This is a genomic window from Staphylococcus sp. HMSC057A08 (assembly GCF_001812925.1).
In the GTDB taxonomy this organism is placed as follows: Bacteria; Bacillota; Bacilli; order Staphylococcales; family Staphylococcaceae; genus Staphylococcus; species Staphylococcus hominis.
This window is the reverse complement of the sequence record NZ_KV810857.1, coordinates 57,672-288,038: the sequence shown is the minus strand read 5'-3', so window position 1 is coordinate 288,038 and position 230,367 is coordinate 57,672. Positions and strand designations below refer to the sequence as shown.

The following is a 230,367-nucleotide window of genomic DNA, read 5'->3' as shown; positions in this document are numbered from 1 at the left end:
ATCACTTATATCACATCTCTTATTTCAACCATTTTCTTATTGATTATGGTACCGTTCTTCTTGATTTATATGTTAAAAGATCATGAAAAATTTATTCCAGCAATTGGTAAATTTTTCAAAGGAGAACGTAAAGTTTTTGTTGTTGATTTACTTAAAGATTTAAATTATACCTTAAAATCGTATATTCAAGGTCAAGTTACTGTTAGTTTCATCTTAGGTATTATTCTTTATATTGGTTATAGCCTTATTGGGTTACCTTATACACCATTGCTTGTATTATTCGCTGGTGTAGCAAACTTAATCCCATTTTTAGGACCTTGGTTATCATTTGCGCCTGCTGCAATATTAGGGATTATCGATGGTCCATCAACATTTATTTGGGTCTGTGTTGTTACATTAATTGCACAACAACTTGAAGGTAATGTCATCACACCTAACGTCATGGGTAAATCACTAAGTATTCATCCACTTACAATCATTGTTGTTATCTTAGCAGCGGGTGATTTAGGAGGATTCACACTTATTTTAATTGCTGTTCCACTTTATGCAGTATTAAAAACAATAGCAAGAAATGTATTTAAGTATCGTCAACGTATCATTGATAAAGCAAATAGCGATGTTAAAGATTAAATTAATTATTAATGCTTTTTAATTACTTACTGCGGATAGAACATATTCTATTCGCAGTTTTTTTTATGTCATATCACATTGAATAATATAAAGCTAGAAGAGGGATAAAATTCATTTTTAAGTCGCCGTTCCACATCATCAATGCATCCCCAATTTGCGTTGAACGTAGATGTTCTTATTGAAAGTTTCTATGTTCTAGCCTTGGAACTGAAATTGAATAAAGCTTGATACAAATGCATTTTCAATTCAGTCATCAACTGTCGATTTATAAAAAAAGTCTAAGACAACTCATTGTCTCAGACTCTTGGATTTATCATATATCTTATAACTATTTTTCAATTTAATCTTATTTAATTGCGTGGAAACCACTATCTACGTGGATATTTTCTCCAGTTACACCACTTGAAAAATCACTTAATAAATAAGCAGCAGTTCTACCCACTTCTTCTTGATCTACATTACGTCTTAACGGTGCACGTTCTTCAACTTCTTTAAGAATTAAATTCAATCCACCTACACCTTTAGCACTTAATGTACGAATTGGTCCAGCAGAAATTGCATTGACTCGAATATTATCTGGGCCTAAGTCATATGCTAAATATTTAACATTTGCTTCGAGACTTGCTTTTGCTACACCCATCACATTATAGTTTTGAATTGCAAATTCTCCGCCTAAATAAGTTGTAGCTACAATACTACCACCATTCGGCATAATTTTTTTCGCTTCATGAGCTACAATGGTTAATGAATATGAACTAATATCTTGTGCAAGTAGGAATCCTTCACGAGATGTTTCAGAAAAACGACCACGTAAATCTTCCATATTAGCAAATGCAATTGAATGATAGACGCCATCAATACTTCCAACTTCTTCACCGATTTTCGCAAAGCCATTAATGACATCTTCATCTTTTTGAACATCTATTTGATAAAGATGATGCTCTTTTTGATTTAATTGATCTAATAATTTTTCTAATTCCTTTTTACTACGTTCTTTACGATATGTAAATACGAGATGCGCGCCTAATTCGTCTAATACTTTAGCTACGCCAAAACCAATACTACGTTTGTTAGCGATGCCCATAATGACAAAGGTTTTATTTTCTAAATTAATCATATAAATTATCTCCTTATATTACTTTATATTAATCCGTTCATTATAAACGTTTTTAACATACATATTTTACCATTGTTAATAATATTTAATAAAGTAATAATAAATTTTCAAATCATCTCAATAAAAAGAGAGGTACACAAAGTAATGTATCTTTTTATGTTATTTTTCAAAGATACTCTTTATTTTGTCCTCTCTTTTAAATGGATTAATAATAAAATTCTAATTCAGATTTGAGTTCATCTACATATTCTTTAGAACCTGTTACAATTAAACGGTCTTTATATCTAAGTTGCGTATCTCCATGTGGTACAATGGATTCATTATTTCTAACAATACGTACAAATATGATATCCCCACCAAATGGGAAATGACGTAATAGAATATTTTCATATTTATAATTCAACATTTCAATTTCATATAGTGACGTTTCAACGTTACTTAAAATATTTAGCATATTTGGTGTTTCAATTAAACTTTTTAAGAAAATTTTATTACTAATAAAGTTACTAAATACTTCAATACCATCTGTTTTTAATTCTTCATCATCACCACTATTTTCTAGTCGACAAATAACTCTGTTTACACCATGAGATTTAGCTAATTTTGCTATCCTTTTATTTAAACCATCATCATTAGCAGAACACACGACAATATCTTGATTAAACAAGCCAAGTCTCTCTAATAAACTTTCTTCATATTCACTAATTTCAATGACAGTCACGTTGTCAGGTAAATTTCGCTTATCACTTAAATCTTTACGGTAAAACAACGTTATATTATATAACTGTGAAGTCAGATTTTGAACAATTGGAATAGTCAATTGATTTTTACCAATTAACGCAATATCAATTTTTCGGTTCACTTCATCTGGAATTGGGAATAATTTTTTAAATACAACAGGTACAAATACACATGTAATAATTGCACTTAATATTAATATCCCTGACATTTCAGAAGTAATTGCTTTTAATTCTTCAGCAATTTTTGCTGCAGCAATAACAAGCGAAAGTGTAGATGTTAATAAAAATGCTGATGCAATGGTTGTTTTAGTATCAAACCATCTTCGAATAAATAAGACAGGAATCAACTTAGAAACGATAAAGGACAATATAAGTATCGGAATTATAATAAGTAAAGAAGGTTCCTTAATTAAAGATGGTATATCTAAATCTACACCGACCATAATAAAGAATATTGGTATAAAGAATCCGTATCCAAATGAATCTAAAGTATGAATCATTTCTTCATCAGGTTTTAACAGTGATACAACTACACCAGCTAAAAAAGCACCTAATATATATTCAGCACCAACACCCTCAGCAAGAGCAACGAGTAAAATGATTAATGCAAAAATGGCCCGTATGCCAATTTGTGTTGTACCACCCATTAAGCGTTGCATAAAATTTAACTGTTTAAATACAGAACCTAATAAATAAAATATTGCAGTAAACACGATTAAAATTGCAGACAGCCAAATTGACCCTCCGCCTTCACCATTGATTCCACCATAAATAGTTAATAAAACCATCGTAAATAAATCTGCTAATACTGCTACTAATAATATAAATTGTCCTATTGTTGTACGCATGATATTCATTTCTTTAAGTGTTGGCACGACTACACCCAATGAAATGGTTGAAATAATAATGACCATTAATAATACATCATCTACAAAGCCTAACCATTTAAATGCAAATGCTAAAATGATTGAAAGCACCATTATTAACGAAAAAACTGTAAGTGCTAATTGTAAATGACTTGGTAAATTCTTTTCATTTTTATTAATACCCTGTCTCTTTCTTGTGTCTTTTTTAAATGCGCTAAAATCAATTTCCAGTCCACTTAAAAACATTAAAAAGATAAAACCTAATGTTGAAAGAATGTTTAACATTTCATCTTTGTGGACAAGTCCTAAAAATGAGTTTCCTATAATAATTCCCATTAATATTTCAGCTACGACAACAGGTAAAAAAGTGACGTTTAATCGATTAACAATAATCGGTGTAAGAAATGCTGCGACGACGACTATGACCAAAGAAAAAAATCCCATTTCATCCCCCTATGTTAGATATGACATAAATGTTGTTGCAAGGCCAAAATAAATTAACATACTTACAATATCATTGATAGTTGTAATAAATGGTCCGCTTGCGACAGCAGGATCGATATGAATTTTATTCATTAAGATTGGAATCATTGAGCCTACTAACGTACCTACTGTCATGGCAATAGTTAAACTTGCACCTACAATCAGTGCCAAGAAGGGTTGACGATAAATAATGACAATAATTAAGAATAAAATCACTGCACACACAAAACCAGTGATTAACCCACTGCCTGCTTCTTTTAAAGCTATTTTAAGTTTACTTTTTTCTTTAATATCACCATTAGAAATATTACGAACAGACACTGCTAATGATTGCGTTCCTGAATTTCCTGACATCCCACTTATAATAGGGATAAATGCTGCTAATAATGCAACTTGCGACAATGTATCTTCAAAACCACCCAGAATCGTTGCTGTTATCATACCTAAAAATGTTAAAATAATCAGCCACGGTAATCTCTTCAATGCTTTCTTAAATACTGATTGATCAGTAGATTTAGTATCAGAAACCCCTGCTAAACGTGAATAATCTTCATCTGCTTCTTCATTTACGACATCTAAAATATCATCTATTGTGATAATCCCTACTAAATGATGTTGATAGTCGATAACAGGCATGGCAATAAAGTCATAATCTTTCATTTTTTGAGCAACACGTTCTTGATCCTCTTCTACATTTACACTTACAACACGTTGAATCATTACTTCTTCAACATGAGCTTCAATATTTGCTACAATTAAATCTTTCAAAGATAGAACACCTACGAGTTGACCGGCAGTATCAACGACATAAATCACATATATCGTTTCTGCGTCAGGTGCTTGATTTTTAACTAGCATGAGTGCCTCTTTTACAGATGTGCCAATATCCAATGAAATATATTCAGTAGTCATGATACCACCGGCAGTATCTTCTTCATAATGTAATAACTTTTTGATTTTATCTGTGACTCTGTTATCCATCAAAGCTAATAAACTGGCAACTTTTGAGTTAGATAATTCATTTAGAATATCAACTGCGTTATCTGTAGACATATTTTCTAATACTTCACTTGCATAATGTGCATGCATTGAATCAAATAATATTTCATATTCTTTCCCTTCAATATCTAATTGATTAAAAAATCTACTCACTTCTTGAGGCGATAAAAATTCGAATATTCTTTGTCTATTCTGATTCGTTGTATTTTCAAAATATTCACTTTGTTCATATTGATGTAAAGTTAGAAATTCTTTTCTGAATTGATCTATATCATTGCGGTTTAAACTGTCATCTAGTAGTTTTTGATTGTATACTTTATTATGTTGTATGTCAGTTGTTTCTGTATTTAATGACATCAAGTGTACCTCCTAATTTTAATTTACACTTTGATATATTTTTTCTAAGTTTTTATAGTCTAAAATAATCTCGATTTCTTTATTATATATTGGATGTATAAATTTTACTTTATAACATTGTAAAGATTGTGTTTGAATCCGAGGATGAAAACCATCATATAAGTCATCCCCAATAAGTGGATGACCAATATGCTTAAAATGAACTCTAATTTGGTGTGTTCGCCCAGTATGTAATTTAACTTCACATAAACTTGCACTGTGATGACTACTCAACGTTTTATATTCAGTTTTTGCATATTTACCAGATGGCGTAATACACCGAGTAATAATACTATCTTTGTTTCTACCAATAGGTGCCTCTATCATAGATTGTTCTTTAGTTTTACCGTAACACACACATATATATCGCTTATCTATTTCAAATGTCGACATAAGGTGATGAATATGACCATGTTTAGTAAAGATAACGATGCCCGTCGTATTACGATCTAATCTTGTAACAATATGAGGTACTACATATTGTACTTTATTCGTAGAATGATTTAAATAATACATCACGCGCTCAATTAAACTATCATGAGGATGTTCTCTTGAAGGTGCACAATTTAAATGTACCGGTTTTGAAACGATAATTAAATATGTATCTTCATATAATATTTCAATATGTTTGTTTGAAGGACGAAGATATGTACTCGGAACTTCTTCCGGCAGTTTAACAATAAGGTGATCATCTTTTTTCAACATATATCTAACTGTTACAGGTTGCCTATTAATAATTAAAGCGCCATCACGTTTAATGGCGCTAATTGTTTTCTTTGAATAATTATGACGTTGTAAAAATGTCTTAAGCATTTCTTCGCTATGAATATGGTATACAAATTTCATCAATCATCTTCACTTTCAATAAACGAATCATGAACTCTTTTCCAAAAAGGAAATGGTCTAAATCTAGCAAAACGAACTTTTTCATTTGCGACTCTAAATTGAATGTCGCTCACATTTTTATATTTTAGACTGACATGATCAATTGTTGTTCTAATTGTATTATGATTTACAGGTGTAATCAAACATGTATGATGCTTTGGTAATACTAATGGTGAACCTACCGTTCTAAATACTCTATTATTAATAGATGCAATTTCAGCAATTTGTATGGCTTCAAGAGAAGGATGAATCAGTGCACCACCTAGTGCTTTATTATAAGCTGTCGATCCAGAAGGCGTGGAAATACATAGACCATCTCCTCTAAATCGTTCAAAATGTTTACCTCTAATTGCAACATCTGCTACTAATGTTGATCCATTTTCAGTTTTCATAGTTGCTTCATTGAGTGCTAGATAGCGTGTTTCATTCTTAGTGTTGTTATATTTAACAATAATTTCAAGTAATGGATATTCAATCACTTGAAATTCAGAATGATGAATTTCATCAATCAATTTTTCAACTTCATGAGGTAACCAGTCTGCGTAAAAACCTAAATGACCAGTATGTACTCCAACAAATGCTACATTTGATAACATATGACTATACTGATGAAAAGCTTGCAAAAGTGTTCCATCTCCACCAACAGATATCACTATTTCTGGATTTTCTGCATCCTCTATCATATGAAAAGAATTCATTTGATTCATCATTTTATGTTTAAGCGTGTTTGATTTAGAGTCACCTTTAGATAAAATCGTATAACGCATGTATTGACACCTCATCAGTCATGTTTTTTTGCACGTTTTTGAGTATAATATTTTTGAGCTTCTTGTATTTCCTCTTTAATTTCAGACATCTCTTCATCTAATAAGTAAGCCGCTTCAGCCGCTCTTTCTAGACGATGTTGTATCTCAGCAGGATAATCTCCATCATATTTGTATCTTAATGTATGTTCGATTGTAGCCCAAAAATTCATTGCTAATGTGCGAATTTGAATTTCAGCTAATATCATTTTTTGACCACTTAATGTTTCAATTGGATACTCGATAATTACATGATATGAACGATAACCACTTTGTTTTGTATTGTTAATATAATCTCTTTCTTCGACAACTTTAAAATCTTGACGTTGTCTAAGCATATTAACAACTACATCAATATCATCAACGAATTGACACATCATCCTTAAACCAGCTATGTCGTACATTTCTTCACGTAATCGATCAAAAGGAATTCCCCTTTTATTCGCTTTGTCAATGATACTTGTAATAGGCTTTACACGACCAGTTACAAATTCAATGGGTGAGGCGTTTTCTCCAACTTCATATTGCTTACGTAAGCCTTTTAATTTCACCTTTAATTCATCGACTGCTTGTTTATATGGTGTTAAAAATTGCTCCCATTGATTCATATGGTTCCACTCCGTTTCACTTTAGTTCGAAAGTTTCTTCAACTGCTGAAACAAACTCCTTACCATAGTTATTATTTCCTTCAACATTTTCTAGGATATAACTTAACTCATCTTGAAAATGTTCTAATTCTAATTCATCGTTAATAATTACTTTTTTATCTCTATTATTATGTAACATTGACCACGTCTCTTGTACAAAAATCAAATATGAATACGACGAGCCATCATCTAATAAATAAGCAAAACTAAAATTATCACTATCTACAAGCATTTGTCCTACTTCATCTAATCCATCAGTTGGATCTTCTGAGTAGCAATAAATGCTATCATCTTTGATTTTAATTTCATTTACATATATACGCATGCTTGTTCCTCCTTATTATTCCTTATTAGTTTAACATAATTTAACTTTCAAACACACATTAGAGTACCATAGTTCAAGTATGCTCTAAACGATTAAATATTTAGCTCTATATATTTTATTTTTAGTATTGTTATTACTTTAATTTTTTACAAATGTCCGTCATAATGAACTACAATAATATACTAAAGATTTTCTAATGAGGTGTAATTATGAGTACTAATAATGAAATTGAATTTAAGCAATTAATTGATTTCAATACATATAACGCGATTAAAGCTTCTTATTTTAAACAACTCACACCATTCACTCAAATCAATTATTATATTGAAACACCTAGTTTTAAACTACGTGATCATCGTTCTGCTTTAAGAATACGTGTTAAACAAAACAGATTTGAAATCACACTAAAAGTACCAGCTAAAGTTGGCTTGATAGAATATAATCATCCAATCGATATGAAGCCTCATATTGGACAAACAATTGTCAAATCAACATTACCTAATGATATTCAAAACATTCTTACTGAATTTGATATTGGAGAAAACGAATTAAGTGTTTTAGGTGCATTGACAACTGAAAGACTAGAAGTTGAATTTCAAAATGAACTATTAGTATTAGATAAAAGTCAATACTTTGATAAAACAGACTATGAATTAGAATTTGAAGTCAATGATTATCAAATAGGCTTTGAAAAATTTCAAAATTTATTAAAACAATTTAACTTAGTTCACGAGCCACCTAAAAATAAAGTTCAACGATTTTTTGAATATCAAGCTCAATTATAATAGATGTGAGATAAACTTGTGAAAAGTCAAATTACTTTTAAATGTAAAAATTCATGTTATATTAGAAATACATTAATAGAAATGGGTGATACTATGACTACAACACCTTATGATGTAATAGGAGAAAAAGCTTTGTATGATATGATTGATTATTTTTACTTTCTTGTAGAGAATGATCAAAGAATCAACCATTTATTTCCTGGAGATTTTAAAGAAACAAGTAGAAAGCAAAAGCAATTCTTAACACAATTTCTAGGAGGTCCTGATTTATACACTCAAGAACATGGTCACCCAATGTTAAAAAAGAGACATATGGCATTTAGAATTACTACTTATGAAAGAGATGCATGGTTAGAAAATATGTATAAAGCAATCAATAAAGCTCAATTTCCAGCAGGAGTTGGCGAATACTTGTATGAAAGATTGTGTTTAACTGCTAACCATATGGTGAATTCCTAAATATAATTGAAGGTGAGTTAAACATGGCTGAAGAACTTAAAATTGTAGATAATGCGAGTCGTGAAAGCACTAATCTGTCACCTGTAAATAAAATAGAAATTTATTCATTCTTTGATCCCTTTAATAAAGATTGTTTTAAATTATCCGCAATTATTTCTAAATTAAGAATTGAGTATAATCAATATATTCGAATCAGACATATTTTGAATCCTTCATTAAAGGTTTTGACTAAATGTCAAGCTCAAAGTACTTCAGATTTTGATAATATTGCTTTAGCATATAAAGCTGCTGAATTACAAGGTAGATTAAGAGCGGAACGTTTTATTCATTTAATGCAGAACGAAATTATACCAAAAAAAGATATTATCACTGAAGAAATGATTTGTAATTGTATTAAAAATGCTGGTTTAGATTATGATGTTTTCAAAGAAGACTTACAAAAAAATAAACTTACCGAAAGTTTAAAAATAGATTTGCATATTGCAAGAGAAATGGAAATTGAACAAGCGCCTTCACTTGTATTTTTTAGTGAAGATGTGCATGAAGAAGGTTTGAAAGTCGAAGGTCTTTATCCTTACCATATTTATACTTATATTATTAATGAATTAATGGGATGCCCTATCGAAAAAGAATTACCTCCAAATCTCGAAACTTATATTCAATCCAAACAATTAGTAACGATGGAAGAACTGCTTACTATTTATGAGTGGCCGGAAAAGTTACTCGTAAAAGAATTAAAAAAATTAGCTTTACAACAAAAAGTTGAAAAACTAAATTATCCTGACGGCGAATTTTGGCAATCTAAAATGCCTAAGAAATAACAAAGAGCGATCACTTATATGAAGTGTATCGCTCTTTTTATATTAAATTGATTTAATAATTAAGCATAAAAAAACGCCGTGTCTGATTACACGACGCTAAACAAAGGGGATGGGAGAAATTTTTCACTTCAAACAAAGGGGTATGTTTGTTATGTGATTAATTTCATGTATATAATATAACACGCTCAAAACGCCGTTTCAATATTAAACTACATTTCCATCCAAAATGTCACAAATTAGACACATTGAAAACGAATACACTATTTTTAGTGCTTCATTAATTTTTCAAATGCTTCTAATTTTTGTTCAAAAACTTCACACGCTTGCTCTATAGGTTCTGGTGTAGTCATATCTACACCTGCATTCTTAAGAATCTCAATTGGGTAATTAGAACTACCTTTTTTCAAGAATTCATTTATATATCTTTCAACAGCAGGTTGTCCTTCTGTTAAAATTTGATGACTTAAACTTTGAGCTGCACTGTATCCAGTTGCATATTGGTACACATAATAATTCATATAGAAGTGTGGAATACGAGACCACTCTTTACTAATATGATCATCTGTTTCTACCACATCACCAAAGTATTGTCTATTTAATTTAGCGTACTCTTCATTCATACGAGTTGATGTTAATGGCTCTCCCGCTTCCTCAATTTGATGAATTTTATGTTCAAATTCAGCAAACATAGTTTGACGGAATAATGTTGCTCTGAAACGCTCAAGTTCTTGGTTTAGTAATAATAGACGTCGATCATCATCTAAATGTTTATCCATATAATCACTTAGTAGAGCTTCATTACATGTTGAAGCAACTTCAGCTACAAAGATAGAATAATCACTAGAGTTTGATGGTTGATTTTTACGACTAAAGTAACTATGTGCAGAATGTCCAAATTCATGCACAAGTGTATATAAATCAGAGATTGTATCAGACCAATTTAATAAAATAAATGGATTAGTTAAATGTGCGCCTGAAGAATAACCACCTGAGCGTTTTCCTTTATTCTCATAAACATCTACCCAACGATGATTTAAACCTTCTTTAACTACATCTAAATATTCTTTTCCCATTGGTTCTAGCGCTTTTAGCATCCATTCTTTAGCTTCGTCATATGGCATTTCAAATTTAACATCTTTAACTAATGGAGTATAAATGTCATACATTTTCAAATCATCAATACCTAAAAGTTCTTTTCTCAATTGAGTGTATTTATGCAACAATGGAAGATATTTATGAACTGTTGCAACTAAATTATCATATACTTCTTCAGGAATATGGTTATTACTTAAAGCGCGTTCACGTGCCGTTTTATAGTTATGCGCACGAGCATTGAAAATATTTTTCTTAACTTCACCAGCTAAAGTTGAGCCTAATGTATTGTTATATGCACCATACGCTTCATATAAGTTGTTATAAGCTGACTGACGTAATTCACGATCATCTGATTCTAAATATTTAATAAATGTACCTTGTGTTAAAGGATGTTTTTTTCCATCTTTATCTACTGCATCTTTAAATTCTAAATCAGCATTACTAAACATGCCATAGACATTTTCTGGAGTTGATAATGCATCTTGCGCTTGGGTTAATAATTTTTCTTTATCAGCATCTAAAATATGTGGACGTTTTTCATTAATTAATTTCAAGTCAAATGCATAACGTTTTAAATCATCGTTACTCTTAATAAAAGATTCTAATTTCTCTTCATCAATTTGCAAAATCTCTGGAACTAAGAAACTCCATGCTGAGCTAATTTTTATGATGAGTTGATGCGCACGAGATTCAAAACCAGTATATTTATCGTTAGATGTATCTTGGTCTTGTTTTAAATGTGCATAAACATACACCTTTTCTAATTGTGTTCCAATCTCATCTTCTAAAGCTAAAGCATTATATAAAGTTTTAGCACTATCTCCTAGATGTCCTTTAAATTGTTCTTCTTTACCTAGGTAACTTTCTACCTCTTTTAATGCTTTTTCAAAAGCTTCATCGCTTTCAAAAATAGTTGTTAAATCCCAAGTTTCATTTGGATATTTTCGTTCTTGCTCTTCTCTAGTAAGTTGTTGACTCATACATGTACCTCCTAAATGAATTAATGTTATAATTTTCTCATTATTTTATTTATTTTGCACGTTTAAACTCCCACTTACTTGTTGAATATAATCATCTATTAACTTTAAAGTAATTTCTTCTTTATTAATATCCTGTAGATAAAATTGTCTGAATTTCAAATACGACATTAAATAATGCTTGGGAAGGTTATGTTTTAACAACAACTTAAGCTTGAGTTGCCATTGTACTGGATGATTTTCAATAAAAATTTGATACGAAAAAATATAACCTGTATCTCTACATACCTCATCGTCAGTTATTTGTAATTGATACATAGCACTTAAAGACGGTTCTAACACCGAACGTTTTTTTCTACAATTAAAAATATAACGACTGATATGTCTATTTGACAATTTATAACAATATGACTCATTCTTTTTTTCATTGAATGATAATAATTCAGAAATTTGAATAATTCGTCTATGCGCAATAAATTTTCGGCCACCAATATGTTGTATATTGACATACTTTACTATCAGTTGTTTTTCATGCTCCCAACTATATAACGTTCTATCAATCGGATTAATGAAATAAGCTTGAAACGTGTTCAAGTATAAATAACCCTTACGATATTGTAATTGTTCGATAAGCCAAATAACTGCAACTCCAATTTGTTCAAATCCTCTTGATCGAGATTTAACCTCTTTTATACTTATTCTTGAAAATTGAACTTCTATAGCTACTTTAGCATCCACAAGAATATCAGGATACTGCATAATTTTAGAAAAATAAGGTTCTATTTCAACATTAAAGTGATATTGTTTTAAACGTTGAGCAATAAAAAATTTAACGTAGTAATGTTTTTCTGTTTCATTTTTCATGCATCTTTTTTTAATTTGAGAGACATGGGCAAAATGCGGAATCTTTTTTAACCCTTTTTTTAAAAGAAGTTTTTCTTTGCAATATGGACATCGGTATTCTTCAGTAATGATGGCTTGATGAGCATATACGGTTTCATTATTACGATTAATCGCTACTAACATGCATTCACCTCATACTATTAAACGTTTAAGATGATCCATTTACTTTTAAAAAAGAGAGTAGAAAAGAAATTTATTTTAAATTTCTTCTCTACTCTCGATTAATCGTTATATATTATTCTACTGAATCAGTAAAATAACGACGTACTTGTGAAGTAACATTATGACTCATAATAATTTTAGCGTAATCATTTAAATACACTTCTGTTTTATCACTAGGATAAGCGAATTCAAGTAATTGACTGTAGCTATCATTAATTGTCTCTTGGCTAACAGTACTATCGAAGTGAATTGCATAGTAGTAATGTGAATCACTCATATACAATAAATCTTCAAACTCATCTGTAGATAGATTATGATGATAAGCGTAATGAATGACTTCTTCTAAGTCTTCGAATTTCACAATAATTGTTCTTAAACTAGAACGTTGTTGTGATGGTTTACGTTTAGATTTATGTGCTTGTTTTTGTTGTGCACGTTGTTCAAATAAATCTTCAATACTTTCTTCTTGTTCTAATGTGTTAGCTAGCAATTCATTCACTTGTTCCTCAAATTGCTCATTTGCATGATCATCTGACATGTTCATTGCTTCTTCATTTTTAGATTTAGAGATTGTGACTTCCACACCTTTTTCAAATGCATGTACTTGAATCCAAAGAGGTCCTTCAACCACAAAATCTTCTTCCTCATTAATCTCGTCCATCATTGACCAAAAGAATTCTTCACCACGCTTACGATTTGTCCATAAATCTTCACGACTAAATCCTCTTGCTTCAATATCACCATAAGTGATAAATAATTTCACAGTTGTGTCGTCAACGCGTTCTATTCTCATATCATCTCACTCCTTACAGTCGATGAATAGTAACCATATTGTATTAGAACGTAAGTTAAATTACAATTTATTTGTTTGATTAAATTTCACTATTTTAAATAGGACACTATATCATATTATATTCCCTTTTTTTATTATAAAAAACAGCACTATAGCTAAGCCAGTGCTGTTAAATAATAGGTTCTTAAATTTTAAATATTAGTCGACTAAACGTTGCGCTTCTTGTAATTGGAAAGTACGAACCTTTCTAGGTAAGAAACGTCTGATTTCATCTTCGTTATATCCAACTTGCAAGCGTTTTTCGTCTAAAATAATTGGACGACGTAATAGTCCAGGATTATCTTGAATAATCGTATATAAATCTTGCAGTGGTAAAGAATCAATATCTACGTTTAATTTTTGATAAGTTTTAGAACGAGTTGAAATAATTTCATCTGTTCCATCTTCAGTCATTTTTAAAATTTGTTTAATTTCATCAATTGTTAAATGTTCAGAAAAAATGTTACGCTCCGTATACGGAATATCATGTTCTTGTAACCATGCTTTCGCTTTACGGCAAGATGTGCAACTTGGTGATGTAAATAATGTTACCATACATCTCACTCTCCTATTGAATAAATATTATTCATTATATTAATAATTATACTAATTTGTCTTAAGCTTATATTATAAGTATAATATGTTAACATTAAAATTAAATGAGAAAATCCTAATTTTTCTGAGAAATTTCAAATTTTCTAAAAATTCCTATACAAAATCTAATCTCTCATATATACCTCTATTATAACATAACTTACAATTTAAAAAAATACTGTTATAATCTAGTTAAAATGAATTATTTTTAAAGAAAGTAGGCATCTATATGGAGACATTATTTTCAGGAATACAGCCAAGTGGGATACCTACATTAGGTAACTATATTGGTGCATTAAAACAATTTGCAGAAGTACAAAACGATTACAACTGTTACTTTTGTATTGTAGACCAACATGCGATTACCGTCCCACAAGATAAAATCAAATTACGTAAACAAATTCGTCAGTTAGCAGCAATTTATTTAGCTTCAGGTATTGATCCAGATAAATCAACATTATTTATTCAATCAGAAGTTCCAGCACATGTTCAAGCCGGTTGGATGTTAACGACTATTTCAAGTGTTGGTGAGCTTGAACGTATGACGCAATATAAAGATAAAGCACAAAAACGTACGGATGGTATTCCAGCTGGTTTATTAACTTATCCACCTTTAATGGCAGCTGATATTGTTATTTATAATACAAATATTGTGCCCGTAGGTGAAGACCAAAAACAACATATGGAACTTACTAGAAATTTAGTAGAACGTTTTAATAGTCGTTATAACGATATATTAGTTAAACCAGAAATTCGTATGCCAAAAGTTGGTGGACGTGTAATGAGTTTACAGGACCCAACAAAGAAAATGAGTAAAAGTGATGATAATCAAAAAAACTTTATCTCATTACTAGACGAACCAAATGTTGCAGCGAAAAAAATTAAAAGTGCTGTAACTGATTCAGATGGTATTATCAAATTTGATAAAGACAATAAACCAGGAATTTCTAATTTATTGACTATTTATTCAAGTTTAACTGATAAATCAATTAAAGATCTTGAAACACAGTATGAGAATGAAGGATATGGAAAGTTCAAAACGGATTTATCAGAAGTTGTTAAAGACTTTTTAGTACATTTCCAAGAAAAATATAACGAATTTTATAATTCAGATAAATTAGATGACATCTTAGATCAAGGACGTGACAAAGCCCAAAAAGCTTCTTTTAAAACATTGAAAAAAATGGAACGTGCAATGGGCTTAGGACGTAAGAGATAAATTAAAAAGCGACTGATCAATATTGATCAGTCGCTTTTTTATCATTATCTTCTATCTTTTGGATTAAACGCATCTTTTAAACCTTCACCAACAAAATTAATACTTAATATAGTAAACATAATCATTAGTGCAGGAGGCATCCAAATCCATGGTTTAGAACTAATTACATCGCCTTCTTGAGCATCGCTTAACATATTTCCCCATGAAGGAATAGACTTACTAATACCAAATCCTAAAAAACTTAGTCCTGATTCAACTACAATCATACCAGCAAAGGTTAATGTCGCTTGAACAATAACAACACTAATAATATTAGGTAATAAGTGTTTTAAGATAATTTTATGTGTAGGAGTTCCTATGGATTTAGCTGCTAAGAAATACTCATTTTCTTTTTCTTGCATCACTTTACCTCTTATAAGTCTCGCTATCCCGCCCCAACTTAAAATGATAATAACCACTATTAAAATCAATGCAGAACCGTATGGATTTTTAATTTTATCTCCTAATGCTGCATTTAGAACAATTGCAAAAATTAAAAATGGAAATAACATCACAAATTCTGTAATTCTCATTAATATTGTGTCAGTTACACCTCCAAAATAACCTGATATTACTCCAATTGTAATTCCAATGATCAACATACCAATAGTCGAAGTTAGTCCAATAGTTAATGAAACTCTCCCTGCATATAATAATCTGCTAAAATTGTCTCTTCCTCCAGAATCAGTGCCTAAAATATTATGTGAAGACATATCACCTTTAATATTTAAAAGATCTTGTTGATTAATTGGTAGAGGAGCTAATAACGGTGCAATAATAGAAATAATAGCTAAGAAAAATAAAAATATTAAAGATACCATTGCAATTTTATTTTTTAAAAACTTTTTTAAAGCTAATTGTGTTGGAGAATAAATTTTTTTAGTAGAATTTTTTTTACTGCTTCGTTCTTTTTTCATAATACTCTTGCCTCTTTTATTTAATTACTGTGAATTCTTGGATCTATAAAATTATATGTAATATCAGAGATAAGATTGCCAAATAGACCTAAGAATGAAAAGAAAAGTGTTAAAGCCATCATTAATGGATAATCTTGGCCTGTTACTGATTCTAAAAATAATTTTCCTATACCATTAAATGAAAAAATAGTTTCAGTTATTACTGCGCCACCTAAAATACTTACAATATCTGCCCCTAAAAATGTAATTATAGGAATAAGTGAATTTCGTAAAATATGCTTATTATAAATTTTATTAGTTGATAAACCCTTAGCTTTCGCTGTTAGAACATAATCTTTATTTGAATTATCAATAATATCATTTCTAAGGTATTGAATATAACCAGCAGTAGATAACAAACCTAATGTTAAAGCAGGTAATAACGTATGATATATTTTACTTATATAGTAACTAAACGTTCCTTCTTCTAAATTAATATCAACAGAGCCTTGAAAAGGAAATATTGGAATTTGAAATGCGAATAAATATATTGCAAAAACACCTGCTATAAATGAAGGAATAGCTAGCATAATATAGTTGAATATTTGAATTGTATAATCACTTAGTGTATAGGCATATCTACCAGATATAATCCCTAATATAAAAGATAATATGTATGTAATGATTAACGAAACTGTCCCTAATAATATTGTATTAGGTATACGTTCACTTATTAATTCAAGTACTGGTCGTTTATATTTAATTGATTCTCCTAGATTACCATGAGTCACATTATTTACCCATCTAATATATTGTTTAGGAATTGAGTCATTAAGACCTAATTTTTCTTTTTGAGCTTCAATTGCCTCTTGTTTAACATGAGGATTATATTGTCCTGTAAATGGATCACCAGGTTGAATGATTGCTAAACTAAATACCACTATAGATATCAAAAACAGTAAAGGAATCATTAATAAAAATCTTTTTATTATAAGTCTTAGCACTTCACTCTCCTCCTTCGCTATAGAAACAAGCAACATAATGATTAGGCTTAATTTCTTTTAATTTAGGTCTTTTTTCTGAACATATTTTTTTTGCTATTGGACACCTAGTGTGAAACGGACATCCTTGTGGTGGATTACTTGGAGAAGGTAATTCTCCATTTAAAATAACTCTATTTGATTTTTGTTTATTAAATTGTGGGATTGAAGATATAAGTGCTTTAGTATATGGATGATAAGCATGAGTATATAGTTCATGGCTATCCGCTATTTCAACCAAATGACCTAGATACATTACGCCTATGACATCACTAATATGTTTCACAACGCTTAAGTCATGTGCTATAAAGAGATAACTGAGACTAAATTCTTTTTGTAAATTTTTCAATAGATTTAAAACTTGTGATTGTACTGATACATCTAATGCACTAACAGGTTCATCTGCAACAATTAACATAGGTCGTATTGCTAAAGCTCTAGCAATTCCAATTCTTTGACGCTGTCCTCCTGAAAATTGGTGAGTATATTTATAATATGCATCTTCGCTCATACCTACACATTTTAATAAGTATAGTACTTCATCTTTCAAATTCTTTTTATCTACAAGATGATAATTTAGTAAGGGTTCACCTACAATATCACCAACCATTTGCATAGGGTTTAAAGATGCATAAGGATCTTGAAAAATCATCTGAAAATCTTTGCGTGCATTTCTTAATTCTTTACCTTTAAGTTTAGTAATACTTCTACCGCATATTTTAATATCGCCAGATGTTATATTTTCTAAGCGTACAACAGACTTCCCAAGAGTAGATTTCCCACAACCTGATTCACCTACTAAACCAAATGTTTGTCCTTTTTTTATTTTTAATGTGATATTATCTACCGCTCTTACATATTGATTCTTTTTAAAAAGACCATTTTTAATAGAATAGTATGTTTTTAAATTCTGTATTTCTAAGATGTAATCCATATTTCTTTTCCTTTCTAATCATTGAATAAATGACAACGTACCTTACTATTATTTATATTTAGAAGCTTGGGTTCGCATTGACTACAGATATTCATTTTTTTAGGGCATCTATTAACAAAACGACATTGCTTATTATTAAATTCTGTTATATTTGGAACTAGTCCCTCTATAACTTCAAGATATTCAGTATCTTCATCTAATTTTGGAATTGTATTTAATAATTTTTTTGTATATGGATGTTTAGGATTCACCATTACGTCTTTCAAATTTCCATATTCAACAACTTGGCCAGCATACATGACCATGACTGAATCACAAAATTCAGATACAACACTTAAATCATGAGTTACTAAAATAATAGCCATTTTATTTTTTCGTTGTAATTTCTTTAGTAAATCTAGAATTTGTGCTTGAACCGTAACATCTAAGGCAGTTGTAGGTTCATCTGCAATTAATAATTTAGGATTACATGAAATGGCAATAGCAATCATCACTCTTTGACGCATTCCACCTGATAGTTGATGGGGATAACTATTTAATACTTCTTCTACTCTTGCTATACCAACGTCTTCTAATAACTGTTTTGCCAATTGATATGCTTCTTTTTTATTCTTTTTTAAATGTAAACTTATAGGTTCAATAATTTGTTCCTTAATTTTAAAAACTGGATTTAATGCAGTCATTGGTTCCTGAAAGATCATACCTATTTCTTTGCCACGAATATTTTGATATTCTTTTTCTGTTATTTTCGTTAAATCTTTACTATCAAATATGACTTTTCCATTTGTAATTTTTGAAAGTCTATCAGGCAATAATCTAATAACCGATTTATTAAGTATAGATTTTCCACAACCCGATTCTCCCACAACACCTAATATTTCATTTTTTTCTAAGTTTAAAGATATCTGATCAATTGTCGGATACCATTTATTTTCAATTTTAATCGAAGTTTCTAAATCTTTAATTTCTAATAAATATTTATCCATCGCTTACTCCAATCAATAAACCCCGACTAAAGTCGAGGTTTATCCTAATCATTCTTTGGTTAATTTATATAAATCCATATCTGATCCTATTTTAATGTCCACATTTTTCACTTTGTCATTAACGACAGTTAGAGTGTCTAATTGAACAATAGGTAATGCTGGTAGTGTATCATTAGTATGTTTTTGCCATTCTAGATATATTTTTTTACGTTTTTTATCATTATTTCCTACTTTTGAGAAATCCAATGCATCATCTAATAATTTATCAGAAGTTTTATCTGTAGTACGCATTTCATTTTGTGGTCTATCAGAATGATATAAATCAGAAGGATCTGGATCAGAACCACCTGTCCATGTTCTAAAGTAAACTTCCATATCTTTAGAAGCTTGAGCTAAGTCATCATTATATTTACCAAATTCCACCATTTTCACATTCGTTTTCAAGCCGACTTTTTCCCAGAAATCTTTAATTGCTGCAGTTCTAGGTTCAAATGTTGGATTTGATCCAGAATAGTGTTTTAAATTAATTTCAAATGGTTTACCATTAGGGTCTTCTCTGAACCCATCACCATTTCTATCTTTATATCCTAATTTATCTAATATTTTTTTAGCTTTTTCTGGATCATAGTTATAGTCATTTAAATCTTTTTGATTAGCTGCAATCCAATGAATTGATGGTACAAAGCTATTTAGTTCTTTACCATATCCTTGATAAAACGCTTTTATCCATTTTTTTCTATCAATTGCGTATAACATTGCTTGTCTAAGCTCTTTTTCTTTATATTTTGGACGTTCTGCTCCAGTTTTATTTTTATCTTTATCATAATCATGAGATACAAATCCTATTACTGCATAATCTGTGCCTGGAGTTGACAATACTTTAAGTTTTCCATCTCCTGATTTTTTAGCTTCTTGAGCAATACTACCAGTAGTACTATCAGTCATATCGATTTCACCATTTTTCATAGCTTTAACGATTTGTGTTTGATCAATTACTTTTAAATTTATTTTGTCTAACCCTGGTTTTCCTTGCCAGTAGTCATTAAATTTTTCCAATTGTACCGCTTCACCTTGGACTACCTTTTTAACTTTGTATGGTCCAATACCTATTGGATGTTTTCTAATCTTATCTGACTTAGCTAGGTCTTTTACAGGAACATCACTTAAATATTTCTTACTTAATAAAGGTCCAGCAAAGAAATTTTCTAGATAATTAACTTTTTTATCTTTGAAAGTCACTTCCATAGTGTATTTATCTACTTTTTTAATACCACTAATTGAATCTGCTTGGCCTTCATGTTTTTCTTTAGATCCCTCGATATTTTCAACTACTGGATAATAATTTCCATTATAGTCTTTATCTGCTAACACATTTAAAGAATAAATCCAATCGTCAATCGTTAATTCATTACCATCATGCCATTTAATTCCTTTTTTAATTGAAAATTTAATTTTTTTGCCTGGATCAATGTCTTTCCAAGATGCAATATATGGCTTAGGTTTTAAATTTTTATCAAGTTTAATAAGTACCTCATTAAAATAATTTTCTACTGATGAGTCCGAAGCGTCAGAACTTAATAAAGATGATAAAGTTCCTGAAGGTGCAGCATTTAGAGCTACATTTAATACTCCACCCTTATGATTAGATGTTTCAGTTTTAGATGTAGTAGCGTCTTTAGAATTTCCTCCGCCTTTTCCACATCCACTCAATACTAATATTGCTACTAATAAAAGAATTAAATACTTTCCAATTACTTTCATTAATATCAAGCCTCCTGTATATTCTATGATGTTTTTCTTATTTTACTTCTAAAATAAAATTTAACAAATATATTTTAAGAATTTTCTGATAATTATATTATTTAAATTTTTAAATAAAAATAACCCCAAGTATTATAACTTGAGATTACTTTTTTGAATATTTAATTAGTTATCTTTCTTTTTTCCTGTTTCACGATCAATTGATTTATCGATATATACATGTTTCAATGTAGTATCTGGACCGATTTTATGATACTGTAATCCTTTGACCTGTGGATTAGTTAAGTGTGCTTCACCTTTTTGATAAACAGGAGCTACTGGTGCATCATGAAGCAAGATACTTTCCGCACGTTGTAGCGCTTCATTTCTTTTTTCTGTTTCACGTAACAATGAACTATTTGATTCTTTTAAAAGCCTGTTATATTCTTTGTTATCCCAATCAGTATTATTTTGAGCATTATCCTTAGTCATTGTTTCTAAAAATGCTGTTGGATCAGGATAATCTGGACTCCAACCTGAATAAGTCGCTTCGTAATTATTAGCTAATTCTAAAGTGGTTTTTTGTTTAAATGGCATTTGTTTAATTTTTAATGTAACACCTGGTAAGTTTGATTCAACTTGAGATTTAATATACTCTGCAGCTATTTTAGAAGCTGGTGTATCTTGCGTATTCATTGTAAATGCAAACTCTTTTTTACCTAATTCTTTTTTTGCCTTTTCCCAATTTTGTTTTGCTACCTTAGGATTATATTTTAAAGGAGACTCAACTGTACTTGCAAAGTCTTTACCGTCAGGCGTCTTCGCTGTACCTATTCCCGTGAAATTATTTGAAGCAAGAGACCCATCATTTAAAACAGTTTTTACATACCCTTTTTTATTGATAGCTTGTGCAATAGCTAATCTCAAATTTTTATTTTTAAATTCAGGCACTGTTTTTTCATTCATTTTAATATAAAAAGTAGCAGCAGTTAACCGATAGTTTAATTCTTTACTGCCTTTATATTTATCAACTTGTTCAGAAGTGATGATTGTATCATCAATTGAATTAGTATCATATAAAGAAGCGCCAGCTTGTTGATCTTTTAAAACTTTATAATTTACTTTATCTAATTTAACGCTTTTCTTATCCCAATATTGATTATTTTTTACCAATTGTATTTTATCTTCTACCTGCCAATTAGTAACTTTGAATGGACCATTATAAACTGCTCTTTCAGCATTCGTTCCATATTTTTTACCATATTTTTTGGCAATTTTAGCATCTTGTGGATAAAAAGTACTTAAAGCAAGTAATTCATTTATGTACGGTACCGGTCTTTCTAAATCAATTTGAAGTTTATATTTATTTAACGCTTTGATTCCTAAAGAATTTAATGGTTTTTTTCCAGTATTAACTAAATCTGCATTTTTTATATCACTCATTATATATGCAAATTCAGAGGCGGTTTTTGGATCTACAACTTTTCTCCATGCATAAACAAAGTCATGCGCTGTTACAGGATCTCCGTTTGACCATTTTGCATCTTTTCTTAAATTGATAGTCAGAGTTTTACCACCATTACTTTTTTGTGGTGTTTCTTTTGCTACACCTAAAGTTACTTTATCATTTTTATCTATTGAATATAATCCTTCGAAAGTTTGACCAGCAACATCGCTAGAAACAGCATCTGTAATAAGAGCTGTATCTAAAGTAGTTATATCTTGAGTAATTATTTTTCTGAATACCTGTCCTTCATCAGAATATAAACTTTTTTTGTTACTACACGCTGATAGTATTAAAGTGACAATAACTAATAGCGTTAAATATTTATATTTTTTCTTCACATTCTTGTCCTCCCTTCCTCAGACTTAATTATGTTGAAGATGAGTTTGATCTTGTTCTTTTAAACGTACTGCTTCTTCATCTGTTACAAAAACGTAATGATTAGGTCTAATTTCTTGCAGTCTACGTTCTGCATTTTTAGATTCATCTTCTTCATACACAATTCGTTTTCTTGTTCTTTCACTATCAGGATCAGGTTGAGGAATCGCAGATAACAGTGATTTAGTATAATCATGTAAAGGATGATAATAAATTTCGTCAGACGTTCCTAATTCTACAATTTTTCCAAAATGCATTACTGCTATACGATCAGAAATATATTTAACCATTGATAAATCATGGGCAATAAATAGGAAAGTAATACCTCGTTCTTTTTGCAATTTCAGCATTAAATTCACTACTTGAGCTTGAATAGACACATCCAATGCAGAAATAGGCTCATCCGCAATAATAAACTCAGGTTCTACAGCTAACGCACGAGCAATTCCTATACGTTGACGTTGTCCACCAGAGAACTCGTGAGGATAACGATTCGCATGTTCCTTACTTAAACCTACTGTTTCTAGCAAATCATATACACGACGTTTACGATCTTTTTTATTACTTGCTAACTTATGAATATCAATACCTTCTGCTACAATATCCATGACCTTTAGACGTGGGTTTAAAGATGCATATGGATCTTGAAAAATCATTTGAATTTTCTTATTGAAATTTAATAACTCTTTTCTTTTAGTAATCTTCTGGATGTCCTGTCCTTCGTAAAGAATTTCACCATCTGTAATATCATTTAGTTTAATAATTGCTTTTCCAGTTGTAGATTTCCCACATCCAGATTCTCCTACTAACCCCAATGTTTCTCCCTTATAAATATTAAATGAAATATTTTCTATTGCTCTAACTTCATTACGTTTGCCTTCATTAAAATACTGCTTCACATTTTTTATTTCTAATAATACTTCTTTACTCTTCTCCATTGAACGACACCCTTTCTACTCGACGTGGTTTGTCGTAATTATTAGACATTTGACGTTGTCTCTTTTTCACCATTTCCGGCGGTTCAACTTTTGGGGCGCGTTCGTCTAACAACCATGATTTCACATAATGAGTAGGCGATACTTTAAACCATGGTGGTGCTTCCTTAAAGTCAATGTCTAGTGCATATTGACTACGTCTTGCAAATGCATCACCTTTTGGTGGATGTAATAAATCAGGCGGGGTACCTGGAATTGCAATTAACTCTGTCTCGTTACTTGTCGTTAAATCAGGCATTGAAGATAATAATCCCCATGTATATGGATGTTTTGGATCATAGAAGATTTCATCGACATGTCCAGTCTCAATCATTTGCCCACCATACATAACAGCCACTCTATCAGCCACATTTGCTACTACCCCTAAGTCATGTGTAATAAATATAATAGATGTTTCAATTTTTTGTTGTAATTCTTTCATTAAATCTAAAATCTGTGCTTGCATTGTTACATCAAGTGCTGTCGTTGGTTCATCTGCAATTAAAATTTTAGGTTCGCATGCCAAGGCAGTTGCAATAACAATTCTTTGACGTTGTCCCCCAGAAAATTGATGGGGATATGCTTTAAATCTTTTTTCTGCATTAGGCAGTCCTACTAAATTTAAAATCTCAAGTGCACGTTTCTTTGCTTCAGATTTACTATAATGACGATGTTTTATTAAAGGTTCCATGACTTGCTTACCAATTTGCATCGTAGGATTTAATGACGTCATAGGGTCTTGAAATATCATAGAAATATCTTTACCACGAAGTTTGTTTAATTCTTTTTCAGATTTAATTGCTAAATCTTCCCCTAAAAAATTAATTGTCCCTTTTTTAATTCTCCCTGTATCACCCTGGAATAATTTTGTAATTGCTTTTGTTGTTACAGATTTGCCAGAACCTGATTCTCCGACAATCGCTAATGTTTCCCCTTTATTTAAAAAGAAATCTACTCCTCTAACCGCTTGCACTTCCCCGGCAGTAATATCAAAGGAAACATGCAAGTTGTTCACTTCTAACACTCTTTCTGACATAGATTTTGCCTCCTTTGTTATTTACGCATTTTTGGATCAAATGCATCGCGTAATCCGTCACTAAATAAGTAAAAGAATAAGATTAATAAACTTAATACTGTAGCTGGAATAAATAATTCATGTGGGTGTATTAACAACATTGCTCGTCCATCATTTACGAGTGAACCAAGTGATGTTTTCGGTGCAGGTACCCCTATACCAATAAAGCTTAAAAATGCTTCGAAGAAAATTGCACTTGGTACAGTAAACATAGATGTTACTACAATGGCACCTAGTGTATTTGGTAAAATATGTTTAAAAATTAATTTAAATTTTGAAGCTCCCAATGTTCTTGAAGCCATTACAAATTCTTGACTTTTTAGTTTTAAAAATTCACCACGCACTACTCTACTCATACCTAACCATCCGGTGATAGACATAGCTAAAATAATCGTCCAAATAGATGGTTCAAATATCAATACAAATAAAATAACAATAATAAGATTAGGAATAGATGCTATAATTTCTAAAATACGTTGCATCACATTGTCAACACGTCCCCCAAAAAATCCTGAAATAGCGCCATAAACGACCCCTATAAAGATATCTAGTGCAGCAGCTACAATGCCAATAAATAATGAAATTTGAGCACCTTTCCATGTTCTAGTCCAAAGATCACGACCTAATTGATCTGTACCAAACCAAAAGTTTTCTTTCACGCCCGCTTCTTTATAAGCGCTCTTACCATCTGCTCCTGTTCCATCAAAAGGTAAAAAGTGTACTTGATCTAGTACTGGAATTTTAGCAGGTAAATTTCGTCTAGTAACATCTTGTTCGGCATAATCATGTTTACTAAATGCTGGTCCTACAAATGCAAGAATGACAATTAAAATGAGTCCAATCAAACCGACAATAGCTAGTTTATTTCTTTTCAACTGTGTCCAAGCATCTTGCCAGAAGTTTTTACTTTCACGTTGTATTTCTGGTTCTTTATTTAAATCGAGTTCTCTAATAACAAAATCCGTCCCAACCGCTCCCTCAGAGGTATGTGACATCGCTGCATTTGAATGGTCATCAAATGGTTTATTAAAATTTTCAGGCATTATTTTTTACCTCCTTGTACACGGATTCTTGGATCAATTACACCATAAAGAATATCTACGATAAAAATTGAAACGATAAATAATGTACTAAATAAAATTGTAGTAGCCATAATAACTGAGAAATCATTTGTTGTAATCGATCTAACGAATTGGTCCCCTAAACCGGGTACACCAAAGATATTTTCAATAGTCAAAGTCCCTGTTAAAATACCGGCTAACATTGGAACAATAATTGTAATAATAGGAATTAATGCATTTCTTAATGCATGCCCAAAAAGGACTCTTATCGGCGAGTTACCTTTAGCTCTTGCTAATAATATGTAATCAGAACTTAGTACCTCTATCATTTCAGCTCGAATGTAACGAGCTACTGTGGCCATTACACTTGCTGATAATGCTAAGGAAGGCAACACTGCAGTTGAAAATCCTTCCCATCCTGCCACTGGAAACCATCTTAAACGTACTGCAAAAACGTATTGTAATAGTACTGCTAAGACGAATGAAGGTACTGATACTGCTATAACTGAAATAACAGTAGTTGTATAGTCTACCCAAGTGTTTTGTTTCGTAGCAGCTGCTACGCCTAAAATTAAACCTAAAATCACTCCAATAATCATTGCAGTAATACCCATTTCCATAGAAGGAATCAATCTAGGTCTAATTAATGACCAAACTGGTTGATTATGATATTGGAACGAATAGCCAAAATCCCCAGTTACTACATTTTTTAAATAATGAAGATATTGCACTGCTACTGGATCGTTTAATCCATATTTTTCGTTTAAAATTGCTTTTTGCTCAGCGCTTAATTTAGCATCATTAAATGGTGATCCAGGCATCATTTTCATTAAGAAAAATGTAATTGTGATGATAATAAATAACGATAAAACCATATATCCCAAACGTTTTAATATATATCGCGTCATCATATAGTCCCCCTTTACTAAATATTCAAAATTAACATTCCCTTCAAAATTTTCAGAAATATTTATACATATTATATATACTTTTTACATAAAATTGCAATATAATTTTACATTTTCTTAATATAAGTGTAATTTTTATATATATTATTTAAAAGAATATATATTTTAGATTTTATTTATAGTAAGTTTACAGTAAATTAGACTATATAGATAAGAAGGTTGGAGATATACATGAACAATATTAAAACTTGGTTTATATGGCTCTTTTTGCCACTCATATCTACTTTTTTACTTTGGATGTTCGTAACTCAACATTCCTTTATCTCATTTGTTGATATCTTATTTTATATATCACTTGTATTATTTATATTGTTATTTTTACTTCTCCTTGTACAAGAAGGTATATTTGATGCTACAAGTTTTGGTTTTAGACGCATGCGTTATCAACTCGCTTCTCGCTCTAAGAAAAAAACTTTAGAGAACGATGACTTTTTCAATCCAAAACAAGTAAAAAAAGAGCATTATACCATTTCAACATGGTTACTACCTGCTCTAATACTATGTGCATTTTACTTCATTTTGACTATTCTTATTTCAATTTTTCTATAAACATAAAAAAACCATGCATATTATTGCATGGTTTTCTACTCTTAACTTAATTTTTAATCTTTAAACTTTTTAAATACTAATACTGCGTTATGTCCACCGAAACCTAGACTATTACTCATTGCATATTCAATTTCTAAATCTTGTGCTTCATTAGGAACAATATCTAAGTCACATTCTGGATCTGGTGAATCTGCATGAATCGTCGGTGCAACTTTAGAGTCACGAATAGATAATGCAGAGAAAATTGCTTCAATTCCCCCAGTAGCACCTAATAAATGTCCTGTCATCGATTTAGTTGAACTAATTTTTAAGTTTTTAGCTGCATCTCCAAATGTATTTTTAATCGCTTTAATTTCATACAAGTCACCTACTGGCGTACTTGTACCATGTGCATTTAAGTATTGAATATCTTTAGCTTCAATACCTGCATCATCTAAAGCCGCTTGCATTGCACGAGAACCACCTTCGCCTTCAGGTGCTGGTGCAGTAATGTGATAAGCATCTCCAGTTGAACCATATCCTACAATTTCAGCGTAAATTTGTGCGCCACGTGTTTGTGCTGATTCTAATGATTCAATGACTAAGATACCAGCGCCTTCACCCATGATAAATCCATCACGTCCTTCTTGGAAAGGACGACAAGCTGTTTCTTTATCATCGTTTGTTGATAATGCACGACTTGCACTGAATCCTGCAAGTGCCATATGCGTAATAGGTGCTTCAGTACCCCCAGTAATCATAGCATCAGCAGCACCTCTTTGAATGATTTTAAATGCTTCACCGATAGAATTTGTACCTGTGGCGCAAGCAGTAACAGTTGAACCATTAGGTCCTTTTGCACCTAAATCAATTGAAACTTGGCCAGTAGCCATGTCAGGAATAAGCATTGGAACAAAGAAAGGACTAACTCTTCTTGGTCCCTTATTCTTCAGTATTGTATGTGCAACTTCAAATGTTTCCATTCCACCAATACCTGAACCAATCCATACACCGATACGATTAGCATTATCGTCATTGATAGTTAAATTAGCATCTTCTACAGCTTGTCTTGCCGCTACTACTGCATATTGTGTAAAACGATCCATGCGACGCGCATCTTTTTTCGAAATATGATCTTCAATATTAAAGTCTTTTAATTCACCTGCTAAATGAACGTTATATTCTTCAGTATCAACGCGTGTAATTGTATCAATTCCATTGACACCTTTTAAGGCATTTTCCCAATTTGTTTGGGCATCGTTTCCAATAGGTGATAATGCACCCATGCCTGTAATTACCACTCTTTTGTTTTCAGTCATACATTAAATCCTCCTATTTACCCCATTTGATTACCATAGCGCCCCATGTTAGGCCGCCACCGAAACCTACGAGTACTAAAGTGTCATCATCTTTAATTCTTCCGTTTTCTAACTCTTGTTGAATACTTAAAGGAATCGAAGCAGCTGACGTGTTTCCAAAACGGTTAACTGAAACACTCATTTTTTCTCTTTCAATACCCAATCTTTCACGTGCTGATTCCATAATTCTGATATTTGCTTGATGTGGTATAAACATATCAATATCATCAGATTCTAAACCAGCTTTTTCAACTACACGTGTAGACGCTTCGCCCATAATTCTTACAGCGAATTTAAAAACTTCGCGTCCATTCATTACTAGTTTACCAGTCTCTTTATTTAAATATAAGTATTTTCCACCTGACCCATCTGAGCCCATTTCATAGCTAATAATACCTCGTCCTTCTGAGACTTCACCAATTACTACTGCACCTGCACCGTCTCCAAATAATACAGCAGTTGAACGATCAGTTAAGTCAGTGATTTTGGATAATTTATCCGCACCCACTACTAGAATATTTTTATAGTCTCCAGATTGAACATATTGTTTTGCAGTAATCATTGAATACATGAAACCTGAGCATGCAGCAAGTTGATCCATAGTAGGCACTTTACCAGTACCTAATTTTTCTTGTAGTATATTAGCTACAGATGGAAATGGCATATCTCCAGTTGCTGTAGCTACAATAATCATATCTATATCATTCGGTTTAATACCAGCATCTTCAATTGCTTTCTTACTTGCTTCATATGCTAAGTCTGACGTATCTTGATCGTCACGAGACCAACGTCTTTCTTTAATACCAGTCATTTTTGAAATCCATTCATCAGACGTATCTAAAAAACCTTCAAAATAGGCGTTATCGACTACTCTCTCAGGCGCATAAGCACCAAAACCTTTTATACCTACGTTCATGAACGTACACCTTCTCACTTCATTTTTTAATACCAGGTATTAATTTAACATACTTTTTAAATCTAACTCAAGTAGTTAAACTTTATTAAACGATTTTGTTAAACAGTCACGAGTCAATAACTCATATAAAAATTGGTACAAATTTTTATACATTCTCTACTAATACTATACAAATAATTCACTTTACTTTAAAATGATAATATATATAAATTGGAGGTCATATATATGAAATACCTCGTAACTTTTATTTGGGCGTTAATCTTAACACAAATGGTTAACTTTGTACTTAATAGTTTAAATGGTGGCGGCAGTCTAGATGTGATTAAACCAATTATTATTGCAATCATCATTACCATTGCTATTGCCATTTTAAGTGCTATGATTAAACCTAATGATTTCGCTCGTAAAGGGAATAGAGACGTCTAAATGGTATTGCATTACGTGTTTGGAGTAATATAACGCTCTTAACAAGTTTAATAATAAGAAAAGGCATTGGAAAGCTTTGCTTTCCAATGCCTTTTTATATACTATTCAGCTAAAGGTTTTTGTACATCAAATGTTAATTCTTGACTATCGTTAAGATCAACATTTACTTTTGTACCTTCTGGCATATTTTCTTTAATCATCATACGAGCGAGGGGTGTTTCAATTTGACGTTGTACAAAACGTTTAAGTGGTCTAGCACCAAATTGTGGTTCGTATGCTTCTTCACCTAACCATTTTTTAGCTTCGTCTGACACTTCAATTGAAATACGTTGATCCATTAATCGAATATTTAATTGAGTTAAAATTTTATCTACAATCATACTCATATCATTTATAGATAATGGTTTAAATAATACAATATCATCCATACGGTTTAAGATTTCTGGTTTAAAGAATGCATGTAAACTATCCATAACTGCTTTTTCAGTGCTTTCCGTAATTTCACCAGAATCTTTAACATTTTCTAATAATATTTGTGAACCGATATTACTTGTCATGATAATAATTGTATTTTTGAAATCTACGCTACGACCTTTAGAATCAGTTAAACGCCCTTCATCTAAAATTTGAAGTAACACGTTGAATACATCACTATGCGCTTTTTCAACTTCGTCGAGTAGAATAACTGAATATGGGTTACGTCTTACCGCTTCAGTTAATTGACCACCTTCATCATGGCCTACATAACCAGGAGGCGCACCAATTAATCTAGAAACAGAATGTTTTTCCATATATTCACTCATGTCAATACGAATCATATGTTTTTCAGAATCGAATAGTGATGAAGCGAGTGATTTAGCTAATTCTGTTTTACCTACACCAGTTGGACCTAAGAATAAGAAACTACCTATTGGACGATTAGGATCTTTTATACCTGCACGTGCTCTCACTACAGCATCTGACACAAGATCTACCGCTTTATCTTGCCCTACGACACGTTCATGTAAGATATCACTTAAGTTTAATAATTTTTCTCTTTCTGTTTCGACTAATTTAGAAACTGGAATACCTGTCCATTGGCTTACAATATCTCCAATTTCCTCATCAGAAACAACTTCGCGAATCATTCGTTCATTATCGCCTTGTTCATCATGGAAAGCTTCTTCGTATTCTTTTAATTCTTTTTCTAATTGTGGAATCGTACCATATTGTAATTCTGCCGCTTTTTCATAATTACTTTCTGTTTGCGCATCTTCTAAAGCTTGACGACTACGATCTAATTCAGCACGTTTTTCTTGAACTTTCGCGATTTTTTCTTTTTCTTGTTCTACACGAGATTGTAATGACGTTTGTTTTTCTTTTTCATTTGAAAGTTCTTCTTGTAATTCTTCTAATCGATGTTTACTTGCATTATCTGATTCATTTTTCAATGCACTTTCTTCAATTTCTAATTGCATAACACGGCGATTAACTTGGTCTAATTCAGTTGGATTTGATCCCATTTCTGTTCGGATAGTGGCACATGCTTGGTCGACTAAATCAATTGCTTTATCTGGTAAGAATCGATCAGTAATATAACGATCTGATAATTCTGCTGCTGCTACTAAAGCACGGTCTTGAATACGCACACCATGATAAACTTCATAGCGTTCTTTTAAACCACGTAATATTGAAATTGTATCTTCTACGTCAGGTTCACTTACACCTACTTTTTGGAATCGACGTTCTAAGGCTGAATCTTTTTCAATATATTCTCGATATTCATTCAATGTTGTAGCACCAATACAATGCAATTCACCACGAGCTAACATTGGTTTTAACATATTACCAGCATCCATTGCACCATCTGTTTTACCAGCACCAACTAACATGTGAATTTCATCAATAAATAGGATAATACGTCCATCTGATTCTTTCACTTCTTTAAGTACTGCTTTAAGACGTTCTTCAAATTCACCTCTAAATTTTGCACCTGCAACTAATGCACTTAAATCTAATTCGAAAATAGTTTTATCTAGCAATGATTCTGGCACATCTTTACGCACAATACGTTGTGCTAATCCTTCTACAATTGCAGTTTTACCTACACCAGGCTCTCCAATTAATACTGGGTTATTTTTAGTTTTACGGCTTAAAATTCGAATGGTATTACGGATTTCTTCATCTCTACCAATAACTGGATCCATTTTGCCTTGGCGAACTTCTTCTACTAAATCTCTACCATATTTCTCTAAAGCTTCATAATTTACTTCTGGATTTTGTGAAGTCACATGATTTCCCCCTCTAACTTTAGTAATAATTTCTTTGACTACTTCTTCTTTATTTCCTACAAATTGTTGTGTTGTTTCATCAATATCCATAGCAGCACGTAAAATATGTTCCATTGAGATATAATCATCTTCATATTCTTTCATATATGACTCAGCTTTATTTAATAATTCGTTTGCTTTTGAGCCAATATATCGTCCATATTGCACATTATCTCCTTGTACTGATGGATAGTGTTTCAATTTTTCACTATACGCTTGATTTAATTGATCAGTGTCTATATTTGCACGTTCTAAAATACTTTTAAACAAGCTTTCGTCTTCTTCTAAAGTTCCTTTTAGTATTGCTTCAATTTCAATATTTTGTAATTCATTTTCTTTACTTAATTCAATTGCTTTTTGCAAAGCTTCTTGTACTTTATAAGTCATTTGATTGATATCCAAATTTATTCACCCCTACTTTTTGTATAAGAGTATGGTCAAATACTTCTTTGTTTGACTTTGACTTTCTTTGACCTTAATTACATTATAGACCTTCTTTGCTAATTAATCAACACTTTTACTCATCTTTTTAACAATTCAATAAATCCTATCATATCAAGCATTTATTTACGTTTCACTCATTATTTATCATATCACCTTACTATTTAAACATTGTTACCTTAATTTTTTCATAAATGTTAAAAAAGGATTAACTTTGTGAGCATCCTCAACTAGTTAATCCTTTTTAATTATTTATTTTTTAGTCATATTTTTTAGTATTTCGTCCGACAATGCTTGTACCCCACTATGTTCTAAGTGCACACCATCAGATGCAAAATATTCAGTATGACCGGCAGAACGTTTATACCAGTCTACTAAAACAACATTTTTATGTCGTTTAGCTGCGTCTGAAAGTTGTTTATTTACATTATCTTGCCAGCTTCTCGGTACCCTTGTATTAACTAAATATATTTTGGCTTTACCAAATTTACTAATAAGTTGGTCAAGCTCATCTTGAGTAAAATCTCCATTTGTACCAAGTTCTAATACAACTTGATTTGATGGTTTATTATAATTAGTATAATTATTTGCAACTATCAAAGCTTCTTGTAAATGGCGACCTACTTTACCATCTATAGTTGCTTTAGGAACTTGAGACTTAAATTCTTCACCAATATCTACCATAACTGAATCGCCAATAAGTAATGGGCTGATATTGGTGTAAACTTTATCTTTATTCTCACTCTTACTTGTTTGTCCATTTAACTTAATATTTTCACCGGGCATCATTTTAACTAAATATTTATCAGCAGTACTTGTATTAAAACTGTTTGCTTTATTTGCAATTTCATCTTTTCCAAATCGATCAAATGCACCCATAAATATTAATAGCAATGGAATCACAGCTATGATAGTAACTATTGTTCTTATAAATTTAGGTCTACGTAATCGGTCAAAAGAAAATGCGCTTAACCCTTCACGTCTAAATGGTGTTTCAATATAACGATAAGATAATTCCGCAAACACCACAGTTAATAGTATATCTAAGATATATACATATATTGGTAATTGACCATCAACAAAATGTATATGTAGAAAACTAATGACGGCGAAATGCCATAAGTATAAACTATATGAACGTTTTCCGATATACACTAACAAAGGATGTCCTAGAAATTTAGCAATCATTGTAGATGGGTGAACGACACTTGCAATAACAAATAATGTCACTAAAGATATCAAATAAAACCCACCATTGTATATCCAATCACTATCGTCGTTAACAGTAAAGAATAAAATAATTAAGATAAGTAGGCTACCTATACCAATTCCATCTATTGCACGACGTAATCGTTGTGGTGGATTAGCTTTTAATTTAAATGGTGGCCAAACAAACGCCAATATGACGCCTAATAATAATGTTTGTAAACGAGTATCTGTACCAAAATAAACACGCGAATATCCCACATTTGGTTGTGATATAATGACCATTTCTAATAAAGAGGCCAATGATACTATCCAAAATATAAGTGTCACATTACGATATTTTTTAATCGTAAGTAATAATATCACTAAAATAAATGGGAAAAATAAATAAAATTGTTCTTCGATAGCAAGAGACCATAAATGTTTAAGAGGCATGAATGAAAATTGTTCAAAATAGTTAACGTCTTTAGCGATATACCACCAATTTGAAACATAAAATAGCGCTGCAATAATATCATGTTTAACTCTAATAATTTGTTGAGGTTCAAATAATAAGGTTGCAATACCTACTGTTATTAATAAAGCTATCACCGCTGGCAGTAGACGTTTTATGCGTCTAATCCAAAATTGTTTAAGATTAATAATTCCTTTTTCTTCATACTCTCTCAAAAGTAAACTTGTAATTAAATATCCTGAAATAACGAAGAAAGTATCTACACCAATAAAACCTCCAGTTAGCCACTTTCTATTCAAATGATATATAATGATGCCTAATACGGCAATTGCTCTTAGACCATCTAAACCAGGCATATAGCGCATTTTTGTTTTATCATGCACGCCCTTTTCTAAATTTTGTTTCATTGTTCACATTCTTTCCCTATTAAATAATAAATTTTCAATAAATTCATTAGATATAAAAGCACTAAAATCAGAATAACAATAAAGTTAATTATAGAAGTTTATATGTATGATTGGTCATTCTATAGTCTATGAATTTAATACACTGTATAATATGATTCTGTGTTTTATACTAAGTTGACTGAAAACTTGATATACAATTAAATAAAATATAAATTCATTTTCATTGATTAATTCTTAATTGTTGAAAATTATACTTTTCCTAAGATATAAGTCTTATGTATTGTAGTATAACCTAGAAGTAAATTCAATTTATATTACAATTGTGTCATTTCTTTTTTACTCATTTAAAAATAAAATTGTCACATTCTTATATATTAAAAAAGAGAGTAGAAGAAAAATTCATCCCCTACTCTCTATTAAATATTGTATCTAGCGCTTCATAATAAATAGCTTCATACATTAATGCTATCGAGCTCGCTTAAATTTATCCAACGCCTAATGCGATTTTTGCATATCTAGACATCATATCTTTATTCCATGGCGGATTCCAAACAATATTAACTTCTGTATCTTGAATCTCTGGAATTTCGGCTAATACTGTCTTAATTTGATCGATGATTTGTGGCCCAAGTGGACAGCCCATAGATGTAAGTGTCATTTCTACAGTACATAATCCTTCATCATCAACGTTTACTTTATATACTAAACCTAAATTAACAATGTCTATACCTAATTCAGGGTCAATTACCATTTCCAAAGCGCCAAGGATACTATCTTTTAATGCTTCTTCCATTAGTATCACCTCTCCATAATTATCTTTACACTAATATATCAAATATCCGACAAAACGCCAATAAAATGCTATGATACAAATAAACTAATATTTATGAACCGTAATGCAAGGAGATATTTATGAAACCTTATTTAATTTGTTTAGATTTAGATGGAACATTATTAAATGATAATAAAGAAATTAGTGATTATACAAAAAAAGTTTTAACTTCTTTACAAAAACAAGGTCATTACTTAATGATTGCAACTGGACGTCCTTATCGTGCAAGCCAAATATATTATCATGAACTTAATATGAATACACCTATTGTTAATTTTAATGGTGCCTACGTTCATCATCCAAAAGCAGATGACTTTGAAACCAAACATGAGGTATTAGATGTAGATATCGCTAGAAGTATTATAGAGGCTCTTCAAAAAGCTAATGTTACAAATATTATTGCTGAAGTTAGAGACAGTGTCTTTATCAATAATCATGATCCTCGATTATTTGAAGGTTTTTCAATGGGTAATCCTAAAATTCAAACAGGCAATTTATTAGAAAAACTTGATGAATCTCCAACTTCCATATTAGTGGAAGCTGAAGAAGTGAATATCACACGTATTAAACAAATGTTAACTCGTTTTTATGCTGAAAATATTGAACATCGTCGTTGGGGTGCACCCTTTCCTGTTATTGAAATCGTAAAACGAGGTATTAGTAAAGCTCGTGGCATTGACTATGTTAAATCATATTTAAATATAGATTCTTCTAATATTATTGCATTTGGAGATGAAGATAATGATTTAGAAATGATTAAATATGCTCAATACGGAATTGCTATGGACAATGGTTTAGATGATTTAAAACATATCGCTAATCATATCACTTATTCTAATAACGAAGATGGAATTGGGCGTTACCTAAATGAATTTTTCAAGCTAGAAATACCTTATCAATAATAAAAATGAGAGTACTTAAAGTAAGATTCTAAAGATTATAATTGTATCTTACTTGTTTACTTCTTAGTTATGGAGGATATGTATGACTAAAATTATTATAGTTGGTGCTGTTGCTGGGGGCGCAACATGTGCGAGTCAAATTCGTCGCTTAGATAAAGAAAGTGACATTATCATTTTTGAAAAAGATCGAGATATGAGTTTTGCTAATTGTGGTTTACCTTACTATATTGGACATCTCGTTTCTGATCGTCATCAAATATTGCCTATTACACCAGACGTTTTTAAAGAGAAGAAAAATATTGTAGTTAAAACACATCATGAAGTAATTGGAGTCAACGATCAACAACATGTTGTACGTGTATTGAATCATCAAACAGGCGAAACATTCGATGAAACTTATGACAAATTAATTTTAAGTCCTGGTGCTAGTGCGAATACTCTTGGATTTACCAATGACTTTACTTTCACTCTAAGAAATGCAGAAGATATGGACCAAATTGATCAATATATTACTCGTCATAAAGCTAAACGAGCATTAGTTGTCGGTGCTGGTTACATTTCATTAGAAGTATTAGAAAATCTTTATCAACGTGGTCTTGATGTGACATGGATTCATCGTTCAGATAAAGTCAATAAATTAATGGACCAAGATATGAATGCAGCCATTTTTAGCGAAATTGATCAAAGAAACATTTCATATAGATTAAATGAAGAAATTGAATCAATTCAAGCGCATACTGTTTATTTTAAATCTGGTATACGTGAAGATTTCGATATTATTATTGAAGGGATAGGAACTCATCCTAATTCATCATTTTTACGTTCATCAAATATTCATATAGATAAAAAAGGATTTATTCCTGTTGATGATTGCTTTAAAACAAATATACCTGATATTTATGCTCTAGGTGATGTCATCACCTCACATTATCGCCATGTAAATATGAATGCTCAAGTACCTTTAGCTTGGGGCGCTCATCGTGCAGCAAATATTATAGCAGAACAACTCTCAGGTAATAAAAATATTACATTTAAAGGTTTTCTTGGTTCAAATATTGTAAAATTTTTTGACTACACTTTTGCGAGCGTAGGAATAAAACCTGAAGAATTAAGTCTATTTAATTATGAGATGGTTGAGATTAAGTCTGGTGCACACGCAGAATATTACCCAGGTAATACACCCCTACACTTACGTGTCTATTTTAATAAAGACAATAGACGATTATTACGCGCCGCAGCAGTTGGAAAACAAGGCGCCGATAAACGCATTGATATTTTATCAATGGCTATGATGAATCAACTTACAGTAGATGAATTGGTTGAATTTGAAGTTGCCTATGCGCCTCCTTATAGTCATCCTAAAGATTTAATCAATATGATTGGTTACAAAGCACGCAATATATAAAAAGAATCGTTTGAGTAGACACTCAAACGATTCTTTTTACTTAACTTAAACCGAACATTTTAGATAATGGGCCCCATGGTAAGATAATTCCAAGAGCCATAGTAATAATAATTAAAATAATTGTTGCCCAAAATAAGCCATGACTAGGTGCATGTTTTTTTCTTTTAGCTAATGATACTTCCATTAAAGCAACAACACCTAAGCCACATAACATTTTTAAAGTAAGAAGCATGTGGTTGCCACCCTCACCATGACTCGCTGCCATAAACTCTTCAATTAATTCCCAGAATCCTGAGAATAATGTAAGGAGCATAAAGACTCTAAGCCCCATATGTAATGATTTAAAAGTTGGTGTTGGTCCTTGTGATTTTGAAATGTGTAAAAATGCAATAATGTATAACACAATGGTTAAAACCCAACTCACAATATGCATATGTAACAAGACTTGATTACCTCCAATATTTATAATCACTTTCTTTCAATTATCATAACACATTTTCACTTTTTAAGTATTAAAATTAAAAAAGAAGAGAAGCCTTAGCTTCTCTCGCTTTAAACATAACTAGCATTATTGTTTGGCAATATAAGTTGTCAAAGTACCAATGTTATCAATAGTGACTTTAACTTCATCACCTGGTTGTAAGAATTTTGGTGGTTGTAATCCAGCTCCTACACCCGCTGGGGTACCGGTTGCAATGATATCGCCTGGATGTAAAGCAACATATTTAGAAATTTCTTGAATTAAGTCATCAATTTTATTAATCATTTGACTAGTATTTCCATCTTGGCGAATTTCATTATTTACTTTAGTGACAATATTAACATTTTCTGGAGTAGGTAATTCATCTTTAGTAACAATATATGGTCCCATTGGGCAACCACCTGTTAAACTTTTAGATAAGAATGCTTGATCTTGTGCATTTTGAGCAGTGCGGTCTGTAATATCGTTAATAATGGTATAGCCATAAACATAATCTAGTGCTAAGCCTTTAGGAATCTTTTCGCCATATTTACCGATAACAATACCTAATTCACCTTCGTAATCTAACTGATCTGTAATATCTTTATGATTTGGAATTGTTGCGTTATCACCAGTTAAAGAAGAAGCTGCTTTAGTGAACACATATAAACGTTGCACTTCATGATTTAACTCAGAGGCATGATCTTTATAGTTACGACCAAAAGCAATAACATTGTTCGGTGGTGTTACAGGAGGTAAAAATTCAATATCATTAAATGAGAATTTATACTGATCTGCTTTTCCACTATTTTCAACAGCTACTACTGCTTTACGTACTTGTTCTTGGAAATCAAGTGTTTGATTTTGTTGTAAACCTTCAAGTAACGTTTGTGGATGGAAGTCTCCTTCACCAAATTCAGCAAAAATTTGTTTTAAATCCCATACAGCGTCTTCACGCTTTACTTTAACGCCATATGATTCAGCGTTATTGTATTTGAATGATAAAAATTTCATTCATTATCAACTCCTCATCTATATCTTATTTCATATTATAACTTTAATTATTAATAAATAACAAATAATATATGTCTGAAATTTTAGAAATTTGACGCATCTTTTCTAAATTAAAATAAGATTGATATTATAAACCATCTTCAATGCTCATTTCACCGAATTGGAAGAAATATAAATAGCCGTTCACTCTTTTATTTAGTATTGTTTCTAAGGTGTTTTTGTAATATTTCATTTGAATTTTATACTTATCACGTAATTGTATTCCAATTTCTTGATCCGTCAGCCCTCTTCTTCGATTAAAAGCGTCTGTTTTGTAATCTACAAAATAATATTGGTTATCTTTAATAAAAATCAAATCAATCATACCTTGGATAATGGAGACATCTTCATCTAAATCTGGTATTTCATCTACACGTGCTTGGTTAACTACAAACGGTAACTCTCTGTATACTTCATCAGCTTGTGCAATTTTCATATATAAGTCACTACGAATAAATTCCATAATTCTTTCAAATTGGATATCTTTTTTAGCGTCTTCTTCAATAATGTGTTGATCAATTAACATATGAATATAGTCATCTAACTCTGTTTCAGTTAATCGTTGTTCTCTAAATGGAAGATGCTGCATGACGGTATGCATCAATGTACCAATTTCATTAGCTTTACGTTTTCTTTCTTCTCTTAAGAATTTAGGACGTTCATAAGTATAAGCACCAATGCGATATTGTCTTACCCTATCGTAACTTGTTCCATCTTCTTTAGTTTCTAATTGACGTTTTAATTCAGATACAGATTGTTTTGATGGCTTTTGAGTATTTTTTATAAATGGATACTTAAACGTTAATTGATGAATCATTTGTTGTTCGTTTTCTTTATTATTCGGAGCTTCTTCTTCAATATCATTGATAGTTCGATGTAATGTCTCATTTGAATCACCTATTAAAGATAATTCATCGAAATGAATAATTTTCAAATCTACATATGGTTTCAAGCTGTCATCTAATTGATTGATAGATGTCTCAAATTGATAATCAGATGTGATAGATTGAGATAAGTGTTTCGCTAAAATACTATATACCAGATTAAAAGGTCGTTCTACTGATAATCTTTTATGAAGTGCAATGAGTTGATTTGAAATAGGCAAACGTTCATACTTTCTTAACTTTTCTTCTTTATCTACCGTTCCGATTAGAATGAGCTGTTCTTTTGCACGAGTTAATGCCACATACATTAAACGCATCTCTTCAGAAATCAATTCTTTTTCTGTTAATGATTTAACAACTACAGATGAAAGTGATGGATAAGAAATATTGTCTGTTAAATCATAGTACTCCATTCCTAAACCATATTTTTGATTTAATACTAAAGGTTTCCGAATATCTTCTTTATTAAAATTCTTAGAAAGACCAGAATAAATAACATATGGAAACTCTAAACCTTTACTACTATGAATTGTCATCATTCGAACTACATTATCATTAGGTCCTATCACATTTTCTTCACCAAAATCTTTTTTACGCTCTATCAATTCATCGATAAATCTTATAAATTGATAAAGTCCTCTAAACGTAGAATTTTCAAATTCTATTGCTTTATTAAACAATCCAAAAAGATTAGCGCGTCTGCCTTTACCACCAATCAGTCCACTAAAATATTGAATGACATAATGATCATTATAGAACTTATCAATTAACTGATACACAGGATGTGTTTGCCCATAATCTTGATATAAATGTATATCTTCAATAAAACGACGTAATTTATTAACTAATTGTGCGTTAGCTTGATCATATTTTATATAGTGTAAAATTGATTGATAAAAGTAATCATCGTTTGAACTGACTACTCGAATTTCAGCAAGTTCATCTTCAGTAAATTGATAAATAACAGAGCGCATTAACCCAACTAGATAAATATCTTGCAATGGGTTATCAATCGTTCTAAGAAACGATAGTACTAGTCGTACTTCCGTTTGTTCAAAATAACCTTCCTTACTATTAACATGGAACGGAATATTATTATCTTTAAATACTTTTTGCAAACGTCTAGCATTACTCATTCCACGTTCTAAAATAACAATATCTTTATAAGTTGCTTTACGATAGGCATTGTTTTTCGCATCATAAACGAGTTTATTGTCAAGGATATGCTTTACTTGTTCAACTACATAATATGCTTCTTGTTCTTGTCTATCTAAGTCTGTGTCCTCATTTTCAGATTTAATAAGCGCATGTAATTCGAGTGGCATTGCTTTTTCTGGATAATAATGAGCTCCGAAATATAAACGTGCATCGGCATCATAATTAATTTCTCCAACCGCTTCATCCATCATATGATCAAAAAGATAATTAGTCGTTGAAAGTACTTCCTTTCTTGAGCGGAAGTTATTAGATAAGTCAATTCGAAGTCCTGTTTGTTGCCCTTCTTTAGTGAATCGATGATATTTACTCATAAACAATGTAGGATCCGCTTGCCTAAACTTATAAATAGATTGCTTTACATCTCCCACCATAAATAAGTTGCCATCTAATTCATCACCACGTTTGATAGTAGATATAATTGCCTCTTGTACCTGATTGGTATCTTGATATTCATCAATAAGTATTTCTTCAAATTGATGACGATACTCTTTAGCGATAGTAGAAGGCGTCCCGTTTTCATCTGTTAATATTTGTAAGGCAAAATGTTCATAATCTGCAAAATCTAGTACATTTCTACTACGTTTTTTCTTAGCAAAATCATTAATGATATCTTTAATGATTTGAACTAAATATTTTATCCGAGGCGCTAACTGTTTCATATCGTCTTTAAGTTCATCTACTGAACGCATTAAATATTTATTTTTTACATTTTGAATGGTTTCATTATATTCTTTATAGAAAGATTTAATATCTTCAAGTGTCTCTAAATCTTCATTTTCTTTTTTTATTTTTGATGACATTTGTGGAAACTTTTCAGGTGTATGATTAAGAAGTGCATCTCTATTCAAAACACCATCTTCTAATATTCTTTGGCATATCATTTTCTCTCTTTGGACAACTTCTAAATGTTTTTCAACAGCATTACAATGGGATAAAAGATTTTCTGCTTCAAGAAGTGAGTCAAATGCTGCTTTCATATATATTTCTGCTAGTATTTTTAATTCTTTAAGGTAGTCTTGTTGCTTCTCATCATTCTCGTAAGGATCGACTAATGAATCTAACCATTTAAATGGTGAAGGATTAGCTATACTAAAATAATAAAATCGTTTTAAAATTTCTCTAAATCTATCGTCATTTCTATCATTTGATAGTTGTTCGACTAAAGTCAAAAATTCAATATCAGGATCTTCATAATGATGTTCTAGTACTTCATCAATTGATTGCTCTAATAAAAGTACATTTTCAACTTCACTAATCGTTCTAAAATTAGGGTCTAGTTGGATAACATCATAATGTTGTTGAATCACTTTTAAACAAAAACTATGCAGTGTAGAAATTTGAGCTTGATGTATTTTTATACGTTGACTTTTTAAGTGTTCATTCTTAGGATCCTCTAATGAAGCTTGTTGAATACGTTGTTCTACACGATGTTTCATCTCTCTAGCACTTAAGTTCGTAAATGTTACTACAAGTAATTTATCAACATCTACTTCGTCTCTTAAGATTTTTTGAATAATACGTTCAACTAGAACAGCTGTTTTTCCCGAGCCAGCAGCTGCTGCAACTAGTATATCTTGCCCTTTAGCATATATACTGTTCCACTGTGCATCCGTCCATTGTGCATCTTTAGGTTTTACTGGAATATTATTCATTGTCCTCACCGCTTTCTAATTCGACCTCTTGAATTGCTTGAATTGGATTAATCGATTCATCTACATGGCGATAATGTTTACTATCAATAAGACTATCTACGTGACATACTGACTGGAAACTACAAAATTCACATGGTAATTTGTCTTCAAATTTAAGTGGAGCTACTTCTGTGTGACCATCCATAATATTTGAAGCAGTCTCAATAAAATTATTTTTATTGTGTTGAATAAATTTATGAATCGTTGTTTCATCAGCAACTTGGCTTCCCCGTGCACTAATACCTCCATCTTTTTTTAATGTCACGGGTACAATATCTGATTTAGATATCTCGTTAAGTCTTATATCCATAGCATCTATAACTTCAGCATCACTATTGATTAATCCATTTAATTTATATTCTTTTAGAATAGCTTGATTAATATTTTCCTTATTCAATGCCTCTTCAGTTAAATCGCCCCATTTTTCAAATTTCAAACGTTCATCATGAATGTGGAAATATAACAATCCACCTGGTTTAACCTCTGAACTTAAACCAAGCCGCTCTGAATTTTGTAATACGATATCCATATACGTCATCATTTGCATCTGTTTACCATAATAAACTTTTTTCAAATTTAAATTGGCGCTATGATTAGATGATTTATAATCTATAATATTTACAAAACTTGTATTATTTTTTGTATAAGCATCGATACGATCAATTTGTCCACGAATATGAATCGGTATCCCTTGTGTCGTCATTAAGGGATGTGCAATCAACTCTTCTTCCGTTCTTGGTTTCTTTCTAAAAGCAGTTTCAAAACGTTTTGGTCTAAATTTTGTATTCTCATTTTGATAACGAAGTGCCTTTAACGTACTTTCAACAATGACACCTATACGTTTAGATACATAACGATAATATGCATTGGAATCCATTAAATTAAATTGCACTTGTGGTAAGACATGTTGTAGAGCTTCTTCAGTAAGTGCATGGATTTTCTGATTATCCAATTGACTAAATTCTCCATTTACTTTATCCGAAATATATTTTAAAGCATTATGAAAAATATTACCTAAATCAAAACTTTCAAGTTGATATTTGGTACGTTCATTTAGACGAAGGCCGTAAGTAGCATAATGTTGGAATGGGCAATCATTATAACCTTCAAATCGTGAAACACTAGCATTAATAGACGTTCCATATAATGCTTCTGACAATTGTGGTGTGAGTTGAATGGTTTCATTATCATATGTTAAAGCTGTTGATAAATAGTTTATACTGTCATTTAATTCTTCATTTTCACTTATAACTTTATAAGCATCAAGCCACGTATCTGCTACCGCTTCTTCTTCCAACCACGATTTCAATGCTTCAAATAAATGAATTTTAGTTTGATGTGGATGTTCCATTAATGTAAGAGGATAAGCATGATGAAGATAATGAATATTTTTGATATCCAAATTACTGAACAGTGCTTGAATCTGATTTAAAAATGGACTTTTCTCTTTTTCATCTCCTTGCATCCCCATAAGACTATATGAAAAAGTCATTTGTTCACATGCACGTGTCATAGCAATGTAGCATACAAATGCTTCATCCATTTGTAAGATATCAGAGGTTGGACTTAATTCAACACTTCCCCGTTCCTCTAACAAACGTTTTTCTTCATCAGTGATTAAGCTTGAAGATGACAAGGGCTGTGGCATCACTCCATCATTCATCCCAACCATATAAACGTGTTTTTTATTATCAACTTTTGCTAAATCCATAGTCCCTATGCTAACTTGATCCAATGTTTGAGGAATCATTACAAATTCAAGTTGCTCAAGTCCAATGTCAAATACTTCTAAGAATCGATTTAAACTCATTTCTTCTTCTTCAAATACTGTGACTAAATCATCTAATATTTGTATTAATCCATTCCATAATTGGTCAATTTCTTCTGCTTTCTCATGGTCTCCTTTTAAGTCTAGTTCATCACGGTGGGCCATTAAATATTTAGGCAAATCAAAAGCTTCCATTGTTTCATAAAATGCAGTTGCATAATCTCTAACATTTTTAGAGTGAAGCATGGCTTTCTCAAAACGAAGTATTTTATTTACAACATCATCCTTTAAGCGTACGACGTCTTCAAATGCTTCTTTTTCTTCTTCAGTTAATTGATGCGCTTTACGTCCCATTTTTGTAAAATTATCGATATTAAACAATTTATCATCTAACCATTTTTTACCGTAAATACCTCGTTCAATGACAAAGTTTTCTAATAGATCAATTAAGTAACTACTATTTTTAAATTGATTAGATAAAATATTGGTTTTAAATAGTCTCATCATTGGACTAAGTCCCATATTACTTTGGATAACTTCTAATAAAGAACGTATCATTTCCATTATAGGATGATGTGTCATCGATTTTTTAGTATCAATATTATAAGGAATATCATATTGTGGCAAAATAGATTCAAATAGATAGGCATATGTTTCATCTCTATATAAAATTGCAATATCTTGATATCTAAAGTGTTTATCACGTGTATCTTTAATAATACGTCGTGCTATTTCATTAACTTCTTCTCTCATATTCGATGACTCAAGTAAATCAATATAACCATGGGATTGAGTTGGATTAACTTGAAGTGCGTCAAATTGTTGTTCTAATTGTAATAAATCCTTATTTTTGAAACGATATGGTGTTGTAAAATAATGTTCATTTAAAGATATATGTAATTCATTTGCAATTTCTTTTAAGTGAATAAGTACGTCAGAAGGTTTTCTAAACATACTAAAGTGATCTTCATTACCATCTGTAGTTAATAATATAGTAACTTGTTTAGCATTTTGTACTAATGCTTTAATAATTTGATATTCAAGCGTTGAAAAGTTATAAAATCCATCTATATAAATATCAGCATGCTTAATCCACTCAGATTTGTGCATTATTTCAATAAAATAATTAAGACTGTCTTCAGCGGTAATAAATTCTCCATTTAATCGTTCTTCAAAATAATGATAAATAAGCGAAATATCTTCTAGTTTATGTCGGGTTCTTGTTTGTAATTCATTATCTTCTAAAAATAAGTCAAGTTGATGAGGTGTTACAGAATATTTCTTAAAATCTTGGATTTGTTCACTTAATTTTTCACTAAAACCATAATAATCTGCTTGAGATTGATATAATTTCATTTCTGATTTGTGTTGTTGAACGATATTGAATATCATCATTTCAATAGCTGCTTTAGTTAAACGTGTTTCAGTTAATCCTCCGAGTTCTTGAAAGATTCTATAGCTCAAACGCTCAAAATGTAAAACTTCCGTTCTTAAACTCCCATTTAACTCTCGATCATTTACGAAAGATTGCTCCAATTGAAACGTACTTTGGGTAGGTGCAATTAAAATGATAGGATCTCCAAGAGGATTTTCTTTCATTTGTTGTTTAATATTTTTAATCATATGATACGATTTACCGGTACCAGCTCTTCCAAGATATGTATTCAATTCCATTATCTACACGCTCCTTTAAACTCATTTTACCACGGAACATACGTTCTTAAAAAGTAAAGTAGATAAAATAAAAGTAGAATGCGAATTCACCTGAATTGACATTCTACTTTTATTTTAAATTGATATCCTACTTATCTGGATTAAAATTAAATTTAAAATTATTTAATGGCCAAAATCTAAATGATACTTTACCGACGATTTGTTGTTTATCTATTAATCCAAACGCTCTACTATCTTTACTAACTTCACGGTTATCTCCTAATACTAAGTATTTATTTTTAGGAATAACGTTAGAGTTAGGATGAGCATTAAGAAGATCCTTAGTTTCAAAAGATCCTGTAATGTACTCTCCTTGTTTATGTTTTTCATTATAGTCTAAGTAAGGCTCATTTACCTTTTTCCCATTAATATATAGCTGATCTTTTTTATATGTCACACTATCTCCTGGTACGCCTATTACTCTTTTAACATAGTCATCAGATTGATTAGCATGGAAGACAATAACATTTCCTTTTTTTATGTTTCCTACCTTATAACCTAAAATGTTAACCATCACATGTTGCCCATCTTTTAATGTTGGATCCATTGAGTCACCTTTTATTGTATAGGATTTGGCAACAAAAGTGACTACAAGCCATACGAGCAATAAACCTACAGCTATCGCAACAATCCATTCTGTTATTTCTTTTTTCAAATATAACACCTCATCTATTTATTAAACTCATAGTTGAATGATCTAAAAGGATAATATCTTAGACATACATTTCCTATAACATCACTTTTTTTAATTAATCCATATCTTCTCGAATCAGTTAATGTATTACTATGATCATTCAACACTAAAAATGAGTCAGGTGGAATAATATCCCCATCAGTATTTTCTAAATCTCGTAATGCGAAATCATTAATATCTCTATTTTTAGCATAATATTTATTCACTTGTCTATCATCTTTATATAATTTACCATGCCTTATTTCTATCGATTCGCCTGCTTTCCCAATAATACGGCTAAAATGAATTTGATTATGATGCCGATACATAATAATATCCCCTTCATTTAATAAATTAAATGTCACTTTCAATTTATTAATCATTATATAATCATTTTTATTTAGAGTGGGGGCCATTTCATTAGTATGAACAATTGCGCTTCTTAGTAAAAAAATTTGAATAAACATCACGAAAATAATTGCTAAAATAATGGATATACTTGTACTTATAATTCGACGCAAAATGTCACTCCTCATGTGTTCCCATAAAATGTTTTTCAACTCTTTTTCCAATAAACCATATGACTATAGTAACAATAATTAAAATAATTGCTCTTATAGGATGAGTTAAAAATGTAGTCACTTCTCTACCCATCACCGCTAAAAATGATATGGAAATAAGCTTTGAAAATAATAAAATAATAAAATAATTCTTCATTTTAATATGAGAAAAACTAGCTACAAAGTTCACTACTGTATTAGGTGTAAATGGAAAACACATTAATATAAAAATAGGAACAAGTCCTTGTTTATCTATAAAATGTGTGAGTTTTTTTACACCTTTTTTTGCTTTAACTCTTTGCATAAAAGATGTATCAACGAATTTCCTACAAAAATAAAATACAGTAAATGTTCCAGCGACGATCCCTAACCAACTAATAATAGTTCCTGTAATAAAACCATAAATATGAACATTTAAGATGACATAGAGAGTTAAAGGAAAAACAGGAATTATAGCTCTTAAATAGAGAATAATAAAACCTGCAAAGTATCCTAATTGTTGTAACACATTAAACCAATGTTCAATTTGATGAAACACTATATCATCAAATCCTTTCTTGAAATTTCATCATTCTCTATTGAGTATAAAATTATTTTACACTCTTTTCTTAAAAAAACTATTAATTCACTAAGAAATCAGTCACAAGTACTAGATAACAGATTTAACATTAGTCATATTAATCTTTTAAAAAAGAATGAGACTGAATTCACAACGAATTCAATCCTTTTCTCTTGACCCCATCTTACGTTAAACAAAAACTTCTTTTTATGAAAGTCTATATGCTAAAAAAGATTGATATAAGTATATATTCAATTGAGTCATTGACTGCCAATATATTAAAAATGCCTAAGACAGCTCATCGTGTCCTAGGCTTTAAATGATTATTTTATTTAAATTTATGTTGATATTATAAACGTTCTTCTAATTCTTTTTTCTTATCCTCATAACCTGGTTTACCAAGTAAAGCAAACATATTTTGTTTATAAGCTTCTACGCCAGGTTGGTTAAATGGATTAACACCTAATTGATAGCCACTCATCGCACAAGCTAATTCAAAGAAGTAAACGACATAACCGAATGTTTCTTCATCTAAACGTGGGATATTCACAACGATATTAGGAACGCCACCATCAGTATGAGCTAATAATGTACCTTCAAATGCTTTTGTATTAACTTCATCGATTGTTTTTCCAGCTAAATAATTTAAGCCATCTAAATCGTCATCATCTTTTTCAATTGTAATATCATGTTTAGGTTGATTTACTTTTACAACAGTTTCAAATAAGAAACGGCGTCCTTCTTGAACATACTGACCTAATGAATGTAAATCAGTAGTATAGTTTGCGCTTGAAGGATAAATACCTTTAAAGTCTTTACCTTCAGATTCACCGTATAACTGTTTCCACCATTCATTAAAGTACTGCATAGATGGTTCGTAGTTAATTAACATCTCAGTTGTATAACCTTTATTATAAAGAACATTTCGAATTGTTGCATATTGATATGCAATATTCTCTTCTAAATTTTCAGATGATAGTTCTTTACGAGCTTTATTTGCTCCATTCATAATTGCTTCAATATCAATACCTGCAGTTGCAATTGGTAATAATCCTACCGCAGTTAATACTGAATAACGACCACCTACATCATCAGGTACAACAAATGTTTCATAACTTTCATTATCTGCTAATTGTTTCAATGCACCTTTTGCTTTATCAGTTGTAGCAAAGATGCGTTTTTTTGCTTCGTCTTTACCATATTTTTCTTCAACTAATTGTTTAAACAATCTAAATGCTACAGCAGGCTCAGTCGTTGTTCCTGATTTAGAAATCACATTTACTGAAAAGTCTTTATCAGACAAGTAATTCACTAATTCTTGTGTATAACTTGAAGATAAGTGATTTCCTACAAATACAATTTCAGGATATTCTGTATTGTTACGGAAAGATGAAGTAAGCATTTCAATTGCAGCACGTGCACCTAAATATGAACCGCCAATTCCGATAACTACCAATACATCTGAATTCGATTGAATATGTTTCGCTGCTTTTTGAATTCTAGAAAACTCTTCTTTATCGTAATCTTCAGGTAAATTTACCCAACCTAAAAAGTCGCTTCCAGCACCCGTTCCTTCATGAATCGTTTTATGAATTGTTTTTACAATATCTTTTTGTTGATCAAGTTCATGTTGACCAAAAAATTCTAAGGTTTTGCCATAATCTAATTGAATATGAGTCATTTATAGATCCTCCAATGTTTATGAATTAGTTTCATTTTACTAACTTTAAGTTATCTATTCAATGAACAAGTTCAATTATTCAAAAAATAGTCTGTTTTTTTTTTTAGAATCATTGAATTACTTTACTTTGTAATGAATACACAATTGAAATAGCAATCAACTCTTTAGTTGTAGTAATATTCAATGAATATAGAAATAACAATAGATGATTAATACTATTCCAATTATCTTTATTTTGTATAAATATGTAAAAAAATGGTTTTATTTTCAAAAATAATCTGTTAGTATAGAATTATATTAATTTTCAGAAAAATTTTGAGGTGACAATATGAAAGATAAAATTGTTTTAGCTTATTCAGGTGGATTAGATACTAGTGTAGCTGTTAAATGGCTTATAGATAAAGGGTACGACGTAGTAGCAGTATGTTTAGATGTTGGCGAAGGTAAAGATTTAGATGTTGTTTATTCTAAAGCATTAGACATGGGCGCCGTCGAATGTCATATTATTGATGCAACTAAGGAATTTAGTGAAGATTACGTAAGTTATGCAATAAAAGGAAATTTAATCTATGAAAACAGTTATCCTTTAGTATCTGCGCTTTCAAGACCGTTAATAGCGAAGAAATTAGTAGAAATTGCTGAACAAACAAAGTCAATCGGTATTGCACATGGTTGTACTGGTAAAGGTAATGATCAAGTACGTTTTGAAGTAGCAATTAAAGCACTTAACCCTAATTTGAAAACATTTGCTCCTGTTAGAGAGTGGGGCTGGAGTCGTGAAGAAGAAATCGACTATGCAATCAAACATGGTATTCCTGTAAGTATTAATCATGATTCACCTTATTCAATCGATCAAAATTTATGGGGCCGTGCAAATGAATGTGGTATCTTAGAAGATCCCTATGCTGCTCCACCGAAAGATGCATATGATTTAACTGCTGAATTAGAGGATACACCAGATACACCAGATGAAATTATCTTATCATTTAAAAATGGTGTTCCTGTTCAACTTAACCATAAAGACTATGATTTAGATCAGCTAATTCTAACATTAAATGATTTAGCTGGTAAACATGGTATCGGACGTATCGATCACGTAGAGAATCGTTTAGTTGGTATAAAATCACGTGAAGTATATGAAACGCCAGGTGCTGAAGTTATATTAAAAGCTCATAAATCTTTAGAAACATTAACATTAACTAAAGATGTGGCGCATTTTAAACCAGTCATTGAAAAACAATTTGCTGAACAAACATATAATGGTTTATGGTTCTCACCTTTAACAGACAGTCTAAAGCAATTCATCGATAGCACTCAACACTATGTTGAAGGAGATGTTAGAGTTAAATTATTTAAAGGTAATGCTATTGTTAATGGTAGAAAATCGCCTTATACACTTTATGATGAAAAGTTAGCAACTTATACTAAAGAAGATGCTTTTGATCAATCAGCTGCAGTCGGCTTTATTGATATTTATGGACTACCAACACAAGTAAATGCTTATTTACATGGAGGTTATAGTAATGAGTAATAAAGCATGGGGAGGTCGTTTTCAACAACAACCTGAAGAGTGGGTAGATGCGTTTAATGCTTCTATTGACTTTGACCAAACGCTTTTAGATGAGGATATTCAAGGTAGTATTGCACATACAACAATGCTTGCACACCAAAACATTATTTCTGAAGAAGAAAAAAATGCCATCGTAAAAGGTTTGAAAGATATACAGACAGATTTTCATAACCATAATATTGAATTTAAACATGCTTTAGAAGATATACATTTAAATATCGAACACGAACTGATACAACGCATTGGAGATCCAGGTGGCAAGTTACACACAGGTCGTAGCAGAAATGATCAAGTAGCAACAGACTTACATCTCTATGTAAAAAAACAGGTCATTGAGATTCAAGCACTTATTCGTTCATTCCAAGAGTCTATTTTAACTCTAGCAAAATCTCACGTAGAAACGATTATGCCAGGTTATACGCACTTACAACGTGCTCAACCTATTTCTTTCGCTCATCACATCATGACATATTTTTGGATGTTGGAAAGAGACTATACACGTTTTGCAGATAGTTTAAAACGTATTGATATATCTCCTCTTGGCGCTGCAGCATTGAGTGGCACTACACATCCTATCGATAGACATGAAACTCAAGAATTACTTGGTTTTGAATATATTTATGAAAATAGTCTTGATGCAGTGAGTGATCGTGATTACATTATTGAAACATTGCATAATATATCATTAACAATGACTCACCTATCACGTTTTGCAGAAGAAATTATTTTTTGGTCTACGGATGAAGCGAAATTTATTACACTATCTGATGCATTTTCTACTGGTTCATCTATTATGCCTCAAAAGAAAAATCCAGATATGGCTGAACTCATTCGTGGTAAAGTTGGACGTACGACAGGACATTTAATGAGTATGCTTGTCACATTGAAAGGCTTGCCTCTTGCATATAATAAAGACTTACAAGAGGATAAAGAAGGTTTATTTGATTCTGTTCGTACAATTAAAGGTTCTTTACGTATTTTTGAGGGCATGCTTAATACGTTAACGGTTAATACAAATCGTTTAAATGAAACAGTGCATCAAGATTTCTCTAACGCAACAGAACTTGCAGATTATTTAGTAGATAAAAATGTACCGTTTAGAACAGCACATGAAATTGTAGGAAAAATTGTCTTTGAATGTATTCAACAAGGCATCTATTTATTAGATGTACCATTTGAACGTTATCAAGAATTAAATGATAAAATCGAAGAAGATGTATATGATTACTTAAAACCAGAAAATTGTTTAAATAGAAGAAAAAGTTATGGTTCTACAGGCCAAGATGCTGTGCGTCATCAATTGAACGTTGCAGAAAATATTTTAAAACAATAATGAATACTATTATTAAATGACTATGAAATCGAATAAATAAAGATTCTAATAAAGCATCTATTTGAGGATTAACTCTAAATCGCTTAATCGTTTTATAAGAAGGGGTTTGATTTTGTGAAGATCACATCATTTGTGAGAATAAGTACTGAAGTTTCCTTTCGTAGAGTCAGTTAAGTCATGTTAGAATTTTTATACATAAGGTACTTCGTTAATTTAGTTTAGTGTTGTTTATTAAATTATACGAAAGTGCCTTATTTTTTTAAATATTTCACTGTAAAATTACATATACATACAAAGTAATTGGGCGAGACTCATTTTTAATTTAATTTAATTATTTTAACTTTCTCTATATTTATTGTTAATAAATTAATAGTTTTGCTAAAATTTTGAAAAAATTATTCTAAAAACTTCTTCTCTTTGCTAAAGTTTTAATGTATTTTTAAATTGAATTGAGAGAATGAGTTTTTTTGAAGGTTTCTAAAAAAGCAATGATATCTAGTTTAGCAATAGCCACTATCGGTTTAGTAACATTATATAATCCAGTAGAAGCAAATAATAATCATAACAACCATAGCAATGCTTCTAATTCTGCTGCAGCACATCAACAGTTTAATCAATCACAAAATAAATATACGTCAGTAGCGATTAGTAAACATCGTAATCAAGATCATTCGAATTGGATGACCAACTTAACTGGCGAACGTTTTACGACTATCGCTCATAGAGGTGCAAGTGGCTATGTGCCGGAACATACGTTTCATGCATATGATAAAAGTCATAATGAGTTAGGGGCGTCGTATATTGAATTAGACTTACAACGTACGAAAGATGGACAACTTGTAGCAATGCATGACGAAACCGTTGATCGTACAACAAACGGTACAGGTCGTGTCGAAGACTATACACTCGCACAACTTAAACAACTAGATGCTGGGTCATGGTTTAACAATGCTCACCCTGAATATGCGAAACCAGAATATAAAAATGCTAAAGTCCCTACTCTAGATGAAATTTTATCTCGATACGGTACAAAGGCTAATTATTATATTGAAACTAAAAATCCTAATGTATATCCAGGTATGGAAGAACAACTACTTGAAACGTTAAAAAAACATCACATGTTAACTGGTAACTCTTTAAATCATGGACATATATTAATTCAATCTTTCTCAGAAGAAAGTTTACAAAAAATGCACCAATTAGATTCAAGCGTACCATTGATTCAATTACTTGATAAAAATGAATTGCAACAACAAAGTGAAGCGGATTTAAAACATATTCGCTCATATGCTATAGGTGTCGGCCCAGATTATACTAGTTTAAACGCTGAAAACACTAAGCATTTAAAAGATTTAGGTTTCCTAATTCATCCTTATACAGTAGATAAAACTACAGATATGCAACGTTTAAACCAATATGGTGTTGACGGTCTATTTACAAATTTTGCTGATAAATATAAAGCTACCATTCCAAACGAGTAATTTTATTAATTAAAAACCTCTCAATGACGAGTAATATATTTCTCATCATTGAGAGGTTCATTTTTAATAGTTATATTTACGCCCATCCACGATAACGTGCTGCTTCAGCGGTCCGTTTAATTCCTACGATATAAGCTGCCAATCTCATATCAATTTTTCTATTTTGTGCTAATTCATAAATAGTATCAAAAGCCTCGATTAATTTTTCCCGTAATTTTTCATTTACTTCATCTTCTGACCAGTAATAACCTTGGTTATTTTGTACCCATTCAAAATAAGATACTGTCACGCCACCTGCACTTGCTAATACATCTGGTACAAGTAAAATATCACGTTCAGTTAAAATACGTGTAGCTTCTGGAGTAGTTGGTCCATTTGCCGCTTCCACAACAATATCAGCTTTAATATCGTGTGCATTATCTTCTGTGATTTGATTTGAAATTGCAGCCGGTACTAAAATATCACAATCAAGTTCGAATAATTCTTTATTTGAAATTGTATCTTCAAATAAGTTAGTTACAGTACCAAAGCTATCACGACGATCTAGTAAGTAATCGATATCTAAGCCATTAGGATCATGTAATGCACCATACGCGTCTGAAATTCCAACTACTTTAGCGCCCATATCATTTAAAAATTTAGCTAAGAAACTTCCAGCGTTCCCAAAGCCTTGAATCACAATACGTGACCCTTTAATTTCTTTTCCTCTACGCTTAGCAGCTTGTTCAATAGCAATCACTACGCCAAGAGCAGTAGAACGATCACGTCCTTGTGAGCCACCTAAGACAATTGGCTTACCAGTAATAAAACCTGGAGAATTAAACTTATCTAAAGCACTATATTCATCCATCATCCAAGCCATAATTTGAGAATTTGTAAACACATCTGGAGCAGGAATATCTTTAGTTGGTCCTACAAATTGAGAAATCGCACGTACATATCCTCGTGATAAACGTTCTACTTCATGAATACTCATTTGACGTGGATCACATACAATACCACCTTTACCTCCACCATAAGGTAAGTTGACAATGCCACATTTTAAGGTCATCCACATTGATAAAGCTTTGACTTCTTCTTCATCTACATCAGGATGGAAACGAACGCCACCTTTAGTAGGTCCTACAGCGTCATTATGTTGTGCGCGATATCCAGTAAATGTTTTAACTGTACCATCGTCCATACGTACTGGAATACGTACTTGCAAGAATCTTAATGGTTCTTTAATTAAATCATACATACCATCATCAAATCCCAATTTATGCAATGCTTCTTTAATGATGTTTTGTGTAGAAGTCACTAAATTATTATTCTCAGTCATAATCACTTTCGCCTCTTTTTTTCACAAATGTTTTCGCTTTCATAAGTATTGTAACACGCCTATACTTTTTAAAGAAATTAAATCATGCCCTATTACGTCTATTTACTCAAATACACTTCTAATTCGATTTAATGCTTCATCTATTTCTTCTTTAGTAATAATCAAAGGTGGTGCAAAACGAATTACTGTATCATGGGTTTCTTTACATATTAAACCTTTTTCTTTCAACGCTTCACAAAATGGTCTTGCACTTTCGTGTAATTCCATACCAATGAATAACCCGCGTCCACGAACTTCTTTAATTGCAGGGTGATTAATCTTTTGTAATTCTGTTTTAAAATATTCACCTAGTTCATTTGAATGTTCTGGTAAATTTTCATCAATAATGACATCTAAAGCCGCAATTGACACTGCACAAGCAAGCGGATTGCCACCAAAAGTAGAACCATGAGAACCAGGTGTAAATACATCAAGCACCTCATTATCTGCTAATACAACTGAAATTGGTAAGACGCCTCCACCAAGTGCTTTCCCCAAAATATATACATCTGGCTTAACATTATCCCAATCACATGCAAATAATTTTCCAGTTCGTCCTAATCCAGCTTGAATTTCATCAGCGATAAACAAAATATTATGTTCATCACATAAATCTCTAATGGTTTTCAAATAACCTTCTGGAGGAATATTAATACCTGCTTCGCCTTGAATAGGTTCAACTAAAACAGCTGCTGTATTTTCATTAATTGCTTCTTTTAATTGTGCTTCATTACCAAAGTCAACTTTACGAAAACCCTCTAGTAAAGGACCATATCCACGTTGATACTCAGCTTCGGATGATAAAGACACAGGGGCCATTGTACGACCATGGAAGTTCCCATTAAATGCAATAATCTCAGCTTGATTTGGTTCAATACCTTTAACGTCATAGGCCCAACGACGCGCAGCTTTTAATGCTGTTTCAACTGCTTCAGCACCTGTATTCATTGGTAGTGCTTTATCTTTACCAGCTAATTTACAAATTTTTTCGTACCATTCCCCTAAGTTATCACTATGAAAAGCACGAGAGACAAGTGTCACTCTATCAGCTTGATGTTTTAATGCTTGAATAATTTTTGGATGACGATGACCTTGGTTAACTGCTGAATATGCCGATAACATATCTATATATTTATTACCTTCTGGATCAGTAACCCAAATTCCCTCTGCTTCTGAAACAACAATTGGTAGCGGCACATAGTTATGAGCACCGTAATGGTTTGTTAGTTCAATAATTTTTTCAGATTTAGTCATAATATCTCCCCTTTGCTTATTGTTATATTAAAACTAATCACTATATTTACTGGCTTTCGAAACTCTATTTTAAAATATTAAATTCTCTCTAACTCCATAAATGAAAGCCCTTACAAACATAATGACATATCCCCTTGACATTTTACAAGTAAATTATTTCTATTATCTAAAATTTTGATATAAACTTTTTTCTCTTAATAAAAAAAGGTAGTAGACAAAATTCATAATGAATTCTGTCTCACTACCAAACTATTTCATATTTTATTAATTATTTATCTTTACGAGGTAACGGATAAAATCCTTTATTAAATTGTTCCCATAAATTTGGTGGTAACGCATGTTTATCTTCACGATTTGGATCAAAGTATGAGATGATTTCCTCTTCTTTACCCTCTTCAATTTTATTGACAAAGTTATAATCTAGAAGAATGCCACGACCTAATGCTACGAGTTCAATACCTGTCGATTCTACTGCATCTAAAGCATCATCAGCACTAAATACAGAACCTATACCAATAACTGGTATACGTCCATCTACCCATTGATGGATAAGTTTTAGACGTTCTTCTCCTTCATATTTACCCTCACGTGTTTGTGAATGAATATCCATAATTGAAATATGAACATAATCAATCGCTTTTTTCGTAATTGTTTTAATTAATTTTTCTGTGTGTTCCATTGAAATACCAGGCGATTCTGCTTCTTCTGGTGATAATCTATAACCTACAATAAAATCTTTATTTGCATAAGTTTCCTTAACTTTTAATACTTCATCAATCACTGCAAGTGGGAATTTTAAATGGTCTCCCCATTCATCTTCACGACGATTATAGTATGGAGAGAAGAATTGATGAATTAAGTAATGGTTCGCTCCATGTATTTCTACGCCGTCAAACCCAGCTTCAATAGCACGGCGTGTAGCTTCACCGAAATCTTTAATTGTTTGTTCGATTTCTTCAGTAGTGATTTCTCTCGCATGATGTTCCTGTTGTTGACCAAAACTTTTCATTGAAACGGGACTTGGTGCCACAACATCTCCATTAGGAGTCAATTCAGGTAAAGCTTGTGCACCACCATGATGAATTTGGACTAATGCTTTTGCGCCATTTTTCTTCATTGCTGTCGCTAAGCGTTTTAAACCTTGGATATCTGAATCGTGTGCGACAGAGGGTTGGCCTGGGAAGGCTTTACCAATATCATTTACATTACTTGCAGCATTAATTGCAAGACCTACATCTTTGGCACGTTTCTCAATGTAAGAAATTTCGACATCTGAAATGGTACCATCATCATTTGATGATGTATGTGTTAAAGGTGCAAGTACAAAGCGATTTCTTAATGATACACCGTTTGGTAATGTAACAGTTTCAAATAATTTTTTATATTTATTATTCATAAGTAATTCCTTTCTAAATCTTTTAGTTTTTTTATTTTCAAACTATAACATGAACATTTTTATGTCTCTACTTTTATGCTTATATGCATTAATCATCTTTTTATATTTAGCAATATATTGACATAATAAAAAACGTTACTTAAAAAAGTAACGTTTTAGCGTGTTGACAGTCATTCAATTATTATTACGAATTGCACGTTTAGACTGCTTAATCCAGACCGGTAGGCGTTCTTCAAGCGTTTGAAACCCATACTTTTCTGTCTCTTTAATTTCATCTAATACAGACTGTTTTTCTTTTTTTCGTTCATAATTCTTAAAGTAATCATTATCTTTAAGTGACAAATTAAGCTTTCCTTCATCGTCTATAGAAAGAATTTTAGCTTTTACAATTTGACCTTCTGATAGAAATTTTTTTAGATTATGGACATAATCATCCATAATCTCTGAAATATGGATAAGTCCTTCAGTATGGTCAGGGGTCTCAACAAAAGCGCCATACGGTTGAATTCCAGTCACACGCACTTTAATATGCTGACCTTCTTTATAGTGAGTATTCAACTTGATAACCCCTTATTTCGTTTTTCTTAACATATTAATAATAGCATAAATCCCATACTTGGACTAACGATAAACTAATAAAAAATTAATTTCTTTAGAAATTTATATTTCTTCTTCATAAATTTACATTAAAAAGTTCGTTTTTAATAAAAAAAGTGAGCGTAAATGTCTTATTTAAAACAGTTTACGCTCACCTTTTTTATTTAATGATATTTCATTGATGAATTAAGCTTTTTGGTCTTCTACATCAATAGATTCAATAACAACATCATGTACAGGCTTATCTTGTGCCCCTACTTTAGTATTCGCAATATCTTCTAATGTAGTTTCACCGTCGATTAATTGACCAAACACAGTATGTTTTTGATCTAACCAAGGTGTTCCACCTTTTTCTGCATAAGCTTTAGCAATTGGTTCAGGCCAACCGCCATCAACAAGTTGATTAAGCATTGTATCTGGTACTTCTTTCATTTGAACGACAAAGAATTGTGAACCATTTGTATTTGGACCAGCATTTGCCATTGAAAGTGCACCATATAAATTAAATGCTTCTAATGAAAACTCATCCTCAAATGAACCTCCATAAATACTTTCTCCTCCCATACCAGTAGCAGTAGGGTCTCCACCTTGAATCATAAAATCATTAATGACACGATGGAATGTAATGCCGTCATAATATCCATTTTTTGCATGTGTCACAAAATTTTCAACTGTTTTTGGAGCAATCTCAGGAAACAGCTTAAATGTCATATCTCCTTTATTTGTATGCATAATTACTTTAATTTCATTATCTTGTATTTCTTTATTTAACTGTGGATAGTTAGTCATTTAAATTCTCCATTCATGTTATGATGATATAGATACATATTAACACATTTGAAAGGAAGTAATATAGCATGTTATATCGATTCTCTCACAAAACAGGTACTTATGGTGTAACGATTAAAGAAGATAGCGATCATCAAGTTTTAGTACAAATTGAACAAGTCATTAAACATCCTAAACAAGGAGATTTACATCATCCTGGTGAAACTGAAGGTGTTTTTTTTCATGAAAGACGTGCTTTAAGCCATTATGAAAAACGTTATGCAACACGTTCACAATTGAGAGATTTTAATGTAGAAGAAATGAAATATGAAGATTCTTTACAACAAGCGATTACTAAAATGGAAAACGAATTAAAACAACAACACACAGAATACGCAAAATTAGCATTAGACAATTTAAATAGTCTAAAAAAAGACTATTCTATCCAATATAAACAAAATTTTTTCTAGTCCATTTTACGTCTTTCTTCCTATTTAACAAGATAAGTAAAATTGCTGACTTTACATCTTTTCACAGTTTTTCAGAATAAATTGATTCATGTATAATAAAATTTATAACAATTTTTGAAGGAGGAAAATATAGTGAGTTTGATACATATTGCGGTACTTTTACCGTTAATATTCGCACTCATTATTCCAATCCTTTATCGTTTCTTTAAAAAGATTCATTTAGGATGGTTTGTATTACCTGTTCCTGTTGTCTTATTTATTTATTTTTTAACTTATATTTCAACTACTCAGTCAGGTAATACAGTAATAAAAACTTTCAATTGGATGCCACATATTGGTATGAATTTTGATATTTATCTTGATGGCTTAAGTATACTCTTTAGTTTGCTTATAACTGGCATTGGAAGTTTAGTAGTTCTTTATTCAATCGGTTATTTAGATAAATCTGAACGATTAGGGAATTTTTACTGTTATTTATTACTGTTTATGGGTGCAATGTTAGGCGTCGTACTCTCAGATAACGTCATTATCTTATATCTATTCTGGGAATTAACTTCATTCTCAAGTTTTTTACTCATTTCTTTTTGGAGAGAAAAGAAAGTTTCTATATATGGAGCACAAAAGTCACTGATTATTACTGTATTTGGAGGACTTAGTTTACTTGGCGGATTAATCTTAATTTCACTTGCAGGACAATCATTAAGTCTACATTATTTAATCCATCATGTATCTCAAATACAAGACAGTTCTTTCTTTACACTTGCAATGGTTTTAATTATGTTAGCAGCTTTCACAAAATCTGCACAAGTGCCATTTTACATTTGGTTACCTGATGCAATGGAGGCACCTACTCCTGTCAGTGCATATTTACATTCAGCCACGATGGTTAAAGCAGGGTTATATCTTGTTGCACGTTTAACCCCATTATTCGCGGTATCAGAAGGATGGATATGGACTATTACTTTAGTAGGCTTAATCACACTATTTTGGGCTTCATTAAATGCAACGAAACAACAAGATTTGAAAGGTATTCTAGCGTTTTCTACAGTTTCACAATTGGGAATGATTATGTCTATGCTAGGTATTGGAGCTATAAGTTATCATTTTGAAGGTAGTGAAAGTCAATTATATATCGCTGGTTTTACAGCAGCTGCTTTCCACTTAATTAACCATGCTACCTTTAAAGGCGCATTATTTATGATTACAGGTGCCATTGATCATGTGACAGGCACACGTGATGTAAAAAAACTGGGCGGTTTACTTACTATCATGCCAATTTCTTTTACTCTTACTGTAATTACAGCATTAAGTATGGCAGGTGTGCCACCATTTAATGGTTTCTTATCAAAAGAAAAATTCTTAGAGGCTATGATAGAAGCTACACACGCACCTCTATTTAGTTTAAATACTCTAGGTATTATTTTTCCAATTTTAGCGATTGTAGGTAGTATATTTACATTTGTATATTCAATTAAATTCGTACTACATGTATTCTTTGGTAAATATCATTCTGATTTATTACCTAAAAAAGCACATGAAGCATCATTATTAATGTTAATTTCACCAGCAATTCTAGCAACGCTAGTTGTTGTTTTTGGACTATTCCCTGGACTATTAACACATTCTATAATCGAACCAGCTACTAAAGCCATAAGTGGAATATCAACCATACATGCAGAATTCCATATGTTCCATGGTATTACTCCTGCGTTCATCTCTACTTTAACGATTTGGATTGTAGGTATTATCTTATTATTTACGTTCAATTACTGGATTCGTTTATTAAAAGCACAACCAGACAACTTAAAATTAAATTATTGGTATGATACTACTGGCAAATGGTTACCAAATCATTCCGCTTCTCTAACTAATTATTATGTTAATGGGTATGTACGTGACAGTTTAGTCTTTATTTTTGGTACATTAATTGTGTTAACACTCATCACATTAGTGAGTGTACCGTTTAGCTTTAATTTTAAAAATATAAATACAATTCACATCTATGAAATGATTATTATCATAATACTTACTATCTCAGCGTTCTTAGTTGTTACAGCAACATCTCGTTTATTTAGTATTATTATGCTTAGTGTTGTTGGCTATGCAGTATCGGTTTTATTTGTTTTCTTTAAGGCACCTGATTTAGCTTTAACACAATTTGTTGTTGAGTCTATCTCAACGGGTCTATTTCTATTATGTTTCTATCACTTGCCTAACTTAAATCGCTATAATGAAAAAACATCATTTAAATTAACGAATGCTATCATCTCTATTGGTGTTGGTTTGGCAGTGACAATGTTAGGTCTTATCGCTTATGGTAATAGACATTTTTCTTCTATCGGAGAGTATTACAAGGCACATGTTTATGACTTAGCACATGGTAAAAATATGGTTAACGTTATTCTCGTAGACTTCCGTGGAATGGATACCTTATTTGAATCTTCTGTATTAGGTATTGCAGGTCTTGCAGTTTACACGATGATTAAATTACGAAGTAAACGTAACAAAACAAGTGAGGTGGAAAGCAATGAATAGACAAAATAACAATTTAATGTTTCAGTATTCAGCTGTAATTATTGCTTTCTTAATTGCTCTTTTTGGTATTACTTTATTTTTAGCAGGACATTACACACCAGGTGGAGGATTTGTTGGTGGATTGCTTCTATCAACCGCTTTAACCATTATTATGATTGCATTTGATATAAAAACAATGCGTAAAATCTTTCCTTGGGATTTTAAAATCTTAATTGGTATTGGTTTATTATTCTGTGTAAGTACGCCTATAGCAAGTTGGTTTTACGGAAAAAATTTCTTTACACATACAGAATTTAATATTCCATTACCACTTCTACACCCTGTTCATATGAATACACCAATGTTCTTCGACTTTGGCGTTATGTGTGCAGTAATTGGTACAGTAATGACTATTATTATAACGATTGGAGAGAACGAATAGTGGAAATTATTATGATTATTGTATGTGGCATACTTACATCAATCAGTGTCTATCTCGTTTTATCTAAAAGTTTAATACGTATTATTATGGGAACTACGCTGATTACACATGCATCAAATTTATTTTTAATTACTATGGGAGGATTGAAACATGGTGAAATGCCAATATATGAAAAAGATATTCATCACTATGTAGATCCAATCCCTCATGCATTAATACTTACTGCAATTGTTATTGCATTTGCAACTACTGCTTTTTTCTTAGTCTTAGCTTTTAGAACGTACAAAGAATTAGGCACAGACAACATAGAACAAATGAAAGGAGTGCCTAGTGATGATAGCAACTAATATGGTTGTTCTTACATTAGTTATACCAATTATTACCGCTATTATTCTTATCTTTTTAGGACAACACTATCCATTAAAGCGTGCGGTTACATTGATAGGTTTAGTTTTAACTTTGATTGTAGCGATGGTTAATTTAATTAATGTTAGTAAATTTGGTCCTCTTAAAGTAGAATTAGGTTCTTGGCCAGCCCCATATGGTATTATCTTTTTATTAGATACGTTAGGGGCAATGTTGATTGTAACGAGTATTATCATTACTCTGCTCATTACGATCTATTCTTTTTCAACTGCCGGAATCGATAGAGAGCGTTATTATTTTCATTTTTCAATTGTCTTTATGTTAGTGGGTATTATTGGTGCTTTCACTACTGGAGATATTTTTAACCTTTTCGTATTCTTTGAAGTCTTTTTAATGTCATCTTATGCATTGCTTGTATTAGGTGGTACACGTATTCAACTTCAAGAAACAGTAAAATATTTACTGATTAATGTTGTAACATCGACATTTTTCGTTATTGCTGTTGGTATCTTATATTCAATTGTCGGCACTTTAAATATGGCTGACATTAGCGTAAAACTTAATGAATTATCTCATTCACATCAAGGATTATTAAGTATTGTCTTTATTTTGTTCATCTTTGTGTTTGCAACTAAAGCTGGTGTCTTTCCATTATATGTTTGGTTACCTGGATCATATTATGCGCCACCTTTTGCTATCATTGCATTCTTCGGTGCTTTATTAACTAAAGTTGGCGTCTATGCTATTTTAAGAACACTTAGTCTTTTCTTCCATAACACAATGAGTTTTTCTCACTATACTATTTTGTTCTTAGCACTATTAACGATTATATTTGGATCCATCGGTGCCATTGCTTATTATGATATTAAAAAAATTATTTTATATAATATTATGATTGCAGTAGGTGTCATACTCGTTGGTGTTGCTATGATGAGTAAATTAGGAATTATAGGTGCTATATATTATACCATTCACGATATGTTAGTTAAGAGTGCACTTTTCTTAATTATTGGTGTCATGTATCAAATTACCAAAACATCAAATCTTAAGTCATTCGGTGGTTTAATTAAGACATATCCTATACTTGGTTGGTCTTTCTTTATTGCAGCTTTAAGCTTGGCTGGTATTCCCCCATTTAGTGGATTTTATGGAAAATACTTTATTGTAAAAGCCGCTTTTGAAAAAGGATTTTATATCAGTGCAATTATCGTATTACTTTCAAGTTTAATCGTACTCTATTCTGTGATTCGTATTTTCCTACATGGTTTCTTTGGTGAACCTAAGGGATATAAAATGAATAACAAAGTAAATGTAAAACAAGCTACAATCGTTTCAGTAATTGCCGTTGTCATTACTGTACTATTTGGTTTATCTGCTGATGCACTTTATCCATTTATATCAGAAGCTGCTAAATCTTTCTATGATCCTAATGTTTATATTAAAAGTGTATTAGGAGGTAGATACTAATGGCTCTTCAATTTGTGTTAAATATTATATTAGCTATTATATGGATGTTTTTAAGTGGCAGTTATACATTTAATAACTTTTTACTAGGATTTTTAATAGGAATTGGGCTTGTTTACTTATTTAAAAAAGTATTGCCTGGTAGTTTTTATTTAAAAAGAGTTTATAAAGTCATTAAATTGATTGTTGTCTTTTTTATAGAATTAATGAAAGCCAATATTGATGTATCCAAAATTGTGTTACAGCCAAGACTTAAAAATCAACCTGGCTTCTTTATTTATCACACAGATTTAAAACATGATTGGCAAATTGTTTTATTATCTAATTTAATCACTTTAACACCAGGAACTGTCGTTTTAGGTATTAGTGATGATAGAACTAAAATATACATTCACTCAATTGATTTTAGTACGAAAGAAGAAGAAGTTGAAAGTATTAAATCATCACTTGAAAAAGTAGTGAGAGAGGTGGGCGAAGCTTAATGGTAAAAACAATTATTATTATTGCTTTAATTGTCGTAGTATTATCGATGCTAGCAATGTTTATTCGTATTATTAAAGGTCCCACTTTACCTGATCGCGTCCTTGCATTAGACGCTATTGGCTTACAATTGATGGCGTGTGTTGCATTATATAGTGTGTTTATCGGCTCACAATACTTACTTGTAGTTATTTTACTTATTGGTATTTTAGCTTTCTTAGGTACAGCAGTATTCTCTAAATTTATAGATAAAGGTAAGGTGATTGAACGTGATAGCAAAAATCGTCATTAGTTTAGCCATCATTTTCATTATCTTAGGTGCATTGATCAGTGCAATTACTGCTATTGGTATTATTCGTTTAAAAGATGTCTATTCACGCGGTCATGCTGCAGGTAAATCTGCAACATTAGGTGCTATATTTTTATTATTTGGAACGTTTTTATATTTTATTGGAACAGAAGGATACGCCAATATGCAACTGATATTCGGCATTATTTTCATTTTAATTACTGGCCCTCTTTCTAGTCATTTAATGATGAAAGCATCATATAATAATAAAACGCCTTATACTAAAGATACAAAAATTGATGAACTTAAAGATGAATTTAATAATAAAAAAATATAATTTGATAAAAATCGAGGTACTTTCTTAAAGTGCTTCGATTTTTTGTTTTGAAAAAGATAGTTTTATGTTATTATAAATCGTAATAATTACGTTTTGAAGGAGTTTTATTACGCATTGGACTATTATTGGTGGCGGTATACAAGGAACCACTATAGCAATTAAGTTACGTGAAGCAAGAATATCCATCCAAAATCTTACAATTATCGATTCTCATGATTCTTTATGCGAACAATTTCATAAATACACAAATAGAATTGATATGTCTTACTTACGTTCACCTATTGTACATCATATTCATCCTGACCCATTTCATTTAAAAAAATTTGCAAAAATGAATCAGTATATTAATCCAACTTTTGGTCGTTATCAAAGACCTCAAACAGAGATGTTTATGGATCACACATATGCTCAAATACATAACTATCATCTAAATCAATGTCATATTCAAAGTTATATTCAACGCATTAAAAAAAAACAAAGAAAATGGAGTATTACAACAAGTCATCATTCTGTCATTCAAACTGATTGTGTTGTTTTAGCACAAGGATGTCATAATGAGCCTTTTATCCCTTCCGCATTTACTCAAGCTAAAGATGTATGTCATATATTTAGTGACCATTTTAATTCTCAATTATTTTCACAATCATCTCATGTCATTGGAAGTGGTATTTCAGTTGCTCATTTAACATTAAAGCTTTTAAAATTAGATAAAAATAAAATCGTTCATTTATGGATGAATAAAAAATATAGATATTCAACATTTTGATGCCGATCCTGGTTGGCTAGGTCCTAAAAAAATGAAGGCCTTTTTAAATCATTCTTCACATGAAGAGAAACTTCAAACAGTGTTAAAAGAAAGACATAAAGGTTCAATGCCTCGCGAGTTATATTTACGCTTAAAGAAATATGTTCAAAATAAAAGACTTATCATCCATAAAGAAGAGATTAAGGACTTAAAATCGCATCAAATTGTTACTGAAAATTTAAATATCCCATATGATTACATTCTTTTAGCAACTGGACTTAAGTCTTCAATTTTGCAGCAACCCATGATACAATCTCTAATTCAAAATGCTAACGCCCCCCTCCTATCTTGTGGATTTCCAAACATCCCACATGAATTAGAATGGTTACCTCATTTATTTGTTGCTGGTGGACTAGCTGATTTAGAACTTGGTCCATTTGCTAGAAATATCATGGGAGGTAAAGAAGCAGCTCAAAGAATTTATAGCGTATTTCAAAGAATAGATCACCATAGAGAAGTATCATAAATATAAAATACTAGCCCGTAGATGAATATTTTCTACGGGCTAGTATTTTATAATTTGTTATTTTAATGGTTTAATCCCTATTGTACCTCTCATGATACTAATTAATTTATCTTGCTCACTTTTAATTTCAATATTCCATACTTGTGTCATATGACCTTTATGAATAATAGAAGCGGTAGCAATCACGCGTCCCTCTTTTACTGAGTGAATATGATTGGCATTCATTTCTAAACCTAATGGGATAAAGTGTTTCGTATCAATTAAATGAGCAGCGCCTAATGAACAAGCTGTTTCACCTAATGCAATACTTGCACCACCATGTAGATAGCCAAAGGGTTGTTTAACCTTATCAGTGACTGGCATAGAAATTACAACTATTCCCTCATCTACTGTTTCGATTTTCATATCAAATGTTTCAAGTAAATTAGACATGTTGTCACCTCTTTTTTTCTATAATACCATTGCAGCTATTGTACCAAAAATCATCAATGGAACATTATAGAAAAGGAAGTTAGGTATACATGTATCTCTAATGTGATCATGTTGACCATCTACATTAAGACCTGCTGTGGGTCCAAGTGTTGAATCACTTGCTGGTGAACCAGAATCTCCAAGTGCAGCAGCTGTTCCTACTAAAGCAATTAATGCCATATTATCTAAACCAAGAGATGAACCTAGTGGTATAAATAAAGCTGCAATAATTGGAATCGTAGCAAAAGATGATCCAATGCCTAACGTAACAATAAGGCCGACAATATACATTGCAATAATAGTAATTAACTTATGTCCATTTGTAATCTCAGTTAAACTAGAAACTAATTTTTCAATATCACCAGTAGCATTCATGACACCGGCAAAACCGTTAGCTGATAAAATAACGACACCAATAAATGACATTATTTTTATTCCTTCTACAAATTGGCTATCTAATTCATTCCATTTATAAATACCAGAAATAAAGAATATCAGCACTCCTGCTAATGCTCCAAAAATCATTGAATCCGTAAATGTTTGAACTAAGAAAGTAGCGAAAATAGCAACAATCGTAATAACTAATACATATGGCCGAATTTCTGCTACTTCTTCTCCATTATCTTTCAATCTCTCTTGCTTATATTCACGTGGTTTACGATAAACAAACAATCCAATAACTAAACCGACAATATAACCAAGTGAAGGAATTAACATTGCTTTCCAAATCATATTAAATTCGATAGGATGATGCGCTTTTTGAAATCCGCTTTGTATAATTTGGTGGAAAATCTGTCCAAAGCCATAAGGTAGTAAAACATATGGCCAACATAAACCAAATCCTATAACTAAACCAATTAATCGTCTATCAATTTTCAGATCGTTAAATAGACTAAGTAATGGTGGAATTACAATTGGTATAAATGCAATATGTACTGGAATTAAGTTCTGACTCATAATACTCATTGCTAGTAATACTAAAATAATAATCACTTTTACTTTAATCCTTGATAAGCGACTATTCTCAGTATGAATCGCACGAATAATTTTATTTACTAAATAATCTGTGATGCCACTATACGATATCAGTGCTGCAAAGCCCCCTAATAAAGCGTAACTTAATGCCACTTCCGAACCATCTACAATATTTTTACCGAATACACTAATTACTTTGTTTAAACTCATGCCAGATATTAGACCACCTACAAGTGAACTAATAAATAAACTAATGATAACATTCAGCCTTAAGAGACATAATATAATCATTAATATTACAGCAATAACTACAGCATTAAACATTATACTCACATCCTTTATTACTCTACCGAACTAAAGTGTATAATTATGTGATTAATAATATCAAGTAGTCAGGCGGTTGTCAACGCCTAATATAATAGTATTTTAAAAATGTTTTAAAAAAATAAACGTCTAAGGTATCAATTTACCTCAGACATTTATCTATTTTGTCTCAAAATGAATGTATATTCATTTCTAATATCTATTCTATTTTGATTGTCGTAACCAATTCACTATGGTCATTATCATGCTTCCTGTCGGACCTTTAGGACCTTTATAGTTATCTTTATTAATCGTCGCAGGACCTGCAATATCAAAATGAATATGTGGCGTTTGCCCACTAAAATGCGTAACGAAAGCTGCAGCAAATAAGGCTTTACCTTGTCCATTTGTATGATTCACTAAATCAGCGACATCTGTATTACGAATCAATTGTTGTTCAGTTTGAGTAATAGGCAATTCAAAAGCGAATTCATCAACTTCTCTAGCACTTTCTAAAATGTGTTTCATATCTTCATCTGCATTCGAACTAAATAAAGCCGCCTTATCTTCTCCTAATGCCGCTATAGCAGCACCTGTAAGAGTAGCAAAATCACATATTAAACGTGGTTGAAATTGATTTGCATAAAATACGCCGTCTCCTAAAACTAAACGACCTTCAGCATCGCTATTTAAAACTTCTACTGTTTCACCATTTAAGGCAGTATATACATCATCTGGTTTCATAGCCTGTTGACTAATCATATTTTCTGCAGAGACAATGACACCTACAATATTTACTGGTAAAGATAATTTAGACGCAGCATCAATCATTCCTACAACATTAGCAGCACCACACATATCAAATTTCATTGTTTGCATCCCCATTTTAGATTTGATGCTATAACCACCAGAATCATATGTAATCCCTTTCCCAACTAATGCAATAGGCGCTTCATTTTTATCTGTTCCATGATACGTTAAAGTAATAACAACAGGAGAGTGAGTGGATCCTTTACCTACAGCATGTAGTAAACCAAAACCTTCTGATAACAATGTGTCATTATTTTTAATATCTACTGAAACAGAAGACGATTTAAAGTGATGTGCTACTTTATTTGCAAAGTATTCTGGAGTAAGTATATTGGGAGGCATATTACTAAAGTCACGTGCTATATTCACCGATTCACCAATTAAATATCCTGCTTTTATATTTTTTATATCCTCATCACTATTAGATGATTCTATATATAATTCCAGTTGATATGGTGTGGATTTGTTAGATTTATAGTTGTTAAATTCATAAATCGATTGTCTACTTTGTAATCCAAAAATCTCTGCAATACTTGTTTTGTCAATTTGTTTTGAATTAAATGTCTCAAAAAGAACATTGGCTTCTGTAACACGTTCTTTTTTTAGATATTGAAAAAGTGTACCAAACACTTTTAAAAATGAAGCATAAGATAATGTTTTCAAATTTCCTAGTCCAACCGTAATTAAACGTTTAGGTTCATTATTTATGTATAAAATAGTCGAAGATGTTTTTCCTAATTGACTACTTACAATATGACGATGTCGGTCATTTTCAATAGTTTGTGTAAGGTCACTATTTTGATACGTGATCTTTCCAATTTGATTAAGATGATCGGGTACTCCTAGAATAATAACGTCGGTCATTTTATTCGAATCATAATTAAAATGTATCATATAACTCTCCTTTAAAATAAAGGAGTGAGATATTGAAATCTATTTTGCTTCACAGATTTCTGTCTCACTCCTTAATGATTAAATATTTAATTTATTAACTTAGAATTTACCTTTTTTAAATGCTAAGCCAACGCCACCCATTTTGAATACAGCACGTGTATCAATCACTTTTTTCATGAACGCAGCTTTTTTACCAGTAATGTCTCTACCAAACACATGACCTACACCATCATGTGAACCTAAAGAACAAACTGTACCACGATCAATATATTCGAAATCAGTTGTAGCTTGGCCATTTAAGATATTTTCAATATTTTTAGCAACATGCGCACCTTGTTGCATAGCAATTTGAGCAGTTGTTGGTAATGGACGTTCCTCACCTGCTGGGATAAACGCAGAAACATCACCAATAACGAAGATATCATCATGACCATCGATTGTTAAATCTTGTTTAGTTACGATACGACCACGTTTTACACCTTCGAATGATTCTTCCATAAGTTGACTACCGCGAACTCCAGCAGCCCACACTGCAGTATTGGCTTCAAGTTGTTGTTCTTGATCATTTGTTTTGACTTTGAAACCTTTTTCATTACAAGCAACGATTGGCGTACCAATTTTAAATTCAACGCCACGTTCTTCTAAATAATTTACTACATAATTTACAAGATTTTCTGAGAACATTGGTAAAATTTTAGGCATAGCTTCAACACATGTAATTCTAACTTTATTTTGATCTACGCCATATTTATTACATAATTCAGGAATTCTATCTGTTAATTCACCTAAGAATTCAATACCTGTAAATCCAGCGCCACCTATTAAAATTGCTAAATCATTTTCATCTTTCTCTTTTGATGCAGCGTAGTTAGCAAATTTATCTTCAATATGACGAGATAATTCGCGAGCAGTATGAATATTTTCAATTTGGAATGCATGTTCTTTCATTCCGTTAATACCGAATGTTTCACTTTCAAATCCTAAAGCAACAACTAAAATATCATATTCAAAAATACCGTGAGTAGTTTCTACTTTTTTAGCATTTCTATCAATTTTAGTTACTTCTGCATTAATGAAGTTGACTTTATTTTTGTCAATTACACTTTCAATTGGATAAATTAAATCTTCATAATTTAACGTACCAGCTGACGCTTCGTGTAACCAAGTTGCTTCATAATGATATTTGTTTTTGTTAACTAAAGTGATTTCTGCTTCATTTGCAGATATTTCTTTTTGTAATTTAGTAACTGCTTGTAAACCTGCATATCCTGCGCCTAATACAAGTACTTTTTTACGATTTTGTGCCATTTCATTCACCTAAGCTTTCGTATTTTTTCTTAAATGTAGATAAAGGCTACAAGTTTCAGAACATGTTGAAACATAGCATTTTTATAATACAATAGTATTGTAAAAATACTAATTGTTTCGAAAAACTTTGAACTTAACCTATTTGTTCATCCCCATTTATAGTCTTAGTCAACACTTTTATATCCATTTTGTAAACATTTATTCACAAAAAAGACAAAATTTAATCCACTTCCAATTTTATAGTTTTTATATTATATTTTCAAGCAACAACAGAACGATTATTTAAATTTATTATTACTATATTGTATTAACTTAAGAATATGAAACTTAACAATTTTCAGGATGTCCAGCTACTTTTGCTGTTCTAAAAGAACTGCCGCATCCGCATGATGCAATTGCATTTGGATTGTCGATTTGGAACCCACCACCCATTAGTGATTGTTTAAAATCAATTTTAGTGCCATTCAGTACGGGAGCATCATCTTTATCTACTAAAACTTTTAATCCATAATATTCTAATACTTCATCATTTGATCCTGGAGCTTCTTCTGCAGACATACCATATGTTAAACCTGTACATCCGCCACCATTCACTTTAATTTTTAAATAACCGTTTTCCATATGATTACTTTTCAACATGTCTTTTACTTCATAAGCTGCTGCTTCAGTAAGTGTTACTGTTGGCATTTCTAATCACTCCTATAATAAGTTTGTAAAATCATTTTCTTCTATGTGTTTATAAATATTGTTTAACAAATCTTCAGGTGTATCCCCTTCTACGACTTCTCCATCTACCAATGCATATAACCCAGAAGAACATAAACCACAATTATTGAGACATCCATATTCTAACACATCTACTTCAGGATCACTTTCAAGTTTATCGTAAACGTAGTCTCCGCCTTTGGCCATATTCGATATACAGAATTCGACTAATGGAAACATACTTCACCTTCTTTTTAATTTAATTACATTATTATAACAAATCTCTTTATATGTTGCATTGCTATGGTTTTTAACTATTTGTATTTTGCAATAACATTTTACATTCATTTGTCGTTATTATTAAAAACATATATAATAAAATTATATTAATCTTTCATTTATTTGTTAGGGGACAATAAATGAAAAATAAGCGTTAAAATAGGCTGAATCACTTAATATTGAACCTATACTTTATTTATACAATCTGAAATTATAAAGGTCTGACATTCATAATACATAGCCAATTGATTTTAATGTAAAGGGGTAACATAATATGAAAAATTTAGTTCTACTTGGTGGAGGATATGGTAATATGCGTATTATGTCGCGCATTCTTCCAGATGTTCTTCCTCAAGAATACACATTAACTCTTATAGATCGAATGCCGTTTCATGGTTTAAAACCTGAATTCTATGCACTCGCTGCAGGCACAAAATCTGATAGTGATGTGCGAATGAATTTTCCTAATTCACATCGTGTAAATACAATTTATGGAGAAATAAGTAATATTGACTTAGATAACCAAATTGTTTCGGTAGCACAAACTAAAGTAGATTATAATGAGTTGATTATCGGACTAGGTTGTGAAGATAAATATCATAATGTTCTAGGAGCTAAAGAATACACTCATAGTATTCAAACGCTTTCTAAAGCCCGTGAAACGTTTCATAGTATTAGCGAGCTACCTAAAGGAGCGCGTGTTGGAATTGTAGGAGCTGGCTTGAGTGGTATTGAATTAGCAAGTGAACTACGTGAAAGTCGCACAGATTTAGAAATTATTTTATATGATCGTGGACCTCGTATATTAAGAAATTTTCCAGAAAAATTAAGTAATTATATTGCGAAGTGGTTCCGCGAAAATAATGTAAACGTGGTTCCTAATTCATTGATTGATAAAGTTGAGCAAGGAACAATTTATAATAATGGTACACCAGAACCTGTTGATATTGTAGTATGGACAGCAGGTATTCAACCCGTTGAAATTGTAAGGAAACTGCCTATTGATACTAATAAAAGTGGTCGCGTTATCGTTAATCAATATCATCAAGTACCGACTTATAAAAATGTTTATGTAGTTGGAGATTGCGCAGCTTTACCACATGCGCCAAGTGCTCAATTAGCAGAAGTACAGGGGGATCAAATTGCCGATGTACTAAAAAAACAATGGAATCATGAACCACTTCCTGAAAAAATGCCTGAATTAAAAGTTCAAGGTTTCTTAGGTTCTCTAGGAGAGAAAAAAGGGTTTGCCTATATTATGGATCGTACAGTTACAGGACGTTTAGCGCATATATTAAAATCAGGTGTTTTATGGCTATATAAATATCATAATGGATAAATACAACTGGGAAGCGGGACAGAATTTAATTTCAATTCATCATCTCAAGCTTCCCCTCATTTTTATAAAAAATCGAATACTCCACTTTGCATTAATTATTTATAATATATTGATCTATAAAATGAGTCACTTTTTTTGACTGAATATAACCGTCAGCCACATATTCATCGTTCATTGTAATAAGCGGGTAAAACAACTCATCATTTTCAATTTGCTCAATATATTGTTGATCATGATCACTTAAATTTTCAGTTTCTTTTTGAAAATCGATATATGTATATTCGAAATGAATATTAGGATATTTTCTTTCTAATAATGGTTTTAGCCACTCATACGTATTTTTAGAAGTTGGTGCATTGACACAACTAGCACACACTACATCCGCACCGTAAACAACAACACTTACTTTTGTCATATATTAATCCCCCGTTTAGTTTTATAGATTTTTCTTTCTTTATCTATTATAATAAATTAATAATAAGTTTATGAAGTATTTTACTTGAAAGGAGACATATCTCATGCCTACTGAGAATGCAACAATGTTTGATCAAGTAGCCGAAGTTATTGAACGTTTACGTCCGTTTTTATTACGTGACGGAGGAGATTGTACATTAGTCGATGTAGAAGATGGCATCGTAAAATTACAATTACATGGTGCGTGTGGAACATGCCCAAGCTCAACTATTACATTAAAAGCAGGTATAGAACGTGCTTTACACGAAGAAGTACCAGGCGTTATAGAAGTAGAACAAGTTTTCTAACGATATAAATTAAAGACACCCTACATTCAGTATTTAATCAGAATAGGGTGTCTTTTTTCATTTACTATTTAGAATGAGCTTGATAATCGTTCATATGTTTTTCAATTTGACGATCCATGTATACCCAACCTTTCCAACCTACATGTACTACATCACTTAATACATATTTTTCATAGTCTTTATTTGACATATCATACACTTTGCCACCATGTCCGACAACAGTTTTATGTATTTTTTTATAGACAGGTTCACGTGTTGAACGGTGAATACCTAAATGATCGTACCATTTACCATTTACTGGAAGAATAACATATTGTACATCAGCACCTGCTTGATGCATTGTATCTACTAGTAAAGATAAATCCTTAAACTCTGGTGAATTCATTTTAAATTCATATTGGCGACGATTCATTGGTTTTTTATGCATTAGTTTTTTCCAATATTCGTTACGGATACCATAACCATTAGAAGTAGAACGTTTTTCACCAAGTTGCACTGCTTTATTACTCATGTTTTTCCAAGAATCATTGGGTGATGTAAGTGAGTGCACATGAGTTAATGGTGATTTATCTAATGAAAAGTATGTTTTTATTGCCTCAATTTTAAGAAGTTGACTTTCTTTAAATTTAGAAATATAACGACCTTTTGGGTTGCTTGGATCTTTTACTAATTCTTTTAAATATTCCTTATTAGGAACACTTCTAAATTTTAATAATCGTTTAGCATAGCGTTGTTTTAACTCTGAAGGCATATCCTTTTGTTGAAATATCTGATTGATTTGATTTGGTGTCGTACGTGCAGCCATATCCATATCATTAACGCCATGTGTACTAAACCATTGTGGTGAAATGATAAATGTCATCTTTTTACCTTTAAGTTGATCATATTGACCCGCTAATTCAATAGCATTAATTAAATCTGTATTACCACCCGTACCAACTAAGAATACAGGCTTTGTATTTTTTCGATGATGCATTGCTATCGCAGGATTAAACGGGTCACGTTTATTTAACTCACTTGAACCATAAAGTGGATAATATTTATCATTACTAAATAATTGATTTTGAATGAGCGTACCTTTAAGTACTTGATCAGTTAGTGACGTTCTATTATCAGCAAGTGTCTTATTGTTAACGAGACCAGTAAACCAACTCGCAGGCATTAATACAAAAGCTAAAAATATGATTCCACTAATAAGAATTGGTAAAAATGGTTTGAATTTCATCGTAATTCTTCTAAAGCTTCAACAATTTTATTAGGAGTTGCCCATTCATCGCGATCAAAATCCATAATTGATACTTCAATTCCTAATCTATTTTGAATTTCTAATAATAATCCAACTGTTTGAAATGAATCAATAATTCCTTCTTCAAAAATCTCAACATCTGGGTTTTCTTTAACTACGTCATTTTCTGCTACATCAGCTAATACATCTAAAACTTGTTCTCTAAATTCCATCATTTATTTCTCCCTTTAAATTAATTTTCCTGAGAATATTAAGAAGCCAAATGCTACAAAATGGAATGTGATAATAACACTTAATGCTGTAGCAAAACCATTTTGAAAGCGAGGTGGATGTTTCTTTCTCCAGCGTTCATAATATCCATATCCGATAAACATTAAACCGTGATAAATACCATATACAATATAAAATACTTCTAATCCGTGCCATACACCCATAATAAAGAAATTTAAGAAGAAGGCAAAATTTGACATTGCAAATTGATTCTTCATTATTTTTTTACGAGACATATAGAACAATGTTCTCATATAAACACAGTCTCTAAACCAGAATGATAATGACATATGCCATCTATTCCAGAAATCTTTAATGTTACGTGCTTTAAACGGCTGTTTAAAGTTTGGTGGTGTATTAATGCCATATAGATAACTCACTGCTATTGCAAATAAACTATAACCTGCAAAGTCAAAAAATAAGTAAAAGCTATAGGCATACATATATAACCATTTATGAGTAAAACCATGTAAATGCATTAATAATGGCATAATTGCATATACATTAATTAAATGAGCAATAATATATTTATATAAGAAGCCCATCATAATCATATGAATCGCTTTAACTACCATACCTCTGTATTGCTCACCAGTTGGTATTTTTTTATCGTCTTTGACAAAACGTTTATAACGGTCGATGGGTCCTGAAGATACTGTTGGAAAGAATGAAATAAATTGAATCAATTTCCCCACTTTAATTTCTTTAATAGAACCATCTCTAATTTCCATTATAAGTTGTACACTTTTAAAAGTAACATATGAGATTCCTAAGAATCCGACAAATTCAATTAACTTATGTTCATGGAAATGTATTTGATGTCCACCTAACCATGAACTTTGTAATATTTTAACAAGTGCTAAAGGTAAAATAGATAAAATCATAACAATTAAAAATTTAATAAAAGTATTATTTTTTTGTCGTGATTTGTAATACCACATGATTAATAGCACTTGCCATATTAAATAAATTACAAAACTGATTAATTGAACACTTAAATATTTCTGTCCAAATAAATTGTATGTATCTGAAGAGAAAATAATCACAATCATAATCACTGTACTTATCCCATTGTATACATAGCTTCGCTTACCTAAAAATCCGAGTATGATGACTGGTAAAAGAACGATAAATGCGACTAAGAAGAAGGTAAACGTGCCATAAGGAATCATGCGTCGATATCCTCTGCAACTTGTTTACGATCAAGTTTTCCATTTGATGTTAATGGAAGTTGTTTCATCCAAACGAATTTTCTCGGAATCATATATTCAGGTAAGCGAGATTTCAATTCATTTTTAATGTTTCTAGTCATCTCTAAGTCATTATCAACTTTTTTAGTAGGTACAATAGCACCTACAAGATAAACAACTTTTCCATTTTTATAAATTGGCACAACAACAGTTTCTCTAACGTATTTTGAGTGTCTTAGTTGTGTTTCAATTTCTTCTAGTTCCATGCGATAACCGTTTAACTTTATTTGAAAATCGATACGTCCTTGGATAAACCAATAACCATCTTTTTCAATAGCTTTATCACCCGTGTGATAAATGCGAACGCCATTATCAAACTTAAATACTGCTTCAGTTTTTTCTTTGTTTTTTAGATATCCTAAACTCACACTTGTTCCTTTAATAACAAGTTCACCTTCATCAGTTGTTGATAGTGTAGTATTCGGTCTTGCTACACCTACTGGAAGTGGATTATAACGTTCTAAAATCTCGGGTGTGATTTTTACACCAGTAACTGCAACTGTCGCTTCCGTTGGTCCATATGTGTTATAAACAATTGCATTTGGATATCTATCAACAAGTGCTTTAGCTGTTCTATGCGGTAAAATTTCTCCACAAAAGAAGAAATGATTTAAACTTGGATAATCTTTTTCATTAAGGTTAGGAAGTAATAAACACATTTCTATAAATGATGGTGTTGATACCCAAGCATTAATTGGCGTTTGAACAAGCATTTCATTTAATAACTTCGGTTTTTTTATCATATCTTTATCTACTAAGTTAAGTGTTCCACCAGATGTTAAACATGGATAAATTGCCATTACAGATAAATCAAATGAAAATGGTGCTTGGTTCAACCACTCCTGATGATTATCTGTTTCATTTAATGAGACCATCCATTCTGCAAACTCTATTAAACTCGCATACTCAATTTGCACACCTTTAGGCTCACCTGTAGAACCAGAAGTGAATATAGTATAAACAACATCTGTTTTATCCATTTGACTATCAAAAACAATAGGATAATCAGAATGTTTAATATCTTCGATTGTAAGTTCTTTCCTTGGTTGATTCACACTTGAATCAGTTGTATTTAAAATAAAGGTTGGATCTACTTTATTCATAATCATTTCTACACGTTCTATTGGAACTGACGTATCAATTGGGACATAGCCACATCCTGCTTTGATTGCTCCTATCATTCCAACTACCATATATGGTGACATATGACCATAGATGATTAATGGTTTATTTGTATCTTGCAAATAATGTGCTAGCTTACTAGATTCTTCTATAAGTTGACGATACGTTAACTCATCTGATTTATGTCTAATAGCTACTCGATCTGGATTTTTTTGTCCAATATCATTAATTAAATTTATAATATCTGTCATCCTTTGACTCCTTACTAGAATTCGTTATATATAAAGTTATTATGTGTATCGCCTGAACCATATATAAGATACAAAGCTATAAAAATTGCTAAGTATAGAATAGTCAGTAGATATGGTTTTGCTTTTTCATAAAAAACACTTATTTTTTTAGTTTCTTTCAATTGAATATTGCACCTCACAAACATTGCTATTTATTTTGAAGAACAATTCTACTTATTTTATATTTAGTAAAGTTATCTTACTATCAAGAAATATTATATCGCACTTTTATTTTTACACTTTATTATATAAAAATATTAATTATATATCAAATTTATTTTATATAATAATTAGTGAGTGTTAAATATGTATCTATCTTATCCGATATGTCCTTATTCTTATCTTTGATATTCTATATATTAGTACTAATGGTTACATATCACAATTACACAGAGCATAACAAAACTGTTAGATATAAAAACTTCTTATTACTCATATCATCAATTTAAGTAATAAGAAGTTATCATAGAAATTATTTTTATTAATTAGTATTACTTTCTAATTCAGCTATAGCCACATTCAAATCTTTAAATGAATAGGTTGGCTTTGGTTGTTTAGTTTGAATTTCTTCATAAGATGTTACACCTGTTTGTACATGTACCGTATCCATCCCCACATTAATACCAGACATGATATCTGTATCATACAAATCTCCCACCATAGCCACTTCAGACTTATCTAGTTTCAAGATATCTAAAGCAATTTGCATGATTATGGTTTCTGGTTTACCAATAAATTGTGGCTGTTGTCCAGTAGATACACTAACCACACTTGTAATAGCTCCATTTCCAGGTAAGAAGCCTCTTTCTTTAGGAATTGAGACATCTGGATTCGTAGAGATAAATTTTGCGCCTTTACGTACTGCTAAAGTAGCTATTGCAAGTTTTTCATATGTGACTGCTTCATCTAAACCGATAACTACGTAATCTACATTCTCATCTTCTTTTACGGTTAAACCTGCATCGGTTAATGCTGTTCTTAAACCATTACCTCCTAGCATATACACACTAGCTTGACTATTTTCTTCTGCAATGTAATTTGCCGTAGCTAGAGCAGAAGTAACTACTTCGTCTGGTTTAGCGTCAATCTTCATTTCTTTTAACTTTTCTGTTACTTCTTCAGGCGTCTTAGTAGAGTTATTAGTAACATATAAATGAGGAATATCGTTTTTGTTCAAATAATCGATAAATTGAGCAGCACCATCAATTTCTGCTGTACCCATATACATTGTTCCATCTAAATCGATTAAATAACCTTTATAATTTTTCATTATGAATAATCTCCTTTTCCAAAAGCGGTAATTGGCACATTTTCTTTTTTTAGAAATTGAGTAACTTCTTTCACAAATTGTCGATAATACGGTATTGAGGTGTCAAATAATGGTACAAGTGTTTCAACTTCTAATTCTGTATAATGATGTGCAAACTGTTTTCTGATTTCAACTGTATCATTAATATGGTTTTGTGTATCTTTGGAAATCACCCCTTCAAGTTCTAAAATATCAATAACATCTTTATAGTTACCAGGATCTCTCAAAATAAAAGCGTCAATAATCATATTTCCAATATCTACTGATGATTCAATTAACATTTGCGCAATACGTTCAAATGCATAATGATTTGATTTATTTGTTTCATAATCCTTAATAAGCTGATTTAAATATTTTATTTTAAGTGCTAATTTATCTTTATCTACAAAATACATATCGGTCACCTCTTATTATTATTATCATATCATAGTTTTGCATCATGCATCATTTGTCGTTATACTAATTTCACATATTAAAAATAAAGGAGCATGACTGATATGATAGATATGTTTCTGTACGATGATGAGGAACAATCGCAAGCACAATTTGTAGGATTTGTAGGTGAACATAGTCGCTATGATTTAATGCTTATTCAGACCGATCGTCATTACGGCAAAACACTGGTATTAAATCTTCAAACTAATAAATTTGGCATCATAGGCACAGACGATATTGAAGAAGAAGGATATATTGCTCATATATTAGGTGTCTCTCAAGAAGAAAGCGAAGAAATCATTGAATATCTAAATCAAGTTATTCAATAAATGAAAGGTCAAAACAATGTATATTTTGTGAATATCATTGTTTTGACCTTTCATTATTTATTATTCTTTTTTTCAGTAGATTGTGTAGTTTGTATTGTTGGTTTTATTTTCACATCATGCAATTTATCTTCTACTTCATCTACACTAGTTAATTCTAATCGTTCATTCTCATTAATATGTCTCACTATAAAATATGGACAACCAAAATTACAATATTCCAAAATATAATCTTGGATGGTTGAAAAACGTTTTGAAATTTCAGCTTTTTTATTTGAATCTTTATAAAATCCTTTTAAACGTAATTGATCATAACCAAAATCTCCAACTACAAAATCATATTTATCAAGTATATCTGAATATCTTGAAGCAAATAATTCTTCATCAAAGCATTCTCTATAATCTTCAATTAATTCAAAATACTGTTGATTAACTTTAATCATAATAAGTCACCTTTAATTATAATTATAATAAAAACTTAGATTGCCTATTTTAAAGAAAAAGAGCAATCTAAGTTTTAGCATCTACCTATTAATAAACATTCTTAATTGACTTTATGTACTCATATCATTGTTTCATAAGATAATATGACTTCATTATGTGATATCGCTTAAAAGAAAGTTTATTTTAAATTTTTGGGTTAATATTATTTTTGTTGTAACTGTTCTTCTCCAAGACGGTGTTTTTCTTTTGCCGCTTCATTTACTTGTTCATCAGCATGATAAGAACTTCGTACCATTGGACCAGCTTCACAATGTTTAAATCCTTTTTCCATTGCAATTTTTCTTAATTTACCAAATTCTAATGGAGTATAGTATTTTTCAACTTTTAAGTGTTTACGTGATGGTTGTAAATACTGACCAATTGTTAAAATATCAACATCATTTGCACGTAAGTCATCCATTGTTTCATAAATTTCTTCCAATGTTTCACCTAAACCTACCATTAAACTTGATTTAGTTGGAATATCAGGTTGTAACTCTTTAGAACGACGTAAGAATTCTAATGTTCTGTCGTAAGTCGCACGCGCACGAACTCTTGGAGTTAAGCGTCGTACTGTTTCAATGTTATGGTTTAAAATATCTGGTCTTGAAGCCATTAGTGTTTCAAGTGCTTCATAATCCCCACCCATATCTGACGGTAAAATTTCAATTGTCGTATATGGATTACGTTCACGTACTTTACGAACTGTTTCTGCATATACATTAGACCCTGCATCTCTTAAATCATCACGTGCAACAGCTGTGATAACAACATGTTTAAGATTCATTAGTTCTACAGACTCTGCAACACGTTCTGGTTCATTTAAATCTAGTTCATTAGGTAAGCCAGTTTTTACTGCACAGAAACGACAAGCTCTTGTACATACCGCACCTAAAATCATAAATGTAGCCGTACGTCTAGCTCCCCAACATTCATGTATATTTGGACATTTTGCTTCTTCACAAACTGTATGTAAATTTTTCTCACGCATCATTTTCTTGAGGCCGATGTAGTTTTCATTAGTGTTTAGCTTTATTTTCAACCAATCTGGTTTACGTAAAATCTCTTCATTTTTAGTAGCCATAACAACACATACCCTCCTGTTTAATCTATCTTCAACTATTATAACGAAATTTACATTAAATTAAAATGTAATAACTTATAAAATTAAGACATAACTATGAACATTTGTGTACTAAGAAGAATGATGCATTTGAATTAATTTTTCTTTAAAGATATCTCTTAAAAATTCCGGCATTAAATAATCAATCGATGTTCCTTTTAATAATGGGAAATATCTTCCAAATGTATACATATCTACAGTTCCTAATATATAGGTACGGTTATCTTCTATTTCTTGTCCATCTACAAAGAAGCGATGTTCTGATTGAATAAATCCACATTTATATAATATATAACCACCAAAAATATCGCCTCTAAATCCTAACCCTTGGACATGTTCATACATATATTCTTGCTTTTGACTTTTTAAGATTACCTTTTTCAATTCAGAACCTTTCAAACGTACACGAACTAAGTTGATTGGATGAGGTAACATAGTATGGATATCGTATTCAGTAAGTTGATCGCCCTCGATACTATTAACGATTAATCCAGCATTAATAATTGTACAATCTGCATTTGTAAACTCATACACACTTTCTGCAAGTAAATAAGTCGTTTTTGTAATCACATTTGTTTTACTAGATAAAGAAACTGGCTTATTAATAATCGCCTTATTCATCAAATTTTTTCCTTCTTCATCAAAATGTGTTTTAACGACTGGTAATGTGTCTACTGGATGTAATGTAGCCTCTTTAGTAATTACTGTTTTATTTTCAATCGTTAAATTCACTTCTCCAAGATAATATCCATATTTCCCTGCTGCTGCCATAAGTACACCATTATTGACTTCACCATGATTAAAATGATGATGTGTGTGGCTTCCTAGTATTACGTCTATCTCTGGGATTTCTTGACATAATTTTTCATCAAAAAAGACACCTACATGACTCATAACTATTAATACATCGTATTGTCCTTTGCGTTGTTCAATTTCGTCTTTGATGGCTTCTAATGGGTCTGTCACAATCCAATCAAGTGCTCGATAGAATGGCGTGAAAGGTGCCGTGGCTGCTACAAATAAAAAGCGCACATCCTCTATTTCTTTTATATAAGATGTGGCAATATGACGAGGTAAGTGGCCATCTTCGTCTAAAACATTAGCACATATGACTTTAAATTGTGCATCATTGTAAAGATTGTTTAATGCTTCATGAGAAATAGTCATTCCTTCATTATTCCCAATTGTAGCAATATCACAATGAGCCTCATTTAAAAGTTCAACATTCTTTTTGCCCATAGTTGCTTCTGTTACTGGTGTAGATAAATCAACATGATCACCAATATCTAAATAAAGTGAAGGGTGTTGAAGTTCAGGTCGGTGTTCAGCCATGTACGTCATAATACGTGCATATTCATTAAGGTGGCTATGAATGTCATTTGTATGAAAAATTGTAAGCTTCACTTAAATTCCTCCTGTTTTTTTATAGAAACGATTTAATAATTAGATATACACCCATAATTAACATTACTGTGCGTAATAATAATACTACTGTTTCTGATTTAATCGAGTGATTTATTTTTACTCCAATTTGAGCGCCAATATAACTAGAAATGATTAGAATAATTGAATATGACCAAGCAACATGACCTTGAATAATATGACCAATTGAACTCATTACACTTGAAAAGAAAATCATCATCATGCTTGTCCCTACTGCTACATGAGGTGGAAATCTAAATACTATAAGCATTAAAGGAGTCATCAACGCTCCACCACCAATCCCAAATAAACCTGTAAGTACACCTATAAATAATGTAGCAAAGAAGGCAAACATAGGTGGAACGCTATAATGATATGTCATCCCTTTAGCATCGATGTATGTTTTACGATACTTTTCCTTATCGAATATTTTAAATGGTTTAATTTTATGTCTAATCATCAATAAAATAGATACACAGATCATAAAAATACCAAAGTATAAATTAAACGAATTTAATGTTAAATATCTGCTTAAAAATGAACCAATAAGTGAACCGGGTAATAATCCAAATAAAAATATAGAGCCATTTTTAATATCTACTTGCTTTGTTTTCAAATAACCAACAGATGAAGAAAGTCCAGTTACAATAAGAATAACCGATGACGTACCAATTGCAATCTGAGTAGTGATGCCGTGTAACAGATGATGGTTCACTCCTAAATACACTAAAGTAGGTACGATAATTATACCGCCACCAATACCTACTAAAGAACCTAATACTGCAGATAATAATCCAATTAAAACTAATAAAATCATTGTTAAAAACATTATAATTCGCCTCTTAGAAAAATTTTAATTGCTGAGGTGCTAAGCCTGTATACTCTATATCTAAAATATCTTGATAGGTTTTAGCATTTTGAGCTGCATGACCACCAGAATTATTATTAAAAATGACATAGACCTTTTTAGCTTTTTGTTCTAATATTTGAACTTTATTCGCTAAATCTTTTAATTCATTTTCATTATAATTATATAAATATCTAACATCTCGCCACTCTTGATCTGTCATATCTTTTTTAGTCCAACCATGCTGATTTCTACCATGATAACGCACAAAAGCAGTACTAGAAGTTATACGATTGACTAACGGTATAGACCCATCTTTAATTTGTGGTTCATCTACGACCGCATGAATAATTTGATGTTCGGTTAAAAACATTAAAGTTTGTTCTTTAAATTGGGAATTAAACCAAGATTGATGTCTAAATTCTACACACATGGGGATATCTTCTAGCTGTTGTCGAACATACAAAATATAATTTATATTTTGAGCTGTACAATCAAACCAAGGTGGAAATTGCACAAGTACCATTGCTAATTTATGATGTGCAATCAGTGGTTCAAGCATGTGTCTAAATTGTTTAAATAGTTCAGATCGTGAATCAGCATAAGTTTTATAATCTGAGTGAAGCGTCAATGCTTGATGAATCTTAACGATAAACTGAAACTTATCTGGTGTTTCATTGATCCATTTCAATATATTACGTTCAGGTTGGATAGCATAATATGAGGCATCAAGTTCAACAACAGGAAAATGACTCGCATACGTACGTAATTTATCTGTTTGTCTTTCAAGATCTTCATATAAAGAATAATGATCTCCCCATCCAGTTAGACCGATATTAATCATTTTTATCACCAGATATATGATACCACATTCAAAATTAATATATCACTTGTTGTATACTAACTTTACATTTTCTTATTACTTTAAAATCGTCACTATAACACCCTAAGTGCGCGTTAATAACTGATTAATTTGTAAAAATAATTAATCTATTAAATCATTCACTTTTGATTAGTAGCTAACCGGGGATCCACTCCAATTATGGGTAAATTCACTATCTCCATTTGTAACTACTTGTCTTCTAATAGATTGTATTAACTGATTTTGAACTGGATAAGATGGAATATCGCCCTCATAATTAATCATTACTTGAACAAATTGACTACTACTTCGGGCATACTTACCACTTCTGAATCCGTATTACCTACTATATTGGCTTGAATAATTGGTTATTTAATAGTTCAGTCAAACAATGATCACACTATTGCATTATAAACATCAATATTTGACTTATCACCTGTTCTATATATATTAAATGTTTACTTCTTTTTAATATACTTGAAAAACAAAAGAACTAGAATGTTAAACATTCTAGTTCTTTTAACTATTAGCTTAAGCTATATCTTAAATTATCCAATTGAACCTTCCATTTCAAATTTAATAAGACGGTTCATTTCTACAGCATACTCCATTGGTAATTCTTTAGTAAATGGTTCGATGAATCCCATAACAATCATCTCTGTTGCTTCTTCTTCAGAAATCCCTCTACTCATTAGATAGAATAATTGTTCTTCAGATACTTTAGAAACTTTCGCTTCATGTTCTAATGAAATATTATCATTAAATACTTCATTATATGGAATTGTGTCTGAAGTTGATTCGTTATCTAGAATTAATGTATCGCATTCGATATTTGAACGCGCACCTTTAGCTTTGCGTCCAAAGTGAACGATACCGCGATAGATTACTTTACCACCGTTTTTAGAAATTGATTTAGATACGATAGTTGAAGATGTATTTGGGGCTTTATGAATCATTTTAGCACCTGCATCTTGAACTTGACCTTTACCCGCAAATGCGATGGATAATGTACTACCTTTCGCACCTTCACCTAATAATACACAGTTAGGGTATTTCATTGTTAACTTAGAACCTAAGTTACCGTCAACCCATTCCATATTACCATTTTCATGAACAAACGTACGTTTAGTAACTAAGTTATACACATTGTTAGCCCAGTTTTGGATAGTAGTATAACGAACATGTGCATCTTTATGAACAATAATTTCAACTACTGCTGAGTGTAATGAACTTGTAGTATATACTGGTGCAGTACAACCCTCAACATAGTTTACTGAAGCCCCTTCATCAGCAATAATTAATGTACGTTCGAATTGACCCATATTTTCTGAGTTAATTCGGAAGTACGCTTGTAATGGTGTATCTAATTTAACGTTTTTAGGTACATAGATGAATGAACCACCTGACCATACTGCTGAATTTAATGCTGCGAATTTATTATCAGCTGCTGGAACAACAGAAGCAAAGTATTCTTTAAATAAGTCTTCATTTTCACGTAAAGCACTGTCTGTATCTTTAAAGATTATCCCTTTTTCTTCTAATTCTTTTTCCATATTATGATATACAACTTCTGATTCATATTGTGCAGAAACACCAGCTAAATATTTTTGTTCTGCTTCTGGTATACCTAATTTATCAAATGTACGTTTAATTTCTTCAGGTACTTCATCCCAAGAACGTTCAGTATGCTCTGAAGGCTTAACATAATAAGTAATGTCATCAAAATTCAACTCTGATAAATCGCCACCCCATTGAGGCATTGGGATTTTATAGAATAGTTTTAAAGCTTTTAATCGGAAATTAAGCATCCATTCTGGTTCTTCTTTCATCTTAGAAATTTCTCTAACAATATTTTCTGTTAGACCACGTTCTGATCTGAAAATGGAAACATCCTCATCATGGAAACCATATTTATAATCTCCAACATCAGGTGCTTTTTTAGCCATTTCAATCACTCCTTAAATATATTTAAAACGATATGCGCATCATTTATCTTTCACTACTATCTATAGTCATTGTAACAACATGCAAACTATATAAAAAGAAATATGTGTAAAATGTCACAGCACCATAGTGCTTAGAATAACATTTATTACCTATTCGTATTTTATTCTTCAGTTGTACCTTCTGCTTTACCTTCTTTTTGCACTGTACCTTTTTCTAAAGCTTTCCACGCTAACGTTGCACATTTAATACGCGCTGGGAATTGAGAAACGCCTTGTAATGCTTCTACATCTCCCATATCTTCAGTGATGTTATAATCTTCACCTAACATCATTTTAGTAAATTCTTGACTCATTTGCATTGCTTCACCTAATGAATGACCTTTAACTGCTTCAGTCATCATCGATGCACTTGACATTGAAATTGAGCAACCTTCACCTTCGAATTTCGCCTCTTGAATGATACCATCTTCGATATCAAATGTTAGTCTAATGCGATCACCACAAGTAGGATTATTCATATCTACTGTCATTGATCCATTATCTAAAACGCCTTTATTACGAGGATTCTTATAATGATCCATAATTACAGATCTATAAAGTTGATCTAAATTATTAAAACTCATATGAGAAAAACTCCTTCGTTTGTTTCAATGCTTCTACTAATTGGTCAACATCTTCTTTAGTATTATAAATATAAAAACTTGCTCTTGCAGTAGATGATACATTTAACCATTTCATTAATGGTTGCGCACAGTGATGTCCAGCTCTAACAGCGACACCTTCAGTATCTACTGCTGTAGCAACATCATGTGGATGAATATCAGCTAAATTAAAAGTGATCACACCTGCACGTCTTTCTTTAGGGGGACCATATATTTCTAATCCTTCAATTGAAGATAATTGCTCATATGCATATTCTGTTAATTCTTTTTCATGCTGATGAATGGCATCAAAGCCTATATTTTCGATATAACGAATAGCTTCAGCCAATCCAATAGCTTGAGCAATAATCGGTGTACCAGCTTCAAATTTAGTAGGTAAGTCAGCCCATGTTGCATCGTACTTACTTACAAAATCAATCATGTCCCCACCATACTCAACAGGTTCCATGTTTTGAAGTAGTTCACGTTTTCCATATAATACACCAATACCAGTCGGTCCTAACATTTTGTGACCGCTAAAGCTAAAGAAATCAACATCTAAATCTTGAACATCGATATCCATATGAGGTGCAGATTGTGCTCCATCAACACTAATAATAGCACCGTGTTCATGCGCAATCTTAGCAATTGCTTTTATATCATTAATGGTACCTAAGACATTAGACACATGAGTAATAGCTACAATCTTAGTATTGTCATTAATTGTCGATTTGACATCTTCGATTCTTAGTTCACCATCATCAGTCATAGGAATAAATTTTAAAGTAGCTTTTTTTCGTTTAGCTAGCTGTTGCCAAGGCACAATATTAGCATGATGTTCCATCTCTGTCACAACGATTTCGTCGCCTTCGTTAATATTAGCGTCTCCATAACTATGTGCAACAATATTAATTGAAGCAGTCGTACCTCTAGTAAAAATAATTTCTTCAAAATATTTAGCATTAATGAAACGTCGTACTGTCTCACGAGCACTTTCATATCCATCTGTTGCTAAAGAACCTAGAGTATGCACACCACGATGCACATTAGAATTGTAACGTTTATAATAATCATCTAATACATTTAATACTTGCACTGGTGTTTGACTTGTTGCTGTTGAATCAAGATAAGCTAATCGTTTTCCATTAACTTTTTGATTTAGTATAGGAAAGTCTTCAATAATTTCTTGTATGTTTAATGAAGTTTCGGCCACTACCTTCACGACCTTTCTTTTATTGAAAATCTCAATGACTTATTTATTTACTTTAAGTTCGATGACTTCTCGTAATTGACGTTTCACATCTTCAATTGGTAATTCACGGACAACTGGATCTAAGAAACCATGAATAACAAGACGTTCTGCTTCTTTTTGAGAAATACCACGGCTCATTAAGTAGTAAAGTTGTTCTGGGTCAACACGACCAACCGAAGCTGCATGACCTGCTTCAACATCATCTTCATCGATAAGTAGAATAGGGTTCGCATCTCCGCGAGCATGCTCTGAAAGCATTAACACACGAGATTCTTGATTTGCGATAGATTTTGTACCGCCATGCTTAATATATCCAATACCGTTAAATACAGATGAAGCATTTTCACGCATTACACCATGTTTTAAGATATAACCATTTGTTTCCTTACCATATTGAACGATTTTAGATGTTAAGTTAATTTTTTGATCACCAGTACCAACAATGACTGATTTTAGTTCACTTGTTGAACGATCACCAATTAAGTTAGTAGTATTATCAATAATTTGGCTTCCCTCATTCATTAAACCTAAAGCCCAATTAATTGATGCATCTGCTGCCGTCACACCACGACGGATAATGTGACCTGTAAATCCTTTATCTAGATAGTCAACTGAACCATAAGTAATGTTTGAATTTGCTCCTGCAATCACTTCAGAAATAATATTGACTTGATTACCTTCACCACTTGCAGTTGAAAGGTAATTCTCAACATATGTTACTTCAGCACTTTCTTCCGTTACAATAATAGCATGATTAAATAAACTTGCATTCTCATTGTCATGTAATACTACATATTGAATAGGGTCTTCAACTACTACATTTTTAGGGACATATACAAATACGCCACCATTCAATAATGCTGTATGCAAAGCAGTTAATCGATGTTCATCTACTGTAACTGCATCTTTCATTAAATATTTTTCTACTAATTCACTATGATCTTGTAGCGCTTTTGATAAACCTTCAATAATAACATTATTATGATTTGCTTGTTCTGATACTTGTGTGAAAGCTAAATCATTATTATGTTGAATAATTAAATTTTTAGAATTTTCTATATCAATAATATTTTTAACTGATTCAGGAAGTTCTGATACATCATTATATGATTTACTTTCTACATGATGTTGTTTAAATGCATCGAAATCCCATTTTCTTAGTTTTGTTTTATCTGGTTTAGGCATTTCTAAAGTTTCTGTTAATTTCAAAGCTTTTTGACGTAGTTCAGTCATCCAAGAAGGTTCATTTTGTGCTTTAGAATAATCAACAAGTTGTGCTTCAGAAATATTTAAAGTTTCTGTTGTCATAATGCTTTTTCCTCCTACTTGATGAAAAATTTTAGTAACTGAATTGATATATAAACTGTTTATTTCCACATTTTAAAATCAATCAGTTCTTTTTATGAATAGTTTTTATATTATTTAATGACCTATTCAGTTGCACCAAATTCTTCTTTAACCCATTCATAACCTTCTTCTTCAAGACGTTTAGCTAATTCTGGACCGCCTGATTTTACAACTTTACCGCCATACATAACATGTACTTTATCAGGAGTAATATAGTTTAATAAACGTTGATAGTGTGTAATCATTAATGCACCGAAATCTTCACCACGCATTTCATTGATTCCTTTAGAAACGACTTTTAATGCATCAATATCTAAACCTGAGTCAATTTCATCTAAAATCGCAAATTTGGGTTCTAACATCATTAATTGTAAGATTTCATTACGTTTTTTCTCCCCACCTGAGAAACCTTCATTTAAATAACGTTGCGCCATATCTTTATCAATATCTAAGAAATCCATTTGTTTATCTAATTTTTTAATAAATTGCATTAAGTTAATTTCTTGACCTTCTTCACGTTTTGCATTAATCGCTGAACGCATAAAGTCTGCATTTGTTACACCAGTAATTTCTGATGGATATTGCATTGCTAAGAAAAGACCTGCTTTTGCTCTTTCGTCAACCTCTAATTCTAAAATATTTACGCCATCAAGTAATACTTCACCTTGAGTGACTTCATAACTTGGGTGACCCATAATTGCAGAAGATAATGTTGATTTACCTGTACCATTAGGTCCCATGATTGCGTGAACTTCACCAGTATTAATTGTTAAATTAACACCTTTTAAAATTTCTTTATCTTCAATAGACACATGTAAGTCTTTAATTTCCAATGTTGATGACATTTATATTCCCTCCATAAAATATAAAGTTTTCTTAACTAGTTTATAGTAATTTTAATTTATAGTCAAAAAGACTTCTAACACTTTAATACACTTAATTATAACGTAAATAGTCCCCAATATAAACTTATTAAAATGACAAAAAAGATTATATTTTCATCAAAATTGTTTCGAAATGACTTCAATTTTCAAGTGCGACTGATAATCAAAAGGCATCTGTTCTCAATAGGCATCTATATATTAACGATGATTGACTACTTAATATTTCAATGTAAGTTAAAAATTTGGTAGTATTCGTATTAACTTAATAAAGAAAGGAGACCTTTATGACATTCAAATGGAAAAATATTTTAAAAGGATTTGCGATGGGAACTTCAGATTTAGTTCCAGGAATTAGTGGAGGTACCATTGCTTTACTTTTAGGAATATATGATGGTTTTATTTCATCCATTAGTGGATTATTTTCTAAACGATTTTGGCCAAGTCTAAAATTTTTACTTCCTATATTAATAGGAATGATTTTAGCGATTGGTGTACTTAGTAATTTAATTCATTACCTACTCGATCATCATCACGTAATAACGATGTTCTTTTTTACTGGTTTAATTATAGGCATTGTCCCTTACTTATTAAAAACTTCAGATTTTAAAAAAACATTTACAACTAAACACTATGGATTATTAATTTTAGGAATCATAGTTATAGTGACATTAACGTTATTAAATCCTAGCACACAGCAATCAAGTTTAACACTTCAATTATCTTTTAGTCTTATTATTAAATATTTTATAGCAGGTGTTTGTGCTTCTAGTGCAATGCTACTTCCAGGTATCTCTGGCTCATTTATGCTACTTGTATTCGGTGCATATGGAACAATAATGTTAGCTATTGCTAATTTAGCTAAATTTAACTTTACCGGTCTGCCTATATTAATAGTAGTTGGTTTAGGTATTTTATGTGGATTTCTATTTTCAAGCCGTATTATAAAATACTTTTTAACCCACCACTTTATTGGAACATTTGCCTTAATTACTGGTTTTGTTATTGGTTCAATTTATGCTGTATTCCCAGGAATTCCTAAATCACCAGTAGAATGGATTGTTTCGATTATTTCTTTAGTAATAGGATATATAGTAAGTTATTCATTAGGACTGATTACGTCTAACAATGATACTCAGACATAATATTCTAAAATAAACAAAAAACGCATGTGTTTAACACATGCGTTCTCTTCTAGTTAAAACGACTTATTTATCGCCTTTTAATTTATCAATAACATCATTCGCTTTATCTTTAACGTTATCAACCACTTCTTTAGCTTTACCTGAAGCTTTGTCGCCTTGACCTTCTTTTTCTAAATCTTTATTATCAGTTGCATTACCAACTGTTTCTTTAATGTTACCTTTAGCTTGTTCAAATTTATCTTCTGCCATTTTAAATTCCTCCTTGTTGAACATTTCATTCTTAAATGATTTTTATAATATTAACATACCCAATACATATCATGTATAAACATAAATTCTGTTGTTTTTTATATTTTCTGTCTAATTAAAATAATTGTTATAATAACATTGTTCAATTTACTTATCCAATTGGAGATGATAACTATGACATTTGTTAATTTTACTGCTATGACAGAAAAAGGTTTAAATAAAAAGGTTAATGCATTCTTAGAAGAACATCCATATATAGAAATTGTTAAATTTGAATATGCGATGGGTCAAGGTGGTATCGGCGTTGGAATACTATATCAAGACGATTCAAGTTTATAATATAAATGACTGCAATAAATGTATTGATATAAAATAAAAAAACGGTTCACATATTTCTTTGTGAACCGTTTTTTACTGCATATTATTCATTATTTTGCAGGTACAACTGCACCTTTGTATTTTTCATTGATGAAATCACGAATGTCTTTAGATTGTAATACTTCAACTAAAGCTTTAATTTTTTCATCATCTTTATGATCTTTACGAACTGCAATTAGGTTTGCATAAGGGTTATTATTAGGTTTTTCAACTACAATTGAATCTTTTTGTGGACTTAAGCCTTGATCAATAGCATAGTTTGAATTAATAATAGCTGCATCTACATCTTGATTTTGATAGATTTTCGGAAGATATTCAGCTGATTGTTTGTTATTGAATTTAATATCTTTTTTGTTTTCAGTAATATCTTCAAATTTAGCGTCTTCAATTTTTACGCCTTTTTTAATTTTAATTAAGCCTTCATCAACGAAGAATTTTAAGAAACGACCTTGTTCAGCTGGGTTATTTGAAACATAAACTGTCGCACCTTTAGGAAGGTCTTTTAAACTTTTGTATTTTTTAGAATAAACAGCCATTGGTTCTAAATGAACTTTACCTGCATCTTCAATTTTGTATCCTTTTTCTTTACTTTCAGTTTTTAAATAAGGAACGTGTTGGAAGTAGTTAGCATCAAGTTCACCTTTATCTAACAACTTATTAGGTGTAGTGTAATCATTGATTGTTTTAATTTCTAAATTATAACCCTTTTTCTCAAGAAGTGGTTTTGCTTTTTCTAAGATTTCAGCGTGTGGTGCTGGTGAGGCACCTACAACGATTTTTTTATCTTTTTCGTCTCCACCTTTACCACAAGCAACTAATACAACTGTCAGTGTAAGTACTAATACTAAACTTAAAAGTTTTTTCATTTAATCTGTCCTCTTTTCTATTATCGTTTATCAATTTTATTTGTAAGCCAATCCCCGATGAATTGGATTATAAATACAATAATTAAAATAAATACGGTTGACACTAAAATGACGTCGTTTTGGTTACGTGTAAAACCAGTTAAGTAAGCTAAATTACCTAAACCACCTGCACCAATAACGCCTGCAATAGCAGTTGAACCAACTAAAGCGATAGCAGTTACTGTAATACCTGAAACAAGTGCTGGCATTGCTTCTGGAAGCAATACTTTTCGAACGACTGTCCAAGTATTCGCACCCATAGACCATGCTGCTTCAATAACGCCTTTATCGATTTCTTTAAATGCGATTTCAACTAATCTTGCGTAGAACGGTGCAGCGCCAATGATTAATGCTGGAAGTGCTCCCGTCGGTCCACTAATTGTACCTAATAATACACTTGTGAACGGAATTAATAACAAAATTAAAATAATAAATGGAATTGCACGGAACAAGTTAACTATAAATGAAACTACCGTATAGAAAATTTTAGCTCCAGGTGCGTCACTTTTAGCTGATAAGAAAAGCAGCACACCTAAGATTAAGCCAAAGATAAAAGCAAAAATGGTTGACACTATAGTCATATAAAGTGTTTCATATATTGCTTGCCAAACTTCAGGCCATTGTACGTTAGGCATAGTAATCATTTCATGGAAGATATCACCATATGATTTATCCATGTTTAATCACCTCCACATTTACGTGTTGTTTATGTAACTCAGTTACAAATGTATTAAATCCATCTTCACTAATATGTGGAATGTGTACAATTAAAAATCCAATTGAACCTGTACGTGTATTTTTAATATTTGCTTCCAAAATATTTAATTCAATATTCTGCGTTCGCGTAATATCAGATACAACAGGTTGTGTTGTATTATTACCGTTGAAATTCAACCTTACAATATAAGCGTCTTTGTTCAATGGTTCTAGATGTTTAATTGAATCTTCAAAATCGTCGTCTAAATCGTCTTTCACGAATCGTTTTGTCACCTCATGTTGAGGATTTTCAAATACTTCATCAACATTACCTTGCTCAATAACACGTCCATTTTCCATCACTGCAACTGCATCACATATGCGTCTAATCACTTGCATTTCATGTGTAATAATCACAATCGTTAGATTTCTTTCTTCTTTTATTTTTAACAGTAAATCTAAAATTTCATCCGTTGTTTGTGGATCTAGCGCACTTGTAGCCTCGTCACATAATAAGACATTCGGATCATTCGCTAATGCACGAGCAATCCCAACTCTTTGTTTTTGACCACCCGATAATTCTGAAGGATAAGCTTTTTCACGGCCTTTTAAACCGACCAACTCTACAAGTTCTAAAGCTCTTTTTTTTGCTTCTGTACGAGCTACTCCAGCTATTTCTAGTGGGAACATAATATTACTAATGACAGTACGTGACCATAATAAATTAAAATGTTGGAAAATCATACTTACTTTTTGTCGTTTTTTTCTCAAATCTGATTTAGAAAGTTTGTTAATATTGTCTCCATCTATAATGATATCCCCTGAAGTCGGCTCTTCTAGATTATTAAACATTCGAATTAACGTACTTTTACCAGCACCAGAGAACCCAATCACTCCAAAAATTGAGCCTGATTCTATATTCAAATCAACGTGATCTACTGCTAGTACATCTTTGTTCTTTGTGTGATAGCGTTTAACAACTTGATTTAACTCAATCACGTTAAATGCCTCCCTTAAATTCCTTATGTAATTAAAAAATGCTTTCCCACCTAGAGAGATGAGAAAGCATTTAAAATTATCTTTCTCTCATCTTCTAAAGTCTTAAACTTTATGTGAATTGGCACCATTTCCATTATAGACGGTTGCCGGGCTTCGTAGGGCACATCCCTCCACCTCTCTCGATAAGAGTTTTCGCACTATTTAATTAATTTATATCCTATCACTGTACTAATAATTCGTCAATCATTTTTTTAACTTTTCTAACAAATATGGCACGGATTGAAATGCATAGATTCTATCTACCTCTTTATCCTTATCCATAATTAACAGTACAGGTACAGACATAATTTTATATTCTTCACTAAAATACTTATGGAAATTTAAATCAATTTTTTTAAGTGGTAATTGTTCGATATCATTTGCAATATCTAGCATGCGCTCTGAAATCTTACATGTTCCACACATAGGAGTATATCCAAATATTAAATGTTTATCTTTATCAAAGTGTTCTTTGATGTCTTCGATTTTAATAGAATTATTCATTCACGAGTACTAACCTTTCAGAACTTAAATTAGGTATAAGTTTTTTCTCTTTTTTTACGTTAAATCCATATTTACTCAATACATGAGCAAGATAATTTTTAGGACAACGCGCGACTTCACAATATGTTTTATCTACATAGATATGTTCACTTTCACTTAAATAACGTTTAAACCATTTTCTAATTTTTTCGCCTTCATCATCTGAATCGGCAAGAATATAGACCTGTTTTCCATATAATGTTTCTATCATATCGTCTAGTTTGTCGATACTCATTGTACCATGTGTACAAATAATATTTACAGGTTCAGCTATGACTTGTTGCACTTTCTTCTTATCAGATTTACCTTCAACAATGATAACTTTGTTTAAAATTGCCATGTTCATCCACCTTCTAAGTCGATATTAAACAATCATTTACTTTTTCACGTTATTGATGAATATAAACACAATTTACAGATAATTAATATAATATATAAAAAACTCCTAGATTCAATATCAAGGAGTTTTTTAAAATTATTCGCCAATCATTTCAGAATATTGTTCAGCTGATAGCAATTCATCTAATTGACTTTCATCATTTAATTCAACTTTTACCATCCACGCTTTTTCATAAGGTGATTCATTAACAAATTCTGGACTATCTTCTAATTCGTCATTTGTTTCAACAATTTTACCAGAGACAGGTGCATACAATTCAGATACTGTCTTTACTGATTCAACACTACCAAATGTATCCCCTTCATTAATTTCATCATCGACATCTGGTAATTCGACAAATACGATGTCTCCTAATTCGCCTTGCGCGTATTCAGTAATACCAATTGTTGCCGTATTTCCTTCAACTTTAACCCATTCATGTTCCTTAGAATATTTGAATTCGCTCGGTACTGCCACGAAAATCCCCTCCTAAAAATAATTACAATTTAATGATGCCATACCGTAAGTTTTCATTCAACTATTAATATTAAAAGTTGTGATTATACTTTCTATAACCATACATCTTTATATTGTTCTTCATTAAAACCTAATGTAACTTTTTCACATGAAACCGCTAGCGGACGTTTTACCAACATTCCATCTGAGGCTAAGAGTTCTAATTTTTCATCATTAGATAATTCTTTTAATTTATCTTTCAAACCAAGTTCTCTATATTTCACACCATGTGTATTAAAGAATTTATTTATTTCCACTTCTGATTTAACTACTAACTCTTTGAATTCTTGTTTTGTAGGTGTGTGTTGCACAATATCTATAGACTCATAACTCACTCCATGCTCATCTAAAAATCGAGCAGCTTTTTTACAAGTTGTGCATTTTGGATATTGATAAAATTTAATCATTCAGTATTATCCTCCTATTTAAACTTATTATAAATATATCAAATTATTTAAATAAACGCTCTACTTTTTAAGCTTTATTTTTTTCTAAATATTAGTAATTAGTTATAATATATAAAACAAGCTAAAAGGAGTGTAAAGTATGAAAAATATTACTACTACTGAAGAATTTAATTCAGTTATTCAAAGTGAACAACCTGTAATTGTAAAATTTGAAGCTGGTTGGTGTCCTGATTGTAAAGCAATGGATATGTGGATTGATCCAATCGTTGACAAGTATAACGACTATAAATGGTATTCTGTAAATCGTGATGAATTAGAAGATGTAGCATCAGACAATGAAGTCATGGGTATCCCAAGTTTACTTATATTTGAAAATGGTCAAAAACAAGCTCATTTGCATTCTGCTAATGCAAAATCACCTGAACAAGTTGAATCATTCTTAAAAGAAACATTTAATAAATAATTAAAGAACCACACTCGTTATTTTGAGTGTGGTTTCTTTAGTATTCTGAGATTAAATGTTTATTTTTACGTTTTGCTTTAGGTGGTACCTCTTCTAAATCAGTAAGATACAATAAACCTGCAATAGCTTCATCTTTAGCAATACCAAACGCTTTTCTTACTTTTGGTTCAAAGATGTACAATGGCGTTTTCCAACATGTACCAATACCTTTTTCATAAAGTAATAACATTAGATTCTGAGTGTATGCACCCATCGCAAAAAAGTTTTCGCGATTTTGTCGTTGTCGTGGGTCAGTTTTAAGTACTAAAACTAACATACCTCCTAAATTTGTCACCGCGTTATAATGATCTTCTTGTTTTTCTGGACTATTTGGAAAGGCAAAACGTGTAATATCTCTACTCATATCTCCTAATCTATCTTTAGAAACATGAATAACTCTCCACGGTTCTCTCATACCATGATTAGGAGCGTCAGTAGCTTGTTCTATGGCTTTAAATACATCTTCATCATTAATCACCATATCATGTTTAAATTTCTTTATACTTCTTCTTAAAGAAATTACTTCTTGTAATTCCACAATTATCGCTCCTCTATATTGATAACTATTATCAATTATACGCGGATATCGATGACATTTCAATGTATACTACATGCTTTCGTAAAATAATAATTGTTTTTTTAGTTCTTTAACATGAATCTGCCCTGGCGCTTGAGGTTCACCTAAGCAACCATATGACACTGTACCCCCAAAAACACCTTGAGCAGTTCGGCTCACTAATCCTAAATGAGACATAGATATTCCAATAACTTGTTGAGAAATCGCTTCAGATGTATAAGCTACTGCTTCTAATAGCATTGCTACGTCCTGTTTTTCCTTAGGCATTACTGCAATTTTTACATACTCAGGATTTAATTTTTGCATTTTATAATATGTGAATTTTAATTCTTCTAACGGTGGCGTTTCTAAAAAATTATGATAGGACACAATTATTTGTTTCTGATGACGATGTGCATTTTCTATAATACGCTTATGCGTCTCAACCTCAATATTTGACTCCCATTCTATATCCATCATTTGACATTCATCTATTGAGGAAATTGTTTCAATTAACTGTAAATATTCTTTATTAGTTAACTGACCTTTTCCACCTTGAGAAATTGTGCGATATGTCACCAATATTTTGAAATGATCCTTTATTTCATTTAGAAGTGAAAGGTTTTTCATTAAAAGTTCGTGATGATGACTCTCCCACTGATCTATACGCAACTCAATGATATCGATATATGCATGATTATCATTGATACTATTTAACGTTTCATTATCTATTATATCTTGAGGTGCTATGGTTGCAGCTACCTTTACTTCTGCCATATAATCCCTTCTTTTCTTGCCATTTACATTTTTATATTATTTTAAACTATTTATGTCACACTCGCCAATGTTTAAAATTCTTTTTAATTTTTACAGATCATGATTTAAAACTTTTTAGTTGGGTATATAATAATTGTATTCGAATTTAGGAGGTAATAATAATGGCAGTTCAATATGAAACTAAAGCAACAAACGTTGGTGGACGTAAAGGACACGTACACACAGACGATAATGCAATAAATGTAGATGTATTACCACCACAACAAGCAGATGGAAACGCAACTAACCCTGAACAATTATTCGCAGCTGGCTATGCTTCATGCTTCAATGGTGCATATGACCTTATTTTAAAACAAAACAAAGTTCGCGGAGCAGAACCTGAGGTAACTTTAACTGTACGCTTAGAAGATGATCCAAATGCTGAAAGTCCAAAATTAAGCGTATCTATTGATGCAAAAGTTAAAAATGTATTATCTCAAGAAGACGCTGAAAAATATCTACAAGATGCTCACGAATTCTGTCCATATTCAAAAGCAACTCGTGGCAACATCGATGTAGATTTAAATGTTCAAGTTGTTGACTAATTAGCATTACTCTTTAAAATCAAAATTTTATAATTTTAAAAAACCCTGAGACACCTCATTATGTCTCAGGATTTTTTTATGTGTTGATAGATAAAGACTGAATTAAAAAGAGCTGATATCAAGTTATTTCAATAGTAGTATGAAAGTTAACATAATGACTTTCAATAAGAACATTTACGTCCTTGGGGATGTATTGCTAGAATTGAACGACAAATTCAAATTGAATTCCGTCCCACTCCATTTCATTTCCTATCTAACAATTAAGTTTAAAGATATCGATGTATGATAGATAATATTCTAACGTCTATGTATTCTCACACTTTTTGTATAATTTTTAAAAATAGGCTATTCTATGGATATAGTTATTAATTAAACTTTATAAAATTTTTATAATTCAATTAATTTGTATAAATAGATTTTTAAATGCTAATAATAATTTGAGGTGAGTATAATGTCAGAAGTTAGAATTCTTACTAACAACGATTTAAATCAATATATTACTTTAATATCAAATGATTCACATACTTATTCATGGGATAAACTTTATTTTCAACATGTGTCTCCAAATTACTTAAAACACATTCTATCTAAAGAAGAAGAGTATTGTAATATTTTTGGCAATTTTAAAAATGAAAAACTTGTGGCTGGTGTTACATTGCGACAACTCAAACAAGTGGGCACACAACATAAAGCAATGTTAGAAAATCTCTTTTTAAAAGACAAAAAAGACGAGATTACTTTGCAAAATTTAATCTGTGAAGTGATTAATTATGCAAAGTCTCGTCATATTGAAAAACTAATGACTTGTATTACCTCAAATCATATTGGTGCAAAGATTTTTTTCACTGCACTTGGTTTTGAAACTTTAGGAATTGAAAAAAACTCATTTAAAGTAGATGATACTTATTTTGATGTTCATTGGCTACTCTATGATATTAAATAGTCAGGATAATGATTTTACTTATTGGCATCATCGATTGTAGGATCCACCATATCGAGAAATTCAAACTTTCCATGTGTATAAATAAATTTTAAAATACAACAATTTCCAATGATATATTGATTTGCCATATCATCACCTATCCATTTTCTTAAAAAAACCTGAATGGCTGTACCATGGCTTACCGCTAAGAATGTTTTTCCATTAGAGGACTCTAATAAATTACTTAATGTCGTAACGATACGATGTTCAACTTCATGTTTCGTTTCTCCTCCGAAAGAGCGTAGTCTAGTTCCAAAAATGTCGTGTTTATCCCAAACTGCATCCAATAATTGAACACTATCCCCTTCAAATAGTCCAAAACTCCATTCTTTTAATCCTTTATTACGTTGATATGCTTGTTCAGGTAAAACATTTTCTAACGTATCACATGCCCGTTCCGAACTAGATGAATATGCTTCGTCAAAAGTAATATGATTATGTTTAAAGTAATGACCTGCTTGCTTCGCTTGAGATATTCCTAATTCAGTAAGTGGAGAATCACTTGCACCTTGTACTTTCCCTCTTAAATTAAACATAGTTTGTCCATGTCTCATTAAATAGAGTATTTTACTCATTACATTCACCTCAATATATTTTTTAAATAATATAGGCAACTTTCTTTTACACCACTTTATAATCCATACATAGTATATCTTAATTTTTTTATACTTAAAAATAAATAAAGGTAAAAAATTAATTAATACACGTTTGGTTCTCATTGTGATGGGTATAATGAATTATAAGTTTTACAAATAAAGGAGCGTTCATTGTGAATGATCATCATCAATACAATTATGTCAATCCTAATAAGCTCTCATTAGATTGGGAATGTTTTGTAATAAGTAAATCAGAAATGTTACTTGATGGAGTTCCTAGTGAACTTATTCATTCGTGGTTAGATAGAGAAATTATAGAACCTTTTTCAATTAGAGATAATGAATTAAACTTTAAAACTAAAGATATATGGAATGCGTTAAAGCAACAAAATTGGTACTATCCTAATTCAAATTAATTTATAGAGACTCATTGCTCGATTAGCGCTTTCAATTAGTTGGTGATCAACGTAATTTGACATCACATATGCTCTAATTTCTTTATTATTGCGTTCGTTTTTGGGAAATTTATGATCATTTACAATGTAGTTTGCTAAACTTCCTAGTGGTGTATCATCATTAATAAATCCAATAACAAAATCATAAAATGTCATTTTTTTCCTCCTCACATTACAACATTTCAGTATCTCCTATCATCTTATTGTTTCTAAATGAATGATGTTTATTTATATATAATCACATCAGTAAGTTATATTTTTTATAAGAGTTGTAATGTTTTAATTGATTTTATTAAAATAATTAAAACACTTTATTTCTAATTATTCACTAAAAACATTCTATGCGAATATTAATTTTCTGTAAATGTGACGATTTTTCGAATTTTTATACTCTTTTATTTACTTTTTTGATTTCCCCTTTTAATTGATACGTTTATTAGTTAATCATACATATTTATGACTGCCGATGAGTACATTTTAGTTTAATCGCCGGTTTTTTTATGTAAATTTACGAAGTCATTCTTTTAATAAGGATTAAAGTTTTACCTTTCTTTTAAAGAAGTGATATGATGATAAAAAAGACATCATTGTTATAGAGGTGACACTACCTATGAATATTAATAAATTATTTTGGATTAATATTATGATTACCCTTTTATTTCTAGGTTTTAACATTATTGTCACCTATTTTCCTAAGTTAGATGATTATTTCTGGCTCATACCTGGTTTAATCATATGTGGCCTCACTATTTCATTCAGTTTAATTGCCGCTATCTTGGATAAAAACCTTATAAGCGAAATAATTTTTTTAACTAATCTAATCATTTTTTTATATTATATATATCCACTGATATATAACTTTTTTTAATTAAAATGTGGGAGGTTTACAAATGAGTACACATTTAACGATTTTACTTTGGCTGGGTATTATATTTGTTGTTGCTGCTTCAATTATATTAGGGTTATTGCTAAAATCTAAAAAAGAAGAACGTAAAGAATCATATTTAGGCTTTACAGTCATCTTCTATATTTTTGGTTTTGCTTTACTGATATATATACTATTATTTGGTATTTTATAAATAGGGTTTAAAAGAACAAAATACGATTTTATTTTGTTCTTTTTTATATGTTTCTCTATAAAACGATTAAGGAGATATAAATTGAAGATTATTCAATTGAAACGTATTATATTTGTGATTTTCATTTTATTACTATTTTTCGCGTTCTCTTCTCATACTTATGCATCTATAAGTTCCACTTCTTCATCTTCAGAAAAAGGAAATGATTTCAAATTACAACCTGGTGATATTATTCTTACAAAAGGTCCGGTATTATTTGGTTTCTTTGGACATTCAAGTATTGCTTTAGATCATGATACAGTTTTACAAATTGAAGGACCCGGCGATAAGCCTATTATTGAATCTTTCGAATCATTTAAACAGCGATTTGGCGTTAAAAAAAATGATTGGATTAAAATATATCGTTGTGAGTATCCTAATGCAGGTCAAAAAGCAGCTAATTGGGCAAAAGCTCATTATAAAAATAGTGATAAAACTTATTTAGTTACACTTAATTTAAAAAGTGAACGCTTTACTTATTGTACTAAAATTATCTATCAAGCATACAAATATGGTGTAAGTAAAGATACGATAAATGATCATGGTTTACTAATTATCTCTCCATATGCTTTAGTTGATAATTTTAATAATGACTATCGTCTTAAGCTAGTAAAAAAATACTAATAGTTAAAGAATATGGCGTTACACTATACTTTTCTATACTAAGAAATAATATATAAAGGAACAACTTATTTTTATGAAAAACAAAAAATTACATTATCGATTCTTTTATTATATGTTTTTAACTCTTATTATTATATTATTTATTCTTCTCTTTCTTTACTTTTATAAACATTTTGAGTTAAAACAACATCAATCCTTAGATTACTATGCTAACTTTAATGATTTAAAACAACATACAACAAAAAATAAAGATTGGAAAATAATCACAAAACACCGTAAGCACAGCGATACCTTAATTACAGCTATTCATGGTGGAAGTATTGAACCTGGAACCACTGAACTCGCTCGTCGTATTTCAAATATTGGTCAATATAATTTTTATTCATTTGAAGGTCTACGTTCAGATAATAATGCTCAACTACATATTACTTCTACTGTTTTTGATGAACCTCAATTATTAGATATGCTCAACCATTCGTCAAAAACAATATCTATTCACGGATATGCAGGCGATGAACCCATTGTTTACGTAGGTGGTAAAGATAAAAAATTAGTTCAAACATTACGTCATTCATTAACTCATCATGGATTTACAGTACAAAAAACGCCTAAAGGAATTGAGGCCCTTTCCTATAATAATATTATTAATAGAGATAAAAAAGATACAGGAGTGCAACTGGAATTGACGACCCGCCAGCGAGCTTTGTTTTTTAAACATAATAAATTGGATAAAAATAATAGACGATATTCAAAAAATTATACGAGAACATTTTATAAATTTGCCGAAGCAGTAGATCAAGGTATTAAAAAAGCGCAATAAATGTAATATCGTTTTTTTAGTTTTTTAATTAAATTAATTTGGGTATATATAAGTAATGAGTTTAGGAGGCGTTTCTATGGACGAGTTAACTAAAGAACAAAAATATACAGTAGCAAAATTTTATAAGCTATATATGGAACGTTCAAATAGTGGACAAACAGAGGAAGAAGCAAATAATTTTAAAGATAGTATTACAGCTCAAGATGATTATTTTTGCGATAGAAAATATAGTGATTTCTTAGAAAATTGCAAAGTTCTTATTGATCATGGCTATCTAGATGGAAATATTATGTCTGATAGAATTGATAATATTAAAGTTACAAATAAAGCTTTTACTGAAATTGAACAAAGCTTTAATTAAGAATATCTAATTTTTTCAAGTTATTTCTATTCAAGAACATTTGCTTAAAAGTCTTAAATAAATATATTTATTTAATTATGAATATAACTTTTAAAGCCTGCACATATGTATTGAGTATGTTTCAGGCTTTTTATTTTTAATAGAGGTGAGTTTACATGAATCATTGGAAAATTAATAATATGACGAATAGAAATCTACTTATACAACAAAACGAAAATGATGTATCTATAGTTGAACCTTTAAATAACAGTTCATTTAAAATTCTATCAGAGTTTAAACTGAATACACCCTCTCTTCCTATTAATACATATGATGAACATTTATATGTTTCAATCAATTTTAAAAATGAAGAAATTAATATTTACAATAAATCGAATGAATAACACTATTATATTAATAATTTTATCAACTAAATTGTTTTAAAAAAATAATAAAATGTTAAATAAATATTAATATTTATTATGTAATATTTATAGTGAAATTTGATTGACATATTGTAATGATGGAGGTCAGTTATGGATAAAATTATATTCTATCTAGGCATTACTTTATTTTTAATCGCTTGTATAGTCATTATTTTTGGTATTATTGCTATTTTTAAAAATAAAAATTACTTAAAAATGCTTGCTATGGCTATTATTATTATCTTATTAAGTATGCTTGCACTGGGTATTCATAAAGTCATTGAGAGTAATAATCCCTCTAAAAGTGACATCACTCCTATAAAAAAAGAAAAGCCTAAAGATAATAAAACAAATAAAGAAAATAACAATAAAAAAGAAAATAATTCTAAGAAAAATAATAAGGATACATCACATGAGTCTATTCAGGATACTCCTTCCACTCAAGAAAACACACCCGCCACAGAAGAAAATTCAATTCAGTCATCAGAATCACCAACTACACAACAATCAATACAACAAGAAAACCCAACTACTGAACAAAATAATGCGACTACAAATAATCAAAATTCTACACAACGACAGCAAGAACCTTCAACACAACAACAAGACACATCTCAATATCAGACGAATTCAGCAAATAATGATTCAAAACAAACACATTCTACTCACAACCAGAATAGTCAAAATAGTACTCAATATAATCATACAAATGAATCTAATACAACAAAAGACAACACTAATAATGTAAATCAAAATAGCACATTAAATACAACTCAAAATACACAAAGTAATAATACGAATAATAATATAAACCAAATAAACAATTAATAATAAAAAAGGTAGAGTTTTGATGCTCTATCTTTTATTTTCGACATCTTTTTAAAACTTATAAATATTTATTGAATATTACATTTAATATGCCATACTAAAATATGATACGACTTAAAACAAAGGGATGAGACAATGAAAAAATTAGCCTTACTAACACTTTCAAGCTTTCTAATATTAGGTGCATGTAGTCATAGTAATGATACAGTCAAAGATGTAAATGAAAGTGCACATAAAAAGAATAATCCAAAAGCACACAAATCTAAAGGCAATTCTGAACGCGTAGATAGTAAAAAAATAAATAAAAACTAAAAATAAGGAGTAGAAGCGCTCTTACTATCCATCGCTTCTACTCCTATTTAATTATCATTCTTCGTATTGTTTAAAGTAATCTTCGTCTAAATGGTTAAGATGAATATTTTCAATTTGTAGTGTAACATGTTCTAAATTATATTTTTCTTTCAACAATTCAGAAACTTTATTAACCGTTGAATACGGCCATTTAGTATATTCATCACTTAAAACAACATGAGCACTCAATGAACTATGGTTTGTAGTGATGCTCCATAAATGAAACTCATGCACATCTATAACGCCTTCAACGCTTTTCATTGCATTAATAATTTCATCTGAATCATATCCATCTGGAATACGCTCCATTAATACTTTCCAAGCATTTTTAATTATTTTATAACCACCATTTAAAATGATAAGAGAAATGATGATACTAATGATTGGATCAATAATTGCCCATCCAGTAAAATGAATAAGTACTACTGCTACGATAACGCCAATTGAATTTAATAAATCTCCGAAAAAATGCCATAATGCACTTTGAATATTGACATTATCTTCTTTTCTTAAAGATCTAAATAAAATAAGTGTTAAAATGATATTTATAATAAGACCTAATACAGCTACAAATATCATAATACCACTTGCTACCGGTTCAGGATGTATGATTCTCAAAATGCCTTCGTACATAATACCTAACGAAATAACAATTAATGCTAAACCATTTAAGAAAGCTACAATAATTTCTAATCTTAAAAATCCATACGTATAATGTTTCGTTGGAGGCTTACTTGCAAAATAAATAGCAAGCATAGACAATCCTAGTGCCAAAACATCACTTAACATATGGAATGAATCTGATAATAAAGCAAGTGAATTAGCATATAATCCACCTACAAACTCTACAATTGTAAAAATCAGCGTAATAATCAAAGAAGACCAAAGCGTTGCTTTTGAACTACTTTGAAATTTCCTATGTTCTACATGATGAAAATATTTTGATTGATTGTTCATTACTTCTCTCCAAACAATTAAATTATAAACTATTTTCTTTAAAACTACCCTAATATATATTAAAAAAACCTGCAACCAATAAGGTTACAAGCTATAAGATGGAGGCGGCGGGATTCGAACCCGCGTCCAGAGGTCCTGATACAAATCTTTCTACGTGTGTAGTCTATTGATTCATTTCGCATATTGGTAAGCAACAGACAACCAACAATATGCTAGTTTGATTAAATTTCATCTAAACAGACTTCAAACGGCAGTGTTTAGCATATCCTATTAGGGTTGAATCGCGTTAACAGCACATAGGAAATGCTGTTAGGCGATGCAGAGTGCTATTACGCAGCTACTGCTAAATTATTGTTTGATTTGTCAGTTATATTTAACCGAATGTGTTGATGACGGAGACAACCCTCCGACACGCTTAATAAGCTCGGGGGACCCCTGTCGAATCCAAAAACGCCCCCGCAATATCATAAAATATAAGATACAGTTTAATTTAAACAACTTTACTTATCATAACAAATAGAGCCCGATTAAGCAACAATTATGCTTAATAACGGGCTTTCATTGCACGATCAACGTCTCGTTTCATTGCTTTATCTTTCAATGCTTGACGTTTATCATGCAGTTTTTTACCACGAGCTATGCCTAATAAAACTTTACATTGTCCATGTTTTAAATACAATTTTAAAGGAATAATCGAATATCCAATTTCTCTTGTACGTTCGCCTAGTTTGATAATCTCTTTTTTATGCAATAACAACTTTCTTGACCGTAATGGATCATGATTAAAACGATTTCCTTCTTCGTATGGAGCAATATGCATATTATTAATGTACATTTCTCCACGCTTCACTTGTGCATAACTATCTTTTAAGTTCGCACTACCACGTCGAATCGATTTAATTTCTGTACCTTGAAGCACAATGCCTGCTTCAATGGTATCTTCAATATTATAATCATGTCTTGCTTTACGGTTTTCAGCCAACGTACCTGGTGATTTTGTTTTTTTCTTGGCCATTAATGTATGTCACCTCTTTGCTGATTATTTTTTCTTACGACGCGCTTTTTTCTTAATATGTTTATCTTTATAAAAAGGTTTATGCTTAGTTGAGCTTTGTTTATCACGTTGACGTTGATTTTTACCCTTACGTTGTTTACGCTTTTTCTTTTTGTTTTTTTGATGATTATCTTTAGATTTATCTAAAGATTTACCACGTGTTTTAGCTTGAATCGTTTTTCCACGAGCAGGACGCTGTGATTTATCCTTTTTAGGTAATGGCATGCCAACAATTTGGAAATCTATCATGCGTTCATCTACGTCTACATGAGTAACTTTAACTGTTACCTTATCACCAATTCTAAACACTTTAGCATGTCGTTCACCTATCAATGCCATTTGTCGTTCATCAAATTGATAATAATCATCTGTCATATTAGAAATATGAACCATACCTTCTATCGTATTTGGTAATTCAATGAACATACCAAAATTGGCAACAGAGCTTACAATACCTTCAAATTCATCGCCAATATGTTGAATCATATACTCTGCTTTCTTCAACTCATCTGTATCTCTTTCTGCTTCAATTGCACGACGTTCACGTTGAGATGTATGTTCTGCTAATTCTGGTAATGTTTCTTCCCATTGATGCATCTCTTTATGATTCATAGAGTGATCGACAAGATACTTACGAATTAAGCGATGGACAGTTAAATCTGGATAACGACGAATCGGAGAAGTAAAATGTGTATAATATTCTGCTGACAAGCCAAAATGACCTAAATTCGTATCATCATAATGTGCTTGTTGCATTGAACGTAACATCATTGTTGAAATAACCATTTGCTCAGAACGACCTTCAACTTCTTCTTGGATAGATTGTAATGTTGAAGGATGAATATCTTCGCCTGTGCCTTTAACCATAATACCAAAATTAGTAATAAAGTCGAAGAACTGGCGTAATCGATCTGATTTTGGTTGTTCATGAACACGATAAATAAATGGCACTTCTAATTTGTTAAAATGTTCAGCAACTGTTTCATTGGCTGCTAACATAAATGATTCAATTAAACGCTCTCCTTCACCACGTTCTCGCAATATTACATCTGTAGGTAGGCCTTCTTGATTGACCAATACTTTAGCTTCATTAATATCAAAATCAATTTCACCACGACGTTTACGCATACGGACAAGTCGATTAGATAAATCTTGTGCCAAATCTAACATTGGAACAATTTCACTGTATTGTTGACGCACTTCTGTATTTTTTTCGGTAATAATTTGATTCACTGCATCATATGTCATACGATAGTTTGAATGAATAACACTATCAAATATGTCATGATTCACCACTTCGCCACGCTCATTTATTTCCATACGACAACTTAACGTTAAACGATCTACTTCAGGATTTAATGAACAGATACCATTACTTAAACGGTGTGGAATCATTGGAATAACACGGTCTACTAAATATACACTCGTTGCTCTATCATAAGCTTCTTTATCTAGCGCAGAGCCTTCTTTTACGTAATAACTTACGTCTGCAATACTTACTGTCAATTCCGTATGTCCATTATCTAGACGTTTAACGCTAATTGCATCGTCTAAATCTTTAGCATCTGCACCATCTATTGTAATTGTAAGATCGTTTCTTAAATCTCTTCGTCCTTTAATTTCTTCGGGTTTTATTTCTTCAGGGACTGATTCCGCTTCTTTTAATACCTCATCAGGAAATTCAATCTCAATTCCATGCTGATATATAATTGAAAGAATATCTACTCCTGGATCATTTTTATGACCTAGAATAGCAGAAACATGTCCTTCTGGATTATCTGTGCCATCAGCATATTTTGTGATTTGGACAAGTACTTTATGACCATCTACGGCTCCAAGACTCTGTCCTTTAGGTATAAATATATCTTGCATAATACGTTTATCATCAGGAATGACAAAACCAAAATGTTTTGCTTCACTATACGTACCTACCACTTGTGTGACAGAATGTTTTTCTATAGATTTTACTTCACCTTCAACTTTTCCACGATGCTCTCCTCTGGATTTTTGTAATTCAACTATTACTGTATCTCCATCTAAAGCACGGTTAATCTTTGTTGGTGGAATAAAAATATCTTCAAATTCTTCGTTTTCTGGGCGTAAAAAAGCAAAGCCTTTTTTATTTTGACTTAAAGTACCTCTTATTAATTTTGAACTTAAATTCTTATTTGATGCTTTACGTTGATAGCGATCTGTCTTTGTTCGCTCTACCAATCCTACTTGTTCAAGTTCAACGAGCACCTTTATTAATTCTCTAAATGAGTCGGCACTACTAAGACCTAAAGCATCTTGAAAGTCTGATACAGACATCGGTTCATAATCAGGTTGTTTTACAATTTCTTCAATGGATTGCTTTAAATTCATCATGCCCCTCCTTTCTTTAATCAATTATTTTTATGATTTATTCAGACCAGTCTAATCCTTCTAAAAACTCATATACATCTTCAAACACTTGTTCTTTTTCTTTATCAATTGTAATGACATGTCCTGAATTTGCATACCATTTAATTTGTTTTTCATCTGAATCTACATTTTCATATATATAATTTGCTGACTGAGGATCAATCATTTCATCTTTTTCAGCTTGAACTACTAATATAGGATCTAAGACTTCATCTACATCATTACGCACACGACTTAACGTATCACTAAGTTCTTTGAGTGTTTCAGTAGGATGAAAATCTTCCATTTCTTTATCAATCGTTGCTTGATCTTTACCTTCATACTTTTTAAAATTACGTGCATATTCTAAAAAACCTTCATAGATTGTACCTTCTGTTTTTACTTCGGCAGGTGCACACATTGTTATGATACCTTTTACAGGACGGTTTAAACTTAACTTCAATGCAAATACACCGCCTAATGACAATCCAGCTACCGCTATATCTTCATAACCTTGTTCTACAAGATAATCATAGCCATCAAGTACATCTTTAAACCATACATATGGACTAGATTTTAATATCTCTTCTGGTGGCGCAGCATGCCCTTCATACTGTGGTGCATAGGAAGTATAACCCTTTTTTTGTAAAAATCTACCAAGTTGTCTTACATCAGATGAATTACCAGTGAATCCATGTAAGAGTAAGACTGCTCTTTTACCTTCTTGGAAAAAGAAAGGTTGAGGTAACTTAATTTGCATTTTTTATCCCTCTCTAACAAAAATTATAATATGATTACTTTTTTATTTTGTACTAATAGATTGTATTCATTATATAATCAATCTATTTTATTCCCTTAATAGCTTAAAAATATGCATTGATGATCATATTAAAATAATGATTTCATTATAAAATGTGTTAACTCTATTATAAATAAAAAAGCCCGACATTGATATCGTCGGACCTTATAAACCAAAATAACTTATTCCAATCATTATTAAAAAGAAAATGATGGCTAACACAATTGTTAATCTATGCAAGAATAAATCGACGCCACGTTGTTTTTGCTTACCAAATAACTGTTCAGCGCCCCCACTAATCGCACCCGAAAGTCCATTACTTTTACTTTCTTGGAGTAATACAACAGTAATTAATGCAATACAATCAATAATTAATAAGACCATAAATAATGTATGCATGAAAATTGTCCTCCGTTCATTATATACGTTCCGAATTATAACATATTCTTAATATAGTTATCAAATACTATCGATTAAATGTACTTTTACGTACAATTGAAATAATTAACATATATATTGCTAATATTGCTGAACCAATCACGACGATTAAAATAGGTAAAATAAATAAAATAGATTTTGTTTCAATAATAGCATTTAACACCATCGTTAAGTTGACAAGTGTAAATAATACATTTGATACATATACGGCAAACATAAACCACCAAAGATATTTATGTCGATTCCATAAAGCAATTACTCCAGCTAAATATGCGAGAATATACATAATACCTGTATATCTAAAACTATTTAAAATGTTATCTACTGCACTGCTTGATGCTTCTTGATGTGCTAGTGTTAACAGTGTTTTAGCAGTGTGAGCATCTAAAGCAATAAAATTATGGATAATTAATAATATACAAAATACAAGCGAACTATATCCAATCCATTGACCGGCAATACGTTCTCTTTTATTTGACTGATTAAGTTGTTGATCCATCTTCAATTCTCCTTCTTTCAATTACAGGATTATTATATCAGTTTCATCAATGAAGTTAAATCTTACACTTCGAGGCTATTATTTAAAATTTTATATTAAAAAAAGCCTGTCATAGTCTCAACTCTATGACAGGCAAACGCGTGAACTCTATTAATTTTAGTATGTTACTAAAATTATTTATCTAAATTGTAGAAAGATTTAATTCCGTCAAATTTTGCTGTTTCAAATAATTCATCTTCAATACGTAGTAATTGATTATATTTCGCAATACGATCTGTTCTTGATAATGAACCAGTTTTAATTTGACCAGCATTTGTTGCTACTGCGATATCAGCAATTGTTGTATCTTCAGTTTCCCCAGAACGGTGAGATACTACCGCAGTGTAACCAGCTTTTTGAGCCATTTCAATAGCATCAAATGTTTCAGTTAATGTACCAATTTGGTTTACTTTGATTAAGATTGAGTTACCAATACCTTGTTCAATACCTCTAGAAAGAATTTCAGTATTAGTTACGAATAAATCGTCACCTACTAATTGAACTTTGTCACCGATACGATCAGTTAATTGTTTCCAACCGTCCCAGTCATTTTCATCCATACCATCTTCAATTGTAATGATTGGATATTTACTAATTAATTCTTCTAAGTAGTCAACTTGTTCAGCTGCACTACGTTTCGCACCATGTTCACCTTCGAATTTAGTGTAGTCATATACACCATTTTCATAGAATTCAGATGACGCACAGTCAAATCCTAAGAATACATCTTCGCCTGGTTTGTAACCAGCTTTTTCAATCGCTTTAATGATTGTTTCAACTGCATCTTCAGTACCGTCAAATCTTGGAGCAAAACCACCTTCGTCACCTACAGCAGTTTCTAATCCGCGTTCACTTAAAATTGATTTTAAGTTATGGAAAATTTCAGCACCCCAACGTAATGCTTCTTTAAATGATTCAGCACCAGTTGGTAAAATCATGAATTCTTGGAATGCAATTGGTGCATCTGAGTGAGAACCACCGTTAACAATATTCATCATTGGCACTGGTAATTGTTTACCGTTAAATCCACCGAAATATTTGTATAATGGTTGACCTAATAAGTCAGCAGCTGCACGTGCAACGGCAATAGACACACCTAAAATAGCGTTTGCACCTAATTTACCTTTGTTAGGTGTTCCGTCTAATTGAATCATCATTTTATCAATTGATACTTGATCTAAAACTGAAAATTCACCTTCAACGATTTCTGGAGCGATAATTTCGTTTACATTTTCAACAGCTTTTGTAACACCTTTACCGCTATAACGTGATTTATCTCCATCACGTAATTCAACTGCTTCGTGTTCACCAGTAGAAGCACCTGAAGGTACTAAAGCACGACCAAAAGCACCACTTTCAGTTAATACTTCAACTTCAACTGTTGGGTTACCACGTGAGTCTAATACTTCGCGAGCATAAACATCTGTAATAATTGGCATAATAAATAATCTCCTTTAAATTTAGATTCCTTAATTATTATAACTATTTTTTGTTATTTAATAAAATATTTATACTAAGATGACTTAATATTAAAGAATAATATTAAATCATCTTAGTATTTACAACTTTACTAATGCTTAATTAAAGATTCACCTGTCATGTCTGACGGTTGTTCAACATTTAATAAGTCTAGTAATGTAGGTGCTAAGTCACCTAAACGACCAGTTTCACGTAATGTTACATCTTCTTTAGTAACAATTACTGGAACTGGGTTTGTAGTATGAGTAGTCATAGGTTGATCATCATCAGTTAAAACTTGATCTGAGTTACCATGGTCAGCTGTAATTATTGCATAGCCATTCATATCTAAAATTTTATCAACCACTTCACCTAAACATTCATCTACTGCTTCAATTGCTTTGATTGTTGGTTCAAGCATACCACTATGACCTACCATGTCAGGGTTAGCAAAGTTTAAAATAATTAAATCTAAATCACCTTTGTCTAACTCTTCTAACAATGTATCTTTAACTTCGTATGCACTCATTTCAGGTTTTAAATCATACGTAGCAACTTTAGGTGAATCGATTAAGCGACGACGTTCACCTTCAAATTCTTCATTACGTCCACCACTCATGAAATAAGTAACATGTGGGTATTTTTCAGTTTCTGCAATACGTAATTGTTTTAAATTATTATTTTGAGCAACTTCACCAATTGTATTAGTTAAATCAACTTTTTCAAATACGACTTCTGCATCAACATTATCATTATATTTAGTAAATGTTGCATAGAATAAATCATTTACACGCTCAACTTTAAAGCCGTCAAATGCTTTATTTGTAAATATTTCAGATAATTGTGCTGCTCTATCAGGACGGAAATTGAAGAAGATAACAGCATCACCATCTTGAACACCTTCATTTTGTCCTTCAACTATGAAAGGTTCAACAAATTCGTCTGTAACGTCATTTTCATAATTCGCTTCTACACCTTCTTTAGCGCTCGCATAAGAAGGTCCTTCGAAATTGCGAATAGCATTATAAGCTTTTTCTTCACGATCCCAACGTTTATCACGATCCATAGCGTAATAACGACCTGAAATCGATGCAAATTGACCTACACCAAGTTCTTTAAATTTAGCTTCTGTTTCTTCAATATATTTAATTGCTGATTTTTGATCTACATCACGACCATCTAAAAATGCATGTACATACACTTTATCTAAACCTTTTTGTTTAGCAAGTTCTAATAATGCAAATAAATGTTTGTAATGACTGTGAACACCGCCATCTGAAAGTAAACCAAATACATGTAATGCTGAGTCGTGATCTTTAACGTGTTGAGCTGCTTTACCTAACACTTCATTTTCGTAGAAATCACCATCTTCAATGGATTTATTAATACGAGTTAAACTTTGATAGACAATACGACCTGCACCTATATTCATATGACCTACTTCAGAGTTACCCATTTGACCTTCGGGAAGGCCAACATCTAAACCACTTGCTTCAATTTGAGTCGTAGGATATGTGTTGTAATAACGATCGAAATTGGGTTTATGCGCTTGTTTTACTGCATTACCATGTTCACTTTCACGGTTAGCAAAACCGTCTAAAATAATTAATGCTGTTGGTTGTTTAGCCATAATTATTTAGCACCTTCTAACAATTGTACAAAATCATCTACTTTAAGTGATGCGCCACCAACTAATGCACCATCGATATCTGATTGAGCCATATATTCTTTAACATTATTTGGTTTCACACTACCACCATATTGAATACGAGTCGCATCAGCTACATCTTGACTAGACACGTCTGCTACTGTTTTACGTACTTGTGAACACATTTCATTTGCATCTTCTGAAGTAGCTGATTTACCAGTACCGATTGCCCAAATTGGTTCGTAAGCAATAACAACTTCTTGAAGTTGATCTTCTGACAAGCCTTTTACTGCTTCTTTTACTTGGTTGCTTACTACTTCGTTAGCTTTGCCATTTTCTCTTTCTTCATCTGTTTCACCAACACAAATAATTGGTGTCATTCCATGATTAAATACTGCATGTGCTTTTTTATTTACGTCTTCATCTGTTTCATGGAATAATTCACGACGTTCTGAATGTCCAATAACGACATATTTAACACCTAAATCAGCTAATGCCACTGGAGAAGTTTCTCCTGTATATGCACCATTATCTTCAAAATAAGTGTTTTGAGCACCAATTTTTAATCCTTTTGCTTTGCCATCATTCACTAGAGAGATTAATGCATCTAATTGAATTGTTGGCGCACAAATTACTGATTCAACTTCCTTTTCATCAGGTAATGTAGGTAAATTGTTTACAAAGTCTTTAGCTTCTTGAACTGTTTTATTCATTTTCCAGTTACCAGCTATGATTGGTTTTCTCATTATTGACACTCCTATTATTAATAAATTTAAAATTAATTATAAATATTTACGTTCTTTTATTGTTTTCCCATGAAAATCATAAAAGAAACATTTTTATGATTCAAATAAATATTATTTATCGTTAATTGCTTTGATACCAGGTAATTCTTTACCTTCAAGGTATTCTAATGAAGCACCGCCACCAGTTGAAATATGAGTGAAATCCTCTTCAAATCCTAGTGAAATTGCAGCCGCTGCTGAATCACCGCCACCGATAATTGTGATTGCATCTTCTAAGTTAGCAATTGCTTTACATACACCAATTGTACCTTTAGCAAAATTACTAAATTCAAATACCCCCATAGGTCCGTTCCATACTACTGTATGAGCACCTTGTAATTCTTTAGTAAATAACTCTATTGTTTTTGGTCCAATATCCATTGCTTCTTGATCACTTGGAATTTCATCAATAGATACTTCAGTGATTTTAGCATCGTTTGAAAATTCTTTAGCTACTTTACAATCAACAGGTAATACAATTTGATCGCCATTTTTTTCTAAAAGTTCTTTAGCAAAGTCAATTTTATCTTCTTCTAATAAAGATAGACCAATTTCTTTACCTTGTGCTTTTAAAAATGTATATGCCATACCGCCACCAATAATGATTTTATCAGCGATATTCACTAAATTTTTAATAACACCAATTTTGTCAGATACTTTAGCACCACCTAAAATAGCCACAACTGGTTTATGCGGGTCATTTACCACACCACCAATAAATTTAATTTCTTTTTCCATTAGGTAACCTGCAGCTGTTTCTAGATGAGTAGAAATACCAACATTTGAAGCATGTTCACGGTGTGCAGTACCAAATGCATCATTTACAAACACATCACCTAATGATGCCCAATACTTACCTAATTCAGAATCATTTTTAGATTCTTTTTTACCGTCTAAATCTTCAAAACGAGTATTTTCAACTAATAATACATCGCCTTCATTTAAATTTTTAATTGCAGATTCTAATTTTTCACCGCGTGTTTCTGGAACAAACACAACTTCTTTGCCTAATTTTTCAGTTAATGAATCTGCTACTGGTTTTAAAGTTAACTCTTTTTTATCACTTTCTTCTTTAACTTTACCTAAGTGAGAGAATAATACCAATTTACCGCCTTGTTCTAAAATATATTTAATTGTTGGTAAGGCTTGAACAATACGGTTATCATTTGTAATTTCACCATTTTTTAAAGGTACGTTAAAGTCAGCACGTTCAAGTACAACTTTTCCTTTTAAGTCTAAATCAGAAACAATTTTTTTTGCCATTATAATTTCCTCCTTTAAATAGGAATTATTAATATAAAAATAAGCGGAGAAGCGTTAGTGCTCCCCGCTTACTCATAAGCTAACTTAATTCAACATTTTATATAAGTGTACTGAGCACAAGTTTTATTAAACTAGGCTACGAAATTATTTAGTTAATTCAGCTAAATATTCTAAAGTACGTACTAATTGAGAAGTATAAGACATTTCGTTGTCATACCAAGCAGCTACTTTAACTAATTGTTTGTCGCCAACTGAGATGACACGAGTTTGAGTTGCATCGAATAATGAACCAAAGTTCATACCAACAATATCTGATGATACGATTTCATCTTCAGTGTAACCGAATGATTCGTCAGCAGCATTTTTCATTGCTTTGTTAACATCTTCAACTGTTACTTCTTTTTCTAATACAACTGTTACTTCAGTTAATGAACCAGTAGCTACTGGTACACGTTGTGCTCCACCATCTAATTTACCATCGATTTCAGGAATTACTTTACCGATAGCTTTAGCTGCACCTGTTGAGTTAGGTACGATGTTTTGTGCTGCTGCACGTGCACGACGTTTGTCACCTTTTCTGTGTGGACCATCTTGAGTCATTTGGTCACCAGTGTAAGCATGGATAGTTGTCATTAAACCTTCAACAATACCAAATTCGTCATTTAAAACTTTAGCAACTGGTGCCAATGAGTTTGTAGTACATGAAGCACCTGATACTACTGTTTCAGATCCATCTAAGTCTTTGTGGTTTGTGTTAAATACGATAGTTTTAACATCACCTTTGGCTGGAGCAGAAATTAATACTTTTTTAGCTCCTGCATTAATGTGTGCTTCAGCTTTTTCTTTTTCTGTATAGAAACCAGTACATTCTAATACTACGTCGATATCTAAATCGCCCCATGGTAATTTACTTGCATCTGGTTCTTCAAAAGATTTAACTTCTTTACCATTTACACGGAAACCACCTTCAACTACTTCTACGTCTCCGTTAAAGCGACCTTGCATAGTGTCATATTTTAATAAATGAGCTAACATTTCGTCGTCTGTTAAGTCGTTTACTGCAACTACTTCAATACCTTCTACGTCTTGAATTCTTCTGAATGCTAAACGACCAATTCTACCAAAACCATTAATTGCTACTTTTACTGCCATTATAATGGCCTCCTTTAAAATGATATTTAAAAAGTTAAATAACTTTTTATTCCTTATTTAATATTACTTTAGCTGCTGCTTCATCAGTAATTAATATTGTATTTTTTGGGGCAATACTGAGATATGCTTTGATAGCTTCTCCCTTAGACATGCCACCAGCAACAGCATATATAAAATCTTTGCTTTCTAAATCTTCAAGTTGTAATCCAATAGTTTTTACTTTTTGAACTACATGACCTTGAGCGTCAAAATAATATCCGAAAGCTTCTCCAACGGCTTGATGATGTTGAAGTCTTTCAATCACCTCATCAGATGATTGTCTACGGTGCGCCATCTTCAGCGCATCACCAATACCGTGTATTGTTATATTTGCTTGTTTAATCTTTTCTAATGTATGCACAACTGATGGTTCCATCAGTAATGTATTATATGTTGATTCGCTAACATTATCTGGTACATATAGCGTGGTATAATAACCACCACTTTGTTGTGCCATACTTGCTGCAATTGTATTTGCTTGATAAACCATATTTTCACCAAGACCACCACGTGCAGGAACAAAAAACACATTAAATGGTAATAAATGCATTGCTCGGCTAACATTAGCCATTGTTGATCCACCTGTCACTGATACAATTGCATCTTCGTACAATATATCTTCTAGTAAATGACCTGCTTGTCTACCCATCTCAGACTTAACTTCTTCATGCATGTCAGCATTTCCAGGTATGACATATACTTCTTTAATTCCAAAGTTGGACTTAATATGTTTAGCATAATGATTATCATCTTTATACACTTTAAAGTAATCACTTAATTGATTAAGTACTTTTATACCTTCTTCAGTGATTTCCATACCAGTTGATTTTACTTGTATAAGATTTTGCTTTTTTAATATGTCTGTTTCTGTTCTTAAGACTCTTTCTGTAATATCCATATGTTCGCTTAAACTTCTACGCCCAACAGGTTCATTATTTGAAATTGTCGTTAAGATAGAGAAACGTCGATACATTTTATCAACTAAGTCAGGAACCAACTTTTGTTGTAGTTTAATCAGGTCTTTCACTACTACCTTCCTCCTATTTTTCTCAAAAGATAATCGAGAGTTAGAGGGGGTTTGACTTTTTTTGTCCCAGGTGGGACAAAATCCAACCTCTTTACAATTGCAATACTACTATTGTCGTTATAAAAAAGCAAGTGAAAACCTTTATTATTTTAAATAATCTGTTAAATATTTAAAATAGGGTATAGTAAATGCAATAGAGTTAACCTTATAGGTTTTTCAAAAATGATGAATTATAATTTAAACATTAACTAGATAGGAGGAATCACTTTGAAATATAAAGACAATAAGGATGTAGAAGTTTTAGATCCTTCTGATAATAGATATAAAGATGATGACTATTTTAAAAGAGAACAAGAATATCGAGATATTTCTGAACATCACAATACAATACGATATCACTATGGTTGTGGTTGTCCTTTTGGTTGTTTCTCTTCTATTTTTATATCGATTGTTCTTTCAATTATCTTAACATTCTTGCTTAACTGGATATTTTAAAAAAACCTAGAGATACACACATGGTAAAATGTGTATATACCTAGGTCTTTTTTTATTCTTCGTTTGAAGATCTTTGAGATTGTTGGGTATTACTTTTTGATTCTGAAGTAGTTGAACTAGATGATTGTGTTTTAGGTTCAGTAGTAGATGGTTGCATCGTTGATTTTTGTGTTTGGGATGATTGATTTGTATTAGCTCGTTCTTGTGTAGTAGTTGTGTCATTGTTACTTGACTTATGTTGTGATGTTTCAGTTGAATCATTAGAACGAGAAGATTGACTTGACTGAGTGTTTTCATTTGATTTATCTGTTTCTTCTTGCGTTGCTTTTTCTTGAGTTGGTGCGTTTTCTTTTTGTTGAGTTTGTGAGTTTTCTTTTTGTTGAGTACTTTGAATTTGATTTGTATTAGGTTGTTTTGTAGATGTTTCTTTAGAAGATTGTTGCGTTTGTGCTGTTTTACCTTGATTAGTAGGTTGTACTTTTATTGAATTATTTTGCTCATTAGAATAGTTATCAGTTACATTTGGATTTTTTACGTTATCTAATTTATTTTCTTTACTATTATTTGTATTGTTTTCACTTGTTGTATTTTCTTGCGTACTTTCTTCATTCTTTTTATTACTTTTAGTATCTTTATCTTTCTTATCTTTATGTTCTTCCGTTGACTGATTATTTAAACGTTCATTGACTCTGTTTGAATTATCCACAAAAGCAAAAACTGCAAACACCAATCCACCAAGTAATAGAAGCACAATAAGTGTACTAATTATTTTAGAAATACCACTCATTTTTTTCTTTTCATGTGCTTCATAGTCTTTAAGATTTCTATTTTTTTTTGACATGGACTCCCTCACTTCTTAATTATCTATTCATCCTTTAATATAGCAATCTATTTTACATTATTTCCTTTTAAAAAAATATTAAAAATACTTAAGTACATATATAAATGGAATACTCATTCAATTATACATGATAACATCATATATAAATAACTACACTATCAATATGATGTAAATTTTGGAGTGACAAAATGAAAAAAGATACTTTTAACACATTATTCAAACATCATTCAAGCAATAAAATTAAATCTATGATGTTAAGTAATGATGATTTTGATGAAAGTAAAAACTCAAAATTTGATATATTTATTGGCATTTTAATTCCTATAATCATATTATTCTTAATCTTATTTATAAAGTAATATAATAGAAACTTGAAAGAGAAGAGAATAGAAAGAAATTAAAATGACTTTTGTTTTGTAAATTAGTATATTAAAAGTATAAACATACTTTTTAAATATTCTACTATTCTCTATAGCAAAGCTATACTTATATTATAGCTAAATTTAGGTAATTTAATGACCGTATTTTCTAAAGTTAATGACATAATCTTGAATGCTTTTTGAGCATCTTTCTCTACATTGTCATTAAAAAAATTTATTTTCTTTATAAAAAATGAGGTGTTAGTAAATGAAACAATTTTTAATTACTGGTGGAACTGGAATGGTAGGTAGTCATTTAGTAAATGAAATTAAAAAAAGAGAGGCTCATATTACAATTTTAACTCGTAGTGATAAACAAAGTGATGAGCCTAAGATTACGTATGTTAACTGGTCTAAAAAAGGATGGGAAAATCAAGTACCAGATATTGATGTAGTCATTAATTTAGCAGGAGCTACATTAAATAAACGTTGGACATCCTCTTACAAACAAACGATTATGACAAGTCGTATTCAATCGACTGAATCTTTAGTTCATTTATTTGAGCAACGTCAACATAAACCTGAAGTGCTTTTTAATGCAAGTGCTATGGGTTATTATCCTCCAAGTTTACATCGAACTTATACAGAACAATATCAAACACTTCCTTTTGATTTCCTGTCAGATGTCGTTTATCAATGGGAACGATTTGCTCGTCGTTTCGAAAATTTTGGTACACGTGTTATATTGGGAAGATTTAGTATGATTTTGTCTTCTGAAGGTGGCGCACTTCAAACGATGAAACTACCATATAAATTCTACGTAGGCGGCAAATTAGGTTCTGGCCGTCAATGGTATTCTTGGATTCATATAGATGACTTAGTGCGTGCGATTTTATTTACAATTGACGAATCAAATGCAAAAGGTCCATTTAATATGGCTTCTCCAATTCCTGAACGTCAAAATTTATTTGGTTATACACTTGGACGTACGATGCATAAACCACATGAAACGTGGGTGCCATCATTAATTATGCGTGCTGTACTAGGAGAAATGTCGACAGTAGTTCTCGATACTCAAAAAGTCTTACCTAATAAATTAGAAGCATTAGGGTTTAATTTTAGATATAATAATTTAAAAGTTGCACTTGAAGACTTAATTAACGAATAGTATTTGGAGATTTAGTAATGAATGACAACAAGTTAACGTATATCTTACTACTTATCGCTAGTGTATTTTTAATTTTAAATGGTATCTTTGCTTTCGAAAAGAGTATTATTATGGTACTTTTATCTTTCTTCTTTATTATTATAGGATTATTATTAGGGTTTGTAGCTATACATTATTTATTAAAAACTAAAAAACCATAAAAAAAGGAAGAGCATCAATGCTCTTCCTTTTTTACATGTTAAACAATTCTATTTACATATCTTCAGGTTGCATTACATGATCAATTAAACCATATTCTTTTGCTTCATCAGCAGTTAAGAAGTTATCACGATCAGTATCTTTTTGAATTGTTTCAATATTTTGACCTGTACGTTCAGCTAAAATACGATTTAATTTTTCACGTGTTTTTAAGATATGGTTAGCAGCAATTTCAATTTCTGTCGCTTGACCTTGAGCGCCACCTAATGGTTGATGAATCATAACTTCAGCGTTTGGTAAGGCAAAACGTTTACCTTTTGTACCAGCTGCTAATAAGAATGATCCCATTGACGCAGCCATACCAATACAAATTGTTTGTACATCTGGTTTAATGTGTTGAATTGTATCGTAAATAGCAAATCCTGCTGTTACACTACCACCTGGAGAATTGATGTATAAATAAATATCTTTTTCAGAATCTTGAGCTTGTAAGAATAATAATTGTGATACAATTGAATTTGCAACATTATCATCAATTGCTGAGCCTAACATAATAATGCGGTCTTTTAATAGACGAGAATAAATATCATATGCGCGTTCACCACGATTTGTTGTTTCAATAACTGTAGGAATTAAATTCATTATATTTCCTCCTTGTAATTAACTGTTATATTTATTTTACAATAAAAGTCAAAAATGGTCAAAAATAATACCTTTACATTTATTTGACGTTGCGTTTTATAATTTTATACACTATTCATATATTCAAATTGTACTGTTAATTATATATTTAGTACAGAAATTAGTTTTTATATTATACTCCTCGTAGTGTAATGGATAGCACGTAAGATTCCGGTTCTTAAGATAGAGGTTCGATTCCTCTCGAGGGGGCTATTATTAAAAATAGGATGAAACGTTATATTAATGTTTCATCCTATTTTTTAAAACACATTTTATTTTATAATTCGACTTTTTCTCCATTTCTAATTTTATCAGCGAGTTCATTTAATTTTCGTAAGCGATGATTTACTCCTGATTTAGAAATAGGCCCATTTGATATCATTTCTCCTAATTCTTTCAAAGAAATTTCTTGATGTTCTACTCGTAATTTTGCAATCTCTCTTAAACGATCAGGCAAATTATCTAAACCTATTTCTTCATCAATTAATTGAATGCTTTGTACTTGTTTCATAGCTGCACTCACAGTTTTATTTAAATTAGCTGTTTCACAATTTACTAGTCTATTGACAGAGTTTCTCATATCTCTCACTATTCTTACATCTTCAAATTTTAATAGTGCTTGGTACCCCCCTATCAAACTTAAAAACTCAGAAATTTTCTCCGCTTCTTTCAAATAAGAGATACTTCCTTTTTTTCGTTCTAAATGCTTAGCATTTAATCCATAACTGTTCATTAGTTTAGTTAATCCCTCAGCATGCCCTTCATATTGAGAAAAAATTTCTAAATGGTAGGAAGAGGTTTCTGGGTTGTTTACTGATCCACCCGCTAAAAATGCTCCCCTTAAATAGCTTCTACGCATTTCATCATCTTTAATCATACTCGCATCAATATCATGAACAAAAATACCATTTTTTAAAATACCTAATTCATCAAGTATTTCTTTAACACGTACTTTAGTTCGACAAATATAGATATTATTCTTTTTTAATTTCATTTTTTTTCGTACTAAAATTTCTACTTCCACATTAAAAATACGCTTAATTAATGAATATATTCTTCGAGCCGTAGTCGCATTTTCAGTTTGAACATTAATTACAAATTGTTGATTAGATAAACTGAGTGCACCGTTCATCCGAATCAAAGCGCTAAGTTCAGCTTTAGCATTACTTTCATCGACTTCAATACGGGTCAATTCACTTTTCATATCTGATGCAAAACTCATTGATGCTCCCTCCTTTTCTCATCATCATTATTATATGTAATTAACATCTCAAAATATATAACACTCTATATCAAATTATTTTTAAATTCATTAAAATTTATTTTTTAGGTTTAAATTGAATTGTACTTGTTAATTCAAGTGCTAAATCATATATAAGGTTAGCAAGCACCTTTGTATTATGACGAACGAGGACGTGGTCATAAACTTCTACAAGATTTTTAGAAGTAATCATTTTAATATGATTTTCTGTTAATTTTATTTTATTCATATTAACAGGATGAGCATTACGTTCTTTATATCGTTGAAGAATCTGTTCATCAAATGCATCATTACTACAAATAACATAATCAATAAATGGTTCTCCAGCATGTTGATGAATAGCTTTAATATGATCGTAGACATCATAATCATTTGTTTCTCCTGGTTGAGTCATAATATTAGATATGTATAATTTCGGTGCTTGTGAACTTATTATTGCTTTAGAAATACCTTCAATACACAAATTTGAAATTACACTCGTATACAGTGAACCAGGACCTAGAACAATTAAATCCGCTTCTTGTAAAGCATCAACAGCTTCCTGCATGGGTTCTACATTAGATGGTTCTAAATAGACACGTCGAATTTTTTTATTTTTTTTAGGTATTTTAGATTCACCTTCAACAATCTCACCATCTTCTAATACAGCATTTAACATAACATTAGTATTAGTAGATGGAATCACTTTTCCTTTAATGTTTAAAATTTTACTTAATTCTTTCACTGCATGACCAAAGTCATTTTTTATATTTGTGAGTGCTGCAAGTAATAAATTACCTAATGAGTGACCTTCAATTTGATGTTCTTCAAAACGATACTGAAATAATTCTTCTAGAATAGGTTCCGCATCACTTAGCGCTGCAATGACATTTCTAATATCTCCTGGAGCAGGAATAGACATTTCATCCCTAATTTTACCTGTACTACCACCATCATCTGCGACTGTAACAATAGCAGTGATATCTATTGGATATTCTCGTAATCCTCTAGCTAGTACTGAGAGTCCCGTACCTCCTCCGATTAGTACTACTTTCAACTGTTTCATTTCTTCACGCCACTTTCAATATGTGCATCTCTATGATGAACATACACATTATAATCAAATATATCATTTAACTCTTCTCCGATACGCTTAGCTAAGGCTACAGAGCGATGTTGTCCGCCGGTACACCCTATTGCTATAACCAGTTGCGATTTACCCTCTTTTTTATAACCTGGAATCATAAAAATAAGTAAATCCATTAGTTTTTCAAAGAAAGTTTTAGTTTCTTTCCATTTCATCACATAATTATAAACTGCTTCATCTTCTCCAGTCATCGGTCTCAAGTCTTCAACATAATATGGATTAGGTAAAAAGCGTACATCGAATACTAAATCAGCATCTTTCTGAATACCATGTTTAAATCCAAAACTAGTTACATTAATACTAAATGAATTCATTTTTTCATTGGCGAAACGACGTTTGATTCTTTCTTTTAATTCTTTAGGCTTTAACTCTGTAGTATCAATAATGTAATTCGCTATTGACCTAATATTTGAAAGCAATTGTTGTTCTTCTAGAATTGAATCAATTAAAGACATTTGACCATTTTGATTTAAAGGGTGCGCTCTACGTGATTCTTTATATCTAGAAATTAATTTTTCAGTTGTAGCTTCTAAAAACATAATATCTACAATAACATCATTTCGCGTTTTAATTGCATCAATTTCATCTACAAGTGATTTAAATAACTCTTTTCCTCTTAAATCAATTGCAATTGCTACTTTTTGAAGTGAAGGATTACCTTGCTCCATTAACTCCACAAGTTTAGGTAGTAATATAGGCGGTAAATTATCTACACAGAAAAAGCCAATATCTTCTAAACATTGAATAACTAATGATTTACCAGCGCCAGACAATCCCGTAATAACTAATAGTTCACTTTTGCTCATTTCATCATTTATTTGATTAACCATTCTAAGCACCATCCATTTAAGCATACATATATTTATATAACATCATAGCATATATTTTTACATTGCTAACAATTTATATCGACTTTACTGCTAAGAAAAAAGCTAGTAATAATACTTCTATCAGAAGTGATTATTCTAGCTTTAATTAATATCTTAAGCTTCTTCTTTATCATTTAATTCTTCGATATAATCAATTGCACTTTGTGCAGCAATACTACCATCACCTGTAGCAGTTACGATTTGACGTAATCCTTTATCTCTCACGTCTCCAGCTGCAAAAATCCCTGGTACAGAAGTAGTCATATCATCTTTTGTAATAATATAGCCCATATCATTTGTAATACCTAAATTATTAAATGGTGCTGTTAGAGGTTTCATACCAATATAAATAAAAACACCGTCTGCATCTAACGTTTGCTCAGACGCATCTTTTGTTGAAACTAACGTTACAGATCCTACTTTTCCATCTTTTTCATTAATTGATTTCAAAGTGTGACTCCAAATAAAATCAATTTTTTCATTTTTAAATGCACGATCTTGTAGAATTTTTTGGGCTCTTAGTTCGTCTCTTCGATGAACAATTGTTACTTTATCAGCGAATTTAGTAAGGAATGCACCCTCTTCTACCGCTGAGTCGCCGCCACCAATAACAAATATATTTTTGTTTTTAAAGAATGCGCCATCACATACTGCACAATAACTTACACCACGACCACCTAATTCTTGTTCACCAGGGACACCAATTTTTTTATATTCTGCACCTGTTGAAATAATCACTGCTCTAGCTGTTATTGTTTTATTTCCTAGATTAATCACTTTGTGATCGCCATTATCTTCAATTGATTTGATATCTCCATATTGATAAGAAGCACCAAATTTTTTCGCATGTTCAAACATTTTTGTTGATAAATCTGGACCTGTAATCATTTCAAAGCCTGGAAAATTTTCAACTTCTTCCGTATTTGCCATTTGTCCTCCAGGCATACCGCGTTCAATCATCACTGTATTTAGATTTGCACGTGATGCATAAACTGCAGCAGTCATTCCAGCTGGTCCAGCCCCAATTATCGCAACATCAAAATCTACTTCGTTCATTTTTATACCTCCTACATTTATATTAATACGCGCATTATATAGTATTATTTGCTTTTCATAAATTTATATGCTCAATAATTTATCAATTGCGTTATCTAATTTATATCTTGTAGTATTAAAAATTTCAATAATTTTCTTTTTAGTTATATGCTTTTTATGATAACGATAATATAAATAAACATGTGCCGCAATATATCTATTTAACTCTTTAAAATTAACGCCTTCAACGATTAAAGCTTCTCCTTTATCAATCCAACTGACAAATAATTCTGTATCAAACGATAGTTCTTCAACGTCATATATTTTCTTTAAGCCTTTATGAATAAAATCAAGCTTATTTAAATGTAATCCTTGAACTAAGTAAGTTAAATATAACTTTTCATAGTCATTCATGTTTTCCAATACTGACCAAATGTCTTCAGTCATTAGTATTTCTTTTCCATTTAACTGATTTAATAAAAATACGCCATATAATCGATAATGACTGTCATCATCTAATAATAAAGGTAATATTTTTTGTTCAAATGTGTATTTACTTTCTTCTAATACCCATGGGGCATACCCCACATTTACTTCAGAAATTTGCAATAATTTATCCCAAAATAGTTTACTTTGTTCTTTATTTCCTAAGTAATAATAGTTATAACTTAAAGCATTAAACATTTGAACTGAAACAAACTTACCCTTTTTATATAAAGGTAATAAAAGTTGTTGAGACGCTTTGTACTGTTTAAGATAACTTAGTACAATACCTAACTTAAAACTTTCATCTTCATTCATCGGCATCACTTTATTTAATATTTTTATATATTTGTGATACTTCTCTGTTTCATTAGTATTATATAATAGCAATGTATAATGACATAGTGCATGAACATCCGAGTTATCTTCAGCAAGCAATGTTTCGAATAATTCTTTAGCAATCTCATATTCACTCAAATAAAGATAACACATTGCTAGTAAATTTCTAATAACGCGATGCGACTGAATATCATCGTTTTGTTTTAAAATATACGTTCGTGCTTCTTGTAACCGTCCTTGAGCGAATAAATATTGAAATAATAATTGAACTGCAAATAATTGTGCTTCCATTTCAATTTTATTTTCTTCAATATAAGAAACTTCGAACATGTTTTCTAATTCTTCTCTAAAAGAATCATCATTTGATAAAACTACATAATTAATACCAAACAAGAAGGCCTTGTTTGGCTCATTAAGTTTAATATTCAGCTGACTCAATTGATAATAACTTTCTGATACATTATGATCATTTATAATGCTTTCATAAAACATTTTTTCTGCTTTTTTATTCAAATTCAATTCATTTAAACAATCGGCATACTTAAGTTTTATATCAAAATCTTCAGGTGACAAATCTAGCACATTTCCATAATATTCAGCTGCTTTTCTATAATTTCTCTGTTTATATTTTTGATCTGCCATCTTTCGATAAAAATTCTCATCAAAAGTCATTGGAATAATTTTTTGTTCCTTTCGTGCCATGCTTTGTCACCACTTTCTTATTTATTATGAATTTGCATGGGGTTTCCAAAAGCAATAGTATCATTGGGAACATCTTTAGAGACGATAGTACCTGCTTTAATCATAACGTTATGACCGATTTTCACTCCAGGTAAAATGGTCACATTTGCTCCAATTAAAGTATGAGAACCAATGTCCACTCGTCCATAACGATACTCATTTACTAAAATTTCATGCGTTAATATTGTTGTATTATAACCAATAACAGTATTACTGCCAATAGATATTAACTGGGGATGAAAAATATCAGGCATTACCTTATAGGCAAATGCAGTTCGTTCCCCAATTGACATCTTCAAGAAATGAATATAAACATATCGTTTCACATTTAAAAAAGGAATAAATCGACTTATTTCTATTATTACTGTATTTTTTAACACTTTAGAAAAACGAACAAATTGGTAAATGCGCCATAAGGGATTCATCGACTGTGTATTAATAATAGTTAATCGTCTCATTATTTTACTTTCCCTCTTGAATTCCAAGTTAATGGTCCAGCATTTTTATAAATAGCTGGTTGATATTTTATTCGATGATAGATAATCAAAGTCATACCAATAATAATTAAAATAATTGAAACAAGTTGAGCTACGCGAATATGACTTGTTAACATTAAACTGTCTGTTCGTAATCCTTCAACGAAGAAGCGCCCTATTGAATACCAAATGAGATATAATGAAAATGTTTCTCCAACGCGTAGGTACTTTCTAAGAGTAATTAATATAATAAAACCAAGTATATCCCAAATAGATTCATATAAAAAAGTAGGATGATAGTATACACCTTCAATATACATATTTCGAATAATAAATTCTGGAATATGCATATTTTCTAGAAATGTTCTTGATACTGGTCCGCCATGAGCTTCATGATTCATAAAATTGCCCCATCGCCCTATACCTTGAGCTAATATAATGCTTGGTGCAACAATATCTCCAATTTGAAAAGGATTAAGATTTTTCAATTTACATAGAATAATTCCAGTAATAAAGCCACCTATTAATCCACCGTGAATAGCTATCCCGCCATGCCAAATTTTAGGTATTTCTGATGGATTTTCCATATAATAAGGCCATTGAAATATAACAAAATAAATTCTTGCAACTAGAAATCCGAAAATTGCACAATAAAAAATAATATCTACTAATGTATCTTTATGTAATCCTATAGATTTCAAGCTTTCTTGAGCAATAAAATATCCAATCAATATTCCTACTGCAATAATAATTCCATACCATTTTATCGATAAAGGACCTATATCGATAGCAGTAGGATTGATATAATTCAAATTAAAAAACATATACTATATCCCTTCATTCTGATTCCCATTCTTGAGAATTTCTTCATTTAAACGTTGATTAAATTCTTCAGCTGTATTAATACCCATGATATTTAAACGATAATTCATTGCAGCTACTTCTATAATAACAGCAACGTTTCTTCCTGGTCTTACAGGGATTGTTTTTTTAGTTATTTCCGTATCTAAAATCTTTAACGTTTCTTCATTTAAGCCAACGCGATCATATAATTTATTCTTATCCCAATTTTCAAGATTTATATTTAACCGTATTTGTTTTTGGGTTAGAATTGACCCCGCTCCAAATAAAGTCATGACATTGATAATTCCTAGTCCACGTATTTCTAATAAATGTTCAATTAACTTAGGTGGTGTACCAATCAATTCGTCTTTCGTAATTTCGCGAATTTCAACATTATCATCTGCTACTAAACGATGACCTCGTTTTACTAATTCTAATGCTGTTTCACTTTTTCCGATGCCAGAGTCTCCTGTAATCAATACGCCTACACCATATACGTCTACTAAAACGCCGTGTAGAGAGGTCGTTTTAGCTAACTCATGTTCTAAAAATGTCGTTAATCGACTCATTAAACTTGTCGTAGCATCTTTAGAAACAATCAAAGGTGTCTCCATTTCTTGAGCCGCTTCAATCAGTTCCTGAGGAGGCTCTAATCCTCTTGTCACAATAATTGCTGGGGTTTCAGGACGACATAATTTTCTCATTCGTCCTCGTCTTTCTTCATCTGGTAATAAATTGTAAAATGATAATTCAGTGGTACCTAATAATTGAATACGATTTGCTGCATAATGAGAAAAATAACCTGCCATTTCTAAACCAGGTCTAGAAATATCAATATTTTTAATTGTTTTATTTAATCCTTTTTCTCCAGTAAATAGCTTCAGTTTTAATACTTTAACCAATCTCTCTGTCGTTAACATGAGTTCACCTCAAAATTCCCTTGAATTAATTCATCTCTTATCATATCAAAAATATAACAATATGTTATATAAAAAAGGAGTAGAAAATTATTTTTCTACTCCTTTTTTCAAAACCATTAAAATGATATTCTACTTCATTTATACTCTAAAAAAGCACTATCGCACATTAAATTCTATTTTATTCATCTCGCACTTTATCACGTTCTAACACTGTTTTTAAGTACTTACCTGTATAAGAAGCTTCCACACTTGCAATGTCTTCTGGCGTTCCAGTTGCAACGATAGTACCGCCACCTTCTCCGCCTTCTGGTCCTAAATCTATAATATAATCTGATGTTTTAATAACATCTAAATTATGTTCAATAATAACCACTGTATCTCCATTTTCCACAAGGCGATTTAATACTTTTAATAATCGACTGATATCGTCAACATGAAGACCTGTAGTAGGTTCATCTAAGATATAAATTGATCGTCCTGTAGAACGTTTGTGTAATTCTGAAGCCAGTTTCACACGTTGTGCTTCCCCACCAGAAAGTGTGGTTGCTTGTTGCCCTAGAGTAATATAGCCTAATCCTACATCTACAAGTGTTTGTAATTTTCTATGAATTTTAGGAATATTTTCAAAGAAATAAGTCGCTTCTTCTACTGTCATTGCTAATACATCTGCAATATTTTTTCCTTTATATGTGACTTCTAAAGTTTCTCTATTGTATCGTTTGCCATCACACACTTCGCATGGCACATATACATCTGGTAAGAAGTGCATTTCTATTTTAATAATGCCATCGCCTTTACAAGCTTCACAACGACCACCTTTAACATTAAAACTAAAGCGTCCTTTTTGATATCCTCTAATTTTAGCTTCATTCGTTTGAGCAAAAACATCTCTAATGTCATCAAATACACCTGTATATGTCGCCGGGTTAGAACGTGGTGTTCTTCCTATAGGTGATTGATCAATATCTATAATCTTATCTAATTGATCAATACCTTTGATCTCATCATACTCTCCAGGTTTAACTTTAGAATTATTAATTGTTTGAGCTAATGATTTATATAACACTTCATTAACTAATGAACTTTTACCTGATCCAGAAACACCTGTTACAACCGTCATTACTGACAATGGAATATCTACATCAACATCTTTTAAATTATTACTTTTTGCACCTTTAATTGAGATTTTACGATTCGTAACTTCTCTGCGATGTTCCGGGACGTCAATACGTTTTTTACCGCTCAAATATTGACCAGTTAAGGATTTCTTGTCTTTCATTACCTTTTTAGGAGTCCCACTTGAGACAATTTCACCGCCATGATTACCTGCACCAGGTCCGACATCAACAAGGTAATCGGCTGCTCTCATCGTATCGTCATCATGTTCAACTACAATTAGTGTGTTACCTAAATCTCTCATCTCTTTTAATGTATTGATTAAACGATCATTATCGCGTTGATGTAATCCGATAGAAGGTTCGTCCAATACATAAAGCACGCCTGTCAATCGTGATCCAATTTGAGTAGCAAGACGAATACGTTGTGCTTCTCCACCTGATAGTGTTCCTGAAGAACGATTCAGTGTTAAATAATCAAGCCCTACATTATTTAAGAATGTTAATCTTGAAATAATCTCAATTAAAATTTGTTTAGCAATCGCTTTGTCTTGCTCTGATAACTCTATATTCTCATAAAATTTGAGTGCATTTTTAATTGAATATTCTACAACTTCGCCAATATTGTATCCACCAACATATACTGAAAGTGCTTCTTTACTTAAACGTTTACCGTGACATGTTTCACATGGAAGTTCAGTCATATATCTACTCATCATTTCACGTGTATATTCTGATGGTGATTCGTGATAACGTCGATCTATATTAGGGACTACGCCTTCAAATTTCATTTTTCTACGACGTGTGCCTCCATTTCGACTATGAAATGAAAACTCAATTTCTTTATCGCCTGACCCATTCATAAGAATATCTTTTTGTCTATCAGTCAATTTTTTATATGGCTTATCCATATTAATTTTATAAACTTCACATACTCGTTTTAATAATGTTGGATAAAAGTCGGAACTTGTAGGCTCCCAAGGTTCAATCGCACCTTCATTTAAAGTTTTATTAGTATCAGGAACAACCAAATCTAGATCTACTGTAAGTCTTTGACCTAATCCATCACATGTTGGACAAGCACCGAATGGGCTATTAAAACTAAACATTCTAGGTTCTAATTCACCTATAGAAAATCCACAAATTGGACAAGCATGATTTTCAGAGAATTTGAGCTCTTCTCCACCAATGACATCAACAGTAAGGTTTCCTTCACCTAGCTCTAAACTTGTTTCTATTGAATCTGCTAATCTTGTTTCTATTCCTGATTTTACAACTAAACGATCTACAACTACTTCAATAGTATGATTTTTATTTTTATCTAGTGCAGGAACCTCGTTTACATCGACCACTTCACCATCGACACGTAATCTGACATATCCCTTTTTGCCAATATCTTCAATTAATTTTTCATGGCTCCCTTTTCTATGTGAAACTAAAGGAGCTAAAATTTGAATTTTAGTTCTTTCTTCTAATTCTAATATACGATCTACCATTTGCTGCACGGTTTGCGATTCAATTTCGATTCCATGATATGGACAAAATGCTTTCCCCACACGTGCATATAATAATCGAATGTAATCATATATTTCAGTCACAGTAGCTACTGTAGAACGCGGGTTTTTACTTGTCGTTTTTTGGTCAATTGAAATTGCAGGTGATAGTCCCTCAATGGTATCAACATCTGGCTTATCCATTTGTCCTAAAAATTGTCGTGCGTAGGCACTTAACGATTCTACATAGCGACGTTGTCCTTCAGCATATATTGTGTCAAATGCAAGTGATGATTTTCCCGACCCAGAGAGACCAGTCATCACTATAAGTTTGTTCTTTGGTAACTCAATATCGATATCTTTTAAGTTATGTGCTCTTGCACCTTTAACTACGATACTTGGACCTTTCATGTAATAATCACCCTTCTGCTTTTAGTTCAAATAACATATCTCTCAATTCTGTTGCTCTTTCAAAGTCTAAATCTTTAGCTGCTTTTTTCATTTCTTTTTCAATATTTTCAATTGTTTTCTGACGTTCTTTCTTTGTCATTTTCTTAGGTACTTCAGTTTGTTGCTTTTCATTTGTTTCATCATTATCCACTGTAGCACTAATGACATCATGTATTTTTTTATTGATTGTTTTAGGAGTAATACCATATTTTTCGTTATGTGTCATTTGTATTTCTCGACGACGCTGTGTTTCATCAATTGCGTACTGCATAGAGTCTGTTATCTTATCGGCATACATGATAACTTCTCCTTTATCGTTACGTGCAGCACGTCCGATAGTTTGAATAAGTGAACGATTTGAACGTAAAAATCCTTCTTTATCTGCATCTAAAATAACTACTAACGACACTTCAGGTATATCAATACCCTCTCTAAGCAAATTGATACCTACTACAGCATCATATGTGCCCATTCTTAAATCACGTATAATTTCTATACGTTCAAGTGTTTTGATTTCAGAATGAAGATAATTCACTTTAATTCCTGCCTCTTTCATATATGTTGTCAAATCTTCACTCATTTTTTTAGTTAAGGTTGTGACAAGTACACGTTCATTCCTATCAATTCTTTCTTGAATTTCACTGAGTAAATCATCAATTTGATTCTTCGTAGGTCGAACATCAATTTTAGGATCTAATAAACCAGTTGGTCGAATAATTTGTTCTACCATTTTATCAGTATGTTCAATTTCATATGGACCAGGTGTTGCTGAAACATAAACGAGCTGTTTAGTTTTTTGTTCAAATTCTTCAAATTTAAGCGGACGGTTATCCATAGCACTTGGTAAACGGAAACCATGATCTACGAGTACTTTTTTACGTGCTTGGTCTCCATTAAACATACCTCTAATTTGTGGTAACGTCACGTGCGACTCATCTATCATTACAAGCCAATCATCACCAAAATAATCAAGTAAAGTATAAGGTGTGGAACCAAGTGGTCTTAATGTTAAATGAACAGAATAATTCTCTATTCCAGAACAAAAGCCCATCTCTCTCATCATTTCTAAGTCATAATTTGTACGTTGTTCTAGACGTTGTGCTTCTAATAATTTATTTTCAGCTTTCAATTCTTTTAATCGCTCTTCAAGTTCTTTTTCAATACGTTCAATAGCGACTTTCATTTTTTCTTCTCTAGTAACAAAGTGGGAAGCAGGGAATATGGCAAAATGTTCTCTTTCACGTATCACTTCACCAGTTAGATAATTTACTTCTCTGATTCTATCAACTTCATCGCCAAAGAATTCCACTCGGATACACATTTCTTCTCTTGAAGCAGGAAAGATTTCTACAACATCTCCTCTTACTCTAAATGTACCACGTTGAAAATCGATGTCGTTCCTTGAATACTGAACATCGACTAATTTTCGAAGAAGCTCACTTCTATCCATTTCCATTCCTACTCGAACGCTAACAACTAAGTCTTTGTATTCTTCTGGATTACCTAAACCATAAATACAACTTACACTTGCAATAATAATCACATCATCACGTTCGAATAAAGCACTTGTAGCTGAATGTCGTAACTGATCAATTTCATCGTTAATTGAGGCGTCTTTTTCGATAAATGTATCCGTTGATGGTACATATGCTTCAGGTTGATAATAATCGTAGTAACTCACGAAATATTCTACCCTATTTTCAGGAAAGAACTCTTTAAATTCACTATACAATTGACCTGCTAACGTTTTATTATGCGCTATAATTAATGTAGGTTTTCCAACTTCTTTAATAACATTACTCATGGTAAATGTTTTACCAGTACCCGTTGCACCAAGTAATGTTTGATGACGTTTACCAGCTTTAACACCTTCAACGATTTTTTTTATGGCTTGAGGCTGGTCCCCTTGTGGTTCAAATTCAGAATTTAATTTAAAAGGATGATGTTCTACCATTCTTTCAAGCGCCTCCTCAGTTTATTTTTATTAATTGTTTATTTCAGTAAAAATAATACTATTTATACTTATTTTAACAAAAAAGCGAATAAAAAAACAAACGTTTGTTCGCTTACGTTTGCCATCATTTTTTATACATATATAAAAGATGAGACACAAATATAAATTCATTTCTATATTTATGCCTCATCTTAATATGTTGACGTATTTTTATTAGATATGTATTAATAATATAAAACAAATGGTATAGTACTGCAATTTTTTTGGCTTAATCTTGATGTTTGTGAAATTCTAAATTATCAATAATCACATAACCAGCTAGGATAGATACTACATCTAAAAATATAATCCATTCATTATGAAAAAATCCTTTATACACTGAAGCGGCAATTAATATCAATGTTACAATAACGCCTACCCATTTACTTCTGGTAATGACACTAAATAAAATAACTAAGATACAAGGAAAGAAAGCAGCTAAAGTATACCATACCATTATATTCACTCATTTCTTCTTCGTCGTTCTAAGATTGTCATTGTTGTTTCACGTAGTTCAGCACGAGGAATAAAGTTTTCCGTAAGCATTTCCGGTATAACGTGATCAATAAAATCTTGTACTGAACTTAAATGATCAAATTGCATTATTGTTTCTAGGCTATGTTCATAAATTTCAAAAAACAGATCTTCCGGATTACGTTTTTGAATTTCACCAAACGTTTCATATAATAAGTCAATTTTATCAGCTACTGATAAAATTTGGCCTTCTAAAGAATCATCTTTTCCCTCTTGAAGTCTTTTACGATAAATATCTTGGTATGGCTTCGGAATTTCTTCATTAATGAACGTATCTACCATTTCTTCTTCGACTTGAGAAAATAACATTTTTAATTCTCTGCTTGCATATTTAACTGGTGTCTTAATATCCCCTGTAAATACTTCTGCAAAATCATGGTTAAGGGCTTTTTCATACAAGCTTTTCCAATCAATTGAATTACCATGATATTCTTCAACTGTTGCTAAGTATTGAGCTATTTTAGTAACTTTAAATGAATGTGCTGCAACATTATGCTCAAAATATTTGAATTTTCCTGGTAATCTTATTAATTTTTCAAGATCAGATAAACGTTTAAAGTATTGATGAACCCCCATAATGCGGTTATACCTCCTTATATTATTAAATAGAAATTATACTTGTATTTATTATATCAATCAATCGTTTAGTAAAAAGTTTTAATTGTGATAATTTCATAACTTTTATTTCTTTTTTTAAACAATACATTGCATTATTAATAACTAAAAAAACATCAACAAAACATAAGATTTGTTGATGCTTTAACATTATAAATCCTTTGAAAATTTAATGTATAAAATTATAACTAGACGAATTATAAATTGTTCTATTTGTAACATCATTGAAATGACCATTCCAATTCATCTCTGAAACATAAAACGAACCATCATTGTTCACACGTTCTACGATGCCCACGTGACCATAATAACCCGCTGGTGTTTGGAAAACAGCACCTACTTCTGGACGATGATCGACCACTAAACCAGCATTTCTAGCTGAGCTTGCCCAATTATTTGCATTTCCCCAATAGCTCCCTACTGAACGTCCTAATTGTTGTCTACGATCAAATGCATAATATGTACAGTTACCAAAATAATAATGATTACCTTGGTTATTTAAAGCGCTATTATTATAATATACTGGTGCACTTACTGTTTCAGTATTGTAATTATTACTAGTAACATATGATGGAGACGCTACATATGACGCAGTTTCAGCGCTATTATAGCTTAATGGTGCAGTTTCAGTTTCACTTGAATAAGGCGTAGCATATACACTACTATCACTTATCAATTGACTTTCTAATGTTGCTGAACCTTTGTCACTTACTGCGATTAAATCACCAGGATGAATTAACGGTTTTACTCCTGGATTAAATGCATATAATTCATCTAATGTTAAATGATGAGCATTCGCAATGTTGTTTAATGTATCACCAGATTTAACTTCAACAATATCTTTATCAGGTACAACTATTGAAATATCTTTTTCAACTTCCTCATTACCTATATGATTTAATTTTTTTATCTCATCTGCAGTTGTAGAAAATTGTTGTGCCAATGCTTCTACATTTGTTTTTTCTTTAACAATGTGTGTTTGTTGTGCATGTGCTAACGTATTTAAACCTGTAATTGCTGCAATTGAAGCAAATGTTACAGTCATTGATTTTTTTAACATGTTGTCATTCCTTTGCTGTAGTGTATGCTTGTTCATTAATACTTTAGCATAAACAACATTAAAAAAGAGGAATGTTAAAACCTTGTAATATAAAGGTTAAATAACACTCCTAAATTAGTTTAAATTGATTAAATTAGTAATATTACAAGTCACGAATTACATTTTAAAGTTAGATTTATTTAGATTTTAAAATTTTATTTTTTATTAATAAACAACTCAATCAATCATTTTGTGACATCGTTTGTCGTAAATAAGCTTCTATAAATGGCGCAATATCTCCATCCATTACTGCATCTACCTTAGCAGTCTCTTCATTTGTACGATGATCTTTTACCATAGAATATGGATGGAATACATACGAACGAATTTGACTACCCCATCCTATTTCTTTTTGTTCACCACGAATTTCTGCCATTTCACGTTCTTGCTCTTCTAACTTCAATTGATATAATTTAGATTTCAACATTTTCATTGCAGCTTCACGGTTCTTGATTTGAGAACGTTCATTTTGGTTATTCACTACAATTCCGGTTGGATGATGAGTAATACGGATTGCAGACTCTGTTTTATTGATATGTTGTCCACCTGCACCTGATGCTCTAAATGTATCTACTGTAATATCATCAGGATTAATTTCTATTTCTATCTCATCATTATCAAATTCTGGTATAACATCACAAGAAGCAAATGACGTATGACGTCTTCCAGATGAATCAAAAGGTGAAATTCTTACAAGTCGGTGTACTCCTTTTTCTGCTTTTAAGTAACCGTAGGCGTTATGACCTTTAATCAATAATGTAACGCTTTTTACTCCCGCTTCATCACCTGGTAAATAATCGATGGTTTCTATTTTAAAGCCTTGTTGTTCACCATATCTTTGGTACATTCTTAATAACATGCTAGCCCAGTCTTGAGATTCGGTCCCTCCAGCACCAGGATGCAACTCTAAAATAGCATTATTTGCATCATGTGGACCATCTAATAATAATTGTAATTCAAACTGATCGATTTGTTCTCTGAATGATACAATATCTTGTTCTAAATCTTCTTTGATTTCATCATCATATTCCTCTTGAAGTAATTCCCATGTTGCATCCATATCTTCTAATTTATGATTGAGCTCATAGTAACCATTAACTATCGATTTTAATGCATTATTTTTATCAATAACATCTTGAGCTTTATTTTGGTTATCCCAAAAGTCTGGTTCTGTCATCATTTCTTCATATTCTTGAATATTTGTTTCTTTATTTTCTAAGTCAAAGAGACCCCCTAATTTGTTCTAAATCATTATTATATTCATCAATATTACGTTTGATTTCTGATAATTCCACTATATATGTCTCCTTTATTTATAAATTCTTTAAATAAAATACGAGATCGCGACAAAAGCTTTTAAATGATAAGCAATATACGTCTCGATCTCGCCTAATTATAATTACTTGATATTAATCTTCTTTACCATGGCAATTTTTATATTTTTTACCACTACCACAAGGACAAGGATCATTACGTCCGATTTTTTCACCTTTTACAATAGGTTGTTTTTTTGCTTTTTCTTTGCCATCTTCAGCAGATACGTGTTGTGCCTTGCCAAAATCTGTTGTTTTTTCACGTTCAACTTGTTCGTCTACTTGAATAACAGATTTTAATATATATTTAGACGTATCTTCTTCAATAGCTTGCATCATTAAGTCAAATAACTCGTGTCCTTCATTTTGGTAATCACGAAGTGGATTTTGTTGTGCATATGAACGTAAGTGTATACCTTGGCGTAACTGATCCATTGTATCAATATGGTCAGTCCAATGAGTATCAATAGAACGTAATAAAATCATACGTTCAAATTCAGGCATTTGATCTCCAATTTTTTCTTTTTGGCTTTCATAACCTTTTTCAATTTTAGTCCATACCACTTCAAAAATGTCTTCAGAATCTTTACCTTTAATTTCTTCTTCAGTTAATTCTCCTTCTTGAATAAACACATCATTAACATAATTTATAAATGGTCCATAATCAGGATTATCGTCTTCATCGTTAATATAGTAGTTAATCGCTCTCTGTAAAGTAGTACGCATCATCGCAATAACAATTTCTGAACTATCTTCTGAATCTATAATGCTATTACGTTCATTATAAATAATTTCACGTTGTTTACGTAATACTTCATCATACTCGAGAATACGTTTACGTGCATCAAAGTTATTTCCTTCAACACGTTTTTGAGCTGATTCAACTGCGCGTGAAACCATTTTAGATTCTATTGGCGTTGAATCATCCATACCTAAACGATTCATCATTTTTTGAAGTCTTTCAGAACCAAAACGAACCATTAATTCATCTTGTAATGATAAGTAGAAACGACTATCCCCTTTATCTCCTTGACGACCTGAACGACCACGTAATTGATCATCAATACGACGAGATTCATGTCTTTCAGTGCCTATTACTGCAAGGCCACCTATTTCTTCTACGCCTTCACCTAATTTAATGTCTGTTCCACGTCCAGCCATATTAGTAGCAATAGTAACTGCACCTTTTTGTCCTGCATTGGCTACAATTTCAGCTTCTCTTTCATGATTCTTCGCATTTAATACATCATGACGTATACCGCGTTTTTTCAATAAATTTGAAATGTATTCACTTGTTTCTACTGCAACAGTACCTAATAAAACTGGTTGTCCTTGTTTATGTTTTTCAACCACATCGTCTACAACTGCATCAAACTTTCCTTTTTGACTAATATAAATTAAATCAGACTTATCTTGACGTTGAACAGGTTTGTTCGTTGGAATTTGAGTTACTGTCATATTATAGATATTACGGAACTCTTCCTCTTCAGTTTTAGCAGTCCCAGTCATTCCAGCTAATTTATTATACATACGGAAGTAGTTTTGGAAAGTAATTGAAGCCATTGTTTTAGATTCATTTTGAATTTTCACGCCTTCTTTAGCTTCAATAGCTTGATGCAATCCTTCAGAAAAACGACGTCCAGGCATTGTACGACCAGTGAATTGATCTACAATTAATACTTCTCCATCTACGACCATGTAATCGACATCGCGTTGTAAAGTCACATGTGCTCTTAAAGCAGTATTAATATGACTAATAATATCTACATTTTGAACATCATATAAATTATCAATTTTAAACATTCGTTCTGCTTTATCTGCACCTTGTTCTGTTAAATGAACAACTTTTGTTTTTTCATCATATTTATAATCTTCATCCGCTTTTAACATCTTAGCAAAAACATTCGCTTGAGTATAAAGAGACGTTGACTTTTCAGCTTCACCTGAAATAATTAGCGGTGTTCTTGCCTCATCTATTAAAATAGAGTCAACCTCATCAATAATAGCAAAATGTAATGGTCTCATTACGCGTTCTTCCGCATAATTCACCATATTATCTCTTAAGTAATCAAAGCCTAATTCATTATTTGTACTATAAGTAATGTCTTTTGCGTATGCTTCACGTTTTTCTTCAGTAGATTTGCTATTTAGATTTAAACCAACTGTTAAACCTAAAAACTCATATAATTCAGCCATTTCTTCACTTTGAACACTAGATAAGTATTCATTGACTGTAATAACATGAACGCCTCGTCCTGCTAAAGCATTTAAATACGTTGGCATTGTCGCAGTTAATGTTTTACCTTCACCAGTTCTCATTTCTGCAATATCGCCTTTATGAATAGCAATACCACCCATAACTTGGACTTTATAAGGTGACATGTTAAATACACGTTTTGCACCTTCACGTACTAATGCAAATGCTTGTGGTAAAATTTTATCTAAATAGTCATTTTGTTTTTTTACATCTTCAATTGCTTGTGCTTCTTCTTGAAATTGCTTTGTTTTATTTCTGATTTCTTCGTCAGTTAAAATCGCCATTTTTTCCTCTAAAGCAAGTACTTCATCAGCTTTTTTACTTAAACGTTTCACTTCTTTCTTATTGCCGTCAACAATTTTTGATAAAAATCCCATTATGTTCGCTCCTTTAGCTAAAAAAACTGTTTGGCCTACAACAATTTATAATATCATTTATAAGTTCAAATTTATACTTAAATACTCATATAAACGATATGCTTAATTGTGTACAATAATTACTTTTATATTTAAACTTTCTTTCTATTTCAAAAAACTTACTATCCTTTAATTTTTAATTACCTCATTACATTAGCATAGCATGATTATACCGTCCATGAATAAGTGTAAAATAGCTAGTTGATAGTAGCTTCATACTCATTCTTCACATTGTACGATACATATAATATTTATTATTCTCTTCTAAATAATAAAAGTACCTGGGACATCAACTTGTCTCAGGTACCTTTAAACAAGGGAGTAGTCATTGACTGAATTGAATACGTGCCTATGTCATGCATTTTCAATTCTAGTCATAGCTCCTCTCATACTTAAACTTTCGTAAAGAACGTCTACATTCAACTATTCAGTTGTTTCAATCAGACCATATTTACCATCTTTACGTCGATACACAATACTTGTACCATCTGTTTCACGATCTGTAAAAATGTAAAAATCATGCCCTAATAAATCCATTTGTAATACTGCTTCTTCAGAATCCATTGGTTTTAAGCTAAACTGTTTAGAACGAATAATTTCTATTTCATTCTCATTTGATGATTCAGAAGTCGCTTCCACATCCTCATTCACTACTGTTTGTTGCTCAGCAATAAATGGTTCTGGTTCTCCATTATCTCTATTCTTACGATTCACACGCGTTTTATATTTACGAACTTGACGTTCTAATTTGCTTGTAACTAAATCAATGCCTGCGTATAAATCGTCGTGTCGTTCTTCAGCTCTCAATGTAACATTTTTCAAAGGAATTGTTACCTCGATTTTAGTAGCTGAATTTTGATACGTTTTAACTTTTACATGTGCAACTGCATTTGGCACATTATTAAAATAACGTTCAAGTTTACCAATTTTTTCCTCAATATAGTTGCGGATAGCATCTGTAATAGTGAGGTTATCTCCATGAATTTCAAATCTAATCATAGTTATCTCTCCTTTAACCTCTAATATTGGTATTCTTACTATTATAATATCATGTTTAAGTCATCTTGAAAACGCAAACACTTTGAATTTTCTGACTTTTTTATTACATAATACACTCCCCGCATAATGAACTGTCAAACCGGTAGTATAGATATCATCAATCAGTAAAATATTTTTATTCGTAATATCTATATTTTCTTTAAGATAGAACGGATTGTCAGCTTTAAATCGCTCTCTTTTTCCAAGTCTTGATTGCTTAGGTCGTGAACGTGTTCCTAATAATTCTATATAGCTTACCCCCATTTTGTCCAAAACAGTGGTTACTGGATTAAACGTTCGATGTTCATCTCTTTTATAAGGGGATGGGATAGGGACAATATAGTCATATGACGTTTTAGGCAATGTTAACTTTGAAGCTAAAACCTCAGCTAAATAGTAATCCTTCATAAATTTGTAATGATGAATCGTTTCTTTCATTATTCCATCATATTTATATTCACAATACAGTTGTGACATTAGAGTAAATTGTTGATTGAGACATTTACAGTCTAAACATTCATCACTTACTTTTATTTTATAATTAAGACATCTTGTACATCTTTTTTTATCATTGATATCAAGTTTAATGGCTTGCCATTGTTTTGTGCATGTTTCACAAAATTGTTGTGGTGATTTATAAAAATTAAATATAGATAGTTCTTCGTGAATAGGAGTAGCACACTGAATACATTTATTCATCAATCCACCCTCTTTGAATCCCTAATTTATTCATTTTTGTAATATCTTTTTTAGCCATCAACATTGATATACTCACACCTTCATGAAGAAATAATACCTTTCCTGTGGGAGCTTCTTGTTTACGTCCAACTCTTCCAGCAATTTGTACTAATGCAGCCTTTTCAAATGTATCTGCATTAATTACGATAACGTCTAATTGAGCCATAGTAAATCCACGTTCTAAAATTGTTGTTGTAAAAACAATTCGATGTTTTCCTTCACGAAGTGCTTTCACTTTTTCAAAACGTAAAGCATCTTCACTTGAAATACATATCAAATCTGAAAATATTTTTTTATAGTATTCGGATATCTTAATCATATTTTCTATATTATTAAAAAATACTAACGTAAATCTTTTATGTTCAATCTGATTTAATAACATGTACTTTAAAAAACTTTGAGTACGATTCATATTTAATTTAAAATATTTAAATTTTGGAACTGGTAATGGGTGTCTATGAAAGCGAGCAGGTAACTGTATAATGCGATGTTTTGGTATTTGATGCAGTAAATGTCTAGGTGGCGTTGCAGTCATATAAATCAATGTAGATAGCGGTTTAGCCGCTTGTTTAATAGCATTTTGTAGATGATGATCCATAGGAAGCGGAAATGCATCAACTTCATCGACAAAAATAACTTCAAAGTGATTTTTAAATCGATATAGTTGATGGATAGTACAAATTACAAAATGTCCGTTATATTGTTGTTTACTTGATTGATGCAATACGTCAATATTTTCTTTCAAAAAAACTTCTTTAATACGCTGGCTAATCTCTATTACTACATCTACTCTTGGAGAGATGACTGCTACATTAAATCCTCTTTTACGTGATAAGCTAATACCCTCATATATCATCTCTGTTTTTCCTGCACCAGTTACCGCATATAATAGTAAGTTTTCACAGTTTTCTATAGCAGATAAGATTTTTTCAGATGCATAACATTGCTGTTCAGATAATTTAAAAGATAATGTATATAATCCCTCTGATTTAACATTTTTACTTTTAATGATTTTATATTCAGTAATATTATCCATTCTTCCTAGATGTATACATTGTCGACAATATATTACTTCTTTATTAAGAATAGAGGAAAAATATTGATAGAAATGAGCACTATCTTCATTACCACATTGAATACATCGATATCCTTTTGAACTCTTTACGATACCTAACGTTTTCTCACTGATTATTTCATCTTTTAATTCTATTTCTGAAGATACTAATCTTCCATAATATTTAATATTTCATCACTTCCTTATTAAAATAAAAAAAGTCTAATCGAAAAGGAGATGGGTACCTTAGCCCTCCATGTTCTCACTTTTAACGATTAGACCTTCATCTTATTCGATTACAATTTTTCTTGGGAAATATCCAACTCCGATTCCACCTGAACCTAAATGAGATGCAATGACTGGTCCATATTCACAATATTGAATATTAATGTTTGAATATTTCTCTTTTAATTTAGCACAAAAATCTTTACCCTCTTTTGTTTTATCTCCATTAATCACAAACACTGTTACATCATTAATATTTTTCGCAATATCAAGTGCATGTTGTTCTATAGAATTATAAGCTCGCTTACGTGTACGTACTTTTTCTAAAGGATGAATTTTTCCATCTTCTTCAAACTTAAGCACTGGCTTCATTTGTAAAAGTGTTCCAATCCATGCTTGGGCACCAGTAATACGACCACTTTTTTGTAAATTTTTTAAATCATCAACAAATAAGTATGCACCTGTATCTTTACGAATAGACGTTAATTCCTCAATAATTTCGTTAGGGGTTGCTCCGTCTTCAATCAATTTTAATGTATAAATCACATAGCTGCCTTCAACCATAGAAGCTAATCTTGTATCAAATGTGTGGACTTGAATGCCATCTACCATTTCACCTGCTTGTGTTGCTGATTGATAACTCCCACTAATACCACTTGATAAATTAAAGACGATAACATCTGTATAACCTTTATCTCTCAATTCCTCGTAGTTCTTTATCCATTCACCAATAGCTGGTTGACTTGTTGTAGGAATTGTTTTAGATGCGGCCATTTTTTTATAAAAAGATTCTTTTGAAAGATCTGGATGTTCAGTAAATGTTTCCCCATCATCAAATGTTACACTCAGTGGTGCAACTGGTATCTGATATTTTTCAATAATATGTTTTGGCAGATTCGCAGTAGAGTCTGTCATTACTGCAATTTTCATAATCGTCCTCCTCAATTATACTCACCAGTATTATAAATTATTTTAATAAAAAAGGAAATTCATAATCAATTATTTATCTAAAAGAAAACAAACGTGTATAATAAAATTCATATTAATCATATCGTGGAGGTATTTATCAATTGAGTGATCGTGTTATTACTATAAAAAAAGAACATATTATTGAAAATACAATTAATAAATCTCGATTTATTGCTCATATCAAACCTGTTTCCTCAGAAGATGAGGCTAAGATGTTTATAGAAGAAGTAAAACAAACTCATAAAGAAGCAACACATAATTGTTCTGCATACACTGTTGGCAATCAAATGAATATACAAAAAGCCAACGATGATGGAGAACCAACAGGAACAGCAGGTATTCCTATGCTTGAAATATTAAAAAAACTGGATATTCACAATGCTTGTGTGGTAGTTACTCGGTATTTTGGTGGCATTAAACTTGGCGGTGGCGGATTAATTCGTGCATATAGTGGTGCAGTACGAGATGTGATTTACGATATCGGCCGTGTAGAATTAAGAAATGCTATTCCCACTACTGTTACCATTAATTATGACTTAACAGGTAAATTTGAGTATGAACTTGCTTCAACTTCTTTTTTTCTAAGAGACAAAGTTTACACTGATAAAGTGAGTTATAAGATTGATGTTTTAGAAACAGAATACGATTCATTTATCGAATTTTTAAACCGTAATACAGCAAGTCAATATGATTTAGAAAAAGATACACCTAAGCAATTACCTTTTGATATTGAAACAAATTAATTAAATTACAAAAGCCAGCAAACGCTTAAGATTGCTGGCTTTTGTAAATAAGTGAATAAAAATATTATTTATAGTTTGTCTTATGGCGAGATGCATCGTCATTTTTTTTAGAAATTAAATTAAGAATAGGACGATAACTATCATCTATTAAACCAGTAAATTCAACGATGAGTTCAATTGTGATGACGATTAAGATAAACATTAGTAATACACCTAATGGTTGAGATAAATACAATATAATACTCGATAAACTAAACATAATCGCAATAGAGTATATCAGTAATACTGTTTGACGATGTGTATATCCTAATGCAAGAAGTTTATGATGTAAATGTGATTTATCTGCTTGCATAATGTGTTGACCATTTCTCACTCTTCTAATCATTGCAAATAAGGTATCAATAAATGGTACCGCTAAAATAACAATTGGGAAGAATAAAGAAATAAATGTGATATTTTTAAAACCTAGTAAGGATAAAAAGCCAATAATAAATCCAATCATTAATGCTCCACTATCGCCTAAAAAGATTGTAGCAGGATGGAAATTAAAGAATAAGAAGCCAAGTAATGCGCCAATCAGCAAACTACAAATCATAATGATAAATACATTTCCTTGTAATATAGCTATGAAACCAATGGTAGTTAAACCAATAACTGACACACCTGATGCCAAACCATCTAAACCATCTATTAAATTTATTGCATTTGTTATTGCTACAATCCATATAATTGTAATCGGTATACTTAAAATACCAAAATGAATGGTTGGACCAATTGGAAAAGAAATAAAATCTATGGTAATCCCGTAAAAAACAACAACTGATGCCGCTATAATTTGTCCAATTAACTTTAAAATTGGCTTCAAATCATAAATATCATCAATGATGCCTACAAAATACATAATAATTAAACCAATTACCAAAGGTTTAACTGCCCTCTCTATGGGATGGCCTAACCATAAACCAATAAGAAATGAAAGTAGTATGACAGTACCTCCCATGACTGATATTGGTTTTGTATGTACTTTTCTATAGTTAGGTCGATCTACTAAATTAAATTTAAAAGAAACCTTTATTATAATAGGCGTTATTATTAAACTGATTACCAATGTTACAACAATAAGTAATAAAGTATACATCAGTTCACCTTCAATATATTCCTGTTATTTTTTCATCTATACTATTTAAACAATTATTATCAATTTTTTAAATTAGACTATAGTAGTATATATACTTTTTCAATTTTATATATTATTAGTCTGTTTATTTTCTTCGTAATAATCTATTCATTAAACAGACCACTTTTAATCATGTATCATAAACTAATTAAAATTAATTGTAAATTTTTTGTAAAGATACGTATTTTTTATATCATATCATTTTGTTATAAATTTGAACATGAAAGTCTATCTGAAATTCATAATATATATTTTATAACAAACAACTTAATGACAAATAGTAAGTTTTCACTTACAATTACTAATGGTTAATTTAAAGGAGTCGATCCCAATATGTTTGAAGCAACTATTTACAATATTGCCGTTATGGTAGCTGGAATTTATTTATTCCATCGATTACAATATTCAGAAAATAAAATCATGATATTTTCTAAAGGTTATGTCACAATTTTAATGACTTTGGTGGCATTACTAATAACAGCTTACCCTATTCCTTTTCATCATCAATATCTTATTCGTCTAACTTTTGTTCCGTTACTATTCCTTGGTCGCTATACAAACGTCGGTTACACTTTTATTGCCTCACTTATCATAAGTCTAGTGGATATATTTTTATTCGGAAATTCATTTTTTTATAGCGTCGTTCTTATTATAATAGGTATTATTGTTAGTTTAATTGGGCCGTTTCTTAAAAAAAATGATATTATTGCTTTAATTATTTTAAATGCTATCAGTATTGTTATTATTTTTGTTTTATCTATCTTCACAACTTTATATGATTTAACTGAATTAATTATACTTATACCTATTTCATTCGTACTAACGATTACTTCTGCTGTTACCTTTGTTGATATCTGGCATTTCTTTTCGCTTGTTACACGGTACGAAAATGAGGATAAGTATGATTATTTAACAGGTTTAGGTAATGTAAAAGAATTTGATAGACATTTAAATAAGATTTCTCAAAAAGCCGAAATAGAACATACTAGTCTCGCACTTTTACTCGTTGACATTGACGGATTTAAAGATGTTAATGATACATATACTCATAAAGCAGGAGACGCTGTACTAAAACAAATGTCTCAATTGCTTAAAAATTATGTACCACATCAATTTAAAATCTTCCGTAATGGCGGTGAAGAATTTTCTATTGTCATCTTCGATTATTCTTTAGATCAAAGTGTGAAACTTGCTGAAAATATTAGGATGGCAGTCGAAAAATCTTCGTTCCATTTACCTAATAAGGAAGTTATAAAACTATCTGTATCTATTGGCGTTGGTTATTTATCTCCAGATGAATATAAATCTCAACGTAAAGTATTTAAAGACGCCGATGATATGGTCCATGTAGCTAAAAAAGAAGGTCGTAATCAAGTAATGTTTAATCCTATAATTAAATTATAGACGTTACGATTTAATTTGAGATGGAACGTGGAATTCGAAATGAATTCTGTTGCATCTCTTTTTTATACTCTTTTAACATCTATATTATTTATTTGTTATTCTACTTTTAAAATGACTGATTTAGTAATAAAGTATTAATACAAGCGAAGAATATTATAGATATACACGAAAATCATTATATATTTTAATTATTGTGGAGGTGCTTTTATGAATAATTCAATCACTATTATCGATGAAAATAAGGTGATTGATGTTGTATTAATAGCTGGTCGCATTCTCTTAGAATCTGGAGCTGAAACTTACCGCGTTGAAGACACTATGAATCGAATTGCTCACAGTTATGGTTTAAATGATACATATAGCTTTGTCACATCGACCGCTATCATTTTCTCACTTAATGATCGAACAAATACAAGGCTTATAAGAATTAGAGATCGTACTACAGATTTAGAAAAAATTGCTCTTACAAATAGTCTTTCTAGAAAGATTGCTAAAAATGAGCTAACCATTGATGAAGCTAAATCAGAACTGATTCATTTAAGTAAAGCTTCATTACAATATTCTTTTTTATTGAATTTTTTTGCTGCGGCAATTGCATGTGGCTTTTTCTTACTCATGTTTGGCGGTGTTGTTTCTGATTGCTGGATTGCTATTTTAGCTGGCGGCGCTGCGTTCTTAACTTTTAGCTTTGTCCAGCGTTTCATTCAAATTAAATTCTTTTCTGAATTTGTAGCATCAGCAGTAGTCATTACAATTGCTGTTACATTTACTAAACTAGGCATTGCTACAAATCAAAATATTATAACAATTTCTAGTGTTATGCCCTTAGTACCTGGAATTTTAATTTGTAACGCTATTAGAGATTTAATGGCTGGCGAGCTACTTGCTGGAATGTCTCGTGGTGTAGAAGCTGCACTAACATCATTCGCTATTGGTGCAGGCGTAGCGATTGTTTTATTAATTCTTTAAGAAAGGCTGTTTATGTATGTTATTTTATCTATTTCATTTTGTTATCAGTTTTATTTCAACAGTACTTTTTTCTATTATATTTAATGCTCCTAAACGACTTTTGCTTGCTTGTGGATTTGTCGGCGCCTTAGCTTGGACAATTTATCAATATACTGTAGATATGGATTTAGGAAAAGTTGGCGCTGCGTTTTTAGGTAGTTTAATTCTTGGTTTATTAAGTCATGTGATGAGTCGACGCTATAAAAGACCCGTGATTATCTTCATTGTGCCAGGTATAATCCCTCTTGTTCCTGGTGGTACAGCATATGAAGCAACACGATTTTTAGTATCTAATGACTATACTCATGCTGTGAATACATTTCTAGAGGTCACATTAATTTCTGGTTCAATTGCTTTTGGGATATTGGTAGCAGAAATTCTCTACTATATTTACACACGTATTAAGCAATTTTATGGTAAAATCAAAGGAAAAACGTATAGAAAATCTTACAATATGAACAATAGAGTCTAAGGGGATGTTTCGTTATGAAAGTACAGATTATAGATAGATTATCAAGATATGTAAAAATAGATACACAATCAAATCCCGAATCGAAATCGACGCCTTCTACTGAAAAACAATGGGATTTATTACATTTATTACAAAAAGAACTGCAAGACTTTGGATTAGAAACAGAATTGGATAATAATGGTTATCTGTTTGCCACTTTAGAAAGTAACATAGAAAAAGAAGTTCCTACGGTCGGTTTCTTAGCACATGTAGATACCTCACCAGATTTTAATGCGACAAATGTTAATCCTCAGATTATAGAAGATTATAATGGTCAACCTATTAAATTAGGTCAAACAAATCGAGTATTAAGTCAAGATGTATTTCCAGAACTTAAAAAATTAGAAGGTCACACTCTAATGATTACAGATGGTACATCTTTACTCGGTGCCGATGATAAAGCAGGTGTTGTAGAAATTATGGAAGCAGTAAAATACTTGCAGACTCATCCAGAAATTAAACATGGTCGCATACGTATAGCTTTTACACCTGATGAAGAAATAGGTCGTGGTCCTCACAAGTTTAATGTGGAACGCTTTAATGCCGATTTTGCCTATACTATGGATGGCAGTGAATTTGGAGAATTACAATTCGAAAGTTTTAATGCAGCAGAAGCAACAATCACTGCCCATGGTGTAAATGTTCATCCTGGTTCTGCAAAAAACGTAATGGTTAATGCTATTGGATTAGTACATCAATTCCATAGTCTACTACCTGCTAATGAAGTACCAGAACGTACAGAAGGTTATGAAGGATTCTATCATTTAATGAAAATAGAAGGAACAGTTGAAAAAGCTTCTTTACAATATATTATAAGAGATCACGATAGAAAATCTTTTGAACTTAAAAAGAAAAAACTTTTAGAAATTCGTGATGATATTAATATTCATTATGAAGGTTATCCAGTAAAAGTAGATATCGAAGACCAATACTATAATATGGCTGAACAAATTAAGCCACATCCGTATATTATTGATATTCCTAAAAAAGTATTTGCAGATTTAGAGATAAAACCAAATACTGCGCCTATACGTGGTGGTACTGATGGTTCTCAGCTTTCATTTAAAGGTTTACCTACACCTAATATTTTTACAGGATGTGGAAACTTCCATGGTCCATTTGAATATGCTTCTATCGATGTAATGGAAAAAGCAGTACAAGTGATTATTGGTATTGCTCAAGAAGTAACACAATATGAAAAATAATAAATAAAAAAAGTTTAGTTCATTCTTTGAACTAAACTTTTTTATTTATTTTATTCCCTTAGCTGTAGTTTTTAATAATCGTAAAGCTTGAACTGTATAATGTCTAATTTGAAGACCCATTTTAAAATCTGTGTATGTTTTCGGCATTTCAATAAATGTATTAAACATGGCTGTTACGCGATGATGATTAAATATATCAAACTTATCATTAGTCGCACAAATTGCAATAGATGGTTTGTGATATTTTTCTGTAAGTTCCGCAATAGTCAATGTGGTTGTTTCAAGCATATGATCTTCTTCTTTTAAACCCTCTCCAAAGATAATTAAATCTGCCTGAGATACTAACTCATCTAAATGTGTAATTTGATTTACTAGTTCATGACTCGTTAAAATTTCTGTGTTGTATAATGCTTTCAACACCGCAGCTATACCGCCACCGGCTCCGCCACGTTCAATAGGTCCTAAAGCAATATGTAATTCATTTTTCATAATCTCATTTAAGTACCAAATTAAATTATCAATTTCCACTGCTTTTTTGTGTGGAATTTGATGGTTATAGCTTAATTTCATAATTTCACTATTTTTTCCATACAACTTACTAGAAAAATCCGTCATCACTTGTAGTCTGACATTTTCCAATGTACTAGGCAGTCCAGAAATGTCAATATGACGAATGAACTTAATCATTTGTGCGCCTTCTCGTGCGTCAAGTTCTCTATTTTCATCATCATAAAATTTAGCTCCTAAAGCTTGTAGCATCCCTACGCCACCATCAAAACTATCCATACCACCTAAAGATATAATAATATGATCTGTGTCCTTGTTTAATGCATCTAAAATAACTTCTCCTAACCCAAAACTAGTACGTTGTTCAATTGCTTTATGACCTTTTGAAAATAAATTACTTTCAATAATTACAGTACCTTCTTCAGTTTGTCCATATATCGTTTCAATCTCATTCATATCGGCATCATGAACATTCACTTTATATTTTGTACCTGAGTGCCAAAGAAATACTGAATTTAATAATTCATGACGTCCGTTAAATAAAGGTACCTGTACAATATCTGCATGATCAATTTGACTTGCTATTGCCTCTTCCACATAACGATTCGCTTGATAACTCGAAATAATACCGTTAAATTCATCCATGGCTACTAAAATTTTCATTCTATTTTCACCTCATGCCACTTTCTATCTTTCTTAAATTCATACGTTATAACTTCACTTTCACATTATACATAGGTTCATCGCATATTTCATTTTTTACATTTTATAAATATAAAAGTCATTTAAAATGATAAAAATGTAGATATAATAAAGAGCTGGTAACAAAAAATGTACCAGACTCTTAAATCGATATATTATCTTTCTTATTCTTCAGCTTGTGCTAATGTAGATACATTAATATCACTATGACTAGCATTCCATACAGCTTTTCCATCTACAAAATAAAAAGCTTGTGGTGATTCATGTTTCACATTTGTCTTTTCAGCAATATAATCAGAAAGTTTTCTTTCTTCTTGAACTACTAGATAATATCCATCTATGTCTCTTTCATATAAAAACTTATTAAATTGATCAAATGCTGCAGCTGAAATTGGACATGTGTCACTATGTTTTAATACAAATACATCGTTATGTTCTTCTAATACTTGTTCAAACTGGTCAATCGAACTCAGCTTTATAGCCATTCTATTCACCTCTAAATTTTTTAACTTTGTCCCTTTTTTTAAATTAAACTTCTCAATGGCTACAATTATACACATTTCATCATATAATGTTAACCAAAAATTTAAATTTAGGTTTTATTCGTTTTGCTATACTTTTTCTAATTTTGTTTTAAAGTTGTGATTTCCCTTACTTAAATCTTTACCCGTTTTAGGCAGTTTCTCAACATTAATTTTTGAAAGTTGATCTTCAATCTTAATAGTTGTTTCACGTGTCTCATAATAATTAAGTAAATTATAGTACATTTCTATCGCATTTTTACGAGCATTGTTTACATGTGAATCTGTAATATTAGTCTGATTTAAATCTTTAATCTGTTTTTGTATCAGTGGTTTTATATGCTCATTAATTGCTTTTGAAGTAGGATAATTATCTTTTTCTAAATATTTTTGAGCAGTTTTTCGTAAATTACGATTATTGTTTTCAATTTTAGATTTTAATAGATGTGCATTTTCTTGATTATTTGTTTTACGTATATCTTTTTCTACTAGTGCTCTATTTATTTCAAATGAATGTGTATAATTTAGAATTTTTTCATTTTCCACAACTGATTGATTATATAAATCTACAAATGATTTAATTTCATTTATAGATTGATGTTGCTTACTCACATGATTTAAATAATCTTTCTTTAATTGACGAGTTTTATTTGTCTTAGCCGGAAGATGTTTAGCTTCTTTTTCATACTCTTTAAACTCAAGCACTAAACGGTGATTTATATTTTTCTGTAGTCGTTCAAATGACTTTTTATTTTTATCTGTTGTATCGGTTTTACTTATATCATTTAAACGGTTCAGCTCTAATTGATTCATCACTTTTTCCACGCTTTTTTGCTTGGTCTCTACTTTAGATAGGTGTTGTTTGAAGCGATTTAAATCTTCGTTATTATTCTGACCACAACCAGAAAGTATCAAACAGTATAGTGAACATAATGAAAGTATTATTAATTTTTTCATTTTTGCACTCCTAACACCCGTATTATACATAAAGTTATTTATATTGAAAATAAATTATGTTATAGTATTTCAGAATTTGTATAATTATTTAATTGAAGGAGTTACATATGTATGCATCTGTTCAATCATTTATAAATTGTCCCAACGTCAATGATTATCATCAGTTGTATGAAAACACTAAAGCTCTGTTATTTAACTTGTTAGATTCTCCAGTAAAATTCACACAACATATCGGGGGAACAAAACATTTTTCTTATCCCACAGAACCGATTTTAGATGTTTTAGTTGGAGTCAATAATCTCCATGATATTACCTCTCTTGATGAAAAGAGATTGAATTATGTAGGCTTTTATCGATTACACCATCCTTATAAAAAGAAAGTGATGATGGCAAAATTTGATAATATGATCAATCTTAAGCAAATAATACGATTACACATTATTCAAATAGATACGCCCTTATTCACTCAATATTTAGCTATAGATCACGTACTGTCTACACAAAAACACGTAGCACAGATGTTTTCTAATCAGAAAAATGAATTTATCAATTTAAATTCAACAATCCGATACTACGAAAACCAAAAACAGAAATTTTTTGATAATTTGTATCATACACTTTAATGATATACAAATTGTTTTAAACTCTTTTAGCAAAACATATGTAAAGTTGCTATAATAAAGTTTAGATTATAGAAGAGAAGAAAGGATGTACTTATGTTAGAACAAGAAGACATCTTAAAAGATTTAAAATCTTTAGTACCTGACAATATTATTAAAGTTAATGAACCGTTAAAACGTTATACATACACGAAAACTGGTGGAAATGCAGATTTTTACCTTTCACCTATCGAAAATGAACAAGTACAAACTATCGTACGTTATGCTCAAGAACATCAATTGCCTGTTACATATTTAGGGAATGGTTCAAATATTATTATTCGCGAAGGCGGTATCAGAGGTATTGTGATTAGTCTATTATCCCTTAATCATATTAATGTCTCAGATGATGCAATTATAGCAGGAAGCGGTGCAGCAATTATAGATGTATCGAGAGCGGCAAGAGATTACGTTCTTACCGGCTTAGAATTTGCTTGTGGCATTCCTGGTTCTGTTGGTGGTGCTGTTTATATGAATGCAGGCGCCTATGGAGGAGAAATTAAAGATTGCATCGATTATGCTTTATGTGTAAATGAACACGGCGATTTGATACAACTGACTAAAGAACAATTACATTTAGACTATAGAAACAGTGTCGTTCAAAAACAACATTTAGTAGTTCTTGAAGCAGCATTTACTTTAGAACCAGGTAACTTGAACGAGATTCAAGCTAAAATGGATGATCTTACAGAACGTCGTGAATCTAAACAACCACTTGAATATCCTTCATGCGGTAGTGTATTCCAACGTCCTCCAGGTCATTTTGCTGGAAAATTAATTCAAGATTCAAATCTTCAAGGTCATCGTATTGGTGGCGTAGAAGTCTCAACTAAACATGCTGGATTTATGGTAAATGTCGATAATGGTACAGCAACTGATTACGAAAATTTAATTCATTACGTACAAAAAGTCGTGAAAGAAAAATTTGATGTTGAATTACATCGTGAAGTTCGAATCATTGGCGAATATCCAAAGTCAGAGTAAATTCTCAATGTTAGGAGATGTGAAACAATGCCAAAAGTTTATGGTTCTCTCGTAGACAATGAAACACGTTGTATTCACTATCATACATTTCTTGACATTATAGCGATTAAATTTAAATGTTGTGAAAAGTATTATCCTTGTTATCAATGTCATAACGAACATGAATCTCATAACATTCAGCGTTGGTCAGCAGAAGAATTTCATAAAAAGGCGATACTTTGTGGAGTTTGTCAAAATGAACTCTCTATTCATGAATACATGATGACTGAAACTTGTCCAAGTTGCCAAGCACATTTTAATTCACGTTGTAAATTTCACTATCATTTATATTTTGAAATTTAATACTTAATTTAAATGATATATAGAATAACATATAAAACAAAGTATTTTGACGAGACTCTTGAAGGAACAGGATAAACTAAAGACTACAGACTAAAGTTGTCCCCAACAAAGTAAGCCAACAGTACGAAGTATTGTGAATAAAGAAGCCAGTAAATGAATTTATAATAAAATCATTTACTGGCTATTTTTCTAGGATGTATGTCCCACTCTTTTATTCATTCTACACTTAGTATCCTAGATTTATTTTTTAGTTTTATCAATTACTTTTTCTAACTCATCAATTTGTTTTACTGTTGTTGTTGTTGAACCTGAAGCAAAGTACCATAGTTTAGGGTCTAATTCATAAACATTGTTATTTTTAACTGCTGTTACATCTTTAATAACATCATTTTTTAACACTTGTTTAGCTGTCGATTTTCCACCCACAACTGATCCACGATCCATTGCTAAAATGATATCTGGATTATGATTACTGATATATTCATTATTAATATTTTGACCATGTGGACTTATTTTAACGTGTTTATCCGCTGGTTTAAAGCCTAGCGTATTAAATACTAAATCACCAAATCTTCCGCCTGGTCCGAATGTAGAAAGTTCTCCTTCATTAACTAAAAGATACATTACAGATTTATCTAAATCCTTAGTTTGTTTTTTCATATCTGAAATTTTTTGATCTAATTTTGTATTCATATCTTTTGCTTTATCTTCTTTGTTATAAATTTTACCTAGATTTTCTGTATTCTTTTTCATATCTTTAATATAATGATCTTCACTTGCACCTACATAGACAACTTTAGCTTTAGGCGCTGCCTTTTTAAACTCATCTAGATTTTTCTGAGTGGCTGCTCTACTTGAAATATAAATAACATCCGGTTTAGCTTCAGCTATTTTATCGAAATTTATTTCTTTTAAATTACCAGTATTAATATATTTATCCTTTTTAAATTCACTTAGAAAACTTGGTAAAGATTCATTATTTTCGCCTTTTGGTAACCCTTTCACTTTATCAGCTACACCCATTTCTTTTAAAACATCTAGTGCTCCATAATCTAGAACAACCGCGTTCTTAGGATTTTTAGGCACTTTCACAGTGTTACTAATTTTTTTACCCTCATTACTACTTTCATCATTTCCGCTTGCTGAAAAGCTATTTTTAATTGAAACTGTATCTTTTGAATCATTTTCATTATTTGATTTATTACCAGAATTATTGCTACACGCTGATAATACTAAAGCTAAAGTTAAGACTAAAAATAAGACTGTTTTCTTCATATGTATTTCTCCTTTTATAAGTTAACTTTGGTACTCAATTTTTCAAGTATTTCCTTTTATATTTTCTAAACATCACCCCTTTAAATATAAAAATATTTATCTCATTTTAAAAGATAACCTCATCATAATATAAACAAATACGTTGGCCTCTAATTTCTTCTACACGAACATTCATTTCATATAAATCTCTTAACACATTTGTTTCAATTACACTATCTTTTGGGCCAGATTTAACAATTTCACCTTTCTTTAGTGCAACAATGTAATCTGAATAACAAGATGCAAAATTAATATCGTGGAGTACAATAACAATCGTTTTATTTAAATCGCGACACAATGTTCGAAGTGTCTGCATAATTTGAACTGAATGTTTCATATCTAAATTATTTAACGGTTCATCTAACAAAATGTATTCTGTATCTTGAGCAATTGTCATAGCAATATACGCACGTTGTCTTTGTCCTCCAGATAGTGTTTTTATATTTCTATCTTTGATTTCCCTTAGATGTAGTAAATCAATGGCATATGCCACTTTCTCATGATCTTCTTTTTTCATTCGACCTTTTGAATAAGGAAAACGCCCAAAATTTACAAGCTGTTCTACAGTGATATTCATATCAGTATGATTTGTTTGTTTTAAAATACTTAACTTTTTTGCTAATTCATCACTTTTATAATCATCAATTAATTTATTTTCAATATTAATTGTACCGTTCTCATATTCAAATAATCGACTTACTGCTGATAGAAGTGTACTTTTTCCTGCTCCATTTGGACCTATCAAAGAGGTTAACTTACCCTTTTGTATATCAACATTTATATCTTTCAAAATAGATTTACTCTGAATTTTTTTATCTAAATTTCTAATCTGAATCAATCTTCATTCCTCCTTTTAATAAGTAAGTATATGAAGTAAATACCTCCAACTAAATCTATAATAAGACTAAATTCAGTGGTAGCTTTAAACATATTTTCTATAATCCACTGAGCTATAAATAAACTAATCCAACTTATAAGAATCGTTGCGGGTAAAATATATTTATGTTCATATGTTTTCATGAATTCATGCGCTAAATTGACTGTTAATAATCCTAAAAATGTAACAGGACCTACTAAAGCAGTAGATATTGATACTAATAAAGCCACTAAAATTAATAAAAGTTTTGTCATTTTTTCATATGATACACCTAAGTTAATAGACTGATCTTTCCCTAGTAATAACACATCTAAATAAGGTCTTAATATAAAAGCAATTACAATTAAAATAATTAAAAGTATACTTGAAATAAGAACAAGTTTAGAATTAGAAGCGTCAAAACTTGCAAACATCGCACTTTGAACGGTTAAAAAGTCATCTGGATTCATAATAAGTTGAATAAATCCAGTGATACTACGGAAAAATGTTCCTAATACTACCCCAACAAGTAAAATAAAATAAACCGAAAAATGTCCTAATTTAAACATGCCTTGAAATAATACTAAAGAAAAAAGAACCATCACTACGAGAGTTAGAAGAAAATTCAAATAAGTATTTGTCACTACACTGGCTTGTGTACCTAATAAGAACACAGGCAAGACTTTAATAAATAAATAGACTGAGTCTAATCCCATAATTGAAGGAGTAAGTAATCTATTCGCAGTGATAGATTGGAAAATAACAACTGCCGTACTAATAGATCCACCAACAAGTAAAATTAAAACTAATTTTCTTATTCGACTTTCAAACTGATATTGAAAAATTTCAAAATCCAAACCTACTAGTAAGTAGAAAGCAGCCATGCAAATTGTAAAAAGAAAGAGAATTAATATTTTTTTATTAGCACTAATTTGCATAATTATTTCTACCTTTCATCAATAAAACTAAGAAAATAATCGTTCCAAATACTCCTATTGTTAAACCAATATTTATTTCATAAGGGTAAACAATTAATCTACCAATAATATCGGAAAACAATACAAATATAGAACCTAGCATTAATGTATGAGGTAATGCATTTTTCAAGTGGTCGCCTCTATACATTGAAATAATATTAGGAACAATTAAACCTAAAAATGGTAATGTTCCAACTGTCACGACAACTAATGCTGTCAATGTTGCAGTGATTAAAAGCGCAATATTTATAATTTGTTCATATTTAACACCTAAATTATGACTAAAATCTTTGCCCATTCCAGCAATCGTAAAGTGATTGGCAAATATATAAGCGATAATTAATAAAGGAATAGCTAAATATAAAATTTCATAACGGCCGCTTGTAATAACAGCAAAATTCCCATTCAACCAATTATTAATACTTTGTAGTGCATTCGTTCTTAATGCTATAAAAGTGGTAAAACTTGAAACAATGCCACCAATCATAATACCTAAGAGCGGGACAAAAATAACTTCTTTCACTTTTATAAAATTGATTAGTTTAACGAATAAAAATGTTCCTCCTAGGCTTAATGCAACTGCAAAAGTCAATTTGATCAATATATGACCTTTTGGGAAAAATATGAGTGAAAGTAATATTCCTAATTTTGCCCATTCCATTGTTCCAGCTGTAGTAGGACTTACAAATTTATTTTGCATCATCTGTTGCATAACTAGTCCTGCTAAAGCAAGAGAACTTCCAGATAAAAGAATACTTATAGTTCTAGGAATACGACTAGAAAATAAAATATTTTTCTGATTATCTGACAAATGAAAAAGATCAGTTATTGATAATTGACTTACGCCAATAAATAAAGAAAGTATACTTAATATCACTAAAATGATTAATAATGTATAACCTTTGAATAGAAACTTCATTCGTAATGCTCCTTAGTATATATACCATTTCCATTGAAAATGATTATCATTTAACTATATATTAAATTGTCATAATAAATTTTTCAATAGTAATACTAATATTCTTTTATTTTTTATAGAGAAATTAAAAAAACTAATTGCAGTGATGATTCTACAATTAGTTTTTCTAAAATTAGTTATTATTCTAATCTTTAAAAATAAAATCTTCGTCTTGTAAAGCTTCCACGTTAAGTGCTAATGTATAGCCGTCTCCTTTTACTGAGAAAAAGTCATGATTTTTTGTTGATGTATCTAATGCGTTTTCAATAATAGGATTAAACTCTTTTTCTTCAAAATAAGGTTCAAATCCTAAGTTTGATAAAGCTTTATTCCCATTATATTGTACATAATTTAAAACATCTTCAGTTAAACCGATATCATCATATAACATATGTGTATACGATACCTCATTTTTATATAGTTCTTCTAACAACTTATACATTTCTTTATCAGCTTTTTGTTTTTCATTTTCTGATAGCTCATTACGTAAACTTTGAGCATCTAAACCGGTAAAAACTCCATGAATTGATTCATCAAGTAAAATTTTTCTAATAATTTCACCAGAAGTTGTCATTTTTCCTTGACCCGCAAGATAAAGTGGATAATAGAAACCAGAATAGAACAAGAACGTTTCTAAGAAAACACTTGAAACTCTTGCCATATATTGATCAAAAATAGAGGCTTCTTTTCCCCAAAGTTTATGATAATTAGAGATAATTTTATCAGATTTATATTTTAAATGAGGCTCTTCAATTACCCAAGTATCTAATAGATAATTTGTTTCACTAGATGGAAGTAACGTTGTAAAAATATGTGAATAACTTTTAGCATGAATTTGTTCCATCATTTGCATAAATGAATAAACTGCTTTTTTACGTAAATCCGTTGTATGTAGCATAATTAATGGCATACCATCATCCGCTTGATGTGTATCTAATCCAGTTAAACCTGCTAAAGCACGTTTAAACGTATTTTTTTCATCCTCTGTTAGTGTCTTCCAACTTGCTATATCCTTTGAAACTTTAAATTCTGTTTCTACCCACATTTGTGAAATGTTTTGACGCCAAAACATATTTGTCATATCTTCTTGAGTATTCCAATTGACGGCCTTCATTAATAAAATCCTCCTCTATTTATTAACCATTACATTATTTAAGAGGATAAGATTAAAATGCTTCTCTATGAGAATAATTTAATCTTTCCTCTAAATATTTATTTCACTATTAATTAAATTGCACAACTTGTACATTCTTCAACACTTAATAATTTATTACGTGTATAGTATAAAGATTTCAGTCCTTTGTGATGTGCGTATACGTATAATCGTGACAATTCACGTGTTGAAATTTCAGAATTAACATATAAAATTGTTGAAATCCCTTGGTCTACATGTGTTTGAATTGTTGAAATTAAATCTATAAGTTTCATTTGATCAGTATTAAATGCTGATTTATAGTACCACATTGTTTCAGGTGATAAGAAAGGCATTGGATAAAATGTTTCAGCATTTCCATACGTACGTCGCTCAATTTGATCTACGATTGGCATGACCGAACTAGTTGCATTCTGAACATATGAAATACTTTGAGTTGGTGCAATAGCTAATCGATAAGCATGATATAAACCATATTCTTGTACTTGTTGTTGTAATGATTTCCAGTCTTCTGATGTAGGAATTTGCATATTAGCAAATAATTCTTTTACTTTTTCAAATTGTGGCACGAACTCTTGTGATGTATAAAAATCAAAATATTTGCCACTTGCATAATCTGATTTATCAAAATCTTGATATGCTTCTCCACGTTCTTTAGCAATTTCCATAGAACGTTCAATTGAATAATAGTTCATCATCATAAAGAAAATATTAGCAAAATCTTTGGCTTCTTCAGATTCATAGCCAATTTTATTTTTCGCTAAATAGCCATGTAAGTTCATTACGCCTAAACCTACAGAATGTAACTCATTATTTGCTTTTTTCACACCTGGTGCATTTTGAATATTTGCTTCGTCACTTACTACTGTTAATGCATCCATTCCAGTATGTACTGAATCTCTGAATTTACCCGTTTCCATTACATTCACTATGTTCAATGAACCTAAATTACATGAAATATCACGTTTAATTTCATCTTCAATTCCATAGTCATTAATAATAGACGTTTCCTGTAATTGGAAAATTTCAGTACATAAATTACTCATTTTAATTTGACCAATATTTGAATTCGCATGTACTTTATTCGCATTATCTTTAAACATTAAATATGGATAGCCTGATTGCAGTTGTGTTTGAGCAATCATATTCAACATTTCTCGTGCATCTTTTTTCTTTTTAAGAACATTAGGATTAGCTACAAGTTCATCATAATATTTTTCAATATCAATATCGTCTAATGTCACTCCATATTCTTGTTTTACAGTATGAGGTGCAAACATATAAAAGTCTTTACCTTCTTTAGCTAAATCAAAGAATTTAGATGGAACAATAAGACCAGTGGAAATTGTTGATAGACGTAAGTCTTCATCGGCATTTACTTTTTTAGTATCTAAGAATTCTTCAACATCATAATGGAAAATGTTTAAATATACTGCTCCAGCTCCAGGACGTTGACCTAATTGATCAGCATAACTAAATCCACCCTCTAATGCTTTTGCTACAGGTAATACACCTTTAGCTACGCCTTTAATACCTTTAATTGCTTCACCACGTGCACGTAATTTAGATAAATTGATAGCCACGCCACCACCAATTTTACTTAATTGTTTAGCAGTAGAATCTATGAAATTAATTGAGTTTAGACTATCATCAACTTCTAGTAAAAAACATGAAACAAGCTCTCCACGACGTGCGCGTCCTGCATTTAAAAATGTAGGTGTAGCAGGTTGATAACGTTGTTCAATCATCGCTAAAATAAATTGTTTAGCTTGTTCTTTATTACCATCTGCTAAATATAGAGCAACTATAGCAACATGTTGATTATAGTCTTCTAAGTACTTAGATTTATCATTTGTTTTTAAAGCATAATCTTTATAAAATTTGCTTGCAGACATATAACTAGCAAATTCAAAATTAATAGATTTTGCGAATTCGATAATTTCTATTAAATCTTCTTCGCTATACTTCTTAAATACATTAAAATAAAAATGATTATCTACTAAGTAATGTAAACGTTCAATTTCGCTATCAAAATAAATTGTTTTATCGCTAATTTCTTCTAAGTAAACGTTTAAAGCTTCTTGATCTTTCTCAAGATTAAAAAAGCCATTGTCTTTACGTTTAGTTACTTCATTGTTTAATTCAATATGATTGTACTTTTTCTCGTCCATAATCTTCATTGAAATGCCCCACCTTATCTCTAAATTCGATAACATCTTTATTTGTACCTTGAACCTCAAATTTCATTAATAAAGGCACATGGTATGTTTCAGAAATTGTTCGACCTGCTTTCGCAAAGTTTTGTCCCCAGTTACGATTACCACTAGCAGCAACAGCACGTATATAGGCATGATTAACTTCTAGAAAAGACTGTACTTCCTTAGGAACTTCACCAAAACCAATTGTACCTGTAACTAAAATATAAGGTTCTTCTATACTATCCTTACAATTGTCTTTATTGATTTCTAATACATTTTTAATTTCACTACGTTTTATAAATCTTCGTACATTTCCTGAAAAAGAGAAATAAACTACTTTCATAGGAACGCCCTCTTTCGACAATCTTATTAATTAAAAAGAAGTTCTCTTAGTCTTATAAGAAAACTTACTTTTAGAACGAATATCATTTCGTTAACTTAATCAAGCTAATACTACATATTGTGTTTCTAATTATTAATCTTTAAAAATCATTATTTGTAAATCGTTCATGTAAATAGTGTAGATTCCGAAAAAATCAACCCAAATAAGTGTGAAATTGCTACTAAAATGAATTATTCATACAATCTTTCTATTTTCCTCAAACACAACATATTGTGTCTCAATTCAAAACCCAACACTATATTCTGTGTTTCATTATACATAAATGATATCCTAATTAAAAGTTAATATTTGATGTCAAATGTTCGTGAAATCGGTTAAAGGTGCATCATAGCTATATTAAAAACTAAGAAAATTTTATTTTAGTTTTTTTAAGGTATTTCACTTGATTTTTTGCCTACCATTACTAAACCTTATTTATTCGGGATTTCCAATACATAAGAATGTAAATCGTAATATATTGTTAACCATTTATTAAAAAAATAACTCAATTTTTATATTAAAAGCCGAATAAATTTCTATTTTACGAATTAAAAATTTAGAGTATATCTAACCATATTAAGAACATATGTTCGTTATCATTATAATTTTTCTTTTTTATCTTTGCAAGTACTTATGCATCCACAAATAAATTATGCTAATATATAGACGTTAAATTTTTATAAATGAGGAGATATACTTTGAATCCTAAGGTAAAAGGTATCATTGCTATTTTAATTTCTGCTATTGGTTTTAGTTTTATGTCTGTTTTTTTTAGACTAGCCGGAGACTTACCCGTATTTCAAAAATCTTTAGCAAGAAATTTGGTAGCCATGTTTATTCCATTATTTTTCATAATAAAATATAGGCAACCTATATTGGGTAAAATGAGTAGTCAACCCCTTTTAATGACTAGATCGACGTTAGGTCTTATAGGGGTATTATTAAATATTTACGCTATTGATCACATGGTGTTAAGTGATGCTGATACTTTAATGAAGCTTAACCCTTTTTGGACTATTTTATTAAGTTTAATATTTTTAAAAGAGAATATTAAAAGGTATCAAATTATAGCTATGTTAATTGCTATTTTTGGTATGTTATTCATTGTTAAACCAGAATTTTCTTCAACTATGTTCTCTTCTTTAGCCGGTTTATTCTCAGGTATCTTCGCTGCATCTGCATATACTTGTGTACGAGCATTAAGTAAACGTGAAGCACCTTATACTATTGTATTTTATTTTTCATTATTTTCAGTCATCGTTCTGATTCCATTTTCTATTGCAACATATGAACCGATGACAAAGTTACAAATTATATATTTATTAGGAGCTGGATTATCAGCGGCAGTAGGACAAATTGGTATTACATTAGCATATAGTTTTGCTCCAGCAAAAGACATTTCTATTTTTACGTATGCTTCTATATTATTTACTGCATTATTTGGCTTTATATTATTCGGAGAAACACCAGATTTCTATGCATTTATAGGTTATATCATCATTATTGGCGCTAGTTACTTTATGTTTGAAAAAGCACGTAGACAATCTAATACATCTAACAATTAGGAGGCAAATTATGACACAAGGTCGCAATAAAGAAGAATTACAAGATATTACATTATTAGGCAATCAAAATAATAAATATGAATTTGACTATACACCCCAAGTACTCGAAACTTTTGATAATAAACATCAAGGAAGAGATTATTTTGTAAAGTTTAATTGTCCAGAATTCACTTCTCTTTGCCCTATCACTGGACAACCCGATTTTGCTACAATTTATATTTCATATATACCAAATATAAAAATGGTAGAATCAAAATCACTAAAATTATATTTATTTAGTTTTAGAAATCATGGTGATTTTCACGAAGATTGTATGAATATTATCATGAATGACTTAATTGACTTAATGGATCCTCATTATATAGAAGTATGGGGTAAGTTCACGCCACGTGGAGGCATTTCAATAGATCCATATACAAATTATGGTCGTCCAAACTCTAAATATGAAAAGATGGCCGAACATCGTTTAATGAATCACGATATGTATCCTGAAAAAATAGACAATCGATAAAATGTTTTTAACTCCTTTTATTTTTACTAATGTAATATAAAAGGAGTCATTTTTATTCTAGTTTTTTTTAATAAACTATTGCGATTTATTAAATTAAAGCGTATTTTAATATTATCGTTGAAATTTATAAAGATATAGGTCTTTTATTTTTATAAGTTATTATATTTTATTTGACTGAAAATTCTAAAAATTTATATTTTTAAGAAATTTTTGTAAAACTTAATTGTACAATCTTATTTACATAGTAATCAGTCATATTAGGAAAGAAAGGAGTGGGATGTTAATGGCAACAAATAACTCCCATGAACAAACAATTCAATCAATACCACAGAAAGGATTTTTCGGTCATCCTAGGGGACTAGGTGTGCTCTTTTTCGTAGAGTTTTGGGAAAGATTCAGTTACTACGGTATGCGTGCGATGCTCATATTTTATATGTATTTCGCAATACACCAGAATGGATTAGGTATTGATAAAACTACAGCAATGTCAATTATGTCAGTATATGGAGCACTGATTTACATGTCTTCTATTCCTGGCGCATGGATTGCTGATAGAATTACAGGCACACGTGGTGCTACTTTATTAGGTGCTGTACTTATTATTATTGGACATATCTGTTTAAGTTTACCATTCGCCTTATTTGGTTTATTCTCATCAATGTTCTTTATTATTATCGGATCAGGTTTAATGAAACCTAATATTTCAAATATTGTAGGTCGTTTATATCCTGAAAATGATACACGTATTGATGCAGGTTTCGTTATTTTCTATATGTCTGTTAACTTAGGTGCATTAATTTCACCTATCATACTGCAACATTTTGTAGATATACGTAATTTCCATGGTGGCTTCCTTCTTGCAGCTATTGGTATGGCATTAGGTCTTGTTTGGTATTTATTATTTAATAGAAAAAATTTAGGTAGTGTTGGAATGAAACCTACGAATCCACTATCTAAAGAAGAAAAGCGTAAATATGGAATGATTATCGGTATCATAGTAGCAATTGTGATTGTCGTATTATTAGTTACATATTATACCCATACACTTTCCTTCGATTTAATTAGTAATACTGTATTAGTTCTAGGAGTAGCTTTACCAATCATTTACTTTACAACTATGCTTCGTAGTAAAGACGTTACCGATGGAGAACGTTCTCGAGTAAAAGCATTTATACCTTTATTTATTTTAGGTATGTTATTCTGGTCAATTCAAGAACAAGGTTCTAACGTTTTAAATATTTATGGTTTGGAACGTTCTGACATGCAACTCAACTTATTTGGTTGGACAACTCGATTTGGAGAAGCTTTGTTCCAATCTATCAATCCATTATTTATTTTATTATTTGCACCAGTTATTTCTATGATTTGGTTAAAAATGGGTAAAAAGCAACCTTCTTTAGCTATTAAATTTAGTATTGGTACATTACTAGCAGGTTTATCATACATTCTAATTGGATTAGTTGGTTTAGGTTATGGACATACACAATTCTCAGTTAACTGGGTTATTTTATCATATGTAATCTGTGTTATTGGGGAACTTTGTTTATCACCTACAGGTAATAGTGCTGCTGTTAAACTTGCACCTAAAGCATTTAATGCTCAAATGATGAGTGTATGGCTATTAACAAATGCTTCAGCGCAAGCAATTAACGGTACATTAGTAAAATTAATTAAACCACTTGGTCAAACTAATTATTTTATTTTCTTAGGCACAGTTGCTATTGTTATTACTCTTATCATTTTAGTTTTCTCACCTAAGATTACGAAAGCTATGAAAGGTATTCACTAATTAAATACAAAATAGTAAAAAATACTTCTAGTTATAACATATAGAAGTATTTTTTACTTATATATTTAAAATTATAAAATTCAGGGTAATTATTTATAATATAATTTTAAATGAAAGTAGGTTGAACTATGGAGCAACAGTATAATCATGGGGTGTTATTTTACCATGAACATAGCGGACTTAAAGATATCTATGATGGATTGGGAGAAGTCGCTAAATCACTAACTCAGTTATGTAAGCATCTTTCAATACAATTAAGTGAAAATGAAGGTAACATTGAAAGATATTGTAAAGAAATAAAAGACCATACTTATAGTAATGATATCGATATCGTTTTTATATTGGGAGGAGACGGTACAGTTAACGAATTGATTAATGGTGTGATGAAATATGATCTAAACCTTCCTATAGGTATCATTCCAGGTGGAACATTTAACGATTTTACTAAAACATTAAACTTAAATCCTGACTTCAAAAAAGCTAGTGAACAATTGTTGTCTTCACATGTTGAGTCATATGATGTTATGAAAGTAAATGATAATTATGTACTTAACTTTGTCGGGCTAGGACTTATGGTGCAAAATGCTGAAAATGTTCAAGAAGGACGCAAAGATATCTTTGGAAAATTAAGCTATGTTGGTTCCACTGTAAAAACACTCATGAATCCCGACCATTTTGATTATACAATGACAGTAGACGACAAAGAATATAAAGGAAATACGTCTATGCTAGTTATAGCAAATGGACCTAATATTGGTGGCAGTCGCATTCCACTTACAGATCTTTCTCCACAAGATGGAAAATTAAATAGTTTTATATTTGAACAACAAAGTTTTAGTATTTTAAACGATATTTTCAAAAAAAGAGATAGCATGAATTGGAATGAAATTACCGAAGGAATTAATCATATTCCAGGTTCTCACATAACATTACGCACTGAACCAACTATGAAAGTAGATATTGATGGAGAAATTAATTTAGAAACACCTATCACTATTGATGTGTTACCTAAAGCAATCAATATCCTTACTTTTTCGAATGATGAGAAATAACAACTATATCATAATCAAAAGGTATGTATGATTGCTTCAAGCTTCATACATACCTTTTTACTTTAATTGTTATTTAAAAACATTGCTTCTACATCTTTCCAGCCATTCACTCGTTTAAAACGTGTTTCATTTATATTATGTGCAGCCGTAAAGATAATAGGTTCTCCTTCGAAAATTTGAAGCTGACGAGGATTATCATCTATTAAATAATCTGTTTTAACAATATTTTTTCTTCCACAAAAAATAAAATGCTGTGGATCTAAAAATGGAAAATATTCTAATAACCATTCATATTTATCATGAAATGAAGTGGGTACGTCCATTGCCGCTGTAGCGATATATACATCATAATGCTCATTAAGTTTTTCTACTACCTCTTGAGCATGTGGTATCACTTTAAGATGTCTAAAAAACTCTGGCGCTCTTAAAATATCTCTTACTAACCCATCATGTTCAGGAATCACATGGTTTAATTTGTGACCATTTAATGATTCCATTGTAATTCCTAATTTAGTTTCAATATTAACTGCTTCAATAATTGCACCTAAAGTATCTGCTAATACTTCATCCATATCTATTGCTATAGATTTACGTGCCATGCTATCACTTCCTTAGTTATCTTTTGCACATTTTCAAAGTATAGCAAAAAACCTTTAATTCGTCATGAATCGTAATTAAAGGTTTTTCATTAGTTTAATAATTAAATTGTTTTAATACTTCAATCATTTTATTATTTTGTTCTTCAAATCCAATTGTAATACGTACTCCATTAGGAAATGGTCTAGTGATACAGCCAACGTTTAGTAATTCATTATACAATGCTTGTGGCTTATCTGTTACTACAAATACAAAGTTCGTTTGACTAGGTAAAAAGTGTTTACTTTGTTCAATGTCATAAAACTTTTCACGTTCTTTTGCATTTTTTTTAGTAATCTCTTTTAAATAATCTTGATCCTCTAATGCTGCAATCGCTGCATATTCTGAAATTCGTGTCACATTAAATGGTGGACGAATGATATTCCATTTTTCAATAGCTTCATTTGTTGCCACAACATATCCTACACGTAAACCTGCTAATCCATATGCTTTAGAAAATGTTCTTAATAAAAATGCATTATCAAAGCGTTCTTGTAGTTTTAATGTATCAGGATAATCTTCAGCAGTGACGAATTCGAAATACGCTTCATCAATTAAGACTGGCACATGACTTGGAACACGTTCCAAAAATGACTCTAATTCATCATGACTAAAATATGTACCTGTAGGATTATTAGGATTACATAACCATACTAATGAGGTATCAGAATTAACCTCTTTTAAAATGCCTTCCAAATCAAATCCGCCATTTTTTAACGGTACTTTTACAACTTCAGCTGATTCAACAATCGCATTATGATAATATTGTCCAAAAGTAGCTTCACTTGTCACAATTTTATCTCCTGGTGTTAAAACTGCTCTAGAAATCATAAGTATTACTTCATCTAAACCTGCGCCAAATAAAATTCGAGATTCATCAACATTTAAATGCTTACTAATTGCTTTTCGTAATGATGGAGAGCCTGTTTCCGGATAGTAGAATAACTCATCTAAGTGCGCTTCAATTGCTTCTTTTACACGAGGTGATGGTCCATATAAATTTTCATTCGATGCTAGTTTATATAACTCACCTTCTATACCAAATTTTTCTTTAAGTGCTTGCGGTGATAACCCAGGTTGATATGCCGATAATTGTTGTAGTTGTTTTTTCATTTATGATCACTCCTATATAAATTAAGTTACTTTCCTTTTTCACTTATTAATTAAAATAGTACCATAAATTATCGATTTATACTTTATGTGTTAAAAAGCTCATAGATAAAATGTATCTATGAGCTTTTTACAAATTTAATGTGCCAATCCTTCTTTTTCTAAATATTGTTTAGCAACTTTATATGGATCTTCATTTTTCACTGTCACTTTATAATTCATTTCTTGCATTTGTTCATCCGTAATTTTATTTGATAATTGATTTAAAGCTTTTTTAATTTCCGGATGTTCTTTTAGAAACTTTTCTTTAAACATTGGAGCACCTTGATAAGGTGGGAAAACATGTTTATCATCTTTAAGTACTACCATATCATATTGTTTTAACTCAGCATCTGTAGAATACGCATCAATAAGATTAATGTCGCCTTTCTCTATTGCCGTATAACGTAGTTTAGGTTCCATTTGTTTAATATTAGAAAGATTCAAGTTATATTTTTTAGCTACTGCTTTATAACCATCATCTCTATCTTTAAATTCCATAGTAAATCCTGGTTTAAGTTGACCTTGTACTTTACGTAAATCACCAATTGATTGTAAATTATATTGTTTAGCAAAATCTCTTTTAACAGCTAAAGCATAGGTATTATTATATTTCATTGGTTTAAGCATCGTCATATTATATTTTTTCTCTAAACTTGCTTTAGCTTGGTGATATACATCAGCTTCTTTTTTAGATTTTAGATCCTCTTTAGTAAGTTCTCCTAGTACTGTACCTGTAAATTCTAAGTACCCATCTATATCGTCTGATTTTAACGCATTAAATAAGAATGAGGTTTTACCCATACCACTTTTAACGTTAACTGTATCATGTGTTTCCTCTTCAATTAATATTTTATACATATTCGTAATAATTGAAGGTTCAGAACCTAATTTTCCTGCCATAGTAATCGTTGCACTTTTTTTACCAAAGAGTGGAACAACAATAACAAGTAAGATAATTAATAGAATAATACCTAGTGTAATAAGAAGTTTTTTATAAGATAATTTCGCCATATAACGCAATATAAAATCAAATAAAATAGCTAATAATGCAGCTGGAATAGCGCCAATCAATATAAGTGCTGTATTGTTACGATCAATGCCTAATAAGATCAAATCCCCTAATCCACCTGCTCCAATTAATGCAGCTAATGTAGCAGTACCAATAATAAGCACCATAGCTGTACGTATACCTGCCATAATGACTGGCATTGCAATAGGTAACTCGACTTTAGTTAAACGTCGCATTGGTTTCATACCGATACCTTTGGCTGCTTCTGTTAGAGAAGGCTCTACTTCTTTAATACCTGTATATGTATTTCTTAAAATAGGTAATAGCGCATATACTACTAATGCAATAATTGCTGGAACTTTTCCTATACCAAAAATTGGAATCATTAATCCAAGTAAAGCAAGGGATGGAATAGTTTGTAATACCGCTGCGATATTCATTACAACTTCAGATAAACGCTTTGTTTTAGTTAAAGCAATACCAAGTGGTACTGCAATTAAAATTGCGATAAATAAAGCAATAAAAGAAATTTGTATGTGCTCAAAAATTGTTCTTAGTAATTCTCCTCTACGATCATTGAGCGTTGTTAAAAATTCGTTCATGTTTTAACCCTCCTTATCATTTTTAGATAGATAGTCAAAAACATCTTCTCTTCTTAATAATGACTGTGTTAAAGCATGATTATTTTCTACAATGACTGCTTCATGTTTAGCAAGTATCTCGTAAATATCTTGAAGTTTCATACTATCTTTTATAATTGGGTATCCTTGTTTTTCGTCATATTCAGTAAGTGTTCTTGTAAGATTTAGATCGGAGATTTTTGAATTATTGATATCTTTATGCAAGTGATCGCCCATAAACTCTCGAACAAATTGATTTCTAGGATGCTCTTGGAATCCTTCAGGTGTGTCAATTTGTTCAACACGACCATCATTTAATAAACAAATACGATCTCCTAATTTCATTGCTTCTTGTATATCGTGTGTTACAAAAATAATTGTCTTTTTAATTTTCGTTTGTAATTCTAATAAATCATCTTGTAATTTTTCTCTACTAATGGGGTCTAACGCACTAAAAGGTTCGTCCATTAATATTACTGGAGGATCAGCTGCTAATGCTCTTACCACGCCTACACGTTGACGTTGTCCTCCCGATAATTCATCTGGTTTACGATCTCGGTATGTATTTGGATCTAATCTAACCATATCTAATAATTCATCTACACGTCGATGAATATCTTTGTCTTTCCACTTTTTCATTTGAGGAACTTGTGCGATATTTTCTTTAATCGTCATATGCGGAAATAATGCGATTTGTTGTAGTACATATCCAATATCCCAACGCATCTCATAAACTGGATAATCACTCACTGGCTTATCTTTAAAATAAATGTATCCTTCACTTAACGGTATTAATCGATTAATCATTTTTAAAGTAGTTGTTTTTCCACAACCTGAAGGTCCGATTAAAATAAAAAATTCTCCTTCATTAATTTTAAAACTCACATCATCAACTGCAACATTCGTTCCATAACGTTTTGTTACATTTTTAAACTCTATCATCTTGTCACCTTCATTTCCTTCACATCACTATAAAATTTATATTGCTTATTTTCTATTAAATCATGTTTATTGATAAATTCATACTTAATAGATTTAAATACTAATTATTTTTTAACAATAAAAAATAAAACAACTTAAAACATTTTTCTAGCTTCTAAGTTGTTTTATTAAGTCATATTTAATTTTTTGTTAGATATTCGTTTTATATGATTGGATTGTTTCAAGAAATTTAGGACAATAATGTTTTAACTTATAGCTTCCTACACCATCTATCGCAATCATTTCTTGTTTAGATTCTGGTTTACGTTTAGCAAACTCTTCTAATGTATAGTCAGAAAAAATACTCACAGGCGCAATATTCAACTTTTCACTTAATTGACGGCGAACTTCTACTAATTCACTATATAAAGCACGATCAACGCCTTCTATTGTATTAATGAAAACTTTTTCCTTACTTTTATGTTTAAATGGCGTCGTATACACTGTGACATCATTATTCAATAATTCTTTCACACTTTCATCACACGTTAGAATTTCATTATATTCATTTAAAAAGCCTTTAAACCGTAACTCATCAATTAAATGACTTAACTCTGAAGTAGTATAGTCTTTCATCAATCCATGTGTTGTAAGTTGATGATAATGATTGTATTTAATATAATCACTTAATTCTCCACGTAACACTTGAATAATAACATGATAGTTTTCTTGTTGACGCATGCGTGCGATACAACTAATAATCATTTTTGCTTCATTGGTCATGTCATAAGTTTTATTTTGTTGAATGCAATTACTACATTGACCGCATTCCTCTAGACGCGCATTCGGTTCAAAATAATGTACAATTGTCGCTTCTAAGCACTTTTTCGTTTTAGTATACTGAATCATTTTAGTTAGTTTCTCGCCCATTTTATCTTTATAATCATCATCTGCTTGCGAAACAGTAATAAAATATTTATGTAATCCTTTATCTCTTTCACTAAATAATAAAATACATTCACTTTTTAAGCCATCTCGTCCTGAACGACCCGCTTCTTGATAGTATGATTCAAGATCTCCAGGCATGTTGTAATGAATAACATAACGAACATTAGATTTATCAATACCCATTCCAAATGCATTTGTTGCGATAACCACTTTAATACGATCGTATACAAAGTCATTTTGAGCTTCTTCTCTTTCTTTATTTGTTAAACCTGCATGATAAATAACAGAAGCAATATTTATAGATTCTAGAGATTCTTGTAATTCTTCTACTTGTTTACGCGTAGAACAATAAATAATACCTGCTTGATCTTTATGAGCTTTAGCATATTCAATAACAAATTTTTGTCTTTGATATGTCGGATTTACTTTAAAAATGAGATTACGTCTTTTGGTACTTGTTTTAATTTCATCTTCTTTTCGGATATTTAATTTTTCCATAATATCCTGTTGAACTTCGGCCGTAGCTGTAGCTGTAAGAGCTACAATCGTAAAATCTTGAGGTAGTGTAAACACTTTGTTTATGACGCTTTGATAACTAGGTCTAAAATCATGTCCCCATTTTGAAATACAGTGAGCCTCATCAAATGCAATTAAGTTAATATCAATTTGACTAAGCAACTTTAAAAAATAGTTACTTTCAAAACGTTCAGGTGCCACATATAAAAATTGAATGCCTTCAGTGATTAACTTATTTTCAATCTCAGATTGTTGTTTTTTATTTAAACTACTATTTAGATAGGCTGCTTCGATACCCATTGCTTTTAACTGATCCACTTGGTCTTTCATTAAAGAAATCAATGGACTTATTACTATCGTTGTACCACCTAACATTAAACCAGGCACTTGATAACATATTGATTTACCACCACCTGTAGGCAAGACACCTAATACATTATGATGATTTAATATTTTAGAAATTATCTCTTTTTGACCTGGTCTAAACGTATCATAACCAAAATAATGTGACAAAGTTGCTTCCATACTTACATTCCCCTTATTGCTCTTTTATTTCTTCTAATTCACTCCATCTCGTGATGTCTACATCATATGATTGCTCTAGATGTTCTTTTTCTTCATTTAATTCTTTTATTTTAGCGTAGTCAGCGCTCGCTTCTACCATTTCAGTATCAATCTGCTCTAGTCTATGTTCTGTCGTTTCAATACGTTCCATTAGGGCTTCATATTCACGTTTTTCTTTATAAGACAGTCCCGTCTTTTTACGAACGTTTGATTTAGTTTTAGGTTGTTGAGCTTGTTTTTCAAGTATATCCTGTCGATCTTTTTCTTTTTTATAGGCCTCATAATCTTCGAATGTTCCAATAATACGTTCTAATTGGCCATCGTGAATATACCAATATTCTTGTGCTACTTTATTTAAAAAATAACGATCATGACTTACTGTAACTACTGCCCCTCCGAATGTACTAATGTAGTCTTCTAAAATTGTTAATGTTTCAGTATCAAGATCATTGGTTGGCTCATCAAGTAACAGAACATTAGGTTGATGAACAAGCAATCTTAACAAATATAATCGTTTTTGCTCTCCACCTGATAATTTATAAATCTTTTTACCATGAGTAGCACTCGGAAATAGAAATCGCTCTAACAATTGAGTAACTGAAACTGAAGTACCATCTTTTTCTTTTGCCACTTCACTTTCTTCTCTCAAATAGTCAATCATACGTATGTCTCTATCCAAAGTTTCTTCTGTTTGTTTAAAATAAGCTATTTTTACAGTTTGGCCAACTTTTAATTCTCCAGAATAATCAGTATCATCTTGATTTAAAATATTTAACATTGTCGTTTTCCCTGCACCATTTGGGCCAACAATACCAATTCTTTGACCACTTTGAATAATTTCAGTTACATCTTTGAATAATATTTTATTTTGAATCTTTTTCGTTAAATGATCTAACTCAAATACTTGTTTGCCTAATCTAGAATAAGCAAGATTGAGTTGACCTTTATCTTTTTGATGATGAGATTGAACTTCTGTCTCTAAATCATTAAATCGATTAATTCGAGCTTGTTGTTTTGTCGTTCTTGCTTTTGCGCCTGTACGCATCCACGCAAGTTCTTGTTTATAAAGTGCTTTTTGCTTTTCTTGTTGTTTTTGTTCAATCACTTCATTTTCAGCTCTCATTGCAATGTAATCTTCATAGTTTCCTGGATAAGATTTAAGTTTTCCTCTATCTAATTCCACAATACGTGTAGCAATCTCATTTAAAAAATAGCGATCATGTGTCACAAATAAAACTGTATGTGGATATTGCTTAACATAGTTAATTAACCAATTAATTGATTCAAAGTCTAAATGGTTTGTAGGCTCATCTAACAATAACAAATCAGGTTGTTCAATAAGCGTCTTAGCTAAGACAACACGTTTTTGTTGTCCCCCTGATAATTCTTTAACTTTTTTAGTCGTATTATTAATACCTAATTTTGATAAAATAGTTTTAATTTCAGCATTGTAATCCCATGCATGGTGTTGATCCATAAGTTCTTGAGCTTCCATCATTTTTTTAAAATTCGCATCGTTTTGATGTTCTGTATATATAGTCACAGCTTCTTCATATGTTTTAATAATACGTAAAGTATCTGTATCGGAACTTAGAACAGCTTGAAATACTGTCATATCACCATTTAAATGTTGCTTCTGTGAAGAATAACGAATGCGATACTGATTAGGATGAGTTATATCGGCTGAAAAATCTTCATCTAAACTACCAATGACTTTTAATAAAGTACTTTTACCAGTACCATTTATACCTACAAGTCCAATTTTTTCATGTTCAGAAATAGAGAGATTTAAGTCATCAAAAATAACTTTATCAGCATATGATTTATTTAGTTGTTCTATTTTATACGCTTCCATATTTTTACTTCCTTTTTAATATCGAAATTTCAATATATTTCTGATAAGCTTAATTCAGTTCTATATATTATACACCTTTTTAATGCTAAATGATATAAGGAGAAAATAGATATGATAGACTTTTTCGAAAATTTACCACCTTATCTTCAAGCACTTATTGCCGGTATTATTACTTGGTTATTAACCGCTTTAGGTGCTGCATCAGTCTTTATTTTTAAGACTGTAAACAAAAAAATTCTAACTTCTATGCAAGGTTTTGCCGCTGGAATTATGATTGCTGCAAGTTTTTGGTCTTTATTACAACCTTCCATTGATTATGGTACAAATGGTCATTTACCTGCTTGGTTACCTGCTGCGATTGGTTTTATTCTAGGTGGTGTGTTTATTAGAGGACTTGATGCAGTCATTCCACATATACACCAAAAAATCGGTGATAAAAGTCAATATCGAGAAGGCGTTAAAACTTCTTTAAGTAAAAATGCTTTACTAGTATTAGCTATCACTTTACACAATATTCCTGAAGGTTTATCAATTGGTGTAGCATTTGGTGGAATTGCAACTGGAAATGGACAAGCTACCTTTTTTGGAGCCCTTGGTTTAGCAATTGGTATTGGTATTCAGAATATTCCAGAAGGAGCTGCTTTGTCCATGCCGATTAGAGCCGCTGGTGCAACACGTTTTAAAGCATTTAATTATGGTCAAGCATCAGCAATAGTAGAACCTATTTTTGCAACTATAGGTGCCATTGCAATTATTTTTATCACTCCAGTACTACCTTATGCATTAGCTTTTGCAGCAGGAGCAATGATTTTTGTAGTTGTAGAAGAGCTTATTCCTGATTCTCAATCGGGTAATAATACAGATTTAGCTACATTAAGCTTAATGCTTGGTTTTGTAATAATGATGATATTAGACGTATCATTAGGATAATTAAATTAAAGAATAAGCCTGAGACATAATAAATTGTTTTAGGCGTTTTTTATATATTGGCAGTCAATTCTAGTCTCGGAACTCCAACATAAAAATTTTCAATAAGAAAGTCTACGTCTAACGCAAGTTAAGAATACGTTGCCACAATAAAACGACGAATTCAAAATGAATTCTGTCACACTCCCTTTCTTTTTTGTTTATTTTTAATGCAACTATAAAAAACCCGTAGATAAAACTTATCTACGGGCATTTAATATAGAATGTTTATTTTACACACTCTCTAATATTGAATTATTTTTGATTTCCATAAGGACCTATTTTGTAGTCATATTTTGACGGATTAATTTTTTTGAAATCTGGATTATTGTAGAATCTGAATAGGTCACCATTTAATACGTCGTCACTCATTTCTAAATCTTTTTCCACCTGTTTCTTATTTTTTTCTAAATCTTTAGGTGGCGTTGTTATTAATTCATTATTTTTATTTGAATATACTTTACCATTCACAAATTTATAATCTTTTGTGATGAAATCACCATTACGGAATGGAATCACATCATTATGATCTTTAGATAACATATCTGTACCCAACATTAAATAATTCTTCGAGTCAATACCAACTAAATGTAAAATAGTAGGCATAACATCCACTTGTCCAGCATATGTTTCATCTACAGTCCCATTTTTACCAGGAATTTTTAACCAGAAGCCAGTACGATTTAAATCTGTGAATTTAGCTGGTGTAATTTGCTCACCCAGTAATTTTTCCATTGCATTGTTATGGTTTTCAGAAATACCATAATGGTCACCGTAAATCATAATAACTGAATCATCATATAATCCTTTAGTTTTCAAATCATTAATATACTGTTCTAAAGCTTGATCTAAGTAATGCGCCGTTTGAATATATCCATCTACAGTAGAATCGCCTGTATTCGGCTTATCAATACTTGCATCTTCTGAATTTAAAGTAAATGGATAATGGTTAGTTAATGTAATTAAATGGGAATAAAAAGGTTGTTTCATTTTAGATTGATATTCTGCTGATGCTTTAAAGAAAGGTTTATCTTTTAACCCTAAGTTCACGACATTTTCATCCGACATATCGTAATATGTTGCATCGTAAAATTTATCTATACCAAAATGTTTATAAATTTGATCACGGTTCCAAAATGTTTTGTAATCCCCGTGCATAACATCAGAAGTGTAACCTTCTTTTTGATCTAAAATTGCTGGTAAAGATTGATATGTGTTATCTCCTTTTAATGAATACGCAGATCCTTGAGGTAAACCATATAAACTATTATCCATTGTAAATTCTGAATCAGAAGTTTTACCTTGTCCTGTTTGATGGAAGAAGTTTGGATAATATCTAAAGTCATCGTTACCAGTCGATAATTTATTTAAGAAAGGTGTAACTTCCTTACCATTTACTTTTTTATTAATTAAAAATGTTTGAAAACTTTCCAAATGTATTTTTATGATATTTTTCTTCTTAGCAATACCATAATATTCAGGGTTTGGTTCCGTATTTTTTTGTTTCGTATAATTTAAAACACGAGTTAAATCATCTTCAGAAGCCAATGCTTTTTGTTGATTGTTTTGAATCGTTTTAACACCATCATATACAGTAAAATTATATGGTCCTAAATATTTAACTAAATATTTGTGATCAAATGTACGAGTTAATAATTCAGGTCGATCAGTTTCAGCAAAAGCTAAGTTTAAAAAGAACAATGCAATTGATGCTGCCATCACTACTGGTACAAACTTTTTACTAAATACACGTTTGTCTAACCAACTTCGTTTAAAAATTAAAATAAACAGATATACAATCGTATCTAAGAAATACACAAAGTCATACCATTTAAAAGAGGCACTTACTGCGCCCCCCATCGATTCAACGTTACTCGCTTGATTTAATGTACTAAACGTTAAAAAGTCTGAGAAGAACCTAAAATAAACAACATTAGCATAGAGTAAAAATGTTAATAAGAATCCTCCAATAAAAATAAACCAATATGCTTTCTTACCTTTAAAGAACAAAAAGATACTTAAAATAAGCGCGATTAAACTATATGGATTCATCAATAGTATTAAATTTTGAACTAATCCTTTAACACCTAAAGAAAAATCTACATAGTATGAGAAATACGTTTTCAAGGTTACTGTAAATACAGTCATTAAGAAAAACGCAAAAAGACTTATTTTTCTTTTGTGTAAACTCATGAATGTTTCCTCCGTTTATAGTTATTCAAATACGGCCATTTACAAATGCTATTTTTAAAATTTAATATATTTTAAAAACAATAAAATTTTTAATTATCATTTAATAAAAGAACATTTTTTATCACTACATTTAATTGTTAACTATTTATTAAAAAAATACGAATTTTGTAATATTTTTGTAATAATACTTCATAGTTCAATATATAAATATAAAGTATTTTTACTTATTTATCAAGAAAAAGCTCAAGTTCAGCCTTCCCATTTATATACCTAATCATTTCTAAACTGTTAAACTGATTGATATATTATAACGCCTAATCTATTCAATTTAATCAGACTATAGTCCTATACCTTTACATTAAAAAATATCATTAAAATATTAATGTTCAATATTTTGATGATATTTTTATTTTAACATTTCTAATTGCATTCGAAATTCGATACCATGAAATAATTGATTCGTCCAATTACTAAACTTCACAGTATTTTTTTCAGCCGTTTCAATATCTATAAATTGAAATTTCAAACGAGATCCTTGTGGTTTTTGAGCTAGTTTAGTCAAATGATAGCTTGCTATAGTACCTATTTGTGGATAACTTCCAATAGTATAATGATCATTTAATAAAATAATAGGTGTACCATCACGTTTTACTTGAATAGTGCCCTTTTTTACTGGTTGATACTCAGGCATATCTTCATAATAGGCTTTGATACTAGGACCCTCTAGTAACATCCCTACACGATTAGACTTATTCGTTACTTTGTACTCTCCATGTACAAATGTTTGTTGTGTATCAGTATCAAAATCATTTGTTCCTTTATTAGCAATGACATGAAATACATCAGAAACGTAATTAAACGATAAAGCATAACCATCAATTCCCCAACTTGTTGTTCGCTGATGTGCTAAATTTTCAAAAAGTTTACGATGTCGTGATGTATAATCACGTTTCATTTCAATTTCATCGCCTTCTTGAATTGTTCTCCCCTGAAATCCTCCAACACCAATATTTAAATCTGTTGAAGTTGAATTTAACCAAGAATCTAATTTAAATCCTCCTCCAATAGCTAAATAAACACGGGATGTTGTACTCGTTTCTTTGAAAGACAATACTTCTCCTTTTTCTACTAAATACAATTTATAAGGTTTAATTTTCATATTTTCTGTACACGCTTCAAAGTGATGACCTGTTAAGGCAATTAAAGTAGGCTCTGTGAATCTAATTTTCGCCATAATATGTGTCATTTCTAAAGTTGCTTCGTTTTTATCATTTGCTACAAGACGATTCGCAATTTCATGTCCTAATGTATCTAATGCACCGCCAGGGATGACTCCCTCATATTCATACCCTTGGCGTCCAAAGTCTTGGAACGTGCTAAAAAGTCCAGGTTTTTCTATTATGATTGACATTATTTAAAATCTCCTAATTCAGTATCATTTGGGTTTTTAGGATGAAATAAGACATTATCTCCTAATTTTAATAAATTAAAGTGATCGCGCTCTGGTGAAAATAATTTAATTGGGGTATAGCCAATGACTAACCAATCGTTATAAGTATCTGTCGTTACAATGCCACATTTTTTCCCTTCAATAATGACAGAACCTGCAGGCACTCTTTTTTTCTTCTGACTTGTATGATTAACATATAATTTTTCATTCATTCCTGTTAAATAAGGAAAGCCTGGGGAGTATCCCATCATAGAGACAAAGTAATGTGATTTTGAATGAAGTTGAATAAATTCCTCTTTAGATAGACGATAGTATTTTAATAGAGCCTCTAAATCAGGTCCAAATTGATCACCATAAACCACAGGAATATTATGAAAATGACACGCTGTTTGTTTATTTTCGATATGTTCTAATTCAATTTGAATTGAATTTACAAGTGCCTTCATATATTGAAATGGCGATGAAATATTATAATGCTTAATCATATCTCGAGCATCATAACAAATCATCATACTAGACTCTGTAGGTACAATATCAGTGATGAAAGGTAAGTCTTTATTTAATAAATGTGTACGTACAGCAATTAAATTTTTAGTTACATCTTCAGCGACTTCTTGTTCAATATCTATAATAATCGCTTGGTCTCCTTGACTATAAATTTTCATTATTGCACCTCTTATTACATTCTAAATTATTTGAATCTATCTTATTGATGATAAAATAAATTTAATAAATGCGTAGCATATGGCATGATGGATTGAATTAAAAGATATACTAGTACAAATTGAAACAACACAGTCATTGTTCCTACAATACGCGGTAGCATAATTAGATTATGCTTCAAATATCGATTGATTATATATTTACTTAAACTATTGAGTAATACGATAAGTATTAACCATAATAATGTCATAACCTTCTCCATTATTAACTAAATTAAATTTCACAATATCTATCAATTGTATTTTATATATAAATAGATACCTGAGCAACTTCACGTAGACTATTCAGTAAATAAACTTCTACTTCTTCATTTTCCAGTTTGATCATTAATTCATCTTTAGTATAATCTTTCACCTTAAGTTTATGATTTTCTAATAAACTTTCTCTCATACATCCTCGTAAAAAATCTTTATTATATCGTGGCGTATAATAGTTTCCATTTTCTTTAATCATAATATTTCCAATATCAAATTCTAAAATTTTGCCACTATCATCATACAGTAGTATCAAATCTGTTTCATGATTATGCGTTAAATATGCTCTTTCTGTTGTTTTATTTATAATGAATTTTTGTGGATAATCACTGTTAGATTTTTTAAAACGTGCAGTAAAAATGTCTTTAGAAGATAATGGCTGAATAACGTGAGTGAATTGTCCATCTTTATCAATTTCTACTTTCAAACGATATAAGCGGTCATTATAATTTTGTTTTAAATTTTCAATATAACTATACCAAGCATTCTCTGAAAACTGAAAACCTAATTGTGAACAAGAATGACATAGTCGACGCGTATGATAGTTTAACCTTGGTATATGACCATGATTAAGTTGCATTGTTTCAAATAATTTCAATCATAACTCCTCCAATATTTTGGTTTTGTCTCGAAATTCTTGAATTTCATTTAATGGAACAGAATCAATGGTAATTCCCGCACCTACACCGTAAAGAGCCATATTATTTCGATATTCTACTGTTCTAATTGGAATGTTAAAAATCATTTTATCATCTGGTAACAATAAACCTATTGTGCCGCAATAAATATATCTTGGACTGGTTTCTAAGTGTTTGATATAAGTCATTGTACTTTGTTTAGGCGCACCAGTGATCGATCCACATGGAAACATTGCTGTTAAAATCGAATGAAGAGATATAGCATCTTCTAGTTGCCCTGTTACCATACTTGTCATTTGATATACGGTTTGATACGTTTCAATAAAGAACAATTTATAAACCTCGATGGTTCCAGTTTTTGAAATCCTTGACATATCATTACGTAATAAATCAACAATCATTACATTTTCTGCTCTATCTTTATGAGAATACATTAATTTTTCATAATTCAACTGATCTTCTACACTAGTTTTCCCACGTGGCATTGTTCCTTTCATCGGCTTACTAACAATCACGTTTGCTTTATCGTTAAATGTACCTTTTTGAAAAAATAACTCTGGAGAAATTGACGCAACTTTTACTTCTTCAGTATCTAATAAAGCTGTATAGCCACCGTTATTGTTGTGAGTCAAATAGGTATATAACATTGAAATAGGATAATGCACTTTACTGGATAAACGAGTAGTATAGTTAACTTGATAAGTATCTCCTTCTGTAATAGCTTCTTGTATTTTAATAATTTTTCTTCTCATTTGTTCGTCACTTTCTTGGAATTGAAAGTGATGTACTGAATGATATTGTATATTGTCCTTATTATTATCAGAGTTTAAGGGTTGATTAAAAGCGTATGCAGCAGCATATACTTCTTTTTCTATTAAGTGATACGTTTCTAATTGATTATTAAAAAATGGCGCTGATTCATAAGTTAAATATAACGCTACATAATGCCCCTTTGTCTGTTGTTCTTCAGCAAATTGAATAACTTCACCTACTTCTTCTAAAGAATAGGCAATTGATTTTGAAATATATTGATCAAATCGCAATTGATAATCGATGTAGTCATCTTCGTTAGTATAATAACGGTAATTAAACGTAATATTCATGTATTTTTCCTACTTTCTCTATAAAGTATTGAATCTGCTGATGACCATATTCACTTAATATAGATTCAGGATGATACTGTACTGCAAAAATAGGTAGGGTATCATGTTCAAATGCCATCATAATACCTTCATTATTTGTAGCTGTAGTATTTAATTGAGAAGGTAATTGTTGCCTATTAGCAATTAAGGAATGATAACGCATGACATTAAAATTTTGAGGTAAATGTTTGAAAAGTCCTTTGCCTGTATGGATTATAGGTGTTGTATGACCATGAACAGGCTTTGGTCCATGAATAATTTCTCCTCCATAATATTCATAGATGAGTTGAAACCCTAAACAGATACCTAATATAGGTACCGATGAGGCATATCTATCTAAAACGCTTTTTAAAATTGGATAGTCACTTGGTTTTCCCGGACCTGGAGAGATGACAATAGCCTCAATTGTTAATTCTTCAAGTAATGCTACAGTCACTTCTGTTACCTTTAATACCTCTACACAATGAGAGGTTTCTATTTTTATGTAATCAATCAAGTTATATGTAAATGAATCATTATTATCTATGACTATAATCATAATTATTTCCAACCTTCAAAATAATATATTTAAAATACAATTTTTATATAAGCGCTTACTTTAATATTCTATAAACTAGCACTTGATTTTAAGATATGAATATATTAAGCTATCTATCGTATAATTCGAATATAAAGAGGTTCCTAGCTGAAACCCTCTATAAAAAACTAGACCTTTGTAGAAATATTTATACATACTTTTTAATGTACATATGTTCTACATATTTTAAGTCTATCTTTTTATAGAGATAGGCTTTTTTTATATTTTATATCAAATGTTTTCATTCTATTTCATCATAAATTAAAAATATTAACTTTTAAAGGAGAAACGTTATGCCAAACAGTGTTTTGAATTCTGAAAAAGCAATTGTTGTGTTTAGTGGTGGTCAAGATAGTACAACCTGTCTTTTCTATGCCAAAAGACATTTTAAAGAAGTTGAACTTGTCACATTCAATTATGGGCAAAGACATAATACAGAAATCGAAGTAGCTTCTAAAATAGCAAAAGATCAAGGGTTGAAACATCATATTTTAGACATGTCTTTACTATCCCAACTTACTCCAAATGCATTAACAAAACATGACATGACAATTGAGACAGGGGAAGATGGTATACCAAATACTTTTGTACCTGCTCGTAATTTATTATTTTTATCATTTGCTGGGGCTCTTGCCTATCAAGTGAATGCGAAACACATCATTACTGGTGTATGTGAAACAGACTTCTCTGGTTACCCAGATTGCCGAGATAGTTTTATTAAATCTATGAATGTCACACTTAGTTTATCTATGGATAGAGATTTTGTTATTCATACACCCTTAATGTGGTTAGATAAAGCGCAAACTTGGGAACTCAGTGATGAATTAGGTGTTCTCAATTATGTGCGTCACAATACGCTTACATGCTACAACGGTATTATTGGAGATGGATGCGGAAAATGTCCAGCTTGTAAATTAAGACAACGTGGACTTCATCAATATTTAGAACAAAAAGGAGATGCGTCATTATGATACAACAAGTTTATCCTACAGTGAATCACCCTTATACATTTGAATTAAATAAAGATTTCAATTTTTCAGCAGCACATTTTATTCCTAGTGAAGATGCTGGAAAATGCATGAGAACACATGGACATACTTATTTTGTTAACTTAACTATTGTTGGAGATGCACTCGACCATAATGGATTTTTAATTAATTTTAGTGAATTAAAACGATTAGTCCATGACCAATTTGATCACTATTTATTAAATGAGTTACCTCAATTTAAAGATAAAAGTCCTTCTACTGAAATTGTGGCACAGACAATTTTTGAAATCGTACAAGCTCATCTTAACGAGTATGACAATAAACCTAAATGTGTACAAGTTTATTTACGTGAAACACCATCAAGTTATGTTGTCTATCGTCCAAAGGAGATTAAATAATGCCTTCAAAAATACCAGTTTTAGAAATTTTCGGACCTACTATTCAAGGAGAAGGACGAGTTATAGGACGAAAAACAATGTTTGTCCGCACAGCAGGATGCGATTATCGTTGTAGTTGGTGCGATTCCGCCTTTACGTGGGATGGTAGCGCTAAAGATGATATAGAGTTATTAACTGCTCAAGACATTTATGATCGTTTAAAAGAAATTGGCGGTAATCAATTTGATCATGTCACTATTTCTGGAGGTAACCCTGCATTAATCAAAGGGATTCAAGATTTAGTAGATTTATTTGAAGAAAAAAATATTTTTACGGCATTAGAAACCCAAGGCAGTAAATTTCAACCTTGGATGCGACAAATTAACGATTTAACAATTAGTCCTAAACCGCCAAGCTCTAATATGGTGCCTAATTTAGAAATATTAGATAGTGTCATAGAACAATGTATACCATCAACATTGAACTTGAAAGTAGTTGTTTTTGATAAAGAAGATTATCAATTTGCTAAAATGATTCATCATCGTTATCGTAATATTCCATTTTATTTGCAAGTAGGAAATCCCTATTTAGATGATGATGTTGAATATCATACCGAAAAATTACTTGGTCGCTATGAAACTCTTGTAGACACAGTAATGAATAGCAGTGATATGAATCATGTGTATGTTTTACCTCAGTTACATACATTGTTATGGAGTAATAAGAAAGGTGTATAATTAGTAAATTATAATAGAATAATATTTATTAAGTGTTTTGAAATGATTAAGTTTATTTTAATTGCTATAATATTTTAATGAACTACACACACGTGATAGGAGTACAACATGATTATATATGTATTTATTAATATAGCCATTACCATATGTGTTCTGGGCTTTGATTTATATCGGCATCATTTCAAACAACTAACGTTTAACTCCGTTCTATTATCCATTGTTATCAATGCTATTATTAATAGTGTTGTGATTGAAAAGTTCAATTTTATAACATTTGCTTCAATTATATTTTTCTTAAGTTGGACAATCTTACAATATTATTTAAATCGTAAACATATATACTTAATGATTTCAGAGTATAAATCTCTTGCATTCATTTTTGCAATTATGATTAGTTGCTCATTATTTATCACTTTTGAATCTAGCGACCAATCAGTCTATATGTCTATTCCTTATTTAGCTCCAGCTATATTTATCATAGGCTTAAGCATTGATTTCATAAGTACTTTTTCAAAAAATGAAATGAATCATCTTAAATTTTTGAGTAAGCTACAACACCCTATTATGATTGGTCATACAATTATTATTATTTCAATTATACTTTTGACTTTATTAACATCATTTTGGTATATCTTCATAATTATTTATGCTTTATTTGATATATATTTATTATGGCAACTAAAACATAATAATTTTGAAAATGACTTAAAAAAATAAACATGTAAGAAGCTATGATGTAAGAGCTTTTACATGTTTATTTTTTTATTGATAAATTTTTTCTTTTTCTGCAACTACTTTTTCAATAGGTGTTTTTAAATTGGAAGCTTCCACAATATATTTTGGTCTTTGTTTTACTTCGTAATAAATTCGCCCAATATATTCGCCAACGACACCAATAGACATTAACTGAATGCCACCTAATAACAATACAGCTGCTATTGTTGTAAAGTAACCTGGATGATTAATTCCATTCATTAAAATACCTATTAACAAATAAATAATATAAATGATGCTTAATCCAAAGATAAACATTCCAAGATATATCATTGCTCTCAGTGGTTTATTATTAAATGATATTAATCCATCAATCCCATAATTTAATAACTTGGTAAATGTCCATTTAGATTCTCCAGCTTCTCGTTCTACATTTTTATAAGTAAAGATCTTTGTATTATACCCTATCCATTCAAATAATCCTTTAGAAAATCGATTATATTCATTTAATGAAACAATCGATTTAACTGCACGTTGACTTAATAATCGAAAATCGCCTACACCATCACTAAATTTAATATCTTCGACAAAGCTATTAATGAGCTTATAGTACAACTTTGACATTGTTTTACGTGCAATATTTTCACCACTACGATCTCGTTTAGCGACAACTTGATCAAAACCTTGTTGATATATTTCAATCATTTTAGGTATAAATTCCGGAGGATGTTGTAAATCTCCATCAATCATTACGACTGCATCAACATTCACACTGTGTTGAAAACCAGCAATCATTGCTGCTTCTTTACCAAAATTTCGACTAAAAGAAATATATTTAACATGTTCATCGTATTCCGCTAAATTTTGTATATGCTCAATCGTATTATCTTTACTACCATCATCAATAAATAACAAGTCATAATAATAACGACGAGTTTTACTATTCTCCGTCAAAATTTCAGTCAATCTATCGTAAGTTTTTTTTACGACTTTACCTTCATTGAAGCAAGGTATAATGACTCTGATTTTCATCTAATTACATCCTTTTCTACATTCTTTCTAATATTGTATCAATAAAATCAATAAATATTCTACTAATAACCATGTAATTAACAAATAATTAATATTAACTCTAGCTTTTGTAATAATTAAACTATATTATTTTAAATCACCTATTGCTACATCATCTGGATCTTTACCTTGACGTGCATTTCTATTTAAACTATCAATTTCCGCAATCTCAGTAAGTTCTAAATTAAAGTCAAAAATATCATAATTTTCACGAATACGAGATGGGGTTTTTGATTTAGGAATAATAATTCTGTCATGGGCTAGATGCCAACGTAATACAATTTGTGCTGGTGTTTTGTCATATTGTTCTGCTAATTTTGTAATTACTGAATCATCTAATAATCCTCGATTTCTCATAAGTGGCATCCAAGCTGTGACAGTAATATCATGTTTATCACAATAATCTTGTACATCTTGTTGATTAAAATAAGGATGAACTTCTATTTGATTAATTTGAGGTACAATAGTTGTCTCTTTCATCAATGTTTCTAAGTGATGGGGGTTAAAGTTACATACACCAATCGCTTTAATTTTACCTTCATTATATAATTTTTCTAATGCTTTATAAGATTCAATATATAAGCCATCTTTTTCACATGGCCAATGAATTAAATATAAATCTAAATAATCCAATCCTAAGTTTTCTAAAGATTTATTAAAATATTCTAATGTATTATCATATCCTTGATAATCATTCCATAATTTAGAAGTAATAAATACGTCTTCTCTCACAATATCACTGTTGTTTAAAGCTTTACCTAGTGCTTGTTCATTACCGTAAAAATAAGCAGTATCAAATGCACGATATCCCGTTTCTAATGCTGTTTGTACTGCGGTTTCCATCTCATCATCTTCCATTTTATAAACGCCTAGTCCTACTTTAGGCATTGGGTAACCATTATTTAACACTTGTGTATCATTTATCATTTATGCCACATCCTATTCAATATATTTTTTCAACTAAAAATTAGCATAACTTAATTTCTTTTACGCATACAAATAAAGACACTTAGGTTTACATACCCAAGTGCCTTTATTTTTATTCATCCGATTCATGTTTATGATCGTGATTGTCTTCTTCCTCTTCATCACTAATCACAGGTCTTGTTTCATTAAATTGGTATTTAAGTACAACCCATACCAATTGGTGATTATCCATTTCAGAAACAATCCATCGATCGTATTTTGTATCTATATAGTCTTCAACTTGAAGATTAGTATTGTGTGCTTGTAACCATCCACCTATTGTATCGATATCTTCAGAATCTTCAAAAGTGATATCAAATTTTTCATGTAAATCATCAAGTAAGACACGTCCGTTAATTTGATATATATCTTCCTCTAATTTAACAATATCATTTATTTCATCATCATCAAATTCATCTCTGATTTCACCGACAATTTCTTCAAGAATATCTTCCATTGTTAGAATACCGGCAGTACCACCATATTCGTCAATAATAAGACTAATATGAACATGTTCACGTTGCATTGAAACTAATGCATCGCTAATACGAGTTGTTTCTGAAATCATAGGTAATTCATGAATATAATTAGAGATTTTAATTGTTCTACCTGAAGCATATTCTGTTAAAAATTCTTTTACATTAATAAAACCTTTTATATGGTCTTTATCCCCATCTTCAGTAATTGGATAACGTGTAAATTGATGTTCTTTAATCGTGTCAAGTAATTCGTCAACATTAAATGGTTCGTTTAACGTTACCATTTGTGTACGTGGAACCATGATATCTTTCGCATGTCTTTCGTCAAATGAAAAGATATTTTGCATGTAATTCAGTTCTGTTTGATTAATTTCTCCACCATTATAACTATTATTAATAATGATTTTAATTTCTTCCTCAGACATTGCATCTGCTTGCGCATCAGGGTCAACACCAAGCATTCTAATAATTACTCGTGCCGAACCATTCATTAACCATATTAATGGCTTCATGACATTACCAAAATAATATAATGGTCTAGCATAAGTTAATGCTAATTTTTCAGTATGTTGTATTGCTATTGATTTGGGTGCTAACTCACCTAACACTACATGTAAATAAGTTACAACAATAAACGAAATCACAAATGAAATGGTTGTAGTCACTGCACTTGGCAAATGTAATAGATTAAAAAGTGGATGTAATAGTTTTTCGAATGTCGGTTCACCTAACCAACCTAAACCTAAAGATGTAACTGTAATACCAAGTTGACATGCTGATAAATAATAATCAAGATTAGCAATCATCTTTTTAACAATTTTTGCACTTCCATTACCTTCATCAGCAAGTTGTTCAATTCTTGTTGAACGTACTTTTACTAATGCAAATTCAGATCCAACGAATACGGTTGTTAAAGCGATTAATAGAAAAAATATTACTAAATTAATTATGGTCACTGTTTCCAATTAGTTCCCTATTTCTAGGGATTCACCTCCAAATATTATGTGTCTCTAATGAGTAACACGAATTTAATACGTCATACTTATCACCGTTATAAACGCATGTTAAGACCTTCCCATTAAGACACCCCCCAAAAAAATGTATTACTTTAATATTACCATATTTCTATACTAAATGGTTAAATAAGAATAAGAAAGCTTTTAACATTTAAAATCATTTAAAAAGCATTATATAATGATTTTCTTACTACTATTTCATATATACTTCAATAGTCCTTGTAATAAATTTTTAAGAAAATCAGAGAAATGATATGTGAGGAATTTTTAATTAAATGCTATAAAAGTACAATAATACTCCAGGATGGTTATTTGTTTCTTAAACTCAAATTCCCATTTAAACCCAATCTGTAGTAATAGTCAAGTACATATATATCTATGTCTTTTTAATTATATACTAACTATATAATAAAAGATTGGACAGAATTCGTTAATCCCTTCGATAATGTAACCCCAGCTTTCGTTGAACGTTGGGTTTCCCAGGAAACCCTTTTTGTTGGCACTCCACCCCAAATTTCTTTGAACATTGCTTTTTTACAAAGATTTCGATGCTAGTACTCCTTGAAATAATCTTGATACAACACGTTTTCAATTCAATGACCAAATATCAATATATAAAAAAATGCCTGAGACAACTCATTATGTCTCAGGCTCATTAAATTAATGTTTATTATTCATCCATAGATTCTGAAGCTTTAATTTCTTGTTCTGTTAATTTTGGTTTCAGTAAACCATAAAGTACTGCTGAAACAAGTGTACCTATAATTAAAGCAATGATAGTTTGGATAATATGACTAAAGTCTGTGGCTGCTATAACGATGATACCACCATGAGGTGCATTAATTCTTGAACCAAGTCCTAATGCAATCGCTCCAGCAACACCTGAACCGACCATCATTGATGGAATCACACGTAATGGGTCAGCAGCTGCAAAAGGTATAGCACCTTCTGTGATGAATGATAGACCCATAACATAGTTAGGTACGATTGAGCCACGTTGCTCTTTTGTAAATTTACGTTTAAAGATAAACATTGCTGTGGCAATTGCTAATGGTGGAATCATACCACCAACCATTGCTGCTGTTATTGGTGCAGCATTACCTTCAGTTAAAGCTGCTGTCGCAAATACATAAGCTGCTTTATTGAATGGACCTCCCATATCAATTGCCATCATAGCTCCAATAACTAGTCCTAATAGCATAATGTTAGAACCAGATAAACTATTTAAACCATTTAATAATAGATTGTTTAACCATGCTGCAGGTGGATTAAATACATAAATCATTAATAATCCAGTAATTGTCACACTTAATAGTGGATAAATTAATGTTGGTTTTAAACCTTCAACTGCTTGAGGTAAATTACGAGTAATATATTTGATACCTTGTGTTAAATAACCCGCTAAGAAACCAGCAATAATACCACCGATAAACCCAGAGCCACCAGAAATTGCTAACATACCGCCAACTAAGCCAGCTGCAAAACCTGGTTTATCTGCAATACTACGAGAAATGAAACCAGCTAAGATTGGAATAATTAATGCAAAGGCACTCTTATTACCAATATTCCACAATTGTTCTGCAAACGCATTGTGTTCAGGACTTTTTGGATCAAATGAGTTGGCGCCAAATAAGAATACAATCGCCATTAATATACCACCAGCAATAACAAGTGGTAACATATTAGAAACACCATTCATTAAGTGTTTATAAAATGCTTTACCTGGACTTAATTTTTCATCATTACTATCTTTATCTGTATTTTTTTGTCCACCATGTGCTTTAAATGGTTTTCTACTTGTATCAAGTGCTGTATTAATTAACTCTTCAGGACGTTTAATCCCGTCTGCTACTGGAACCTCAACTACATTTTTACCATCGAAACGATCTGTTTCTACATGAACATCGGCAGCTACAATAATCCCAGTTGCACGTTCAATATCTTGTTGAGTTAAATGGTTTTTAATACCACTTGAACCATTTGTTTCAACTTTTATTTTCACTCCCATTTTTTCTGCTTGTTTTTTCAAAGCATCACGGGCCATATACGTATGTGCAATACCTGTGGGACACGCTGTTACAGCTAAAACGTAAGGTTCGTTAGCATTATCATTCGCTGATGCGCCAGTTGTTGCTTGTGCTTCATCCTCTTGTTTTTGAGCTTCTTTTTCTTCTTCTTTAGTTGCTTCATCATCAGCATCATCAATAATACGAAGTATTTCTTCTTTCGAATTAGCCTGTAATAGATTTTCTCTTACTGTATCGTCCATTAAAATGCCTGACAATTTAGCTAATGCATCTAAATGTGTTTGTGCGCCACCCTCTGGTGCTGCAATCATAAAGAATAAATGCGCAGGTTGACCATCTAAACTTTGATAGTCCACACCTTCTTTTGATTTACCAAAAGCAATCGCAGGTGATGTCACTGCTGCTACTTTAGCATGTGGAATGGCTATTCCTTCACCAATTCCCGTTGTACTTTGTGACTCACGATTATGAATCGCTTCCTTAAATTGAGCTATATCGCTTAATTTACCAGCTGAATCTAATTGATTAACTAATTCATCAATGACGCCATTTTTATCACTAGCTGATAAATCCATAGCAATAGTTTCTTTTGTAAGTAATTCTGTTATTCTCAACTCTATCACTCCCCATCAAGTACAGAAATTGTAACTTGTGACTTGATTTTTTCTATATCTTCTCTTAATGCTAAGTCATCATTAAATGCCGTAGCCGTACCTGAAGCTACTGCTTGGCAAAATGCTTCTTCAAGTGATAGTCCCAACTCAAGACCCGCTACCATACCTGCAACTGTACTGTCACCAGATCCTACTGTATTTACAACTTCACCTTTAGGATTTTGGGCTTTAATACTTCTTGTCTCGTCAACATATATGGCACCATCTCCACCTAAAGAAATAATGACAGATTGAGCTCCATTTTTTACTATTTCTCTACCATACTTAACGACATCTTGATCTGATTTAATTGTGACATCAAACATTTCTTCTAATTCATCTTTATTCGGTTTAATAAATAAAGGATGATATTCTAACACTGTATTAACTAAATCTCTTTCAGCATCCACTACTAATTTTGCACCTGTTTCTTGAGTGATTTTTGCAATTTGAGCATAAGCATCACTCGGAATACTTTTTGGAACACTTCCTGCTACAATGACAGTGTCCTCCTTAGAAGTATGTCTAATCTGATTTAATAATGCTTCAAACTGCTCAGACGTCACATTCGGACCAGGTGCATTAATTTCAGTTTCATCGCCGGATTTTAATTTAACATTAATACGAGTATCTTCATTTACTTTAATAAACTCCGTATTAATATCGCTTTGTTCCAAAATGCTAGAAATAAATTCCCCAGGAAAACCTCCAGCAAATCCTAATGCCGTAGATGAAACATCTAAGGTTTTCAAGACGCGAGAAACATTAATACCTTTTCCACCAGCAAATTTGTATGTTTCTCTAGCTCTATTAAGCCCTTTTAGCTCAAATCCATCAGTAAACATGATGTAATCAATAGATGGATTAAATGTCACTGTATATATCATAATTAACCTCCTAAAAAGTGGTATTTCTCTTTGTATTCGTTGTAGCGATTATGATGACGTAATTGCTCAGATACGATGTACTCAACATGGCATGCTTTGGTTGAGACATGCGCAAAATATGTTTCATCTAATTTTGAATGGTCTAATAAAACATAAGATGTGGTTGCTTGATGTATTGCTCTTTCTTTAATTAATGCTTCTTTTTCATCTGGTGTGGTTAATCCATGATTCAAATCTAAGCCATTCATACCTATGAAAGCTTTATCAAAACAATAACGTCTTAAAACTTCAAGGGCACTTGCTCCGACAGTAGCAAAAGTGGTAGCTTTTACTTCTCCACCAATCATCAAGGTTTTAATACCTCGATGAAGTAATCTTTCAACGTGAGACAATCCGTTTGTAACCACTACGATATCTTGTGCTTTTATAAATGGAATCATCTCAATTGTAGATGAACCTGCATCCATAAAAATATAATCATTATCTTCAATGAGCTGAGCTGCCTTTCTTCCAATTTCTCTTTTTTCTTTTAGATTTGTAGACAGTTTTTCAGATAAAATAGGTTCTTGGTTTCTATGACTATTAAGTGTTGCACCACCATGAACACGTTGAAGACGTCCAAGTTGTTGTAACTTTGATAAATCTCTTCTTATAGTTGAAGCACTACAACCTGTTCGTTCAATTAACTCTTGGAGTGATAAAAAATCTTTTTTCTTAAGTTCTTGTAAAATTAAACTTTGTCGTTTTTCAGAAATCATCTTTAACACTCCTTTACAACTTTTATTATAGTGTTCACGCTTACATATTTCAATCAAAAATTATCAAAAACGTTCAAAAACGTTCAAAAAAACCGAAAAATTAACAGAGTGTTCACAATGTATATCATTGCTCACTCTGCTAATACATTTAATGTTGAGTAATACGTGCTGTTTGTGCCTGTGTAACTGCAATTAAATCATTAGGTTCAAGTATAATTTGCATGCCTCGTTGACCACCACTCACATTGATTTTGTCTCGTGATAAAGCTGACTCATCAATAATCGTTGGAAACGAATGTTTCATTCCTATTGGAGAACACCCTCCTCTTATATAGCCAGTAACTTTTTTTAAATCATCCATCGGCATCAAATTAAGTTTCTTTTCACCTATGACATGTGCCGCTTCTTTTAAGTCTAATGTTTCACTAACTGGTATAACACATACAAAATGATCATGATTAGCATTTTCTAACACTAATGTTTTATAAACGTCTTTCACATTCGCATGCACTAATTCCGCAATTGTTTCTCCATCTAAATGTTCTTCACCTATTTCAAATGTATTTACTGAATAATTAATCTTAGCTCTATCAAGCATTCTCATTGCATTGGTTTTCTTATGTTTCAATGTAACACCTCATTTATCTTCTTTATATATCTAATTTTACTACTCTTTGTGACAAATAAAAAATAGAGTAAGATAGAAACCTTTAGATTTCACTTTCTTACTCTGATTTTACATTACATTTTTATTTAACTTAATTTGCAGAAATTATCTCAACTTTACCCACTTTATTAATTGTTATATCTTCAGCTTTTTTGTTTTCTGGATACGCTTCAAAAGTGATGGCTTGATTAGTTTCATTCAAACCCTCTAACTTTACAGGCTGTTTATAATTTTGTTGCATATAATTTTCAACTATCGTTTTACATTCCTCTGTTGAGTATAAATATTTTTCTTGAGCTTTCTCAGTCAACCTATAATTAACGTTTTGATTTTGACGAATATCTGCTTTGTGTTGCGTTTGATTTTTCTCAGAAGCTTCGGCGGTGTGATTGCTGTTTATATTTAATATATTTTTAGTTTCGACAATACTTCCGACTTTTGAAAAAGTAGAAATTGTTCGATGTACCTTAGCTAAGGCATTTTGATTCGTTGCGATAAATAATAGAAATGCCAAACAAATTGATAAAATGATAGCTACCACACTTAACAATATATTTTTTAAATTCATCTCCTTACCCACACTTCTCTTTGAATTTTTTTATATCTTAACATACAAATATAGATAAAATAATTCAGCAGAAGGCAATTTAAAATAATTGTAATCTTTGTAACAGTTATATTACCTAACGACTTTTTATTGTTACATTTCTATTATATAAAACTTATTTAATCACATCTGCTACGATTTAACTGTAACTTTTTCTCTATGAAAATAATTACTACCCCAAATAACATTACAATAATAGACATATATAAAGGAAATTCAATATTAACATCAAATAACGAGCCTGCTACCAACGGGCCTACAAAATTACCCATACTTGTAAATGTAGAATTAAGTCCTCCAGCAAAACCTTGTCGATTACCTGCTATATTTGAATAATAATTAGTTAGCGCTGGACGAATTAAATCAAATCCAATAAAGACAATAAAACTAATTAACATAATTGACCAGTAACTATGAGCGATTATAAGACTAAATATAACAATGACAGAATATAATAATGCCCAAGTAATAAATGTAAGTTCAGTGGTATATCTCATAAATTTATCAAAAAAGAAAATTTGGAATACTGCTCCTGCAACACCACCACCTACAATAGCAATTGAAATATCGCCAGGTGCGTAGTTTGCTTTCGCTGAAGTATACAGAGAAAATAACGTCTCAAAAGAAGACAAACCAAAAGCAAGTACAAATGTTAAGATAATTGGAGTAATAAAAACACCCCATTGGATTTTAGAAAGTTCTTTAGTTTCAAAGTGAATATGATGACTTTCCGCTGTATTTTGCGGTTGGCGAATCAATATTACAGATATAACAAACGCAATAATACCTAATGCACCTGCAAAATAAAATGGAAGACGATGTGATACTTCTGCTAAAAAACCACCAATTCCTGGTCCTAAAATAAAACCAGAGTTAATAATTGCAGACATATAACCAAAATTTTTCGCTTTATCTTTAGCTATAGAAATATCTGCAATCATTCCTGTTACACCAGGCATTACCATCCCTGCACTAAAACCACCAAGTATTCTTGATACTATTAGAAGTATAAAAGAATGACTCATAGCAAATAAGAATTCAGAGATTGTAAAAAATACTAATCCTAAACAAATAATTAATTTTTTACCCAATTTATCAGCTAAACTTCCTCCAAAAGGAGAAATAATCATTTGAGACAATGAGAAAATAGCTACTAAAATTCCTAAATCGCTTCCTTTTAACCCTAAATCTTTCAAATATACTGGAAGAACAGGAATAACAAGGCCAATTCCAACGAATATTAAAAATATATTAAAATATAATGTAAATAATTGTTTTTTCATGAAGACCACCTCTCTTTTATCTATAATTAAATACGCTTAATGAAATTCATCTAATTCATATTCTGAGAAAAGTTAAAAATTCTAAATTTTTCATCTTTCATTTAGATACTATTATATATTATTTTTTATTTTAAAATATACTATCTTACTTAATAGTTTATTCAAAGTATTTTAAATTTATGTTATATATAATTAAATTATCCTAATTATAAAAATGAAGACAATAAGATGCCCAAAAACGGACAACACTCTCTTCTTGTTTTAGAACATGGAGAAGATATTATAAAAGAGGTTACTCACTTTGCTCAACATTAACATATTAAATTTGATTCAGTGAGTGGTATCGGAGCTTGTGATGAGGTCGTGTTAAACTATTATAATTTGGAAACAAATGAATATGAAAAAAAGAAATAAATGAAACATTAGAATGAACAAGTTTATTAGGGAATATTTCTCGTATTGATAATTAACCATTTGCACATTTACATGGTACATTGGTTCTCAATATTTTGAGACGTTAAGTGGACATTTAACAAAAGCTGTGGTTTCAACAACAAGTGAAATTTTCATTACGATGACTGATTGTGATATCAATCGAACATTTGACTCGTAGACTAGACTCAACTGATTAAAATCGTAAAATTTCTTTTTCAATCAAGATTAGAAACCTCAATTCAACCGCTTCATTACAATATGTTATCACTTTTATTTAACATCATTGAGATTCTTTTCTTACAGATTACACATCTATTTTACAATTATTAATGCTTCTCTAACTTTAATTATTCTACCTTCTTTTTTCTTGATTACTTCGACTTTAACCTTTACTATAATAATTCAACTAAATCGTTAGAAAGTAGTGCATATTATGACTTCACGTTATATTGCAAGAATCTATTTTATTATTCTTTTTGTAATATCATTATTTGAAACGCGTGTATTTAACTTTGTAAGCTTAAATTTATTTTTAGCTTACATTCCACTTGAATTATGTTTCTTATTAGATTTATTTAAACCTAGAAAAAAGTTTGAATGGCCTATATTTATTATTTTTGCTCTTATTTTTATTTTATTAGTGCCCAATACATTTTACATGGTTACTGATCTTATTCATCTCAATCAGTTTACATTTGATTTTTACGTCCAACTTAATTTAATAGAATGGTTATACTTTACTTTCTTACTGCTAAGTGTATTTTTTGCGATTTATTGCATGGCTCTCATATTTGTTCATTTATCTCATTTCACTTCAAAGCTATGGTTAAATCGATGTTTATTAATAGCACTTATGTTTTTAAATGGTTTAGGAATATTTATGGGTAGATTTTTGAGATTTCATACTGTTCATTTAATTACCCGTCCATTTACTATTATCATAGAAGTCATTAGTGCCTTAAATGGTAGTAGTTTAATATTTATTTCATTAATGATGCTACTTCAATTTGTCATTTTATTATTCATTAAAGGGATAAGAATGGCACATTGATATATTTCTATTTAATACAGTCTATTCATGTAGAAAAATTTTATAAGACGTTTAGTTATGTATTTAAAAAAGCTAGGGGTGGAAGCATGAACTCAATTTGAACTCTGTTTCCTTTTCCCAGCTCTTTTTTTATATATTTTTAAATATTGTCATCACATGTTCGCGCGCAACTTTATGATCTACAATCGGTTCAGGATAATCTTTACCTAATTGTATTCCTTTTTTTACTAATTGTGTTTGATGTTGAAATGGGTGATGTAATAATTTTGCGGGCACATGATCGAATATAGGAATATATTTTTTGATATATAAAGCGTCTTTATCAAAACGTTCACTTTGTCTAATAGGATTAAACATCCTAAAATACGGCACAGCATCTGTCCCAATTGAAGCTGACCATTGCCAACCATGTATATTTGAAGCTGCATCATAATCGATTAATTTTTTTCTAAAATAATCTTCGCCCCAAGCCCAATCAATAAACAAATCTTTAGTTAAAAATTGAGAGACTACCATTCGCATGCGATTATGCATAAATCCTGTCTCATTTAATTCATTCATGGCAGCATCAATAATAGGAAAACCAGTTTGACCTTCACACCAGCGATTAAACTCTTCTTTGTTATATGACCATTGTATAGTACGATATTTTTCATTAAATGCTTCATGTGCAATATGAGGATATTGGGCCATAAGAACATAATAAAACTCACGAAACATTACTTCTCTAATAAAACTTTCGTAATTACTTTCATTTTCCTCATATCGTTCTAATAAATCTGTAATAATTTGTTTAATATCTATTAGACCATATGCTAGAACAATACTTAATTGACTAGTGGGTATTTCCGGAAGATACTCTCTATCCTTTTTATAGTTTTGAATACTATGATTTAAATAATCTTTCCAATTGTTTAACGCTTGATCTTCTGATTGTCCATCATGATGATAATCATTAGTTATCGTTTGTTGTGATTGGCTACATTTATTAGCGATATCACTTAATTGATATTGATACGGAGAATGCTGTCTAAGTTTTGAACGGTGTGCTTTATAAAAACTTGTAAATACTTTATATGGTTGTCCTTGCTGATTCATAGTGTTACTTGGCTTAAAATAATGATTAACGTTAATAGTTATTACGGGTATATCGTGATTTTTAAACGCTTGTTTTAAGTGGCGAATATCATATCTTTCTTGATGATAACTCATGATATCGCCAGCCATAACTATTTCTTTAATATCATGTTCAGTACAAAACATACCTAGTTCACTGTAATCGATGACATATGGCTCTATATGATGTTCTTTCAACTTATATAAAAATTTTTCTAAAGTGCCATAATAATAGTTTGCTTTTTTATCTGTACCTTTCTCTTCAAATGTTTCCTTAGGAATTATAAGATAGCATTTATCAAATGCATCTTTTTGTTGATTAATATATTCGAATAATGGATTATTATTTATTCTAAATACTCTATTGAGAATGACGCCAATATTCATATTTTCACTCCTAGACTGATGTTTGTTAATAATTTAACTACCCTATTTATCTTAAAATTAAAAGGAGTGACTATAGAATTCAATACAAATTCTAAAGTGACTCCTTTCACTTAATTTATATAATGTGATTAATACTTTTATTAACCAAATATTTCTCTATTAAGTCCAAAAACGTATAGTAAAGTAAAGAAAGTTGCTGCACTTAAAATAGTTAAAATTAGCGTTAATATGAGTGTACGTTTGTACTTATTAATAAATGCGATAAACAATATTCCTAAATTATAACCAAAGAACAATCCAAATAGTGCCATTGTGATTTTTATATTTGTAAAAAAGATATTTAACAATAGAATAATAATTGCAAAAATTAAATATGGGATTGTAATCCACTTAAACTCAAAGCGAATTTGTTTAGTGCGTTTATCTTCATTATGATTCATTAATATATCCTCCTTATTCTATTATAAATGATATATTTTTTTATTCTCATGACAAGACTATGACATATTTATTAGAAATTTAGAATACTCATAACCACTCCCATAACAATTAAGGAGTCATTTTAAGTAAATTGAATCATTTCTAACTGGTTTTTCAAACGTGTTGTATCAAGCATTTCACCAATAATAACAATAGTTAATGGAACTTCTCTATCAGTTATTCCATAAGTAGGTAATCCCATTGAAAATTGAAATTCGTATGTTGAATCCGACTGATCTTTAAATTTTACAAATCCTTTTAATCTGAATACTTCATCTGGCAAACGCATTATAAATTGGTAAAATAATTGTCGATCAATAGGAGAACTAAACGTATATTTCATAGATTGTACATTATGATGGTGGACATGAACATGCCTATTAATATCAGCAGCTTTGTTTTTCACTACTACATCATCTAATTTACTATATGTAGTCACGTAAATCGTTGCTTTATTATTAATAGAAACCAATTGTTTTTTTATATTTTCTAATTCTACTTGGGTCACTAAATCCATTTTATTAAGAATAATTATATCACTATATTTAATTTGCTCTTTCATTAACTCATTCGTCTCTACCGTATATTTCATTCTATTATTAAATCTTAACGCATCAACAAGGCCTATTATTTTAGGAATTTCCACGTCATTAACTATTGTTGGATCTTGACACGCTGCAAAGACTTCTAAAGGATGTGCAATTCCAGTCGATTCAATAAGAATGTGTTGACTTTCACCTTCTTTAATAAGTGATTGTAATTGTAATACTAAATCATTATTTAAGTCACAACATACGCATCCATTGATTAATGATTTTACAGTAATATCTTCTTCGATAAGTAAACTATCAACGTCAAAAGAACCGAATTCATTCATAATAATTGTTATTTTCTCATCTTTTTTTAATAATTGGCTTATATAATTATTCAAAAGTGTAGTTTTACCACTTCCTAAAAAGCCACTAATTATTGTAATAGATATTTTTTGTTTTTTATTATTTATCATTTTAAAAACTCATTTCTATATAAAATGTATTTGAAATTAATATTATAAAAATGTACGTTAGATTACACTTGATTAAAATAGTGTTTTCTTCTAAAATTTAAGCATACTTTAATTTTAGCATGGCATTGAAATGAAGTGTGTGATAATTTATATTTTACACAACATAGACGAACTTTAATCCGAAATAAAGAGAAACGGATAAATGTCTGGAGGAGAACTTTAATGTCTGAACAACACAATTTAAAAGAGCAACTTTGTTTTAGTTTGTACAATGCACAAAGACAAGTAAATCGCTACTATTCAAACAAAGTCTTTAAAAAGTACAATCTTACTTACCCACAATTCTTAGTTTTAAGTATTTTATGGGAAGAATCCCCTGTAAATGTTAAGAAAGTAGTCACTGAATTAGCTTTAGATACAGGTACAGTATCACCCTTACTAAAAAGAATGGAGAACGTTGATTTAATTAAACGGGAACGTTCTGAAATTGACCAACGTGAAGTATTTATTCATCTTACTGAAAAAAGTGAAAATATTAAACCCGAATTAAGTGATGCATCTCAAAAAGTTGCCATCGCTTCTTCTTTGAGTAACGATGAAGTTCATGAACTTAATCGTCTATTAGGTAAAATTATTACTGCTTTTACCGAAAACAAATAATGTGACATGCTAGTACTAAACTAATTAAAGTTATTCATTTCAAAATGTAATTTATATATTTATCAATAGTAGAAAACCTGAGATCATTTTTTAAAGCTATCTCAGGTTTTTTATTTTATAATTTATTAATATGAATCATGCGATTTAAATAACCCTTATTTTGACTTAATGATACATAATCTCCGTACTCAACAACCTCACCTTCAACCATTACGATAATGGTATCGAAATATGGAAGTAAGTCTAAATCATGTGTAGCAACAACTAATGTTTCTGCTTGCTTGTTAATTTCTTTCATTACATTGGTCGTATTATCTTCATCAAGCGCTGTAGTTGGCTCATCTAATAGCCAAATGTTAGATGATTTTAAAAATAAACGTGCTAAAGATAAACGTTGAATTTCACCGCCAGATAAAGAAGTTCCATCTAAAGTCAATTGCGTGTTCAAATTTAAGTAACTTAAATTCAACATATTTAAAACATCGATTAAGTTTTCATCTTTTTGATTAGATAATAAATTTTCTCTAACAGTACCATCAAATATTTGTTGGGATTGTAATAACGCATTGATTTCATTATATCTATCGTTTTCATTAATTTGAGTAATAGATTGTCCGTATAACTCAACACGACCTTCTTCTATTTCATATAATCCACATAGCAGTTGCATTAACGTACTTTTCCCTGAACCAGAAGGTCCAATGATAGCTACTTTTTCACCTTTATGGATGGTTAAATTAATATCGTTTAATACTAATGTTTCTTGATTAAAATATTTAAATTTTAGATTAGAAATACTAAATACAGGTTCTTGTTTCGTCTGTACAGTTAACTTAGGTGTAGTGATCGAAGAATGAAACACCTCATTAATATCTGTTAACGCTTGATCTGTATCTGCTTTATAATAAGCAAAATTACTCATTGGAATAGCCTGTTCGAACAAAGTTAAAATCATTAATATCATACTCGTTACATATATAACATCTAAATATCCATGTTCAATTTGTACCACGGCTAAAGCTAAACTTAAAAAAATCGTTATAATAGAAATGAGATTCAATATATAATCATAAAATGTTAAAAAACGATTTTCTTTAGCTTGTAATCTATCATAGTATTCTAATGACTTAACGACTTTCTTTTTATATGCATCTTGTTGATTAAAAGTAATTAACTCTTGATAACCCGCTTTATAATCATAAAACTCACCTAACATTTTTTGTTCATGAGTAGTAACTTGTTGTTTAAGTATGCGTACACGCTTAGCACTTAGCCATGGTATAATCCATAAATAAAATAGCATACTTATGACAATTAAAATAGCATGAGCAATACTAAAATAAATTAATGCAACAGCAGCAATTAGCGCAGTTAAACCTATTACAAAAGGAGGATAATATACACGTAAATATATATTTTGTAGTGACTCTACTTTATTGACCATTCTTGAGATTAAATCGCTCGATCTAAATTTACGATAAATATTAGGCACTCTTGGAAAAAGTTGTTTTACAAACTGTACTCTTATATTCCTTAACATTGTAAATGTAGTTCGATGGGATAATAACCTTTCAACATATCGCGTCATAGCACGTAAAAATCCAAATAATTTTACAGAAACGACAAGTATCATCAATGCGTAAATAGGCATGCCTAGTGCACTTTGAGTTACCATATATCCACTTAAAAAGAACATTGTAAGTGCTATTAGGCTTCCGGTAATGCTTACTAATATTGCTAAAAATAAATCTTTATCTAAATGAAATTTAATATGTGGTTTCATCTTTATTCACCACCTTATTTAATTGCGTAGAAATTCGATTATCATCTTTAATAAGATGACCTTCTTTTACATATAAACGTCGGGTTGCACGACGTATAGTCGAATTACGATGTGCGATTGTAATTGTGGTAGCATGCTTAAAGTTATGCTCTAATGTTTGTTGAACAACACGTTCAGTTTCAATATCTAAACCTGTAGTAGGCTCGTCAAATATTAGAATACTTGGACGTAGTAATAGTACTCTACAAAGTTCTATTCTTCTCATTTGACCACCAGATAACATTTCCCCACCTTCACCAATTACAGTGTGAATTCCTTTATTTAAGCTTAAAATCTTTTCTTTAAGTCCTACTGTTTCTAAAGTTTGTAAAATTTTTTCATCTGAAACCTCATTAAACATTGTAATATTATCTTTAACAGACGCTGAAAAAATATATGGCCGTTGGTTTAACATACCTATATCTGTAACTTCAGAATTAAATATAATGCGACCTTTTGTAGGTGTTATCATTTGCTGAATAAGATTCGCTAATGTGGATTTTCCAGCGCCACTTGGACCAACAATTGCAATTTTTTCTCCTTGATTGATCGAAAAAGTTATATCTTTTAAGGCATATAGAGTCGTATTAGGATATTGATAACTTACTTTATCGAAATAAATTTGATTTTGCTGATTCTGATTTATGGTAGGCGTATTGATATTTGATTCTTCAACATTATTTAAAAAATCAAAAATAATATCACTTGCTCCTTCACTTTGTTTACCAGTATGGAAGGCTTGACCTAAATCTTTAATTGCATTGTAAAATTCTGGCGCTAAAATAATCGCAATTACAGCAATTTTAAAGTTGATATGGTGAAACACAACTAAACTTAATGTCGCTTCTAGTGCAATTAAACCAATACCTAACATACTTATAAACTCAAGCATAAGGCCAGATAGAAATGCACTTTTCAAAATTTTCATCGTTAAATCCCTAAAGCGTGTGCTCTCTTTATATATGTGATTTTCCGTTTCCGTTGTTCGTCTAAATAGTCTTAAAGTAATCAAACCTTTAGCTATATTTAAAAAGCGTTGGCTAAATTGATTTAAATACGTCATTTGTTCTTTAGATTCGTCTCGTGTTTTCAAGCCAAAAATAATATAAAATAATGGAATAAATGGTGCAGTAACCGCCATAATAATAGCAGTATTAAGATGTATAAAACACATTACAATAATAATGACGAAAGGTATGCACATAGATTTAAACACTTGTGGCAAGTAATTATTAAAAAAGGGTGTAATTCCATCTATAACTTCAGTTAAAATGTTTGTTTGTACGCCAATTGAAGCTTTAGACTTACTTGTTACTATTTTTTGACGAAGGTCATGTTTAACTTTGTAAGCTAAAATATCACCTAATCGTTGATTCAACATATTAAACGTTACTCTCAAAATTAATACGATTAAAATAGTAAATAACAATGGATAAATAGCTGAAACCTTGTGGTACAAGACTTGATTCAAAAACCCAGCAATTCCAATATTTTGAATCACTACACATATGGCTAACAATACACTAATCATCCCCATAAAAATTGGAAATAATTTATATTTAAAAACTAAATTCATTAAATTTTTCAAATTTCTTCACCTAATGCTTTATTATAGAAGCTTGATCACAAATAATCATTTAATTGATTTCAAAGTTAAGTGACAATATTATGTCATTTCTTTGAATTAATCATCTTCCACACAATACAACAAAATAGTTTTTTATTTCAAAACAACATGACATTATTGTCATATCCACCGGTAATTATTAGTAAATTATTATTTCAATATGCTATGATAATAAAGTGAATTTTTTAAAATAAAACATTTAGCATAAATGAAAGTTCATTTTTTACATAAAAGAAAGAGGTTACTTATGATAATTATTGAATTTATTAAGGCGTTAATTTTAGGTATTGTAGAAGGTCTTACTGAATTTGCTCCTGTTTCATCTACAGGACATATGATTCTTGTAGATGATATGTGGTTACAATCGTCTCAATTTTTAGGTTCTCATTCAGCTTTTACTTTTAAAATTGTCATTCAACTCGGTTCTGTGTTTGCTGCTGCATGGGTGTTCCGTGAACGTTACTTCGAAATGTTACATATCGGAAAATACAAACATGTTGCTCATAGTGAGGGAATGCGTTCTAAACCTCGCCGATTGAACTTACTTCATGTATTAGTAGGTATGATTCCAGCTGGAATTTTAGGTGTTCTTTTTGATGACTTTATTGAAGCGCATTTATTTAGTGTACCCACTGTAATGATTGGTTTATTCATTGGTGCTATTTATATGATTATTGCTGATAAATACAGTACTAAAGTAAAGCACCCGCAAACAGTCGATCAAATTAATTATTTCCAAGCATTTGTCATTGGTATTTCTCAAGCAGTTGCAATGTGGCCTGGTTTCAGTAGATCTGGATCAACAATTTCTACTGGGGTATTAATGAAACTCAATCATAAATCTGCTTCTGATTTCACGTTTATTATGGCAGTCCCAATTATGTTAGCTGCAAGTACATTATCATTACTTAAAAATTATCAATATATTGATCTTGCACATGTCCCATTTTATATCATTGGATTCTTAGCAGCATTTATTGTCGGTTTAATTGCAATTAAAACGTTCTTACATTTAATTAATAAAGTGAAGTTAGTACCATTTGCGATTTATCGAATCGTACTAGTTATTTTCATTGCTATTCTTTATTTCGGATTCGGTATTGGTAAAGGAATTTAATGATATCACACTAAAATTCTTTTTGAATTTTAGTGTTTTTTTATAAAAATTTCAGATAACTATTTTAATCTAGTGCAATCGTTTGAATTCCTGTATCATAGGGTAATGAAAGAGAAAGAAATTTTTATGGGGGGAACGAGTATGGACAAAAAACAAGTTATTAAAACAGCAATTAACGTGTTACCGATATTTATCGTACCACTAGTTGTAGAACGTAAAAAAATTAAGTCTCATCCAGATGTTCAAAAAGCTTCGCATGCAACTTCACATGCTACACATACGGTAGCAAATAAGGCATCTAGTGTTAAAGATTACTTTGGTGATAAAAAACAAGAGTTCGATAATAAGCGTGAACTCAAAAAAATTGCTAAAGAAAATGATCCTAAATATATTAAGAAAAAAGGATCAAAATTAGCTAAAAAGAACCATAAACAATCTTCTAAATTAGAGAAAAAACTTCAAAAAAATATTGATAAACGTCATAAAGAAGAAGAAAAAATTCAAAAACATAATGAAAAACAGCGAATTAAAGAAATGAAGAAATATGATAACTATAATGCTGACAGTATTATTACTCAAGATAAAGCGTTACATTCAGAAAAGATTACAAATAAATAATGACAACCATATTTGTTGATGGTGATGCTTGTCCAGTCGTTAATGAAATTATTGATTTAACAGCTGAGACAGGCTTTTTTGTTACGATTTTACGGAGCTTTAGCCATTTTTCTCATTCTCATTATCCAAGTCATGTAAATATACTATACGTGGACGATGGACCAGATGCAGTTGATTACAAAATTATACAACTTGTAACAACGAGTGATATTGTGATTACTCAAGACTATGGATTAGCTAGTTTATTACTAAAGAAAGCTAGAATTATAATGCATCATAAAGGATTTATCTATAACGAAAATAATATAGATATATTACTTCAACAGCGTTATAATAATGCACAAATTAGAAAACAAGGTGGACGTCATAAAGGACCCTCCCCTTTTTCAAAAGAAGACCGACAGTATTTTTGTGATGTTTTTCAAACCTTACTTAATCAATTAATGGAGGATACAAAATGAAACGTATAGCAGTATATTGTGGAGCAAGTAAAGGGAATAATCCCATTTATGTTAAAGAAGCGTATCAATTAGGAAAATATATGGCTGAACAAGGTTATGAACTCATTTTTGGAGCTGGTTCAGTAGGTATCATGGGCGCTATTCAAGACGGCGTACTAGATTACGGAGGCCATGCAATTGGAGTGATGCCTAAAATGTTAGATGAACGTGAAATTACTAGTCAAAAAGTAAGTGAGCTCATTCTTGTAGACTCAATGCACGAACGCAAAGAAAAAATGACTGAATTAGCAGATGCTTTTGTTATGGCACCAGGAGGAGCTGGTTCTCTTGAAGAATTTTTCGAAATGTATAGCTGGGCACAAATTGGTATACATCAAAAACCAATCGGCATCTTTAATTTAAATGGATTCTTTAATCCGCTTCAAACTTTGATTGATCATATGATTGAAGAAGGTTTTATCGATAAAAAATATAAAGCGTTAGCACCTTTATATGACACTAAAGAGGCTCTAATTGATGGATTACTTAATTATAAACCTCTTGGTGTTAGAACCTATGATTGATTAATACTATAAAAAAGATGGGCCAACGAATTCTTTTTGAATTCGTTGGCCCATCCTGGTTTCGGCACCCAAATGTAGAGACTTTCGTGTTGAGTGTTTCTATATTTAGGTTTAGGACTAGCAATAAATTTGTTTTTTATCGTCACATTTTTTATGTAGCCCATGACTTTTAATATGCTAAAAAACCTCTGGGGTTTCTATCTATTTTCTAGTCTTTATTAATATTTATATGTTTAACTTTTTTTGATATCTTACATGTCTTTTAAGTGGATGATATTTACTTAGTTCAGGTAGTTCAAAATAATCAAATAATGACATTCCAATTTTTTCCATTACTTTTCGAGAGGCCAAATTCCCCTCAGCTGTAAGACTAAATACTTCTTCTATGCCTTTTTCTTTTGCATACTCTAAAACAGCCATAGCACCTTCAGTAGCAATACCATTCCCCCATACTTCAGGGATAAGTCGCCATCCAATTTCATATATAGGTAAATTTTCAAAAGGATATTTACTATCTTTTGGTAAGTAGTTTAACCCTATATATCCTAACCATGCTCCTGTCTCTTTAAGCTCAACAGCAAACAGCCCAATTCCTTTTTCCTTTAAAATGTCATCCATTTGTTGCATATCTAATTCTGAACGTCTATAACTTAATAGACTTGGAAAATAGCGTCTTACCTGAGGATTTGCATTCATTTTTTGAAAAGATAATAAATCTTTTTCTTCCCAATCACGCAATCTCAATCTTTCTGTTTCTATATAAACAACCATTTATCCACACTCCATTACCCAAATACAATTATGAAAAAAGTGTGACATGGAGTATATAACCATAACACACTTCGTTTCGTTCATTCTGATTAAAAGATTATTAATTTTTTGAAATGTAACTTATTAATTCGATATGTACTGGAATCTCTTTTAACTTATTACGTTGATTTTTAGGTGCTACAAATGTTGCATCGATATAATCATTACGATGATTAAGTTTGAAAGTAGCTACAAATGTATCACTTTCTGATTCAAAATTTGGCAAGTGTGCTACAACACGTTTAATGTCTCCAGTTGAATGAGTTACTGTACGTCCAGTAATATTTTCAATCTCTTTACCTAATTCTGGAAGTGTAATGTCACGTCCCTCTAAGATTTGAAAATCATGTTCATGCATAGTTATCTCTCCCATACTATAAATTATGTACTGAATTTTATTATTATATTTTTAAACTTTATTTTCAAATATATGGATATTATATTCAAAATGTATTTAAATACTATTACCCTTCTTATTCTATCGCCAAACCTGTAGCCTTTTAAAACCTATATTAGTTACTCTTTGTAGACGAACTAGAACTTGTATTATTATTTGATTGTTCACTATTTGAGTCACTACTTCGTTCTTCAGTACTACTAGAACTTTCATTTGATAAATTCGTTTGTTTTGAGTTATCCTTTTTGGATTTTTCAGTTTCTTGTTTAACTGATTCTTTGGCAACAGAACTATCTACTTCTTTTTGTAACTTTTCTCGTTGCGCATTGAGCTTTTCTTTTTGTTTCTCTAGATTATTTTTTTCATTTTTTAAATCTTTATTTTCTTTTTCTAGCTGTTTAATATCATTTTCTAAAGATACTTTTTCTTCACTTTTACCACATGCTGACAATATTAAAGTCGCTAATAGTAAAAGTACAATCCACTTCTTCATATATTTCTCCTTTAAATATATCAATAACACTTATTTTAACATGAAATGTGGCTTGATTCATTTTATTATTTTAAGTCTTTTCGCATTTGTTTATTATTGGCCTCCACTGTACTTTCGATAGAATGAGCATTTTTTCTATCGCCCATTGTTCTAATGTCAGTTTTAAATTAGTAGCTATCCCACTGTTTAGAAAACGAGGGTGTGTATATAACATTTCAATCGTTACCACTTTCGTACTCGTTTCAAATTGATCTCAAGTGAAAGCAAAAGGTTCTCTAAAATCATGGTTTGACTCAATAACATAAATAATATCTTGGTTCGTTTTTTAATCTTCTCTCAAATATTTCTTGTCTTAACGCTATAGAGAGCGTTGTAGCATAATAATTTAATGCACTTTTTTCTAAGTAATATTCATGAATACGTGCAATATTATCAATTAATTGATAATCAGTAATTGAAAGAATTCTCATTTTATATTCTCCCTATTTATACATTATATTCTTTACATAACTATGATATGATTATTCATATTTAATATGTAATAATCAACTTTTAAAATTTTTAAACATTTTTATTTTTAAGGGGATAATAAATGAAATCGACTGCAACATTAGCCCGTGAAAACAACGTAAAATCAATGCGTTTAAATAATACGGATCGAGAAATTTTTGAAAACTATATGACTTATATTAGAGCAGATTTACGTGTAAATCCACATGATAGTGAACTCATGCTCAATCGTATTTTGAAGGAGTTACTTGCGGCAGAGAAGGAGGGAACTTTAGCTCTTGAATTTTTCGATCATGATCCAAAAGCACATGCTAAAAAACAACTTAAATCCCTACCAAATGAAACAATTAAAAATATTGTTAAATCTATTTTTAGAAATTTTATCTTTTTAGTGGGTATATTCTTTTTCTTTAAAGGGTTTATCGGTTTTTTTATTCCTGATAATCATAATGAAGTATATTTATATACCTTTCCCATTACGCTCTTCATTGGTTTAGCTATTATATTTCTCTTTATTTTAGTCGTTTTTAAAACTGTTCAATTACAATGTTTTAATAATTCGCATTGGATTTGGTGGTTTAATTACTGTATTATCGCATTACTAGTAGTAGCACTGTTTTATGTGTTTTTTATTCCACAGTCATTTTTGGCATATGGACCTAGTATTCGAATTAATAATTGGGCATTTATTATCATCTCTCTAATTATTACACCTATTGCTTTCTATATAGAACATCATTTTGTTGATGAAGATTCAAATACTGTGTTATAAAAATATTAAATAAGAGCCTAGAACATTATTCTCAGAAAAATAACAACTCATTGAGCTATATATAAACAAAATAATTATAAAAAAGACCCTTTTCCTATTATTTCAATAGAAGAAGTGGTCTCTTTCATTTGTCGAAGTATTTAATGTCCTAGACTTTTATTTTCATACATCATCATTTCTATTAATTATTGTATATTCATACTTGAAGATGTAAACGTTTGATCTTTAGTGAACCATATTAAAATCATCCCAATAAAAATAGATAAGGCAGAAACATAAAAAACGTTTTCTAATCCGACCCAATGACTCATTACGCCCCCTAATAAGTTTCCACATAATTGTCCTATTACCATTGCATTAGCAAATAAAGTCGAAGCATAACCAGGAAAGTCAGGTAATATATCTTGGAAATAACTAATACCCAGTCCTAATAAAATCGCTAAATAAAATGCTAAAAATACTTGTCCTATCATCATCATATATATATTTTCAAATATACCAATACTAAAATAGAATAGACCACCACTTATGGCTCCTAGTATAAGCAAAGTGCGTGTAGATAATTTGGATGCTAAAATCCCCAATATAACCATAAAAGGAACCTCTAAGCCGGCACATAAACTTGCTAAAGTACCTACATAACCTTCTCGTTCTTTCAAATATTCTGTAACGAATAATGGCATATTCATTGTATACATCCACTGACCAATATGTAGAAGTATAAAAGCAATAAATGGAATAAATAACGTTTTATCTTTTAACATATTAGGTGCAGTTATTTCAATACTAGCAGTATCTTTAACTTGGTCGTTTATAGTCAGATTTAAATCCTTATAAAAGAATATTTGTAACAACAGTGTAAATAATAAAATGATAACCGTGCCGCCAAATAGCCCTGCATAACCCATAAATTGAATGAGGTATGCACCAATGAGTGGACCAAATAAAAAGCCAAAAGAGAACATTGATCTTAATACAGTATTAGCAAATTTCGCATTATTTCTTGATGAAGACGCATTAATAGATTCTCTAGCAGATGCATATAATTGGGGCATTGCAGGTGCGAATAATCCTTGAAATATCGCATATACTATAATAAATAGCCATATATGATGTATGTAAAAATATATAGAAAAACTAAGTGCCCCCATAAATAGTGCGCAAATAATAAGTATTTTCCGATTAAGATGATGTGTATCTGAAAATCTAGCAACAATCGCATTTACAGTAAATTGACTTACTGCAGCCAAAGCCAAAAGCACACCAAACTGATTTGTCGACATTCCTAGTTCTTTTGTTGCGAATAAAACAAAGTATGGCACTGTAATGGCAATACCCATTCCTAAGAGCATCATATTAATAAGAAATAATTTATAGTTTTTAATATGCAATAGTGCTGAAAACATATACTATACCTCTATTCTTCTTTTAAATTGCAATATTGATTAACTATTATTTAGTAAAATTAAGCATTAAAGATACAAAAGCATCAACTTGTGGTAGTTGCAATATACTACTATCATAACTCATATACGTTGAGCGGATTAACGGAAGACTATCAATATTGACTTTTTCAAATTCAAATACGTGATGATCAATATTCTTCATCATTATTTCTGGAAGAATAGTTACGCCTACACCACTTATTAGCATTTCTTTACATGTTGCCACTTGATCTACTGTAATAGTAGCATGATAATCTTGTCCAAATTTTCCACTATACCAATGATTAATTTGATTTATATATATTGGATCTGCTTGAAATTCAATAAATGGTAATTTTGAAACATCTTCATGACGTTCTTTTGGATAAATAAAATAATGTTCATCATCAAATAAATGGATATTTTTTAAATTCATTACTTTATTTCCTCTAGTAATTAAAAGGTGATAATCTCTATGATTAGACCTAATTTGTTCTGTTGAACCCACTTGAACCTGTATTTCTACATTAGGAAATTGAGTATTATACAAACTCAATACACGGGGCAATATTGTTTGTCCAATTAAAGATGAACATCCTATAGATATGGTTCCATTGACTTCCCCTATATGTGCTTGTATTTTGTCGAAAAACATTTTTTCTCGATTCAACATATCACGTGCATGTTCGATAATCATTGCACCTTCTGTAGTAGTAATCAATTGTTTTTTAGTACGAATAAATATTTCTACTCCAAACGCATGTTCAATTGTTTTTAAGCGTTGTGTGACTGCTGGTTGTGATATATATAAAATTTCAGCAGCTTTTCTTAACGTTTTCGTTTCATCTAATGTAATTAATAATTGATAATCTTCAATTTTCATAGCTTCCCCCTTATGTTTATCCACGAATACGGCTATGATAGTAAATAAAATTGATACTATTTCATTATTGTTTTAGTACTAAAGAAATATAATTACGCTTTCTTATGCTTATTTAATTTACCTATCATCTTTTTATAACAATGCATAATTCGATGATGTATCTCTGCAAAATTGTCATCAATCTCAATCATCAATTGATGAGCGATAATATAGGCTTCATGGAATTGTTTCTTCGTAATTTGTCCATTTTTCAAAGCTAGTTCTAAATCATGTTCATCTACTAACTCATATTCGCCAGTGGATGGTAAAACTAGCACATCTAAAAATAAATCTAATGTTCTCGCGTTCCCTTTTTGAGTAATATTTTTAATGTTAATATCAAAATAGTACTCTAATGGATTCCCCTTATCATCAAACATTGCAGTAATACTATAGCGTTTTTTTTCCGGCAGAATTTGTAACCATTTATAGTTATTATCTACTACAACTACATTTTGATCGACCACCGTCACCTCTAAAGGCTCACGCACCTTTTTCATCGTGACCAAGCCAATAATACCTTTAAACCTATTATTATTTACCTTAACTTCTATGTAATCACGTTCAATTAGGCGACGCCAGTGACGTTTATCTATGTATTTAATTTTCACAAAGCCACCAACTCCTTGTCATTATTATATTAAACTAAGTAAACCATGTCATCTTATGGCATGTTTTATTACTTTTAACATATAAATTTATTAAATTTTCAATTTCATTTTACTATAACTATTAAATTTTTAGGTAAAATTGACAAAAACACTAAGTTTTGATAGTTTTATTCTATATTATCTGAAAATTCTAAATAAAAGGATCGTTTTTAATTATGACAGTTAGACCTTTTCGAGCAGATCACGTGGGAAGTTTATTACGTCCTAAGCGTCTAAAAGAAGCGCGATTTAAATTTAATAATAACGAATTATCTTTAGATGAATTAACACTTATTGAAGATGAAGAAATCGAACGTATTATTGAAAAACAAATTGAAATTGGTTTACATAGCATTACAGATGGAGAATTTCGTAGAAGTTGGTGGCATTTTGATTTTCTAGAGAATATTAATGGCGTTGAAGGATATACTCCTGATCATGGATTAGAATTCGAAGGTGTAGAAACACGTGCACATAATGTGAGAATTGTGGACAAAGTATCATTTAATCCAAATCACCCACACTTTGAACACTTTAAGTTTTTATATAAAAAAGTGGCTGGTCGCGCAACTGCTAAAGTATCAATACCTAGTCCAAATCAATTGTTCCATCCTAATATTTTAAACGAAACGATTTATCCTAATATAGAAGATTTTGCAAATGATATTGCAAAAGTTTATCATGAGACGTTACAAGCATTTTATGACTTAGGAGCACGCTATATTCAATTAGATGACGTATACTGGGCTGGTTTAACTGACGGTACTCAAAAAGTAAGAGGTCGTCAACGCTCTGAAGATGAAAAACTAAAAGCACGTGATTTAGCCTATAAAGTGATTAATAAAGCTATCGAAGGACTACCAAATGATTTAATTCTGACTACTCATATTTGTCGTGGTAACTATAAATCCACTTGGGCAATTTCTGGAGGATATGAAGCCATCGCCCCTTACCTATTTAAGGAAAATTTAAATGGTTTCTTTTTAGAGTATGATGATGAACGTTCAGGTGATTTCGAACCGCTTCGTTTCTTTAATGACAATGCTTATGCAGTTCTAGGACTTATAACCTCTAAAACAGGTGAATTGGAAAATAAAGAAACAATTAAAAAAAGAATTAAAGAAGCAGAACAATATGTAAATATTGACCATATCTGTATTAGTCCACAATGTGGTTTTGCTTCTACAGAAGAAGGCAACGCTCTAACTGAACAAGAACAATGGAACAAATTAGCCTATGTTGTAGAATTAGCTAATGAACTTTTTGGCACTGCTGAATAGAAAATGGTCAGAAATGTTGTCCTCTATCTCTTTTTAAAATAAATCTTTTTAAAAAAGACACTTCATTAATGTAGTTATACTTAACTCGATTAATGAAGTGTCTAATTATTAATACTCAATGTTTTTCAATGCATATTTTTGAATTATTCTGCGATATTGTGGATATGCTTCTGTCAACTCATCTTGTGTGAATAATTCAAAATACTTAAATTCAAATGCAGGTTGACACATACAGCCTACTAAACTATAACCTTCTGAATGAGGTACACTCGAAGCAAAAATGGTTCCTTTGGGAACAACATATTGTAGTACTTCTCCATGGTCTACATTTGGACCTAACAAGACACTACGATATTGGCCATCTTCAGTTAACATATGTATCTCTAGTGATACACCAGCATGATAATACCATACTTCATCAGCATCTATACGATGAAAATGCGAAATATCATCTGCTTTTAGTAAGAAAAGTATACTACTAAAAGATGCCCTTTCATCTTTCTTTACACCCTCCGGTCGAATAGTTTCTTTATAATATCCACCTTCTGGATGAGATTCCAAGTCTAACGATTGTATCCAAAACGAAGCCGTGTGTTTCACTATTTTAAGTCCACATTATGGAAAACATTTTGAACATCTTCTAAATCTTCAAGTGCATCAATAAGTTTTTCAAGTGTTGCTTGATCATCTGCTGAAAGTTCAATATCAGTCTGAGGTAACATTTCAAACTCTGCAATTTTAAAGTCTTCTACACCTGATTGACGTAGTGCCTCTTGTACTTGTGCAAATTGATCAGGTTCTGCATACACAATCGTCAAGCCATCTTCTTCAATCACGTCTCTTACATCTACATCTTGTTCCATCAATGTTTCTAGGACGTCATCAGCAGATTTTCCTTCAACACCAAACGTTGCAGTATGGTCAAACATATAAGCCACTGAACCAGATACACCCATATTACCACCATTTTTTCCAAATGCTGCTCTAACATCTGATGCTGTACGATTCACATTATTAGTTAAGGCATCTACAATAAGCATGGAGCCACTTGGACCAAATCCTTCATAACGTAGATGGTCATAATTTTCATCTCCACCGCCTTTAGCCTTATCAATGGCTCTATCTATAATATGATTTGGAACAGAATATGTTTTTGCTCTTTCTAGCACAAGTCTTAATGCTTGATTTGATTCAGGATCTGGCTCTCCTGATTTAGCTGCTACATAAATTTCTTTACCAAATTTTGCATATATTCTACTAGTATTTTTATCTTTTTGGGCTTTTTTTTCTTTAATATTATTCCATTTACGTCCCATATTGTCATCTCGCTTTCTTACTCAATAATACTTATTATATAGTATTAATAATTTATTGTCTAAATTGAAAAAAACGTTACTTCCTTATAAAAAATAAAATACTGACAAAGCATCCCCTTGTCAGTACTCTCCCAATTCATTTAGTTAATTATCTAAAAATCTTTCTACATCATTAAATAAAGCATTAAATTGATCAATATTAGATTTGTTCATATAGATAAAAATTTTACGTTCATCTTCTGTTGATCGAACTTTACTTAATTTCTCTTTTTCTATTAATCTGCGTATAGAAACAAGTAATTTTGTTCTACTTAATTCTAGTTCTTCAATTGCAACTTTTAAGAATGTTTGCATTAAAATTTGATCGTCTGCTGTGTATTCATAAGCTAATTTTAATAAAGCTAAATCATTTAAGGTTAGTTTGTATTCTTTCTCTATATATTCAGACAACGCTTTATATTGTTTATAGATTTTCAGCAAGCGATTTAATTCATCGTTACTCAAGCATTTGCACCTCCAATAAAAGCGAACAATTCAACATATATTATCCTTTAATTTTGGAGTTCTGTCTTTTGCATTTGTTTTGAATTTTTTGTTAAATTTACCAACAAACTCAAATATTGTTGTGCAAAACTTTTTTGAGATGAAATTTATTATTTATATATCTCAATTATATAAAGCCCGTTATAATCAAGTTTAATTTGTAATGCCTCTTTATTAAAGTTGTGTTCTCTAATTTTAAAAGAAGGATGTAATAAACGATTTACTTTCTTCAAGAATGTTTTAGACCATTGATAACGATTACGTATGTCTTCAGTAATAATATGATTAATATTGCCGTTATAATCATCAATCTGTTGAATTTTTATAAGATGATTTTTATTTGTCTTATGTTTAAAATCTACATATATATCAGTTTTTTCATAATTAGCATTTCGTGATTCACTTTCTAGAACACGCCAATCATATATAAATAGTATGAATTTATTTTCTTTTTCAATTACTATATAATGATCTTTAATGTATTTTGGTTCCTGACTAAGCGTCATGATATGGGCCATCATTGTTCCTAATATTGTTTTAAAACCTTTTTCATCAAAAAGATGTAAAGCATTAAATTGATGACTGTCCTGTCTAAAATTGAAACCAATACCGTCAAAGTGTTGAGCTGATTTAATATTTGTTTCTACAATTAACGGGGCACTACTATTTAAGTCATTATATTCACTATTTAAAAACACATGATTTTCAACATTTAAAAATATGATTCTTTGATTTTCTAAATCAATGTGATTTAAAATTTCACGTATATTTTGATAATGTAATATATTCTTTACTAATAAACGATTATTACCTTCTATTAAATAGGGTTGATTTAGTTTTGAATTATCAATAAACAGAAATTGGAAATTCACTCTTTTAATTTGCGATTCTAAAGTTTTAAATAAAACTGGATTATTTAGCAGGTTGCTAATTTCTAATCCAAAAGAAAACCGATTTGTTTTATGTTGTATTTTTAATATCATACGATAAATGGCTTTTAAATCAATCTTTTCTAAATCAAAAACAATACCTAATTCGTGATTTACATTTACTTCAACTTGGTGTATTTCAAGATAATCTAGTACATTTTCATATGTTATTTCAAGAAAATTAATTAGGTTTAAATCCTCAAGTTTAAAACTTATATTTAGATTTTTTCTAATAATATATTCAAATATTCGCTGAAGTTCTTTAACAGTGAAGTGTTCTTTTATTTCCTTCATATCCACTCTTACATAAATCATTAATGATGGACTCTCGTCAAGATAATCGATATATTTTTCTAAAAATAACAGTTTTATTTCTTCAATCGTATTGATTTGTACTACACATTGATAAGGTTTAATAAACGTATCTAATTTTGAATCGAGATATATTTTATGTTCTGTTTTCTTTTGATAATAATATTGTTGTGACAGAATTATATCTCTTATATTTTGTAGACTATCATCAATATGAGTTTCATAATCCATAAAAATCATTTTTTCATATTTATTACATGATCTATATTCATTTGGTGTCATTCCCATATAACTTTTGAACGTTTTAGAATAACTTGATGCATTACTAAACCCTACTTTTTCACTAATTAAACTAATCGTATCATTTGTTTTCAATAATAATTCAAATGAATTTGCAATTTTCAAAGTGTCTACATAAGTTTTAAAACTAATATTTAACAACTGTGTAAATTGTGATGATAAATTAGATTTAGATGTAAATAGATCAGATGAAACGTCTTTTAATGTTAATTTCTTTTCAATATTTTCGTTAATATAGTCTAATACTTCACTTAACTCCCCATAATAAGCATAATTATATTGATCATTAGCAATATCTATTTCAACACTACCTTGTCTTCCAATAATTTGAACAATGTCAACTATGTATTTGTTATCTTCTGAAACAGATTTATGATTAATATGATTCATTGTTATCTGTAATAATGCTTTTTTTATTGCATTAATAGATTTAACTAAATTAATTGAATATTTATAATCAAAGAAATTAAATCCTTCTTCTTTAAACCAATCACTTGCAATATAAATCATTAATGTTTTCTCATTATTATTAATTGAAAAAATATCTTTATTGTTTATGACGTAGATATCATTATTAATCGTCACTTTTTTGGCAAAATGTTGAATTTCTAATGAACCTTCTATTGGGAACAGCAATATGATACCATCTTGACAACGTGTCATTTGATATTCATGCTTAGTAAGTACGTGAAAATACCCATTAGACATATACTAACCTCTTTCTAATCTTGGTAGTCCTTCTTTTAATGTGTTTATATAAAAATGCTAATTTATAAGTGTTTAAATGTAAATCTATCACAACATTAATACTAAATCAAAAATATGTATAAAATTAAATTAAGTTTGATTTTGTATTAAATATATTTCATAATTATTTAAAAAAGATGCTCTATAATTGCCTTCTTACTTTAATAAAATAAACAGCTTAGACTACTCTTTATTTAAAATGTTTTGAAAACAATATGAGAACATCTTTTCTAAATATTCAACTTATTATAAATATGAATGTCTAGTTTTTAAAGCGGTTTGCTAAATTCAATATATCTTTAATGATGTTTAATAAATTAAGAAATAAATTAAACCCCATTTCTCTTGACGTAAATCTACCATGTTTCATGCGATTAAAATCAAATAATGTATATAGTAAAAACAAGACTAAACTAACCATTGTAATAACGATATGGAATATTGAATTATGAATAAATAAGCCAACTAGACTAGCAATAATAAGGGCAATTAACGTTACAAATAAATATTTACCTAAGCTAGAAGCATCATGAATAACAAAATACCCCAATATTCCAAATACAATGAATGCTATAATGGCTAACAATATATTTTTATAAAAAACCTCTGCTCCTAAATTTTGCATATACATTGAAAATGTTGCATACGATAATAAACCAATAATAATAGCATAGATATGCGAAATAATAAGACCATATTTACGTGCTCTTTTAATAAATAACGTCGCTAATACAATGACAAATAATGTAATTGATAAAGGACGTCGCCATTCTACAGGCAAATATTGACCTAAATAACAGCCAATCCCAAAAATAAGCCAATAATATGTAAAAAATAGCCAAACTTTACGATATGCATGGTTTTGTCGAGTATTATCTTTTGAACGTACGCTCTGATGTTGATGATTTACTAAATTTGAAGAACTTGACATCTTATACTCCTCTTTTAAATAGTGTCTTACAAATATTGTACAATATTTGTTGGGAATACAAAAATAGTATAATTTATTTACTTTTAAGTAAGCATCCTATCAAGAAAATATAAAAATTGTTACAAGTTTAAATCATTAAACACAATTCAACCTACTTCTTACATGATACGTACTTGCTTCAATTTTACTATAAGAAATATTACAAATTTCTTTTTAAAAAAATTTAATTTTATCTAAATAAAACTGTTAAAGACTACTGTATCAAGGTTTTTAACTATTTACAAAAAATAGTATTACTTTTAATAATATTACAAGATAATAACAACCCACATATTCTTATATTTTTTTGATAGTATATGCATGTGATATAAAAAGATGAATTATACAAATTTAACAATATTAAATTCTAAAAATAAATTTTAAAATTCAAGGAGGATACGTAGTTTGAAAAAGTTAGCTTTTACGTTGTCTATTGCGTCAGGCGCTGTAGCATTTTTCTCTCATCATGCTGAAGCTTCAACACAATATACTGTTCAACCTGGTGATTCCTTATGGAGTATTGCAAACAAATACAATATGCCTGTTGATGAGCTTAAACGAAATAATCACTTAAATGGTAATTTAATTTTTCCAGGACAAGTACTAACTATTAATGGATCATCTACTACTACATCAAGTAGTTTATCAAGTAAGGCTTCTACTACTTATACTGTTCAATCTGGTGATTCACTTTCTCGTATCGCTAATAAATATGGAACTTCAGTTACTGACTTAATGAATGCAAATAATTTTTCAAATTATTTAATTTACCCTGGTCAAATAATAAAAATTCCAAGTAGTTCGAGTACTACAAACTCATCGTCTACTACTGCTTCTCAAAGCACTGGTTATTCTTCACCAACCTTTAACCATCAAAATTTATACACTGCTGGTCAATGTACGTGGTATGTATTTAATCGTCGCGCTCAAGCTGGATCACCCATTAGTACATATTGGTCTGATGCTAAGTATTGGACTTATAATGCTGCTTCAGATGGTTATATTGTTAATCATACCCCTACTGTTGGATCAATTATGCAATCGACTGCTGGGTATTATGGCCATGTAGCATATGTGGAGCGTGTGAATCCAGATGGTAGTATTCTAATTTCAGAAATGAATTATACATATGGGCCTTATAATACAGATACTCGTGTGATTCCTGCTTCATTAGTTTCTAGCTATAACTATATTCATTAATATGATTCAAACCACAAAATAAGCTTGAGACATGTTTATGTCTCAAGCTTATTTTGTGGTTAATTTACCTTAAAGAAAAATATTTAAAATCCAAAATATAATTGCTGCTAAAATAGCAGAAATTGGCAACGTAATAATCCATGTAATAATCATACGTTGAGCTGTATTCCACTTTACACCTTTTGCACGATTTGATGCACCTACACCTAAAATTGATGACGATACAACGTGTGTTGTAGATAATGGGAAGTGTAATGATGAAGCAACGAAAATCGTTAATGCTGAAGATAAATCAGCAGCTGCTCCATTAGCAGGTCGTATTTTCATTATATTTCCGCCTACTGTTTTAATAATTTTCCAACCACCAATTGCAGTTCCTAGACCCATTGCTGTGGCACAAGCAATTTTAACCCATAATGCCGGTTCCACATTCGTTGGATCTTGTAAATTCGCTACAATCAAGGCAAGAGTAATAATACCCATTGATTTTTGAGCATCATTTGTACCATGTGAAAACGATTGAAGCGCTGCAGTAAACATTTGGAAAAAGCGGAAATTACGATTTGCTCTCGTAAGATTCGCATTTTTAAAAACAATTTTAACAATTGTATACATGATAAAACCAACACAAAATGCGATAATTGGTGAAATAATTAATACAATGATAATCTTAGTAAAACCTTGGTAATGTAATACTGTAAATCCCTGTGCAGCTATTGCAGCTCCAGCAATAGCACCGATTAAGGCATGCGATGAAGAACTTGGTATACCATATAACCAAGTCACCAAATTCCAAACAATAGCAGCGATAATAGCCGCTAATACTACTACTAGACCATTTTGTAATTTAAATGGATCTACGATATCTTTAGTAATTGTTCCAGCTACCCCTGTAAAAGTAAGTGCACCTATAAAGTTCATAACTGCAGCTAGAAAAATAGCTGTTCTTGGTGTCAATGCACGCGTAGAAACCGCAGTAGCAATTGCATTTGCTGTATCATGAAAGCCATTGATAAAGTCAAAGACTAGAGAAAATACAACGATAGCTATAGTGATGACTAATACATATTCCATAATTTAAAACTCCCTTAGCTATTTTTCATGATAATTGTTTCAAAGTTGTTAGCAACAGCTTGACATTTATCAGCGATATTTTCTAAGCTTTCGTAAATATCTTTAATTTTAATTAAAGTGATTGGATCTGTTTCACTATTAAAGATATGTTTAATTGATTGTCTTAATATACCATCACAATTTGTTTCAAACTCTTTAATATTAATTGAATGAATTCTCATGTGAGATAATTTTTTATCAACAAGTAAACCAACTGCTAATTTCATTTCAGCGACAGCTTTTTGAATATTGTCAACAAATTCAGCCATATATTCATCAGTATATTCAATTGAATACATTTCAAACATTCCAGATGTTTCTTCCATTGCATCAAGTACATCATCGATTGCATTACACAATGATAGAATGTCTTCTCGTTCAATAGGAGTGATAAATGTTTGATTTAAGTCGCTAATGACCTTGTGCATAAGTTCGTCACCATGTGACTCGTACGTTTTAATGTTATCAGAATAAGCTTTTAAATCTAAATGGGTATTAAAATCCATTTTCCCGAATTCTACAGCTGCACGGTCCAGATTAAATACCATTTCTTCTAATTGAACCATAAACTTATCCTTTTTCTTAGTAAACATTATAATGCCTCCATTTTAGCGATTGCTATCAATCACACGTTTATTATTTAATTTAAGACAATTTAAAAATGAGCTACATTTACAATAGCTTATTTTAAAACATTATTTAGAAAGCTTTTGTAAAGTTTATGTAAATATAATGTTATACCAATTACGATACACTTCTACTTAACACCTAATTTGTCTCTAATTGAAAATATCATAATTTTTTCATCTCTACAATAAATTTACAAATTCTTTACAAACTCGAAATATTCTCTCTTAAATTGAGTGATTGATTGTTCGCTTAGAATGATTATAAGCAATAAATGCAAACATACTATATACTATTGTATAAATAATCATAACTATAAAAATGGACATTTGATTTGTAAATCCTATAAATTTCATAAATACAAGTGCTGCAAAATATGCATGCAGCAAAGCAATAGCCAAAGGTAGTCCAAAGTTAAACGCCACTTTCAATTTTAGACCTCTAGCCATGTCTTTTTGAGTAAAACCTAATTTACGTAATATTGAATAATTTTCTAATTCATCTTCAGTTTCATCAATTTGTTTAATATAGATAATACATCCAGTTGCTATAAGAAATGCAATACCTAAAAAAGAACTTACAAATAATAAAATTCCTGTTAAACTTGAAATTTCGCTTGCTATCTGACTTCTAGTTTTTAAATTCTGATTCATGTGATTGATAGTCTTTTCTAATTTAGGTATATCTTTTGTATGTTTTAAATCAAAACCATGTTGAGAAATGATGTCCTTATTTTTAACATGTTGTTTTATAAATTGATAATCCCCATTATTAAGCACGAGTGTCGGTCCACCTAAATCTACACTCTCTTTAAAATAAACTTTATGAATCACTTTTTGAAGTTGAACTTTAGTATGATGTCGCTTCGTGCCAATCATTGTTGTTCCGTGTGGCCGATGTTTAGTTAATTCAGGAATAACATCTTCTGGGATAATTAAATCTGCTTGTCCTTTTTTCAAAGAAATATTTGAAAAGTAATCTTCACTTGTTATAGTCACCGAATAAGGTCTAGCTGCATTTACATCAAATAGATGATCTTTATATAAATGCGTGTACACTACTTGCTTATAATTATAGTTATATGCAATATGCTGTTGCTCTAATTGATATTTTAACTTCTCGGACAAGGTGTCGTTATTCGTTGTTACTTCATACGGTGATTCTAATAAAATTTCTTTACTTAAAGATCCTCGACTAATTGCTGCAAAACATAGGACAGATACAGTAATAGCAGAAATAATAGAAATGATTGTTAAAGAAAAAGCATTCTTTCTAATCCTAAACATTAATGAAGAAGTGAAAATAACATCATTTACAGTTACATTTCCACTTTTAAATGATTTAATTATTTTTAATATTAGAGACACTGAACTTCTGAAAAAGAAATAGGCTCCGATCACAGTTAAAAATAAAATAATAAAAGGTAATACGATATCATCTAATAATTCAACAAATCGTGTGGATAAATAATATCCTGCCAAAATGAAAACAATACCTAAAATTCCTAGAATAATTTCTCCAAATGTAATATGTTTACCTGTTTCATCTATATATTCTTCAGACTCCATTAATTGTGTAACAGAATATTTATTTAAGAAAATGATAGCTTGAAGAATAATTAAAATATATGCAATGATTAAAATAAATAAGGTTTGAATTATAGCGTCTACACTAAAAATAAGTGATACCGAGGTATGTATACCTAATAATTTCAATATAATCATAAGTAAAATTTTAGACCCAACAATCCCTATAATCATACCTAAAACTGCAGTGATTAAGAAAATAAACAATTGTTCTAACATAAACATATAAATAATACTTACTTTATTTAACCCCATAATCTGTAATAGGCCCAATTCGTAACTTCGTCTT

227 protein-coding genes, 1 tRNA gene, 1 other RNA gene, 4 pseudogenes and 1 riboswitch (1 of these 234 cut by a window edge) are annotated in these 230,367 nt (G+C 30.8%); of the genes and pseudogenes, 70 read left to right on the top strand and 163 right to left on the bottom strand.

Annotated features, from left to right (window positions below; genetic code table 11):
• A pseudogene (gene cozEa, locus HMPREF2881_RS08630) lies at positions 1–630 on the top strand (lipoteichoic acid biosynthesis protein CozEa); the annotation flags it as partial.
• Positions 631–976: 346 nt separating this feature from the next.
• On the opposite strand, the gene fabI reads toward cozEa, so the two are convergent.
• The 7 genes from fabI to HMPREF2881_RS08595 all read right to left on the bottom strand — a co-directional run bounded on the left by fabI (position 977) and on the right by HMPREF2881_RS08595 (position 7,891).
• Complete coding sequence (gene fabI, locus HMPREF2881_RS08625) at positions 977–1,747, bottom strand: enoyl-ACP reductase FabI (RefSeq protein WP_002488374.1); 771 nt, start codon at positions 1,745–1,747, stop codon at positions 977–979.
• Between the two features lie 205 nt (positions 1,748–1,952).
• The gene (locus HMPREF2881_RS08620) at positions 1,953–3,797 is read right to left on the bottom strand and encodes a monovalent cation:proton antiporter family protein (protein WP_002488346.1); all 1,845 of its coding nucleotides are present in this window, start codon (positions 3,795–3,797) and stop codon (positions 1,953–1,955) included.
• A gap of 9 nt (positions 3,798–3,806) precedes the next feature.
• A complete protein-coding gene (mgtE, locus tag HMPREF2881_RS08615; RefSeq protein ID WP_002455527.1) occupies positions 3,807–5,192 on the bottom strand; it encodes a magnesium transporter in 1,386 nt (461 codons plus the stop codon).
• Positions 5,193–5,210: 18 nt separating this feature from the next.
• Complete coding sequence (locus tag HMPREF2881_RS08610; protein ID WP_002488367.1) at positions 5,211–6,077, bottom strand: RluA family pseudouridine synthase; 867 nt, start codon at positions 6,075–6,077, stop codon at positions 5,211–5,213.
• Positions 6,077–6,883 carry an NAD kinase gene (locus tag HMPREF2881_RS08605; protein WP_002488363.1) on the bottom strand — a complete coding sequence of 269 codons (807 nt, stop codon included), beginning with the start codon at positions 6,881–6,883 and terminating at the stop codon, positions 6,077–6,079. Before HMPREF2881_RS08605 ends, HMPREF2881_RS08610 begins: the two co-directional genes overlap by 1 nt.
• A gap of 14 nt (positions 6,884–6,897) precedes the next feature.
• Complete coding sequence (locus HMPREF2881_RS08600) at positions 6,898–7,527, bottom strand: GTP diphosphokinase (RefSeq protein ID WP_002448222.1); 630 nt, start codon at positions 7,525–7,527, stop codon at positions 6,898–6,900.
• 16 nt (positions 7,528–7,543) lie between these two features.
• Entirely contained in the window at positions 7,544–7,891 is a 348-nt protein-coding gene (locus tag HMPREF2881_RS08595; RefSeq protein ID WP_002448177.1) for a UPF0738 family protein, read from the bottom strand.
• A 209-nt stretch (positions 7,892–8,100) separates the two neighbouring features.
• Between HMPREF2881_RS08595 and HMPREF2881_RS08590 the strand changes: the two genes are divergently transcribed.
• From HMPREF2881_RS08590 to yjbH, 3 genes are all read left to right on the top strand, one after another.
• Complete coding sequence (locus tag HMPREF2881_RS08590; RefSeq protein WP_002488319.1) at positions 8,101–8,676, top strand: CYTH domain-containing protein; 576 nt, start codon at positions 8,101–8,103, stop codon at positions 8,674–8,676.
• 93 nt (positions 8,677–8,769) lie between these two features.
• Positions 8,770–9,135, top strand: a complete 366-nt coding sequence (locus HMPREF2881_RS08585; protein WP_002488336.1) for a truncated hemoglobin YjbI — start codon at positions 8,770–8,772, stop codon at positions 9,133–9,135.
• 23 nt (positions 9,136–9,158) lie between these two features.
• Positions 9,159–9,956, top strand: a complete 798-nt coding sequence (gene yjbH / locus HMPREF2881_RS08580; protein ID WP_002488369.1) for a protease adaptor protein YjbH — start codon at positions 9,159–9,161, stop codon at positions 9,954–9,956.
• Positions 9,957–10,222: 266 nt separating this feature from the next.
• On the opposite strand, the gene pepF is transcribed toward yjbH, so the two are convergent.
• The 4 genes from pepF to spxA all read right to left on the bottom strand — a co-directional run bounded on the left by pepF (position 10,223) and on the right by spxA (position 14,480).
• The gene (pepF, locus tag HMPREF2881_RS08575) at positions 10,223–12,031 is read right to left on the bottom strand and encodes an oligoendopeptidase F (protein WP_002448233.1); all 1,809 of its coding nucleotides are present in this window, start codon (positions 12,029–12,031) and stop codon (positions 10,223–10,225) included.
• Positions 12,032–12,076: 45 nt separating this feature from the next.
• Positions 12,077–13,054: a competence protein CoiA gene (locus HMPREF2881_RS08570; RefSeq protein WP_002488365.1), complete on the bottom strand. Its 978-nt coding sequence runs from the start codon at positions 13,052–13,054 to the stop codon at positions 12,077–12,079.
• A gap of 112 nt (positions 13,055–13,166) precedes the next feature.
• Positions 13,167–13,886: an adaptor protein MecA gene (mecA, locus tag HMPREF2881_RS08565; protein WP_002455531.1), complete on the bottom strand. Its 720-nt coding sequence runs from the start codon at positions 13,884–13,886 to the stop codon at positions 13,167–13,169.
• Between the two features lie 198 nt (positions 13,887–14,084).
• Positions 14,085–14,480 carry a transcriptional regulator SpxA gene (gene spxA / locus HMPREF2881_RS08560; protein WP_002448146.1) on the bottom strand — a complete coding sequence of 132 codons (396 nt, stop codon included), beginning with the start codon at positions 14,478–14,480 and terminating at the stop codon, positions 14,085–14,087.
• Between the two features lie 268 nt (positions 14,481–14,748).
• Here spxA and trpS point away from each other — a divergent pair, with 268 nt between their 5' ends.
• Entirely contained in the window at positions 14,749–15,738 is a 990-nt protein-coding gene (trpS, locus tag HMPREF2881_RS08555) for a tryptophan--tRNA ligase (protein ID WP_002488385.1), read from the top strand.
• A gap of 44 nt (positions 15,739–15,782) precedes the next feature.
• Here the strand turns inward: trpS and opp4C are convergent, their stop codons facing one another.
• The 10 genes from opp4C to opp3b all read right to left on the bottom strand — a co-directional run bounded on the left by opp4C (position 15,783) and on the right by opp3b (position 27,273).
• Positions 15,783–16,694: an oligopeptide ABC transporter permease gene (opp4C, locus tag HMPREF2881_RS08550; RefSeq protein ID WP_002488320.1), complete on the bottom strand. Its 912-nt coding sequence runs from the start codon at positions 16,692–16,694 to the stop codon at positions 15,783–15,785.
• 20 nt (positions 16,695–16,714) lie between these two features.
• The gene (gene opp4B, locus HMPREF2881_RS08545; RefSeq protein WP_002488341.1) at positions 16,715–17,677 is read right to left on the bottom strand and encodes an oligopeptide ABC transporter permease; all 963 of its coding nucleotides are present in this window, start codon (positions 17,675–17,677) and stop codon (positions 16,715–16,717) included.
• A gap of 1 nt (position 17,678) precedes the next feature.
• Positions 17,679–18,647 carry an ABC transporter ATP-binding protein gene (locus HMPREF2881_RS08540; RefSeq protein ID WP_002488378.1) on the bottom strand — a complete coding sequence of 323 codons (969 nt, stop codon included), beginning with the start codon at positions 18,645–18,647 and terminating at the stop codon, positions 17,679–17,681.
• A gap of 14 nt (positions 18,648–18,661) precedes the next feature.
• Positions 18,662–19,633 carry an ABC transporter ATP-binding protein gene (locus HMPREF2881_RS08535; protein ID WP_002488334.1) on the bottom strand — a complete coding sequence of 324 codons (972 nt, stop codon included), beginning with the start codon at positions 19,631–19,633 and terminating at the stop codon, positions 18,662–18,664.
• A gap of 48 nt (positions 19,634–19,681) precedes the next feature.
• Complete coding sequence (opp4A, locus tag HMPREF2881_RS08530; RefSeq protein WP_002488371.1) at positions 19,682–21,394, bottom strand: oligopeptide ABC transporter substrate-binding protein; 1,713 nt, start codon at positions 21,392–21,394, stop codon at positions 19,682–19,684.
• Between the two features lie 165 nt (positions 21,395–21,559).
• Positions 21,560–23,218 (bottom strand): peptide ABC transporter substrate-binding protein, encoded by a 1,659-nt coding sequence (locus tag HMPREF2881_RS08525; protein ID WP_002488340.1) that lies wholly within the window; start codon positions 23,216–23,218, stop codon positions 21,560–21,562.
• 24 nt (positions 23,219–23,242) lie between these two features.
• The gene (locus tag HMPREF2881_RS08520) at positions 23,243–24,193 is read right to left on the bottom strand and encodes an ABC transporter ATP-binding protein (RefSeq protein WP_002488384.1); all 951 of its coding nucleotides are present in this window, start codon (positions 24,191–24,193) and stop codon (positions 23,243–23,245) included.
• Positions 24,180–25,265: an ABC transporter ATP-binding protein gene (locus HMPREF2881_RS08515; protein WP_002488359.1), complete on the bottom strand. Its 1,086-nt coding sequence runs from the start codon at positions 25,263–25,265 to the stop codon at positions 24,180–24,182. Before HMPREF2881_RS08515 ends, HMPREF2881_RS08520 begins: the two co-directional genes overlap by 14 nt.
• Before the next feature lie 17 nt (positions 25,266–25,282).
• Entirely contained in the window at positions 25,283–26,347 is a 1,065-nt protein-coding gene (opp3C, locus tag HMPREF2881_RS08510; RefSeq protein ID WP_002448155.1) for an oligopeptide ABC transporter permease, read from the bottom strand.
• Positions 26,347–27,273 (bottom strand): oligopeptide ABC transporter permease, encoded by a 927-nt coding sequence (opp3b, locus tag HMPREF2881_RS08505; protein WP_037554449.1) that lies wholly within the window; start codon positions 27,271–27,273, stop codon positions 26,347–26,349. Before opp3b ends, opp3C begins: the two co-directional genes overlap by 1 nt.
• Positions 27,274–27,504: 231 nt before the next feature.
• Here opp3b and HMPREF2881_RS08500 point away from each other — a divergent pair, with 231 nt between their 5' ends.
• Positions 27,505–27,882, top strand: coding sequence for a DUF3899 domain-containing protein (locus HMPREF2881_RS08500; RefSeq protein WP_002488316.1), 378 nt, complete (start codon positions 27,505–27,507; stop codon positions 27,880–27,882).
• Positions 27,883–27,935: 53 nt separating this feature from the next.
• Here the strand turns inward: HMPREF2881_RS08500 and fabF are convergent, their stop codons facing one another.
• Positions 27,936–29,180, bottom strand: a complete 1,245-nt coding sequence (gene fabF / locus HMPREF2881_RS08495; RefSeq protein WP_002488382.1) for a beta-ketoacyl-ACP synthase II — start codon at positions 29,178–29,180, stop codon at positions 27,936–27,938.
• Positions 29,181–29,193: 13 nt separating this feature from the next.
• Positions 29,194–30,135 (bottom strand): beta-ketoacyl-ACP synthase III, encoded by a 942-nt coding sequence (locus HMPREF2881_RS08490; RefSeq protein WP_002488368.1) that lies wholly within the window; start codon positions 30,133–30,135, stop codon positions 29,194–29,196.
• 225 nt (positions 30,136–30,360) lie between these two features.
• Here HMPREF2881_RS08490 and HMPREF2881_RS08485 point away from each other — a divergent pair, with 225 nt between their 5' ends.
• Complete coding sequence (locus HMPREF2881_RS08485) at positions 30,361–30,561, top strand: DUF2929 family protein (RefSeq protein ID WP_002448243.1); 201 nt, start codon at positions 30,361–30,363, stop codon at positions 30,559–30,561.
• 101 nt (positions 30,562–30,662) lie between these two features.
• Here HMPREF2881_RS08485 and clpB read toward each other — a convergent pair whose 3' ends face one another.
• From clpB to HMPREF2881_RS08470, 3 genes are all read right to left on the bottom strand, one after another.
• The gene (clpB, locus tag HMPREF2881_RS08480; protein ID WP_002488317.1) at positions 30,663–33,272 is read right to left on the bottom strand and encodes an ATP-dependent chaperone ClpB; all 2,610 of its coding nucleotides are present in this window, start codon (positions 33,270–33,272) and stop codon (positions 30,663–30,665) included.
• A gap of 291 nt (positions 33,273–33,563) precedes the next feature.
• On the bottom strand, positions 33,564–35,378 hold the full coding sequence (locus HMPREF2881_RS08475) for an acyltransferase family protein (RefSeq protein WP_002488342.1): 1,815 nt from the start codon (positions 35,376–35,378) through the stop codon (positions 33,564–33,566).
• A 484-nt stretch (positions 35,379–35,862) separates the two neighbouring features.
• Entirely contained in the window at positions 35,863–36,171 is a 309-nt protein-coding gene (locus HMPREF2881_RS08470; protein WP_002448080.1) for a metal-sulfur cluster assembly factor, read from the bottom strand.
• 119 nt (positions 36,172–36,290) lie between these two features.
• On the opposite strand from HMPREF2881_RS08470, the gene HMPREF2881_RS08465 reads away from it, so the two are divergent.
• Both HMPREF2881_RS08465 and HMPREF2881_RS08460 read left to right on the top strand, forming a co-directional pair.
• Positions 36,291–37,112: a Cof-type HAD-IIB family hydrolase gene (locus HMPREF2881_RS08465; RefSeq protein WP_002455535.1), complete on the top strand. Its 822-nt coding sequence runs from the start codon at positions 36,291–36,293 to the stop codon at positions 37,110–37,112.
• 82 nt (positions 37,113–37,194) lie between these two features.
• Positions 37,195–38,517 (top strand): CoA-disulfide reductase, encoded by a 1,323-nt coding sequence (locus tag HMPREF2881_RS08460; protein ID WP_002488331.1) that lies wholly within the window; start codon positions 37,195–37,197, stop codon positions 38,515–38,517.
• 40 nt (positions 38,518–38,557) lie between these two features.
• Here the strand turns inward: HMPREF2881_RS08460 and HMPREF2881_RS08455 are convergent, their stop codons facing one another.
• From HMPREF2881_RS08455 to HMPREF2881_RS08420, 8 genes are all read right to left on the bottom strand, one after another.
• Positions 38,558–38,959: a YisL family protein gene (locus HMPREF2881_RS08455; protein WP_002448252.1), complete on the bottom strand. Its 402-nt coding sequence runs from the start codon at positions 38,957–38,959 to the stop codon at positions 38,558–38,560.
• A 126-nt stretch (positions 38,960–39,085) separates the two neighbouring features.
• Entirely contained in the window at positions 39,086–39,991 is a 906-nt protein-coding gene (locus HMPREF2881_RS08450) for a fumarylacetoacetate hydrolase family protein (RefSeq protein WP_002488350.1), read from the bottom strand.
• Positions 39,992–40,118: 127 nt separating this feature from the next.
• Positions 40,119–43,784: a helicase-exonuclease AddAB subunit AddA gene (gene addA, locus HMPREF2881_RS08445; RefSeq protein WP_070653686.1), complete on the bottom strand. Its 3,666-nt coding sequence runs from the start codon at positions 43,782–43,784 to the stop codon at positions 40,119–40,121.
• Positions 43,777–47,265 carry a helicase-exonuclease AddAB subunit AddB gene (addB, locus tag HMPREF2881_RS08440; RefSeq protein WP_002488354.1) on the bottom strand — a complete coding sequence of 1,163 codons (3,489 nt, stop codon included), beginning with the start codon at positions 47,263–47,265 and terminating at the stop codon, positions 43,777–43,779. Before addB ends, addA begins: the two co-directional genes overlap by 8 nt.
• A 127-nt stretch (positions 47,266–47,392) precedes the next feature.
• Positions 47,393–47,959 carry a signal peptidase I gene (gene lepB, locus HMPREF2881_RS08435; protein WP_002448121.1) on the bottom strand — a complete coding sequence of 189 codons (567 nt, stop codon included), beginning with the start codon at positions 47,957–47,959 and terminating at the stop codon, positions 47,393–47,395.
• Positions 47,960–47,973: 14 nt separating this feature from the next.
• Positions 47,974–48,498: a signal peptidase I gene (gene lepB, locus HMPREF2881_RS08430; RefSeq protein WP_002448253.1), complete on the bottom strand. Its 525-nt coding sequence runs from the start codon at positions 48,496–48,498 to the stop codon at positions 47,974–47,976.
• Between the two features lie 4 nt (positions 48,499–48,502).
• A complete protein-coding gene (locus HMPREF2881_RS08425; protein ID WP_037555865.1) occupies positions 48,503–49,078 on the bottom strand; it encodes a TVP38/TMEM64 family protein in 576 nt (191 codons plus the stop codon).
• Positions 49,079–49,445: 367 nt separating this feature from the next.
• Complete coding sequence (locus tag HMPREF2881_RS08420) at positions 49,446–50,777, bottom strand: glucose-6-phosphate isomerase (protein ID WP_002448167.1); 1,332 nt, start codon at positions 50,775–50,777, stop codon at positions 49,446–49,448.
• Between the two features lie 328 nt (positions 50,778–51,105).
• Here HMPREF2881_RS08420 and HMPREF2881_RS08415 point away from each other — a divergent pair, with 328 nt between their 5' ends.
• The 3 genes from HMPREF2881_RS08415 to HMPREF2881_RS08405 all read left to right on the top strand — a co-directional run bounded on the left by HMPREF2881_RS08415 (position 51,106) and on the right by HMPREF2881_RS08405 (position 55,161).
• On the top strand, positions 51,106–52,308 hold the full coding sequence (locus tag HMPREF2881_RS08415) for an argininosuccinate synthase (RefSeq protein ID WP_002488366.1): 1,203 nt from the start codon (positions 51,106–51,108) through the stop codon (positions 52,306–52,308).
• Positions 52,301–53,680, top strand: coding sequence for an argininosuccinate lyase (gene argH, locus HMPREF2881_RS08410; RefSeq protein ID WP_002488315.1), 1,380 nt, complete (start codon positions 52,301–52,303; stop codon positions 53,678–53,680). The genes HMPREF2881_RS08415 and argH overlap by 8 nt, the downstream gene beginning before the upstream one ends.
• A gap of 467 nt (positions 53,681–54,147) precedes the next feature.
• Entirely contained in the window at positions 54,148–55,161 is a 1,014-nt protein-coding gene (locus tag HMPREF2881_RS08405; protein ID WP_002488352.1) for a glycerophosphodiester phosphodiesterase, read from the top strand.
• 76 nt (positions 55,162–55,237) lie between these two features.
• On the opposite strand, the gene HMPREF2881_RS08400 is transcribed toward HMPREF2881_RS08405, so the two are convergent.
• From HMPREF2881_RS08400 to HMPREF2881_RS08380, 5 genes are all read right to left on the bottom strand, one after another.
• Positions 55,238–56,482, bottom strand: a complete 1,245-nt coding sequence (locus tag HMPREF2881_RS08400; RefSeq protein ID WP_002488318.1) for a Glu/Leu/Phe/Val family dehydrogenase — start codon at positions 56,480–56,482, stop codon at positions 55,238–55,240.
• A gap of 102 nt (positions 56,483–56,584) precedes the next feature.
• Positions 56,585–57,775 (bottom strand): ornithine--oxo-acid transaminase, encoded by a 1,191-nt coding sequence (locus HMPREF2881_RS08395; RefSeq protein ID WP_002488339.1) that lies wholly within the window; start codon positions 57,773–57,775, stop codon positions 56,585–56,587.
• A gap of 268 nt (positions 57,776–58,043) precedes the next feature.
• The gene (locus tag HMPREF2881_RS08390) at positions 58,044–59,171 is read right to left on the bottom strand and encodes an NADH-dependent flavin oxidoreductase (protein WP_002488325.1); all 1,128 of its coding nucleotides are present in this window, start codon (positions 59,169–59,171) and stop codon (positions 58,044–58,046) included.
• 174 nt (positions 59,172–59,345) lie between these two features.
• Positions 59,346–59,729, bottom strand: a complete 384-nt coding sequence (ygs, locus tag HMPREF2881_RS08385; protein ID WP_002455545.1) for a S1 domain-containing post-transcriptional regulator Ygs — start codon at positions 59,727–59,729, stop codon at positions 59,346–59,348.
• 225 nt (positions 59,730–59,954) lie between these two features.
• The gene (locus HMPREF2881_RS08380; protein WP_002488356.1) at positions 59,955–60,557 is read right to left on the bottom strand and encodes a peptidylprolyl isomerase; all 603 of its coding nucleotides are present in this window, start codon (positions 60,555–60,557) and stop codon (positions 59,955–59,957) included.
• Positions 60,558–60,625: 68 nt separating this feature from the next.
• On the opposite strand from HMPREF2881_RS08380, the gene kapB reads away from it, so the two are divergent.
• The 9 genes and pseudogenes from kapB (at position 60,626) to HMPREF2881_RS08335 (ending at position 68,169) form a co-directional block, all read left to right on the top strand.
• On the top strand, positions 60,626–61,006 hold the full coding sequence (gene kapB, locus HMPREF2881_RS08375) for a sporulation phosphorelay system protein KapB (RefSeq protein ID WP_002448064.1): 381 nt from the start codon (positions 60,626–60,628) through the stop codon (positions 61,004–61,006).
• A 132-nt stretch (positions 61,007–61,138) separates the two neighbouring features.
• On the top strand, positions 61,139–63,541 hold the full coding sequence (locus HMPREF2881_RS08370; RefSeq protein ID WP_002488381.1) for a Na+/H+ antiporter subunit A: 2,403 nt from the start codon (positions 61,139–61,141) through the stop codon (positions 63,539–63,541).
• The gene (locus HMPREF2881_RS08365; RefSeq protein WP_002448028.1) at positions 63,534–63,962 is read left to right on the top strand and encodes a Na(+)/H(+) antiporter subunit B; all 429 of its coding nucleotides are present in this window, start codon (positions 63,534–63,536) and stop codon (positions 63,960–63,962) included. The genes HMPREF2881_RS08370 and HMPREF2881_RS08365 overlap by 8 nt, the downstream gene beginning before the upstream one ends.
• The gene (mnhC1, locus tag HMPREF2881_RS08360; RefSeq protein WP_002448250.1) at positions 63,962–64,309 is read left to right on the top strand and encodes a Na+/H+ antiporter Mnh1 subunit C; all 348 of its coding nucleotides are present in this window, start codon (positions 63,962–63,964) and stop codon (positions 64,307–64,309) included. Before HMPREF2881_RS08365 ends, mnhC1 begins: the two co-directional genes overlap by 1 nt.
• Positions 64,296–65,795: a Na+/H+ antiporter subunit D gene (locus tag HMPREF2881_RS08355; protein WP_002488362.1), complete on the top strand. Its 1,500-nt coding sequence runs from the start codon at positions 64,296–64,298 to the stop codon at positions 65,793–65,795. The genes mnhC1 and HMPREF2881_RS08355 overlap by 14 nt, the downstream gene beginning before the upstream one ends.
• A complete protein-coding gene (locus HMPREF2881_RS08350; protein WP_002448220.1) occupies positions 65,795–66,274 on the top strand; it encodes a Na+/H+ antiporter subunit E in 480 nt (159 codons plus the stop codon). Before HMPREF2881_RS08355 ends, HMPREF2881_RS08350 begins: the two co-directional genes overlap by 1 nt.
• Complete coding sequence (locus tag HMPREF2881_RS08345; RefSeq protein WP_002448178.1) at positions 66,274–66,564, top strand: Na(+)/H(+) antiporter subunit F1; 291 nt, start codon at positions 66,274–66,276, stop codon at positions 66,562–66,564. The genes HMPREF2881_RS08350 and HMPREF2881_RS08345 overlap by 1 nt, the downstream gene beginning before the upstream one ends.
• Positions 66,542–66,898: a Na+/H+ antiporter subunit G1 gene (locus HMPREF2881_RS08340; RefSeq protein ID WP_002448137.1), complete on the top strand. Its 357-nt coding sequence runs from the start codon at positions 66,542–66,544 to the stop codon at positions 66,896–66,898. Before HMPREF2881_RS08345 ends, HMPREF2881_RS08340 begins: the two co-directional genes overlap by 23 nt.
• 106 nt (positions 66,899–67,004) lie before the next feature.
• A pseudogene (locus tag HMPREF2881_RS08335) lies at positions 67,005–68,169 on the top strand (NAD(P)-binding domain-containing protein).
• A gap of 57 nt (positions 68,170–68,226) precedes the next feature.
• Here HMPREF2881_RS08335 and HMPREF2881_RS08330 read toward each other — a convergent pair.
• The 6 genes from HMPREF2881_RS08330 to HMPREF2881_RS08305 form a co-directional block, all read right to left on the bottom strand.
• Positions 68,227–68,601: a PaaI family thioesterase gene (locus HMPREF2881_RS08330; RefSeq protein WP_002488329.1), complete on the bottom strand. Its 375-nt coding sequence runs from the start codon at positions 68,599–68,601 to the stop codon at positions 68,227–68,229.
• 18 nt (positions 68,602–68,619) lie between these two features.
• Positions 68,620–69,939, bottom strand: a complete 1,320-nt coding sequence (locus tag HMPREF2881_RS08325; protein ID WP_002455553.1) for a Na+/H+ antiporter family protein — start codon at positions 69,937–69,939, stop codon at positions 68,620–68,622.
• 204 nt (positions 69,940–70,143) lie between these two features.
• The gene (locus HMPREF2881_RS08320; protein ID WP_002488324.1) at positions 70,144–71,622 is read right to left on the bottom strand and encodes a M17 family metallopeptidase; all 1,479 of its coding nucleotides are present in this window, start codon (positions 71,620–71,622) and stop codon (positions 70,144–70,146) included.
• A gap of 99 nt (positions 71,623–71,721) precedes the next feature.
• Positions 71,722–72,930: an NAD(P)/FAD-dependent oxidoreductase gene (locus HMPREF2881_RS08315; protein ID WP_002448214.1), complete on the bottom strand. Its 1,209-nt coding sequence runs from the start codon at positions 72,928–72,930 to the stop codon at positions 71,722–71,724.
• A 327-nt stretch (positions 72,931–73,257) separates the two neighbouring features.
• Entirely contained in the window at positions 73,258–73,617 is a 360-nt protein-coding gene (locus tag HMPREF2881_RS08310) for a HesB/IscA family protein (RefSeq protein WP_002448110.1), read from the bottom strand.
• 12 nt (positions 73,618–73,629) lie between these two features.
• Positions 73,630–73,875, bottom strand: coding sequence for a YuzB family protein (locus HMPREF2881_RS08305; protein WP_002448156.1), 246 nt, complete (start codon positions 73,873–73,875; stop codon positions 73,630–73,632).
• Positions 73,876–74,188: 313 nt separating this feature from the next.
• Here HMPREF2881_RS08305 and HMPREF2881_RS08300 point away from each other — a divergent pair, with 313 nt between their 5' ends.
• Positions 74,189–75,253 (top strand): NAD(P)/FAD-dependent oxidoreductase, encoded by a 1,065-nt coding sequence (locus tag HMPREF2881_RS08300; RefSeq protein ID WP_002448053.1) that lies wholly within the window; start codon positions 74,189–74,191, stop codon positions 75,251–75,253.
• 91 nt (positions 75,254–75,344) lie between these two features.
• On the opposite strand, the gene HMPREF2881_RS08295 is transcribed toward HMPREF2881_RS08300, so the two are convergent.
• Complete coding sequence (locus tag HMPREF2881_RS08295) at positions 75,345–75,668, bottom strand: YuzD family protein (protein WP_002448149.1); 324 nt, start codon at positions 75,666–75,668, stop codon at positions 75,345–75,347.
• Between the two features lie 103 nt (positions 75,669–75,771).
• Between HMPREF2881_RS08295 and HMPREF2881_RS08290 the strand changes: the two genes are divergently transcribed.
• Entirely contained in the window at positions 75,772–76,014 is a 243-nt protein-coding gene (locus HMPREF2881_RS08290) for a NifU family protein (protein ID WP_002433501.1), read from the top strand.
• Between the two features lie 64 nt (positions 76,015–76,078).
• Here the strand turns inward: HMPREF2881_RS08290 and dltD are convergent, their stop codons facing one another.
• From dltD to HMPREF2881_RS08260, 7 genes are all read right to left on the bottom strand, one after another.
• The gene (gene dltD / locus HMPREF2881_RS08285; protein ID WP_002448173.1) at positions 76,079–77,239 is read right to left on the bottom strand and encodes a D-alanyl-lipoteichoic acid biosynthesis protein DltD; all 1,161 of its coding nucleotides are present in this window, start codon (positions 77,237–77,239) and stop codon (positions 76,079–76,081) included.
• A complete protein-coding gene (dltC, locus tag HMPREF2881_RS08280; protein ID WP_002448193.1) occupies positions 77,236–77,472 on the bottom strand; it encodes a D-alanine--poly(phosphoribitol) ligase subunit 2 in 237 nt (78 codons plus the stop codon). Before dltC ends, dltD begins: the two co-directional genes overlap by 4 nt.
• A gap of 15 nt (positions 77,473–77,487) precedes the next feature.
• A complete protein-coding gene (gene dltB / locus HMPREF2881_RS08275; protein ID WP_002448037.1) occupies positions 77,488–78,702 on the bottom strand; it encodes a D-alanyl-lipoteichoic acid biosynthesis protein DltB in 1,215 nt (404 codons plus the stop codon).
• Positions 78,699–80,153, bottom strand: coding sequence for a D-alanine--poly(phosphoribitol) ligase subunit DltA (gene dltA, locus HMPREF2881_RS08270; protein ID WP_002448128.1), 1,455 nt, complete (start codon positions 80,151–80,153; stop codon positions 78,699–78,701). Before dltA ends, dltB begins: the two co-directional genes overlap by 4 nt.
• Before the next feature lie 14 nt (positions 80,154–80,167).
• A complete protein-coding gene (locus HMPREF2881_RS11520; protein ID WP_227944882.1) occupies positions 80,168–80,338 on the bottom strand; it encodes a teichoic acid D-Ala incorporation-associated protein DltX in 171 nt (56 codons plus the stop codon).
• Positions 80,339–80,673: 335 nt separating this feature from the next.
• A complete protein-coding gene (locus HMPREF2881_RS08265) occupies positions 80,674–81,462 on the bottom strand; it encodes a TIGR01457 family HAD-type hydrolase (RefSeq protein ID WP_002448132.1) in 789 nt (262 codons plus the stop codon).
• Positions 81,462–81,896 (bottom strand): DUF86 domain-containing protein, encoded by a 435-nt coding sequence (locus HMPREF2881_RS08260; protein WP_002448033.1) that lies wholly within the window; start codon positions 81,894–81,896, stop codon positions 81,462–81,464. The genes HMPREF2881_RS08265 and HMPREF2881_RS08260 overlap by 1 nt, the downstream gene beginning before the upstream one ends.
• Positions 81,897–81,998: 102 nt before the next feature.
• Here HMPREF2881_RS08260 and HMPREF2881_RS08255 point away from each other — a divergent pair, with 102 nt between their 5' ends.
• Positions 81,999–82,265, top strand: a complete 267-nt coding sequence (locus HMPREF2881_RS08255; protein ID WP_002448201.1) for a DUF3055 domain-containing protein — start codon at positions 81,999–82,001, stop codon at positions 82,263–82,265.
• Between the two features lie 53 nt (positions 82,266–82,318).
• On the opposite strand, the gene HMPREF2881_RS08250 is transcribed toward HMPREF2881_RS08255, so the two are convergent.
• From HMPREF2881_RS08250 to sufC, 10 genes are all read right to left on the bottom strand, one after another.
• Positions 82,319–82,705 carry a YutD family protein gene (locus HMPREF2881_RS08250; RefSeq protein WP_002448096.1) on the bottom strand — a complete coding sequence of 129 codons (387 nt, stop codon included), beginning with the start codon at positions 82,703–82,705 and terminating at the stop codon, positions 82,319–82,321.
• A gap of 203 nt (positions 82,706–82,908) precedes the next feature.
• A complete protein-coding gene (lipA, locus tag HMPREF2881_RS08245) occupies positions 82,909–83,829 on the bottom strand; it encodes a lipoyl synthase (RefSeq protein ID WP_002448197.1) in 921 nt (306 codons plus the stop codon).
• 111 nt (positions 83,830–83,940) lie between these two features.
• On the bottom strand, positions 83,941–85,272 hold the full coding sequence (locus HMPREF2881_RS08240) for a bifunctional metallophosphatase/5'-nucleotidase (RefSeq protein WP_002448138.1): 1,332 nt from the start codon (positions 85,270–85,272) through the stop codon (positions 83,941–83,943).
• A 19-nt stretch (positions 85,273–85,291) separates the two neighbouring features.
• Positions 85,292–86,119: a sulfite exporter TauE/SafE family protein gene (locus tag HMPREF2881_RS08235; protein WP_002448093.1), complete on the bottom strand. Its 828-nt coding sequence runs from the start codon at positions 86,117–86,119 to the stop codon at positions 85,292–85,294.
• A gap of 13 nt (positions 86,120–86,132) precedes the next feature.
• On the bottom strand, positions 86,133–86,981 hold the full coding sequence (locus HMPREF2881_RS08230; RefSeq protein WP_002448225.1) for a DUF72 domain-containing protein: 849 nt from the start codon (positions 86,979–86,981) through the stop codon (positions 86,133–86,135).
• Positions 86,982–87,547: 566 nt separating this feature from the next.
• Entirely contained in the window at positions 87,548–88,945 is a 1,398-nt protein-coding gene (sufB, locus tag HMPREF2881_RS08225) for a Fe-S cluster assembly protein SufB (RefSeq protein ID WP_002448087.1), read from the bottom strand.
• A 161-nt stretch (positions 88,946–89,106) separates the two neighbouring features.
• A complete protein-coding gene (gene sufU / locus HMPREF2881_RS08220; protein WP_002448166.1) occupies positions 89,107–89,568 on the bottom strand; it encodes a Fe-S cluster assembly sulfur transfer protein SufU in 462 nt (153 codons plus the stop codon).
• Complete coding sequence (locus HMPREF2881_RS08215; protein ID WP_172457916.1) at positions 89,558–90,808, bottom strand: cysteine desulfurase; 1,251 nt, start codon at positions 90,806–90,808, stop codon at positions 89,558–89,560. Before HMPREF2881_RS08215 ends, sufU begins: the two co-directional genes overlap by 11 nt.
• A gap of 30 nt (positions 90,809–90,838) precedes the next feature.
• Positions 90,839–92,146, bottom strand: coding sequence for a Fe-S cluster assembly protein SufD (gene sufD / locus HMPREF2881_RS08210; RefSeq protein ID WP_002448151.1), 1,308 nt, complete (start codon positions 92,144–92,146; stop codon positions 90,839–90,841).
• A 122-nt stretch (positions 92,147–92,268) separates the two neighbouring features.
• On the bottom strand, positions 92,269–93,030 hold the full coding sequence (gene sufC, locus HMPREF2881_RS08205; protein WP_002448050.1) for a Fe-S cluster assembly ATPase SufC: 762 nt from the start codon (positions 93,028–93,030) through the stop codon (positions 92,269–92,271).
• A 323-nt stretch (positions 93,031–93,353) separates the two neighbouring features.
• Here sufC and HMPREF2881_RS08200 point away from each other — a divergent pair, with 323 nt between their 5' ends.
• On the top strand, positions 93,354–94,211 hold the full coding sequence (locus HMPREF2881_RS08200; RefSeq protein WP_002448183.1) for a polyprenyl-phosphate transporter PopT: 858 nt from the start codon (positions 93,354–93,356) through the stop codon (positions 94,209–94,211).
• Between the two features lie 63 nt (positions 94,212–94,274).
• Here the strand turns inward: HMPREF2881_RS08200 and HMPREF2881_RS08195 are convergent, their stop codons facing one another.
• Positions 94,275–94,460, bottom strand: coding sequence for a CsbD family protein (locus HMPREF2881_RS08195; RefSeq protein ID WP_002448111.1), 186 nt, complete (start codon positions 94,458–94,460; stop codon positions 94,275–94,277).
• 174 nt (positions 94,461–94,634) lie between these two features.
• Here HMPREF2881_RS08195 and HMPREF2881_RS11855 point away from each other — a divergent pair, with 174 nt between their 5' ends.
• A complete protein-coding gene (locus HMPREF2881_RS11855; protein ID WP_002448129.1) occupies positions 94,635–94,799 on the top strand; it encodes a hypothetical protein in 165 nt (54 codons plus the stop codon).
• 89 nt (positions 94,800–94,888) lie between these two features.
• Here HMPREF2881_RS11855 and HMPREF2881_RS08190 read toward each other — a convergent pair whose 3' ends face one another.
• From HMPREF2881_RS08190 to HMPREF2881_RS08160, 7 genes are all read right to left on the bottom strand, one after another.
• Complete coding sequence (locus HMPREF2881_RS08190) at positions 94,889–95,704, bottom strand: MetQ/NlpA family ABC transporter substrate-binding protein (protein WP_002488355.1); 816 nt, start codon at positions 95,702–95,704, stop codon at positions 94,889–94,891.
• Between the two features lie 20 nt (positions 95,705–95,724).
• Positions 95,725–96,420 (bottom strand): methionine ABC transporter permease, encoded by a 696-nt coding sequence (locus HMPREF2881_RS08185; RefSeq protein WP_002448101.1) that lies wholly within the window; start codon positions 96,418–96,420, stop codon positions 95,725–95,727.
• The gene (locus HMPREF2881_RS08180) at positions 96,413–97,438 is read right to left on the bottom strand and encodes a methionine ABC transporter ATP-binding protein (protein ID WP_002448213.1); all 1,026 of its coding nucleotides are present in this window, start codon (positions 97,436–97,438) and stop codon (positions 96,413–96,415) included. Before HMPREF2881_RS08180 ends, HMPREF2881_RS08185 begins: the two co-directional genes overlap by 8 nt.
• Before the next feature lie 84 nt (positions 97,439–97,522).
• Positions 97,523–97,627: riboswitch (SAM riboswitch) on the bottom strand.
• Between the two features lie 54 nt (positions 97,628–97,681).
• Complete coding sequence (locus tag HMPREF2881_RS08175) at positions 97,682–97,981, bottom strand: thioredoxin family protein (RefSeq protein ID WP_002448091.1); 300 nt, start codon at positions 97,979–97,981, stop codon at positions 97,682–97,684.
• The gene (locus HMPREF2881_RS08170; RefSeq protein WP_002448075.1) at positions 97,974–98,360 is read right to left on the bottom strand and encodes a toprim domain-containing protein; all 387 of its coding nucleotides are present in this window, start codon (positions 98,358–98,360) and stop codon (positions 97,974–97,976) included. The genes HMPREF2881_RS08175 and HMPREF2881_RS08170 overlap by 8 nt, the downstream gene beginning before the upstream one ends.
• 135 nt (positions 98,361–98,495) lie before the next feature.
• A complete protein-coding gene (gcvH, locus tag HMPREF2881_RS08165; protein ID WP_002448172.1) occupies positions 98,496–98,876 on the bottom strand; it encodes a glycine cleavage system protein GcvH in 381 nt (126 codons plus the stop codon).
• Positions 98,877–98,968: 92 nt separating this feature from the next.
• Positions 98,969–99,322, bottom strand: coding sequence for an arsenate reductase family protein (locus HMPREF2881_RS08160; RefSeq protein WP_002448030.1), 354 nt, complete (start codon positions 99,320–99,322; stop codon positions 98,969–98,971).
• Between the two features lie 139 nt (positions 99,323–99,461).
• Here HMPREF2881_RS08160 and HMPREF2881_RS08155 point away from each other — a divergent pair, with 139 nt between their 5' ends.
• Positions 99,462–99,785, top strand: coding sequence for a thioredoxin family protein (locus HMPREF2881_RS08155; RefSeq protein ID WP_002448188.1), 324 nt, complete (start codon positions 99,462–99,464; stop codon positions 99,783–99,785).
• Between the two features lie 37 nt (positions 99,786–99,822).
• Here HMPREF2881_RS08155 and HMPREF2881_RS08150 read toward each other — a convergent pair whose 3' ends face one another.
• Entirely contained in the window at positions 99,823–100,362 is a 540-nt protein-coding gene (locus tag HMPREF2881_RS08150) for a nitroreductase family protein (RefSeq protein ID WP_002448165.1), read from the bottom strand.
• A 69-nt stretch (positions 100,363–100,431) separates the two neighbouring features.
• On the bottom strand, positions 100,432–101,157 hold the full coding sequence (gene aroD, locus HMPREF2881_RS08145) for a type I 3-dehydroquinate dehydratase (protein ID WP_002448081.1): 726 nt from the start codon (positions 101,155–101,157) through the stop codon (positions 100,432–100,434).
• Between the two features lie 161 nt (positions 101,158–101,318).
• Here aroD and HMPREF2881_RS08140 point away from each other — a divergent pair, with 161 nt between their 5' ends.
• Together HMPREF2881_RS08140 and HMPREF2881_RS08135 are read left to right on the top strand one after the other, a co-directional pair.
• A complete protein-coding gene (locus HMPREF2881_RS08140) occupies positions 101,319–101,741 on the top strand; it encodes an organic hydroperoxide resistance protein (RefSeq protein WP_002448074.1) in 423 nt (140 codons plus the stop codon).
• Positions 101,742–102,192: 451 nt separating this feature from the next.
• Entirely contained in the window at positions 102,193–102,684 is a 492-nt protein-coding gene (locus HMPREF2881_RS08135) for a GNAT family N-acetyltransferase (RefSeq protein WP_002448223.1), read from the top strand.
• Between the two features lie 14 nt (positions 102,685–102,698).
• Here HMPREF2881_RS08135 and HMPREF2881_RS08130 read toward each other — a convergent pair whose 3' ends face one another.
• Positions 102,699–103,298: a histidine phosphatase family protein gene (locus HMPREF2881_RS08130; RefSeq protein ID WP_002448069.1), complete on the bottom strand. Its 600-nt coding sequence runs from the start codon at positions 103,296–103,298 to the stop codon at positions 102,699–102,701.
• Between the two features lie 194 nt (positions 103,299–103,492).
• Here HMPREF2881_RS08130 and HMPREF2881_RS08125 point away from each other — a divergent pair, with 194 nt between their 5' ends.
• On the top strand, positions 103,493–103,735 hold the full coding sequence (locus tag HMPREF2881_RS08125) for a hypothetical protein (protein WP_002448133.1): 243 nt from the start codon (positions 103,493–103,495) through the stop codon (positions 103,733–103,735).
• Here HMPREF2881_RS08125 and HMPREF2881_RS08120 read toward each other — a convergent pair.
• Positions 103,727–103,930, bottom strand: coding sequence for a sterile alpha motif-like domain-containing protein (locus HMPREF2881_RS08120; protein ID WP_002448195.1), 204 nt, complete (start codon positions 103,928–103,930; stop codon positions 103,727–103,729). The two genes, HMPREF2881_RS08125 and HMPREF2881_RS08120, sit on opposite strands and share 9 nt — an antisense overlap.
• Positions 103,931–104,384: 454 nt before the next feature.
• On the opposite strand from HMPREF2881_RS08120, the gene tsaA reads away from it, so the two are divergent.
• From tsaA to HMPREF2881_RS11850, 8 genes are all read left to right on the top strand, one after another.
• On the top strand, positions 104,385–104,642 hold the full coding sequence (gene tsaA, locus HMPREF2881_RS12075; protein ID WP_002455569.1) for a type II toxin-antitoxin system antitoxin TsaA: 258 nt from the start codon (positions 104,385–104,387) through the stop codon (positions 104,640–104,642).
• Positions 104,643–104,664: 22 nt separating this feature from the next.
• Positions 104,665–104,853 (top strand): type II toxin-antitoxin system toxin TsaT, encoded by a 189-nt coding sequence (tsaT, locus tag HMPREF2881_RS08115; protein WP_002448257.1) that lies wholly within the window; start codon positions 104,665–104,667, stop codon positions 104,851–104,853.
• A 96-nt stretch (positions 104,854–104,949) separates the two neighbouring features.
• Complete coding sequence (gene lnsA, locus HMPREF2881_RS08110; RefSeq protein WP_369962964.1) at positions 104,950–105,516, top strand: lipoprotein N-acylation protein LnsA; 567 nt, start codon at positions 104,950–104,952, stop codon at positions 105,514–105,516.
• Positions 105,517–105,589: 73 nt separating this feature from the next.
• Complete coding sequence (locus tag HMPREF2881_RS08105) at positions 105,590–106,336, top strand: poly-gamma-glutamate hydrolase family protein (RefSeq protein ID WP_002448118.1); 747 nt, start codon at positions 105,590–105,592, stop codon at positions 106,334–106,336.
• A gap of 76 nt (positions 106,337–106,412) precedes the next feature.
• A complete protein-coding gene (locus tag HMPREF2881_RS08100) occupies positions 106,413–106,697 on the top strand; it encodes a hypothetical protein (protein WP_002448116.1) in 285 nt (94 codons plus the stop codon).
• A gap of 155 nt (positions 106,698–106,852) precedes the next feature.
• Positions 106,853–107,080 (top strand): hypothetical protein, encoded by a 228-nt coding sequence (locus HMPREF2881_RS08095; RefSeq protein ID WP_002455571.1) that lies wholly within the window; start codon positions 106,853–106,855, stop codon positions 107,078–107,080.
• 132 nt (positions 107,081–107,212) lie between these two features.
• Complete coding sequence (locus tag HMPREF2881_RS08090; protein WP_002448164.1) at positions 107,213–107,929, top strand: hypothetical protein; 717 nt, start codon at positions 107,213–107,215, stop codon at positions 107,927–107,929.
• Positions 107,930–108,064: 135 nt separating this feature from the next.
• Entirely contained in the window at positions 108,065–108,241 is a 177-nt protein-coding gene (locus HMPREF2881_RS11850) for a hypothetical protein (protein WP_002448052.1), read from the top strand.
• A 54-nt stretch (positions 108,242–108,295) separates the two neighbouring features.
• Here the strand turns inward: HMPREF2881_RS11850 and HMPREF2881_RS08085 are convergent, their stop codons facing one another.
• From HMPREF2881_RS08085 to HMPREF2881_RS08025, 13 genes are all read right to left on the bottom strand, one after another.
• Positions 108,296–109,237 (bottom strand): cation diffusion facilitator family transporter, encoded by a 942-nt coding sequence (locus HMPREF2881_RS08085; protein ID WP_002448097.1) that lies wholly within the window; start codon positions 109,235–109,237, stop codon positions 108,296–108,298.
• 96 nt (positions 109,238–109,333) lie between these two features.
• Positions 109,334–109,695: a transfer-messenger RNA gene (ssrA, locus tag HMPREF2881_RS08080) on the bottom strand.
• Positions 109,696–109,781: 86 nt separating this feature from the next.
• Complete coding sequence (gene smpB, locus HMPREF2881_RS08075) at positions 109,782–110,252, bottom strand: SsrA-binding protein SmpB (protein WP_002448235.1); 471 nt, start codon at positions 110,250–110,252, stop codon at positions 109,782–109,784.
• 24 nt (positions 110,253–110,276) lie between these two features.
• A complete protein-coding gene (gene rnr / locus HMPREF2881_RS08070; RefSeq protein ID WP_002488337.1) occupies positions 110,277–112,655 on the bottom strand; it encodes a ribonuclease R in 2,379 nt (792 codons plus the stop codon).
• 37 nt (positions 112,656–112,692) lie between these two features.
• Positions 112,693–113,433 carry an alpha/beta hydrolase gene (locus tag HMPREF2881_RS08065; protein WP_002448246.1) on the bottom strand — a complete coding sequence of 247 codons (741 nt, stop codon included), beginning with the start codon at positions 113,431–113,433 and terminating at the stop codon, positions 112,693–112,695.
• Positions 113,434–113,637: 204 nt separating this feature from the next.
• Entirely contained in the window at positions 113,638–113,871 is a 234-nt protein-coding gene (gene secG / locus HMPREF2881_RS08060; protein ID WP_002448159.1) for a preprotein translocase subunit SecG, read from the bottom strand.
• 67 nt (positions 113,872–113,938) lie between these two features.
• Entirely contained in the window at positions 113,939–114,409 is a 471-nt protein-coding gene (locus tag HMPREF2881_RS08055; RefSeq protein WP_002448043.1) for a hypothetical protein, read from the bottom strand.
• A 173-nt stretch (positions 114,410–114,582) separates the two neighbouring features.
• Positions 114,583–115,887 (bottom strand): surface-displayed alpha-enolase, encoded by a 1,305-nt coding sequence (gene eno, locus HMPREF2881_RS08050; protein WP_002448208.1) that lies wholly within the window; start codon positions 115,885–115,887, stop codon positions 114,583–114,585.
• Positions 115,888–116,018: 131 nt separating this feature from the next.
• Positions 116,019–117,536 carry a 2,3-bisphosphoglycerate-independent phosphoglycerate mutase gene (gene gpmI / locus HMPREF2881_RS08045; RefSeq protein WP_002448105.1) on the bottom strand — a complete coding sequence of 506 codons (1,518 nt, stop codon included), beginning with the start codon at positions 117,534–117,536 and terminating at the stop codon, positions 116,019–116,021.
• A gap of 2 nt (positions 117,537–117,538) precedes the next feature.
• The gene (tpiA, locus tag HMPREF2881_RS08040) at positions 117,539–118,300 is read right to left on the bottom strand and encodes a triose-phosphate isomerase (RefSeq protein ID WP_002448170.1); all 762 of its coding nucleotides are present in this window, start codon (positions 118,298–118,300) and stop codon (positions 117,539–117,541) included.
• 111 nt (positions 118,301–118,411) lie between these two features.
• Positions 118,412–119,602 (bottom strand): phosphoglycerate kinase, encoded by a 1,191-nt coding sequence (pgk, locus tag HMPREF2881_RS08035; protein ID WP_002448058.1) that lies wholly within the window; start codon positions 119,600–119,602, stop codon positions 118,412–118,414.
• Between the two features lie 144 nt (positions 119,603–119,746).
• Positions 119,747–120,754, bottom strand: a complete 1,008-nt coding sequence (gene gap / locus HMPREF2881_RS08030; RefSeq protein ID WP_002448134.1) for a type I glyceraldehyde-3-phosphate dehydrogenase — start codon at positions 120,752–120,754, stop codon at positions 119,747–119,749.
• A 46-nt stretch (positions 120,755–120,800) separates the two neighbouring features.
• Positions 120,801–121,820 carry a sugar-binding transcriptional regulator gene (locus HMPREF2881_RS08025; RefSeq protein ID WP_002448205.1) on the bottom strand — a complete coding sequence of 340 codons (1,020 nt, stop codon included), beginning with the start codon at positions 121,818–121,820 and terminating at the stop codon, positions 120,801–120,803.
• Between the two features lie 267 nt (positions 121,821–122,087).
• Here HMPREF2881_RS08025 and HMPREF2881_RS08020 point away from each other — a divergent pair, with 267 nt between their 5' ends.
• Positions 122,088–122,315: a hypothetical protein gene (locus tag HMPREF2881_RS08020; protein ID WP_002448224.1), complete on the top strand. Its 228-nt coding sequence runs from the start codon at positions 122,088–122,090 to the stop codon at positions 122,313–122,315.
• Positions 122,316–122,367: 52 nt separating this feature from the next.
• Here HMPREF2881_RS08020 and HMPREF2881_RS08015 read toward each other — a convergent pair whose 3' ends face one another.
• Positions 122,368–123,156 carry a hypothetical protein gene (locus tag HMPREF2881_RS08015; RefSeq protein ID WP_002448210.1) on the bottom strand — a complete coding sequence of 263 codons (789 nt, stop codon included), beginning with the start codon at positions 123,154–123,156 and terminating at the stop codon, positions 122,368–122,370.
• A gap of 188 nt (positions 123,157–123,344) precedes the next feature.
• On the opposite strand from HMPREF2881_RS08015, the gene HMPREF2881_RS11845 reads away from it, so the two are divergent.
• From HMPREF2881_RS11845 to HMPREF2881_RS08005, 3 genes are all read left to right on the top strand, one after another.
• A complete protein-coding gene (locus HMPREF2881_RS11845) occupies positions 123,345–123,515 on the top strand; it encodes a hypothetical protein (RefSeq protein ID WP_002448117.1) in 171 nt (56 codons plus the stop codon).
• 268 nt (positions 123,516–123,783) lie between these two features.
• Positions 123,784–124,683, top strand: coding sequence for a TIGR01777 family oxidoreductase (locus tag HMPREF2881_RS08010; RefSeq protein ID WP_002455607.1), 900 nt, complete (start codon positions 123,784–123,786; stop codon positions 124,681–124,683).
• A gap of 17 nt (positions 124,684–124,700) precedes the next feature.
• Positions 124,701–124,883: a hypothetical protein gene (locus HMPREF2881_RS08005; RefSeq protein WP_002448125.1), complete on the top strand. Its 183-nt coding sequence runs from the start codon at positions 124,701–124,703 to the stop codon at positions 124,881–124,883.
• Between the two features lie 52 nt (positions 124,884–124,935).
• On the opposite strand, the gene clpP is transcribed toward HMPREF2881_RS08005, so the two are convergent.
• Positions 124,936–125,523 (bottom strand): ATP-dependent Clp endopeptidase proteolytic subunit ClpP, encoded by a 588-nt coding sequence (clpP, locus tag HMPREF2881_RS08000; RefSeq protein WP_002448228.1) that lies wholly within the window; start codon positions 125,521–125,523, stop codon positions 124,936–124,938.
• A gap of 177 nt (positions 125,524–125,700) precedes the next feature.
• Between clpP and HMPREF2881_RS07995 the strand changes: the two genes are divergently transcribed.
• A tRNA-Arg gene (locus HMPREF2881_RS07995) sits at positions 125,701–125,772 on the top strand.
• A gap of 67 nt (positions 125,773–125,839) precedes the next feature.
• Here the strand turns inward: HMPREF2881_RS07995 and whiA are convergent.
• The 19 genes from whiA to fakB1 all read right to left on the bottom strand — a co-directional run bounded on the left by whiA (position 125,840) and on the right by fakB1 (position 148,925).
• Complete coding sequence (whiA, locus tag HMPREF2881_RS07990) at positions 125,840–126,784, bottom strand: DNA-binding protein WhiA (protein WP_002448139.1); 945 nt, start codon at positions 126,782–126,784, stop codon at positions 125,840–125,842.
• A 97-nt stretch (positions 126,785–126,881) separates the two neighbouring features.
• Positions 126,882–127,868: a gluconeogenesis factor YvcK family protein gene (gene yvcK / locus HMPREF2881_RS07985; RefSeq protein ID WP_002455608.1), complete on the bottom strand. Its 987-nt coding sequence runs from the start codon at positions 127,866–127,868 to the stop codon at positions 126,882–126,884.
• Positions 127,865–128,779, bottom strand: a complete 915-nt coding sequence (gene rapZ, locus HMPREF2881_RS07980; protein WP_002448066.1) for an RNase adapter RapZ — start codon at positions 128,777–128,779, stop codon at positions 127,865–127,867. Before rapZ ends, yvcK begins: the two co-directional genes overlap by 4 nt.
• 153 nt (positions 128,780–128,932) lie before the next feature.
• Positions 128,933–129,874 (bottom strand): thioredoxin-disulfide reductase, encoded by a 942-nt coding sequence (gene trxB / locus HMPREF2881_RS07975; RefSeq protein WP_002448085.1) that lies wholly within the window; start codon positions 129,872–129,874, stop codon positions 128,933–128,935.
• 63 nt (positions 129,875–129,937) lie between these two features.
• Positions 129,938–131,377 (bottom strand): tetratricopeptide repeat protein, encoded by a 1,440-nt coding sequence (locus tag HMPREF2881_RS07970; protein ID WP_002448040.1) that lies wholly within the window; start codon positions 131,375–131,377, stop codon positions 129,938–129,940.
• 17 nt (positions 131,378–131,394) lie between these two features.
• Entirely contained in the window at positions 131,395–131,874 is a 480-nt protein-coding gene (locus tag HMPREF2881_RS07965; RefSeq protein ID WP_002455611.1) for an acyltransferase, read from the bottom strand.
• Positions 131,874–132,716, bottom strand: a complete 843-nt coding sequence (gene lgt, locus HMPREF2881_RS07960; RefSeq protein ID WP_070653685.1) for a prolipoprotein diacylglyceryl transferase — start codon at positions 132,714–132,716, stop codon at positions 131,874–131,876. Before lgt ends, HMPREF2881_RS07965 begins: the two co-directional genes overlap by 1 nt.
• A gap of 3 nt (positions 132,717–132,719) precedes the next feature.
• Positions 132,720–133,655 carry an HPr(Ser) kinase/phosphatase gene (gene hprK, locus HMPREF2881_RS07955; RefSeq protein ID WP_002448148.1) on the bottom strand — a complete coding sequence of 312 codons (936 nt, stop codon included), beginning with the start codon at positions 133,653–133,655 and terminating at the stop codon, positions 132,720–132,722.
• Between the two features lie 178 nt (positions 133,656–133,833).
• Positions 133,834–136,674 carry an excinuclease ABC subunit UvrA gene (gene uvrA, locus HMPREF2881_RS07950; RefSeq protein WP_002448112.1) on the bottom strand — a complete coding sequence of 947 codons (2,841 nt, stop codon included), beginning with the start codon at positions 136,672–136,674 and terminating at the stop codon, positions 133,834–133,836.
• Positions 136,675–136,681: 7 nt separating this feature from the next.
• Positions 136,682–138,667 (bottom strand): excinuclease ABC subunit UvrB, encoded by a 1,986-nt coding sequence (uvrB, locus tag HMPREF2881_RS07945; RefSeq protein ID WP_002448241.1) that lies wholly within the window; start codon positions 138,665–138,667, stop codon positions 136,682–136,684.
• 268 nt (positions 138,668–138,935) lie between these two features.
• Positions 138,936–139,163, bottom strand: a complete 228-nt coding sequence (locus HMPREF2881_RS07940; RefSeq protein WP_002448072.1) for a CsbA family protein — start codon at positions 139,161–139,163, stop codon at positions 138,936–138,938.
• Positions 139,164–139,168: 5 nt separating this feature from the next.
• Complete coding sequence (locus HMPREF2881_RS07935) at positions 139,169–139,816, bottom strand: YfbR-like 5'-deoxynucleotidase (RefSeq protein ID WP_002448191.1); 648 nt, start codon at positions 139,814–139,816, stop codon at positions 139,169–139,171.
• Positions 139,817–140,024: 208 nt separating this feature from the next.
• Positions 140,025–140,915, bottom strand: coding sequence for a CHAP domain-containing protein (locus tag HMPREF2881_RS07930; RefSeq protein WP_002448211.1), 891 nt, complete (start codon positions 140,913–140,915; stop codon positions 140,025–140,027).
• A gap of 220 nt (positions 140,916–141,135) precedes the next feature.
• Positions 141,136–142,249 (bottom strand): peptide chain release factor 2 gene (gene prfB / locus HMPREF2881_RS07925; RefSeq protein WP_100066499.1). Its coding sequence is split into 2 segments (ribosomal slippage): positions 141,136–142,176 and positions 142,178–142,249, totalling 1,113 coding nucleotides; the frame shifts between segments, so codons are not numbered across the junction.
• Between the two features lie 114 nt (positions 142,250–142,363).
• The gene (secA, locus tag HMPREF2881_RS07920; RefSeq protein ID WP_070653684.1) at positions 142,364–144,901 is read right to left on the bottom strand and encodes a preprotein translocase subunit SecA; all 2,538 of its coding nucleotides are present in this window, start codon (positions 144,899–144,901) and stop codon (positions 142,364–142,366) included.
• A 462-nt stretch (positions 144,902–145,363) separates the two neighbouring features.
• Entirely contained in the window at positions 145,364–145,939 is a 576-nt protein-coding gene (hpf, locus tag HMPREF2881_RS07915; protein WP_002448103.1) for a ribosome hibernation-promoting factor, HPF/YfiA family, read from the bottom strand.
• A gap of 60 nt (positions 145,940–145,999) precedes the next feature.
• The gene (locus HMPREF2881_RS07910) at positions 146,000–146,677 is read right to left on the bottom strand and encodes a ComF family protein (protein ID WP_002448152.1); all 678 of its coding nucleotides are present in this window, start codon (positions 146,675–146,677) and stop codon (positions 146,000–146,002) included.
• Positions 146,670–147,752: a DNA/RNA helicase gene (locus tag HMPREF2881_RS07905; RefSeq protein ID WP_002448127.1), complete on the bottom strand. Its 1,083-nt coding sequence runs from the start codon at positions 147,750–147,752 to the stop codon at positions 146,670–146,672. The genes HMPREF2881_RS07910 and HMPREF2881_RS07905 overlap by 8 nt, the downstream gene beginning before the upstream one ends.
• Before the next feature lie 306 nt (positions 147,753–148,058).
• Positions 148,059–148,925 (bottom strand): fatty acid kinase binding subunit FakB1, encoded by an 867-nt coding sequence (fakB1, locus tag HMPREF2881_RS07900; protein ID WP_002448078.1) that lies wholly within the window; start codon positions 148,923–148,925, stop codon positions 148,059–148,061.
• Between the two features lie 140 nt (positions 148,926–149,065).
• Between fakB1 and HMPREF2881_RS07895 the strand changes: the two genes are divergently transcribed.
• Positions 149,066–149,707 carry a YigZ family protein gene (locus tag HMPREF2881_RS07895; protein WP_002448090.1) on the top strand — a complete coding sequence of 214 codons (642 nt, stop codon included), beginning with the start codon at positions 149,066–149,068 and terminating at the stop codon, positions 149,705–149,707.
• 64 nt (positions 149,708–149,771) lie between these two features.
• On the opposite strand, the gene HMPREF2881_RS07890 is transcribed toward HMPREF2881_RS07895, so the two are convergent.
• Entirely contained in the window at positions 149,772–150,845 is a 1,074-nt protein-coding gene (locus HMPREF2881_RS07890; protein WP_002488322.1) for a glycosyltransferase family 4 protein, read from the bottom strand.
• 372 nt (positions 150,846–151,217) lie between these two features.
• Here HMPREF2881_RS07890 and HMPREF2881_RS07885 point away from each other — a divergent pair, with 372 nt between their 5' ends.
• The 4 genes from HMPREF2881_RS07885 (at position 151,218) to pepT (ending at position 155,012) form a co-directional block, all read left to right on the top strand.
• Positions 151,218–152,288, top strand: a complete 1,071-nt coding sequence (locus tag HMPREF2881_RS07885) for a GGDEF domain-containing protein GdpS (protein ID WP_002448119.1) — start codon at positions 151,218–151,220, stop codon at positions 152,286–152,288.
• A gap of 207 nt (positions 152,289–152,495) precedes the next feature.
• Entirely contained in the window at positions 152,496–153,257 is a 762-nt protein-coding gene (locus HMPREF2881_RS07880) for a threonine/serine exporter family protein (protein ID WP_002448186.1), read from the top strand.
• A gap of 16 nt (positions 153,258–153,273) precedes the next feature.
• On the top strand, positions 153,274–153,768 hold the full coding sequence (locus HMPREF2881_RS07875; RefSeq protein WP_002448047.1) for a threonine/serine exporter family protein: 495 nt from the start codon (positions 153,274–153,276) through the stop codon (positions 153,766–153,768).
• A 14-nt stretch (positions 153,769–153,782) separates the two neighbouring features.
• Complete coding sequence (gene pepT / locus HMPREF2881_RS07870) at positions 153,783–155,012, top strand: peptidase T (protein WP_002448057.1); 1,230 nt, start codon at positions 153,783–153,785, stop codon at positions 155,010–155,012.
• A 45-nt stretch (positions 155,013–155,057) separates the two neighbouring features.
• Here the strand turns inward: pepT and HMPREF2881_RS07865 are convergent, their stop codons facing one another.
• The 3 genes from HMPREF2881_RS07865 to HMPREF2881_RS07855 form a co-directional block, all read right to left on the bottom strand.
• Entirely contained in the window at positions 155,058–156,182 is a 1,125-nt protein-coding gene (locus HMPREF2881_RS07865) for a glycerate kinase (RefSeq protein WP_002449068.1), read from the bottom strand.
• Between the two features lie 203 nt (positions 156,183–156,385).
• Positions 156,386–156,706 carry a bacillithiol system redox-active protein YtxJ gene (gene ytxJ, locus HMPREF2881_RS07860; protein WP_002449093.1) on the bottom strand — a complete coding sequence of 107 codons (321 nt, stop codon included), beginning with the start codon at positions 156,704–156,706 and terminating at the stop codon, positions 156,386–156,388.
• Positions 156,707–156,832: 126 nt separating this feature from the next.
• Entirely contained in the window at positions 156,833–157,699 is an 867-nt protein-coding gene (locus HMPREF2881_RS07855; protein WP_002449074.1) for an EMYY motif lipoprotein, read from the bottom strand.
• 107 nt (positions 157,700–157,806) lie between these two features.
• Between HMPREF2881_RS07855 and HMPREF2881_RS07850 the strand changes: the two genes are divergently transcribed.
• From HMPREF2881_RS07850 to HMPREF2881_RS07840, 3 genes are all read left to right on the top strand, one after another.
• Complete coding sequence (locus HMPREF2881_RS07850; RefSeq protein WP_002449072.1) at positions 157,807–158,322, top strand: GrpB family protein; 516 nt, start codon at positions 157,807–157,809, stop codon at positions 158,320–158,322.
• Between the two features lie 93 nt (positions 158,323–158,415).
• Positions 158,416–159,342 (top strand): UDP-N-acetylmuramate dehydrogenase, encoded by a 927-nt coding sequence (gene murB / locus HMPREF2881_RS07845; protein WP_002449097.1) that lies wholly within the window; start codon positions 158,416–158,418, stop codon positions 159,340–159,342.
• 27 nt (positions 159,343–159,369) lie between these two features.
• Entirely contained in the window at positions 159,370–159,684 is a 315-nt protein-coding gene (locus HMPREF2881_RS07840; protein WP_002488026.1) for a CHY zinc finger protein, read from the top strand.
• A gap of 240 nt (positions 159,685–159,924) precedes the next feature.
• Here the strand turns inward: HMPREF2881_RS07840 and HMPREF2881_RS07835 are convergent, their stop codons facing one another.
• The 7 genes from HMPREF2881_RS07835 to nrdI form a co-directional block, all read right to left on the bottom strand.
• The gene (locus HMPREF2881_RS07835; RefSeq protein WP_002449092.1) at positions 159,925–160,959 is read right to left on the bottom strand and encodes a ferrated catecholamine ABC transporter substrate-binding lipoprotein SstD; all 1,035 of its coding nucleotides are present in this window, start codon (positions 160,957–160,959) and stop codon (positions 159,925–159,927) included.
• A gap of 106 nt (positions 160,960–161,065) precedes the next feature.
• The gene (locus HMPREF2881_RS07830; RefSeq protein ID WP_002449075.1) at positions 161,066–161,836 is read right to left on the bottom strand and encodes an iron ABC transporter ATP-binding protein; all 771 of its coding nucleotides are present in this window, start codon (positions 161,834–161,836) and stop codon (positions 161,066–161,068) included.
• The gene (locus tag HMPREF2881_RS07825; protein ID WP_002449066.1) at positions 161,833–162,792 is read right to left on the bottom strand and encodes an iron chelate uptake ABC transporter family permease subunit; all 960 of its coding nucleotides are present in this window, start codon (positions 162,790–162,792) and stop codon (positions 161,833–161,835) included. Before HMPREF2881_RS07825 ends, HMPREF2881_RS07830 begins: the two co-directional genes overlap by 4 nt.
• Positions 162,782–163,750: an ABC transporter permease gene (locus HMPREF2881_RS07820; protein WP_002449086.1), complete on the bottom strand. Its 969-nt coding sequence runs from the start codon at positions 163,748–163,750 to the stop codon at positions 162,782–162,784. Before HMPREF2881_RS07820 ends, HMPREF2881_RS07825 begins: the two co-directional genes overlap by 11 nt.
• A gap of 184 nt (positions 163,751–163,934) precedes the next feature.
• A complete protein-coding gene (gene nrdF / locus HMPREF2881_RS07815; protein WP_002449076.1) occupies positions 163,935–164,903 on the bottom strand; it encodes a class 1b ribonucleoside-diphosphate reductase subunit beta in 969 nt (322 codons plus the stop codon).
• Between the two features lie 113 nt (positions 164,904–165,016).
• Positions 165,017–167,122, bottom strand: coding sequence for a class 1b ribonucleoside-diphosphate reductase subunit alpha (nrdE, locus tag HMPREF2881_RS07810; protein ID WP_002488027.1), 2,106 nt, complete (start codon positions 167,120–167,122; stop codon positions 165,017–165,019).
• On the bottom strand, positions 167,085–167,483 hold the full coding sequence (nrdI, locus tag HMPREF2881_RS07805; RefSeq protein ID WP_002449085.1) for a class Ib ribonucleoside-diphosphate reductase assembly flavoprotein NrdI: 399 nt from the start codon (positions 167,481–167,483) through the stop codon (positions 167,085–167,087). The genes nrdE and nrdI overlap by 38 nt, the downstream gene beginning before the upstream one ends.
• A 737-nt stretch (positions 167,484–168,220) precedes the next feature.
• Here nrdI and HMPREF2881_RS07800 point away from each other — a divergent pair.
• The 4 genes from HMPREF2881_RS07800 to HMPREF2881_RS07785 all read left to right on the top strand — a co-directional run bounded on the left by HMPREF2881_RS07800 (position 168,221) and on the right by HMPREF2881_RS07785 (position 172,439).
• Positions 168,221–169,087: a DMT family transporter gene (locus HMPREF2881_RS07800; protein WP_002449096.1), complete on the top strand. Its 867-nt coding sequence runs from the start codon at positions 168,221–168,223 to the stop codon at positions 169,085–169,087.
• Between the two features lie 10 nt (positions 169,088–169,097).
• On the top strand, positions 169,098–169,598 hold the full coding sequence (gene queF, locus HMPREF2881_RS07795; protein ID WP_002449091.1) for a preQ(1) synthase: 501 nt from the start codon (positions 169,098–169,100) through the stop codon (positions 169,596–169,598).
• Between the two features lie 283 nt (positions 169,599–169,881).
• Complete coding sequence (locus HMPREF2881_RS07790) at positions 169,882–171,387, top strand: S-Cys-Gly-3M3SH uptake peptide MFS transporter (RefSeq protein WP_002449073.1); 1,506 nt, start codon at positions 169,882–169,884, stop codon at positions 171,385–171,387.
• 128 nt (positions 171,388–171,515) lie between these two features.
• Positions 171,516–172,439, top strand: a complete 924-nt coding sequence (locus HMPREF2881_RS07785; RefSeq protein WP_002449080.1) for a diacylglycerol/lipid kinase family protein — start codon at positions 171,516–171,518, stop codon at positions 172,437–172,439.
• A 62-nt stretch (positions 172,440–172,501) separates the two neighbouring features.
• Here the strand turns inward: HMPREF2881_RS07785 and HMPREF2881_RS07780 are convergent, their stop codons facing one another.
• The 6 genes from HMPREF2881_RS07780 to HMPREF2881_RS07755 form a co-directional block, all read right to left on the bottom strand.
• Positions 172,502–173,038, bottom strand: a complete 537-nt coding sequence (locus HMPREF2881_RS07780) for a 5' nucleotidase, NT5C type (protein ID WP_002449087.1) — start codon at positions 173,036–173,038, stop codon at positions 172,502–172,504.
• Between the two features lie 94 nt (positions 173,039–173,132).
• Positions 173,133–174,188 (bottom strand): histidinol-phosphate transaminase, encoded by a 1,056-nt coding sequence (gene hisC, locus HMPREF2881_RS07775; RefSeq protein ID WP_002449088.1) that lies wholly within the window; start codon positions 174,186–174,188, stop codon positions 173,133–173,135.
• Between the two features lie 135 nt (positions 174,189–174,323).
• Positions 174,324–175,838 (bottom strand): ABC transporter permease/substrate-binding protein, encoded by a 1,515-nt coding sequence (locus HMPREF2881_RS07770; RefSeq protein ID WP_002488025.1) that lies wholly within the window; start codon positions 175,836–175,838, stop codon positions 174,324–174,326.
• 3 nt (positions 175,839–175,841) lie between these two features.
• Positions 175,842–176,798: an ABC transporter ATP-binding protein gene (locus HMPREF2881_RS07765; RefSeq protein WP_002449069.1), complete on the bottom strand. Its 957-nt coding sequence runs from the start codon at positions 176,796–176,798 to the stop codon at positions 175,842–175,844.
• Positions 176,799–176,987: 189 nt separating this feature from the next.
• On the bottom strand, positions 176,988–178,766 hold the full coding sequence (recQ, locus tag HMPREF2881_RS07760; RefSeq protein ID WP_002488023.1) for a DNA helicase RecQ: 1,779 nt from the start codon (positions 178,764–178,766) through the stop codon (positions 176,988–176,990).
• 13 nt (positions 178,767–178,779) lie between these two features.
• Positions 178,780–180,660, bottom strand: a complete 1,881-nt coding sequence (locus tag HMPREF2881_RS07755) for an ABC-F family ATP-binding cassette domain-containing protein (RefSeq protein WP_049418629.1) — start codon at positions 180,658–180,660, stop codon at positions 178,780–178,782.
• A gap of 111 nt (positions 180,661–180,771) precedes the next feature.
• On the opposite strand from HMPREF2881_RS07755, the gene HMPREF2881_RS07750 reads away from it, so the two are divergent.
• Positions 180,772–181,590, top strand: coding sequence for a ZIP family metal transporter (locus HMPREF2881_RS07750; RefSeq protein ID WP_002455634.1), 819 nt, complete (start codon positions 180,772–180,774; stop codon positions 181,588–181,590).
• Between the two features lie 291 nt (positions 181,591–181,881).
• Here HMPREF2881_RS07750 and ltaS read toward each other — a convergent pair whose 3' ends face one another.
• The 7 genes from ltaS to HMPREF2881_RS07720 all read right to left on the bottom strand — a co-directional run bounded on the left by ltaS (position 181,882) and on the right by HMPREF2881_RS07720 (position 188,564).
• The gene (ltaS, locus tag HMPREF2881_RS07745) at positions 181,882–183,819 is read right to left on the bottom strand and encodes a polyglycerol-phosphate lipoteichoic acid synthase LtaS (protein ID WP_002449089.1); all 1,938 of its coding nucleotides are present in this window, start codon (positions 183,817–183,819) and stop codon (positions 181,882–181,884) included.
• A 406-nt stretch (positions 183,820–184,225) separates the two neighbouring features.
• Positions 184,226–185,230: a 5-oxoprolinase subunit C family protein gene (locus HMPREF2881_RS07740; protein WP_002449095.1), complete on the bottom strand. Its 1,005-nt coding sequence runs from the start codon at positions 185,228–185,230 to the stop codon at positions 184,226–184,228.
• Positions 185,230–185,934 (bottom strand): 5-oxoprolinase subunit B family protein, encoded by a 705-nt coding sequence (locus tag HMPREF2881_RS07735; protein ID WP_002449065.1) that lies wholly within the window; start codon positions 185,932–185,934, stop codon positions 185,230–185,232. The genes HMPREF2881_RS07740 and HMPREF2881_RS07735 overlap by 1 nt, the downstream gene beginning before the upstream one ends.
• 41 nt (positions 185,935–185,975) lie before the next feature.
• Positions 185,976–186,182, bottom strand: coding sequence for a hypothetical protein (locus HMPREF2881_RS11510; protein WP_002449078.1), 207 nt, complete (start codon positions 186,180–186,182; stop codon positions 185,976–185,978).
• A gap of 53 nt (positions 186,183–186,235) precedes the next feature.
• Positions 186,236–186,844, bottom strand: a complete 609-nt coding sequence (locus tag HMPREF2881_RS07730; protein WP_002449082.1) for an aminotransferase class IV — start codon at positions 186,842–186,844, stop codon at positions 186,236–186,238.
• On the bottom strand, positions 186,845–187,987 hold the full coding sequence (locus tag HMPREF2881_RS07725) for a chorismate-binding protein (RefSeq protein WP_002449090.1): 1,143 nt from the start codon (positions 187,985–187,987) through the stop codon (positions 186,845–186,847).
• Positions 187,971–188,564 (bottom strand): anthranilate synthase component II, encoded by a 594-nt coding sequence (locus HMPREF2881_RS07720; protein ID WP_002455637.1) that lies wholly within the window; start codon positions 188,562–188,564, stop codon positions 187,971–187,973. The genes HMPREF2881_RS07725 and HMPREF2881_RS07720 overlap by 17 nt, the downstream gene beginning before the upstream one ends.
• Before the next feature lie 332 nt (positions 188,565–188,896).
• Here HMPREF2881_RS07720 and queC point away from each other — a divergent pair, with 332 nt between their 5' ends.
• From queC to HMPREF2881_RS07700, 4 genes are all read left to right on the top strand, one after another.
• Complete coding sequence (queC, locus tag HMPREF2881_RS07715) at positions 188,897–189,574, top strand: 7-cyano-7-deazaguanine synthase QueC (protein WP_002449071.1); 678 nt, start codon at positions 188,897–188,899, stop codon at positions 189,572–189,574.
• On the top strand, positions 189,571–189,990 hold the full coding sequence (gene queD, locus HMPREF2881_RS07710; RefSeq protein ID WP_002449084.1) for a 6-carboxytetrahydropterin synthase QueD: 420 nt from the start codon (positions 189,571–189,573) through the stop codon (positions 189,988–189,990). Before queC ends, queD begins: the two co-directional genes overlap by 4 nt.
• Positions 189,990–190,706, top strand: coding sequence for a 7-carboxy-7-deazaguanine synthase QueE (queE, locus tag HMPREF2881_RS07705; protein WP_002449094.1), 717 nt, complete (start codon positions 189,990–189,992; stop codon positions 190,704–190,706). Before queD ends, queE begins: the two co-directional genes overlap by 1 nt.
• 108 nt (positions 190,707–190,814) lie before the next feature.
• Complete coding sequence (locus HMPREF2881_RS07700) at positions 190,815–191,423, top strand: hypothetical protein (RefSeq protein WP_002449079.1); 609 nt, start codon at positions 190,815–190,817, stop codon at positions 191,421–191,423.
• A 45-nt stretch (positions 191,424–191,468) separates the two neighbouring features.
• On the opposite strand, the gene HMPREF2881_RS07695 is transcribed toward HMPREF2881_RS07700, so the two are convergent.
• The 9 genes from HMPREF2881_RS07695 to norA form a co-directional block, all read right to left on the bottom strand.
• Positions 191,469–192,452 carry a glycosyltransferase family 2 protein gene (locus HMPREF2881_RS07695; protein WP_002449575.1) on the bottom strand — a complete coding sequence of 328 codons (984 nt, stop codon included), beginning with the start codon at positions 192,450–192,452 and terminating at the stop codon, positions 191,469–191,471.
• Positions 192,453–192,578: 126 nt separating this feature from the next.
• Complete coding sequence (locus HMPREF2881_RS07690; RefSeq protein WP_002488602.1) at positions 192,579–193,418, bottom strand: aldo/keto reductase; 840 nt, start codon at positions 193,416–193,418, stop codon at positions 192,579–192,581.
• 112 nt (positions 193,419–193,530) lie between these two features.
• Positions 193,531–194,901 (bottom strand): hemolysin family protein, encoded by a 1,371-nt coding sequence (locus HMPREF2881_RS07685; protein ID WP_002449560.1) that lies wholly within the window; start codon positions 194,899–194,901, stop codon positions 193,531–193,533.
• Between the two features lie 721 nt (positions 194,902–195,622).
• The gene (locus HMPREF2881_RS07680) at positions 195,623–197,593 is read right to left on the bottom strand and encodes a PTS fructose transporter subunit IIABC (RefSeq protein ID WP_002449586.1); all 1,971 of its coding nucleotides are present in this window, start codon (positions 197,591–197,593) and stop codon (positions 195,623–195,625) included.
• Positions 197,594–197,598: 5 nt separating this feature from the next.
• Positions 197,599–198,519, bottom strand: coding sequence for a 1-phosphofructokinase (pfkB, locus tag HMPREF2881_RS07675; RefSeq protein WP_002449570.1), 921 nt, complete (start codon positions 198,517–198,519; stop codon positions 197,599–197,601).
• Between the two features lie 2 nt (positions 198,520–198,521).
• Entirely contained in the window at positions 198,522–199,277 is a 756-nt protein-coding gene (locus tag HMPREF2881_RS07670; RefSeq protein WP_002449563.1) for a DeoR/GlpR family DNA-binding transcription regulator, read from the bottom strand.
• A 148-nt stretch (positions 199,278–199,425) separates the two neighbouring features.
• Positions 199,426–199,881 (bottom strand): Cys-tRNA(Pro) deacylase, encoded by a 456-nt coding sequence (gene ybaK, locus HMPREF2881_RS07665; protein ID WP_172457931.1) that lies wholly within the window; start codon positions 199,879–199,881, stop codon positions 199,426–199,428.
• A 154-nt stretch (positions 199,882–200,035) separates the two neighbouring features.
• Positions 200,036–200,512, bottom strand: a complete 477-nt coding sequence (locus tag HMPREF2881_RS07660) for a hypothetical protein (RefSeq protein ID WP_002449552.1) — start codon at positions 200,510–200,512, stop codon at positions 200,036–200,038.
• Between the two features lie 158 nt (positions 200,513–200,670).
• A complete protein-coding gene (gene norA, locus HMPREF2881_RS07655; protein WP_002449564.1) occupies positions 200,671–201,834 on the bottom strand; it encodes a multidrug efflux MFS transporter NorA in 1,164 nt (387 codons plus the stop codon).
• A 228-nt stretch (positions 201,835–202,062) separates the two neighbouring features.
• Between norA and HMPREF2881_RS12070 the strand changes: the two are divergent.
• Both HMPREF2881_RS12070 and HMPREF2881_RS07650 read left to right on the top strand, forming a co-directional pair.
• Positions 202,063–202,447 (top strand): annotated as a pseudogene (locus HMPREF2881_RS12070) (PPC domain-containing DNA-binding protein).
• 255 nt (positions 202,448–202,702) lie between these two features.
• Positions 202,703–203,320: a DUF1361 domain-containing protein gene (locus HMPREF2881_RS07650; protein WP_002449567.1), complete on the top strand. Its 618-nt coding sequence runs from the start codon at positions 202,703–202,705 to the stop codon at positions 203,318–203,320.
• Between the two features lie 129 nt (positions 203,321–203,449).
• Here the strand turns inward: HMPREF2881_RS07650 and HMPREF2881_RS07645 are convergent, their stop codons facing one another.
• The 3 genes from HMPREF2881_RS07645 to HMPREF2881_RS07635 all read right to left on the bottom strand — a co-directional run bounded on the left by HMPREF2881_RS07645 (position 203,450) and on the right by HMPREF2881_RS07635 (position 206,309).
• On the bottom strand, positions 203,450–204,823 hold the full coding sequence (locus HMPREF2881_RS07645) for a cryptochrome/photolyase family protein (protein ID WP_070653683.1): 1,374 nt from the start codon (positions 204,821–204,823) through the stop codon (positions 203,450–203,452).
• Positions 204,824–204,963: 140 nt separating this feature from the next.
• Positions 204,964–205,263 carry a hypothetical protein gene (locus HMPREF2881_RS07640; RefSeq protein ID WP_002449572.1) on the bottom strand — a complete coding sequence of 100 codons (300 nt, stop codon included), beginning with the start codon at positions 205,261–205,263 and terminating at the stop codon, positions 204,964–204,966.
• 122 nt (positions 205,264–205,385) lie between these two features.
• The gene (locus HMPREF2881_RS07635) at positions 205,386–206,309 is read right to left on the bottom strand and encodes a CobW family GTP-binding protein (protein ID WP_002455646.1); all 924 of its coding nucleotides are present in this window, start codon (positions 206,307–206,309) and stop codon (positions 205,386–205,388) included.
• Positions 206,310–206,531: 222 nt separating this feature from the next.
• Between HMPREF2881_RS07635 and HMPREF2881_RS07630 the strand changes: the two genes are divergently transcribed.
• Positions 206,532–206,969: a global transcriptional regulator MgrA gene (locus tag HMPREF2881_RS07630; RefSeq protein ID WP_002449577.1), complete on the top strand. Its 438-nt coding sequence runs from the start codon at positions 206,532–206,534 to the stop codon at positions 206,967–206,969.
• Between the two features lie 115 nt (positions 206,970–207,084).
• Here HMPREF2881_RS07630 and HMPREF2881_RS07625 read toward each other — a convergent pair whose 3' ends face one another.
• Together HMPREF2881_RS07625 and HMPREF2881_RS07620 are read right to left on the bottom strand one after the other, a co-directional pair.
• Positions 207,085–208,752 (bottom strand): amino acid ABC transporter ATP-binding/permease protein, encoded by a 1,668-nt coding sequence (locus HMPREF2881_RS07625; protein WP_064207277.1) that lies wholly within the window; start codon positions 208,750–208,752, stop codon positions 207,085–207,087.
• Positions 208,736–210,379 (bottom strand): ABC transporter ATP-binding protein/permease, encoded by a 1,644-nt coding sequence (locus HMPREF2881_RS07620; RefSeq protein ID WP_002488590.1) that lies wholly within the window; start codon positions 210,377–210,379, stop codon positions 208,736–208,738. The genes HMPREF2881_RS07625 and HMPREF2881_RS07620 overlap by 17 nt, the downstream gene beginning before the upstream one ends.
• Positions 210,380–210,665: 286 nt before the next feature.
• Between HMPREF2881_RS07620 and HMPREF2881_RS07615 the strand changes: the two genes are divergently transcribed.
• The 4 genes and pseudogenes from HMPREF2881_RS07615 to HMPREF2881_RS07600 all read left to right on the top strand — a co-directional run bounded on the left by HMPREF2881_RS07615 (position 210,666) and on the right by HMPREF2881_RS07600 (position 213,177).
• A complete protein-coding gene (locus HMPREF2881_RS07615) occupies positions 210,666–211,535 on the top strand; it encodes an undecaprenyl-diphosphate phosphatase (RefSeq protein WP_002449558.1) in 870 nt (289 codons plus the stop codon).
• Positions 211,536–211,676: 141 nt separating this feature from the next.
• Positions 211,677–212,129 (top strand): annotated as a pseudogene (locus tag HMPREF2881_RS07610) (hypothetical protein); the annotation flags it as partial.
• Between the two features lie 23 nt (positions 212,130–212,152).
• Positions 212,153–212,614 carry a YaiI/YqxD family protein gene (locus HMPREF2881_RS07605; protein ID WP_002449579.1) on the top strand — a complete coding sequence of 154 codons (462 nt, stop codon included), beginning with the start codon at positions 212,153–212,155 and terminating at the stop codon, positions 212,612–212,614.
• Positions 212,611–213,177 (top strand): LOG family protein, encoded by a 567-nt coding sequence (locus tag HMPREF2881_RS07600; RefSeq protein WP_002449561.1) that lies wholly within the window; start codon positions 212,611–212,613, stop codon positions 213,175–213,177. The genes HMPREF2881_RS07605 and HMPREF2881_RS07600 overlap by 4 nt, the downstream gene beginning before the upstream one ends.
• 225 nt (positions 213,178–213,402) lie before the next feature.
• Here HMPREF2881_RS07600 and HMPREF2881_RS07595 read toward each other — a convergent pair whose 3' ends face one another.
• The 5 genes from HMPREF2881_RS07595 to HMPREF2881_RS12065 form a co-directional block, all read right to left on the bottom strand.
• On the bottom strand, positions 213,403–213,948 hold the full coding sequence (locus HMPREF2881_RS07595) for a GNAT family N-acetyltransferase (RefSeq protein WP_002449584.1): 546 nt from the start codon (positions 213,946–213,948) through the stop codon (positions 213,403–213,405).
• Between the two features lie 100 nt (positions 213,949–214,048).
• Positions 214,049–214,345, bottom strand: coding sequence for a hypothetical protein (locus HMPREF2881_RS07590; RefSeq protein WP_002449559.1), 297 nt, complete (start codon positions 214,343–214,345; stop codon positions 214,049–214,051).
• Positions 214,346–214,499: 154 nt separating this feature from the next.
• A complete protein-coding gene (locus HMPREF2881_RS07585) occupies positions 214,500–214,877 on the bottom strand; it encodes an SA0632 family lipoprotein (protein ID WP_002449557.1) in 378 nt (125 codons plus the stop codon).
• Between the two features lie 70 nt (positions 214,878–214,947).
• A complete protein-coding gene (locus HMPREF2881_RS12170) occupies positions 214,948–215,091 on the bottom strand; it encodes a hypothetical protein (protein WP_330981606.1) in 144 nt (47 codons plus the stop codon).
• Between the two features lie 79 nt (positions 215,092–215,170).
• Complete coding sequence (locus HMPREF2881_RS12065; protein ID WP_002449553.1) at positions 215,171–215,347, bottom strand: hypothetical protein; 177 nt, start codon at positions 215,345–215,347, stop codon at positions 215,171–215,173.
• A 122-nt stretch (positions 215,348–215,469) separates the two neighbouring features.
• On the opposite strand from HMPREF2881_RS12065, the gene HMPREF2881_RS07575 reads away from it, so the two are divergent.
• The gene (locus tag HMPREF2881_RS07575; protein ID WP_002449576.1) at positions 215,470–216,159 is read left to right on the top strand and encodes a DUF1129 family protein; all 690 of its coding nucleotides are present in this window, start codon (positions 215,470–215,472) and stop codon (positions 216,157–216,159) included.
• Positions 216,160–216,344: 185 nt separating this feature from the next.
• On the opposite strand, the gene HMPREF2881_RS07570 is transcribed toward HMPREF2881_RS07575, so the two are convergent.
• The 3 genes from HMPREF2881_RS07570 to HMPREF2881_RS07560 all read right to left on the bottom strand — a co-directional run bounded on the left by HMPREF2881_RS07570 (position 216,345) and on the right by HMPREF2881_RS07560 (position 219,116).
• Positions 216,345–217,565 carry a sugar efflux transporter gene (locus tag HMPREF2881_RS07570; protein WP_002449565.1) on the bottom strand — a complete coding sequence of 407 codons (1,221 nt, stop codon included), beginning with the start codon at positions 217,563–217,565 and terminating at the stop codon, positions 216,345–216,347.
• A gap of 46 nt (positions 217,566–217,611) precedes the next feature.
• Entirely contained in the window at positions 217,612–218,466 is an 855-nt protein-coding gene (locus HMPREF2881_RS07565) for a LysR family transcriptional regulator (protein WP_002488558.1), read from the bottom strand.
• A gap of 92 nt (positions 218,467–218,558) precedes the next feature.
• Complete coding sequence (locus HMPREF2881_RS07560; RefSeq protein WP_002449585.1) at positions 218,559–219,116, bottom strand: ribonuclease FAU-1 family protein; 558 nt, start codon at positions 219,114–219,116, stop codon at positions 218,559–218,561.
• Between the two features lie 215 nt (positions 219,117–219,331).
• Between HMPREF2881_RS07560 and HMPREF2881_RS07555 the strand changes: the two genes are divergently transcribed.
• Positions 219,332–220,435: a 5-methyltetrahydropteroyltriglutamate--homocysteine S-methyltransferase gene (locus HMPREF2881_RS07555; RefSeq protein WP_002449566.1), complete on the top strand. Its 1,104-nt coding sequence runs from the start codon at positions 219,332–219,334 to the stop codon at positions 220,433–220,435.
• 108 nt (positions 220,436–220,543) lie between these two features.
• Here the strand turns inward: HMPREF2881_RS07555 and HMPREF2881_RS07550 are convergent, their stop codons facing one another.
• The 5 genes from HMPREF2881_RS07550 to HMPREF2881_RS07530 form a co-directional block, all read right to left on the bottom strand.
• Complete coding sequence (locus tag HMPREF2881_RS07550) at positions 220,544–221,035, bottom strand: cupin domain-containing protein (RefSeq protein WP_002449582.1); 492 nt, start codon at positions 221,033–221,035, stop codon at positions 220,544–220,546.
• A complete protein-coding gene (locus HMPREF2881_RS07545; protein ID WP_002455657.1) occupies positions 221,035–221,751 on the bottom strand; it encodes a YebC/PmpR family DNA-binding transcriptional regulator in 717 nt (238 codons plus the stop codon). The genes HMPREF2881_RS07550 and HMPREF2881_RS07545 overlap by 1 nt, the downstream gene beginning before the upstream one ends.
• Before the next feature lie 144 nt (positions 221,752–221,895).
• Entirely contained in the window at positions 221,896–222,255 is a 360-nt protein-coding gene (locus tag HMPREF2881_RS07540; RefSeq protein WP_002449574.1) for a transcriptional regulator, SarA/Rot family, read from the bottom strand.
• Between the two features lie 149 nt (positions 222,256–222,404).
• On the bottom strand, positions 222,405–224,543 hold the full coding sequence (locus HMPREF2881_RS07535) for a helix-turn-helix transcriptional regulator (RefSeq protein ID WP_070653682.1): 2,139 nt from the start codon (positions 224,541–224,543) through the stop codon (positions 222,405–222,407).
• Positions 224,544–224,844: 301 nt separating this feature from the next.
• Positions 224,845–225,513 carry a Bax inhibitor-1/YccA family protein gene (locus HMPREF2881_RS07530; protein ID WP_002449555.1) on the bottom strand — a complete coding sequence of 223 codons (669 nt, stop codon included), beginning with the start codon at positions 225,511–225,513 and terminating at the stop codon, positions 224,845–224,847.
• Positions 225,514–225,957: 444 nt separating this feature from the next.
• Between HMPREF2881_RS07530 and HMPREF2881_RS07525 the strand changes: the two genes are divergently transcribed.
• A complete protein-coding gene (locus HMPREF2881_RS07525) occupies positions 225,958–226,752 on the top strand; it encodes a LysM peptidoglycan-binding domain-containing protein (protein ID WP_002488573.1) in 795 nt (264 codons plus the stop codon).
• Positions 226,753–226,821: 69 nt separating this feature from the next.
• On the opposite strand, the gene HMPREF2881_RS07520 is transcribed toward HMPREF2881_RS07525, so the two are convergent.
• The 3 genes from HMPREF2881_RS07520 to HMPREF2881_RS07510 all read right to left on the bottom strand — a co-directional run.
• Entirely contained in the window at positions 226,822–227,826 is a 1,005-nt protein-coding gene (locus HMPREF2881_RS07520) for an inorganic phosphate transporter (protein WP_002449135.1), read from the bottom strand.
• 14 nt (positions 227,827–227,840) lie between these two features.
• Positions 227,841–228,458: a DUF47 domain-containing protein gene (locus HMPREF2881_RS07515; RefSeq protein WP_002449132.1), complete on the bottom strand. Its 618-nt coding sequence runs from the start codon at positions 228,456–228,458 to the stop codon at positions 227,841–227,843.
• A 261-nt stretch (positions 228,459–228,719) separates the two neighbouring features.
• Positions 228,720–230,367, bottom strand: partial view of an FtsX-like permease family protein gene (locus HMPREF2881_RS07510; RefSeq protein ID WP_002488578.1) — the 3' portion only. 242 nt of this gene lie beyond the right edge of the window; the window shows 1,648 of its 1,890 coding nt (coding positions 243–1,890); its start codon lies off the right edge, out of view — the gene reads right to left on this strand; the stop codon is at positions 228,720–228,722.

Excerpts from the sequence above, each read along its gene's own strand:
- HMPREF2881_RS11845 (WP_002448117.1), top strand. The coding sequence starts at position 123,345 with ATGAAAAAAGATACTTTTAACACATTATTCAAACATCATTCAAGCAAT.
- opp3b (WP_037554449.1), bottom strand. The coding sequence starts at position 27,273 with ATGACGCGATATATATTAAAACGTTTGGGATATATGGTTTTATCGTTA.
- HMPREF2881_RS08195 (WP_002448111.1), bottom strand. The coding sequence starts at position 94,460 with ATGGCAGAAGATAAATTTGAACAAGCTAAAGGTAACATTAAAGAAACA.
- HMPREF2881_RS11850 (WP_002448052.1), top strand. The coding sequence starts at position 108,065 with ATGAAAAAATTAGCCTTACTAACACTTTCAAGCTTTCTAATATTAGGT.
- tsaT (WP_002448257.1), top strand. The coding sequence starts at position 104,665 with ATGAGTACACATTTAACGATTTTACTTTGGCTGGGTATTATATTTGTT.
- HMPREF2881_RS08475 (WP_002488342.1), bottom strand. The coding sequence starts at position 35,378 with ATGAAACAAAATTTAGAAAAGGGCGTGCATGATAAAACAAAAATGCGC.
- HMPREF2881_RS07725 (WP_002449090.1), bottom strand. The coding sequence starts at position 187,987 with ATGAATATTACGTTTAATTACCGTTATTATACTAACGAAGATGACTAC.
- smpB (WP_002448235.1), bottom strand. The coding sequence starts at position 110,252 with ATGGCCAAGAAAAAAACAAAATCACCAGGTACGTTGGCTGAAAACCGT.
- aroD (WP_002448081.1), bottom strand. The coding sequence starts at position 101,157 with ATGGCAGAAGTAAAGGTAGCTGCAACCATAGCACCTCAAGATATAATA.
- hprK (WP_002448148.1), bottom strand. The coding sequence starts at position 133,655 with ATGTTAACGACAGAGAGATTGGTTAAAGTATTAAAACTGAAGCTATTT.
- HMPREF2881_RS08590 (WP_002488319.1), top strand. The coding sequence starts at position 8,101 with ATGAGTACTAATAATGAAATTGAATTTAAGCAATTAATTGATTTCAAT.
- HMPREF2881_RS08295 (WP_002448149.1), bottom strand. The coding sequence starts at position 75,668 with ATGACAAAAGTAAGTGTTGTTGTTTACGGTGCGGATGTAGTGTGTGCT.
- yvcK (WP_002455608.1), bottom strand. The coding sequence starts at position 127,868 with ATGAAACAGTTGAAAGTAGTACTAATCGGAGGAGGTACGGGACTCTCA.
- addB (WP_002488354.1), bottom strand. The coding sequence starts at position 47,265 with ATGGAATTGAATACATATCTTGGAAGAGCTGGTACCGGTAAATCGTAT.
- HMPREF2881_RS08185 (WP_002448101.1), bottom strand. The coding sequence starts at position 96,420 with ATGGATAAATCATATGGTGATATCTTCCATGAAATGATTACTATGCCT.
- HMPREF2881_RS07840 (WP_002488026.1), top strand. The coding sequence starts at position 159,370 with ATGCCAAAAGTTTATGGTTCTCTCGTAGACAATGAAACACGTTGTATT.
- HMPREF2881_RS07650 (WP_002449567.1), top strand. The coding sequence starts at position 202,703 with ATGACTTCACGTTATATTGCAAGAATCTATTTTATTATTCTTTTTGTA.
- whiA (WP_002448139.1), bottom strand. The coding sequence starts at position 126,784 with ATGAGTTTTGCATCAGATATGAAAAGTGAATTGACCCGTATTGAAGTC.
- HMPREF2881_RS07910 (WP_002448152.1), bottom strand. The coding sequence starts at position 146,677 with ATGAATAAATGTATTCAGTGTGCTACTCCTATTCACGAAGAACTATCT.
- lgt (WP_070653685.1), bottom strand. The coding sequence starts at position 132,716 with ATGTTTTTTAATTTGAATTATATCAATCCTACTGCTATCGATATAGGT.
- HMPREF2881_RS08460 (WP_002488331.1), top strand. The coding sequence starts at position 37,195 with ATGACTAAAATTATTATAGTTGGTGCTGTTGCTGGGGGCGCAACATGT.
- HMPREF2881_RS08230 (WP_002448225.1), bottom strand. The coding sequence starts at position 86,981 with ATGATTAATATCGGTCTAACTGGATGGGGAGATCATTATTCTTTATAT.
- HMPREF2881_RS07565 (WP_002488558.1), bottom strand. The coding sequence starts at position 218,466 with ATGAAAATTGAAGATTATCAATTATTAATTACATTAGATGAAACGAAA.
- HMPREF2881_RS07515 (WP_002449132.1), bottom strand. The coding sequence starts at position 228,458 with ATGTTTACTAAGAAAAAGGATAAGTTTATGGTTCAATTAGAAGAAATG.
- HMPREF2881_RS07930 (WP_002448211.1), bottom strand. The coding sequence starts at position 140,915 with ATGTTAAAAAAATCAATGACTGTAACATTTGCTTCAATTGCAGCAATT.
- queD (WP_002449084.1), top strand. The coding sequence starts at position 189,571 with ATGATACAACAAGTTTATCCTACAGTGAATCACCCTTATACATTTGAA.
- HMPREF2881_RS07865 (WP_002449068.1), bottom strand. The coding sequence starts at position 156,182 with ATGAAAATTTTAGTAGCCATGGATGAATTTAACGGTATTATTTCGAGT.
- uvrB (WP_002448241.1), bottom strand. The coding sequence starts at position 138,667 with ATGGTAGAACATCATCCTTTTAAATTAAATTCTGAATTTGAACCACAA.
- HMPREF2881_RS07785 (WP_002449080.1), top strand. The coding sequence starts at position 171,516 with ATGGAGCAACAGTATAATCATGGGGTGTTATTTTACCATGAACATAGC.
- HMPREF2881_RS08265 (WP_002448132.1), bottom strand. The coding sequence starts at position 81,462 with ATGAAAAATTATAAAGGTTATTTAATCGATTTAGATGGAACAATGTAT.
- HMPREF2881_RS08095 (WP_002455571.1), top strand. The coding sequence starts at position 106,853 with ATGAATCATTGGAAAATTAATAATATGACGAATAGAAATCTACTTATA.
- addA (WP_070653686.1), bottom strand. The coding sequence starts at position 43,784 with ATGAATAATATTCCAGTAAAACCTAAAGATGCACAATGGACGGATGCA.
- HMPREF2881_RS08350 (WP_002448220.1), top strand. The coding sequence starts at position 65,795 with ATGGCTCTTCAATTTGTGTTAAATATTATATTAGCTATTATATGGATG.
- HMPREF2881_RS07700 (WP_002449079.1), top strand. The coding sequence starts at position 190,815 with ATGATTATATATGTATTTATTAATATAGCCATTACCATATGTGTTCTG.
- HMPREF2881_RS08130 (WP_002448069.1), bottom strand. The coding sequence starts at position 103,298 with ATGAGTAAAATACTCTATTTAATGAGACATGGACAAACTATGTTTAAT.
- HMPREF2881_RS07890 (WP_002488322.1), bottom strand. The coding sequence starts at position 150,845 with ATGTATACTTTATTACTTATTGTTGTAACATTGGTAATCAGTTTAATA.
- HMPREF2881_RS07970 (WP_002448040.1), bottom strand. The coding sequence starts at position 131,377 with ATGGCACGAAAGGAACAAAAAATTATTCCAATGACTTTTGATGAGAAT.
- HMPREF2881_RS08120 (WP_002448195.1), bottom strand. The coding sequence starts at position 103,930 with ATGACATTTTATGATTTTGTTATTGGATTTATTAATGATGATACACCA.
- HMPREF2881_RS07630 (WP_002449577.1), top strand. The coding sequence starts at position 206,532 with ATGTCTGAACAACACAATTTAAAAGAGCAACTTTGTTTTAGTTTGTAC.
- HMPREF2881_RS08415 (WP_002488366.1), top strand. The coding sequence starts at position 51,106 with ATGAAAGATAAAATTGTTTTAGCTTATTCAGGTGGATTAGATACTAGT.
- HMPREF2881_RS07695 (WP_002449575.1), bottom strand. The coding sequence starts at position 192,452 with ATGAAAATCAGAGTCATTATACCTTGCTTCAATGAAGGTAAAGTCGTA.
- HMPREF2881_RS08065 (WP_002448246.1), bottom strand. The coding sequence starts at position 113,433 with ATGCAAATTAAGTTACCTCAACCTTTCTTTTTCCAAGAAGGTAAAAGA.
- opp3C (WP_002448155.1), bottom strand. The coding sequence starts at position 26,347 with ATGCCTGAAAATTTTAATAAACCATTTGATGACCATTCAAATGCAGCG.
- HMPREF2881_RS08090 (WP_002448164.1), top strand. The coding sequence starts at position 107,213 with ATGGATAAAATTATATTCTATCTAGGCATTACTTTATTTTTAATCGCT.
- HMPREF2881_RS08190 (WP_002488355.1), bottom strand. The coding sequence starts at position 95,704 with ATGAAAAAACTTTTAAGTTTAGTATTAGTACTTACACTGACAGTTGTA.
- HMPREF2881_RS08355 (WP_002488362.1), top strand. The coding sequence starts at position 64,296 with ATGATAGCAACTAATATGGTTGTTCTTACATTAGTTATACCAATTATT.
- HMPREF2881_RS08485 (WP_002448243.1), top strand. The coding sequence starts at position 30,361 with ATGAAATACCTCGTAACTTTTATTTGGGCGTTAATCTTAACACAAATG.
- HMPREF2881_RS08345 (WP_002448178.1), top strand. The coding sequence starts at position 66,274 with ATGGTAAAAACAATTATTATTATTGCTTTAATTGTCGTAGTATTATCG.
- yjbH (WP_002488369.1), top strand. The coding sequence starts at position 9,159 with ATGGCTGAAGAACTTAAAATTGTAGATAATGCGAGTCGTGAAAGCACT.
- queC (WP_002449071.1), top strand. The coding sequence starts at position 188,897 with ATGCCAAACAGTGTTTTGAATTCTGAAAAAGCAATTGTTGTGTTTAGT.
- HMPREF2881_RS07670 (WP_002449563.1), bottom strand. The coding sequence starts at position 199,277 with ATGATTTCTGAAAAACGACAAAGTTTAATTTTACAAGAACTTAAGAAA.
- HMPREF2881_RS08055 (WP_002448043.1), bottom strand. The coding sequence starts at position 114,409 with ATGGATCAACAACTTAATCAGTCAAATAAAAGAGAACGTATTGCCGGT.
- ltaS (WP_002449089.1), bottom strand. The coding sequence starts at position 183,819 with ATGAGTTTACACAAAAGAAAAATAAGTCTTTTTGCGTTTTTCTTAATG.
- HMPREF2881_RS07850 (WP_002449072.1), top strand. The coding sequence starts at position 157,807 with ATGTATGCATCTGTTCAATCATTTATAAATTGTCCCAACGTCAATGAT.
- HMPREF2881_RS07690 (WP_002488602.1), bottom strand. The coding sequence starts at position 193,418 with ATGATAAATGATACACAAGTGTTAAATAATGGTTACCCAATGCCTAAA.
- sufD (WP_002448151.1), bottom strand. The coding sequence starts at position 92,146 with ATGACAACAGAAACTTTAAATATTTCTGAAGCACAACTTGTTGATTAT.
- dltD (WP_002448173.1), bottom strand. The coding sequence starts at position 77,239 with ATGAAATTCAAACCATTTTTACCAATTCTTATTAGTGGAATCATATTT.
- HMPREF2881_RS07645 (WP_070653683.1), bottom strand. The coding sequence starts at position 204,823 with ATGAATATTGGCGTCATTCTCAATAGAGTATTTAGAATAAATAATAAT.
- HMPREF2881_RS08325 (WP_002455553.1), bottom strand. The coding sequence starts at position 69,939 with ATGTTTAATGCTGTAGTTATTGCTGTAATATTAATGATTATATTATGT.
- HMPREF2881_RS07660 (WP_002449552.1), bottom strand. The coding sequence starts at position 200,512 with ATGAATTTAAAAAATATATTGTTAAGTGTGGTAGCTATCATTTTATCA.
- HMPREF2881_RS08585 (WP_002488336.1), top strand. The coding sequence starts at position 8,770 with ATGACTACAACACCTTATGATGTAATAGGAGAAAAAGCTTTGTATGAT.
- tpiA (WP_002448170.1), bottom strand. The coding sequence starts at position 118,300 with ATGAGAAAACCAATCATAGCTGGTAACTGGAAAATGAATAAAACAGTT.
- HMPREF2881_RS08085 (WP_002448097.1), bottom strand. The coding sequence starts at position 109,237 with ATGAACAATCAATCAAAATATTTTCATCATGTAGAACATAGGAAATTT.
- HMPREF2881_RS08620 (WP_002488346.1), bottom strand. The coding sequence starts at position 3,797 with ATGGGATTTTTTTCTTTGGTCATAGTCGTCGTCGCAGCATTTCTTACA.
- fabF (WP_002488382.1), bottom strand. The coding sequence starts at position 29,180 with ATGACTGAAAACAAAAGAGTGGTAATTACAGGCATGGGTGCATTATCA.
- secA (WP_070653684.1), bottom strand. The coding sequence starts at position 144,901 with ATGGGATTTTTATCAAAAATTGTTGACGGCAATAAGAAAGAAGTGAAA.
- HMPREF2881_RS07780 (WP_002449087.1), bottom strand. The coding sequence starts at position 173,038 with ATGGCACGTAAATCTATAGCAATAGATATGGATGAAGTATTAGCAGAT.
- HMPREF2881_RS08520 (WP_002488384.1), bottom strand. The coding sequence starts at position 24,193 with ATGGAGAAGAGTAAAGAAGTATTATTAGAAATAAAAAATGTGAAGCAG.
- HMPREF2881_RS08140 (WP_002448074.1), top strand. The coding sequence starts at position 101,319 with ATGGCAGTTCAATATGAAACTAAAGCAACAAACGTTGGTGGACGTAAA.
- HMPREF2881_RS07755 (WP_049418629.1), bottom strand. The coding sequence starts at position 180,660 with ATGGAAGCGTATAAAATAGAACAACTAAATAAATCATATGCTGATAAA.
- HMPREF2881_RS08390 (WP_002488325.1), bottom strand. The coding sequence starts at position 59,171 with ATGAATAATAAATATAAAAAATTATTTGAAACTGTTACATTACCAAAC.
- HMPREF2881_RS07885 (WP_002448119.1), top strand. The coding sequence starts at position 151,218 with ATGTTTGAAGCAACTATTTACAATATTGCCGTTATGGTAGCTGGAATT.
- HMPREF2881_RS08595 (WP_002448177.1), bottom strand. The coding sequence starts at position 7,891 with ATGCGTATATATGTAAATGAAATTAAAATCAAAGATGATAGCATTTAT.
- HMPREF2881_RS08395 (WP_002488339.1), bottom strand. The coding sequence starts at position 57,775 with ATGACTAAATCTGAAAAAATTATTGAACTAACAAACCATTACGGTGCT.
- clpP (WP_002448228.1), bottom strand. The coding sequence starts at position 125,523 with ATGAATTTAATTCCTACAGTTATTGAAACAACAAATCGTGGTGAACGC.
- HMPREF2881_RS07570 (WP_002449565.1), bottom strand. The coding sequence starts at position 217,565 with ATGTTTTCAGCACTATTGCATATTAAAAACTATAAATTATTTCTTATT.
- HMPREF2881_RS07605 (WP_002449579.1), top strand. The coding sequence starts at position 212,153 with ATGACAACCATATTTGTTGATGGTGATGCTTGTCCAGTCGTTAATGAA.
- HMPREF2881_RS07740 (WP_002449095.1), bottom strand. The coding sequence starts at position 185,230 with ATGTCAATCATAATAGAAAAACCTGGACTTTTTAGCACGTTCCAAGAC.
- queE (WP_002449094.1), top strand. The coding sequence starts at position 189,990 with ATGCCTTCAAAAATACCAGTTTTAGAAATTTTCGGACCTACTATTCAA.
- HMPREF2881_RS08100 (WP_002448116.1), top strand. The coding sequence starts at position 106,413 with ATGGACGAGTTAACTAAAGAACAAAAATATACAGTAGCAAAATTTTAT.
- norA (WP_002449564.1), bottom strand. The coding sequence starts at position 201,834 with ATGAAAAAACAATTATTTACATTATATTTTAATATATTTTTAATATTC.
- nrdF (WP_002449076.1), bottom strand. The coding sequence starts at position 164,903 with ATGAAGGCCGTCAATTGGAATACTCAAGAAGATATGACAAATATGTTT.
- HMPREF2881_RS07720 (WP_002455637.1), bottom strand. The coding sequence starts at position 188,564 with ATGATTATAGTCATAGATAATAATGATTCATTTACATATAACTTGATT.
- HMPREF2881_RS08010 (WP_002455607.1), top strand. The coding sequence starts at position 123,784 with ATGAAACAATTTTTAATTACTGGTGGAACTGGAATGGTAGGTAGTCAT.
- dltC (WP_002448193.1), bottom strand. The coding sequence starts at position 77,472 with ATGGAATTTAGAGAACAAGTTTTAGATGTATTAGCTGATGTAGCAGAA.
- HMPREF2881_RS07625 (WP_064207277.1), bottom strand. The coding sequence starts at position 208,752 with ATGAAACCACATATTAAATTTCATTTAGATAAAGATTTATTTTTAGCA.
- HMPREF2881_RS07750 (WP_002455634.1), top strand. The coding sequence starts at position 180,772 with ATGATAGACTTTTTCGAAAATTTACCACCTTATCTTCAAGCACTTATT.
- HMPREF2881_RS08300 (WP_002448053.1), top strand. The coding sequence starts at position 74,189 with ATGAAAAATTTAGTTCTACTTGGTGGAGGATATGGTAATATGCGTATT.
- HMPREF2881_RS07590 (WP_002449559.1), bottom strand. The coding sequence starts at position 214,345 with ATGCATGAACATGATTTTCAAATCTTAGAGGGACGTGACATTACACTT.
- HMPREF2881_RS08465 (WP_002455535.1), top strand. The coding sequence starts at position 36,291 with ATGAAACCTTATTTAATTTGTTTAGATTTAGATGGAACATTATTAAAT.
- gpmI (WP_002448105.1), bottom strand. The coding sequence starts at position 117,536 with ATGGCTAAACAACCAACAGCATTAATTATTTTAGACGGTTTTGCTAAC.
- HMPREF2881_RS08310 (WP_002448110.1), bottom strand. The coding sequence starts at position 73,617 with ATGCCAACAGTAACACTTACTGAAGCAGCAGCTTATGAAGTAAAAGAC.
- HMPREF2881_RS08305 (WP_002448156.1), bottom strand. The coding sequence starts at position 73,875 with ATGTTTCCATTAGTCGAATTCTGTATATCGAATATGGCCAAAGGCGGA.
- opp4A (WP_002488371.1), bottom strand. The coding sequence starts at position 21,394 with ATGAAAGTAATTGGAAAGTATTTAATTCTTTTATTAGTAGCAATATTA.
- pepT (WP_002448057.1), top strand. The coding sequence starts at position 153,783 with ATGAAAGTACAGATTATAGATAGATTATCAAGATATGTAAAAATAGAT.
- HMPREF2881_RS08315 (WP_002448214.1), bottom strand. The coding sequence starts at position 72,930 with ATGGCACAAAATCGTAAAAAAGTACTTGTATTAGGCGCAGGATATGCA.
- pfkB (WP_002449570.1), bottom strand. The coding sequence starts at position 198,519 with ATGATATATACAGTGACATTTAATCCATCTATTGATTACATCATGTTT.
- HMPREF2881_RS07880 (WP_002448186.1), top strand. The coding sequence starts at position 152,496 with ATGAATAATTCAATCACTATTATCGATGAAAATAAGGTGATTGATGTT.
- trpS (WP_002488385.1), top strand. The coding sequence starts at position 14,749 with ATGGAGACATTATTTTCAGGAATACAGCCAAGTGGGATACCTACATTA.
- HMPREF2881_RS08260 (WP_002448033.1), bottom strand. The coding sequence starts at position 81,896 with ATGTATTTTGTAGATAAAGATAAATTAGCACTTAAAATAAAATATTTA.
- rapZ (WP_002448066.1), bottom strand. The coding sequence starts at position 128,779 with ATGGTTAATCAAATAAATGATGAAATGAGCAAAAGTGAACTATTAGTT.
- HMPREF2881_RS08570 (WP_002488365.1), bottom strand. The coding sequence starts at position 13,054 with ATGTTAGTAGCGATTAATCGTAATAATGAAACCGTATATGCTCATCAA.
- HMPREF2881_RS08175 (WP_002448091.1), bottom strand. The coding sequence starts at position 97,981 with ATGAATAATTCTATTAAAATCGAAGACATCAAAGAACACTTTGATAAA.
- sufU (WP_002448166.1), bottom strand. The coding sequence starts at position 89,568 with ATGAGTTTTAATAATTTAGATCAACTTTATAGATCTGTAATTATGGAT.
- HMPREF2881_RS11520 (WP_227944882.1), bottom strand. The coding sequence starts at position 80,338 with ATGTTTGTGAGGTGCAATATTCAATTGAAAGAAACTAAAAAAATAAGT.
- HMPREF2881_RS07965 (WP_002455611.1), bottom strand. The coding sequence starts at position 131,874 with ATGAGACGATTAACTATTATTAATACACAGTCGATGAATCCCTTATGG.
- murB (WP_002449097.1), top strand. The coding sequence starts at position 158,416 with ATGTTAGAACAAGAAGACATCTTAAAAGATTTAAAATCTTTAGTACCT.
- HMPREF2881_RS07575 (WP_002449576.1), top strand. The coding sequence starts at position 215,470 with ATGAAATCGACTGCAACATTAGCCCGTGAAAACAACGTAAAATCAATG.
- tsaA (WP_002455569.1), top strand. The coding sequence starts at position 104,385 with ATGAATATTAATAAATTATTTTGGATTAATATTATGATTACCCTTTTA.
- HMPREF2881_RS07735 (WP_002449065.1), bottom strand. The coding sequence starts at position 185,934 with ATGAAAATTTATAGTCAAGGAGACCAAGCGATTATTATAGATATTGAA.
- HMPREF2881_RS12065 (WP_002449553.1), bottom strand. The coding sequence starts at position 215,347 with ATGAGAATTCTTTCAATTACTGATTATCAATTAATTGATAATATTGCA.
- ytxJ (WP_002449093.1), bottom strand. The coding sequence starts at position 156,706 with ATGGCTATAAAGCTGAGTTCGATTGACCAGTTTGAACAAGTATTAGAA.
- gap (WP_002448134.1), bottom strand. The coding sequence starts at position 120,754 with ATGGCAGTAAAAGTAGCAATTAATGGTTTTGGTAGAATTGGTCGTTTA.
- HMPREF2881_RS07635 (WP_002455646.1), bottom strand. The coding sequence starts at position 206,309 with ATGATAAATAATAAAAAACAAAAAATATCTATTACAATAATTAGTGGC.
- HMPREF2881_RS08515 (WP_002488359.1), bottom strand. The coding sequence starts at position 25,265 with ATGTCAGAAAGAGTGTTAGAAGTGAACAACTTGCATGTTTCCTTTGAT.
- HMPREF2881_RS08320 (WP_002488324.1), bottom strand. The coding sequence starts at position 71,622 with ATGATACATTTTAATTATGATTCGAATAAAATGACCGACGTTATTATT.
- HMPREF2881_RS08420 (WP_002448167.1), bottom strand. The coding sequence starts at position 50,777 with ATGACTCATATTCAATTAGATTATGGCAAAACCTTAGAATTTTTTGGT.
- HMPREF2881_RS07600 (WP_002449561.1), top strand. The coding sequence starts at position 212,611 with ATGAAACGTATAGCAGTATATTGTGGAGCAAGTAAAGGGAATAATCCC.
- dltB (WP_002448037.1), bottom strand. The coding sequence starts at position 78,702 with ATGATTCCTTATGGCACGTTTACCTTCTTCTTAGTCGCATTTATCGTT.
- HMPREF2881_RS07790 (WP_002449073.1), top strand. The coding sequence starts at position 169,882 with ATGGCAACAAATAACTCCCATGAACAAACAATTCAATCAATACCACAG.
- eno (WP_002448208.1), bottom strand. The coding sequence starts at position 115,887 with ATGCCAATTATTACAGATGTTTATGCTCGCGAAGTATTAGACTCACGT.
- recQ (WP_002488023.1), bottom strand. The coding sequence starts at position 178,766 with ATGGAAGCAACTTTGTCACATTATTTTGGTTATGATACGTTTAGACCA.
- HMPREF2881_RS07765 (WP_002449069.1), bottom strand. The coding sequence starts at position 176,798 with ATGATAGAGTTTAAAAATGTAACAAAACGTTATGGAACGAATGTTGCA.
- HMPREF2881_RS07855 (WP_002449074.1), bottom strand. The coding sequence starts at position 157,699 with ATGAAAAAATTAATAATACTTTCATTATGTTCACTATACTGTTTGATA.
- HMPREF2881_RS08170 (WP_002448075.1), bottom strand. The coding sequence starts at position 98,360 with ATGGCAATTTTAAACAAAGTTATCATTGTTGAAGGTAAATCTGATAAG.
- HMPREF2881_RS08160 (WP_002448030.1), bottom strand. The coding sequence starts at position 99,322 with ATGATTAAATTTTATCAATATCCAAAATGCACAACTTGTAAAAAAGCT.
- HMPREF2881_RS08400 (WP_002488318.1), bottom strand. The coding sequence starts at position 56,482 with ATGACTGAGAATAATAATTTAGTGACTTCTACACAAAACATCATTAAA.
- HMPREF2881_RS07535 (WP_070653682.1), bottom strand. The coding sequence starts at position 224,543 with ATGTCTAATGGGTATTTTCACGTACTTACTAAGCATGAATATCAAATG.
- hpf (WP_002448103.1), bottom strand. The coding sequence starts at position 145,939 with ATGATTAGATTTGAAATTCATGGAGATAACCTCACTATTACAGATGCT.
- HMPREF2881_RS08470 (WP_002448080.1), bottom strand. The coding sequence starts at position 36,171 with ATGGAAGAAGCATTAAAAGATAGTATCCTTGGCGCTTTGGAAATGGTA.
- HMPREF2881_RS07640 (WP_002449572.1), bottom strand. The coding sequence starts at position 205,263 with ATGAATCATAATGAAGATAAACGCACTAAACAAATTCGCTTTGAGTTT.
- HMPREF2881_RS11855 (WP_002448129.1), top strand. The coding sequence starts at position 94,635 with ATGACATTTGTTAATTTTACTGCTATGACAGAAAAAGGTTTAAATAAA.
- HMPREF2881_RS07595 (WP_002449584.1), bottom strand. The coding sequence starts at position 213,948 with ATGGTTGTTTATATAGAAACAGAAAGATTGAGATTGCGTGATTGGGAA.
- dltA (WP_002448128.1), bottom strand. The coding sequence starts at position 80,153 with ATGACAGATATTATAAATTTAATTAATGATATTGGACAAAAAAATCCA.
- trxB (WP_002448085.1), bottom strand. The coding sequence starts at position 129,874 with ATGAACGAAGTAGATTTTGATGTTGCGATAATTGGGGCTGGACCAGCT.
- HMPREF2881_RS08290 (WP_002433501.1), top strand. The coding sequence starts at position 75,772 with ATGCCTACTGAGAATGCAACAATGTTTGATCAAGTAGCCGAAGTTATT.
- opp4C (WP_002488320.1), bottom strand. The coding sequence starts at position 16,694 with ATGAAAAAAGAACGAAGCAGTAAAAAAAATTCTACTAAAAAAATTTAT.
- HMPREF2881_RS08535 (WP_002488334.1), bottom strand. The coding sequence starts at position 19,633 with ATGGATAAATATTTATTAGAAATTAAAGATTTAGAAACTTCGATTAAA.
- spxA (WP_002448146.1), bottom strand. The coding sequence starts at position 14,480 with ATGGTAACATTATTTACATCACCAAGTTGCACATCTTGCCGTAAAGCG.
- HMPREF2881_RS08610 (WP_002488367.1), bottom strand. The coding sequence starts at position 6,077 with ATGAAATTTGTATACCATATTCATAGCGAAGAAATGCTTAAGACATTT.
- HMPREF2881_RS07555 (WP_002449566.1), top strand. The coding sequence starts at position 219,332 with ATGACAGTTAGACCTTTTCGAGCAGATCACGTGGGAAGTTTATTACGT.
- HMPREF2881_RS07545 (WP_002455657.1), bottom strand. The coding sequence starts at position 221,751 with ATGGGACGTAAATGGAATAATATTAAAGAAAAAAAAGCCCAAAAAGAT.
- HMPREF2881_RS12170 (WP_330981606.1), bottom strand. The coding sequence starts at position 215,091 with ATGTTATATACACACCCTCGTTTTCTAAACAGTGGGATAGCTACTAAT.
- HMPREF2881_RS08015 (WP_002448210.1), bottom strand. The coding sequence starts at position 123,156 with ATGTCAAAAAAAAATAGAAATCTTAAAGACTATGAAGCACATGAAAAG.
- HMPREF2881_RS08200 (WP_002448183.1), top strand. The coding sequence starts at position 93,354 with ATGACATTCAAATGGAAAAATATTTTAAAAGGATTTGCGATGGGAACT.
- HMPREF2881_RS07520 (WP_002449135.1), bottom strand. The coding sequence starts at position 227,826 with ATGGAATATGTATTAGTCATCACTATAGCTATCGTTGTATTTTCTCTA.
- HMPREF2881_RS08450 (WP_002488350.1), bottom strand. The coding sequence starts at position 39,991 with ATGAAATTTTTATCATTCAAATACAATAACGCTGAATCATATGGCGTT.
- HMPREF2881_RS08365 (WP_002448028.1), top strand. The coding sequence starts at position 63,534 with ATGAATAGACAAAATAACAATTTAATGTTTCAGTATTCAGCTGTAATT.
- fakB1 (WP_002448078.1), bottom strand. The coding sequence starts at position 148,925 with ATGAAAATTGCAGTAATGACAGACTCTACTGCGAATCTGCCAAAACAT.
- rnr (WP_002488337.1), bottom strand. The coding sequence starts at position 112,655 with ATGAATTTAAAGCAATCCATTGAAGAAATTGTAAAACAACCTGATTAT.
- HMPREF2881_RS08490 (WP_002488368.1), bottom strand. The coding sequence starts at position 30,135 with ATGAACGTAGGTATAAAAGGTTTTGGTGCTTATGCGCCTGAGAGAGTA.
- HMPREF2881_RS08330 (WP_002488329.1), bottom strand. The coding sequence starts at position 68,601 with ATGTCTAATTTACTTGAAACATTTGATATGAAAATCGAAACAGTAGAT.
- HMPREF2881_RS08600 (WP_002448222.1), bottom strand. The coding sequence starts at position 7,527 with ATGAATCAATGGGAGCAATTTTTAACACCATATAAACAAGCAGTCGAT.
- HMPREF2881_RS08155 (WP_002448188.1), top strand. The coding sequence starts at position 99,462 with ATGAAAAATATTACTACTACTGAAGAATTTAATTCAGTTATTCAAAGT.
- secG (WP_002448159.1), bottom strand. The coding sequence starts at position 113,871 with ATGCATACATTATTTATGGTCTTATTAATTATTGATTGTATTGCATTA.
- HMPREF2881_RS08005 (WP_002448125.1), top strand. The coding sequence starts at position 124,701 with ATGAATGACAACAAGTTAACGTATATCTTACTACTTATCGCTAGTGTA.
- HMPREF2881_RS07825 (WP_002449066.1), bottom strand. The coding sequence starts at position 162,792 with ATGCAAATTAGTGCTAATAAAAAAATATTAATTCTCTTTCTTTTTACA.
- HMPREF2881_RS07820 (WP_002449086.1), bottom strand. The coding sequence starts at position 163,750 with ATGAAGTTTCTATTCAAAGGTTATACATTATTAATCATTTTAGTGATA.
- pepF (WP_002448233.1), bottom strand. The coding sequence starts at position 12,031 with ATGAGTCAACAACTTACTAGAGAAGAGCAAGAACGAAAATATCCAAAT.
- HMPREF2881_RS07940 (WP_002448072.1), bottom strand. The coding sequence starts at position 139,163 with ATGGTATGGTATACTTTAGCTGCTTTCTTTCCTTGTATCTTAGTTATT.
- HMPREF2881_RS08105 (WP_002448118.1), top strand. The coding sequence starts at position 105,590 with ATGAAAAACAAAAAATTACATTATCGATTCTTTTATTATATGTTTTTA.
- queF (WP_002449091.1), top strand. The coding sequence starts at position 169,098 with ATGACACAAGGTCGCAATAAAGAAGAATTACAAGATATTACATTATTA.
- pgk (WP_002448058.1), bottom strand. The coding sequence starts at position 119,602 with ATGGCAAAAAAAATTGTTTCTGATTTAGACTTAAAAGGAAAAGTTGTA.
- HMPREF2881_RS08235 (WP_002448093.1), bottom strand. The coding sequence starts at position 86,119 with ATGTTTTTAACAATGATTTTATTAGTTTTAATTGGATTATTATCTGCA.
- HMPREF2881_RS07615 (WP_002449558.1), top strand. The coding sequence starts at position 210,666 with ATGATAATTATTGAATTTATTAAGGCGTTAATTTTAGGTATTGTAGAA.
- HMPREF2881_RS08250 (WP_002448096.1), bottom strand. The coding sequence starts at position 82,705 with ATGATTAAAGTTAATCAACAGTATTTTGAATTAATTGAAGATTATAGA.
- HMPREF2881_RS08135 (WP_002448223.1), top strand. The coding sequence starts at position 102,193 with ATGTCAGAAGTTAGAATTCTTACTAACAACGATTTAAATCAATATATT.
- HMPREF2881_RS07935 (WP_002448191.1), bottom strand. The coding sequence starts at position 139,816 with ATGGGGGTTCATCAATACTTTAAACGTTTATCTGATCTTGAAAAATTA.
- uvrA (WP_002448112.1), bottom strand. The coding sequence starts at position 136,674 with ATGAAAGGTCCAAGTATCGTAGTTAAAGGTGCAAGAGCACATAACTTA.
- mgtE (WP_002455527.1), bottom strand. The coding sequence starts at position 5,192 with ATGTCATTAAATACAGAAACAACTGACATACAACATAATAAAGTATAC.
- HMPREF2881_RS07835 (WP_002449092.1), bottom strand. The coding sequence starts at position 160,959 with ATGAAGAAAACAGTCTTATTTTTAGTCTTAACTTTAGCTTTAGTATTA.
- HMPREF2881_RS07585 (WP_002449557.1), bottom strand. The coding sequence starts at position 214,877 with ATGAAGAAGTGGATTGTACTTTTACTATTAGCGACTTTAATATTGTCA.
- fabI (WP_002488374.1), bottom strand. The coding sequence starts at position 1,747 with ATGATTAATTTAGAAAATAAAACCTTTGTCATTATGGGCATCGCTAAC.
- sufB (WP_002448087.1), bottom strand. The coding sequence starts at position 88,945 with ATGGCTAAAAAAGCACCTGATGTTGGAGATTATAAATATGGTTTCCAT.
- HMPREF2881_RS08500 (WP_002488316.1), top strand. The coding sequence starts at position 27,505 with ATGAACAATATTAAAACTTGGTTTATATGGCTCTTTTTGCCACTCATA.
- sufC (WP_002448050.1), bottom strand. The coding sequence starts at position 93,030 with ATGTCATCAACATTGGAAATTAAAGACTTACATGTGTCTATTGAAGAT.
- nrdI (WP_002449085.1), bottom strand. The coding sequence starts at position 167,483 with ATGAAAGTAGTTTATTTCTCTTTTTCAGGAAATGTACGAAGATTTATA.
- HMPREF2881_RS07770 (WP_002488025.1), bottom strand. The coding sequence starts at position 175,838 with ATGAACGAATTTTTAACAACGCTCAATGATCGTAGAGGAGAATTACTA.
- HMPREF2881_RS07530 (WP_002449555.1), bottom strand. The coding sequence starts at position 225,513 with ATGTCAAGTTCTTCAAATTTAGTAAATCATCAACATCAGAGCGTACGT.
- lipA (WP_002448197.1), bottom strand. The coding sequence starts at position 83,829 with ATGGCTACTAAAAATGAAGAGATTTTACGTAAACCAGATTGGTTGAAA.
- mecA (WP_002455531.1), bottom strand. The coding sequence starts at position 13,886 with ATGAGAATAGAACGCGTTGACGACACAACTGTGAAATTATTTATCACT.
- argH (WP_002488315.1), top strand. The coding sequence starts at position 52,301 with ATGAGTAATAAAGCATGGGGAGGTCGTTTTCAACAACAACCTGAAGAG.
- HMPREF2881_RS08540 (WP_002488378.1), bottom strand. The coding sequence starts at position 18,647 with ATGGATTACATCTTAGAAATACAGAATTTAAAAACATACTATTCTATT.
- HMPREF2881_RS11510 (WP_002449078.1), bottom strand. The coding sequence starts at position 186,182 with ATGACATTATTATGGTTAATACTTATCGTATTACTCAATAGTTTAAGT.
- hisC (WP_002449088.1), bottom strand. The coding sequence starts at position 174,188 with ATGAAAAAACAACTACAACAATTATCGGCATATCAACCTGGGTTATCA.
- kapB (WP_002448064.1), top strand. The coding sequence starts at position 60,626 with ATGTTATATCGATTCTCTCACAAAACAGGTACTTATGGTGTAACGATT.
- nrdE (WP_002488027.1), bottom strand. The coding sequence starts at position 167,122 with ATGAAGATTATGGACGAGAAAAAGTACAATCATATTGAATTAAACAAT.
- ybaK (WP_172457931.1), bottom strand. The coding sequence starts at position 199,881 with ATGAGAATGCTTGATAGAGCTAAGATTAATTATTCAGTAAATACATTT.
- HMPREF2881_RS07905 (WP_002448127.1), bottom strand. The coding sequence starts at position 147,752 with ATGGATAATATTACTGAATATAAAATCATTAAAAGTAAAAATGTTAAA.
- HMPREF2881_RS08605 (WP_002488363.1), bottom strand. The coding sequence starts at position 6,883 with ATGCGTTATACGATTTTATCTAAAGGTGACTCTAAATCAAACACGCTT.
- HMPREF2881_RS07875 (WP_002448047.1), top strand. The coding sequence starts at position 153,274 with ATGTTATTTTATCTATTTCATTTTGTTATCAGTTTTATTTCAACAGTA.
- HMPREF2881_RS08255 (WP_002448201.1), top strand. The coding sequence starts at position 81,999 with ATGATAGATATGTTTCTGTACGATGATGAGGAACAATCGCAAGCACAA.
- HMPREF2881_RS08380 (WP_002488356.1), bottom strand. The coding sequence starts at position 60,557 with ATGACTAACTATCCACAGTTAAATAAAGAAATACAAGATAATGAAATT.